This window comes from Methylobacterium sp. J-043 (genome assembly GCF_022829505.1).
GTDB lineage: Bacteria > Pseudomonadota > Alphaproteobacteria > Rhizobiales > Beijerinckiaceae > Methylobacterium > Methylobacterium extorquens_A.
This window is the reverse complement of sequence record NZ_JAKSYB010000049.1, coordinates 56,166-241,819: the sequence shown is the minus strand read 5'-3', so window position 1 is coordinate 241,819 and position 185,654 is coordinate 56,166. Positions and strand designations below refer to the sequence as shown.

157 protein-coding genes, 1 tRNA gene, 6 pseudogenes and 1 riboswitch (1 of these 165 only partly in view) are annotated in these 185,654 nt (G+C 67.1%); of the genes and pseudogenes, 90 read left to right on the top strand and 74 right to left on the bottom strand.

Features of this window, described 5'->3' with window-relative positions; all coding sequences use genetic code 11:
- A pseudogene (locus MKK50_RS14260) lies at nt 1-342 on the bottom strand (carbohydrate porin); the annotation flags it as partial.
- A gap of 571 nt (nt 343-913) precedes the next feature.
- Between MKK50_RS14260 and MKK50_RS14255 the strand changes: the two are divergent.
- The 11 genes from MKK50_RS14255 to MKK50_RS14205 all read left to right on the top strand — a co-directional run bounded on the left by MKK50_RS14255 (nt 914) and on the right by MKK50_RS14205 (nt 11,868).
- Entirely contained in the window at nt 914-2,224 is a 1,311-nt protein-coding gene (locus tag MKK50_RS14255) for a transporter substrate-binding domain-containing protein (protein WP_253373772.1), read from the top strand.
- A gap of 66 nt (nt 2,225-2,290) precedes the next feature.
- Nucleotides 2,291-3,175, top strand: coding sequence for an urea ABC transporter permease subunit UrtB (gene urtB, locus MKK50_RS14250; protein ID WP_499023185.1), 885 nt, complete (start codon nt 2,291-2,293; stop codon nt 3,173-3,175).
- Between the two features lie 49 nt (nt 3,176-3,224).
- Nucleotides 3,225-4,346, top strand: a complete 1,122-nt coding sequence (urtC, locus tag MKK50_RS14245) for an urea ABC transporter permease subunit UrtC (RefSeq protein ID WP_499023183.1) — start codon at nt 3,225-3,227, stop codon at nt 4,344-4,346.
- An 11-nt stretch (nt 4,347-4,357) separates the two neighbouring features.
- A complete protein-coding gene (gene urtD, locus MKK50_RS14240) occupies nt 4,358-5,098 on the top strand; it encodes an urea ABC transporter ATP-binding protein UrtD (RefSeq protein WP_499023181.1) in 741 nt (246 codons plus the stop codon).
- A gap of 2 nt (nt 5,099-5,100) precedes the next feature.
- Complete coding sequence (gene urtE, locus MKK50_RS14235; protein ID WP_253373776.1) at nt 5,101-5,799, top strand: urea ABC transporter ATP-binding subunit UrtE; 699 nt, start codon at nt 5,101-5,103, stop codon at nt 5,797-5,799.
- Nucleotides 5,800-6,176: 377 nt separating this feature from the next.
- Nucleotides 6,177-6,617 carry a N,N-dimethylformamidase alpha subunit family protein gene (locus tag MKK50_RS14230; RefSeq protein WP_499023179.1) on the top strand — a complete coding sequence of 147 codons (441 nt, stop codon included), beginning with the start codon at nt 6,177-6,179 and terminating at the stop codon, nt 6,615-6,617.
- Between the two features lie 123 nt (nt 6,618-6,740).
- The gene (locus MKK50_RS14225; RefSeq protein ID WP_499023178.1) at nt 6,741-9,173 is read left to right on the top strand and encodes a N,N-dimethylformamidase beta subunit family domain-containing protein; all 2,433 of its coding nucleotides are present in this window, start codon (nt 6,741-6,743) and stop codon (nt 9,171-9,173) included.
- A gap of 138 nt (nt 9,174-9,311) precedes the next feature.
- Nucleotides 9,312-10,433 carry a hypothetical protein gene (locus MKK50_RS14220; RefSeq protein WP_499023176.1) on the top strand — a complete coding sequence of 374 codons (1,122 nt, stop codon included), beginning with the start codon at nt 9,312-9,314 and terminating at the stop codon, nt 10,431-10,433.
- Between the two features lie 17 nt (nt 10,434-10,450).
- A complete protein-coding gene (locus MKK50_RS14215) occupies nt 10,451-11,131 on the top strand; it encodes a tetratricopeptide repeat protein (RefSeq protein ID WP_499023174.1) in 681 nt (226 codons plus the stop codon).
- Nucleotides 11,132-11,141: 10 nt separating this feature from the next.
- Nucleotides 11,142-11,447, top strand: a complete 306-nt coding sequence (locus MKK50_RS14210; RefSeq protein ID WP_499023172.1) for a hypothetical protein — start codon at nt 11,142-11,144, stop codon at nt 11,445-11,447.
- Nucleotides 11,448-11,541: 94 nt separating this feature from the next.
- Complete coding sequence (locus MKK50_RS14205; protein WP_499023171.1) at nt 11,542-11,868, top strand: hypothetical protein; 327 nt, start codon at nt 11,542-11,544, stop codon at nt 11,866-11,868.
- A 30-nt stretch (nt 11,869-11,898) separates the two neighbouring features.
- Here MKK50_RS14205 and MKK50_RS14200 read toward each other — a convergent pair whose 3' ends face one another.
- From MKK50_RS14200 to MKK50_RS14190, 3 genes are all read right to left on the bottom strand, one after another.
- Nucleotides 11,899-12,861 (bottom strand): TIGR03885 family FMN-dependent LLM class oxidoreductase, encoded by a 963-nt coding sequence (locus MKK50_RS14200; RefSeq protein ID WP_499023194.1) that lies wholly within the window; start codon nt 12,859-12,861, stop codon nt 11,899-11,901.
- Between the two features lie 8 nt (nt 12,862-12,869).
- Nucleotides 12,870-14,720 (bottom strand): glycoside hydrolase family 15 protein, encoded by a 1,851-nt coding sequence (locus tag MKK50_RS14195; protein WP_499023169.1) that lies wholly within the window; start codon nt 14,718-14,720, stop codon nt 12,870-12,872.
- Between the two features lie 66 nt (nt 14,721-14,786).
- Nucleotides 14,787-15,680, bottom strand: coding sequence for an SMP-30/gluconolactonase/LRE family protein (locus tag MKK50_RS14190; RefSeq protein WP_499023168.1), 894 nt, complete (start codon nt 15,678-15,680; stop codon nt 14,787-14,789).
- Between the two features lie 257 nt (nt 15,681-15,937).
- On the opposite strand from MKK50_RS14190, the gene MKK50_RS14185 reads away from it, so the two are divergent.
- The 3 genes from MKK50_RS14185 (at nt 15,938) to MKK50_RS14175 (ending at nt 18,190) form a co-directional block, all read left to right on the top strand.
- Nucleotides 15,938-17,317: a cytochrome P450 gene (locus MKK50_RS14185; RefSeq protein WP_499023166.1), complete on the top strand. Its 1,380-nt coding sequence runs from the start codon at nt 15,938-15,940 to the stop codon at nt 17,315-17,317.
- Nucleotides 17,318-17,443: 126 nt separating this feature from the next.
- Nucleotides 17,444-17,731 (top strand): putative quinol monooxygenase, encoded by a 288-nt coding sequence (locus MKK50_RS14180; protein ID WP_499023163.1) that lies wholly within the window; start codon nt 17,444-17,446, stop codon nt 17,729-17,731.
- Between the two features lie 21 nt (nt 17,732-17,752).
- Entirely contained in the window at nt 17,753-18,190 is a 438-nt protein-coding gene (locus tag MKK50_RS14175; RefSeq protein ID WP_499023161.1) for a MarR family winged helix-turn-helix transcriptional regulator, read from the top strand.
- A 206-nt stretch (nt 18,191-18,396) separates the two neighbouring features.
- On the opposite strand, the gene minE is transcribed toward MKK50_RS14175, so the two are convergent.
- The 3 genes from minE to minC (MKK50_RS14160) are packed head-to-tail and all read right to left on the bottom strand — an operon-like array spanning nt 18,397 to nt 20,147.
- Nucleotides 18,397-18,684, bottom strand: coding sequence for a cell division topological specificity factor MinE (gene minE / locus MKK50_RS14170; RefSeq protein ID WP_056197183.1), 288 nt, complete (start codon nt 18,682-18,684; stop codon nt 18,397-18,399).
- Nucleotides 18,681-19,496, bottom strand: a complete 816-nt coding sequence (minD, locus tag MKK50_RS14165; protein ID WP_003602600.1) for a septum site-determining protein MinD — start codon at nt 19,494-19,496, stop codon at nt 18,681-18,683. The genes minE and minD overlap by 4 nt, the downstream gene beginning before the upstream one ends.
- 12 nt (nt 19,497-19,508) lie before the next feature.
- Nucleotides 19,509-20,147, bottom strand: coding sequence for a septum site-determining protein MinC (gene minC, locus MKK50_RS14160; RefSeq protein WP_253374119.1), 639 nt, complete (start codon nt 20,145-20,147; stop codon nt 19,509-19,511).
- Nucleotides 20,148-20,566: 419 nt separating this feature from the next.
- Between minC (MKK50_RS14160) and MKK50_RS14155 the strand changes: the two genes are divergently transcribed.
- Nucleotides 20,567-22,255, top strand: coding sequence for a methyl-accepting chemotaxis protein (locus MKK50_RS14155; protein WP_499023158.1), 1,689 nt, complete (start codon nt 20,567-20,569; stop codon nt 22,253-22,255).
- A 112-nt stretch (nt 22,256-22,367) separates the two neighbouring features.
- Here MKK50_RS14155 and typA read toward each other — a convergent pair whose 3' ends face one another.
- Entirely contained in the window at nt 22,368-24,194 is a 1,827-nt protein-coding gene (gene typA, locus MKK50_RS14150) for a translational GTPase TypA (RefSeq protein WP_253373791.1), read from the bottom strand.
- A gap of 350 nt (nt 24,195-24,544) precedes the next feature.
- Here typA and MKK50_RS14145 point away from each other — a divergent pair, with 350 nt between their 5' ends.
- From MKK50_RS14145 to MKK50_RS14105, 9 genes are all read left to right on the top strand, one after another.
- The gene (locus MKK50_RS14145) at nt 24,545-25,012 is read left to right on the top strand and encodes a cupin domain-containing protein (protein ID WP_499023156.1); all 468 of its coding nucleotides are present in this window, start codon (nt 24,545-24,547) and stop codon (nt 25,010-25,012) included.
- Between the two features lie 138 nt (nt 25,013-25,150).
- Nucleotides 25,151-25,882 carry a septum site-determining protein MinC gene (minC, locus tag MKK50_RS14140; protein WP_253373793.1) on the top strand — a complete coding sequence of 244 codons (732 nt, stop codon included), beginning with the start codon at nt 25,151-25,153 and terminating at the stop codon, nt 25,880-25,882.
- A gap of 263 nt (nt 25,883-26,145) precedes the next feature.
- A complete protein-coding gene (locus MKK50_RS14135) occupies nt 26,146-27,126 on the top strand; it encodes an ABC transporter substrate-binding protein (RefSeq protein ID WP_499023152.1) in 981 nt (326 codons plus the stop codon).
- Nucleotides 27,127-27,139: 13 nt separating this feature from the next.
- Nucleotides 27,140-27,961, top strand: a complete 822-nt coding sequence (locus MKK50_RS14130; RefSeq protein WP_253373795.1) for an ABC transporter permease — start codon at nt 27,140-27,142, stop codon at nt 27,959-27,961.
- A gap of 8 nt (nt 27,962-27,969) precedes the next feature.
- Entirely contained in the window at nt 27,970-28,839 is an 870-nt protein-coding gene (locus tag MKK50_RS14125; protein WP_499023150.1) for an ABC transporter ATP-binding protein, read from the top strand.
- Between the two features lie 205 nt (nt 28,840-29,044).
- Nucleotides 29,045-30,919 (top strand): sensor histidine kinase, encoded by a 1,875-nt coding sequence (locus MKK50_RS14120; RefSeq protein ID WP_499023148.1) that lies wholly within the window; start codon nt 29,045-29,047, stop codon nt 30,917-30,919.
- Nucleotides 30,909-32,264, top strand: coding sequence for a sigma-54-dependent transcriptional regulator (locus MKK50_RS14115; protein ID WP_499023145.1), 1,356 nt, complete (start codon nt 30,909-30,911; stop codon nt 32,262-32,264). The genes MKK50_RS14120 and MKK50_RS14115 overlap by 11 nt, the downstream gene beginning before the upstream one ends.
- 40 nt (nt 32,265-32,304) lie before the next feature.
- On the top strand, nt 32,305-33,135 hold the full coding sequence (locus MKK50_RS14110; protein WP_499023192.1) for a beta-keto acid cleavage family enzyme: 831 nt from the start codon (nt 32,305-32,307) through the stop codon (nt 33,133-33,135).
- A 347-nt stretch (nt 33,136-33,482) separates the two neighbouring features.
- Nucleotides 33,483-34,385, top strand: coding sequence for a transporter (locus MKK50_RS14105; RefSeq protein WP_499023144.1), 903 nt, complete (start codon nt 33,483-33,485; stop codon nt 34,383-34,385).
- Nucleotides 34,386-34,430: 45 nt separating this feature from the next.
- On the opposite strand, the gene MKK50_RS14100 is transcribed toward MKK50_RS14105, so the two are convergent.
- The gene (locus MKK50_RS14100) at nt 34,431-35,078 is read right to left on the bottom strand and encodes an HdeD family acid-resistance protein (protein ID WP_499023143.1); all 648 of its coding nucleotides are present in this window, start codon (nt 35,076-35,078) and stop codon (nt 34,431-34,433) included.
- Between the two features lie 394 nt (nt 35,079-35,472).
- Here MKK50_RS14100 and map point away from each other — a divergent pair, with 394 nt between their 5' ends.
- Nucleotides 35,473-36,225, top strand: coding sequence for a type I methionyl aminopeptidase (map, locus tag MKK50_RS14095; protein WP_253373802.1), 753 nt, complete (start codon nt 35,473-35,475; stop codon nt 36,223-36,225).
- Between the two features lie 10 nt (nt 36,226-36,235).
- On the opposite strand, the gene MKK50_RS14090 is transcribed toward map, so the two are convergent.
- Nucleotides 36,236-36,664 (bottom strand): protein tyrosine phosphatase family protein, encoded by a 429-nt coding sequence (locus MKK50_RS14090; protein WP_499023142.1) that lies wholly within the window; start codon nt 36,662-36,664, stop codon nt 36,236-36,238.
- 177 nt (nt 36,665-36,841) lie between these two features.
- Between MKK50_RS14090 and MKK50_RS14085 the strand changes: the two genes are divergently transcribed.
- Nucleotides 36,842-37,219, top strand: a complete 378-nt coding sequence (locus tag MKK50_RS14085) for a restriction endonuclease (RefSeq protein ID WP_499023139.1) — start codon at nt 36,842-36,844, stop codon at nt 37,217-37,219.
- A 34-nt stretch (nt 37,220-37,253) separates the two neighbouring features.
- On the opposite strand, the gene MKK50_RS14080 is transcribed toward MKK50_RS14085, so the two are convergent.
- Nucleotides 37,254-38,642 carry an HD-GYP domain-containing protein gene (locus MKK50_RS14080; protein WP_499023138.1) on the bottom strand — a complete coding sequence of 463 codons (1,389 nt, stop codon included), beginning with the start codon at nt 38,640-38,642 and terminating at the stop codon, nt 37,254-37,256.
- Between the two features lie 275 nt (nt 38,643-38,917).
- Between MKK50_RS14080 and MKK50_RS14075 the strand changes: the two genes are divergently transcribed.
- A complete protein-coding gene (locus tag MKK50_RS14075; RefSeq protein ID WP_499023137.1) occupies nt 38,918-40,072 on the top strand; it encodes an acyltransferase family protein in 1,155 nt (384 codons plus the stop codon).
- A gap of 95 nt (nt 40,073-40,167) precedes the next feature.
- A complete protein-coding gene (locus MKK50_RS14070; protein ID WP_499023136.1) occupies nt 40,168-40,395 on the top strand; it encodes a DUF3606 domain-containing protein in 228 nt (75 codons plus the stop codon).
- Nucleotides 40,396-40,417: 22 nt separating this feature from the next.
- On the opposite strand, the gene MKK50_RS14065 is transcribed toward MKK50_RS14070, so the two are convergent.
- Nucleotides 40,418-40,834 carry a flagellar biosynthesis repressor FlbT gene (locus MKK50_RS14065; RefSeq protein ID WP_253373808.1) on the bottom strand — a complete coding sequence of 139 codons (417 nt, stop codon included), beginning with the start codon at nt 40,832-40,834 and terminating at the stop codon, nt 40,418-40,420.
- A 203-nt stretch (nt 40,835-41,037) separates the two neighbouring features.
- Between MKK50_RS14065 and MKK50_RS14060 the strand changes: the two genes are divergently transcribed.
- The 5 genes from MKK50_RS14060 (at nt 41,038) to MKK50_RS14040 (ending at nt 48,846) form a co-directional block, all read left to right on the top strand.
- Entirely contained in the window at nt 41,038-42,237 is a 1,200-nt protein-coding gene (locus MKK50_RS14060) for a flagellin N-terminal helical domain-containing protein (protein WP_499023134.1), read from the top strand.
- Between the two features lie 184 nt (nt 42,238-42,421).
- Nucleotides 42,422-43,615, top strand: a complete 1,194-nt coding sequence (locus tag MKK50_RS14055; RefSeq protein WP_499023130.1) for a flagellin N-terminal helical domain-containing protein — start codon at nt 42,422-42,424, stop codon at nt 43,613-43,615.
- Nucleotides 43,616-43,856: 241 nt separating this feature from the next.
- On the top strand, nt 43,857-46,919 hold the full coding sequence (locus tag MKK50_RS14050) for a penicillin-binding protein 1A (RefSeq protein WP_499023128.1): 3,063 nt from the start codon (nt 43,857-43,859) through the stop codon (nt 46,917-46,919).
- Nucleotides 46,920-46,976: 57 nt separating this feature from the next.
- Complete coding sequence (locus MKK50_RS14045; protein WP_499023126.1) at nt 46,977-48,038, top strand: hypothetical protein; 1,062 nt, start codon at nt 46,977-46,979, stop codon at nt 48,036-48,038.
- Between the two features lie 283 nt (nt 48,039-48,321).
- A complete protein-coding gene (locus MKK50_RS14040; protein ID WP_499023124.1) occupies nt 48,322-48,846 on the top strand; it encodes a hypothetical protein in 525 nt (174 codons plus the stop codon).
- 15 nt (nt 48,847-48,861) lie between these two features.
- Here the strand turns inward: MKK50_RS14040 and MKK50_RS14035 are convergent, their stop codons facing one another.
- The 4 genes from MKK50_RS14035 to ptsP all read right to left on the bottom strand — a co-directional run bounded on the left by MKK50_RS14035 (nt 48,862) and on the right by ptsP (nt 55,830).
- Nucleotides 48,862-50,367 (bottom strand): carbohydrate porin, encoded by a 1,506-nt coding sequence (locus tag MKK50_RS14035; protein WP_499023122.1) that lies wholly within the window; start codon nt 50,365-50,367, stop codon nt 48,862-48,864.
- Between the two features lie 178 nt (nt 50,368-50,545).
- A complete protein-coding gene (locus MKK50_RS14030) occupies nt 50,546-52,270 on the bottom strand; it encodes a fructose-specific PTS transporter subunit EIIC (RefSeq protein WP_499023120.1) in 1,725 nt (574 codons plus the stop codon).
- A gap of 47 nt (nt 52,271-52,317) precedes the next feature.
- Entirely contained in the window at nt 52,318-53,265 is a 948-nt protein-coding gene (gene pfkB, locus MKK50_RS14025) for a 1-phosphofructokinase (protein ID WP_499023118.1), read from the bottom strand.
- A gap of 3 nt (nt 53,266-53,268) precedes the next feature.
- Nucleotides 53,269-55,830, bottom strand: a complete 2,562-nt coding sequence (gene ptsP / locus MKK50_RS14020) for a phosphoenolpyruvate--protein phosphotransferase (protein WP_499023116.1) — start codon at nt 55,828-55,830, stop codon at nt 53,269-53,271.
- A gap of 212 nt (nt 55,831-56,042) precedes the next feature.
- Here ptsP and MKK50_RS14015 point away from each other — a divergent pair, with 212 nt between their 5' ends.
- Nucleotides 56,043-57,026 (top strand): LacI family DNA-binding transcriptional regulator, encoded by a 984-nt coding sequence (locus MKK50_RS14015; RefSeq protein WP_499023114.1) that lies wholly within the window; start codon nt 56,043-56,045, stop codon nt 57,024-57,026.
- A gap of 16 nt (nt 57,027-57,042) precedes the next feature.
- Here MKK50_RS14015 and MKK50_RS14010 read toward each other — a convergent pair whose 3' ends face one another.
- The 4 genes from MKK50_RS14010 to MKK50_RS13995 form a co-directional block, all read right to left on the bottom strand.
- A complete protein-coding gene (locus tag MKK50_RS14010) occupies nt 57,043-60,213 on the bottom strand; it encodes an efflux RND transporter permease subunit (RefSeq protein ID WP_253373819.1) in 3,171 nt (1,056 codons plus the stop codon).
- 95 nt (nt 60,214-60,308) lie between these two features.
- A complete protein-coding gene (locus MKK50_RS14005) occupies nt 60,309-61,562 on the bottom strand; it encodes an efflux RND transporter periplasmic adaptor subunit (RefSeq protein ID WP_499023112.1) in 1,254 nt (417 codons plus the stop codon).
- A gap of 254 nt (nt 61,563-61,816) precedes the next feature.
- Nucleotides 61,817-63,622 carry a translation elongation factor 4 gene (gene lepA / locus MKK50_RS14000; RefSeq protein WP_499023110.1) on the bottom strand — a complete coding sequence of 602 codons (1,806 nt, stop codon included), beginning with the start codon at nt 63,620-63,622 and terminating at the stop codon, nt 61,817-61,819.
- 161 nt (nt 63,623-63,783) lie between these two features.
- Entirely contained in the window at nt 63,784-64,587 is an 804-nt protein-coding gene (locus MKK50_RS13995) for a HugZ family pyridoxamine 5'-phosphate oxidase (RefSeq protein WP_499023107.1), read from the bottom strand.
- 307 nt (nt 64,588-64,894) lie between these two features.
- Between MKK50_RS13995 and MKK50_RS13990 the strand changes: the two genes are divergently transcribed.
- From MKK50_RS13990 to MKK50_RS13955, 8 genes are all read left to right on the top strand, one after another.
- On the top strand, nt 64,895-65,608 hold the full coding sequence (locus MKK50_RS13990) for a response regulator transcription factor (protein ID WP_003606011.1): 714 nt from the start codon (nt 64,895-64,897) through the stop codon (nt 65,606-65,608).
- 28 nt (nt 65,609-65,636) lie between these two features.
- The gene (locus MKK50_RS13985; protein ID WP_499023105.1) at nt 65,637-67,487 is read left to right on the top strand and encodes a sensor histidine kinase; all 1,851 of its coding nucleotides are present in this window, start codon (nt 65,637-65,639) and stop codon (nt 67,485-67,487) included.
- On the top strand, nt 67,484-67,999 hold the full coding sequence (locus tag MKK50_RS13980) for an HPr kinase/phosphorylase (protein ID WP_499023103.1): 516 nt from the start codon (nt 67,484-67,486) through the stop codon (nt 67,997-67,999). Before MKK50_RS13985 ends, MKK50_RS13980 begins: the two co-directional genes overlap by 4 nt.
- Before the next feature lie 125 nt (nt 68,000-68,124).
- Nucleotides 68,125-68,526 carry a PTS sugar transporter subunit IIA gene (locus MKK50_RS13975; protein ID WP_003606016.1) on the top strand — a complete coding sequence of 134 codons (402 nt, stop codon included), beginning with the start codon at nt 68,125-68,127 and terminating at the stop codon, nt 68,524-68,526.
- 148 nt (nt 68,527-68,674) lie between these two features.
- Nucleotides 68,675-68,998, top strand: coding sequence for an HPr family phosphocarrier protein (locus tag MKK50_RS13970; protein WP_253373825.1), 324 nt, complete (start codon nt 68,675-68,677; stop codon nt 68,996-68,998).
- A gap of 506 nt (nt 68,999-69,504) precedes the next feature.
- A complete protein-coding gene (locus MKK50_RS13965; RefSeq protein ID WP_499023100.1) occupies nt 69,505-70,599 on the top strand; it encodes a glycosyltransferase family 4 protein in 1,095 nt (364 codons plus the stop codon).
- A gap of 4 nt (nt 70,600-70,603) precedes the next feature.
- Nucleotides 70,604-71,692: a glycosyltransferase family 2 protein gene (locus tag MKK50_RS13960; protein ID WP_499023096.1), complete on the top strand. Its 1,089-nt coding sequence runs from the start codon at nt 70,604-70,606 to the stop codon at nt 71,690-71,692.
- A gap of 54 nt (nt 71,693-71,746) precedes the next feature.
- Nucleotides 71,747-72,796 carry a glycosyltransferase gene (locus MKK50_RS13955; RefSeq protein WP_499023094.1) on the top strand — a complete coding sequence of 350 codons (1,050 nt, stop codon included), beginning with the start codon at nt 71,747-71,749 and terminating at the stop codon, nt 72,794-72,796.
- A gap of 184 nt (nt 72,797-72,980) precedes the next feature.
- Here the strand turns inward: MKK50_RS13955 and MKK50_RS13950 are convergent, their stop codons facing one another.
- From MKK50_RS13950 to queE, 6 genes are all read right to left on the bottom strand, one after another.
- Complete coding sequence (locus MKK50_RS13950; RefSeq protein WP_499023092.1) at nt 72,981-73,832, bottom strand: glycosyltransferase family 2 protein; 852 nt, start codon at nt 73,830-73,832, stop codon at nt 72,981-72,983.
- Between the two features lie 76 nt (nt 73,833-73,908).
- On the bottom strand, nt 73,909-74,646 hold the full coding sequence (locus MKK50_RS13945) for a PIG-L deacetylase family protein (protein ID WP_499023090.1): 738 nt from the start codon (nt 74,644-74,646) through the stop codon (nt 73,909-73,911).
- A gap of 112 nt (nt 74,647-74,758) precedes the next feature.
- Nucleotides 74,759-75,487 carry a 7-cyano-7-deazaguanine synthase QueC gene (queC, locus tag MKK50_RS13940; protein ID WP_499023087.1) on the bottom strand — a complete coding sequence of 243 codons (729 nt, stop codon included), beginning with the start codon at nt 75,485-75,487 and terminating at the stop codon, nt 74,759-74,761.
- A gap of 2 nt (nt 75,488-75,489) precedes the next feature.
- Complete coding sequence (gene queD / locus MKK50_RS13935; protein ID WP_499023085.1) at nt 75,490-75,846, bottom strand: 6-carboxytetrahydropterin synthase QueD; 357 nt, start codon at nt 75,844-75,846, stop codon at nt 75,490-75,492.
- Between the two features lie 276 nt (nt 75,847-76,122).
- Nucleotides 76,123-76,551 carry an ABC transporter ATP-binding protein gene (locus MKK50_RS13930; RefSeq protein ID WP_499023083.1) on the bottom strand — a complete coding sequence of 143 codons (429 nt, stop codon included), beginning with the start codon at nt 76,549-76,551 and terminating at the stop codon, nt 76,123-76,125.
- Nucleotides 76,552-76,707: 156 nt separating this feature from the next.
- Nucleotides 76,708-77,346, bottom strand: coding sequence for a 7-carboxy-7-deazaguanine synthase (queE, locus tag MKK50_RS13925; RefSeq protein ID WP_499023080.1), 639 nt, complete (start codon nt 77,344-77,346; stop codon nt 76,708-76,710).
- Nucleotides 77,347-77,616: 270 nt separating this feature from the next.
- Here queE and MKK50_RS13920 point away from each other — a divergent pair, with 270 nt between their 5' ends.
- Complete coding sequence (locus MKK50_RS13920; RefSeq protein ID WP_499023078.1) at nt 77,617-79,116, top strand: D-alanyl-D-alanine carboxypeptidase family protein; 1,500 nt, start codon at nt 77,617-77,619, stop codon at nt 79,114-79,116.
- A gap of 130 nt (nt 79,117-79,246) precedes the next feature.
- Nucleotides 79,247-80,347: a CobW family GTP-binding protein gene (locus MKK50_RS13915; RefSeq protein WP_499023191.1), complete on the top strand. Its 1,101-nt coding sequence runs from the start codon at nt 79,247-79,249 to the stop codon at nt 80,345-80,347.
- Between the two features lie 191 nt (nt 80,348-80,538).
- Here MKK50_RS13915 and MKK50_RS13910 read toward each other — a convergent pair whose 3' ends face one another.
- The gene (locus MKK50_RS13910) at nt 80,539-81,222 is read right to left on the bottom strand and encodes a GntR family transcriptional regulator (RefSeq protein ID WP_060768881.1); all 684 of its coding nucleotides are present in this window, start codon (nt 81,220-81,222) and stop codon (nt 80,539-80,541) included.
- A 403-nt stretch (nt 81,223-81,625) separates the two neighbouring features.
- Here MKK50_RS13910 and frc (MKK50_RS13905) point away from each other — a divergent pair, with 403 nt between their 5' ends.
- Nucleotides 81,626-82,915, top strand: a complete 1,290-nt coding sequence (gene frc / locus MKK50_RS13905; RefSeq protein ID WP_253373837.1) for a formyl-CoA transferase — start codon at nt 81,626-81,628, stop codon at nt 82,913-82,915.
- Nucleotides 82,916-83,054: 139 nt separating this feature from the next.
- Nucleotides 83,055-83,285, top strand: a complete 231-nt coding sequence (locus MKK50_RS13900) for a hypothetical protein (RefSeq protein ID WP_499023075.1) — start codon at nt 83,055-83,057, stop codon at nt 83,283-83,285.
- Here the strand turns inward: MKK50_RS13900 and MKK50_RS13895 are convergent.
- The 4 genes from MKK50_RS13895 to MKK50_RS13880 form a co-directional block, all read right to left on the bottom strand.
- On the bottom strand, nt 83,267-83,434 hold the full coding sequence (locus tag MKK50_RS13895; protein ID WP_253373838.1) for a hypothetical protein: 168 nt from the start codon (nt 83,432-83,434) through the stop codon (nt 83,267-83,269). The genes MKK50_RS13900 and MKK50_RS13895 overlap by 19 nt on opposite strands.
- A 220-nt stretch (nt 83,435-83,654) precedes the next feature.
- The gene (locus MKK50_RS13890) at nt 83,655-85,511 is read right to left on the bottom strand and encodes a DEAD/DEAH box helicase family protein (RefSeq protein WP_499023073.1); all 1,857 of its coding nucleotides are present in this window, start codon (nt 85,509-85,511) and stop codon (nt 83,655-83,657) included.
- 22 nt (nt 85,512-85,533) lie between these two features.
- Nucleotides 85,534-85,815 carry a hypothetical protein gene (locus MKK50_RS13885; RefSeq protein WP_499023071.1) on the bottom strand — a complete coding sequence of 94 codons (282 nt, stop codon included), beginning with the start codon at nt 85,813-85,815 and terminating at the stop codon, nt 85,534-85,536.
- 166 nt (nt 85,816-85,981) lie between these two features.
- Entirely contained in the window at nt 85,982-86,401 is a 420-nt protein-coding gene (locus MKK50_RS13880) for a CBS domain-containing protein (protein ID WP_499023069.1), read from the bottom strand.
- A 414-nt stretch (nt 86,402-86,815) separates the two neighbouring features.
- Here MKK50_RS13880 and oxlT (MKK50_RS13875) point away from each other — a divergent pair, with 414 nt between their 5' ends.
- The 4 genes from oxlT (MKK50_RS13875) to MKK50_RS13860 all read left to right on the top strand — a co-directional run bounded on the left by oxlT (MKK50_RS13875) (nt 86,816) and on the right by MKK50_RS13860 (nt 92,857).
- Nucleotides 86,816-88,111: an oxalate/formate MFS antiporter gene (gene oxlT, locus MKK50_RS13875; protein ID WP_499023067.1), complete on the top strand. Its 1,296-nt coding sequence runs from the start codon at nt 86,816-86,818 to the stop codon at nt 88,109-88,111.
- A gap of 257 nt (nt 88,112-88,368) precedes the next feature.
- On the top strand, nt 88,369-89,679 hold the full coding sequence (oxlT, locus tag MKK50_RS13870) for an oxalate/formate MFS antiporter (protein ID WP_499023065.1): 1,311 nt from the start codon (nt 88,369-88,371) through the stop codon (nt 89,677-89,679).
- 410 nt (nt 89,680-90,089) lie between these two features.
- Nucleotides 90,090-91,847 (top strand): oxalyl-CoA decarboxylase, encoded by a 1,758-nt coding sequence (oxc, locus tag MKK50_RS13865; RefSeq protein ID WP_253373844.1) that lies wholly within the window; start codon nt 90,090-90,092, stop codon nt 91,845-91,847.
- 290 nt (nt 91,848-92,137) lie between these two features.
- Nucleotides 92,138-92,857 (top strand): alpha/beta hydrolase, encoded by a 720-nt coding sequence (locus MKK50_RS13860; protein WP_499023062.1) that lies wholly within the window; start codon nt 92,138-92,140, stop codon nt 92,855-92,857.
- A 192-nt stretch (nt 92,858-93,049) separates the two neighbouring features.
- Here the strand turns inward: MKK50_RS13860 and frc (MKK50_RS13855) are convergent, their stop codons facing one another.
- Together frc (MKK50_RS13855) and MKK50_RS13850 are read right to left on the bottom strand one after the other, a co-directional pair.
- Nucleotides 93,050-94,300 carry a formyl-CoA transferase gene (frc, locus tag MKK50_RS13855; RefSeq protein WP_253373846.1) on the bottom strand — a complete coding sequence of 417 codons (1,251 nt, stop codon included), beginning with the start codon at nt 94,298-94,300 and terminating at the stop codon, nt 93,050-93,052.
- 99 nt (nt 94,301-94,399) lie between these two features.
- Nucleotides 94,400-94,849, bottom strand: coding sequence for a PAS domain-containing protein (locus MKK50_RS13850; protein WP_056197308.1), 450 nt, complete (start codon nt 94,847-94,849; stop codon nt 94,400-94,402).
- A 265-nt stretch (nt 94,850-95,114) separates the two neighbouring features.
- Between MKK50_RS13850 and MKK50_RS13845 the strand changes: the two genes are divergently transcribed.
- Both MKK50_RS13845 and MKK50_RS13840 read left to right on the top strand, forming a co-directional pair.
- Nucleotides 95,115-95,558 carry an OsmC family protein gene (locus MKK50_RS13845; RefSeq protein ID WP_499023058.1) on the top strand — a complete coding sequence of 148 codons (444 nt, stop codon included), beginning with the start codon at nt 95,115-95,117 and terminating at the stop codon, nt 95,556-95,558.
- Nucleotides 95,559-95,575: 17 nt separating this feature from the next.
- Nucleotides 95,576-95,959 (top strand): YybH family protein, encoded by a 384-nt coding sequence (locus MKK50_RS13840; RefSeq protein WP_499023056.1) that lies wholly within the window; start codon nt 95,576-95,578, stop codon nt 95,957-95,959.
- Between the two features lie 137 nt (nt 95,960-96,096).
- Here MKK50_RS13840 and MKK50_RS13835 read toward each other — a convergent pair whose 3' ends face one another.
- Entirely contained in the window at nt 96,097-97,272 is a 1,176-nt protein-coding gene (locus tag MKK50_RS13835; protein ID WP_499023053.1) for a DUF2778 domain-containing protein, read from the bottom strand.
- A 444-nt stretch (nt 97,273-97,716) separates the two neighbouring features.
- A riboswitch (cobalamin riboswitch) is annotated at nt 97,717-97,925 on the top strand.
- A 161-nt stretch (nt 97,926-98,086) separates the two neighbouring features.
- Between MKK50_RS13835 and MKK50_RS13830 the strand changes: the two genes are divergently transcribed.
- Both MKK50_RS13830 and MKK50_RS13825 read left to right on the top strand, forming a co-directional pair.
- Nucleotides 98,087-100,234, top strand: coding sequence for a TonB-dependent siderophore receptor (locus MKK50_RS13830; protein ID WP_499023189.1), 2,148 nt, complete (start codon nt 98,087-98,089; stop codon nt 100,232-100,234).
- Complete coding sequence (locus MKK50_RS13825; protein ID WP_499023052.1) at nt 100,234-101,406, top strand: acetyltransferase domain-containing protein; 1,173 nt, start codon at nt 100,234-100,236, stop codon at nt 101,404-101,406. Before MKK50_RS13830 ends, MKK50_RS13825 begins: the two co-directional genes overlap by 1 nt.
- 16 nt (nt 101,407-101,422) lie before the next feature.
- On the opposite strand, the gene urtA is transcribed toward MKK50_RS13825, so the two are convergent.
- The 9 genes and pseudogenes from urtA to MKK50_RS13780 all read right to left on the bottom strand — a co-directional run.
- Nucleotides 101,423-102,664 (bottom strand): urea ABC transporter substrate-binding protein, encoded by a 1,242-nt coding sequence (urtA, locus tag MKK50_RS13820; RefSeq protein ID WP_499023049.1) that lies wholly within the window; start codon nt 102,662-102,664, stop codon nt 101,423-101,425.
- A gap of 189 nt (nt 102,665-102,853) precedes the next feature.
- Nucleotides 102,854-103,738 carry an urease accessory protein UreD gene (locus MKK50_RS13815; protein WP_499023047.1) on the bottom strand — a complete coding sequence of 295 codons (885 nt, stop codon included), beginning with the start codon at nt 103,736-103,738 and terminating at the stop codon, nt 102,854-102,856.
- Nucleotides 103,738-104,388: an urease accessory protein UreG gene (ureG, locus tag MKK50_RS13810; protein WP_499023045.1), complete on the bottom strand. Its 651-nt coding sequence runs from the start codon at nt 104,386-104,388 to the stop codon at nt 103,738-103,740. Before ureG ends, MKK50_RS13815 begins: the two co-directional genes overlap by 1 nt.
- Nucleotides 104,385-106,097: an urease subunit alpha gene (gene ureC / locus MKK50_RS13805; RefSeq protein WP_499023043.1), complete on the bottom strand. Its 1,713-nt coding sequence runs from the start codon at nt 106,095-106,097 to the stop codon at nt 104,385-104,387. Before ureC ends, ureG begins: the two co-directional genes overlap by 4 nt.
- Before the next feature lie 14 nt (nt 106,098-106,111).
- Entirely contained in the window at nt 106,112-106,807 is a 696-nt protein-coding gene (locus tag MKK50_RS13800; protein WP_499023041.1) for an urease subunit beta, read from the bottom strand.
- 13 nt (nt 106,808-106,820) lie between these two features.
- Entirely contained in the window at nt 106,821-107,501 is a 681-nt protein-coding gene (locus tag MKK50_RS13795; protein ID WP_499023039.1) for an urease accessory protein UreF, read from the bottom strand.
- Nucleotides 107,502-107,505: 4 nt separating this feature from the next.
- Nucleotides 107,506-107,970, bottom strand: coding sequence for an urease accessory protein UreE (gene ureE, locus MKK50_RS13790; RefSeq protein WP_499023037.1), 465 nt, complete (start codon nt 107,968-107,970; stop codon nt 107,506-107,508).
- A gap of 183 nt (nt 107,971-108,153) precedes the next feature.
- Nucleotides 108,154-109,221 carry a DUF2778 domain-containing protein gene (locus MKK50_RS13785; protein WP_499023035.1) on the bottom strand — a complete coding sequence of 356 codons (1,068 nt, stop codon included), beginning with the start codon at nt 109,219-109,221 and terminating at the stop codon, nt 108,154-108,156.
- 423 nt (nt 109,222-109,644) lie between these two features.
- Nucleotides 109,645-109,955, bottom strand: a pseudogene (locus MKK50_RS13780) (oleate hydratase); the annotation flags it as partial.
- Nucleotides 109,956-109,958: 3 nt separating this feature from the next.
- On the opposite strand from MKK50_RS13780, the pseudogene MKK50_RS13775 reads away from it, so the two are divergent.
- The 6 genes and pseudogenes from MKK50_RS13775 to rsgA all read left to right on the top strand — a co-directional run.
- Nucleotides 109,959-110,178, top strand: a pseudogene (locus tag MKK50_RS13775) (DUF1269 domain-containing protein); the annotation flags it as partial.
- A gap of 293 nt (nt 110,179-110,471) precedes the next feature.
- A complete protein-coding gene (locus MKK50_RS13770; RefSeq protein WP_499023033.1) occupies nt 110,472-113,468 on the top strand; it encodes a PAS domain-containing protein in 2,997 nt (998 codons plus the stop codon).
- A gap of 505 nt (nt 113,469-113,973) precedes the next feature.
- Nucleotides 113,974-114,705 carry a DUF4198 domain-containing protein gene (locus tag MKK50_RS13765; RefSeq protein ID WP_499023031.1) on the top strand — a complete coding sequence of 244 codons (732 nt, stop codon included), beginning with the start codon at nt 113,974-113,976 and terminating at the stop codon, nt 114,703-114,705.
- A 497-nt stretch (nt 114,706-115,202) separates the two neighbouring features.
- On the top strand, nt 115,203-115,622 hold the full coding sequence (locus tag MKK50_RS13760) for a CopG family transcriptional regulator (protein ID WP_499023029.1): 420 nt from the start codon (nt 115,203-115,205) through the stop codon (nt 115,620-115,622).
- Between the two features lie 74 nt (nt 115,623-115,696).
- The gene (locus MKK50_RS13755) at nt 115,697-116,956 is read left to right on the top strand and encodes an extracellular catalytic domain type 1 short-chain-length polyhydroxyalkanoate depolymerase (RefSeq protein ID WP_499023027.1); all 1,260 of its coding nucleotides are present in this window, start codon (nt 115,697-115,699) and stop codon (nt 116,954-116,956) included.
- 510 nt (nt 116,957-117,466) lie between these two features.
- Complete coding sequence (rsgA, locus tag MKK50_RS13750; protein ID WP_499023025.1) at nt 117,467-118,501, top strand: ribosome small subunit-dependent GTPase A; 1,035 nt, start codon at nt 117,467-117,469, stop codon at nt 118,499-118,501.
- A 31-nt stretch (nt 118,502-118,532) separates the two neighbouring features.
- Here rsgA and MKK50_RS13745 read toward each other — a convergent pair whose 3' ends face one another.
- The 8 genes from MKK50_RS13745 to MKK50_RS13710 all read right to left on the bottom strand — a co-directional run bounded on the left by MKK50_RS13745 (nt 118,533) and on the right by MKK50_RS13710 (nt 127,772).
- Nucleotides 118,533-119,099, bottom strand: a complete 567-nt coding sequence (locus tag MKK50_RS13745) for an ImmA/IrrE family metallo-endopeptidase (RefSeq protein ID WP_499023023.1) — start codon at nt 119,097-119,099, stop codon at nt 118,533-118,535.
- A 354-nt stretch (nt 119,100-119,453) separates the two neighbouring features.
- Complete coding sequence (locus tag MKK50_RS13740) at nt 119,454-121,283, bottom strand: TniQ family protein (RefSeq protein ID WP_499023020.1); 1,830 nt, start codon at nt 121,281-121,283, stop codon at nt 119,454-119,456.
- Nucleotides 121,284-121,286: 3 nt separating this feature from the next.
- Nucleotides 121,287-122,387 carry a TniB family NTP-binding protein gene (locus MKK50_RS13735; RefSeq protein ID WP_499023017.1) on the bottom strand — a complete coding sequence of 367 codons (1,101 nt, stop codon included), beginning with the start codon at nt 122,385-122,387 and terminating at the stop codon, nt 121,287-121,289.
- Nucleotides 122,380-124,677, bottom strand: coding sequence for a TnsB C-terminal domain-containing protein (locus MKK50_RS13730; protein ID WP_499023015.1), 2,298 nt, complete (start codon nt 124,675-124,677; stop codon nt 122,380-122,382). The genes MKK50_RS13735 and MKK50_RS13730 overlap by 8 nt, the downstream gene beginning before the upstream one ends.
- Nucleotides 124,674-125,438, bottom strand: a complete 765-nt coding sequence (locus MKK50_RS13725) for a PDDEXK family nuclease (protein WP_499023013.1) — start codon at nt 125,436-125,438, stop codon at nt 124,674-124,676. Before MKK50_RS13725 ends, MKK50_RS13730 begins: the two co-directional genes overlap by 4 nt.
- Nucleotides 125,435-125,983, bottom strand: a complete 549-nt coding sequence (locus MKK50_RS13720) for a hypothetical protein (protein WP_499023011.1) — start codon at nt 125,981-125,983, stop codon at nt 125,435-125,437. Before MKK50_RS13720 ends, MKK50_RS13725 begins: the two co-directional genes overlap by 4 nt.
- Before the next feature lie 546 nt (nt 125,984-126,529).
- A complete protein-coding gene (locus MKK50_RS13715) occupies nt 126,530-126,880 on the bottom strand; it encodes a hypothetical protein (protein WP_499023009.1) in 351 nt (116 codons plus the stop codon).
- A 4-nt stretch (nt 126,881-126,884) separates the two neighbouring features.
- Entirely contained in the window at nt 126,885-127,772 is an 888-nt protein-coding gene (locus MKK50_RS13710; protein WP_499023006.1) for a 3'-5' exonuclease, read from the bottom strand.
- 94 nt (nt 127,773-127,866) lie between these two features.
- Here MKK50_RS13710 and MKK50_RS13705 point away from each other — a divergent pair, with 94 nt between their 5' ends.
- A complete protein-coding gene (locus tag MKK50_RS13705; protein ID WP_499023004.1) occupies nt 127,867-128,151 on the top strand; it encodes a helix-turn-helix transcriptional regulator in 285 nt (94 codons plus the stop codon).
- Between the two features lie 199 nt (nt 128,152-128,350).
- Here the strand turns inward: MKK50_RS13705 and MKK50_RS13700 are convergent, their stop codons facing one another.
- Nucleotides 128,351-129,334, bottom strand: a complete 984-nt coding sequence (locus MKK50_RS13700) for an AraC family transcriptional regulator (protein WP_499023002.1) — start codon at nt 129,332-129,334, stop codon at nt 128,351-128,353.
- Nucleotides 129,335-129,572: 238 nt separating this feature from the next.
- Nucleotides 129,573-130,136 (bottom strand): tyrosine-type recombinase/integrase, encoded by a 564-nt coding sequence (locus tag MKK50_RS13695; protein WP_499023000.1) that lies wholly within the window; start codon nt 130,134-130,136, stop codon nt 129,573-129,575.
- Between the two features lie 682 nt (nt 130,137-130,818).
- Here MKK50_RS13695 and MKK50_RS13690 point away from each other — a divergent pair.
- The 4 genes from MKK50_RS13690 to MKK50_RS13675 all read left to right on the top strand — a co-directional run bounded on the left by MKK50_RS13690 (nt 130,819) and on the right by MKK50_RS13675 (nt 134,989).
- Nucleotides 130,819-131,658, top strand: coding sequence for an outer membrane protein (locus MKK50_RS13690; RefSeq protein ID WP_499022998.1), 840 nt, complete (start codon nt 130,819-130,821; stop codon nt 131,656-131,658).
- A gap of 111 nt (nt 131,659-131,769) precedes the next feature.
- A complete protein-coding gene (locus MKK50_RS13685) occupies nt 131,770-133,767 on the top strand; it encodes a hypothetical protein (protein WP_499022996.1) in 1,998 nt (665 codons plus the stop codon).
- Complete coding sequence (locus tag MKK50_RS13680; protein ID WP_499022994.1) at nt 133,764-134,414, top strand: hypothetical protein; 651 nt, start codon at nt 133,764-133,766, stop codon at nt 134,412-134,414. The genes MKK50_RS13685 and MKK50_RS13680 overlap by 4 nt, the downstream gene beginning before the upstream one ends.
- 62 nt (nt 134,415-134,476) lie before the next feature.
- A complete protein-coding gene (locus MKK50_RS13675) occupies nt 134,477-134,989 on the top strand; it encodes a hypothetical protein (RefSeq protein WP_499022992.1) in 513 nt (170 codons plus the stop codon).
- Nucleotides 134,990-135,437: 448 nt separating this feature from the next.
- Here MKK50_RS13675 and MKK50_RS13670 read toward each other — a convergent pair whose 3' ends face one another.
- The 4 genes from MKK50_RS13670 to MKK50_RS13655 all read right to left on the bottom strand — a co-directional run bounded on the left by MKK50_RS13670 (nt 135,438) and on the right by MKK50_RS13655 (nt 140,721).
- Nucleotides 135,438-136,202: a hypothetical protein gene (locus MKK50_RS13670; protein ID WP_499022990.1), complete on the bottom strand. Its 765-nt coding sequence runs from the start codon at nt 136,200-136,202 to the stop codon at nt 135,438-135,440.
- A gap of 14 nt (nt 136,203-136,216) precedes the next feature.
- Complete coding sequence (locus tag MKK50_RS13665; protein ID WP_499022988.1) at nt 136,217-139,213, bottom strand: HsdM family class I SAM-dependent methyltransferase; 2,997 nt, start codon at nt 139,211-139,213, stop codon at nt 136,217-136,219.
- Nucleotides 139,214-139,500: 287 nt separating this feature from the next.
- Nucleotides 139,501-139,929, bottom strand: coding sequence for a hypothetical protein (locus MKK50_RS13660; protein ID WP_499022986.1), 429 nt, complete (start codon nt 139,927-139,929; stop codon nt 139,501-139,503).
- Nucleotides 139,930-140,148: 219 nt separating this feature from the next.
- Nucleotides 140,149-140,721, bottom strand: coding sequence for a hypothetical protein (locus tag MKK50_RS13655; protein ID WP_499022984.1), 573 nt, complete (start codon nt 140,719-140,721; stop codon nt 140,149-140,151).
- Between the two features lie 178 nt (nt 140,722-140,899).
- Between MKK50_RS13655 and MKK50_RS13650 the strand changes: the two genes are divergently transcribed.
- The gene (locus MKK50_RS13650) at nt 140,900-141,961 is read left to right on the top strand and encodes a CBS domain-containing anti-phage protein (RefSeq protein WP_499022981.1); all 1,062 of its coding nucleotides are present in this window, start codon (nt 140,900-140,902) and stop codon (nt 141,959-141,961) included.
- Nucleotides 141,962-142,056: 95 nt separating this feature from the next.
- On the opposite strand, the pseudogene MKK50_RS13645 reads toward MKK50_RS13650, so the two are convergent.
- Nucleotides 142,057-142,251 (bottom strand): annotated as a pseudogene (locus MKK50_RS13645) (transposase); the annotation flags it as partial.
- A 419-nt stretch (nt 142,252-142,670) separates the two neighbouring features.
- On the opposite strand from MKK50_RS13645, the gene MKK50_RS13640 reads away from it, so the two are divergent.
- The 4 genes from MKK50_RS13640 (at nt 142,671) to MKK50_RS13625 (ending at nt 146,351) form a co-directional block, all read left to right on the top strand.
- Nucleotides 142,671-143,033: a hypothetical protein gene (locus MKK50_RS13640; RefSeq protein ID WP_499022978.1), complete on the top strand. Its 363-nt coding sequence runs from the start codon at nt 142,671-142,673 to the stop codon at nt 143,031-143,033.
- A 468-nt stretch (nt 143,034-143,501) separates the two neighbouring features.
- Nucleotides 143,502-144,551, top strand: a complete 1,050-nt coding sequence (locus MKK50_RS13635; protein ID WP_499022976.1) for a nucleoid-associated protein — start codon at nt 143,502-143,504, stop codon at nt 144,549-144,551.
- A complete protein-coding gene (locus MKK50_RS13630) occupies nt 144,517-145,827 on the top strand; it encodes a hypothetical protein (protein ID WP_499022973.1) in 1,311 nt (436 codons plus the stop codon). Before MKK50_RS13635 ends, MKK50_RS13630 begins: the two co-directional genes overlap by 35 nt.
- A gap of 77 nt (nt 145,828-145,904) precedes the next feature.
- Nucleotides 145,905-146,351, top strand: a complete 447-nt coding sequence (locus tag MKK50_RS13625) for a hypothetical protein (RefSeq protein WP_499022970.1) — start codon at nt 145,905-145,907, stop codon at nt 146,349-146,351.
- A 93-nt stretch (nt 146,352-146,444) separates the two neighbouring features.
- Here MKK50_RS13625 and MKK50_RS13620 read toward each other — a convergent pair.
- The 3 genes and pseudogenes from MKK50_RS13620 to MKK50_RS13610 form a co-directional block, all read right to left on the bottom strand.
- Nucleotides 146,445-147,083, bottom strand: a pseudogene (locus MKK50_RS13620) (transposase); the annotation flags it as partial.
- Nucleotides 147,084-147,121: 38 nt separating this feature from the next.
- Nucleotides 147,122-147,292: pseudogene (locus MKK50_RS13615) on the bottom strand (integrase core domain-containing protein); the annotation flags it as partial.
- A gap of 209 nt (nt 147,293-147,501) precedes the next feature.
- Nucleotides 147,502-151,236, bottom strand: a complete 3,735-nt coding sequence (locus MKK50_RS13610; RefSeq protein WP_499022967.1) for a vitamin B12-dependent ribonucleotide reductase — start codon at nt 151,234-151,236, stop codon at nt 147,502-147,504.
- A 519-nt stretch (nt 151,237-151,755) separates the two neighbouring features.
- Here MKK50_RS13610 and MKK50_RS13605 point away from each other — a divergent pair.
- Both MKK50_RS13605 and MKK50_RS13600 read left to right on the top strand, forming a co-directional pair.
- Nucleotides 151,756-152,172 (top strand): NADH:ubiquinone oxidoreductase subunit NDUFA12, encoded by a 417-nt coding sequence (locus tag MKK50_RS13605; RefSeq protein WP_499022965.1) that lies wholly within the window; start codon nt 151,756-151,758, stop codon nt 152,170-152,172.
- A 174-nt stretch (nt 152,173-152,346) separates the two neighbouring features.
- Nucleotides 152,347-153,006 (top strand): DUF2155 domain-containing protein, encoded by a 660-nt coding sequence (locus MKK50_RS13600; protein WP_499022963.1) that lies wholly within the window; start codon nt 152,347-152,349, stop codon nt 153,004-153,006.
- Nucleotides 153,007-153,012: 6 nt separating this feature from the next.
- On the opposite strand, the gene MKK50_RS13595 is transcribed toward MKK50_RS13600, so the two are convergent.
- Nucleotides 153,013-153,492, bottom strand: coding sequence for a monooxygenase family protein (locus MKK50_RS13595; protein WP_499022960.1), 480 nt, complete (start codon nt 153,490-153,492; stop codon nt 153,013-153,015).
- 46 nt (nt 153,493-153,538) lie between these two features.
- Here MKK50_RS13595 and MKK50_RS13590 point away from each other — a divergent pair, with 46 nt between their 5' ends.
- Nucleotides 153,539-154,159, top strand: a complete 621-nt coding sequence (locus MKK50_RS13590) for a TetR/AcrR family transcriptional regulator (RefSeq protein ID WP_499022958.1) — start codon at nt 153,539-153,541, stop codon at nt 154,157-154,159.
- Between the two features lie 107 nt (nt 154,160-154,266).
- Here MKK50_RS13590 and aat read toward each other — a convergent pair whose 3' ends face one another.
- The 10 genes from aat to carB form a co-directional block, all read right to left on the bottom strand.
- Nucleotides 154,267-154,941: a leucyl/phenylalanyl-tRNA--protein transferase gene (gene aat / locus MKK50_RS13585; protein WP_499023188.1), complete on the bottom strand. Its 675-nt coding sequence runs from the start codon at nt 154,939-154,941 to the stop codon at nt 154,267-154,269.
- A gap of 283 nt (nt 154,942-155,224) precedes the next feature.
- Nucleotides 155,225-156,592: an acetyl-CoA carboxylase biotin carboxylase subunit gene (accC, locus tag MKK50_RS13580; RefSeq protein WP_499022956.1), complete on the bottom strand. Its 1,368-nt coding sequence runs from the start codon at nt 156,590-156,592 to the stop codon at nt 155,225-155,227.
- A 10-nt stretch (nt 156,593-156,602) separates the two neighbouring features.
- Complete coding sequence (gene accB / locus MKK50_RS13575) at nt 156,603-157,073, bottom strand: acetyl-CoA carboxylase biotin carboxyl carrier protein (protein WP_253373872.1); 471 nt, start codon at nt 157,071-157,073, stop codon at nt 156,603-156,605.
- Nucleotides 157,074-157,091: 18 nt separating this feature from the next.
- Nucleotides 157,092-157,547 carry a type II 3-dehydroquinate dehydratase gene (gene aroQ, locus MKK50_RS13570; RefSeq protein ID WP_056205087.1) on the bottom strand — a complete coding sequence of 152 codons (456 nt, stop codon included), beginning with the start codon at nt 157,545-157,547 and terminating at the stop codon, nt 157,092-157,094.
- A 116-nt stretch (nt 157,548-157,663) separates the two neighbouring features.
- Nucleotides 157,664-158,554, bottom strand: coding sequence for a LysR family transcriptional regulator (locus tag MKK50_RS13565; protein WP_003598214.1), 891 nt, complete (start codon nt 158,552-158,554; stop codon nt 157,664-157,666).
- A gap of 341 nt (nt 158,555-158,895) precedes the next feature.
- Complete coding sequence (trxB, locus tag MKK50_RS13560; RefSeq protein WP_253373873.1) at nt 158,896-159,870, bottom strand: thioredoxin-disulfide reductase; 975 nt, start codon at nt 159,868-159,870, stop codon at nt 158,896-158,898.
- A 153-nt stretch (nt 159,871-160,023) separates the two neighbouring features.
- A complete protein-coding gene (locus tag MKK50_RS13555; RefSeq protein ID WP_499022953.1) occupies nt 160,024-161,112 on the bottom strand; it encodes a mitochondrial fission ELM1 family protein in 1,089 nt (362 codons plus the stop codon).
- A gap of 34 nt (nt 161,113-161,146) precedes the next feature.
- Complete coding sequence (locus MKK50_RS13550; RefSeq protein ID WP_499022949.1) at nt 161,147-161,647, bottom strand: hypothetical protein; 501 nt, start codon at nt 161,645-161,647, stop codon at nt 161,147-161,149.
- Between the two features lie 5 nt (nt 161,648-161,652).
- The gene (gene greA / locus MKK50_RS13545) at nt 161,653-162,129 is read right to left on the bottom strand and encodes a transcription elongation factor GreA (protein ID WP_253374122.1); all 477 of its coding nucleotides are present in this window, start codon (nt 162,127-162,129) and stop codon (nt 161,653-161,655) included.
- Between the two features lie 137 nt (nt 162,130-162,266).
- Nucleotides 162,267-165,740 carry a carbamoyl-phosphate synthase large subunit gene (gene carB / locus MKK50_RS13540; RefSeq protein ID WP_499022946.1) on the bottom strand — a complete coding sequence of 1,158 codons (3,474 nt, stop codon included), beginning with the start codon at nt 165,738-165,740 and terminating at the stop codon, nt 162,267-162,269.
- A 294-nt stretch (nt 165,741-166,034) separates the two neighbouring features.
- Here carB and MKK50_RS13535 point away from each other — a divergent pair, with 294 nt between their 5' ends.
- A complete protein-coding gene (locus tag MKK50_RS13535) occupies nt 166,035-166,469 on the top strand; it encodes a pseudoazurin (protein ID WP_253373876.1) in 435 nt (144 codons plus the stop codon).
- A 44-nt stretch (nt 166,470-166,513) separates the two neighbouring features.
- Here the strand turns inward: MKK50_RS13535 and MKK50_RS13530 are convergent, their stop codons facing one another.
- Both MKK50_RS13530 and MKK50_RS13525 read right to left on the bottom strand, forming a co-directional pair.
- Nucleotides 166,514-167,017, bottom strand: a complete 504-nt coding sequence (locus MKK50_RS13530; RefSeq protein ID WP_499022944.1) for a CAP domain-containing protein — start codon at nt 167,015-167,017, stop codon at nt 166,514-166,516.
- A 225-nt stretch (nt 167,018-167,242) separates the two neighbouring features.
- A tRNA-Asp gene (locus tag MKK50_RS13525) sits at nt 167,243-167,319 on the bottom strand.
- Between the two features lie 606 nt (nt 167,320-167,925).
- Here MKK50_RS13525 and MKK50_RS13520 point away from each other — a divergent pair.
- From MKK50_RS13520 to MKK50_RS13445, 16 genes are all read left to right on the top strand, one after another.
- Entirely contained in the window at nt 167,926-168,291 is a 366-nt protein-coding gene (locus MKK50_RS13520; RefSeq protein ID WP_015821657.1) for an NADH-quinone oxidoreductase subunit A, read from the top strand.
- A gap of 52 nt (nt 168,292-168,343) precedes the next feature.
- Entirely contained in the window at nt 168,344-168,931 is a 588-nt protein-coding gene (locus MKK50_RS13515) for a NuoB/complex I 20 kDa subunit family protein (protein ID WP_003598199.1), read from the top strand.
- Between the two features lie 11 nt (nt 168,932-168,942).
- On the top strand, nt 168,943-169,602 hold the full coding sequence (locus tag MKK50_RS13510; RefSeq protein WP_253373878.1) for an NADH-quinone oxidoreductase subunit C: 660 nt from the start codon (nt 168,943-168,945) through the stop codon (nt 169,600-169,602).
- A gap of 11 nt (nt 169,603-169,613) precedes the next feature.
- On the top strand, nt 169,614-170,804 hold the full coding sequence (locus tag MKK50_RS13505; RefSeq protein WP_253373879.1) for an NADH-quinone oxidoreductase subunit D: 1,191 nt from the start codon (nt 169,614-169,616) through the stop codon (nt 170,802-170,804).
- Nucleotides 170,805-170,822: 18 nt separating this feature from the next.
- Nucleotides 170,823-172,055: an NADH-quinone oxidoreductase subunit NuoE gene (gene nuoE / locus MKK50_RS13500; protein ID WP_499022940.1), complete on the top strand. Its 1,233-nt coding sequence runs from the start codon at nt 170,823-170,825 to the stop codon at nt 172,053-172,055.
- 10 nt (nt 172,056-172,065) lie between these two features.
- Nucleotides 172,066-173,367, top strand: coding sequence for an NADH-quinone oxidoreductase subunit NuoF (gene nuoF / locus MKK50_RS13495; RefSeq protein ID WP_499022938.1), 1,302 nt, complete (start codon nt 172,066-172,068; stop codon nt 173,365-173,367).
- A gap of 34 nt (nt 173,368-173,401) precedes the next feature.
- Nucleotides 173,402-175,468 (top strand): NADH-quinone oxidoreductase subunit NuoG, encoded by a 2,067-nt coding sequence (gene nuoG, locus MKK50_RS13490; protein WP_499022935.1) that lies wholly within the window; start codon nt 173,402-173,404, stop codon nt 175,466-175,468.
- Between the two features lie 13 nt (nt 175,469-175,481).
- Nucleotides 175,482-176,504: an NADH-quinone oxidoreductase subunit NuoH gene (gene nuoH / locus MKK50_RS13485; RefSeq protein ID WP_253373882.1), complete on the top strand. Its 1,023-nt coding sequence runs from the start codon at nt 175,482-175,484 to the stop codon at nt 176,502-176,504.
- Nucleotides 176,505-176,529: 25 nt separating this feature from the next.
- Complete coding sequence (gene nuoI / locus MKK50_RS13480) at nt 176,530-177,018, top strand: NADH-quinone oxidoreductase subunit NuoI (protein ID WP_056205043.1); 489 nt, start codon at nt 176,530-176,532, stop codon at nt 177,016-177,018.
- A gap of 209 nt (nt 177,019-177,227) precedes the next feature.
- Complete coding sequence (locus tag MKK50_RS13475) at nt 177,228-177,848, top strand: NADH-quinone oxidoreductase subunit J (protein ID WP_003598184.1); 621 nt, start codon at nt 177,228-177,230, stop codon at nt 177,846-177,848.
- A 5-nt stretch (nt 177,849-177,853) separates the two neighbouring features.
- Entirely contained in the window at nt 177,854-178,159 is a 306-nt protein-coding gene (gene nuoK / locus MKK50_RS13470; protein ID WP_003598182.1) for an NADH-quinone oxidoreductase subunit NuoK, read from the top strand.
- Nucleotides 178,160-178,221: 62 nt separating this feature from the next.
- On the top strand, nt 178,222-180,327 hold the full coding sequence (gene nuoL, locus MKK50_RS13465; RefSeq protein WP_499022933.1) for an NADH-quinone oxidoreductase subunit L: 2,106 nt from the start codon (nt 178,222-178,224) through the stop codon (nt 180,325-180,327).
- Nucleotides 180,327-181,910 carry an NADH-quinone oxidoreductase subunit M gene (locus tag MKK50_RS13460; RefSeq protein ID WP_499022931.1) on the top strand — a complete coding sequence of 528 codons (1,584 nt, stop codon included), beginning with the start codon at nt 180,327-180,329 and terminating at the stop codon, nt 181,908-181,910. The genes nuoL and MKK50_RS13460 overlap by 1 nt, the downstream gene beginning before the upstream one ends.
- Nucleotides 181,907-183,346 (top strand): NADH-quinone oxidoreductase subunit NuoN, encoded by a 1,440-nt coding sequence (nuoN, locus tag MKK50_RS13455; protein ID WP_253373885.1) that lies wholly within the window; start codon nt 181,907-181,909, stop codon nt 183,344-183,346. Before MKK50_RS13460 ends, nuoN begins: the two co-directional genes overlap by 4 nt.
- A 19-nt stretch (nt 183,347-183,365) precedes the next feature.
- A complete protein-coding gene (locus MKK50_RS13450; protein WP_499022929.1) occupies nt 183,366-184,256 on the top strand; it encodes a biotin--[acetyl-CoA-carboxylase] ligase in 891 nt (296 codons plus the stop codon).
- A gap of 19 nt (nt 184,257-184,275) precedes the next feature.
- Nucleotides 184,276-185,654 carry the 5' portion of a ribonuclease J gene (locus MKK50_RS13445; protein WP_253373887.1) on the top strand. It continues 295 nt past the right edge of the window, so the window shows 1,379 of its 1,674 coding nt (coding positions 1-1,379); it begins with the start codon at nt 184,276-184,278; its stop codon lies beyond the right edge, outside the window.

Below are 185,654 nucleotides of genomic sequence, written 5' to 3'. Positions count from 1 at the left end.
GTCGGCGGTCATGGAGAGGACGAAGTAGGTCGAGTTCGACTGCTCGCCGGTGCGCAGGCCGGCCGACGGGTTGGCCTGGTAGAAGTTGTAGATGTTGATGTCGAAGGTGAGCCCGCGCTCGGCCATGTGGGTGGCCCACGGCGCGAGCGGTCCGACGCGGACGGGGTCTGTGGCCTTCTCGGCGATGTTGGGATCGGTGCGCGGCTGGGTCTGGTCGTTGAACTGACCCACCGGCGAGGCCTGCTGCGCAAGGGCGCTCACAGGTAGGCCGAACGCCAAGGCGCCGACGAGCGTGCCGGCCGCCCGTGCCACTCGTCCGGGCCGAGCCGACCCTCGTTCCATTCCGTATCCGCCGCGTCGCATCCTACATTCCCCTTGCTTTGCTGTTCGCGGCCAAGACTTCGCTGGTCTTTGAGGTTGTTGGATTGTGCGATGCACAACCCTGCCGCTTCTGGATCCGCATGACTGCCGAACGATCCGCAAGAGCCGTTCCACAGCCGATGACCGGTTTCTGGGTTTGGTCGGCTATTTGGCTGCCATAGGCACTGGCCGCGGCGCCGTCCGATTCTTTTGCAGTATGATCAAAACCCACGCTTTTGCGTATTTTTTGATCATATTCCTCTGGCTCTATTACGCTGACACTGGAGAGCCTATACGGTCAACTCCCAATTTGGCATTTTTGGATTTTGCGGCATATCGCTTGCTCCGAGGCCACAGCCGGGTTGCAAGGGCCTGCCAATCGCGTCTGCCTTTGCCCACGAGAAAAAATTTGTCTCACCAAGAAATACACTCTTGACGCAGTGCGAGATGCCGCCGTAGCGTTTCTCTGCAGGATAAAATTTTTACTTCTTGAGCGTTGATACAAATGTCCGCTCAAAAACGAGGCAACTGCACACTATTTAAGGGGATCGAGATGGACCTGACACGTCGCAAGCTCTTGAAGCAGTCTTCGCTGGCCGCGGCCGCGATCGCCGCTCCGCATCTCTGGCTGCCGACGGCGCGTGAGGCCTGGGGCGCCACCTTGAAGAAGGGTGAGCCGATCAAGGTCGGCCTCCTGTTCTCCCTGTCCGGCCAGCTCGCGGTTCCGGAGGAAGACTCGACCCTGGTGATGCAGTACGCCATCGACGAGATCAACAAGAACGGTGGGATCGCCGGTCATCCGATCCAGCCGGTGATCGTCGATGCCAAGTCGGACTTCAACGTTTACTCGGAGAAGGCCAAGGAACTCATCATCCGCGAGAAGGTGATCGCTCTGTTCGGCTGCTACACCTCGGCGAGTCGCAAGGCGATCCTGCCGGTGGTGATGTCGCAGAACAGCCTGCTCTACTACCCGACCTGCTACGAGGGTGCCGAATGCACCCAGAACACGATCTGCACGGGTCCGCTGGCCAACCAGCACTCAAAAGACCTGATCCCGTACATGGTCAAGAACTTCGGGAAAAAGGTCTTCTTCGTCGGCTCGAACTACGTCTGGCCGAAGGAGTCGAACAAGAACGCCAAGATCTGGCTTCAGGAAGCCGGCGGCGAGTTGGTGGGCGAGGAATACATCCCGCTCGGCAGCTCCGAGTTCGGCCCCGTCCTCGGCAAGATCCGCGACGCCAAGCCGAACTTCATCTTCTCGACCGTGGTCGGCGCCTCCGACATCGCCTTCCACAAGCAGTTCAAGCAGGAAGGCTTCAAGGTGGATTCCATGCCGATCGCCTCGCTCACCACCGGTGAGATCGAGACCAAGGCCATGGGTGCCGAGTTCGGCGCCGGGCACTTCCTCTCGGCGCCCTATTTCCAGTCGCTCGACAACCCGACCAACCAGAAGTTCGTCGAGAACTTTCTCAAGAGCAAGTACGGCAAGAACGGCTCCACCCATTACAACATGGAAGAGACCTATCTCTCGGCCTATGTGTTCAAGGCCGGGCTCGAAGCGGCGATCAAGAAGACCGGCAATGTCGAGGAAGTGACCTCGCGCATGATCCGCGACGTCAGCGGCGGCGTGCGGGTCGAGGACGACATCTCGCCGGAAGGCCTGATCTGGATCGACGGCGACAACTTCAATTCCTGGCTCAAGCCCAAGATCGGCCAGTGCCAGGCGGACGGCAGCTTCAAGATCGTCTCGGAAGCCAAGGAGCACGTCGCTCCCGATCCGTACTCGATCTACCCGAATGCCGGCAAATGCACCGCCACGGGCCTCGTCGCCCCCGACGGCAAGAGCCGCAAGAACGTCATCTGACGCTTAGCCGCGCAACCGCTCCGGCTGCGGTTCCTTGCGGCCGGGCCCTGCATTCACGGAGGTCGCGTGACGTCCCTCGACATCGCACCCTTTGCCAATGCCCTGGTGTTGGGCTTGAGCATCGCCAGCATCTGGCTCATCGCCGCGATCGGGCTGACGATCATCTACGGCACTGTCGGGGTTATCAACATGGCCCACGGCGAGTTCATCATGCTGGGCGCCTATACCTCCTACGCCCTGCAATCTTCGTTCGGCCTGCCGTTCCTGCTCTGCCTGCCCGCCTCCTTCATCGTGGTGGCGCTGGTGGGGCTCATCATCGAGCGCGGGCTGATCCGCTACCTCTACAACCGCCCGCTCGATACGCTGCTCGCCACCTGGGGGGTGTCGCTCGTCTTGATGCAGGGCGTGCGGCTGATTTTCGGCTCGGACCCGAAATACATCGCCGTTCCGGAGATCTTCCAGAGCAACGTCGAGGTGGGATTCGCCAGCCTCTCGGTGTTCCGCCTCGTGGTGCTCGCCATCACCGCGATCATCGTCGCCGGCACCGCTTGGCTGTTCTACCGCACCCGCTTCGGCATGCAGGTCCGCGCGGTGATGCAGAACAAGGAGATGGCCGCCTCCTTCGGCATCAACGCCGACCGGGTCTACATGACGACGTTCGCGCTGGGAGCAGGGCTCGCCGGCATCGCCGGCTCGCTGTTCGGCGTGCTGGCGATCGTGCTGCCGACCATGGGCACGGCCTACGTGGTGCAGGCCTTCCTCGTCGTGGTGGTCGGCGGCGGCACGCTGATGGGCAGTGTCGCGGCGGCGGGACTGACGGGCGAACTCCAATCGGTCTTCGCGTTCGTCACCAACGACACCTTCGCCCGCTTCCTCCTCTACGTGCTGATCGTCGTGTTCCTGCGCTTCCGCCCGCGCGGCCTGTTCGCCGTCGCCAAAGGCCGCCGGTGAGACGTCTCAGCCTCACCCCTCCTGCCCGTCAGAAGAGTTTCGCCCGCAGATGACGACGCGCAACCTCTACCACAGCAAGCCGGCGCAATGGGCGGTCTACGGACTGTTCTTCGTCGGCATTGCCGGGATCCCGGCCTTCGTCTCCGACGGCTTCCTGCTCAACCAGTTCGCCGTCTACGGCATCTACGGGATGCTCGCCCTGTCGATCAGCCTTTGCTGGGGCTTCGGCGGCATCCTCAATCTCGGCCAGGGCATCGCCTTCGGCCTCGCTGCCTACGGCATGGCGATGACCATGCAGATGCAGTCGCAGGATCCGGACTCGAACCCGATCCCGCCCTTCATGCTCAACAACAGCCTGGAACACCTGCCCTGGTTCTGGCAGCCGTTCTGGAGCACGGGCGGAGGCATCCTGCTCGCACTCGTCGTGCCGACGCTGTTCTACGTCGTGTTCGGCACGCTGATGTTCCGCGCCCGCGTGTCGGGGCCGTTCTTCGCGATCATGTCGCTGGCGATGCTCTCGGCCTTCGCCACGCTGATCCTCGACATGCAGCCCTACACCAACGGCGCCAACGGCATCTCGCCGCCCGCGCCGCTCTCCGTGTTCGGCACCGACATCGACCCCTATGGCCCCACCGCCTACTGGATCGTCTGCGGCGGGCTCATCGCCGTCACGGTCGGCGCCAAGCTGCTGACCCAGAGCAAGTTCGGCCTCGTCGTCCAGGCCCTGCGCGGCGACCCCGAGCGGGTGCGCTTCCTCGGCTACAACGTCGCCCTCTACGAGACCTGCATTTACGCGATCTCCGGCTTCATCGCGGCGCTGGCTGGCTGCCTCTGGGTGATGCTGATCCAGTACGTCTCGCCGGCCCAGCTCGATACCACCTTCAGCATCGGCATGGTGATCTGGGCCGGGATCGGCGGGCGCCTGTCGCTGCTCGGCGCAATCCTCGGCGCGTTCCTGATCCAGGGCGGCCAGAGCTATCTCGGCGACCAGTTCCTGGCGACCTGGCTGCTGATGCTCGGCGCCTTCTTCATCGTCGTCGTGCGCTTCCTGCCCAAGGGGCTGGCGGGCCTTCTCGAGAAGATGCTCGGCGCGCTGGCACGCCAGCCCGGCAAGCACGCCCGGCCCGACATGCCGCACGCAATCTCCGGTGCCCCGGCGGCGGGCGAGTAAGGGAGGGGACGATGGGCGTTCTCGAAATCCGCGACCTGCACAAGAGCTTCGGCGGCACCAAGGTCATCAACGGGTTCAACCTGAACGTGACCGAACTGACGCTGTGCTGCCTCGTCGGCCCCAACGGCGCCGGCAAGACCACCACCATGGACCTCATCACCGGACGGCAGAAGCCGACCTCCGGCACCATCGTCCTGCGCGGCGACGACATCACCAGTCTGAGCGAGCACGAGATCGCTCAGCGCGGGATCGGGCGCAAATTCCAGGTGCCGGCGGTGTTTCGCGAACTCAGCGTGCGCCAGAACTTCGAGGTCGCCTATTCCCGCGAGGTCAACCCGTTCCGCAACATGCTGCGGCGTCGCCCTGTGGGCTTCACCGACAAGCTCGACGAGGTGGCGACGCTGACCGGCCTCAAGGACCGGCTCGAGGTCGAGGCCGGCTTCCTCTCCCACGGCGAGACGCAGTGGCTCGAGATCGGCATGGTGCTGATGCAGAACCCGGCGATCCTGCTCCTCGACGAGCCGGTCGCGGGCATGACCGAATCCGAGATCGAGAAGACCATCGTCTTCCTCAACCGGCTCAAGCGCACCAACACCCTGATCGTGGTCGAGCACGACATGGGCTTCGTCCGGCAGATCGCCGACGTCGTTACGGTGATGCACATGGGCGCCTTCCTGGCGCAGGGAAAGCTCAGCGACATCGAGAACGACCCGCGGGTGCGCGAGGTCTATCTCGGCGAGCCGGAGGTCTGACGATGCTGCTCGATCTCGACCGCGTGACCTCCTATTACGGCAAGACACCGATCCTGAAGGATGTGGCGCTCGGCCTGCCCGAGGGGCAGTGCCTGTGCGTGCTCGGGCGCAACGGCGTCGGCAAGACCACGCTGCTGCGCACCATCATGGGGCTGACCGACCGCACCTCCGGCGAGATCCGGATCGCGGGCGATCCCATCACGAAGGCGCCGACGCATGTGCGGGCCAAATACGGCCTCGGCTACATTCCGCAGGGGCGCCAGATCCTGCCGCACTTCACGGTCAAGGAGAACATCCTGCTCGGCACCTTCGCCCGCACCGACGGGCGCCAGGACGTGCCGGACCTCTGCCTGAGCCTGTTTCCCTACCTCGCGCAGAATCTGCACCGGAAGGCGGGGCTGCTCTCGGGCGGCCAGCAGCAGCAGCTCGCCATCGCCAGGGCGCTCGCCACCAATCCGCGCATCCTGCTCCTCGACGAGCCGACCGAGGGCATCCAGCCCAACATCGTCGCCGAGATCGGTCAGACGCTCGGGCGGCTCAACAAGGAGTTCGGCATCACGCTGATCCTCACCGAGCAGCACATCAAGGTAGCGCGCAAGCTCGGCGATGCCTTCCTTATGATGGAGAACGGCCGCATCGTCGCCCGCGGGCCGATCGGCGAGATGACCGATGAGCTGATCGAGCGGCACATGACGATCTGAGCGCGCCATGACGAGGTGAGGCGCAGGGCCCGTCCGGAGGCTGTCCGGCTTGGACGGGTCGCACCGCCGGATCGCTTCGTCGAGCCTTGCGAGGACCGAAGCGTCTTTCAAGGTCGACGTAAAAACGTTTCCTCGCAAGAAAACAACGCTTGACCGATAGACTGTAACTGTCTTAAATTACATCAACAATTACGGCGAATTTTTCTGAGTTATATTTCAGAATACTGCGTGTTGACCTGCTTGCATCTCAACTTCTCAGCGGAGCATCGCGGCTCTGCCGGAACGGGCCGCCCGCCGGATTGCACCGGCAGCGCGTGCGGGCCCGCAACCATCTCCCGCCGCAACGGCGCGGCCGGGACCTACGAGGAGCGACGACGATGGAACCGATCCCGAAGAAGGGCACGCCCGAGCGCGAACGCCTGATCGCGGCCCACAAGGCTTGCATGGACTCGATGAAGGGCGTAGCCGGCAATTCGGTGGTGCTGTGCGAGACGCCCGGCGACACCACGGTGGTGACCGGCGGCGTCCACACCGACCCGGTGCTCAAGCGCGTGCTGCTGCGCATGCGCGGCGCAAGCCCGAAGGGCAAGCTGATCGTGATCTGCACGCAGGTCGATGCCGAATGGCGCATCGCCCGGCTCTCCGGCATCCGCGGCGTCCCGCCCGAATTCGTCTGCGACACGGTCTACACCGACGAGCAGGAGATCCAGCACGCCATCTTCCTGATGCGCCTCGACGAACTCTCCGACAGCTACGGCTTCCCGGAAGATTACCACGAGGGCTGGAAGCGCAAGGACGACAACTGGCCGGTCACCTGAGCCGCCAAACCTTCAATACGTCGATCAGCGGGAGGCCGCAGACGCCTCCCGGCGCCCCCTCGCGCAAGGACGCGCGGACCCGTCGGGGCGGGGACCAAAGGCGATGCCCAAAGGATTGACCCGATGACCACGATGAGGCTGACCGGTTACGCCGACAAATTCGGCGTCCATCCCGGCGATACGATCCAGTTCTACGTCAATTGCGACGGTCCGTCCGAGTACAAGGTCGAGATCGTCCAGATGATCAACGGCGACACCAACCCGCGCGGACCGGGCTACATCGACAAGCCGGTCGAGGCGGCGGTCAACGGCACCTATGCGGGCCAGAAGCAGATCATCCACGGCGGCTCCTATGCCTACGTGCCGGACGCCAAGCCTTTCCATGTCGAGAGCTTCACGCTCCAGTGCTGGATCTGGCCGACCGCGCCCAAAACCCATCCGCGCTACTGGAAGCACGGGCCGCAGGGGCTCGTCACGAAGTGGTCGAACGAATGCGGATATGGCCTCTTCATCAACGAGGAGGGCTGCCTGGAGCTGCGCATCAACGAGCACCGGATCACTACCGACGTGCCGCTGCGCGACCATGCCTGGCATTTCTGCGCCGCGACCTTCGACGCCGCCACCGGCACCGTCACCCTGATCCACGAGCCCCAGGTGGTCTACGCCCTCGATCCCGAGATCGCCCCGGTCGAGGCCAGCCTGAAGGTCGCCATCGCCCACGCCCCCGTGCCGGTGGCGCTCGGCGCCTATGTCGAGCGGCTGGCGCCCGAGGATCCGCTTGCCGCCTCCTCGAAGCCGGCGGGCGTGGTCTTTGCCGGCAAGTATAACGGCAAGCTCGACAGCCCGCGCATCTGTAACCGGGCGCTCTCGCGCGCCGAAATCGAAATGATGAAGGCCGGCGCCCAGCCCGGCCTGACCGAGCGGCGCAATGCCGGCCCCACCGGCAAGCTCTCGGAATGCATCGTCGCCGCCTGGAACTTCTCCCTCGGCATCGACACGCTGATGGCCAAGGACGAGGGGCCCTACCGCTTCGACGCGACCCTGGTGAACTGCCCCAACCGCGCCATGACCGGCTACAACTGGTCGGGCCAGAACTTCGATTGGAAGTACGCGCCGGGGGAATACGGCGCCATCAGCTTCCACGACGACGACGTGGACGACGCCCGCTGGGTCTCCGACTTCGCCTGGACCGTGCCGGAGACCGGCGTGAAGAGCCGCTTCTACGCCGCCAAGCTGACCACGCCTGAGGGCGACGAGGAGTTCATCCCGTTCTGGGTGGTGCCGCGCATCGGCCAGGAGACCGCCAAGATCGCGGTGATGGTACCGACCATCAGCTACATGGCCTATGCCAACGAGCACGTGGCCTGCAACGCGGGCGGCGCGGAACTGTTCGTCTACCGCGTGCCGATCATGCAGCAGCAGAACATGTTCCTCTCCGAGCACCGCGAATACGGTGGCTCGATCTACGACACCCACACCGACGGCACCGGCATCTCGATCTCGTCGCGCCTGCGGCCGATTCTGTCGATCCGGCCGAAATACGACCACTTCCTCGCTCAGGCGCCGTGGCAATACCCGGCCGACCTCCACCTGATCTACTGGCTGGAGACGATGGGCTACGAGTACGACGTCTTCACCGACGAGGACATCACCTACGACGGGCTGGCACGCATCGAGAACTACAACGTCATCATCACCGGCTCGCACCCGGAGCACAATACGGGCACTCAGCTCGACGCGCTCCACAACTACACGCAGCGCGGCGGGCGGCTCATGTATATGGGTGCCGATGCGTGGTATTGGGTCCACGCGTTCCACCCGGGCTACGAGAGCAAGGGCCGCGGTGTCGTCACCGAGATGCGCCGCTGCGAATCCGGCATCCGCACGTGGCGGGCCGATCCGGGCGAGTACTACCACCAGGGCACGGGCGAACTCGGCGGGATGTGGCGCTTCCGCGGGCGCTACCTGCACGCGGTGGCCGGCGTCGGCATGTCGTCGGAAGGCTTCGACGTGTCGAGCTACTTCTCCCGCACGCCCGACAGCCTCGATACCCGTGTGTCGTGGGCCTTCGAGGGCATCGACTACGACGAGAAGCTCGGCAATTTCGGCCTCGTCGGCGGCGGCGCGGCGGGTCTCGAACTCGACATCGTCGACACGATGCTGGGCTCGCCGCCGCATACCCTGACGGTGGCGACCTCCGCCGGGCGGCACACCGAGGCCTACCTCCTCGTCATGGAGGATTTCGGCTTCAACCAGCAGGGGCTGGACGGCACCACCCATCCGCGGGTGCGCGGCGACATCGCCTATCACGAGACGCCGAACGGCGGCGCCTGCTTCGCTTTCTCCTCGATCGCCTATTGCGGCTCGCTGCCCTGGAACAACGGCGACAACAACATCTCGCGGCTGACCAAGAACGTCCTCGACCGCTTCGCCATGGACGGCCCCCTGCCAGCCCCGCCCGCGAGCGCGATCAAGCACCGTGGCCGGGCCGATTACGACCCGACGCCGATGGAGCACCGCAGCCGCAAGGAGCGCGGCGAGCCACTGCCCGCCTGAGACCCCGATGCTCCCCGCCATGGCGGGGACCGCCCCGACGCTCCGTCCGCACCTTCCGCGGGTGGAGCCCCGGTGGCAGCGCCGTCAGCCCCCCGTGCGCTGCCACCGACCCTTTTTCAAGAAGCGTAAGAGGCGTTCATGGCCCTCGCCGCCGCGTCCGCCGGCTTCGTGCCGGACCGTCCCGATCTCGGCCACCGGGCCGAGGGAGTTGACCTTGCCGATCCCGCCTTCTTCGCGGACGGCCTCGATCCGCGCGCGCCGCGCCTGCTACCGCCGGCCGCCTACCGGGCGCTCGCCTTCGCGGAACTCGAGGACGACGCGATCTGGACCCGCTCCTGGCTCGCCATCGGCCTTTCCGCCGAGATCCCGGCGCCCGACGACCTCCTGCCCTTCACGGCCGGCCATCACGGCCTCCATGTCCAGCGCGCGCGCGACGGCGGCCTCGTCGGGCGCTTCAACAAGGCCCAGCACGGCGGCTGCCGCGCGGTGCCGGTGCAATGCCGGACCGGCACCAAGACCCGCTGCTCCTTCACCGCCTGCGGCTACAGCCGCGACGGGGCCGTGCTTTCGGCGGGGACCGAGGGGCCGATTCCGGCGATGCACCAGTATCTCGGCCTGCGCCCGGAGCGGCTGCTGCCGGTGGCCGCCCGCGCCTGGGGGCCGATGCTGCGGATCAACCTCGATCCCGAAGCCGCCCCGCTCAAGGCCCCGCCCGAAGGCTTGGTGGCGCTGACCGGCGAGATTCGGCGGGCGGAGTACGCGGCCAACTGGAAGCTCGCGGCGCAGGCGCTGGCCGAGGGCAATCGCTTCGCGGAAGCGCCGGACAGCCTGCACCTGACCGGACGGCTCGCGACTGGCGAGGCTGCTGCCATCGCCGCCCACTTCCCCAACCTCGTCCTGATCGAGGCGCGGGGCGAGACCTGCGCCGTGATGCTGCAGCCGACGGCGTTGGGCCAGACGCTGCTGCGGATCGGCCTGCTCGGCCCGGAGGGGAGGGCGGCGCCCGACCTCGAAGCCTCTTCACTCGAAGCCTCTTGGCTCGAAGCCTCTTGGGATGCGTGGCTCGCCGAGATCGCCGCCCGGATGGCACGGGCCGTCGCCGCGCAGGCGGCACTCTCGCGCCCGGACGCCGACGAGGCCCTTCCGACCAACGCCGCCGGCCTCTGGCTTCAGCGAAACCTCGCCGCCTGCGTGCGGGCACGGCCCGCCGCCACGGACACCCAACCCCTCTACGCCACGGCCCAGGGCCGCGGCTGCTGATATCTCGGGAGATGTCGATGAGCCTTGCCGCCCAGCCTCTGGCCGCCCCGCTTACCCTCACGGAGGGCGTCGCGGCGTTCCAGGCCGGCGCCTACGACCGGGCGCTCGCCGTGTTCCGGCCGCTCGCCGAGGCGGGCGACCCGGAGGCGCAGGCGTGGCTCGGTGCGCTCCATGCCGGCGGGACCGGTGTGCCCGCCTCGCTGACGCAGGCCTTCGAATGGTATCGCCGCGCCGCCGAGCAGGGCCACGGCCCGGCCGCGACCAATGTCGGCGCGATGCTGGCGATGGGCCAGGGCGTGGCGCAGGACCGGACCGAGGGTGCCCGCTGGCTGGAACGGGCGGCGGCGAACGGTGACGTGATGGCGGCCTACAACCTCGCTACCCTGCTGGCGAAGGGCGACGGCCTGCCCGCCGATCCCGTCCGCGCCGCCGAACTCTACCGCAGCGCAGCGCAGGCCGGGCACTACCCGTCTCAGGCCCGGCTTGGCCATTTCTACGCCCAGGGGATCGGGGTGGCGCGCGACCGCGTCGAAGCTTTCGCGTGGCTCTCGCTCGCCGCCGAGCACGGGGTCGGCACGGCGCTGAACGCGCTTGAGCTGATCTGTAAGGAGATGTCGGCCGAGGAGAAGCGCGAGGGCGCCGCCCGGGCGCAGAGCCGCCGCACGGAGCCCGGCCGCATCGCGCCGATTCCCGCCTGAGGGACGTCCGATGACCGCCTACAGCGTGCAGCAGATCAAATTCGAGTTCATCAGCTACGTGAAGGAGTTCGGCGCCGACTTTTCCGCGTGGTCGGTGGGCGTGTCCGAGGATGCGTCCGCGGCCCTGTTCCACGAGCACGGGATCGACGAGGCCCGCGACATCTGGCTGTGGAAGCCGGCGGTCTCGCCTGCCGCCGCCGCGATGGTGCGTGACTGGCTCTGCGGCCGGCAGGGCGCCGCCGCGCTGGCGGGGGAGGGCCGCCAGGTCTTCCTGTTCCGGCGCGGGCCGGAGAGCGGTGCCCCGGACACGGAGTAGGAGTACGGAGCTGCCGCAAAACCGGTCTCCCTCCTGCGGCGAAACGCGGGTCTGTGCGTTGTCGTGGTCAGTCGATCGTGACCGGAGCGTCTTGATGTCCGTTCGTGCCGCCGTCCTGCTCGTCCCCGTCCTCCTGGCCTTCACCGCCTCCGGCGAGGCCGCCCCCTTCGACAACCTGAAGGAGGATCTCTCGGCCTGCCTGCGCTTCGAGTCGGATGCGGCGAAGGGCCCGCGGCCTGTGCCGCTGTCCGGAAAGGCAGAGTTCGCGCTTCGGAAATGCGCCAGCGAGATGGACCGGCTCGAACGCGCGGATCCGCGCCGGCTCCGGAGCGACCACGGCCTTAGTCCCTCGACCCGGGCCGTGATCGAGAGCGTGTTCGGGGCCGGCAGCCGTGGGCGCTTCACGCCTGCGAGGTTCTGATCCCAGGCGGCATCCTCCCTGCGTCGTGCATCAGCGGCGAAGCTGGGGCAGCACCGCGCGGCCGAAGCTCTCGATGAAGGCCTCCTGGCTCGCGCCGACCTGATGGACGATGATCTCGGCAAAGCCCATCGCCGCCAACTCGGCGAGCCAAGCGGTGTGCTGCCCGAGATCGTGCGAGATGCGCACGCAGGCATGCATGTGCTCCGGGCGGACGAAGCGGGTCGCCGTCTCGAAATCCTCCGGGCTGCGCAGCTCCCAGTTCACCTCGCCCTCGATGGCGTTGCTCGACCATTGCGCGTGCGCCTCCGCGAGCGCACGGGCGGGGTCGGGATCCCAGCAGACCTTGGTCTGGAGGAAGACCGGCTTGCCCGCGCCGCCGCCCTCGCGGAAGGCCTCCACTACCGGGCGCAGCTTGTCCGGCTCGATCCCCACAGTGACGAGGCCGTCCGCCCAAGCGCCGAGGGCGCGGGCGGTGGCCGCGGTGGCGGCCCCGCCGATCAGGAGCGGAGCGGTCTTCGGCCGCGAATAGAGCTTGGCGTCGATCACCGTGACGCGCCCGCGATGGGTCACGGTCTCGCCGGATAGGAGCGCCCGGATGATCGCCGCGCACTCGGAGAGCCGGGCGTTGCGCTCGGCCTTCTCCGGCCAGGGCAGGCCGGTGATGTCCTCGTTAAGGCGCTGGCCGCTGCCGAGCGCCAGCCACAGGCGCTCGGGAAACATCTCGGACAGGGTCGCCGCCGATTGCGCGAGCACGGCCGGATGGTGGCGGTAGCCCGGCGCGGTGATGATGCCGAACGGAAGGTGCGTCGTCGCCAGGGCCGCCCCGAGCCAGGACCAGGCATGGCCCGAATGGCCCTGCGCCCCGCTCCACGGCTTGAAGTGCTCCGAGGACATGGCGCAGGCGAATCCTGCGGCCTCCGCCGCCTGCACGTGGCGCAGGAGGGCGGAGGGAGCGTGCTGCTCGTGCGAGGCGTGGTAGCCGATACGCGTCATTCCCACGCTCACTCTCCCGCCTCGGCCCCGTCGATACGGGGCGCCCGGCGCGAATCCGTCTCCCGCAGGGAGCGGTCGGCGTAGGTGCCCTGCACCGCCTCGCGGCCGCCATGCTCGTACAGGTCGAGCATCAGCGCGCTGTGGATGAAGCCGAGATGGCTGAAGGCCTGCGGGAAGTTCCCGAGGAAGGTGTCGTCCTCGGCGATCTCCTCGGCGTAGAGGCCGACATCGTTCTGCAGGGCGCGCAGCGCCTGGAACCGGGTGCGGGCATCCTCCTCGCGCCCGAGCCAGAGCAGGGCGTCCACGAGCCAGAAGGCGCAGAGCAGGAAGGTGCCCTCGTGGCCGGGCAGGCCGTCGTCGTTCTTGTAGCGGTAGACGAGGGGGCCGTGGCCGAGGCGCTCGATGACCACATCGACGGTGCGGGCGAACGCCGCCTCATCGACGGGGAAGCCGACCATCGGTGCGATCAGCAGGGCGGCATCGACGTCGTCGCCGCCGATATATTGCGGGTAGTAGCCGTCGCGGTGGATCGCCTCGCCGTTGATGCAGGCCACGATCCGGTCGCGCTCGCGGCACCACTCCTCGCGCTCGCCGAACAGGTGGATCGCCCGGTCGAGGGCGACCCAGTTCATGATCGCCGCGTGCAGGTAGCGCTGCTCGGGTTTGCGCGGCTCCCACAGGCCGGCATCGGGCTCGTGCCAGTGGGCCGCCGAGATGTCGGCGAGCCGCGCCCCATGCTTGCGCATCGCCTCCGGCATCGTGCCGCCCAAACGCTCGTAGAGGTAGAGCAAGTCGAGCACCTGCCCGTAGGCATCGGCCTGATGCTGCTCGGCCGCCTCGTTGCCGTGGCGCACGGGGGCGCTGCCGCGCCAGCCCTCGAAGTGATCGATCTTGATCTCTTCGAGGTCGGCCTCGCCCGAGATGCTGTAGAGCGGCTTCAGGCGGCTCTCCTCCCGCTCGCACAGCTCGGTGACGAAGCCGAAGAAAGATTCGGCCTCGCGGGTCATCCCGAACTTCTTGAGCACGTAGAAGGACAGGCAGGCGTCGCGAATCCAGCAGAAGCGGTAATCCCAGTTGCGGATGCCGCCGATCTCCTCCGGCAGGGAGGTGGTGGCCGCGGCGACGATCGCCCCGGTGGGCTCGTAGGTCAGTCCCTTCAGCACCAGCGCCGAACGCATCAGTTCGTCCGCCAGCGGTCCGACATAGGCCGCGCCCTCCGTCCACAGCACCCAGGCCCGGCGCGTCTCCTCCATCAGGATGCGGGCATCCGGGCAGGTCTTGGGGGGCGTGTCGAGATAAAGGGCGAAGCTGCGGGCCTGACTGCCCTCCAGGGTGAAGCGCGCCGCGGCAAGATCGCCCTCCGCGGCGAAGTCGGCGTCCGAGAGGAGGCCGGGGCAGCCCGGCGCGGTGACGCGGTGGCCCTCCACGGCGAGGGGCGCGAAGTCCTCGGCGAAGCCCGCCAGCGGGCGATACTCGGCGATCATCGAGACGCAGCCCGAGACACCGGTGACGAGGCGCACCAGCCGCGGCCGGCCTTCGCCGCCCTCCGGCCCGACCATGAAGTCGTGGAGCGTCACGAAGCCGGTCTGCGTGGTGAAGGTGGTCTCGAGGATGTTGCTGCGGCTCAGATATTGCCGCGCGGTCTCGAAGCGCTCGGTCGGCCGGATCGTGAAATGGCCGCCGCGCTTGCGGTCGAGCAGACGCGAGAAGGAGGGGTCGGCATCGAAGCGCTCGAGGCAGGCCCAGTCGATCCCTCCATCGCGCGCCACCAGCGCGCAGCCCTCGCAGTTGCTGAGCAGCGCGTAGGCCTCGATCGGCTGATAGGGGCGGGTCTGCGGTTCGGACATCGTCTCGGACATGGTCGTTCCTGGGGCGCCGCTGCCGGCCGCCCGGTGATGGATGGGATGAAGTCCGGCCCGTCGTCGTCAGGCGTCGAGGCGGAAGGCCGGCTCCAGCAGGCCGCGGGCCGTGACGCCAACGAGCAGGGTGCGCCCGTGCTCGGGGTCTTTTGCGCGCGCGTCAGCGTCCATGCCCTCGTAGGCCGTGGTGACGAGGAGCTGGTCGAGGGCGCGGCCAGCGAAGGTCGGACAGGTGGGCTGGCGCGCCGGGACGGGCACGGTGCGCACACGCTCGCCCGCCGGGCTGTAGACGTCGAGGCAAGCGCCTCCGAAGCGCGCGGTCCAGATCAGGCCTTCGGCGTCCACCGCCGCGCCATCGATCCCGCCCTCGCCGTCACTGTGATCGTAATGGGTCTCGGGTTCGCCCGTGGGCAGACCGGTGGCGGGGTCGAGGGGGACGCGCCGCAGCACGCCCTCGTCGGTATCGACGAAGTAGCCGGTCGCGCCGTCCGGCGAGAAGGCCATGCCGTTGGGGATCGAGAGGCCGGAGAACAGCCGCGTCACCCGTGTGCCGGCGACGTGGTAGATCGCGCCGCGCTTCGGTTCGGCGTCCCGGCCCATGGTGCCGATCCACAGCGCCCCGCTCGGATGGACCCGGCCGTCATTGGAGCGGGTGCCGGCATCCTCCGCCTCCAGCGGGCAGAACAGACTCAGATGCCCGTCGCGGATGGTTCGGACGTAGAGCCCGTCCTCCGCCGAGAGCAATTGCCGCTCGGCGTCGATGGCGGCGACGTCGCTCGCCATGAACGGGAGGGCATGCACCTTCGCCGGGCCGGCGCCCTCGCTCAGGGGCAATTCGAACAGGCGGTTCTCCAGGATATCGACCCACCACGCGGTGTCGGTCGCCGGATCGTAGCTCGGCCCCTCGCCGAGATGGCAGCGGGACGGATCGAGGACGCGGATCGCTGGAGATGCGGCCAAATCGGGAGATTCCTCTGAAATCAACGACCGTTGACGTCTGTCGAAAAGAGAAGTTCCGCGGGTTTTACGAAGACTTAGCGGATGATCTGAGCTTGCCTTGTGCTACGTCTGGGGCAAAATTTTCATCCGCCTTGGTCGCGCGGTTGGGGCTTTGTAGCCCATCGCCAGGCCGTTCCGCCGTCGCACTCGCCCCGGCGAGCCTCAGCGCCTAGAACGCTTCGCGAGCGCCCGCTCACAGGCGCGAGAGGACTGACGGAATGGACATGCAGGCTCCGCCCGGCCACGCGGCGCCGCGCTTGGTGCCGCCTGTGCCGGTGCCGCCGGAAAGGGAATTGCCGACCCTGCGCTTCATCGCGGCGATGCGGGTCAACGGCATCGCGTGCTGGCCGGCCTCCGCCTACGAGGCGCCCTTGCGCCGCCGCCGGCTGTTCGGGCGCGCGCGCTTCACCGTCAGCGATCCGGACCTGGTGCGGCGCGTGCTGGTGGACAACGCCGCCAACTACGCCCGCACTCCGATCACCATCCGCCTGCTGCGGCCGATGCTCGGCGACGGGCTGCTCATCAGCGAGGGGACGGCGTGGCGCCACCAGCGGCGCGCGCTGGCACCTGCCTTCACCCCGCGGGCGGTCGAAACGCTGGTGCCCCACATCCTCTCGGCAAGCGACGAGGCGGTTGTCGCCCTCGAAGGCCCGACGGACCGGGGACCGGTCGATCTGTTCGCTGCGCTCCAGCGGCTCGCCCTGGAGATCGCCGGGCGCACCATGTTCTCCGTCGGCATGGCCCGCCACGGCGACCGCCTGCGCGGCTTCCTCGAAGCCTACGCCGCGCGGCTCGGGCGCCCGCACCTGACCGATCTGCTCGTCCCCTTGCGCTTCGCCACGCCGCTCGACCGGGCCCGCGCCCGCTTCCGCCGCGACTGGGTCGCCTTCCTCGATGAGGTCATCACCGACCGCGACGAGGGCCAAAGTGGGCGTCAAGGCGGAGGCCGAGTTGGAGGCGAGGCGCGCGACCTGCTCGACCTGCTTCGAGCCGCCCGCGATCCCGAGACCGGCCGGGGCTTCTCGCACGAGGAGCTGCGCGATCAGGTCGCCACCATGATCCTGGCCGGGCACGAGACCACGGCGGTGACCCTGCTCTGGGCCTGCACCCTGCTCGCGCTCGCGCCGGAGACGCAAGCAGCCGTCGCGGCGGAGGCTGGCAGCGCGGACAAGCCGTTCACCCGTGCGGTGATCGAGGAGACGATGCGGCTCTACCCGCCGGCCTTCGTGATCGCCCGCCGCGCGCTCGGCCCGGACGAGCTGGCCGGCGAGACGGTCCGGCCCGGCGACAGCGTGACGATCTCGCCCTGGCTGCTGCACCGGCACCGCACGCTGTGGCGCGACCCCGATACCTTCGATCCGGGCCGCTTCCTGCCGGGAGCCCCGCCGGTGCCGCGCTTTGCCTACCTGCCCTTCGGGGCGGGCCCACGGGTCTGCATCGGCGCGGCCTTCGCGCTGACCGAGGCGACGCTGGCGCTCAGCCGGATCGTCGGGCACTTCAGGATCGAGCGGGCCGATGCCCGCCCGGTGCTTCCGACGGCCGTGGTGACGACCCAGCCCGACCACGCCCCTGCCTTCCGGCTGACGCGGCGGGTGTAAGCGAGCGTTCGACGGCCGCCCCTTTTCGCCTGTCGTACCAAGCAGGCCTTCCCTCCGAAGATCGGCCTTGCCGCTTCATATAGCTAGATATATATCATGATAGGCAATTGCGTACGGAGCATCGCCATGCCGCTTTCCGTCTTCGCCACCATCTCGCCCAAGTCCGAGCACCTGACGGAAGCCTTGGCTGCGATCGAAGGCATCTTGGCCGCCACCCGAGCCGAGGATGGCTGTCTGCAGTTCGACCTCCACCGTGGCGCCGGCACGGGACGGATTCATCTCTACGAGGTCTGGTCCGATCGCGATGCCTTCGATAACCATCACGCCCAGCCCTACACGCAGGCGGTCTTTCGGAAATACGAGGCTTGGCTGGCCGAACCCGTCGAGTTGACCTTCATGCGACCGGTGGCCTGATCCAATTACGGCGGAGCGTGCGTGTTCTTCCTGAAGGAACTTCCGTCGCGACAGATGATCGAAGGCTATGCCGACGCCTACGGCGTTGCCACAGAGACGATCGCTTCCGGGCTTGCTATCATGCGTAGGGCGAGCTTGATGATCCGGCATCTGGAGAATTACTTCAGCAGCCATGGTCTGTCGCAGGTTCGCTTCTTGGTCCTCATCGTCATCGACCGGGAACCTGATCGCGAGACGCTGACCGTCGGCGAGATCACGGAGCGCCTGGATGTTGCCGGCCCCGTCGTCGCGCGCACGTTGCGGGCCCTTCTCGACGACGGGTTGGTCACCCAGGAGAAGGACGCTCATGATGCCAGGATCAAACATGTCGGTCTGACCAGGATCGGGCGAGAGACGCTCGATGCGCTACTTCCCGGCTATATGGCCATCATCGCAGAAGAGATGGAGAAAACCCTGTGAAGCGTCGGCACTGCCTGGCGGGGTTTTGCTTGTCCTGATCTGGGCCGCCGTTCGACCGCTCGTCATGCTGGGGGCTTCGTAGGTGCGAAAGCCTCGGTCTGCGGCGTGGCGGCCCGCTTCCATGAATGCACACGCAACGAGGAGACCCGCGGCATCGCTGCGATGCCGCGGGTCAGCGTTCATGCGAAGACCTCGCGTGGGCCGGATCACGCGATGGCGCGCTTGGCCTTCGCCTTCGGCTTGAGAACCGCATCGACGGGGAATTCGATGTCGACGCCGAGCGTCGAGACACCCTCGCCCCGCTCCAGCTTGATCTGCACCTTGTCGCGCTCGACCGTGACGTGCTTGGCGATCACGTTCAGGATCTCTTCGCGCAAGGTGATGATCAGGTCGGGCCGCCCATTCTCCACGCGCTCGTGCGCGAGGATGAGCTGCAGGCGTTCGCGGGCGACCGAACCGGAGCCGCGCGGCTTGAGGAAGGTCAGGACACTCATGCGGCCCTCCGTGTGAACAGCTTGTTGATCAGGGATTTGCGGTCGGAGGGGATCGCCATCGGCACGGTCTCGCCCTTCAGGCGACGCACGGCATCGATGTAGGCGCGGGAGGGCGCGCAGAGCGGGTTGTTGAGCGTCACCGGGCAGCCGACGTTCGAGGCGCGCAGGACTTCGAGGCTCTCCGGGATGATGGCCAGCAGTGGGATCGAGAGGATCTCGAGCACGTCATCCACTTTCAGCATGTCGCCGCGGTCGGCGCGGGCCGGGTCGAAGCGGGTCAGGATCAGGTGCTTCTCGATCGTGTCGCCGCGCTCGGCGCGCACGGTCTTGGAGTCGAGCAGGCCGATGATCCGGTCCGAGTCGCGCACCGAGGAGACTTCCGGGTTCGTCACCACCACGGCCACGTCGGCGTGGCGCATGGCGAGCTGGGCGCCGCGCTCGATGCCGGCGGGGCTGTCGCAGACGATCCAGTCGAACTTCTCGCGCAGCTCGCCCATCACCCGCTCGACGCCTTCGTCGGTGAGCGCGTCCTTGTCGCGGGTCTGGGAAGCCGGCAGCAGGGAGAGGTTTTCCAGGCGCTTGTCGCGGATCAGCGCCTGCGGCAGCTTGGCGTCGCCGTTGGTGACGTTGATCAGGTCGTAGACCACGCGGCGCTCGGCGCCCATGATCAGGTCCAGGTTGCGCAGGCCGACGTCGAAATCGACCACGCAGACCTTCTCGCCGGCCTGCGCCAGCGCCGCACCGAGCGCTGCCGTCGTGGTGGTCTTGCCGACGCCGCCCTTACCGGACGTGACACAAAGAACCTTGGCCATTCTCGTTTCCCCTTAACCCAAGGCTGCAATTTTGATCGCGCCGCCGTCGGACCAGATCTGGACCGCTTGACCGCGCAGGTGAGTGCCCATGTCCTCGGCCGTGCGGACGAGGCGGTCGATGCCGAGAAGCTCGGGCTCGAACTTGCGGCAGTAGATGCGTGCGCGGGGGTTGCGGGCGGCGCCCGCGATGGCCCGCCCGCGCAGGGCGCCGTAGACGTGGATGGAGCCGCCCGCGAGGATCTCGGCGCCCGAGGACACCGAGCCCATCACGGTCACGTCCCCCTCGCGGTGGACGATGCTTTGGCCCGAGCGCACCGACCCCTCGATGGTGAGGGACGACACGCCCGGCTTCTCTTCCTCGAACGCCGGCGCCTCGAAGACGTCACCGGCGGGGCGACCGCCGACGAGCCGCGGCGGAAGGAGCGAGGGCAGCGGAGCCTCCGCGCCCTCGATGCCGAGGATGCGCAGCTTTCGCGCCGACAGCTCGGCGATCAGGGTCTCCAACTCGGACGGCGCGGGCTTGAGCCCGGCGACGTCGAGGATCACGGCCCTGTCGTCGAACAGCGTGGCCGATCGCTTCAGGGCGGCGTCCAGAAGGGCGAGCCAATCGGCGAGGGGGGCTTCCGGCGCCAATGAGACGGCGCGGAACACGCGGCCTCGCAGGGGCAGTGAGGGGCGGGTGGGAGCGGGGCTGGTCACGGGCGTTGACGTTTCCTTACCGACACGCCCATTGACCGTCCGGATGGTTACCGGGGAGTTAATTTTCGCGCGCGCCGGGCAAAAATTGCCGGGCAAGATTTTTCCAGTCCATCCATACCTTCCAGAAAACGCTCGTCGTGCCAGTGGTTTGGATGAAACGTGTCGGCTGGAAACAATCCTTAAGCCGGCCTGTGCCCATGGGATCGCCGGATCCTGTGATCGGCGCGAATCAGGCCGGCGAGCCAGGCTCGGCGGCATGGGCACACAATTTTCTTGGGCAATACCGGATTAACGGCGCCTTAGGCACGCCGTGACTATCATTTGTTTAAGCGCCGCCGTCGTGCAGCGCATTCGACCCTCTGGATCTGCGTATGCGTGCCATCGCCAACCTTTCTATCATCGCAAAACTCGTTGTCGTCTTCGCCCTCGTGATCCTCGCCGTCTGCAGCTCGACCTTCATCAGTTGGCGCAGCCTCGGCACGATCGAGGAAACCAACCGCTGGCGCGAGCACACCTACCAAGTCCTCTTGGATCTCGACCGGCTGACAGCCAGCGTGGTGGATCGGGAGACGGGCCTGCGCGGCTACCTCGTCTCGGCCGACACTGACTTCCTCGAACCGTTCCACGCCGGAACCAAGAGCTATGCCGAGGCGCTGGGGCGGCTGCGCGCGCTCGTCTCCGACAACGCCGAGCAGCTTCGCCGGCTCGACGCCCTCGATGCGGCCGTGGGCCAGTGGAACCGCGATGTCGCCGAGCGCGAGATCGCGCTGATGCGCGACGAGGCGACCCGGGAGCAGGCGCGCCGGATCGAGGCGTCCGGTGCCGGCAAGAGCGCCATGGACACGGTCCGCAAGGTCGCCGCCGTGATCGCCGGCACCGAGCGGGCCCTGCTGGAAACACGCGGCCGGATCGCGGAGGAGGCTGCCAGCGCGTCCCGCTTCGCCGTCAGCGCGGGCCTCGCGGCGCTGCTGGCCGCCGCCGGCCTCGGCATCCTGCTGCTCAACGGCTTCGTCGCACGTCCCATTCGTCGCATGACCGGGCTGATGAGCCGCCTCGCGGAGGGCGATGCGAGCGTCGAGATCCCCTTCCGTGAGCGCCGCGAGGAGATCGGGGCGATGGCGAACGCGGTCCAGGTGTTCAAGGACAACCTGATCCGCACCCGCGCCCTCGAGGAAGAGACCGCCCTGGCGCGGGCCGGTGCCGAGGCGCAGCGCAAGGCGGCGATGCGCGACATGGCCGACAACTTCGAGCGGGCGGTGAGCGGTATCGTCGGCACCGTCTCCGCCGCCGCCACCGAGCTGCAGGCGACCGCGAAGAGCATGGCGGGCACCGCCTCGCAGACGGCCGACCAATCGAACGCCGCCGCCGCCGCCGCGGAGGAGGCCGCGACGAATGTCGGCACGGTCGCCGCAGCGGCCGAGGAGCTCGGTGCCTCGGTGCAGGAGATCGCCCGGCAGGTCACGGGCTCGACCGCGTTGGCGCAGAAGGCGGTCGTCGAGGCCGAGGGCACGGCGCAGCTCGTGCAGGATCTCAGCGTCGCCGCCGCCAAGATCGGCGACGTGGTGGGGCTGATCTCCACCATCGCCGGCCAGACCAACCTGCTGGCGCTCAACGCGACCATCGAGGCGGCGCGCGCGGGCGAAGCGGGCCGAGGCTTTGCGGTGGTCGCGGCCGAGGTCAAGGAACTCGCCAACCAGACCGCGCGGGCCACCGGCGAGATCTCCAACCAGATCGGCCAGGTTCAGGCCATCACCGGGCAGGCGGTTGCGGCCATCGGCGATATCGCCGCCCGCATCCGCGACATCGACGAGTTGGCCGGCTCGATCGCGGCGGCGGTGGAGGAGCAGGGCGCTGCGACCCAGGAGATCGTGCGCAACGTCTCCGAGGCGTCCGCCGGCACCGGTGCGGTGACGGGCAACGTCGCGAGCGTCGCGGTGGCGGCCGAGGAGACCGGGGCAGCGGCGAGCCAAGTGCTGATCTCGGCCTCCGAACTGTCGCGTCAGTCCGAGCATCTCGACGGCCAGGTCCGCCAGTTCCTCCACACGGTGCGGGCGGCCTGAGGCGGGCCGGCCCCGGGTGCCGAACTGGCATCCGGGGAGGCCGCGAACGAAAAGGCCCCGATGCGGTGTACGCATCGGGGCCTTTTCGTTTTCGTCCGCTGGGCCTTGAAGATCAGCCCGTCAGCGCTTCCTTCGACCGCTCGAAGCGCTTGCGCTCGTTCGGGTCGAGATGGATCTTGCGCAGGCGGATCGACTTCGGCGTGACTTCCATCAGCTCGTCGTCCTGAATCCAGGCCAGCGACTTCTCCAGCGTCATCCGGATCGGCGGCGTCAGGCGCACGGCCTCGTCCTTCGAGGTGGTGCGGATGTTGGTGAGCTTCTTGCCCTTGAGCACGTTCACCTCGAGGTCGTTCTCGCGGTTGTGCTCGCCGACGATCATACCCTGATAGACCTTGGCGCCGGGCTCGATCATCATCGGGCCGCGGTCTTCGAGGTTCCACATGGCGTAGGCCACGGCCTCGCCCTTGTCGTTCGAGATCAGCACGCCGTTGCGGCGGCCGGAGATCTCGCCCTTGTAGGGCTCGTAGGCCTTGAACAGGCGGTTCATGATCGCGGTGCCGCGGGTGTCGGTCATCAGCTCACCCTGGTAGCCGATGAGGCCGCGGGTCGGGGCGTGGAAGACGAGCCGGAGACGGTTGCCGCCCGAGGGCCGCATCTCGATCATCTCGGCCTTGCGCTCGGACATCTTCTGCACGACGACGCCCGAATACTCCTCGTCGACGTCGACCACGACCTCCTCGACCGGCTCCAGGATCTCGCCGGCTTCGTCCTTCTCCAGCACCACGCGCGGACGCGACACGGCGACCTCGAAGCCCTCGCGGCGCATGGTCTCGATCAGGATCGAGAGCTGCAGCTCGCCGCGGCCGGAGACGTAGAACGAGTCCTTGTCGGCGGCTTCCTCGATCTTGAGCGTGACGTTGCCCTCGGCCTCCTTGAACAGGCGGTCGCGGATCATGCGGCTCGTGACTTTGTCGCCCTCGGTGCCGGCCAGCGGCGAATCGTTGACGATGAAGGACATGGTGACGGTCGGCGGATCGATCGGCTGGGCCTGGATCGGGGTCTCGACCTGCGGGTCGCAGAAGGTGTCGGCCACCGTGCCCTTCACCAGACCGGCGATGGAGACGATGTCGCCCGCCTCGCCGACTTCGATCGGCGCGCGCTCCAGGCCGCGGAAAGCGAGGATCTTCGAGACGCGGCCGGTCTCCACGACCTTGCCGGTGCGGTCGAGAACCTTGATCGACTGGTTCGGCTTCACCGTGCCGGAGGCGATGCGCCCGGTGATGATGCGGCCGAGGAACGGGTTGGCTTCGAGCAGCGTGCCGAGCATCCGGAACGGGCCCTCTTCGACGCGGGCCTGCGGCACGTGCTTGAGCACGAGATCGAACAGCGGCGCGAGGCCGACATCCGGCGAAGCATCCGGCGAATCGGCCATCCAGCCGTTGCGGCCCGAGCCGTAGAGGATCGGGAAGTCGAGCTGCTCGTCGGTGGCGTCGAGCGCCGCGAACAGGTCGAACACCTCGTTGACAACCTCGTTGATGCGCGCGTCCGGCCGGTCGACCTTGTTGATCGCGACGATCGGGCGAAGGCCGATCTTGAGCGCCTTGCCGACCACGAACTTGGTCTGCGGCATCGGGCCCTCGGCGGCATCGACCAGCACGATGACGCCGTCGACCATCGAGAGGATGCGCTCCACTTCGCCGCCGAAATCGGCGTGGCCGGGGGTGTCGACGATGTTGACGCGGGTGTCGTGCCAGACGACCGAGGTCGCCTTGGCCAGGATCGTGATGCCACGCTCCTTCTCGAGGTCGTTGGAATCCATCGCCCGTTCCTCGACCCGCTGGTTTTCGCGGAAGGTGCCGGACTGCTGAAGCAGCTTGTCGACCAGCGTCGTCTTACCGTGATCGACGTGGGCGATGATGGCGATGTTGCGCAGCTTCATCGGAGGGTCTCGGAAGCATGGCGAGCCCGTCACGTGGCGGAACGCTCTCAGGCGACCGTCGCGGCGGGCTCACGGGAATCGGGCAGTGTCGCGCTGCAATAGAGGAAACCGGGGTGATCCTGCAAGCCGGTGGGTATTCCAACCGTGCGGGGGCTGCCGCGCGGGGTACGCCGGGCTCGGCCTCCCCGACCGGGGGCCGGTCGAAGGTCCTGTCACCTTCCGGCAAGTCCGGTTCGCCCGCTGCGCTATGATGCGGGCTCCCGGCTCCGTTGTCGGTTCGGGCAGTCGGAGGATCGGGGGCCGGGCCACGACGCCCGGACCGGAGAGGAACCCAATCGCGAGGAAACACCATGCCGAGCACCTTCGACGACAGCAACATCCCCTGGCGCAGACTGGACGGCTTCGATGACGTCGCCTTCTTCATCTACAAGTGCGATGCGGCGAGCGGGATTGTCGATATCGTCTACAAGTTCGCGCCGTGGACGCGACAGCCGCTCCACCGCCACACCTGCCCGTACTTCACCCTGGTGCTGCAGGGTGAACTGCGCTTCTACCGCCCAGACGGCACGCTGAAGGAGATACGGCCCACGGGCAGCTACGTCGAAGGCGTCGTCAACGGCGAGCCGCATTTCGAGGGGGCGGGCGAGAGCGAAGCGATCGTCTTCTTCGGCCACCGCGGGGTCGAGGACACGATCTACCTGTTCCTGGGCGCGGACGGTGGACCGGACCAGCCGCTCGGCATCGCCGACGTCCGAGCCCTCTACGACGCGCAGGTCGCCGACGGCGTGCTCGCCCGCGTTGGCGCCCGCCCGGCCTGAGCGACAGGAGCCGGCCTCCGCCTCGGCAGTCGGTGCCCCGCGCGCCACTTTGCTGTTGAGGAGCGCCGGCTCCTGGCCGGACGGGTCGGGGATCTGCCATAAGCTTCCGGGCATGATCCACACGCTGCGACGTTGCCCGTGACCGACCGTCCCCCGATCCGCTTCCGCGGCCGCTCCTTCCTGGCGATGGTGCTGGCCCCCGTGCCGCCGATCGATCAGTGGCTTGCCGAACTCGATGCGCTCAAGCGGCGCGCGCCCGCCTTCTTCTCGGTGCGGGCGATCATCCTCGACGTGACCGGTCTGCGCTTCGAGCGTTCGGACCTCGCCTATCTTTGCGAGGAATTGAACCGGCGCTCCATCACCATCCTCGGCATCGAGGGCATCGGGCCGACCTCGCTCGGGCCCGGCTTCCCGCCGCCGCTGGTGGGGGGCAAGCCGGTCGAGGACATCGCGCCCCCCGAACCCGGCGCCGCCGAGGCGCCGGCTGCGACGGACCATTCGTCCGCTCCGGCTTTGGTGGCGTCCGCGGCCCCGGCCCGGACGCGCTCCTTCGTCCTCGACGCGCCCGTGCGCTCGGGCCAAGTGATCCAGCATCTCGACGGCGACGTGACCGTGATGGGTTCGGTCGCTTCGGGCGCAGAGGTGATCGCGGGCGGCTCGATCCACATCTACGGCGCCCTGCGCGGCCGGGCGATCGCGGGCGCGGTGGGTGATCCGGGGGCGCGCATCCTCACCCGCAAGTTCGAGCCGGAACTCGTCGCCATCGACGGTCTTTACAAGACCGCCGACGATCTCGGCGGCGTGCGCTGGGGCCAGTCGGTCCAGGCGCGTCTCGAAGGTGACGCCATCGTCCTCGTGCCGCTCGACTGACGCTTCGTTTTCGGCACGCGTCACCCGACTGTGCCCGTTCCTCACGAAAGCGTGCGGGTGGCGGTCATCCGCCGCCCCGACGGCCCAGGTGGCGGAAATCCGCCACCCGTCATTCGGATGTGAATTAGAAAAGTCCAGAAAAACCCTTTCCAAGCAGTAAATTGCAGGAATTTGAGCGCTTCCTGCATGGCTGGCATGCGCTCTGCAGAGACGACCGGACCATTCGCACCGGCCGCAGAGCCGGGCTATCCGGGAGAAGCCCCTTGCTCGAACGCCTCCGTTTCACGCGTCGCGGCCTCGCGACGCTCGCCGCCGCGAGCGCCGCGCTGCTCGCCCCGCTCCCGCTCTCGGCGCAGGAGGTGGTCCGCGTCGGCAACCTCAAGCTCGCTCACTTCGCCGGCGTCTCCTACGTCAAGGAAATCGCCAAGACCTGCGGCCTCACCGTCGATCTCAAGATCTTCGCCAAGGGGCCCGACATCATGCAGGCGATGCTGGCCGGCGAACTCGATGTCGGCGCCACCGCCTCGGAGGCCGCGATCTCGGCCCGCGGCAACGGCGCCCAGGTCTTCATCGTCGGCGGCTTCGCCAAGGGTGGCGCCCGCCTGCTGGCGACACCGGATTCCGGCATCAAGTCGGCCGCCGACCTCAAGGGGAAGAAGGTCGGCGTCACCCGTGGCTCGATCCAGGAGGTGCTGCTCGGCGCCGAGATGGCCAAGCACGGCCTCAAGGCTCGTGACGTCAACCTGATCTATCTCGGCTACCCGGATCTGAACCAGGCGCTGCTGCAGAAGCAGGTCGATGCGATCATGCAGACCGAGCCGCAATCGGCCCAGGCCATCGCCCGCGGCTTCGGGCTCGAGGTGATCAAGCCCTACGACACGCCGGTCGGCTCGCCGATCCGCACCCTGGTGATGACGGAGAAGTTCTACGGCGAGAAGAAGCCGCTCGCATCCAAGTTCATGGAGTGCTTCGTGAAGGCGCAGAAGACCTTCATGGACAATCCGAAGGCCGCCGAGACCTTCGTCACGCAAGACGTGTTCAAGGGGCAGGTCACGGCCGCGGAGTTCCAGGAGGCGCTCGCCAACTCGCCCTACACTCTGGAGATGAGCGCCGACCACATCCAGAGCACCACCGACGTCATGGCCGAGCACGGCATAGGCAAGATGTCGAAGCCCGCCAAGGCCGCCGAGTGGGTGAAGCTCGACCTCTTGGAGGCCGCCAAGGCCTCCGCCGGCACGAACTGAGGAGGGTTTTCCCGTGAACACCTCCCGTCTCAAACCCCTGGCCGAGGGGCTGGCGGTTCCGGTCGCCATCCTCGTGCTCTGGCAGCTCGCCTGCACGGCCGGGCTCGTCAACCCGATGGTGCTGCCCTCGCCCGCCGCGGTGGCGGTGCGCTGGTGGGCCTATCTCGCCCCGCTCGAAGCCTATGATCCGGAACACGGATCGTGGTTTCTCTGGCTCTTCTCCGGCGAGATGCTGCACGATGCGGTGGCCTCGCTCTACCGCGTCGTCGTCGGCTTCGCCGTCGGGGCCGGGCTTGCCCTGCCGCTCGGGCTGTTCATGGGCTCCAGCGACCTGATCTACCGCCACATCAACCCGTTGATGCAGGTGCTGCGGCCGATCCCGCCGATCGCCTACATCCCGCTCTCGATCCTCTGGTTCGGCCTCGGCAACGCTCCGGCGGTGTTCCTCATCGCCATCGGCGCCTTCTTCCCCGTGCTGATGAACACCATCGCCGGCGTGCGCCACGTAGACGGGATCTACATCCGCGCCGCCCGCAGCCTCGGCGCCAGCCGGATGACAATCTTCCGCCGGGTCATCCTGCCGGCGGCTACTCCCTACATCCTGTCGGGGGCGCGGATCGGCATCGGCACCGCCTTCATCGTGGTGATCGTGGCCGAGATGATCGCGGTCAACAACGGCCTCGGCTTCCGCATCCTTGAGGCGCGCGAATACTTCTGGTCCGACAAGATCATCGCCGGGATGCTGACCATCGGCGCGCTCGGCCTCGTCATCGACATGGCGGTGAGCCGCCTGAACAATCACCTGCTCCGCTGGCATCGCGGTCTGGAATCGTGAGGTCCCCCATGTCCGTGCAACCGCATCCCATCGCTTCCGTGACGCAGGACGCCGTTCCCGTCACCGGCCCGCTGGCCGCCTCCGCCTCGCCGCACATCGTGGTCTCGGGGGTAGACAAGATCTTCCCCGTCCCCGGTGGCGAGGTCGTCGCCCTCAAGGATATCGACCTCACCATCAACCGCGGCGAGTTCGTCTGCCTGCTCGGCCCGTCCGGCTGCGGGAAGTCGACGCTGCTCAACGCCATCGCCGGCTTCTCGCACCCGACCCGCGGCGGCATCGACGTTGAGGGCCGCACGGTCGCCGCGCCCGGTCCCGACCGGGGCATGGTGTTCCAGGAATACGCCCTGTTTCCCTGGATGACGGTGGCGCAGAACATCGCCTTCGGTCTGGAGATCAAGGGCATGTCCCGCGCGGCGATCCAGGCGCGGGTGGCCGAACTCCTCGAGATGCTCAAGCTCGCCGAGTTCCGCGACCGCTTCCCCAAGGACCTGTCCGGCGGTATGCGCCAGCGCGTGGCGATCGCTCGCGTTCTGGCGCTGGACAGCCCGGTGATGCTGATGGACGAGCCGTTCGGCGCGCTCGATGCCCTGACCCGCCGGTCGCTCCAGGACGAGCTGCTGCGGATCTGGGCGGCGACCGGCAAGACCATCGTGTTCGTCACCCACTCGATCGAGGAATCGATCTATCTGGCCGACCGCATCGTGGTGCTGACCTACCGCCCCGGCACGATCAAGCGCGACCTGCGGGTGGAACTGCCGCGCCCGCGCGACAGCGCCTCGGCCGCCTTCAACGCCCTGAAGCGCGACCTCTCCGCCCTCGTCACCGCCGAGCAGCACCGCTTCGAGCAGGTGGAGATGAAGGGGCTGACGACGGATTGATGATCGTCGCCGCGGCTTTCTTCGGCCTGCGGCGCTGCCATGTTAGGCTCTCACATCGTTTCCGGATGATCGCTTCGGGGATTGCGGATCCCCTCTCCCCGCCGAGCGGGGAGAGGGGGGAGTTGCGGCCCCCGTCCGATCAACCGGAAGCCGCATCAGATCGCTCACCGCATACGAGGGCGGTGACGGAAGCCTCGTCCGGTCCATGAGAGTGACGCCCTTCCCCCGCGCCACGGCCGCGCGTGTCCTCATTCTCGCCGCGCTGGCGGCGGCGGCCGTCTTGGCCGTTCTCAAGGCGGGGGAGGTGACGGAGGCCCGAGTGGCGGAAAGCCTCGCGGGTGACGCGCGCCAGCGGGCGGAGATCTACGCCCGGAGCCTGGAGGGCACCATCGAGCGGTTCGGCTTCCTGCCGGCCGCCGCCGCCCTCGATCCGCGCGTGCAGTCGTTGCTCGCCGCCCCCGACGATCCGGCGCAGGTCGCGACCGTCAACGCCTATCTCCATCGGCTGAGCCGCGAGGCGGGGGCGGGTGTCGTCTACCTGCTGATCCCGTCCGGCCTGACCATCGCCGCGTCGAACTGGGACACGCCCCAGACCTATGTCGGCCAGGACTTCTCCTATCGTCCCTATTTCACGGAAGCGCGCACCGGACGCACCGGACGCTTCTACGCCATCGGGACGCTGACCGGCGTGCCCGGCTACTTCATCAGCGCGCCCGTCATGATCGACGGCACGGTGCGCGGCGTGGTGGCGACCAAGGTCGGCCTCGACCCGCTGGAGACGATCTGGCGCGAGGGCAGCGACCGCGTGCTGGTGGCCGACGAGAACGGCATCGTCTTCCTCGCCTCCGATCCGGCGCTCAAGTTCCGCGCGACGAAGCCGCTCGACACCGCCGCCCGTGCCGCCATGGAGCGGACGCGCCAGTACGGGCGCGATGATTACGCCCAGATCGATCTCGGCCGGACGGACACCGTCGGAGGCGTGCCTCTGGTGAGCCGGTCGGAGGCCGCGCCGCAGACCCGCGCGCTGTTCGAGGAGGCGAGCCTGCCGGCTTATGGCTGGACGCTGCTGCTCTTCGCCGACGCCGCGCCGGTGGCCATCGCCGGGCGCAGCGCCCGGGCCGGCGCGATCCTGGCGCTCATCGTGCTCGGGCTGATCGGCCTCTACGGGCGCCAGCACCTGCGGCGGGTGCGCGAGAATCGCGCGGCGCAGCGCGCGCTGGAGGCCGCGGTCGCGGCGCGGACCGCCGATCTCAGCGCGGCCAACCTCAAACTCGCGGGCGAGATCGAGGAGCGGACCCGTGCCGAGGGCGACCTGCGCGAGGCGCAAGGGGAACTGGTCCAGGCGGCGAAGATGGCGACGCTGGGCCAGATGGCGGCGGGCATCACCCACGAACTCAACCAGCCGCTCGCCGCCATGCGGGGCTTGGCCGACAATGCCTCCGCCTTCCTGCGCCAGGGGCGGGAGGCGGAGACGGCGGCCAACCTGACCCGCATCGTCTCCCTGGTGGACCGGCTCGGCAAGATCACGGGACAGTTGCGCAGCTTCTCCCGTCGCTCGGGGACGGAGCGGGTCGCGGTCGATGTCGGCGCAGCGGTCTCGGAGAGCCTCGCGATCCTGTCCTCCCGCATCCGCGACGCGGGCGCGCGGGTGACGACCGATCTCGACCCGGCGGCGCGATGGGTGGTGTTCGAGCCGATCCGCCTGTCGCAGGTGCTGGTCAACCTCGTCGGCAACGCCCTCGATGCGGTGAAGGGGCGCCCTGGTGCGGAAGTCGCGGTGCGCGCCTGGGCCGGGGACGGGCAGGTCGTGCTCAGCGTCGAGGATAACGGGCCGGGCCTCGATGCGGCGGCGCTGGCGCGCCTGTTCGAGCCGTTCTTCACCACCAAGCCGGCGGGGGAGGGGCTCGGCCTCGGCCTGCCGATCTCGCTCGCCATCGCCCGCGAATTCGGGGCGAGCCTGCAGCCCCGGCCGATGCCCGGCGGCGGCCTCGCCTTCGACCTCGTGATGGAGGTGGCCAGGGACGCGATGAAGGAGGCCGCGGACACGCCCCCTGTAGAGAGAATGCGACATGTTTCCTGAGGCCGAGCCAGCCGCCGCGCGGGTCGTGCTGATCGACGACGAGGAAATGGTTCGGCTTGCCATGGAGCAGGCGCTGCAACTCGCCGGCATCGCGGTCGAGGCTTTTGCCAGCGCGGAGGCGGCGCTGCCGGCCATCACCCGCGGCTTTGCCGGCATCGTCGTGAGCGACGTGCGCCTTCCGGGCCGCGACGGGCTCGAACTCCTCGCTGACATCCGCCGCCGCGACCCCGAATTGCCGGTGGTGCTCGTGACCGGCCACGGCGACATCGCCATGGCAGTCGCCGCCATGCGGGAGGGCGCCTACCACTTCATCGAGAAGCCCTTCGTCAACGACGCCTTCGTCGAGGTGGTCCGCCGGGCCCTGGAGAAGCGGGCGCTGGTGATCGAGAACCGCCGCCTGCGCGATGCCCTCGATCGCGGCGACGCGCCGGGCAGCGCGGTGGAGCGCTTTCTCGTCGGTCAGTCGCCGGCCCTGCGGCGGCTGCGCGACGACATCGCCTCGCTCAGTTCGGCCGCCGCCGACGTGCTGGTGCTCGGCGAGACCGGGGCGGGCAAGGAGCAGGTCGCCCGCGCGCTGCACGAGGGCGGGGCGCGGGCGGCGAAACCCTTCGTGGCGATCAATTGCGGCGCCATCCCCGAGAGCATGTTCGAGAGCGAGATGTTCGGCCACGAGGCCGGCGCCTTCACCGGGGCGGGCAAGCGCCGCATCGGCAAGGTCGAGCATGCGAGCGGCGGCACGCTGTTCCTCGACGAGGTCGAGAGCATGCCGCTGGCGCTCCAAGTGAAGCTGCTGCGCGTGTTGCAGGAGCGGCGGGTGGAACGGCTCGGCTCGAACACCAGCGTGCCGGTCGATCTGCGGGTGGTGGCCGCCACCAAGGAGGATCTCGACGCGCTCTCGGAGGCCGGCCGCTTCCGCCGCGATCTGTATTTCCGCCTCAACGTGGTGACGCTGACCCTGCCCCCCTTGCGCGAGCGCCGCGAGGATATCCCGCTCCTGTTCGAGCGCTTCCTCGTCCAGGCGGCGGTGAAGTACCAGCGCCCGGTGATCGAGGTGCCGCCGTCCTTGCGCCGTTCGCTGATGCTCGCCGACTGGCCGGGCAACGTGCGCGAACTCAAGAACGCCGCCGAGCGTACCATCCTCGGCTTCTTGAGCCCGGACCTCGCCGGCGGCCCCGGCGCGGCGCCGAGCCTCGACGCCCTGCTCGACCGGGTGGAGCGCCTGGTCATCGAGGACGCGCTCAAGGCCTCCGGCCAGCGCATCGCCGAGGCCGCGCGAACCCTCGGCCTGCCGCGCAAGACGCTCTCCGACCGCATGCGGCGCCTGGGCTTGAGCGCGGGCGACTGATCTTTTCGACCGCGAGACCGAGTCCATGACGATCGAGCCCATGACCCACGACGCCGGCTGGCCGCCGCTCATCCTCGCCAACGCACCCAACGGCGCGACCCGCAGCAAGGCCGACCATCCGGCCCTGCCGATTACGCAAAGCGAGATCGCCCGCACCGCGGCCGAGATCGTGGAGGCGGGTGCTGCCCTGATCCACGTCCATGTCCGCGATCCGGCAGGCCGTCACCTCCTCGATGCGGAGGCGTATCGCTCGGTCACCGCTGCGATCCGCGCGGAGGTGGGGAACCGCCTCGTGGTGCAAATCACCTCGGAGGCCGCCGGGCGCTACCAAGGCCCGGAGCAGATGGCGGTGGTGCGAGCCACGCGCCCCGAGGCGGTCTCGCTGGCTTTGCGCGAACTCGTGCCGGATGCCGGGGCCGAGACTGCGGCGGCGGATTTCTTCGCCTGGGCGCGGCGCGAGCGCATCCTCCTGCAGATCATCCTCTACGAACCGGCCGAGGTGGCCCGCTACGCCGACCTCAAACGCCGCGGCGTGCTCGGCGAGGGCGGGGATTTCCCGCTCTTCGTGCTCGGTCGCTACACGCCCGGACAGGTCTCGCGGCCCGCCGATCTGCTGCCCTTCCTCGAAGCGGCAGGGGAGGGGGTACCGCTCTGGTCGATCTGCGCCTTCGGCCCGCGGGAGAATGCCTGCGCCCTCGTCGCGGCGGGCCTCGGCGGGCATGTGCGCGTCGGCTTCGAGAACAGCCTGCTCGCGCCCGACGGAAGCCCGGCCGAGAGCAACGCCGCCCAGATCCGCCGGGCTGCGGAGGGTGCCCGCCTGCTCGGGCGTCGGCTGGCCGATGCCGACACCGCGCGGGCGCTGATGGCCTGACCGCGTCCGAGCCCCCCGCAGCGGTCCGTATCGGCTGGCGACTATTGGCGTCGCAGTCCAAGGTGCAGACCGAGATGAGCGGGCATTCCAGCGGGCCTCTAACGTTGGCCCTGCCGTCGATACGCCTGTACGACGGTTTTAATCCCAACATATAAAAGATCAGAAAAATAATTTTAATCTGTTGTATTCTGAAAAAATCGTAACAGAAGCAAGATTCCATCAATTGATGGGGGCTAGCTCGGCTGTTGCCGCGTGGCCGCGTCCCTCAAGGTGGGGCGGCTACGGATCAAGAAGCGCTGAAGCCGAGGACGGGCGGCTCACGCGGGTAAGCCATTGGGGGAAAGACGTTGCAGTTCGGACTGAAAGCGCGCCGCTACGCGCAGATCGTCACGTGCGTTTGTTTGGCCGGGCTGCCCTCCATGGCTCTTGCCCGCTCCGCGGCCCTCCCAGGCATCACCGTTGGTCTCCCAACGGGCTGGCAGGTGCCGGAAGGCGTGCAGATGAACCTCACGACGAGCTTCGCTGAGCGCGGGACGCTGCCTCGGGACAACCAGGGCAACAACAACCTCGTCGTGTTCCTGTGGGCAACGCCCTGGAAGGTCCTCGGCGGGCAGTTGCGCTTCATCCAGTCGTTCCCGTTCAACGCGGTCAGCCCGCAGGAGGGACCCTGGCAGGCGGGTCTCGCCCAGCCACTGACGACGGCCCAGATCGCCTGGAAGGTCGCGGACAACCTCGGCGTCAGCTACTTCATCGGCGGCTTCTGGCCGAGCGACACGCTGTTCGCGCTCCGCTCCGCCTCGATCGCCCAGCGCTTCGCGATCAGCTATGTCGGCGATGGCTGGAACGTCACGGCCAACCTCCATTACGGCACGATGCTGGCGGAGAACTCGCCGACCAACGTGCACTATTCCGACTACATGAACCTCGACCTGACCGCGGCCAAGCGCTTCGGCAAGTGGCAGGTGGGCGCCGTCGCCTTCGGCTCGACCGACCTGCCGACCAACAGGCCCGGCTACCGGCCGGGGGGGCAGTTCGCCATGGGCGGGCTCGTGGGCTACGCCTTCGAGAAGTTCACGGTCCAGACCATGCTCACCCGCGACATCGCCCAGCGCAATCTCGGCGGCGAGGAGACTCGTGCCTGGCTGCGCTTCCTCGTACCGCTCTGGCGGCCGGACAAGGGCGAGCAGGTTCCCAATCGTGTCACGGTCCGGCGCAACAGCGCCGCGGGGCCGGCGGTTGCCGGCGACTGACGAACCGGCCCGCCTCGAACGGGCCGGGCAACGCTCTGCTGAGCTTCAGGCGCGACCGCTCTCCGAGAGCGGCCGCGCCTGCGCCGTATGATGGGAGCGTAGGCGGAAGCCGAGGATCAGCAGCATGGCGCCGAAGGCCACGGCGTAGGCGCCGAGCCACCACGTCAGCACCAGTGCCGACATGCCGGGATTGATCAGCAGCGCGATCCCGAACAGCACCGAGATCGCCCCGCCGAGGCCGAGCCACCAGCGGCCGTAATGCAGGTGGAGGCGGAAGGCCGCCGCGATCATCAGCCCGCCCGAGACCAGGGCCCAGGCGGCCACGAGCAGCACGAAGGCCCAGACGGCCGCCGCCGGCACGAGAAACGCCGCGACGCCGACCACGATGTCGAGCAGGCCTTCGAGCAGCAGGAAGCCCCAACGCTCGTGCCGCTGCGCCGCCCGCAATGCGGCGGCGATGCCGCAGAAACCATCGACCAGCATGTAGGCGGCGAAGAACAGCACCAGCGAGAGCACGAAGGCGCCCGGCGCCACGAAGGCGATGATCCCGAACAGGATGGCAAGCGCGCCGCGTAGGGCCACGAGCCACCAGTTGCGGGCCAGGACGGCGCTCATCGCGTCGAGGCGGGCCGGTCCAATCGGCAGCAGGCCGGACGGATGGCCCGCCCCGGATGTCTCGGACGCTCCAGCCATCTCACACTCCTCCGGCACGGTCGGGCAAAGTCGAGGATGTCGGCGTTGTCGCCGGATCGGACCGGGCACGAGCCTTCCATCGGTTGCGAAACGCAACTTTGAGCTGCCCGTTCCCTGCAGCCTGACAGTGGGCGACGGGTGGCGACGCAATTCGCAAGTGTCCGTTCTGGGGATCGACGGATCTCCGGCGATGGCAGCGTGCTCTGTTGAGCCTCATCGAGCGGATCGCCCGTACTCATGCCGGCCATGCGGCCGCCCGCGCCATGCCGATGGCTTCGCGCGATCGCGTGAAGATGGCAGAACCGGTTCGGCCGGAGCTTCGGCCACGACATTCCCGGCTCTCGAAGGCCGAGACGGAGATGCCGGCTCCTCCGACCCTGCGAAAGGACGCGACATGACGGTGTCGAACGACGACGAGTTGGCGGGGCTGAAACAGATCGGCCGCATCGTCGCCGACACGCTGGCCATGATGGGCCGGGCGATCGAGCCCGGCATGACCACCCGTGAACTGGATGACGTCGGGCGGGCCTTCCTGGAGGCGGCCGGCGCGCGCTCGGCGCCGGAGGCGGTCTATGCCTTTCCGGGCGCGACCTGCATCAGCGTCAACGAGGAGATCGCCCACGGCATCCCCGGCGAGCGCCGGATCGCGCCGGGGGACTTGGTCAACATCGACGTCTCGGCGGAGCGAGACGGCTACTTTGCCGATACGGGCGCGTCCTTCGCCGTGCCGCCGGTGACGCGCGCGGTCGAGCGGCTGTGCAAGGACGGGCGCCGGGCGATGTGGGCGGGCCTGCGGCAGGTCGGCGCCGGCAAGCCGCTCTCCGGCATCGGCCGGGCGGTGGGCACCTTCGCGCACAAGAACGGCTACACCCTGGTACGCAACCTCGCGAGCCACGGAGTCGGCCTGTCGCTGCACGAGGAGCCGACCGAGATCGCGACCTGGCCCGATCCGTCCGAGCGCCGGATCCTGCGCGACGGCATGGTGTTGACCGTCGAGCCGTTCCTGTCACTGGGCGCGGACTTCGCCGAGGACGGCGACGATCCCTGGACCCTCTACAGCCGACCGCGCGCCCTCACGGTCCAGTACGAGCACACCGCCGTCGCCACGCGCAACGGGCCGCTGATCCTCACCATGCCGGGCCAGTAGCGCGTTTCACTCAGCCCGGATTCGCGTCGAGCCAGCGCTCGGCGCCGGAGAGGTCGTAGCCGTGGCGGGCGCCGTAGGCTGCCACCTCGTCGCGCCGGAGGCGTCCGGCGAGCACTTCGCCGATCGTCCAGAGCGTCAGCGAGCGCGTGCCGCTGCGGCAATGGGCGACGACCGGGCCCGGTGCCGCCTCGACCGCCGCGTGGAAGCGCTCCACCGCGTCGCGGGTGAGGGTGGGGCCGGTCACCGGGAGATCGAGGTAGCGCAGGCCCGCCGCCTCCGCCGCCGCGCGCTCGGCTGCCGTGCCGGGCTGGCCCGGCTCCTCGCCGTCGGGGCGGTTGTTGATGAGAAGGCGCACGCCCTCACGACCGAGCGCCTCGATCTCCGCGAGGCTCGGCTGATGGGCCACGGAGAGCTTGGAGTCGATGGTTGTCCGCTTCATGCCGCCCACCCGTATCGCCGTTTGAACCCTGGGCGTAGCGCGCACCCTTCGTCGCAACAAGGCGCGCCGCGCGATCAAGCCGGCGCACGTGACGCGTGGCCTCGGCGGGAGCCGTGCGGACCCTCTGTCCGTTTCCCTCGCGCCCGGCGGGACCGGGTCGCTGGACGGAGACACAGGGTGGTGGGGCGGCGCGCCCGTCGCTGGCGCGACGCGGATCCCGAGACGCACGGACCGAAGCCGGCGGACACGCCGGTCTGCCCGCTCTGCGAGCGGCCGATTCCGGCCCATGCGCGCCAGAGCCTGCATCACCTCACGCCGAAGATGAAGGGCGGGGCCCACGGGGCGACCGTACGGCTCCATCAGATCTGCCACTCGGCGATCCATGCCCGCTACAGCGAGGCCGAGATCGCCCGGCGGCTCGCCGAGGTCGAGGCGCTCCGCGCCGATCCCGAGATCGCCCGCTTCCTCGATTGGGTGCGCGGCAAACCCGACGACTTCCACGCCCCGACGCGCAAGACCCGCACCCGACGCGGCGATGCGAACTCGCGGCGGTAGGCGCGAGGGACCTTGGATGAGCCGTACGTCCGCCCTATGCCGCCGCGTCCACCCGCGCCAAGTCCATGTCGAGCCCGGCGATGGCGCGTTCCAGCGCCGCGAAGCAGTCCGGATCGAACGCGGTGCCGACATCGCCGCGCATGATGGCGAGCGCCTTCTCCACCGGCATCGCCTTCCGGTAAGGCCGGTCCGCGGTCAGGGCGTCGAACACGTCGGCGACCGAGACGATCCGGGTTTCGGGTGCGATCGCCTCGCCCTTCAGCCCGCGCGGATAGCCCCTTCCGTCGAGCCGCTCGTGGTGGCCGCCCCCGATCCGGGCGATCTCGTGGAAGGCGGCGACCCGTGTCAGGATGGTTTCGGACAATGCCGCGTGGTTGCGCATGTCCTGCCACTCGGCCTCGTCCAGCTTGCCGTTCTTGTCGAGGATCGCGTTCGAGACCCCGAGCTTGCCGACGTCGTGCAGCAGCGCGGCCCGCTTGAGCCAGCGTCGGCGCTCCGGCGTGTAGCCGAGTTCGGCCGCGACCATGTCGGCATAGACCGCGACGCGCTCCGAATGGCCCGAGGTGAACGGGCTCTTGGCATCGATGATCTGCGCGAAGGCGCGGGCGATGTCGTCGAGGTAGTCTTCGTCCACGGTGATCGGGCTGCGGGGCGCCAGGGCGAACACCGCCGCCTCGACCGCGTCGGAGGCCAGGGTCTCCCAGAAGCCGGGGGCGGCCGCGGCCGCCTCGAAACAGGCGACGATTTGCGGATCGAACCATGTGCCGGCGCGCGCCCGCACCTCGGCCAGGGCCGCCGCGCGGCCGGCGGAGGTGTGGAAGACGTCGACCACCTGGGCGAGCAGCGCCACGCGGGCATAGAGCGGGATCGCGGGGCCGGCGAGCCGGTCGGGCCGCCCGCCGCCGTTCCAGTGCTCGTCGAGGGCGTGAATGGCCTCGCAGACGCTGGCCGGGAAGCGCAACTGCCGAGCGATCTCGGCGCCGCGTTGGCAGCGGGTCTGGATCAGTTCGTCGACGATCGTCCCCCCGTTCTGCAGGATGTTGAGCACCGCCCGGAAGCGGTCGGCCAAACCGGCCTTGAGACCCGTATGCGAGAAGACGAAGCCGAGAACCTTCGGCAGGCTGTCGCTGACGGTCTTGAAGTCGCGTTTGAAGCTCAGATCGTCCGACAGGTAGAGTTCGCAGATGCGCGCGGCATTGCTGGAGCAGCCGAGGTCTTTCAGCATCACGGTGTGGTAGAGTTCCCAGAGCTGCAGGTCGGGCAGGCCCATCTGCCGGCCGATATGGAAGCCGATCCAGGTCGCGCGCACGCAATGCCCGACGGGTTGGCCCTCCGTCAGATCAAGGGCGTGGCTCAAGGCGCCGAGGATCTCCGAGAGTTGGACGGTCGTGGACTCGCCCTCGCCGCCTGACACGATGCGCATTCTTCCTCACCCGTCCTCTTGCTGTCCGGCCGGAGCACTGCCTGCCGAGGCTGATGAAAGCGTTGCGCCGCGGCGGCGACCCGGCCGGATGGTGAACGGACTGCGCAGGGCACGTCGCCTGTCTCAGCTCGGCCGGCGGCCACGGCGGGGAAATCCTCCGGCCGTCTTCCCGCGATGTTAACCGCACGGCGAAATCGTCGGGCCGCGCTCGCGGGCGTTTAACGCTTCGGCGCCACGATCGCGGCTCGATCCCGCCCGCACCAGGTCCGCCTCCCATGACCGCGATGCCCACCGCAGCGTCCACCGCGGCCACCCGCCCCCTTCGCCCGCGTCCCGAAGAGGCCGCCCGGCTCGCCTGGGTCGATGTCGCCAAGGGCCTTTGCATCATCCTCGTCGTGATGATGCATTCGACGCTCGGCACCGGCGAGGCGCTCGGCGGCGAGGGCTTCCTGCACACGGTCGTCGAGTTCGCCAAGCCGTTCCGGATCCCCGACTTCTTCCTGCTCTCGGGGCTCTTCCTCGGCCGGGTGATCGACCGCGACTGGCGGCTGTTCGCGGATCGGCGCGTGGTCCACTTCGCCTATTTCTACGGACTGTGGGTGGTGATCCAATCGCTGTTCAAGGCCGGCTCGATCGTCGCCGGAGCGGACGGGAGCGCGGAGAAGCTCGCCGCCTTCGGCCTGCACCTCGCGGAGGCGCTGGTGGTGCCCTACTCGACGCTGTGGTTCGTCTACCTGCTCGCGGTGTTCTCGGTGGTGACGAAGCTGCTCCACCGCCGGGTGCCGCCGGCCCTGCTGCTCGTCGCGGCGGCTCTGCTGCAGATCCTGCCGACGAGCGGCCTGCCCGAACTCCTGGACGAGTTCTGCGAGCGCTACGTCTACTTCCTCGGCGGCTATCTCTTCGCCGAGTGGATCTTCCGCTTCGCCGACCGGGTGCGCGAGCGGGCGGGCCTGGCGCTCGCGGGCCTCGCCCTCTGGGCCGTGCTGGAGGCCGTGTTCGTGTTCACGCCGACGGGGATCGAGGCGCTGCCGACGCTCGCGCGCCTGCCGGTGGTCAGCCTGGCGCTCGGCACGGTCGGCGCGCTCGCCATCGTCGCCTTTGCCGGGCTGATGACGCGAGCGGGCGGCCCCGTTACCGCAGCGCTGCGCGCCTGCGGCGAGCGCTCCATCGTGATCTATCTCGGCTTCTTCCTGCCGATGGCGCTGACCCGCACCGGGATCGCCCGGTTCAACGAGGCCCGGCCCGACCTCGCCCTCGATCTCGGGCTCGCGAGCCTCGTCGTGACCGTGGCGGCGGTCACGGTGCCCCTGGCCTTCGAGCGGCTGGTGCGCGGTTCGCGCCTGGATTTCCTGTTCCGGCGCCCGGCCGCCTTCCACATCGCAGCCGCTCCGGCACGCCGGCGACCGGCGGGGGCCCCTCGCGAGGCATGAGCGGACGGCTCTCGGCGGAACCAACCTGCCCCGCCCGCCGGTTTGCCCTCCGTTGGTCTGCGTCTTCGTGCGGACGTGCTTGGGAGGACAGGGGTATGGTGCAGGAAGCATCCGACGCGGGACATGCCGAGGGGCACGCAGCGAGCGGCGATCCCGCCGAGGTGGTTCTCGATGCGCCGCGGGACCGCGCCTACTGGGCGCGCCGGTTCGAGGTGCCGGCGGAGCAGGTGCAGGCGGCGGTCGAGGCGGTGGGCTCCGATGTCGCCCGGGTCGCGGCCCATCTCGGCAAGCCCTGGCCCTACGAGAAGAGCGGCATCGTCTGATCCGGCGTTCGAAGAGCGCCGCTCAGCTCTGCGGCGCGCCTGCATCGCGGCTCGCTTCGAGATGGTCGAGGAGCTGGCGTTCGTAGGCGATCAGCTCGCGCCCGTGCTTGATCGCGCGGTGATACTGGCGCGCCGAGAGTTCGTCCTGGATCGCGAGGATGTAGGGCGCCATGCTCGGCGACGCCTTCATGATCTCCGTGGCTTGGCGTACGAACAGATCCTCGGCCTCCGGCGGGTTGTCGGCCAGATAGATGAACTGGAGCGTGACGCAGAGCCGCTTGGCGGCGGTGTCGGCCTCGGTCTCGGTGATGATCTCGCTCTCGCGCAGGAACTTGCACTGGTTCTCGATCACGAAGGTCGAGCGGCGGTCTCCGTTGCGGATCAGCGCGCCGTTGATGATCAGCCGCTCCTGGGGCTTGAGCTCGATGCGCAGGGCCATGATGAACAGTTCCTTGGTGGGACGAAACGAAGCAAAGACCGTGATGTTCTCTTAACCACGATCGCACGGCTTTGCGCGATGCTTGCGTTTGACGGGCGAAAGCAGCGGAATCGGACGGTCGGATTAAGGTCTCGGCAAGGCGCGGGATGGAAGGTCCGGGTGTCGCCAAAAGGGCGGCATCAAGACCCACAAGGATCGCCCCCATGTCCTCCGGCATCACGCTTTCGGCCGCCACCCGTCAGAACCTGCTCTCGCTGCAGGACACCTCGGCCCTGACGGCCACCACCCAGAACCGCCTTGCCACCGGCCTCAAGGTTTCCTCCGCCCTCGACAGCCCCGTCAACTTCTTCACCGCTCAGAACCTGTCGAACCGCTCGACCGATCTCGGCGGCCTGCTCGACGGCATCTCGAACGGCGTCCAGGCGATCCAGGCGGCCAACCAGGGCATCACCTCGATCCAGAAGCTGATCGACTCGGCTAAATCCACCGCTAATCAGGCGCTGTCGACGCAGATCACCACGACCGGCACCGCGGCCAACGACTACACCGCTCCCGGTTCCGGCGGTTCCAGCGTCAAGCTTTATGTCAACGGCACGGCGACGACGGCGACCATCGCCAGTGGCGATTCGATCGACACGGCCATCACGACGCTGAACACAGCGGCCGGCTCGACGATGTTCTCCAAGGATACGACCGGCAAGAAGATCGTGCTGAACGCGAGTTCGGCAGTCGAGTTCGCGACGACGGCCGGCCAGACCGCACTGGGCTTTGCCGCCGGCACGGGTACCGATACGGCCAACAAGTACGGCAGCGGCAATACGGCTGCGAGCGCCAGCGCCAACCTGACCATCTCGGGCGTCGATACTCGCGCCAAGCTTGCTGACCAGTACAACAGCTTGCTGACCCAGATTACGCAGCTGGCCAAGGATTCGAGCTTCAACGGCACGAACCTGATCAGCAACGGCGACGCCTCGAACAAGCTGCACATCGCCTTCAACGAGAAGGACACCTCGAACCTCGACGTCCAGGGCCAGGATCTGACGGCCGACGGTCTCAAGCTGACCTCGATCACCGGCAATTCGGGTGCGACGGTGAACGGCCAGGGCAACTTCCTGCTCGACACCGACATCAAGGGTACCCTGACCAAGCTGACCTCGGGCTCGGACACCCTGCGCACGGCGAGCTCGACCTTCGGCTCGAACCTCTCCGTGGTGCAGAACCGTCAGAGCTTCTCGAAGAACCTGATCAACGTCCTCGATACCGGCGCGGCCAACCTGACCAACGCCGACCTCAACCTGGAAGCAGCCAACTCCCAGGCGCTCTCGACCCGTCAGTCGCTGGGTATCTCGGCGCTCTCGCTCGCCAACCAGGCACAGCAGAGCATCCTCCAGCTCCTTCGCTGATCGCGTTCCCTGAGACGCATCGCGCCAGCAAAAGAGACGGCCGGGACCTTGTTCCGGCTGTCGACCCGTTGCAAAAATTGGAAATTATCCGGCCTCGAAGAGATCGTTAACGCTTAAGAAACCCTGGACATGGTGAATTAACCCTAATGCCGGATCGGTATCGATCTGAACGGGGTTGTTACCCATGTCTTCCAGCGTCACGCTTTCCGCCGCCACCCGCCAGAACCTGCTCTCCCTGCAGGACACCTCGGCCCTGACGGCTACCACCCAGAACCGGCTGGCGACGGGACTGAAGGTCTCGTCGGCGCTCGACAACCCGGTCAACTTCTTCACGGCGCAGTCCTTCAGCAGCCGTTCGGGCGATCTCAATTCGCTGCTCGACTCGATCTCGAACGGCATCCAGACGATCCAGGCGGCCAACCAGGGCATCACCTCGATCCAGAAGCTGATCGACTCGGCGAAATCCACCGCCAACCAAGCGCTCTCGACGCAGATCACGACGACCGGCACCGCGGCCAACGACTTCACCGCCGCGACCAACGCCAGCGTCACCTTCTACATCAACGGCACGAGCAAGACCGCGACCATTGCCACCGGCGATTCGATCGACACGGCCATCACCGCGCTCAACTCTCAGGCCGGCTCGACGATGTTCTCTAAGGACACGACCGGCAAGAAGATCGTGCTGAATGCCAGCGCGGCGGTCGAGTTCGCGACGACGGGCGGCCAGACCGCTCTAGGCTTTGCCGCCGGCACGGGCAGCGCCACGGCCAACAAGTACGGCACCGGCAACCCGGCCGCAAGCAACAGCGCTAACTTGACCATCTCGGGCGTGGAGGCGCGTACGAAGCTGGCCGAGCAGTACAATAGCCTGTTGATCCAGATCACGCAGCTCGCCAAGGATTCGAGCTTCAACGGCGTCAACCTGATTAGTAGCAGCGATGCCTCGAACAAGCTGCACATCACCTTCAACGAGCGCGACACCGCCAATCTCGATGTGCAGGGGAAGGATCTGACGGCCGATGGCCTGAATCTGACCTCGATCACCGGTAACTCGGGTGCGACGGTGAACGGACAGGGCAACTTCCTGCTCGACGCCGACATCAAGGGCACGCTGACCAAGCTGACGGCAGGCTCCGATACCCTGCGCACGGCGAGCTCGACCTTCGGCTCGAACCTCTCGGTCGTGCAGAACCGGCAGGACTTCACCAAGCGGCTCGTCAACATCCTCGATACCGGCGCCTCGAACCTGACCAACGCCGACCTCAACGAAGAGGCGGCCAACTCCCAGGCGCTCTCGACCCGTCAGTCGCTGGGCATCTCGGCGCTGTCGCTCGCCAACCAGGCGCAGCAGGGCATCCTCCAGCTCCTGCGCTGAGGGCGGTTTCCATCCGAGAAGCGGCCGGCCGCCGCGGGACGTTCAGGGGCGATCGCGCGCGGCGGTCGCCCTTTTTCGTCGTGCGGGCTTTGCATCCACACCCGCCGCCGACGCATCCCCGTCCCGTGCCCGCCCCGTGGCGTCCGGGCGCACGCGTCCATAAATCAGCCGCGTTGTGCGCCGCTTGATCGGCACCGACACGCTTGTCCGTCGCGTGCCGGCCGGGGACCTCAACCGCTCGATGAACGCCATCCTAATCAAGCTGTTCGCGACCGCGCTGACCCTGTCCCAGGTCACGACGCGGCCCGATGCGGTGCGGACCCAGTTCGACCCGGCCAAGGATGGCGCGCAGGTCGTGGCGATCCTGCGCGACGGCTGTGCCCACATGCGCAAGTCCTTCGACATTGAGGACATCAATCTCGACGAGCTGATCTCCACCGCCATGGAGGATCCGAGCGCTGTGGCGGGCGACAGCGCGCCCAAGATCCTGCACGGGCTCGACATCGCCGAGCTGAACACGAGCTACAAGCAGTTCTGCAAGGGTGAGAGCCCGGCCAACTCCCCCTTCGAGGCGGCGGCTGTGATCGCCTTCTACAACAACGCCGTGAAGGATCTGCCCTCGGCCGAGGCCCTGCGCGACATCAAGCTGCCCAGCGCCAGCGTGATCCTCGAGGCGGCAGGCAAACCCTATTCTGAGACCTTCGAGACGCATGGGCGCCGCCTCGTCGTGCCGATCGAGGGCGTGCCCGACCTCGTGCAAAAGGCCTTTGTCGCCGCCGAGGACAAGCGCTTCTACCAGCACCACGGCATCGACGAGCGTGGGGTGATCCGCGCCTTCGTCGGCAACCTCGCCTCGCCGGGGCGCCCGGCCGGCGGCTCGACCATCACGCAGCAGGTGGTCAAGAACCTCTCGGTCGGTGACGACGTCACCTACGAGCGCAAGATCCGCGAGATGATCGTGGCCTCGCGCCTGGAGCGGCTCCAGACCAAGCCGCAGATCCTCGGCCTCTATCTCAACGGGATCTATCTCGGCCGCGGCGCCTACGGCATCGAGATGGCCGCGCGGAGCTGGTTCGGGAAGTCGGTGGGCGCGCTGAGCCTGCCCGAGGCCGCCCTGCTCGCCGGCCTGCCGAAGGGGCCGAACTACTACAGCCCGGACAAGTACCCGGAGCGGGCGCGAGAGCGCCGCGCCTACGTGCTGAGCCGGATGAAGGAAGAGGGCACGATCACCGAGGCGCAGATGAACGCAGCGGTCGCCTCCGATCTCGGCATCAAGCCGCCGGACGCCGCGCGCCAGGATTCCGGCTTCTACCTCGTCGATCAGGTCGCCCGCGAGGCGCGCAGCTTCGCCGGCCTCGAATCGCTCACCAACGCGAGCTACACCGTGCGCGCCACGGTGAATGCCGGCCTGCAAAGCGCGCTCGAAGGGGCGCTTCAGGAGGGGCTGGCGACCTACGAGCGCGGCACCGGCCGCGCCCGCTACGAGGGGCCGGAGCTGAACCTCGCCGAGGCGATCAAGCGCATCGAAGCCGCTGCGCCTGCGTCGGAGCCGGCCGCGCCGCCGCCTGCGCCCGAGGCAAAGAGGGGCGCCAAGAAAGGGGCGGACAAGGCGGCGGCGAAGGCACCGTCCAAACCCGCCGCCCCGCCCGCGATCCAGCCCGTGATCCAGCCCCCTTGGCAGCGCGCGCTCGTCTCCGCCCGGCCGCCGCTCTACGACGTGCGCTGGCCGCTCGCGGTGGTGCTCCAAGCGGGTAAGAATGGCACCAGGGTCGGCCTGCCCGACGGCCGGGTCGCGAGCCTGGAGCCCGGCTCCGCGCGGGGAAAACTTCAGCTCTACGATGCCGTGCGGGTGCGCCTGCGCGAGGGCAAGGGTAGCCTTCGGGCCGACCTGCGCGTGCGCCCGACCGTCCAGGGCGCGGCCATCGTCTTGGAGAACCGCACGGGCAGGATCCTGGCGATGAGCGGGGGCTTCTCCTATCCGCTGAGCCAGCTCAACCGGGTGACGCAGGCCGTGCGCCAGCCGGGTTCGACCCTTAAGCCGCTGACCTACCTCGCGGCGCTGAATGCGGGGCTCCAGCCCAACACGCTGGTGATGGATTCCGCCGTGACCCTGCCGCCGATCGGCGGAACGGGCGATTCCTGGTCGCCGAAGAACTATGACGGCGGCGGCTCCGGCGCGACGACGATCCGGCGCGGGCTCGAATTCTCGAAGAACCTCGTCACCGCCCGCCTGCTCCAGGGCGGCATCGCCCCCAAGGCCCCCGACAGCCTGCAGCGCGTCTGCGACATCGCGCTGGAGGCCCAGCTCTACGCCGAATGCGAGCGCTATTATCCCTTCGTCCTCGGCGCCCAGCCGGTGCGGATGATCGATCTGGCGAGCTTCTACGCCGCCATCGCCAACGAGGGCGCGCGCCCGAGTGCCTACGCGCTGGAATCGGTCGAGCGCGACGGAAAGCCGGTCTACAGCCATCCCGAAAAGGCGCCGGTGCGGATCGGCTCGGCCGACCGGGTCGCCTTCTACCAGCTCAAGACTATGCTTCAGGGCGTGACCCAGCACGGCACCGCCGCGGCGCTCTCCGGCATTTCGGCCTACGTCGCCGGCAAGACCGGCACTTCGGAGAACGAGAACGACGCGTGGTTCGCCGGCTTCTCGAATGAGATCACCGTGGTGGTCTGGGCCGGCTACGACAACGCCGACGGCGTGCGCCGCACGCTCGGCCGTGGCCAGACCGGCGGCCACGTCTCCGTGCCGGTGGCAAAGGCGATCTTCCAGGCGGCCTGGGCCAACGGGGTGGCGCGCACGCCGCTGGCGCCGCCTTCTCCGGAGGCGAAGGCGCTGATTGCCGACCTGCCGATCGAGCCGAGGAGCGGCCAGCGTGTCGCGGGCGGCGGCTTCATCGAGCATTTCCGCCTCAAGGGCGGCCAAGTCGCCGACACGCAATACGCGCTGGTGCCCCGCGACACGCTCTACGCCATGCGCCCCGACGCGGAGGACGGCGATTACGGCAATGCGGAGGACGGGGCGGATGTCGCCGGTGACTTCTTCGGCAATCTGCCGGGTGGGCGCCGGAGCACCGAAGACCCGTTCGCGCAGCGCCGTAGCGCCGAGACCGACCGGACTGTCGATCCTTGGGGCCTGCGCCGCGACCGCCGGGAGGAGCCGCAGGCCTGGCCCGGCCGCGACCGCTACGGGCAGGTCAACCCGGTGCCGTTCGGCTCGCCCTTCGACGATGAGGGCGACACCCGCGCGCGCCAGCGCCGCCGCGATCCCGACTACCTGTTCGGCGACGATCCCGGCTACTGAGCCTACGCCTTTGGCGCCCTCCGACGCCCTCCCTCATCGACTCCTCCGAGGTCCGCTTTGCCCAGGCTTTTTCCGGCCGCCCTTCTCGTCGCGCTCGCGCTGGCAGTGCCCGCGCGCGCGCAAGAGGCAGCAAAAGATCTTCCGAAGCCCGCCGCCCTGGTCTCCGACCGGGTCAAGGACGTGCCGGCCCTGACGCCCGGCGACGCCGCGAGCCTCAAGCCCGGCACGGTGCTGTTCACTGACCACCGCGAAGCTGCCTCGACCAATCCGGAGAGCGGGCTGATCGCCTTCGAGGCGTGGCGGAAGGCGCGGGGTCCCGAGGCCGCCGCGCTCAGCCCCTGGCCCGGCTATACCGAGCCCGACTACACCCAGACGGTGAACGGCGTCGCCAAACCGCGCCACGAGACCCTGAAGGTCTATGTTGCGGAAGGCCGCTTCGTCGTGGCCAAGCCGCCCTCCGCGATTGATCTCTCGGCGTTTGCCAACTTGGACTTCCTGGCCAAGATGGATCCGGTGATCCGCCACAAGCGGCTCGACCCGGCGGAGGTGACGCCGACCAAGGACCCGGTCGCCGCCTTTGCCAAGCGTCCCGACCGGCCCTGGTGCGGGGCAGGCGGCGTCTGCATCGAGTCGCGCTACGATCTCGAGGGCAAGCTGCCGCTCGGCGTGAAGCTTGCCAACAAGCTCGAACTCGGCTCCTCGAAAAGGATAGCGGAGTTCGTCTCGTTCCAGAGCGAGCTGCGGGTGCTGCCGCCGGCCGAGGCGGCGGGCCTCGCGGCGCTCACGAAGATCGACACGCCCGTGGCGGGTGGCCTCGAACAGACGATCTTCTGGGTCAACCAGATCCTGCGCTTCGGCAAGTTCCTGGCGGTGATGCAGCCGGCCCCGGACGATCCGAACCGGACGGTGGTGACGACCTACATGGCTCTGGCCATCAAGGCCGACGTGCTGGAGCGCAAACAGGAATACGCCCGCGTGCCGGTGCTGAAGAACCTGCTGCCGGTGCAGGTGCTGATGGGCAATTCCTCGTTCAACACCGGCACCTCGATCAGCGCCGGCGTGCCGACCTACGCCCGCAACCGCATCGTCGCCTTCGCCGACGCCCTGGCGAAAAGGTGACATACGTTCGCCGGCGTCATTCATTCCTCACAAAAACGTGAGCAAGAGGGATAAGTGTCGCCGGAAAGATACAGACACACTCTGGTATATTGGATAAAGTAATACGACTCGTTCCTGAGACCGCGAGTCACCTCAGCCGGCGCGCCCCATGGGCGCGCCGCTTTTTGTTTGGGCCGGTCTCATTGCCGGTGAGGCCGGAGGGTGGCGTATCGTCCCGCCGGATTGCAGGTGGAGCGTCCCAGGCGTCGAAGCTGTCCTCGGTAGGATTCCGGAAAATTCCACGATGAGATCGTGCAGGTTCGTTCTCGCGCTCCTGACGCTGGTCGTCTTCTCCTGCGATGGCAGCGGCACAAGCGCGGCCACCGTGAGCCGTTGCGCGCTCGATCTTGTCCTGGCGCCGGACGGCACGCCGACGCTGACGGGCGACTGTCCGCGCGATGCGGGAGGCGTCGCGGCGGCCCTCGCACGCGCGCAGGGTACGCTCGCATCCACAAGCGTAATCGCGCTCGGGCGCACGACCTTCGGCCCGGCCGGGCTGTTCGATCGCTGCGCGGTGATGGCGCGCCTCGCCGACGATCCGCGCTGGACCGCATCGATCGACAGCCGTAGGGCCAGCGTGCCACTCCGTGATGGGCTCAAGGCCGACCTGCTGGCCCCGGCCATCGCCGCTGCGCTTGCCCGAGCGGGGCGCAAGTTGCGCGGCGTGAGCCTGGAAACGGTTCTTCTGTCCGACGCCCCGGCCGAGGACTGCCCCAAGAGCCCTGCCCGAGCACCGATCGAGGCGCGGATGTGGTTGTCGTTGGAGTAGGTGCCGTGCCGCTCCTCACGGATTCCCCGGGCCCTTGGCGAGGCCGGCGAGCGTGAACAGGTCCACCGAGAGCTTGGCGCCGACCACGAACGCGTCGGGAATGTTCTTCGGGTAGTACGGAAACCGTGTCTGGTCCGGGTTGACGATGTATTGCAGGTTCGGCGTCAGGCGGATCGCAGGCGAGACTTGGATGCCGTAGTTCAGCTCCATCATGATCTGCTGCCGTGGAATCGTGCGGAACAGACCGAGGGAGGCTTGCGCCGCCTCGATATTGCCGAGCGCCAGCGGGCTGAAGGCTTGCGTGTTGATGACGAAGCCGACCGTATCGTAGGGGCGCCCCGCGAAGGTGCCGGTCTGAAGCGCGCCGATCTCCAGGAAGTAATCCTCGACCAAGCGCCCCCCGGTGCCGGCCATGGCGACGCCGAACAGGGTCAGCCCCTGGATGCCGTTCGGATCGGGGCGCCAGACCATTTGGTCGAAGCGGGCATAGATGCCTGAACGGCCGAACCGGGTGGCGGGGGACAATCCGGTGAGCACCCGGCGGCCGCCGGCCACGTCCCGCACCGGGTCGGTGTAATCGGAGCGATCGACCCAGCCGCCGATGCCGTAATTGCGGGGCAGCGCATCGTTGGCGAAGGTCGTCGAGTAGCCGAGTTCGAACGGCACGATCGCGCCGGTCGCGCCCTTGGTCGAGAAGTCGAGGCCGTTGTCGCCGGGCTGCTGGTGCAGCGGGTTCACCTCGTAGGCGCCGACATGGAAGAACACCCGATCCGTCAGCCACGCCTTGGCGTGCCCGCCCCAACTCGCCACCGGCCAGAAGGTGAAGTTCGAGGTCTTGAACACGAAGGTGGGGTTGCCGCAGGCGGAATTCGTCTGAAAGTTGCAGTAGACCGGCGAGTTCAGGAAGTTGATGTTGGCGACCAAGCGTCCGACCTCGATGTCGAGCCGATTGTCGAGCAGCTTCTGCTGGTAGGAGAGCAGCGTCAGCCGCGTGGTCTGGCCGCCGCCGAAGATCTCCTGCACGCTCGTGTTGTTGCCGATGAAGTCGTCGGCGAGGTTGCGGCCATGGCGGTTGGTGACCGCGATGTGGACTGAGCCACCCTCGATCCCGGCCAGACGTTGCAGGTCGGCGTCGATGCCGAAGAAGAGCTGCCCGGCGTAAGCGCTGCCCTGGCGGATGCCGCCGACGGGGTTGGCCGCCGCCTGTCCCGTATAGTTGAGCAGGAACGAGAGGCCGTTGCCGAAATCGAATGTGCCGGGCGACAGGGCCGGGGGCGTCGCGGATTGGCCGAGCACGTCGGCGGCGGCGGCCGCGCTGCCATCATCGCCGAAGGGCCGGGGTGGTGGTGCCCGCCGCGCGACCCGCCGCAGGGCGGGGCGCCGGACGACGGCCGGGACGCCGCTCTCGGCACGCGCGAGGCCCGGCCGCGGGGGGGCATCTTGCGCGCCCACCGACATCGCCCCTGGCCCGAGCGCCGTGAACAGGCCGATCGCGGCCCAAGCTGCCTTTTCGGCTTTCATGTCGTTCCCCCATCGACGACGTGTCGGTTTGTCTTGGCGCCCCGTTCCGGGATGTGATTTGAGTGAATAATAACTAAGAGTTGCAATTTGGTGCGACTGGCATCTGCGTGGGTCGCTCTTGAAGCGGGGCGCGGACCAGGCGGTCGCGCGCGCCGTCGGTTCGGCTCCGCCCGACCGGTCAGGCGGCACGCTTCTTCAGGAGGCCGACCAGAAGCCCCGTCACGATCGTGCCCACGGCGAGCGCGATCAGCGCGCCCGTCACGTTGGTCACGGCGTTGGGGATCGGCAGCACGAACAGGCCGCCATGGGGCACCTTGAGGGTCACGCCCGAGGTGAGGGCGATGGCGCCCGCAACGGCCGAGCCGGCCACCATCGAGGGGATCACCCGCAGCGGGTCGGCGGCGGCAAAGGGGATCGCGCCTTCGGTGATGAAGGCCGCGCCCAGTACGGCGGCCGCGCCGCCGGCCTCGCGCTCCGGCGCAGTGAAGCGGGACGGGAACAGCCGGGTGGCGAGCGCAATGCCGAGCGGGGGCGTCATGCCGCCGAGCATCACCGCCGCCATCGGCGCATCGACGCCCGACGAGAGCAAGGCGGCGGAGGAGGCGTAGGCCGCCTTGTTGATCGGCCCGCCCATATCGACCGCCATCATCCCGCCGAGCACGAGGCCGAGCAGCAGGGCGCTCGCCCCCTGCATTCCCTTCAACCACTCGGTGAGCGCGGCGAGCACGGCGGCCACCGGCACGCCGACGACGTAGACCATCAGCAGGCCGGTGATCGTGGTGGCGATGAGCGGCAGGATCAGGACGGGCTTCAGGCCCTCCAGATTCCTGTGCAGGCGGATATGCTTGTTCAGGAAACTTGTCGTGTAGCCGGCGATGAAGCCTGCCGCGATGCCGCCGAGAAAGCCGGCCTGAAGGTTGGCGGCCAGCATGCCGCCGATCATGCCGGGCGCGATGCCGGGCCGGTCGGCGATCGAGTAGGCGATGTAGCCGGCGAGCGCCGGCACGATCAGGGCAAAGGCGGCCTTGGCGCCGATCTCGCCCAGCGCGTAGCCGAGTGTGCCGGCATTCTCCGGCTTCATCGCGTCGATGCCCCCAAAAGCGAAGGCGAGCGCGATCAAGAGGCCGCCCGCCACCACGAAGGGCAGCATGAAGGAGACGCCTGTCATCAGGTGCTTGTAGGCGCCGGCCTGTCTCTCGGCGGCGGCCGGGCGGGCGGGGCCGTCGGCCTGCGCCTCGGTGGTGCCTGCCGCCTGCATCTGCGCCTCGGCCAGCGCGGTGGCGATCAGGCCCTTGCCGTCGCGGATCGCGGCCTTGGTGTTGGTGGCGTAGACCCGTTTGCCGGCAAAGCGCGCCCGGTCGACGCCGGTATCGGCGGCAATGAGCACGATGTCGGCCGCTGCGATCTCCGGCGCGGTCAGGGCGTCGCGGGCACCGACGGAGCCTTGGGTCTCGACGCGGACGTCGTGGCCAAGGAGCTGGGCCGCGGCCTGGATGCCCTCGGCCGCCATGAAGGTGTGGGCGATACCGGTGGGGCAGGAGGTGATCGCCACGATTCTCTTGCGGCCGGCCGCGGCGCCTGCTGCAGGGGAGGGCCCCTCCGCACTGGCGCTCAAGCGGTCGAACACGGCGTTGACGTCGGTGAGCACGTCCTCGATCGCGGCGCGCGCCCGGTGCAGCGCGCCGAAGCGGCCCTCGCCGAGGTCGCCCTCGCCGACCAGCAGCACAGTTTTCGCCTCCGCGATGGCCGCCTCGGAGAGCGGGTTGCCGCCGGCGCCCTTGCTGCGGATTTCGAGAGTGATCGGCGTGTTGCGCCGCCCGGCCGCCTTGCGCAGGGCCTCGGCGGCAAGGACGGCGTGGGTGGAGAGGTCTCCGCCTCCCACCACGGCCAGAAGCTGTGCCATGGGTTTCCTCCTCGGATTCTTGCTTGGTCGTTGGCCGTCCGTCGCGCTCAGCCCAGGGGCTCGACCCGGATCTCGGCAGCGAGTGCCTCCACCTCGGCCCGTCCCGGCAGGTTCGCCCCCGTGCGGCTGAGCTTGCCCGCGGCGAAGGCCAGCGCCCGCCGGGCGAGGTCGGGCAGGGCCAGGCCGTCGTGCAGCCCGGCGACGAGGCCGGCGACGAGGGCGTCGCCCGCGCCGACGGTGCTCGCCACCCGCGTCGGCGGGGGCAGCGCCCGCACCGCGCCTTCGGACGCGACGAACAGCGCGCCCTCGGCTCCAAGCGAGACGCAAACCAGGGCAATGCCTCGGCTCTGGAGTTCCCTCGCTGCGTCGAGCACGTCCGCGAGGGCGGGAAGCGGGCGCCCGGCCCATTCCTCCAACTCGTGCCGGTTCGGCTTGATCGCGTCGGGCAGGCTCTCCCGCCGCGCTGCGAGGGCGGCGGCCAGCGCCGGCCCGGAGGCATCGAGGACGACGCGGACGCCGCGGCGCTTCAGTTCGGCGGTGAGCCGGGCATAGATGTCGGGACCGAGCGAGCGCGGCAGGCTCCCGGCGAGCACCGCAAGGCTGCTGGGACCGGTGAGATCGTTCAGGACCGCGCGCGCCGCCTCGACGATGGACGGGCCGAATTCGAGCCCCGGCAGGTTGATGTCGGTGGTCTCGCCGGTCGATGCGTCGAGCAGCTTGAGGTTGGTGCGCGTCTCGCCGGCGATCCAGACGAAGCGGTCGTCGATGCCCTTGGCCGCCAGAAGCTGCGCGAACGGCGCGGCGTTGTCCTGGCCGAGCACGCCGGTGGCGGCGACCGGCAGGCCCCAATCGGCGAGGCAGCAGGCGACGTTGACGCCCTTGCCGCCGGCATCCGACCAGACCGAGCGGGCGCGGTGGACGCTGCCGGGGGAGAGGGTTTCCAGGGTGACGGTCTGGTCGATCGCCGGGTTGAGGGTGAGGGTGACGAGGCGCATCGCTCAGGCTCCGGTCGCGGCTTTGTCCAGGGCGCGCACGGACGCCGCGTCTTCCTGGGCGCAGGCTTGCCCTGCGAGCGCCTTCAGTTCGGCGTGGTCGCAGGCCCGCAGGCGTGCCTTCACGCCGGGGAGATCGCGGGGCGTCATCGACAGTTCGTGGACGCCGAGGCCCGCGAGCAGGCTGGCGCCGAACGGATCGCCCGCGATACCGCCGCAGACGCCGACGAAGCGCCCGTGCCGGGCCGCGCCCTCGCAGGTCATGCGGATCAGCCGCAGCACTGCCGGGTGGAGCGAGTCGGCCTCCGGCGCGAGGTCGGTGTTCTGGCGGTCGATGGCGAGCGTGTACTGGGTGAGGTCGTTGGTGCCGATCGAGAAGAAGTCGCAGTGCCGGGCCAGCACGTCGGCCTGCACCGCGGCGGCCGGCACCTCGATCATGATCCCGAGCGGCACCTCCGGCGCGCCGATCTCCTCCCGGATTTCCTCGCAGATCGCGCGCAGCCGCAGCACCTCGGGCACCGAGGTGATCATCGGCATCATGATCGAGAGTGGCGCGTCCTTGCCCTTGGGGGCGTCGGCCGGCACATGGTCCCTGGCGGCCCGGTAGAGGGCGCGCAGTTGCGGCTCCATCAAGTCGGGCCGGCGCAGCAGCAGGCGGGCGCCGCGCACGCCGAGGAAGGGGTTCTCCTCTTTCGGCAGGCGGAGGTGGGCGACCTGCTTGTCGCCGCCGATGTCGAGGGTGCGCACGATGAGCGGGCGGCCCCCGAGCGCCTTCAGCATGGCCGAATAGGTCGCGTATTGGTCGTCCTCGGACGGCGTGTCGCCCCGCTCCAGAAACAGGAACTCGGTGCGCATCAGGCCGACGCCCTCCGCGCCCTGATCCAGGGCCAGCGGCACTTGCTCCGGGTTGTTGACGTTGGCGCCGATGGCGATGCGGTGGCCGTCGCGGGTCTCGGCAGGCATCGCCCGCTCCCGCGCCTCGGCCTCGGCCTGCTCGCGCTGGCGCGCCTGCCACGCTTTGGCCGAGGCGATGTCGGCCTCGCTGGGGTCGAGGTAGAGCCGACCGGTGGTGCCGTCGATGATCGCGAGCGTGTGGTTGGCGAGCGCCAGCAGGCCGGGCCCGCCCGCGACGAGGGCCGGGATGCCCAGGGTGCGGGCCAGGATCGCGGTGTGCGAGGTCGGGCCGCCCTGCGCCGTGGCGAGCCCGATGACGCGGGCCGGATCGAGCCCCGCCGTGTCGGAGGGGGCGAGGTCGGGGGCGATCAGGATGCAGGGCACGTCCGGCAGGTCGTGGCCGCTCTTCAGCGCCGGGTCGATCTGCGCCAGCACCCGGCGGCCGACATCGCGCAGGTCGGCGGCGCGAGCGGCGAGGACGGGATTGCCGAGCGCCGCGAGTTGGCCCGCCATCCGCTCGACAGCGGCGTTCCAGGCATAGGCCACGCCGTGGCCCTCGACCATGAGCTGGCAGGCGAGCGTGATCAGGTCGGTGTCCTTGATCAGATCGGCTTGCGCGGAAAAAATGCCGGCATCGGCCTTGCCGAGGCGCCGCTCGGTGTCGTCGGCGAGCGCCTTGAGCTGGCCGCCCGTCGTCGCGAGCGCCCGGTGCAACCGGTCGGCGCCGGAAGTGAGCGGCTCGGGCTCGTCGGGCACGGCGACCTCGGCCGCCGCCAGCACGTGGATCGGGCCGATCGCGAGGCCGGGGCTGGCGCCGATGCCGGCCATCACCCGAAGGCTCTCGGCGGGGTTCCATCCGGCCACCGGTGCGGCGGCCTTGGCTGCGGCCTCTGCCGCACGCTGGGCCGCGGCCTTCTCGCCAGCGCTCAAAGACGTCACCGCAGCGCAGATCTTGGCGAGCGCGCCGGCCTCGTCGTCGCCCTCGGCCGAGATCGTCACCTCATCGCCGCAGCGCAGGCCCAGTTGCAGCAGGGCGATGAGGTTCTTGGCGTCCGCGACCCCATCGCCGTGGCGCACCTGGATGCGGGCCGGCAGCGCGCGGGCGGTCTCGACCCAGTGCGAGGCGGGCCGGGCGTGCAGGCCGGTCGGGTAATCGACGGTCCAGTCGAAGCGCTGGCGCAGATCCGTGACCGGGCCGGACGCTATCGGCGCGGCGGCATCCTCTGTCAGCGCGGCGGCGATATCGGCCTCGCTCTCCGTGGTCCGGAGCTGTTCGAGGCGGGCCTCGTCCTGAATCAGGCGGGTGAGGCGGCGCAGCACGGTGATGTGCGTGTCCGACTGCGCGGCGATGGCGACCACGAGATGCGCGGTCTGGCCGTCGTGCCACTCGATGCCGCCGGGAATCTGGAGGACGGCGAGCCCGCTTTCACGCACCAGATGGCGGTCATCGACCATGCCGTGCGGGATGACGACGCCGTGGCCGAGATAGGTGTTCGCCACCCCCTCGCGGCGCAGCATGCTGGCGCCGTAAGCGCCGTCGATGCAGCCGGCGGCGGTCAGCAGCCCGGCGGCCTCGCGGATCGCGGCCTCCTTGCTCGCGGGGGCGGCGCCGAGGCGCACCAGCAATTGCGGACCCGTCCGCGGGGGCGAAAATGTCGGCGTCAGCGCGAGCATGGCGTGCTCTCCTCAACCCGGGGGGCGCCCCGGATGGCTTTGCCGGGTGCGTCGGTCATCGTTGGCGCTTCGGCCTGACCTGTTGTTCTCTATGAAAACGTTTTCACAACCTGCGTCAAGCGTCATCATGCATCAAAGTGCAGGCCGCCGCTTGCTCCACCTTCCGTGGAATGGCAGAACCGCCTCATGCCGATGAAAACGTTTCCCATCCGATGAGCGTCGGAATCCGTGACGTGGCCCGCGTGGCGGGTGTCTCGACGGCGACGGTGTCGCGTGCGCTCGGGCGCGGGCCGGTGAGCGATGCCGTGCGCGAGCAGGTCGAGGCGGCGGTTCGAGCCACCGGCTACCGGCCGAACCTCTCGGCCCGGCGCCTGCGCTCGAAGGCGGCGCAGACCATCGGTCTGATCGTCGCCGACATCCGCAACCCGTTCTTCACGGCGGTGAGCCGGGCGGTGGAGGATGCGGCCTACGCCGCCGGGATGCGGGTGATCCTGTGCAACACCGACGAGGATCCGGCCCGCGAGGCGATGTACCTCCGTCTGATGGAGGAGGAACGCGTCACCGGCGTGATCTTCGCCCCCACCCGCATCACGGCGGAGGCGCTGAAGGCGGACAGCCTGTCCTTCCCCACGGTGTTCATCGATCGCTCGGGACTGCCCGGTGCCCATGACAGCGTGGTGCTCGACAACGCGGCCGCCGCCGCGTCCCTGGTCGATCACCTCGTGGCGCAGGGTTTCCGGCACATCGGCGGCCTGTTCGGCTCCACCAGCTCGACCGCGCGGGAGCGTCAGGCCGGCTACGAGACCACCATGGCCCGCTACGACCTCGCGCCGCTTGCCCGCACCGTGGCGCCGAACGCGGCGGCCGCGGAAACGGAGGCAGCGCGCTGGCTGTCCCAGTCCGACCGGCCCGAGGCGCTGGTCCTCTCCAACGGCCTGATGCTGATGGGAGCGGTGCGCGCGGCCCGGACCCTCGGGCTCGCCGTGCCGAGGGATCTCGCGCTCGCGGGCTTCGACAACGAGCCCTGGACCGATCTGGTCGAGCCCGGCCTGACCGTGATCGAGCAGCCGGTGGCCGAGATCGGCGCCCAGGCGATGCGCCTCCTGTTCGAGCGGATCGAGCATCCGGGCCAGCCGGTGCGCAAGGTGACGCTGAGCGGGCGGGCGGTGTTGCGGGGCTCGACGCGGCGGGGGTGAGGGGCGCTGACGCCCCTCAATGCGCGCCGGCGGGCGAATGCGCCTGCGCGGCCGCGACCCGGTCCGAGGCCTCCGAATGCACGGCGGGCTTGCGGCGCGAGAAGGTGAGGATCAGCACCGGCAGCACGAGCAGGATCAGCAAGGGCGCCAGCGCCATGCCGCCCACCACCACCAGCGCCAGGGGCTTCTGCACCTGCGAGCCGACGCCGGTGGAGAAGGCCGCGGGCAGCAGGCCGACGCCGGCCACGACGCAGGTCATCACCACGGGGCGCATCTGCGTGTAGCAGGTGCGCAGCATCGCCGGCACGCGCTGCACGCCCGCGGCGAGGAGGTCGTTGTAGAACGACAGCACGATGATGCCGTCCATCACCGCGATGCCGAGCAGCGCGATGAAGCCGATCGCCGCCGAGACGCTGAACGAGGTGCCGGTGAGCGACAGCGCCAGGATGCCGCCGGCCATCGCCATCGGGATCACGCTGAGCGCCAGCAGGGAATCGGTCACCGAGGAGAAGTTCATGAACAGCAGGATCGCGATGATGCCGATCGCGATCGGCACGGTCACGGAGAGGCGGGCGATCGCGCCCTTCATGTTGTTGAACTCGCCGACCAACTCCAGCCGATAGCCTTGGGGCAGCTTGACCTCGTTGGCGACGCGGGCGCGCGCCTCCTCGATGGTGCTGCCGAGGTCGCGCCCGCGCACGGAGAACTTCACCGGCAGGTAGCGCTCCTGCGCCTCGCGGTAGATGTAGGCGGGGCCGGAGACGAGTTCGACCCGCGCCACCGCGCTCAGGGGGAACTGCACCGGTGCGCCGTTGGCCGGGCTCTGGCCAGCGATGCGCAGGTTGGCGATCGCCTCGATGCTTTGGCGGAACTGCGGCGCGAGCCGCACCATGATCGGATAGTGCCGTTCGGAGCCCGGATCGTAGAGATCGCCGGCCGAGTCGCCGCCGATGGCGGTGCGCACCGTGGTGTTGATGTCGCCGGGCGTCAGGCCGTAGCGGGCGGCGCGCACCCGGTCCACGTCGATCTCGATGGTCGGCTGGCCGAGCGATTGGAACACCGCCAGATCCTCGACGCCGCGGACCGTGGAGAGCACCTTCATCACGCTTTTCGCGCTGTCGGTGAGCTTCTGCAGGTCGTTGCCGAAGATCTTGAACGAGTTCTCGCCCTTGATGCCGGAGACCGCCTCGGCGACGTTGTCCTGAAGGTACTGCGACAGGTTGAAATCGACGCCGGGGAAGGCGGCCTGGAGCTTATGCAGCATCTCCTCGGTGAGCGCCTCCTTGTCCACGCCGGGGCGCCACTGTTCGAGCGGCTTCATCGGCGCGAAGAACTCGGCGTTGAAGAAACCGGCCGCGTCGGTGCCGTCGTCCGGGCGCCCGTGCTGCGAGACCACGCGCTCGACCTCGGGCAGCGAGGCGATGATCTTGCGCATCTCGTTGACGTAGCCGTTGCTCTCTCGGAGTGAGATCGTCGCCGGCATGGTGGCGCGGACCCAGAGGTTGCCCTCCTCCAACTTCGGCAGGAATTCCGAGCCGAGATTGCGCGCCGCCAGCCCTACGCCGACGGCGATCAGCGCGACGCAGGCCACCGTGACGAGCCGGGCGCCGAGCGCCGCGCGCACCGCCGGGCGGTACATCCGGTCGAGGGCACGCACGAGGATCGTCTCCTTCTCCTCGATATGGGCGGGGAGAAGGTAGGCGGCGAGCGCGGGGGTGACCGTGAAGGTGGCGATGAGGCCGCCGAGGAGCGCGTAGGCATAGGTCGTCGCCATCGGCCCGAAGATGTGGCCCTCGACGCCGGTCAGTGTGAACAGCGGCAGGAAGCCGGTCACGATGATCGCCGCGGCAAAGAAGATCGAGCGGCTGACATCGCCGGCCGCGAGCGCGATGCGGCCCGATTTCGCGTCGAGCCCCGGTGGCGGATAGCCTGGGATGCCGTGGCCGGAGAGCCGCCGGAAGATCGCCTCGACCATGATGACGGTACCGTCGACGATGAGGCCGAAATCGAGCGCGCCGACCGAGAGCAGATTGGCGGATTCATCGCGCGCCACGAGGATGACGACGGCGAAGAACAGGGCGAAGGGGATCGTCGCCACGACGATCAGCGCCGAGCGCAGGTTGCCGAGGAACAGCCACTGGATCGCGAGGATCAGCAGGATGCCGACCACCATGTTGTGCAGCACGGTGTGGGTGGTCACCGCGATCAGGTCGGCGCGGTCGTAGATGCGCTCGATCTTCACGCCCGGCGGCAGGATGCCGGCGGCCTCGATCTTGGCGACCTCCGCCTTCACCGCCTCGATCGAGGGCGTCGACTTCTCGCCGCGGCGCATCAGGACGATGCCCTGAACGATGTCGTCCTCGTCGTTCATCCCGGCGATGCCGAGCCGCGGCTGGTGGCCGATGGTGACGGTGGCCACATCCTTGACCAGCACGGGCGCGCCGCCGACCTGGGTCAGCACCGTGCCGTTGATGTCGTCGATGTCACGGATCAGGCCGACTGCACGCACCACCGCCGACTGACCGCCGATGGCGACGCGGTTGCCGCCGACATTGAGGTTGCTGTCGTTGAGGGTCTTGACCACGTTGGCAAGCGACAGGCCGTAGGCCATCAGCCGGTCGAGATCGACCGAAAGTTCGATGGTCTTGGTCTTGCCGCCCCAGCCGATGGCGTCGATCACGCCGGGCACCGCGCGGAAGCGCTTCTTCAGCACCCATTCCTGGAGCGTGCGCAGGTCGAGCACGCTGTAGCCGGCCGGCGCCGTGAGCTTGTAGCGGAAAATCTCGCCGATCGGGCTGATCGGCGAGATGGTCGGCTTGGCGCCCGCCGGCAGCGGATCGAGCTGCTGCAAGCGGTTCAAGACCTGCTGCTCGGCCTGGAGGTAGTCGAACTCGAAGCCGAACTGCAGCTTTACGTCGGACAGACCGTAGAGTGAAATCGTCCGCACCTGTTTCAGGTTCGGCATGCCCGAGGTGATCCGCTCGATCGGGATCGTGACGTAGCGCTCGATCTCCTCGGCCGAGAGGCCGTCGGTCTGGGTCACGACATCGACCATCGGCGGGGTCGGGTCGGGATAGGCCTCGATGTTGAGGTTCTGGAAGGCGGCCAAGCCGCCGACCACGAACAGCACGAAGGCGAGGATGACGAGGGGCCGCTGCCGGAGCGCGAGCGCAACGATGCCGTTCATGGTGTCGGTTCCAGCCTCGCGCCGTCACGGCGCGGCCGGGGACGGCCCCGGCTCGGAATGCTTGTGTTCGCGGAGAAACGGGGGGCCGGGCTTCCTCAGCCGGGCTGGTCGGTCATGCCGTCGATGAACAGGGCGCCCTTCGAGATCACCCGCTCGCCGAGCGAGAGCCCTTCCGTGACCTCGATGTCGTTGCCATCGAGGAAGCCGGTCTTCACCGCGCGGCTCTCGACGGTGTTGCCGGCGCCGAGCACCCAGACCCGCGCCTTGTCGCCCTCGAAGATCACCGCTTGGCGCGGCACGGCGCGGGAGACGGTCTCGCGCTCGTTGATGATGTGGACGCTGGCATACATCTCGGGCTTCAGGAGCCCCTTCGGGTTGTCGACCTCGGCGCGCACGACGATGCGGCGGGTGGCGGGATCGACCGAGGCGCCGATGTAGTTGATCCGGCTCTCGAAGGTCTGGTTCGGGTAGGCGAGGGTCCGGAAGCGGATGCGCTCGCCGAGATCGACCTTGGCCGCGTCGGTCTCGCGCAACTGCGCGACGATCCAGACCCGGCCGAGATCGCCGATGAGGTAGGAGGGGTCGGAACCGCCGGTGTTGATGTACTGGCCCGGGCCGATCTTGCGCTGGATCACGGTGCCGGAGAGCGGCGCGTTGATCGTCGTCTCGGGGTTGATCGCACCCTTGGTCTGGAGCGCCCGCATGTCGTCGTCGGCGAGCCCGAGGATGCGCAGGCGGTTGCGCACCGCCTCCAGGCCGACCTCTGCCGTTTTGGCGTCGTTCTGCGCGGTGGCGAGGTCGTTCTGCGCCGTCTGCAATTCCCTCAGCGTGGTGACGCGGGAATCGTAGAGGTCGTGCAGGCGCTTCTCGTTGTTGGTGGCGTAGGAGAGCTGCGAGCGCGACTTGTTGAGCACGTTCAGCGCCGCGAGGAAGTCGTTCTGCGCCTGGACCATCTCGTTGGCCTGGAGCGAGAACAGCTTGTCGCCCTGCTTCACCTGCTCGCCGGAGCGGGCGAAGATGGTGATGACCCGTCCGGCATAGGGCGAGAAGACGGGCGTCGCCCGGTACTCGTCGACGCTGATCTTCCCTTCGGTGGCGATGTCCTCGTAGAACAGCCGTTGCTCGACCGGAACGGTGGTGACGGTGGCGAGCTGGCTCTCGGTGAGCACGAAGCGCCCCGGTGCGGCGGTCGTCACGGCGGCCGGCGTCGGCACCGCGGCATCGACCTCCTTCGGTCGTCCGTACCAGAGGGCGGCCGCCGCGCTAGCCCCCAGCACGCAGGCAACGAGGAGTTGCGTGCGCAGCCGCATCCTGTGCGGCGTCAGGTTGTCCTCGTGCGCCCCGCCCATCGTCGTCCCGTCCCGCTTCGACCCAGCGCCTCGATGTCACGACGGGCGCGCCGCGCGCCTGTTGATTCGGCTTTCGCTTGCGCGCAACCGAAGCTCCCGAATTACGCCGTTACCGTGGCGGCTTGACGGGGGTATGACGGGACCGGTTTCTCACAAATGAAGCAAGGCGCCGATTCGACGCGCGGACGGGATTTTTCTCGGTTGTTGCTCGTGCATCTCCTCGCCTCGTGATGACAGCGAGGCGAGATGACCCGTCAGTCATCCATCTTCAGCGCGGCGATGAAGGCCTCCTGCGGGATCTCCACGCGCCCGAACTGGCGCATGCGCTTCTTGCCTTCCTTCTGCTTGTCCAGAAGCTTGCGCTTGCGTGAGATGTCGCCGCCGTAGCACTTGGCGGTCACGTCCTTGGACAAGGCGCGGATCGTCTCGCGGGCGATGATCTTGCCGCCGATCGCTGCCTGGACCGGGATCTGGAACAGGTGGCGCGGGATCAGGTCCTTCAGCTTCTCGCACATCGCCCGGCCGCGCGACTCGGCGCGGGTCCGGTGGACAAGCATCGAGAGCGCATCGACCGGCTCGGCGTTGACCAGGATCGACATCTTCACGAGGTCGCCCTCGCGGTAGTCCGAGACATGGTAGTCGAACGAGGCGTAGCCCTTCGAGATCGACTTCAGGCGGTCGTAGAAATCGAACACCACCTCGTTGAGCGGCAGGTCGTAGACGACCATGGCGCGTTTTCCCACGTAGTTCAGGTCGATCTGCACGCCGCGCCGGTCCTGGCACAGCTTCAGCACGCCGCCGAGATACTCGTCGGGGGTGAGGATGGTGGCGCGGATCCACGGCTCCTCGACGGTCTCGATCTTCATCGGATCGGGCATGTCGGCCGGGTTGTGCAGCTCCTTGTGCTCGCCGTCGCGCATCAGCAGACGGTAGACGACCGACGGCGCGGTCGAGATCAGGTCGAGGTTGAACTCGCGTTCCAGGCGCTCCTGGATGATCTCGAGGTGGAGCAGCCCGAGGAAGCCGCAGCGGAAGCCGAAGCCGAGCGCGGCGGACGTCTCCATTTCGTAGGAGAAGCTGGCGTCGTTGAGGCGCAGCTTGCCCATGGCGCCGCGGAGCGACTCGAAGTCGGCGGCGTCCACGGGGAACAGGCCGCAGAACACGACCGCCTGAACCTCCTTGAAGCCCGCGAGCATCTGCGTGGTCTGGCGCTTGTCCTCGGTGATGGTGTCGCCGACGCGGGTGTCGGCCACCTCCTTGATCGAGCCGGTGAAGAAGCCGACCTCGCCGGGGCCGAGCTCGCCGATATCGGCCATCTTCGGCCGGAACACGCCGATGCGGTCGACGCCGTAGGCGGCGTCCGCGCCCATCATGCGGATGGTCATGCCCTTCTTGAGCACGCCATCGACGATGCGCACGAGCACGACGACGCCGAGATAGACGTCGTACCAGCTATCGACCAGCAGCGCCTTCAGCGGCGCCTCGCGGTCGCCCTTCGGGGCCGGCAGGCGCTTGACGATGGCTTCCAGCACCGCCTCGATGTTGAGGCCGGTCTTGGCCGAGATCGGCACGGCGTCGGAGGCGTCGAGGCCGATCACTTCCTCGATCTGCTCCTTCACCCGGTCCGGCTCGGCGGCCGGCAGATCGACCTTGTTGAGGACGGGCACGATCTCGTGGTTGGCGTCGAGCGCCTGGTAGACGTTGGCGAGCGTCTGCGCCTCGACGCCCTGGGAGGCATCGACCACCAGCAGCGAGCCCTCGCAGGCGGCGAGCGAGCGCGACACCTCGTAGGCGAAATCGACGTGGCCGGGCGTGTCCATCAGGTTGAGGATGTAATCCTTGCCGTCCTCCGCGCGGTATTCCAGCCGCACGGTCTGGGCCTTGATGGTGATGCCGCGCTCCTTCTCGATGTCCATCGAGTCGAGCATCTGCTCGCTCATGTCGCGGAGCGCCACGGTGCCGGTGGTCTGGATCAGCCGGTCGGCGAGCGTCGACTTGCCGTGGTCGATATGCGCGACGATGGAGAAGTTGCGGATGTTGTCGAAGGTGCGGGTGGTCATCGGGGTCTCCGGCACGGCGGTCCCGTCGCGGGGCGGACGCGGCGCACGGCAGGTTTGTCGGGAATGTCAGGGCCGGAGATAGCAGCGGCGGGCACGCACGCCAAGGCGGGGGGCGTGCCGCGCGCTGACCGTTCTGCGCGCCGCGTGCCGGCCGGACGGGTTCAGGCCTGCCCCTCGGGGTCGGCCGCGGCGCCGGCCCGCGCGGCGGCGGCCATCGCCACGAGGCTCTTGCGCAGGGCGCCCATGTCGCGCACCGGCTCGGGGTAGGGCACCCGCGCCGTGCGCTCGCCGGCCATCAGGTCGAGCCCCTCCGGGTCGAGCCCTGTGAGGCGCCAGCCGCTGCCGGTCTCGCCCGTGCCCGCGGCATAGAGGGCGAGCGCGTCGGCGTGATCCGCGTTCATGTGCTCGACGGCGCCGTGCTCGCCCGCGACGACGGCCTCGGCGCCGGTCATGTCCAGGAGCAGCTCCTGCGGCGTCAGGGTTGCCGCCTTGGCAAAGCCGCCGTTCAGGTGGCCGGCGGTCGGCGCCAGGGTGAAAAAGCCGAAATCGGGGAAGTCGGCATAGAGCTTTGCCTTCGGGTGGCGCGCCAGGAAGCGCTCTCGGACCCGCGGCTCGTCCGTGCGCGCGGCGCGCCCCGTCACCGTCAGGCGCGGATGGGCCAGCGGATCGCCCTTGCCGCCGACCGAGAACAGCAGCGAGGCGCGCGGGTCGTGATCGAGGTTGCGCGTGTGCGCCGAGAGCCGCGAGAGCAGCATCAGAGGCGTGCCGTCGCTGTCGGTGGCGAGGGTGACGAGGGAGGCGAAGGGCGTACCGTCGGCTGCATCGATCGTGGCGAGCGCGCCCGATCGCACGCTGCGTAGAAGATGCCGGGCGAGCCCGATCGCGTCGAACGGGGCTTCCGAAGCGGGCAGCGGTTCGGCCGGCCGGCGGCGTTCCCCTGCGGACGGCATCGCGTCGTTGGCCATGAAAGCACTCCTCCCCGGATTTCGAGAGGCGAGCATAGCGCGGCGCAAGCGCTCCGCACGAGGGGCGAGACCGGGGCTGGGCGCGGCGCGTTGTCCGCCCTCTTTCCCCATCCGGATGCCCTTATCCGGGCCGTCCGATATGGCCAAGCTTAGACTGCCGCTCGCTTTTTTCGAACGATGGTCGTAAAGGACGAGACCCTCCGCACGGCTGGCGGCTCCCGATTTGCGGGTGCCGAGCCTGGCCGTTGCGGGCCCCGCCAAGGACGCGCCAGGGGCGGCGCGCGCGCCGTCAAGTCAGGGAAACTGCATGCCCACGATCGCCCTCGTCGACGACGACCGCAACATCCTGACCTCCGTCTCGATCGCGCTGGAGACCGAGGGCTACCGCATTCAGACCTACACCGACGGCGCCTCGGCGCTGGACGGTCTGCGTCACTCCCCGCCCGATCTCGCCATCTTCGACATCAAGATGCCGCGCATGGACGGAATGGAGCTTCTCAGACGCCTGCGGCAGAAATCGGACCTTCCCGTGATCTTTCTCACCTCGAAGGACGAGGAGATCGACGAGCTGTTCGGGCTCAAGATGGGCGCGGACGACTTTATCCATAAGCCGTTCTCGCAGCGCCTGCTGGTCGAGCGGGTCAAGGCGGTGCTGCGCCGCTTCGCCCCGAAGGACGCGACACCGGGTGCCGCCGCCCGCGAGGCGGATGCGGCCGCCCGCTCGCTCGAGCGCGGCCAGTTGATGATGGACCCCGAGCGCCACACCTGCACCTGGAAGGGCGAGCCGGTGACGCTCACCGTCACCGAGTTCCTGATCCTCCAGGCGCTGGCGCAGCGCCCCGGCGTCGTGAAGAGCCGCAACGCCCTGATGGATGCGGCCTACGACGATCAGGTCTATGTCGACGACCGCACCATCGACAGCCACATCAAGCGGCTGCGCAAGAAGTTCAAGGTGACGGACCAGAGCTTCGACATGATCGAGACGCTCTACGGCGTCGGCTACCGGTTCAAGGAGGGTTGAGGCGATTTTCCCGCGGTCCCGTCCGTCGATGCTCGCCCCCCTGTCCCGCCAGCCCGATTCCGATGAGGGTCACGCCCGCCGCGGCGTCCTCGCGCGGCTCGTCGGCTCCCTCACCCGCCCGCCGCTGACTTGGCCGCGCGACCTCTGGAACGCGGTCGGCCAGCGCGCCTCGTCGAGCCTGACGCGCCGCATCGTGGTGCTCAACCTCGTCGGGCTGATCGTCCTCCTGTTCGGCTTCCTCTACCTGAACCAGTTCCGCCAGGGGCTGATCCAGGCCCGCGTGCAGAGCTTGCTGATCCAGGGCGACATCATCGCCGGCGCCATCGCCGCCCAGGCCTCCGTCGACACCGACACGATCCGCGTCGATCCCGACAAGCTCCTGCAGCAGCAGGTCGGCGAGGGCCGCGACCTCGACGACGATCCCGCTTCGCTCGCCTTCTCGCTCAACCCCGAGAAGGTCGCGCCGCTGCTGCGCCGCCTCGTCACCCCGACGGGCAACCGCGCCCGGGTCTACGACAGCGAGGGGAGCCTGCTGTTCGACACCCGTACCCTCTACGCCCGCGGCGACATCGCCCGCAGCGACACCGTGGTGAAGCCGCCCAAGCCCAATGTGCTGGAGCGGATCTGGGACTTCGTCGGCACCCGCATCCTCGGCCTCGTCGTCAGCGAGCGTTCGGCCCAGGAGGAGGCGGGCCCGCAGGACGGGCGCGCCTTCCGCGAGGTCCAGGCGGCGCTCAAGGGCTCGCGCGGCACGATCTCCCGGCGCAATGAGCGCGGTGAGACCATCGTCTCGGTGGCGGTGCCGATCCAGCGGGCGGGCTCGGTGCGCGGCGTGCTGATGGTCTCCACGCAAGGCGGCGACATCGACCGGGTGATCGCCTCCGAGCGCTTCGGCCTACTGCAGGTGTTCCTCGTCGCGGCCGCCGTGATGCTGGTGCTGTCGATCCTGCTCGCGGGCGCCATCGCCGGTCCGGTGCGGCGCCTCGCCGACGCCGCCGAGCGGGTCCGCCGGGGCATCAAGTCGCGCCAGGAGATTCCCGATTTCACCGGCCGCACCGACGAGATCGGCCACCTCTCCGGCGCGCTGCGCGACATGACCCAGGCGCTCTACCGGCGGCTCGACGCCATCGAGAGCTTCGCGGCCGATGTCAGCCACGAGCTGAAGAATCCGCTGACCTCGCTCCGGAGCGCGGTCGAGACCCTGCCGCTGGCCAAGACCGATGAATCCCGCGGCCGGCTCCTGCAGATCATCCAGCACGACGTGAAGCGCCTCGACCGGCTAATCTCCGATATCTCGGACGCCTCCCGCCTCGACGCGGAACTCGCCCGCGCGGAGGCGCGCCGGGTCGATCTTGGCAAGCTCCTGACCACCGTGACCTCGGTGGCGAACGAGCGGCGCCGCGCCAAGGCGGCGGTGATCCAGTTCGACATCGAGCGCCCTGCAGCCGAGATCGAGGACCCGTTCCGCATCATCGGCCACGACAGCCGCCTCGGACAGGTCGTCAACAACCTGCTCGACAACGCCCGCTCGTTCTCGCCGCCCGGCGCCAAGGTGCGCGTAGCGCTGCGCCGCCTCAAAACCGAGGTCGAGTTCGTGGTCGAGGACGAGGGGCCGGGCATTCCCGAGCACGCCCTGGAACGGATCTTCGAGCGCTTCTATACCGACCGGCCGGAACAGGGCTTCGGCCAGAATTCGGGGCTCGGGCTGTCGATCTCGCGGCAGATCATCCAGGCGCATCATGGCTCGATCCGCGCCGAGAACCGTCCTGGCCCGGCCGACGAGGAGGGGCACCCGACGGTGCGCGGCGCCCGCTTCACCGTCCGCCTGCCCGTGGCCCCTCGGGCCGACCGCTACGGCGACGACGACCTCGCCGCATGAGCGGGGAGGGCGTGCCGGACGGCGAGCCGCCACGGGAAACGGTCCACGCGAGCTGCGTGCTCCTCGACGAGGCCGGCGTGCTGATCCGGGGGCCGTCCGGGTCGGGAAAGTCCGCGCTCTGTCTCGCGCTTCTCGACCGCTTCTTCCTGGAAGGGCGCCATGCCCGCCTCGTCGGCGACGACCGCATCCGATTGGCGGGGCATCACGGCCGCCTCGTAGCCCGGCCCCACCCGGCGCTCGCCGGCCTGATCGAGATCCGCGGCCTCGGCCTCCGCCGTCTGGTGACGCATGCACCGGCCGCGGTTCTCCGCCTCGTGGTGGATCTGGTGGCGGAGGCGCAGCGCCTGCCCGACGCTTCCGACACCGCCGAACTCCTTGGCGTCGCAGTCCCGCGCCTCACCCTTGAACCGCGCCATCCGCGCGAGTACCTGATTCGTGAGGCGCTGAGAGCCGGCGTGGCAATGCGGACGCACCCCGCCGCTCTCGTGCCCGGTGGTGGCCGCGATGTGTAGCGCGGTTGCCGCGCCCGTGTCATGGTAAGCTCGTTGTGTCGCGCAAAACGACGCGAGCCGCTTGCGCTTCACCTTGCGCTGCACAAGATGGCGTCTCCGCTCACAGGGCGTTGGAACACGCTTCGATGATTGGAATGGTGCTCGTTACTCACGGGCTGTTGGCGACCGAGTTCAAGGCCGCCCTGGAGCATGTCGTCGGCCCTCAAAAGCAGGTCGAGACGATTACGATCGGCCCGGAGGACGACATGGAGCTGCGACGCGGCGACATCATGTCCGCCGTCGGTCGGGTCAACTCCGGTCAGGGCGTCGTGGTGCTCACCGACATGTTCGGCGGCACGCCGTCGAACCTTGCCCTGTCATGTATGAACGGCGGCCAGGTCGAGGTGGTCGCCGGAATCAATCTGCCGATGCTGATCAAGCTCGCCAGTGTGCGCGAGGCCGAGAGCCTGGGCGACGCCGTGCTCCATGCGCAGGAGGCGGGCCGCAAGTACATCAACGTCGCCTCGCGGGTTCTTGCGGGCAAGTAATTTGCGGGCAAGTCGCCCGGTCTCACCCCCGCACTGCCTTTTCTTCGCCCCGCTCCCGGCTTAACCACGTCGTCCCGCATCCGGAACGGCGCGCCTCGACGCGCCGCCGGTCCGCACCGAAGCGGCGGGGGAGGGAGTGCCAGGGGCGATGGGAGAGAGCGTGGACGGCGAGATCGAGCCGCAGCCGGAGGTGCCCGAGGGCGGCCTCGTCCGGATCTTGCCGATCATCAACCGCCGCGGCCTGCATGCCCGCGCCTCGGCCAAGTTCGTGCAGACGGTGGAGCGCTTCTCCGCCGCCGTGACGGTGACCCGTGGCGGCGAGACCGTCGGCGGGCGCTCGATCATGGGCCTGCTGACGCTGGGGGCGGCCAAAGGCACCTCCATCGCCGTGGTCGCCGTCGGTGACGACGGGCAAGCCGCCCTCGACGCGATCGCAGCGCTGCTCGCCGACAAGTTCGGAGAGGACGAGTAGTCCTCGCCCGCCCTGTCTCGCGCGGCAAGGCGATCCTGGGCGCGACGGCGCCGGTCCTGCCCGCGAGCGATGGCGTCGCTCATCGCCTTGTACGGTTTCGAGCCAGACCAGCAGCGCGCGTCGTCGCAGGTCGTGAAGCCCTTCGTCAATCTGTCCCGATCCGCTGAGGCGCGGCGCGTAAGATTAGAGCTGACACCCATGTAGAGCGTCCCATCGCGGCACTGTCCATGATGTCGACGACAGGTCGCCGCATCGATCGCGCCTCGGGCCATACCGTTCCCGGTCACAACTCATGCTCACCGCGCTGCCTGAAAGGGGCTGTCGCGGTGTCACACATGGATCCGGGACCCTTTGGCGGCCTGCGGCACTTTTATTCCCCAAGCTCTCCATTTCCTGAAGGGTTCGTTCATCGGGCGTTCCTAGACGAACGGCGATGGTGTGGCTGGAAGCCTGGCCGTTGGACTCGTCCCAGAGTCCTTGCACGCCACCGACGTCGGACAATGCCCTTGAAGATCGCCGTCATCGCCCATCTCAAGTTCCCGATCGGACAGCCCTATCTGGGCGGCCTCGAGATGCACACGCATCACTTGGCCGGCGCGCTGCGCGCCAGGGGCCACCGGGTCACGCTCTTCGCTTCGGAAGGCTCCGATCCGGCGCTGGTGCCCACCCCCGTCTGCCCACCGACCGGCGACGCCCTGGGCGATCCCGTGGCCTGCGAGCGGATCGAGCGCGCCGAACTCGCGGCCTACGAGCGGATCATGGAGGCGATCGCCCGCGGCGGCTTCGACATCGTGCACAACAACAGCCTGCACGACCTGCCGCTGCGCGAGAGCCACACGCTTCCCGTGCCGATGACCACGGCGCTGCACACGCCGCCCTTCGAATCTCTGGCCGAGGGTGTGCGGGCGGCCAAGCCCGGCATGATCTTCGCGGCCGTCTCGCCGTCGCTGGCGCAGGAATGGCAGCCGCTCGTGCCGGACGCCCGCGTCATCGGCAACGGCATCGACCTCTCGACCTTCGCCTTCAGCCCCGAAGCCGACCCGGCAGGATATGTGTTCTGGAGCGGGCGGATCGTGCCGGAGAAGGGCACGCATCTGGCCATCGATGCGGCACGCCGCGCCGGGATCCCCCTGCGCTTTGCCGGCCCGCAGCCGAACCCGCGCTACTGGAACGAGTGGATCGCGCCGCGTCTCGGAGCGGATGCGGCCTATGTCGGCCATCTCTCCCACCGGGAACTGGCGCGCCAGCTCGGCGGCGCGCGGGCGGCCATCGTCTCGCCGCGATGGGAGGAGCCGTTCGGTCTCGTTGTCGCCGAGGCACTGGCTTGCGGCACCCCGGTTGCCGCCTTTGCCCGCGGCGCGATCCCCGACATCGTCGATCGCCTCTCCGGCGCGCTCGCGCCCGCCGACGACGTGGCGGCCCTCGCCCGCGCGATCCAACGCGCCGTCGGCCTCGACCGCCGCGCCTGCCGCCGCCGGGCCGAGACGCTCTACGACGCCCAGGTGATGACCGACGGCTACGAGGAGCTCTTCCGCGAGGTGCTGGCGGGTGCTCCCGCCAACCGCGCCCGCGCCGTCCTGTTCGAACGTCCGGCGGCCTGACACGATGCCCGCGCCCTCCGGCCCGGCCGTCGTCTGCATTCCGGCCCGTAACGAGGCCGAGCGTCTGCCGCGTCTGCTGCGGACACTCGCCGCGCAGGAGGGGTTCTCGACGGGCGCCCCCCTGAAGGTCGTGATCGTCAGCAACAACTGCACCGACGGCACGGTCGAGGCGGTGCGCGCCCTCGAAGGTTCGGGGTCGCTCGACACCCTGGCGCTGCGGTTGATCGAGGCGACCTACGCCCCGTCCGAGGCCCATGTCGGCACCGCCCGCCGCCGCGCCCTCGATGCGGGCGCCGACTGGCTGGAGAGCGAGGGCGCGCCGGACGGCGTGCTGCTCACCACCGATGCCGACGCGCGGCTCGCGCCCGGCTGGGTCGCGGCGAACCTACGCGCCTTGGAGAACGCCGAGATCGTCGGCGGCCGGCTGGTGATCGACGACGAGGGCGCCGCGGACTCCGCGCTCAGCGCCTTCCACGCCCAGGTCGAGCGCTACTGGTCGGGCGTGCGCACACTGGAAGACGCCCTCGATCCGCCGCCCCACGATCCGGCGCCGCGCCACGGCGACCATACCGGTGGAAGCCTCGCGCTCCGGGCCTCGCTCTACCGCGCCGTCGGCGGCCTGCCCGCGCTGCCCCGCGGCGAGGACAACGCCCTCGTCACCGCCGTCCAGCGGGCCGGCGGGCGCCTGCGCCACTGCCCCGACGTATCGGTGCTCGTCTCCGCCCGCACCGCCGGGCGCGCCGAGGGCGGCATGGCGACCGAGATGCTGCGCCGTGCCCGCGTCGTGCGCGAAAGCGAGGCCTACCGGTTGCCGGTGGCCGCCCACTGGCAGCGGATCATCCTGCGCCGGGCCGCTTTGCGCCGCACCTATCGCGAGGGCGCCGCGCCGGCCGCCCTTCACGCGCTCGGGCTCGACGCGGACGACCTCGCCGTCATCGACGTCGCAGCCTGCCCCAACGACATCGCCTTCGTGGAGCGGGCCCATGCCCGCCTGGACGCGCGGGACGGCCCCGCGCCGGAATGCGGCCTCGACGAGGCGCTGGCGGCGCTCGCCGATCTCGCGGCAGCCGTGCGGCACGACAGAGCGGCCTGAGGCCGGCCTATCGAAACGCTCTCCGCTTCGCGCCGCACTTTTCTCGGAGCCCGAATGACGCGTCCGGTCGGCTACTACGTCCACCATCAGGGCGCCGGGCATCTTCAGCGGGCGATCGCGCTCGCACGGGCGCTCGACGCGTTTGGGCGGCCCTGCACGCTGATGGGCAGCTTTGCCGGCCTCGACGTCTCGGGCGCGCCGGGCCCCGTCCTCGACCTGCCCGACGACCGCCTCGACCGGAGCTTCGACGGGCAGGACGGCGCGGGGCAGCGACCCGAATGCTTCCACTACGTGCCACTGAACCATCCCGGCATCCGCGCGCGGATGGGCCGGATCGCCGCCTGGGCGGCGGAGAACGACCCGGCGCTGATCGTCGTCGATGTCTCGGCCGAGGTGGCTCTACTGGCCCGTCTCCTTTCGGTGCCGAGCCTCGTCGTGCGGCTGTCCGGCACCCGCACGGACCGGCCGCATCTGGAAGCGTTCCGCGCTGCCTCGCGCCTGCTCGCGCCCTTCCCCGAAGCGCTCGACGGCGGCGATATGCCGGCCTGGGTGCGCGAGAAGACGCTCTACGGCGGCTTCCTCGGGGGAATGCCCGCGATGGCGGTGCCGGAGGAGGATGGGCGCATCGTCGTGGTGTTCGGGCGCGGCGGCGAGGGCGGGCGGATGGATGTACTCGCTCAGGCCGCTGACGCCGTGCCGGACCGAGCTTGGCACGTGCTCGGGCCGGTCACTGGCATAGGCGCGGTTCCGAAAAATCTGCACCTGCACGGCTGGGTCACGGATGTGCACCCGCACCTCGCCTCCGCCGCCCTCGTGGTCGGGGGCGCGGGCGACGGGCTCGTCACCGCGGTGGCAGGTCTCGGCAAGCGCTTCCTGTGCCTGCCCGAGCCGCGTGCCTACGACGAGCAAGCGGCCAAGGCGGAGGCGCTGGAGCGGCTCGGCGCGGCCGTCGTCCATCGCGGCTGGCCGGACACCGCCGCGTGGGCCGGCCTCGTCGCCCGCGGCCTCGCCCTCGATCCGGGCATCGTTCGGCGCCTTGCCGCGCCCGATGCGCTCGCACGCACGGCCACCGCGATCGAGGCCCTATGCCGGAGCGCGGACTGACCGGCGTCCCGCATCGGCTCCGGCGGCCGGCGCCCGTTCGAGCCGAGCCGGTCGGCGCTGGGGCGTGACGCTTCAAACCTTAGAGCATCGTCCCGAAAGGTGGCCGCCGGCTTGCGGAAAAGACGATGCCTTAGGATGCAGCCGCTGAGGGGATCGACGGGATCCGCGCCCCCCAAAAGACCGCTCAGAACGGCCGCTCCGGGGGCACGCGCGCGGCGGCGATCTCCTCCGGGCTCGGGCCGCGCAGGAGGGTGATGTCGGGCTCGCGGCTCTCGCCGATCAGGCCGAGCCGGGCGAAGGCGTCGAGCCAGCCGTCCATCGGCCAGAGCCCGTGCCGGGCGCGGAAGCGGCGGGCGTTGCGGACGATGTTGGCGAAATGCTGGAGCGGCGGGTCGCAGGAGAGGTGGTGTTGGTGGAAGGCCGGGGGGGCGCCCGCCAGCAGCACCGGCACGCCGATCTCGGCCGCGCGGAAGGCGAGATCGGTATCCTCGGCGCCGTAGCCGTCATAGCCCTCGTCGAACCCGCCGAGCCGGTCGTAGGTCGAGGCGCGCACCGCGAAGGCGAGCGACCAGAACAGGCCGGGATTCTTCGTCTCCGCCACGCCGCCGTCCGGAAAATTTCGGGTCGGGTGGAGGAGGCCGGCCTGCAGGAGGTCGGCTTCCCGCCAGCCGTCCTGCACCGCACCCGCGGGCAGGTAGCGGATCGGCCCGCAGACGAGGCCGTCATGCGCGCGTGCGGCTGCAGCCAGCGCCGGAACGAGGCCGGCGGAGGGAATGCAATCGACGTCGAGGAAGACGAGGATGTCGCCGAAGGCCGCCGCCCGGCCGGCATTGCGCGCCGCGGCGAGCGGCAGGCCGGCACTCGGGAAATCAACTTGCCGCAGCGGGAACGGCGTCGCCGGCAGCGGCTCGGGGGCGGGGGCCATCTGGACGACGACGCATTCGGCCGGAGCAGGCCCGCGGGCGAGCCCCTCGATCAGTCGGGCAAGATGGGCGTCGCGCCCCTTGTTGAGCGTGACGACGCTGATGGTACTCACGGGGATTCCGGTCCGGGCCAAGCTTTAAGGGCGTACCCGTCCTGCCAGCCTCAACCTGAAACCCGGATGAAGAGGATCAGCGCAGCGCGATGTACCACTCGTGCGGGCCGCAGAGCCGGTCGATCATCGCCGGCTGCAACTGGAAGCCGGACGGATCGTCCGCGATCAGCCCGGAGACCTGCGAGGCGTGCGCCTCCACCGCCCGGCGCTTGGCCGCGCGCTCGTCCTCCACCGCGAGGCGGTAGCCGTCGGGCGCCGGCCCGACCTCGCGCTCCGGCGGCAGGGTCCAGCCCCAGACCGGGTAGGCATAGGCCGCGATGCCGGGAAGCCGGGCCCGGGCGAGGCCGACGATGGCAGCCGAGGCGGTATGGTCGCAATGGGGATCGTGCCGCCACGTCACGAACAGGGCGCTCGCCCCGGCGTCTCGGGCGATGGCGGCGACCCGGTCCGCCGCCGCCTCGGCGCCCGCGCCCTCGCTCGGCACGCCGCCATCGGGCAGGCGCAGGAAGCGGACATGCTCGGCCGCCAGCCCGAGTTCGGCCATCGCCGCCACGGTCTCGGCCTCGCGAAGATCCCGCAGGCGGTCGTGCGGATAGGTCTTGGAGTTCGGGTGCGAGCCGCAGCCGTTGCTGACGATGACGACGCGGACAGGGCGGCCCTCTCGCACGGCCTGCGCGATCAGCCCGCCGCAGCCGAGGCTTTCATCATCGGGGTGGGGCGCGACCACGACGAGGCCGCCTCCGTCCGGCACCAGGGTGGCGAGCGGGGCGACGGGCAGGGCCTTCACGGCCTCGAGGAAGGCATCGGCACGCATGGGAAGCCTCCTAGAACATCGTCCCGAAAGGTGATCATCGCTTTCGGAAAAAGACGAGGATGAAAACAAGACACTGAAGTCTGGTCCTGGATCCGATATACTGGACCATGCTTCAGTCCGCTCGCGCGGCGAGGTAGCGCGCAAATCCTTTGGCGCGCAGATCGCAGGCCGGGCAGGTGCCGCAGCCGTAGCCCCAGGCGTGGCGTGCGCCGCGCTCGCCGAGATAGCAGGTATGGCTCTCCTCGACGACGAGATCCACGAGCGCCCGCCCGCCCAGAGTCTCAGCCAGCGCCCAGGTCTGCGCCTTGTCGATCCACATCAGGGGCGTGTGCAGCACGAAGCGGCGCTCCATGCCGAGATTGAGCGCGACCTGCAGCGCCTTGATCGTGTCGTCGCGGCAATCGGGATAGCCCGAGTAATCGGTCTCGCACATGCCGCCGACGATGTGGCGCAGGCCCCGGCGGTAGGCGAGCGCGGCGGCGAAGGTGAGGAAGGCGAGGTTGCGGCCGGGCACGAAGGTGTTGGGCAGACCGTCTTTTGCCAGCGCGATCGCGCTGTCGCGGGTCAGCGCCGTGTCGGAGATCTCGCCGAGTGCGGCCAGCGCCAGCGTGTGATCCGGCCCGAGCCGGCCTCCCCAGGCCGGATCGAGGGCGGTCAAGCCCTGCCGCAGGGCCTCGCGCCGATCGAGTTCGACCCGGTGGCGCTGGCCGTAATCGAAGCCGAGCGTCTCCACATGCGGGAAGCGGTCGAGCGCCCAGGCGAGGCAGGTCGCCGAATCCTGGCCGCCGGAGAACAGCACCAGCGCACCGGCCTCACCGCCCGCCACGGCGTCCTCCGGCACCGTCACTCGCCCTCGTACTCGGCCCAGGAATAGGGCGTCTCGAAGATCCGCACGCTGGAAAGCCCCGGAATCGCCGGCTTGGCCCGATGCCAGATCCAGGCCGCGATATGCTCGGCGGTGGGGTTCTCCAGCCCCTCGATCTCGTTGAGGCAATGGTGGTCGAGCCGCTCCAGGAGCGGGGCGAAGGCGCTCTCGATATCGTAGAAATCGACCACCCAACCGCTCGTCGGATCGACCGCGCCCGCCACCGTCAGCTCCACGCGGTAGGAATGCCCGTGCATGCGGTGGCAGCGGTGGGTCTCGGGCACGTTCGGCAGGCGGTGGGCCGCCTCGAAGGTGAAGGCCTGGGTGATCTTCATCGCGGGATCTTCACGAGGTCCGGAACGGTCCCGCCGCGGAGGGCGCAGCGGGTTGACGGTGGCCGGCGGGCACACCGAGATCGTGGATATGTCACCACATCGGCCGAAATGCACCCTCTATCCGGAGGCCGCGGCCTTTCCCGGGTCATCGCAGAGCGAGCGCCGCAAGATCCAGAAGGCTATGCAGCGGGAAACCGTCCGATGCTCTTCCCACCGGAACGAAGACAGGCCGATCACGGCCGGAGAGCTGAAACGGGACCAGACGGACGGCCCGACTCAGCCTTTACGGATCGGCCGCAGCGGGCCGTTGAAGGGGCCCGGCTTCATGCCGTGTTCGCGGGCGCGCTCCGCGATCAGGGCTTGTCCGCCGAGCAGGGAGGCGATCGGCGCGGATTGCATCTCGACGCTGTTGAGGGCGTGCCCGATCTGCCGCCCCTCCCACCACAGCTCGGCGAAGAGAACGGCGAGGAGCCCGAGCAGCCCCCAGGTCATGAGATCCCAGCCGAGGATGTAGACGCCGTAGGGCGGCGACAGCGCGGTCCCGAGATACGACAGGCCGATCGCCGCCGCGAAGCCGAGGATGAGGATCAGGGGCAGGCGGATCATCAGGCGCCGGTAGTGGCGCAGGGCGCGGTTGAGTTCCTCGATGGAGGAGTGATCGAGCCTGAGCGCCAGGGAGTCGGGCGTCGTGGAATCAGGCAGCATCGAGCGTCCTTCTGCCGTATGGGAGCCGGCCGGAGCCGGCCGCGCTTGCGTGCGAAGGTGGTCGAGGCGGATGGGAGATGCAACCGCCGGCCGCATCGGTTCGGTCGGCCCACGCATCTCCTCCGACGACCGGAAGCCGCCTTTGGGACGGTGCCGTCACGGAATTCCGATGATCTTATGCGTCTGAAGGGAGAGCCGCCAGCGGGCGTTCGCCCGGCAATAGGCCACCGCCGCCGCGGTGTGGGCGGCGGCCTCCGGCCCATCCATCGGCTGCAGGAAGTGATGCCGGAAGGGCAGATCCGAAAAGCGCTCCGGCGCGGCCTCGGCCTCTGCCTGAGGGAAGACGAGCTTCAACTCGTCGCCCGAGGTCTGGACCAGCGGGTTGCCGGCCTTGGGGCTGACGCAGATCCAGTCGATGCCGGCCGGCGCGGGAAGCGTCCCGTTGGTCTCCACCGCGACCTCGAAGCCGCGGGCATGGACGGCGGCGATCAAGACCTCGTCGAGTTGCAGCAGCGGCTCGCCGCCGGTGAACACGACGTAGCGGTTGGCTCCGCCCCCGGCCCAGGTCGCGGCGATGGCGTCGGCCAGGATCTCGGCCGAGGCGAAGCGCCCGCCACCCTCTCCGTCCATCCCGACGAAATCGGTGTCGCAGAAGCGGCAGGCGGCGCCTGCCCGGTCCTCCTCGCGGCCGGACCAGAGATTGCAGCCGGAAAACCGGCAGAACACCGACGCGCGCCCGGCCTGGGCGCCCTCACCCTGAAGTGTGTGGAAGAGTTCCTTGACCGCGTAGGACATCGTCGCGCTTTTCTGCCAGGACTTGCCCTTACCCCTGTGAGGCGCGGAAGACCAAGCGGTGCAGGATTTCGCGGAACGCAACCCTGATCGGAAGCGTATCCGTGGGCAAACGCCCCGCTCTGCCATGCTCTCGCCACGGAGGGCACGTTGATGAACGGGTCTCCTCGATCCGACCCTGTCCGGGTGCGTCCCTCGCGAACGCCCGGAGCCGGCAACGGAATTCCTGCTCCCCGGCGTCCCGCGCCCTCCCACCCTTTCGAGATTGGCCCGATGGTGAACCGTGTTTGGGGACGGCTGATCGGCTCGCTCGCCGCCCTCGGCCTGATGGCGGGGGCGGCCTCGGCGGTGACGGCACCGATCCTCGTCGTCGATGCCGAGTCCGGCAAGGTGATCTACAGCCAGGGCGCGACCGACCCCTGGTATCCGGCCTCGATCACCAAGCTGATGACCACCTACGTCGCCCTCGACATGGTGCGCCAGGGCAAGGTCTCGCTCGACACGCTGCTGACGGTCTCGCCGGCGGCGGCCGCCGAGCCGCCCTCGAAGATGGGCTTCAAGCCGGGCACGCAGATCACCCTCGACAACGCCCTCAAGATCATCATGGTCAAGTCGGCCAACGACGTGTCCTGGGTCATCGGCGAGGGGCTCGGCGGCTCCGTCGAGGGCTTCGCGGACATGATGAACGAGACCGCGCACCGGATCGGCATGCGCGAGAGCCGTTGGTACAACCCCAACGGCCTGCCCGAGCCGCGGCAATGGACCAGCGCCCGCGACATGGCGATCCTGGCGCGCGCGCTGATGCGCGACTTCCCCAACCAGCAGGCCCTGTTCTCGATCTCGGCGATCCAGTTCGGCAAGTCGGTCATGGCCAACCACAACGGCCTGCTCGGGCGCTACCCCGGGGCCGACGGCATGAAGACCGGCTTCATCTGCTCGGGCGGCTTCAACGTGGTGGCGACCGCGACCCGCGGGGGCCGGCGCATCATCACCGTGGTGATGGGCCAGCCGAGCGCGCGCGAGCGCGACATCAAGGCCGCCGACCTGTTCGATTACGGCTTCGGCCAGTCGGCGGGCTGGACTGCGCCGACGCTCGAATCACTGCCGCCCTCCAACGTCGCCGCCCCGCCGGACATGCGGCCCTACATCTGTGACAAGCGCAAGCCGATGCCGGTGGACGAGGGCCCCGGCGCGCTGACCGCGAGCGGTCCCGGCGCCAACAGCGCCGCCACGCAGCTCCTCGGCTCGGCGACCCCGGACGCCACCAACCTCGCCTTCGCCGCGCTCAGCAGCGCCAACGTCCGCGGGCGCACCCTGCCGCCGCGGGCGCCGCTTCAGCCGATCCCGGTCTGGATCGGCAGCAGCCCCACGGAAGGCGCCATGGCTTTGGCCCGCGAGGAACAGGAGGCGCAGGCTTCCAAGCAGGCGGCGCGCCAAGCCGCGCAGGAGGCCGCCCAGCGCAAGCGTGCGGAAGCCAAGGCCACCAAGGACGCGGCCCGAGAGGCCGCCAAGCAGGCCGCCTCGGAGAAGGCTGCCAAGGCCCGCGCCGCCGCCGTGACCGCGCCCAAGCCGGCCACGAAAATCGCCGGCCCCAAGAACGTGCCTGCCACGACCAGTGCCTATACGGCGGTGGAGCCCGCTTCGAAGGCAGCCGCGAAGCCGGCGCACAAGCCGGCCGCCAAGAAGCCCGAGGCGGCCAAGCCTGAAGCAGCCAAGCCTGCCGCCAAGAAGGCGGATAAGAAGCCCGCCAAGGCGAAGAACGACGAGTCGTAAGGGGTTTTCGAAAGCCCCCGGCATCGTCATATCGTCACCGAGACGCGCTGCGGTGACGGCTGATCCCCTCGCCCCTGCCGGGGAGAGGGGGGAGATCCCGAGCGGCTCGGACTTCGAAAGCCGCTTCACGATGCTCCAGACCGAAGAACCCGGCCGCCCCGCACCGATCCCGCTCACCGTGCTCACGGGGTTTCTGGGCGCGGGCAAGACCACGCTGCTGAACCGCCTCCTCGGTGATCCGGCGCTCGCCGACACGGTGGTGATCGTCAACGAGTTCGGCGAGATCGGGCTCGATCACCTGCTGATCGAGACCGTCGACGAGGGGATGATCCTGCTCGGCGCCGGCTGCCTGTGCTGCACCGTGCGCGGCGACCTGATCTCGACGCTCGAAGACCTCCTGCGCCGCCGCGACAACGGCCGCATCAACCCGTTCCGCCGAGTGGTGATCGAGACCACCGGCCTCGCCGACCCGGCGCCGATCCTCCACGCGCTGATCTACCACCCCTATCTCGCGATCCGCTTCCAATTGCAGGGCGTGGTGACCGTGATCGATGCGGTCAACGGCGCCGGCACCCTCGACGCGCACGGCGAGGCGCTGCGGCAGGCGGCGGTCGCCGACCATCTCGTGGTGACCAAGGCCGACCTGCCCGGCGCCGCGGCGGAGGCACTGACCCGCCGGCTCGCTTCCCTCAATCCGGGCGCCCGGATCCACGGGCCCGACGTGCCGGCCGAGCGCCTGCTCGGCGGCCTGTTCGGCCTCGAAGGCAAGGGGGACGACGTGCGCGCGTGGCTCGGCGCGGAAGACCGCGCGCACGGCCATCACCACGATCACGGCCATCACCATCACGACGTGAACCGGCACGACGCGGCGATCCGCGCCTTTCACCTCACCAGCGACGAGCCGGTGCCGCGCCCGGCCTTCGAGATGTTCCTGGATCTCATGCGTTCGGCGCACGGGCCGAAGCTCCTGCGCCTCAAGGGCCTCGTGGCGCTCGCCGACGATCCCGGGCGGCCGGTCGTGGTGCACGGGGTGCAGCACGTCGTCCACGCGCCGGTGACGCTGCCAGCCTGGCCCGATGCGGATCGCCGTTCACGGCTCGTGCTGATCGTGCGCGATCTCGACCCCGCCTTCGTCCGCCGGATCTGGGACGCCTTCCTCGGCAAGCCCGCCCTGGACACGCCGGACCGGGCCGCGCTCACCGACAATCCGCTGGCGATCCCGGGGGGATAGGGGGCGACGTCCTTCGTCCCGGCGACGTGTCCGGCGTTCACGCGGACGGCTCGTCGGGATGCGACAGCTTTCTCCGGCTCACCTTGCCGTCCGGATTGCTTAGGCCGAAGCCGTGCCACGTCGCGTGAAGCCGCGCGGCACCCTCATAGCTCGCTCGGAGACGGTTTCGGCGTTGCGTTGTTCGGGAGCGATCAGTCGAGATGGTCGCCGTAGCGCTGCACGTGATCGGCGAGGCCGAGGCCGTGGTCGCGCACGAGGCGCTCGGCGCGCTCCGCGTCGCGGGCTTCCAGCGCCTCGATGATCCGCACGTGCTCCTCGATCGACTTCGAGGCGCGGTCGCCCTGGCGGAGCGCCGTGTTGCGGATGCCGCGCACGTGCATCAAGAGGTTGCTGGTCAGGTCTGTGATCACCGCGCTGTGGCCGAGGGCGATGATCTTCTGATGGAAGCGGATGTTGGCTTCCGAGTACTCGTCGAGATGCTCGTAGGGCTGCCCGTCGAAGAACTCGGGGAAGGAGCGGCGCAGGCAGGCCAGATCCTCGTCCGAGGCCGCGGTGCAGGCGAGCCGTGCCGCCATGCTCTCCAGCGCCGCCCAGGCCTGGATCATGCCGACGATCTCGCGCTTCGTCTTCTTGACGACGAACACGCCGCGCCGGGGCTCGTTACGCACGAAGCCTTCCTGCTCCAGCACCGTCAGCGCCTCGCGGATCGGCGTGCGGCTCACGCCCAGCGTCTGCGACAGGCCGCGCTCATCGAGCCGCACATCCCCGGTCTGGCCGTAGATGTCCATGTTGGTGATGGCGGATTTCAGCGCCTCGTAGGCCAGCGTTCGCAGGCTCGTCGCCGGAACGATCGGCTTGATCGAGAGATTTTCCATCACTTCGGATCGACCTTGATGCCGATGGGGTTGCGGGTCCGGAGTGGAAACATCGAGCCGCGGGAGCATGGCGTCTCATCCTTCGGAAGACAAGGCAGCCCGCACTCCGGTATCCCGGCTCTTCCCGCGGAATCCGCACGAGAACGTTCGGATTTCCGGTCTCCGACCCGAAATGTTGACCTCTGGCATCTGGTATGCCAGAAGAAAATCGGGGAGTCGATGCCGGCGGCATTCGCCGGGTGCAGGGCAGCCTCGATGATGATGCCCTGAGCTGCGCTCAAGTCGCGCACGCCAGCCGAACCGGAGCCCACGACCGGCACGGATCCCCGCGGGCGCACCCGGCCGACGCCATCGGCCGATCAGCGCCCGGCAACATGCCATTCTCCTGGGGAGGAGACCTGCGATGAGCAAGGCACCGGGCAAGGCACTCGAGGGCGTCCGCATCCTCGACTTCACCCATGTTCAATCGGGGCCGACCTGCACGCAACTGCTCGCGTGGTTCGGGGCCGACGTGATCAAGGTCGAGCGGCCGGGCGCTGGCGATGCGACGCGCCAGCAGCTTCAGGACCTTCCCGGTGTGGACAGCCTCTATTTCACGATGCTGAACCACAACAAGCGCTCGATCACGCTCGACGGCAAGAACCCCAAGGGCAACGCCATCCTGTGGCGGCTCATCGCCGAGTGCGACGTGCTGGTCGAGAACTTCGCCCCCGGTGCGCTCGACCGCATGGGGCTGACCTGGGAGAAACTGCAGGCCGCCAATCCGGGCCTGATCCTGGCCTCGGTCAAGGGCTTCGGGCCCGGCCGCTACCAGGATTGCAAGGTCTACGAAAACGTTGCCCAGTGCGTCGGCGGCGCAGCCTCCACCACCGGATGGCGCGACGGTGTGCCGATGGTCTCGGGCGCGCAGATCGGCGATTCCGGCACCGGCCTGCACCTCGCGCTCGGCATCGTCACTGCCCTCTACCAGCGCACCCAGACGGGGCAGGGCCAGCGCGTCGATTGCGCCATGCAGGACGGGGTTCTCAACCTCTGCCGGGTGAAGCTGCGCGACCAGCAGCGCCTCGCCCACGGCCCGCTGATGGAATACAGCCAGTACGGCGAGGGCGTCCCCTTTGGCGAGGCGGTGCCGCGGGCCGGCAACGATTCCGGCGGCGGGCAGCCCGGCCGCATCCTCAAGTGCAAGGGCTGGGAGCAGGATCCCAACGCCTACATCTACTTCATCACGCAGGGCGCGGTCTGGGGGCCGATCTGCGACATCATCGGCGAGCCGGACTGGAAGACCGATCCGGCCTACGCGACGCCGAAGGCCCGCCTGCCGCATCTCAATGAGATCTTCACGCGTATCGAAGCGTGGACGATGAAGCACGACAAGCTCGAGGCGATGGAGATCCTCAACGCCTACGAGATCCCGTGCGGACCGATCCTGTCGATGAAGGAGATCGCCGAGGATCCGATGCTGCGGGCGAACGGCACGGTGGTCGAGGTCGAGCACCCGACCCGCGGCGCCTACCTGACGGTGGGCAACCCGATCAAGCTGTCAGCGAGCCCCACCGAGATCACCCGCGCGCCGCTACTGGGCGAGCATACCGACGAGATCCTGCGCGAGGTACTGGGCTGCACCGATGCCGAGATCGGCGACATCCTCGGTTCGGGCGCGGTGGGCGGCGTCCATCGCATCGCCGCGGAGTAGCGTGCGGCATTATTCTGCCGAGTTCCAGGGCGGCTAGAACTTGATTTCCCTTCTCTGGTATGCCAGATACCAATAGGTTGATGAGGCCTGATACGGCTGCGTTCTGCACCGTTCGGGCCGGCGACCGGAGGATACGGTGATGGACAGAACCGTCTCAGACCACGCCTCGGACCGTGCTCTCGCCGATCTCGTGGACGCGTTCGGACATTATTCCGATGCTGAGATGCAGGCGTTTCTCGACGCCACGCCGTTCACGGCCGAGACGCGCTTCGGAGTCTCATCCGCCAAGCCGGCCGGGCCCGCATGGCTGGCAGCCGCAGACTTCGCTCGACGCGAGGTTCCGGTCGCGGTTCAGGCGGCGCGAGCGTAGCGGTCGGTCGTCTCCAGCGCCTCGGTGCGGCGGCCCGTCGGGACATCCTGGGCAGCGTTCGAGACGGTCAGACGGTCGGCCAGCTTGACGACAAGCAGTGCCTGGACGGCGACAAGGAAAACGAGCGCGGCGAGCCAAGTGGCGAGCATGAGGGTCTCCGACGGTTTTGGCTATGGTGCGGTGCGAACGCAACCGGAGATAAGCCGCCCGTTTTGGAATATGAAGTACAAAATACCAAACGCGCACATGCGTCACGCGCATGTGAATGGCGTGCAATGATCTGATGGCACGTGAATTCGGCCACAATCCCTGCGGCCGGCGAAGGTGTGACAGACGCCTTTCGATGTCGCGCCGCAGCATGGTGGGGGGTTAAGGGTCTGCCCGGTCGGCCTCCGGACCCCATGCGCCGAGGGTCGAGGTTTCGGCCGGGCGCAGAACCTCGTCGAGCGACGCGACGCCCTCGGACTCGTCCGTCAGGCCCGTTGCCACGAGCGCCCGCGCCGTCTCGGCTTCCCGGCGCGCGGCGGCCAGCCCCCCCGGGTCGAGGCCGACGAGTCGACCGCTCTCGAAGCGCGCGAAGACCCGCCCCGATTCCCGATCGGCAAAGCGCACCACGGACACCTGCCGCAGTGCCTCCCGTAGAAAGCGCGCCTCGGCCTCCGGTGCGTCGGCAACGCCGCGATAGACCTCGGCCGCCGCGCGGGCGCGGATGTCGATCCGCCGATAGCGCTCGATCGCCAGCAGGGCTTTGGCGTCGAGAATCGTCATCGCGTCGTTCGTGCCGAACGCGATGGTGAGCGGACGCGCGCCCTTGGGCACGCTGTTGTCGAGGAATTCGAAGAACACCGGCCGGTCCCGGCGCAGCGCCCAGGTGAAGAACAGCCGCGGCATGCCGGTGAAGGCCTCGACATTATGCGCGAGCAGATCCTCGACCGCCTTGTAGCGTCCGAATTCCTCCCCCCGCTTCCAGGCCCGCTCCACGGTTTCCTCGGGCGGCGTGACCATGAATTGCAGGTAGACGCGCTGGCCGAACCGGGTGAGGAGCTGTCCGGCGCCGTCGCTGCCGGCCTCTGTCGAGAAGCTGTCGAAGCGGAAGCGGTCGATCAGCAGGTGCGAGAGGCGGCCACCGGCCGCTTTGCGGGTGATGTAGCGGTCGAGCTTGGCATCGACGATCTCGACCTCGTGGCCGGTCAGCGGGCCGGCATAGCGGCGCGCTTCACCCAAGCTGTCGTAATCCAGCAGGAACTTGCGCCAGACGTCGGGCGTGATGACGGCAAAGTCCTGCCATTGTGCGCCGATCCGTCCGGCGAGGTCGCGCTGATAGGGCCGGATCGTGCTCTTGCCCGAGGCCGAGGCGCCCTTGACGTTCATCACGACCGGCTGCGCTTGCGGCGCAGGCCGATGATAGCCCTGCGCCGCAGCGACCGCTTCGATCCAGGGCGCGATCAGCGCACCGATCCGGTCGCTGCCGCAGCGGTTGGTGACGAGGATGCCGGCGAGCCGCCGCAGCAGCGCGCGGTCGCGGATCAGCATGCCCTGGCGGGCGATAACGTGGCCGAACACCGTGCGCAGAGCCTCGCGGGCGGCGCTCTCCATGCTCTCGGCTTCGCTCGCTGCCGCGCATCGTTCGTCGAGGCGGGCGAGGATGCGCGCCTGCCCGTCGCCGGTCAGCGAAGCAGAAGGGGAGGGCGGCGCGCGCGGGCCGAGGCGGCGGAGCCACCCGGCCCAGCCGGAGGCCGGTTCGGGCGGCGGCGCGGGCGCCTCGTCGAACAGGGCCGACAGCTCGCGCTCCAGCGCCGCCTCGGCCTCGGCGCGGACCGCGTCGAGGGTGGCCGCGACCGCGTCGAGGCGGTGCATCACGCCCTCGCGCAGCAACGTGCCGACGATGCGCCGGAAGTTCAGACCGAGATCGGCATAGACTTCGCCGACGGGGACCGAGATGTCGGCCATGACCCGGATCAGCACCTCGTGGACCGCGAGGCGCTCAGGCCGGAAGGGGGCGAGCTGTGTCGCGGGCAGGCCGCTGAAATCGGACAGTTCGAGGATTTCGGAGAAGGGCAGGCGAACGTTCTCGGGCCGGAACACCGTCGCGAGCGGGCGCATCGCCCGCGGCACGCCGGGTTCGAGGCCGGGATTCCAGGCGTGGAAGGCCGGCTCGTCCGCAGGGGTAGTGCCACTGGCCGCGGCCGGAAACCTGTCGGCGAGGGGCGGCGCGGCGTCGGTCATCGCTCGCCCCTCCCGGTTTCGATCAGGCGGCGGAGGCGTTCTCGATCGCGTCGAACCGGATCTGGTAGGCCTCGCCCCACAGCGTCGCCGCCCGCTCGTGCCAAGCGGTGTCGAAGAACAGTTTGGCGCAGAACGAGCTGCGCCAGATGCACACCGCGATGATGCGCTCGTCCAGAACACGGATGTGGCGGCTCTCCAGCCCGCCGGCGATACCAAGACGGGGCAACATGTCGATGCTCGACGCACCGAATTCGTTTTCGCCCGGGAAGACGATCGGGCATTCGACGACGGTCAGATGTTTCATCGGGGTTTCCATGGCGGAGGCCTTTTCTCGGACTCGTCTTCCGATCTGTTCCGGATCGTTCTCGTACAACGCTCGGTGAACGGTGCCTGCTCCCGGCAGGCAGGGGCTAGGACCGGCATGCGTCGTGTCCGGCGCTACGTTTGCATTCACGATGAGCCGTACGCCTTCACGTATGCGGTAATGCCGGCGGGTTCGTCGCTGCCCGCGCCTCGCCGGCGCAATCCCAGATGCTCAGGATCGCGCTGATGCGGCAGGATTCCATCAGGGCGATGTGATCGACCTTGCGTTCGCAGAAGGTCTTCAGCCGCTCCTGCGCCGAAGCGCCGACATCGACGGCGGGAAAGTCGTGGTCGGTGATGAGCCAGACGCTGCGGCTGTAGACCTCGGGGCCCTCGGCCGCCACTGCGCGGAAGATGTCGCGCTGGGTGAGCAGGCCCGTCACCGTTGCGTCGGCATCGCCCTCGACGACGACGAGCGCGCCCGTTCCCGGCTGAGCGAGGAGTTGCGCGGCTTCGGCCACGGATCGGTCCCGGTGGATGGTGCGGACGCCCGCAGCGTCCGGCTCACGGCGCATCGTTCCAAACACGGCGCTCCTCCATCGGCATGCCTCTCGAACGGGGCCGCCTTGGAACGCAGGCTGGTATACAGAATACCTATTGTCAATCCTGCGTTTTGAATTATGGTGCCGCCGTCCGGGCGGGATTGGCAAAATTGAGCCGCCTGGCCTTCCGGCGATGGGCCGGTGCGGCACGATCCGCCCTCGATCCGGGCCGCCTCAAGAGCCTCGCCGTTGTTCTCGCATGACAGGCATTCCTGCACTCGGCAGAGCCGAGCCGCGGAGGCGTTGTGCGACTTCGATCCGCCGGTCGGATCACAGCGTTTGCTTGATCACCTAATCATTCTGCGGCGATGAATATTTAGAGCGCTATTCAAGAAATAATCAAAGAAATTGGACGGCCAAAAAGCTCGAAAAAATCGAGCGTACACTGGAGATACGTCCATGACCCCATCCACGACATCCCACGTTCCACCACCGACGAGCCGATGGCTGCAATTGCTGTTCGGCATCATCTGCATGTGCATGATCGCCAACATGCAGTACGGCTGGACGTTCTTCGTCAACCCGATGCAGGAGCGGCACGGCTGGGACCGCGCCGCGATCCAGGTCGCCTTCACCCTGTTCGTCCTCACCGAGACCTGGCTGGTGCCGATCGAGGGCTGGTTCGTCGACAAGTACGGCCCGCGGGTCGTGACGCTCATCGGCGGCCTGTTGTGCGGCCTGGCCTGGGTGATCAACGCCTACGCCGACACGCTCTGGCTGCTTTATGTCGGGGCGGCCGTCGGCGGTACCGGCGCGGGCGCGGTCTACGGCACCTGCGTCGGCAACTCGCTGAAGTGGTTCCCCGACCGGCGCGGGCTGGCCGCCGGTCTCACCGCCATGGGCTTCGGCGCGGGCTCGGCGCTCACCGTCATCCCGATCCAGGCGGTGATCCACCATTACGGCTACGAGGCCGCCTTCTTCTGGTTCGGCATCGGCCAGGGCCTGATCGTGATGCTGATCGCCTTGTTCCTGGTCGCGCCCAAGAAGGGGCAGGTGCCCGAGATCGCCCGCGTCAGCCAGAGCCGGCGCGACTTCACACCCGGCGAGATGGTGCGCACCCCGATCTTCTGGGTGATGTACGCGATGTTCGTGATGATGGCGGCCGGCGGCCTGATGGCCACCGCCCAACTCGGCCCCATCGCCAAGGACTTCCACATCGCCGACGTGCCGGTGAGCCTGCTCGGCATCACCCTGCCGGCCCTGACCTTCGCCGCCACGATCGATCGGGTGCTCAATGGCGTGACGCGCCCGCTCTTCGGCTGGATCTCCGACCATATCGGCCGCGAGAACACGATGTTCCTCTCCTTCGGCATCGAGGGCGTCGGCATCTACATGCTGAGCCAGTTCGGCCAGGACCCGATTCTGTTCGTAATCCTGACAGGGCTCGTGTTCTTCGCCTGGGGCGAGATCTACTCGCTGTTCCCGGCGACCTGCGGCGACACCTTCGGCTCGAAATACGCCGCCACCAATGCCGGCCTGCTCTATACGGCCAAGGGCACGGCTGCGCTGATCGTGCCCTATACCAGCATCCTCACGACGATGACGGGAAGCTGGCACGCGGTGTTCCTGGCGGCCGCCGCGCTCAACATCCTCGCGGCGCTGATGGCAATCTTCGTCCTCAAGCCGATGCGGCAAGCCTATACGAGGGACATGTCCGCCGCGGAGGCCAAGCCGGCGACGGTCATCGCCCACTGACGCGCGCCGGCCGGGCCGCCGCCCGGCCGGGCTTCGGATGATCGACGCGGCGCGCCGGGCGGTGACACGCCCGGCGCGCTTTGGCGCGACCGTTTCCCTGAGCGGGCTCTCCGCGCCGACCCGTCCGTCCGCCCGGGTATGCCGGGTTGCCGCAGGCTCACGGCCGGATCTTTATCTCAATGGTATATTGTATGCCTAGCATCATTGTGCTTGAAACCACGCCAGGGGAGCACCGGAAACGTTCAGGGAGAGACCGGATGGTCAACCAACCGGCAGAGCCACACGCCCGCAGCGATGCGCCTTCCGCCAAATGGTGGCAACTCGCCTTCGGCGTGCTCTGCATGGCGATGATCGCCAACCTTCAATACGGCTGGACCCTCTTTGTCGATCCGATCGACGCGCAGCACCATTGGGGGCGTACGGCGATCCAGTTCGCCTTCACGATCTTCGTCGCCACCGAGACTTGGCTCGTGCCGATCGAGACCTGGTTCGTCGATCGCTACGGCCCGCGGGTCGTGGTCTTCTTCGGCGGCGTGATGATTGCCCTGTCCTGGACCTTGAACGCCTATGCCGACTCGCTCTTTCTGCTCTACGCCGCAGCGGTGATCGGCGGGATTGGTGCGGGCTCGGTCTACGGCACCTGCGTCGGCAACGCCCTGAAATGGTTCCCCGACCGGCGCGGGCTGGCGGCGGGCGCGACCGCAGCGGGCTTCGGCGCGGGCGCGGCGGTCACCGTGATCCCGATCGCCAATATGATCGCCGCGAGCGGCTATCAGAAGGCCTTCCTCGTCTTCGGGCTCGGCCAGGGGTTCGTCGTCGTCCTGCTGTCCTTCCTGCTGCGCAAGCCGTCGGTCGCCGTGCCGATCACGCGCAAGAACCTGCGCCTGCCCCAGACCAAGGTCGACCGCAGCCCGAAGGAGGCGGTGCGCACGCCCGTGTTCTGGACGATGTACGCGATGTTCGTGATGGTCGCCTCCGGCGGCCTGATGGCGGCGGCGCAGATCGCCCCGATCGCCCATGACTTCAAGGTCGCCGACGTGCCGATGAGCCTGTTCGGCCTGCAGATGGCGGCCCTCACCCTGGCGATCTCGCTCGACCGCATCTTCGACGGGTTCGGCCGGCCGTTCTTCGGCTGGGTGTCCGACAATATCGGCCGTGAGAACACGATGTTCATCGCCTTCGTGATCGCCGCGGCAGCCTGCATCCTGTTGCTCGGCTACGGGCGCAACCCGGTCGTCTTCGTCCTGTGCACGGCGATGTATTTCGGCGTGTTCGGGGAGATCTACTCGCTGTTCCCGGCCACCTGCGGCGACACGTTCGGCTCGAAATACGCAGCCAGCAACGCCGGCCTCCTCTACACCGCCAAGGGTACGGCTGCCTTTCTCGTTCCCTTCGCCAGCGTGCTGTCGGCCTCCTACGGCTGGTCGGCGGTGTTCGGCCTCATCATCGGGCTGAATATTCTGGCCGCGGCGCTGGCGGTCTTCGTGCTGAAGCCGATGCGGCGGCGCTACCTCGCGGCGGAGGCCGAGATCGCCGACGCGGAGGATCGCGCGGTGAAACTGGCCTGAAACAAAGCGTCGGCCCGTGAGGCGACCGGGCTTCGATCCGGCTGCTGAAGCTCCGACCGACAAGACGCGCGCCGTGGCGGATGAGGCCCGGCGCGCGTTTTTTGTGACGCAGAGGCATCGCTCGCACGACGCGCTCGCCGGTATGGCGTCAGGATCTCCCGTCTCGGATGTAACGAGCAGCCTCTGTTTCGACCGCTCTACCGGCGGCTCCCGAGGGCGGGCCTGAAGCCACGTGTTTCATTTGACCGGGCTTTTGGTATTTGGTATGCCAGACGTGTCGCAACAAGACCGGCCGCTCGAGCGCGGCCCGTACGCCGCGCGGCGCAGCAGCACGCGCGAAACGAGCCCGGCCCGACGCCATCGGGCCCCGCGCCGGACAAGAGCATCCGCACCACAAGGGAGAACGCCGCATGACCGTCCAGGCCCAGAACATCGACGCGATCACCGCGGGCGCCGTGCCCCACGAGGAGCCCGCCCTGACGGACGGCTTCCACCTCGTCATCGACGCGCTCAAGCTCAACGGCATCGAGACGATCTACAACGTGCCCGGCATCCCGATCACCGATCTCGGCCGGCTCGCCCAGGCCGAGGGCCTGCGCGTCATCTCCTTCCGCCACGAGCAGAACGCGGGCAACGCCGCCGCGATCGCCGGCTTCCTCACCAAGAAGCCGGGCATCTGCCTCACCGTCTCCGCGCCGGGCTTCCTCAACGGCCTGACCGCGCTGGCCAACGCCACCACCAACTGCTTCCCGATGATCCTGATCTCCGGCTCCTCCGAGCGCGAGATCGTCGATCTGCAGCAGGGCGATTACGAGGAGATGGACCAACTCGCCATCGCCAAGCCGCTGTGCAAGGCCGCCTTCCGCGTTCTGCACGCCGCCGATATCGGCATCGGCGTGGCGCGCGCCATCCGCGCGGCGGTCTCCGGCCGGCCCGGCGGCGTCTATCTCGATCTGCCCGCCAAGCTGTTCTCGCAGGTCATCGACGGCGCGCTCGGCGCAAAGTCGCTGGTGAAGGTAATCGATGCGGCTCCCGCCCAGCTTCCGGCCCCGGCCTCCGTCGCCCGGGCGCTGGATCTGCTGAAGTCGGCCGAGCGTCCGCTCATCATCCTCGGCAAGGGCGCGGCCTACGCCCAGGCCGACGAGGCGGTGCGCGCGCTCGTCGAGGAGAGCGGCATTCCCTACGTGCCGATGAGCATGGCCAAGGGCCTCCTGCCCGACACCCACCCGCTCTCGGCCGGCGCGGCGCGCTCCACCGCGCTCAAGGATTCCGACGTGGTGGTGCTGATCGGCGCCCGTCTGAACTGGCTGCTCTCCCACGGCAAGGGCAAGACTTGGGGCGAACCCGGCTCGAAGCGCTTCATCCAGATCGACATCGAGCCGCGCGAGATGGACTCGAACGTCGAGATCGCAGCACCCATGGTCGGCGACATCGGCTCCTGCGTCGAGGCGCTGCTCGCGGGTATCCGTCAGGACTGGAAGGGCGCCCCCGCCGGCTGGCTCGAGACGCTGCGGAGCAAGCGTGAGGCGAACATCGCCAAGATGGCTCCGAAGCTGATGAAGAACACCGCGCCGATGGACTTCCACTCGGCGCTGGGCGCCTTGCGGACCGTCATCAAGGAGCGGCCCGACGCGATCCTCGTCAACGAGGGCGCGAACACCCTCGATCTCGCCCGCGGCATCATCGACATGTACCAGCCGCGCAAGCGCCTGGATGTCGGTACCTGGGGCGTGATGGGCATCGGCATGGGCTTCGCCGTCGCGGCCGCCGTCGAGACCGGCAAGCCGGTGTTGGCGGTGGAGGGCGACTCGGCCTTCGGCTTCTCCGGCATGGAGGTGGAAACCATCTGCCGCTACGCGCTGCCGGTCTGCATCGTGATCTTCAACAACAACGGCATCTATCGCGGTACCGACACCGACCCGACCGGCCGTGATCCCGGCACCACCGTCTTCGTCAAGAACTCCCGCTACGACAAGATGATGGAGGCCTTCGGCGGCGTCGGCGTGAACGTCACCACGCCGGACGAGCTGAAGCGGGCCGTGGACGCGGCGATGGATTCCGGCAAGCCGACCCTCATCAACGCGGAGATCGACCCGGCCGCGGGCAGCGAAAGCGGCAACATCGGCAGCCTCAACCCGCAGAGCACCCTGAAGAAGAAGGGGGCCTGAGGCCGTTCTAGCCTCTTCCCGCGACTGAGCCGGACCGCGGTGCCGAAAGGCGCCGCGGTCCTTTCGTCGTTTCACGGCCGGGGCTGCTGATCGGTTCCACGGCTCCGGCCATCACCCACCTTCCACATGCCGAGGTGCGGAGCGAAGCGGAGCCTCGAAGCACGCACGGACGAGGGCCCGAAGCGTCCCGGCCAAGGGCGCCTGATCGGTTCCGGTATGCTTCGAGGCCCGCTGCCGCGGGCACCTCAGCATGAGGGGTTTCGGGTCGGGTTCCATCAAAGGAATCTTCCATGTCCTCCTCCGCCTTCGATCCAACGGTCGCCCTTGATCCCCGGCTGGCCGGCCGGCTCGCCTTCCTGCCGCGGCTGCCGGGCAAGCCGCCGCTGCCGCCGGGCCGCCACGCGCTGGGCCTGTTCGAGACCCGCGACGCGATGCTCCGCGTGCCCGCGCACGTGGATCCGCGGCTGCCGACACCGCTGGTCGTGCTGTTCCACGGCGGCGGCGGCAGCGCCGAGAAGATCCTGCCGATGCTGGAGGCGCATGCGGACAAGCGCGGTTTCCTGCTGCTCGCGCCGCAATCGCTGCACCCGACCTGGGATCTCGTGATCGCCGGCAACGGGCCGGACCGGGAGCGGCTCGACCGGGCGCTGGCCGAGGTGGCCGACCGTTTCCTGGTCGATCCGGGCCATCTCGCCTTCGCTGGCCATTCCGACGGCGGCAGCTACGCGCTGTCCCTCGGACTCACCAACGGCGACCGGGTCAGCCACCTGATCGTGTCGTCCGCCGGGTTCATGTCGGTGCAGGTGCAGGCGGGCGCGCCGAAAGTCTTCCTGTCGCACGGCACCCGCGACGAGCAGATCCCGATCGACCGCAGCGCCCGCAACCATGCCCGGCTGCTCCGGGCGGCGGGGTACGACCTTACCTACATCGAGTACGACGGCCCGCACGCCTATAATTCGGACGTGGTGAGCAAGGCCGTGGACTTCTTCCTGGGCGATTTCTTCGTTTAGGCGACGCAAGCCGGACAACGAAAAACCGGACCGACGGAGTCGGCCCGGGAAAGTCATCGGAGGAGGAAGAAACCCGGGCGTCACGCCCGGTCATGCGCTTCCGGGACGATGCTCCGTCCCGGAAGGATCATGGCCGAAAGAGGCTGGCCATCCTGTGCAGGCAGCCCCGAGACCGGGGCCGCCGCGCCCCACTCAGACCGCGCGCGACTCGTGCATCGCGGCGATCTGCTCGGGCGAGTAGCCGAGGCCCGCGAGGACCTCGTCGGTGTGCTCGCCCAGAAGCGGCGAAGCCTTGATGTCGACCTTCAGGTCCGAGAACTTGATCGGGGAGCCGACGGTCAGATACGAGCCGAGCTTGGGGTGCGGCACCTCGACGATGGTGCCGCTGGCGCGCAGCGACGGATCGTCGGCGATCTCCTTCATCGACAGCACCGGCGAGCAGGGGATGTCGAACTTGCGCAGGACATCGACGGCCTCGAACTTGGTCTTGTCGGCCAGCCAATCCTCGATGATGGCGAAGATCTCGAAGATCTTGTCCTGGCGGGCGCGGGGCGTGTTGTAGGCCGGATCGTCGATCCACTCCTCACGGCCGAGCGCCTTGCAAATCGGGGCCCAGGCGTGACCCTGGATCGTGAAGTAGATGTAGGCGTTCGGGTCGGTCTGCCAGCCCTTGCACTTGAGCACCCAGCCCGGCTGGCCGCCGCCGCCCGCGTTGCCGCCACGCGGCACTACGTCCGTGAACTCGCCGTGCGGGTATTGCGGGTATTCCTCGAGGTAGCCGATGGCGTCGAGGCGCTGCTGGTCGCGCAGCTTCACGCGGCAGAGGTTGATCACCGAATCCTGCATCGACACGGCGACCTTCTGGCCCTTGCCGGTCTTGGTCTTCTGGTGCAGCGCCGTGAGGATGCCGATGGCCAGATGCATGCCGGTGTTCGAGTCGCCGAGCGCGGCGGCCGACACGGTGGGCGGGCCGTCCCAGAAGCCGGTGGTCGAGGCGGCGCCGCCCGCGCACTGGGCCACGTTCTCGTAGACCTTCAGGTCCTCGTAATGGTGCCCGTCGGAGAAGCCCTTCACCGAGGCGAGGATCATGCCCGGGTTGAGCTCCTGGATGCGGGCCCAGGTGAAGCCCATGCGGTCGAGCGCGCCGGGGCCGAAATTTTCGACCATCACGTCGGATTCGCGGATCAGCTTTTCCAGGACTTCCTTGCCCTGCGGGTTCTTGGTGTCCAGCGTCAGCGAACGCTTATTGGAGTTGAGCATCGTGAAGTAGAGCGCATCCGCATCCTCGACGTGGCGAAGCTGGTTGCGCGTCACGTCGCCCGAGCCCGGACGTTCGACCTTGATCACGTCCGCCCCGAACCACGCGAGAAGCTGGGTGCAGGCCGGGCCCGCCTGGACGTGGGTGAAATCGATGATTTTGATTCCGTCGAGCGGCTGGGTCATCTTGGTTTTCTCCCTATTTCGACTTCGTTGTGGGTCGTCGTTGGAAAATCTAACAATATTGTCGTCGGTAATATTGCTGAATGGCTCAGGCGCCTCGCTTCAGGCGCAGACGAGGGTGCCCAAAGCCTCTTCCAGCTCCGCCACGCGGCGGCGCAGGGAGCGCTCTTCCTGAAAGCGCTCGGTCTCGTCGCGGATGACCGCGGCGATGCCGGTGACCTCGCCCGCCGCGCCGTGCAACAGCGCGACGGTGAAGGCGATGGACAGGGCCCGCCCGTCCTTGTGCAGGGCCGGCACCTTGAGCAGCGACGTGCCGTAGCGGGTCTCGCCCGTGCGCATCGTCTTGGCGTAGCCATCCCAGTGGCGTCGGCGGTGACGCTCCGGGGTGATGAGGTCGAGGCTCTGCCCGAGCGCCTCGGCTTCCGAGAAGCCGAAGATCCGCTCCGCGGCCGGATTCCAGATGACGATCCGCCCGTCCGCATCGGAGATCACCACCGCGTCGCCGATCGCCGCGACGAGCCCGGACGTGTCGAAGGTCTGCGATTGGGCCATCCGTTGCCCCCTTCCGCTGCCGGCTAGCCGTGAGGCCGCGCCGTGAGCAGAGAGCCGCGATGTCTGTCGAGGATGCCGCGTTCGGTCATGGCAGGCGTTGCCTCCTTGGCTTCCCGGGTCTCGGGCCTTCCGGATCAAGGGCGCTCTTTCCGGTAGCTCGCTACTGGCATTTGGTATACCAGATACGAATGACAGGTCAAGGCACACTGCGGCGCTCGAACGAGATCGCGCAGCGGCGGGTTGATAGGCAGGTGAGGAGGCCGGGATGTCGGGCAAGCACAGCATTCGGATCCGACAGATCGAGGCCTATGCCTTCCAGATCGATTTCGGTGAGAGCTTCGTTCCGTTGCTGACGGACGAGCCGGAACCGATCGGTGGCGGCACCGGCCCCTCACCGGAGCAGGTGCTGATCGCCGCCGTGAGCAACTGCCTTTGCGCGAGCCTCGCCTTCGCGCTGGGCAAGTACCGGCAGGAGGGCGGCGGCGTGAGTGCCGAGGCGATCGGGCGCGTGGCCCGCAACGCGGAAGGCCGCCTGCGCCTCGTCGGGATCGAGGTCGATATCACGCTCGGCGCGCCCGCCGAGTCGATGGATCGGCTCGACCGGGTGCTCGCTCAGTTCGAGCAGTTCTGCACCGTGTCCGAGAGCGTCAAGACCGGTGTTCCGGTGGCGGTCGCGGTGCGCGACGGGCAGGGCAACCGCCTGAAATAGACAGGGAGGAACGACCGATGAGCGAGACGCAGCGGGACGTGACGCAGATGGAGGTGGCACGCGAGCCGGAGGATCTGGCCCGGCTCTTCCACGACCGGGCCAATGCCGGCGATGCGGAGGGGCTGGTCGCCCTGTACGAGCCGCAGGCCGTGGTGGCCGCGGGCGACATCGTGGCCACCGGCCACGACGAGATCCGCCGCTTTTACACGGATCTGCTCGCGCGCAAGTCGGACTTTCCCGAACCCGAGACCCTGCCGGCAATTCGCAACGGCGACCTCGCGCTCACCTTCGCGCGGCTGCCGAACGGAGCGCTTTCGGTCGAGTCGGCCCGCCGGCAATTGGACGGAACGTGGCGCTGGGCCATCGACCAACTCAAGCTCAAGCCCGTCGCCAAGGGCTGACGGGCTCACCGAGCCCCAAGTCAGAGGTTTCGAAAGGACGAGTCCTTTCGCGGGTCCAGGGCAGAGCCCTGGTTGATAGGAAGCCGGGGCTCCGCCCCGGTATCCCGCCAAAGGGATGATCCCTTTTGGAAGCCTCGTTAGTCCGCGGAGGCCGAGCGGCGCGGCGTGGCGTTGCGCCGGCCCGCGAAGACGCCGGGGGCGGTGCCGGGCACCACGACCAGGCGCCGGACCTGCCCACTGAGATACGCCTGAAGGAAGCGGGTGTAGTTCCGGAATACGACGCAGCCGTTCGAGGCGCCGCTTGGGCCCAGCATGTAGGTGTGGGCGAGGATGCCGTCGCGCCCGTGGATGGCGGCCGAGCCGCCGACCGGGTTGAGGCGGATCGCCCGCACCCCGTGGAACAGGGCCTCGCGCTCCCGCAGGTCGTAGACGCCGGGCGGGGTGGCGCCGCGCATCCGGACATGGACGTGGTCCGGGTTGTCCTGGGCGACGCCGAGGCCGGAATGGGCCTCCAGAACCTCGCCGCTCGGCAGCGTTACGGTGGCGGCGCTGATGTCGTAGACGGCGACCCCCGGCTCGGAGACCGGGCCGGGCACGACGCGCCGCCGCGCGGCCGAATCGACCGCACCGCTGTCGAGTCCGGCATAGGCCATCGCCTTGTCCGAGGCAGGCGCGGGCGCCGAGCCCGGCAGATCGAACATCTTCTCGAGGAAGTTGCGGTTGTCGGTGACGGCGGCGCTGAACACGCTGCGGGTCGGCTCGGTGGAGGCGCGCGCCGCGGACGCCGCGGCGATCCGAGGCGTCGCCGCCCGAGCGGTCTGCGTGCGCGGCTCGTAGCGGAATTCGTCGGGCCGCCGCACCGGCAGCGGCACCGTGAGGGCGAGGCGGGCCGTCGGCGCAGCCGGGCGCGGTGTGACCGCAGGCGCGGCGTCGGCGGCCTGGTCCGCGGCGAGGGCAGCCAGGGTCGTGGCCGGCTCCGGCACGGAAGGCTCCGACACGGGCGGCGCCCGGAAGGCGGAAGCCTGCGGGGTCCGCGGGACAAACCCGCGGGACGCGGTGTCGAGAACGGGGGTGGGATCGAGCATCCAGGCCAGCGCGCCGGGCGCAGCCTGCACGATCTCCGCCCCTTCGGTCTCGCCCGAGACCTGCGCGGTTTCCACGGGGGCAGGCGCGGCCCGATCCTGCGGTTGCAGCATCCCGGCGACCGCGAGACCGCCGAGGGCGGTCAACGCGAGCGCCGCGACAGGCGGGCGCCGCCGACGGCGGATGACGGGCCGGGCGGAGCGACTCTGGACGAGCTCGGCGATGTCCATTGCGGGCGGTACTCGACAACGCGGATCCCACACGGCCTCGCGCCGTCATTCCCGGCCTATCTGTGCCAGAATGACAAACGAGATGGCTTCGCCGATTAGGGAAGGATCAACCTTAAGCCTTCGTCATTGAACGGGATCTTGGTTAATCTTGCCTAAAGCTCGCTCCCGTCCTTCGAAAATCGTTCGATGCATCTTCCCGATGGCTGCTGCGCGCCACGAGGCGGTGAGGGGCCGGCCTCTCGACCCATCGCTGCGTCGCGGTCGGCAGCCGACGACGAGGCCGATCGGACCGTCGCCATCGGCTCGTGTCCTCGCGTTCGAGCCGATGAAGAAAGCGCAGCCGCCACGCGACTTGCTGCTGAACCCTTGTGCTTTGCGGGCCACAGGCTGTGTGATGTTGTTACATTTCATTGTTCGGCATGTTGACCCTGCGCCGCATCGCAGCGAAGTTGCTGCGGCCAAGGTTCCCCCGGATGCATGTCCGAGGGCTAAGAGGGAATTCGGTAAGCCCGTCCGGGCGAGGCCGAAGCTGCCCCCGCAACTGTGAGCGGCGAGCCTCCGTCGCCGACGGTCACTGGTGTCCTGCACCGGGAAGGCCGAGATGGGGGCGCTGACCCGTGAGCCAGGAGACCTGCCTTGGCGCGACGATGTCCCCCGGGCGGGGTGCTCCGGCGGCGTGCCTGATCGGTGGGAGCGTTCCCTGCGCTCCCGGCGGGCACCCGCTCGGGCGCGCGTCCGAACAGCCAGAGCGCGCCTTGTGACAGTTCGGACGAGCCTCAACGCCATCGACGTCCCGATCCGGCGCCCGCATTGGATGCTCGCCGCGCTGCTCTGCGCCGGCCTGACCGGCCCGGAGGCGCGGGCGCAGGAATCGGTCACCCTGGAGGAGCTTGCGGTCGAAGGCGAAAGCCGGAGCCGGGGCGTCGGCAACGGCGCGCCCGATGGGCGGACGGCAGCGGCCGGCACGATCGGCCTGATCGGGCCGACGCCGGGCTACCGCGCCGACCGCGCGGTGAGCAGCACCAAGACCGATACGCCCCAGCGCGACGTGCCCCAGATCGTCACGGTCGCCCCGCGCGAGGTCATCACGGATCTCGCCGCCACCCGTGTCGATCGGGTCTTCAACTATACGCCGGGCGTGGCGCAACAGAACAATTTCGGCGGCCTGTCGGTGTTCAGCTACGCCATCCGCGGCGTCACAACCTCTGAGATCTACAAGAACGGCTTTCCGCTCAACCGCGGCACGCCGCCCCCGCCCGACGCGCAGAACGTCGAGCGCGTCGAGGTGCTCAAAGGCCCCGGCGGCGGGCTGTTCGGGCGCAGCGATCCGGGCGGGCTTGTCAACATCATCACCAAGCAGCCGACCGTCGAGCGCTTCGTCGAGATGGGCGGGTTGTGGGACTCGTTCGGGCAGTTCCGCGGCACGGTCGATACCGGCGGCGCGCTCAACGAGGAGGGCACGCTCGCCTACCGCTTCAACCTCGCCGCCGGCCGCCAGGGCAGCTTCCGCGATTTCGTCGACAGCGACCGGCTGCTCGTCGCGCCCGTCCTGAGCTGGCAGATCACCCCGGACACGCGGATCACCGTCGAGACCGAATTCCTGCGCAACCGCATCGTGTTCGACCGCGGCGTCATCGCCCTCAACGGGCGGCTCGGGCTCTTGCCGATCTCGCGGTTCCTCGGCGAGCCGGGCCAGAGCACCTATCAGACCAACAACACGATGCAGGTCCGCGTCGATCACCGCTTCAACGCCGATTGGCAGATGCGGCTCGCCACCCACTTCAACACCGGCACGCTGGAGGGCGAATCCGCCGAGATCCGCGCGATCGCGGCCGACAACCGAACCGTCTCGCGCGACCGCAACGTGCGCGATTACCGCTGGGATACGGCGATCGGCCAAGCCGAGGTGGTCGGGCGCTTCGACACCGCCGGCATCGGCCACACCATGCTGCTCGGCTTCGAGCGCGAGAGCACCGATAGCCGCGTGCTCTACCTGCGCTCGAACTTCCGCACGAGCCCCTACGCCATCGACATCTACGATCCGCGCTACGGCCAGCCGCTGCCGCCGATCACCATCCCACGCAACAACCTCGAACGGATCACCAACACCGCCCTCTACGCGCAGGACCAGATCGTCCTCACGCCCGAATGGAAGGCGCTGCTCGGCGTACGCTTCGACTTCTTCGAGCAGTCGTTCCGCGAGCGCATTCCGCGCTCCCAGGTCGATCAGACCTATTTCGCGGCAACCCCGCGGGCCGGCCTCGTCTACCAGCCGCTGCCCGAACTCTCCCTCTACGCCAATGTCGGCACGAGCTTCCGGCCCAATATCGGTCCCGATGCCGCCGCCGTCGCCGCCTCCGGGCCGTTCGCGCCGGAGACCGGCATCGGCTACGAGGTCGGGGCCAAGCTCGACCTCTATGGCGGTGCTCTGGCGCTCACCGGCACGGCCTTCCGGATCGACCGGGAGAACGTGCTGACGCCGGAAGCCAACGGCAGCGGCTTCTCCGTGGCGGTCGGTGGAGTGCGCAGCCAGGGCTTCGAGCTGACTGCTGCCGGCCAGATCACGCCGGAGATCAAGCTGCTGGCGGGCTACGTCTACGCGGAGGCCGTGGTCACCGAAGATCCGACCCTGCGGGTCGGCACGCCGCTCATCAACGTCCCGCGCCATTCGGGCAGCCTGCTCGCGGTCCACGAGGTGCAGGCCGGCCCGTGGAAGGGGCTCGGGCTCGGCGGCGGCGTGCGCGGCGTCGGCGAGCGGGCGGCGGACGCCGTCAACAGCTTCTCCCTGCCGGCCTACATCGCGGTCGATGCGCTCGCCTATTACCGCTACGAGAATTTCCGCTTCGGGTTGAACATCGAGAACGTGTTCGACACCGAGTATTACGAGAGTTCCCTAAACCGCTTCCGGGTCTATCCCGGCGCGCCCCGGCGCTTCACCGGAACGATGACGGTGCGGTTCTGATGCCGGCTCGGCAGGAGGCCGCGGCACCGGAGGCTATGGTTCCGCGCAGCCGGATCGGCGCCATCGATGCCCTGCGCGGGCTCGTGATGCTGCTGATGCTGGTCGATCACGTGCGCGAGTTCTTCTTCTTGCACGCCCAGGTGAGCGACCCGGTGAACCTCGCGGCCACGCCGCCGGGCCTGTTCCTGACGCGGGCCGCCTCGCATCTCTGCGCGCCGGTCTTCCTGCTGCTGACGGGGCTTTCGGCGAGCCTTTACGGGCAGAAGCACGGCAGCCGAGCGGCGACCTCGGCCTTCCTCGTCAAGCGCGGGCTGTTCCTGATCGTCCTCGAAGTGACGCTCGTGAACCTCGCCTGGACCCGTACCCTGCTGCCGCCGATCCTCTACCTGCAGGTGATCTGGGCGATCGGGCTCAGCATGCTGGCGCTCGCCGCCCTGCTCTGGCTGCCACGCCCGGCACTGATCGGCGTGGCCCTGGCGATCATGCTCGGGCACAACGCGCTCGACGGAATCGTGCTCGCGCCCGATCAGCCGGGCTACGCGCTGTGGGCGGTGCTGCACCAACGCGGGATGATCCCGCTGCCCTGGGGCGCGGCGCGCACCTCCTACCCGGTGCTGCCCTGGATCGGCGTCATCACCGCGGGCTACGCGCTGGGGCCGCTCTATGCGCCCGGTTCCGATCCGGCCATCCGCCGCCGATGCCTCGTCGCCCTCGGGCTCGCGAGCCTCGCCGCTTTTCTCGTCCTGCGCGGTCTCAACGGTTACGGTGATCCACATTCCTGGCAGGCGGGCAAGGATTGGGGCGCGGATGCCCTGTCCTTCATCAACCTCACCAAATATCCACCCTCGGCCGACTTCCTGCTCGCGACCCTCGGCCTCGGCCTGCTGCTGCTCGCGCTGTTCGAGTGCCTGCCGGAACCGCGTCTACGCTGGCTGACCGTCTTTGGCGGGGCGCCCCTGTTCTTTTACCTGCTGCACTTGTGGGCCCTTCGCGGGATCCACGACGGCCTCGCCGCCCTCGGGCTTGTCGGGTCCTCGGGCCGGGTCGAGGCCGGCGCGCCCTGGCAGATCTGGCTGATCACGGCGGCGCTCGCGCTAGCTCTCTACCCGGCCTGCCGCTGGATAGTGCGGCTGAAGCGGCACAGCCGGTGGCGGGGTTTGAGTTACCTCTGACCCCGCCCGCCTCGTCCTACTGATACCCCTTCGGGAACGGGTTCGGCTCGATCAGATCGGGGCTCTCGTAGACCACGTCGAACTGGCCGCTTGGCAGGGCCTTGGCGACGCGGGTTCTGGCCCAGAGGTGATGGTTCTCGTGGATCTTCACGGAGCCCTCCGGCGCATCCTTCATCTCGATGCCGGGTGAGGCGGCGATCACCTTGTCGACCTCGAAGGTGCCGGCCTTCTCGACCGCCATCTTCCACAGGAACGGGCTGAGATAGGCCGCCTGGGTCACGTCGCCGATGACGGTCTTGTCGCCCCAGCGCTTCTTGAAGGCGGCGACGAAAGCCTCGTTGGCCGGGTTCTTGAGCGACTGGAAGTACTTCATGCAGGAATAGGCGTCGGCGATGTTCTCGCCGCCGATGCCATCGACGTCGTCCTCGGTGACGGAGACCGTGACCAGCGTCTGCTTCTTGAGGTCGATGCCGGCAGCCTTGATCTGCTTGTAGAACGCCACGTTCGAGCCGCCGACGATGGTGGCGAAGATCACGTCCGGCTTCTTGAGCTTGATCTTGTTGATGACCGAATTGAACTGCGTGTGGCCGAGGGGGAAGTATTCCTCGCCGACGATGGTGCCCTTGGTCACATTGGTGATGTGCCTGGTGGCGATCTTGTTGGTGGTGCGCGGCCAGATATAGTCCGAACCGACCATGAAGAAGGATTTGGCGCCCTTCTCCTTCGTCACCCAATCGAGGGCGGCGAGCGTCTGCTGGGTCGCCTCCTGGCCGGTGTAGATGACGTTCTTGGATTGCTCCAGGCCCTCGTAATAGGTCGGGTAGTACAGGAGGCCGTTATATTGCTCGAAGACCGGCAGCACGGCCTTGCGTGAGGCCGAGGTCACGCAGCCGAACACCGCCGCGCAATGGTCGTTGACGACGAGCTTGCGCGCCTTCTCGGCGAAGGTCGGCCAATCGGAGGCGCCGTCCTCTTGGATCACCTTGACCTGGCGGCCGAGGATGCCGCCGCTCGCATTGATCTGTTCGATGGCAAGCCTCTCGCCCTGGGTCGCCCCGGTCTCGGACATCGCCATGGTGCCGCTGATCGAGTGCAGGATGCCGACAGTCACCTCCTTGTCGGTGACGGCGAGCGCGCCCGCGCCGGCCTGCGCGAGCGCGCGTCCGGGCAGGGCACTCAGCAGCGGGGAGGCGGCAAGGCCGAGGAGAAGCCGGCGGCGGAGATGGAAGTGGGCGTCGTTTCGGTCACGCGAGCGCATGTCTCTTCGAAATCCTTCGAACGTCATCCAGCCGATCGGCCCGAATGAAGGCCATGAGGCCGCCAGACGAGGCCGATGCCCCCGCTTGTATTTCTTCTCAGGAAACCGGCGAGCATCAAGGGGAATTGCTGGGCGGCCTGCCCATATTTCTCGCGATGTGCCGCCCGACTGGTCGTTTCGGGATGATCTCTACTTCCGGCGCCGGCCGGGTACGCATCCGCTCAAGACCTCGAACACGATCCGGAACACCGCATCCATGCCCGCCGACAGCGCACCGCCGTCCGGGGCGAGCAGGCGCAGGCCGAGTCCCGCGCCGTTGGGCAGCGGGCTCACGCCGGTCAGGCAGCCGACTGCGTCGGCCGCCTGCCTCAGGCGGAGGCCGGCCAGGCGCGCGTCGTCGGGCGCGCCGAGCACGACCATGGTGCCGTAAGCGCGTTGAAGCCCCATCGGCGAGTCCGGTGCCGTGAACGCCGGCCCGTCGATGCGGCTGCGCTCCCGCACCAGGGTGCGTCCCTCAGGGGTACGGATCGTCAGCCCGAGGTCGAGCCGGTCGAATGGCCGGCCCTCGCCCGCGGGGTCGTGACAGGCGACGCTCTCGGTGACGATGGCGCGGGCGCCGGGCTCGGCGGTGATCTCGGTGGAGACGGCGAGATGCGCTTCCGGAAACAGGATGAGCGGATCGGGATTGAGCGCGAGGAAGGCATCCGCGGCGATGGTGAGCCGCGTCTCCTGGCGCGACGGTTCGGGCCCGCCGCGATGCACGACCGTGCCGGCCTGGGTCGTGACATGCGCCCGCGCTCCGGGCCTTGCCTCGATCGCCAGGGTGAGGTGATCGGCGGCGTAGAGGCCGCCCGAGGCCGATTGCAGGTAGAGCGTCGCGAGGTCGGGGCTTTCCGGATGCATCCGGAAGGCGCGGGTGATGTGGAACGGGTAGGGCACGGCTTGCCGCGACAGCACGGTGGTGCCCCCGCCGCGAGCGAAGACGAGGGAGGCTTGCACGCGGCGCCCGACCGGTGCGGAGGCCGCCTCGGCCGGGGCGGGTTTTTTGGGAAGATCGTCCAGCGACAGGGCCATCAGGACGCGAACAGCACGGCGCGGCAGATCGCGTCGGCCACCGCCTCCACACCCTCGCCGGAGCGCGCGTTGGTGGCGGCCACAGGCTTGTCGCCCCGCACCCGTGCGGCCTCGGCCAGCATGCCGGGCAGATCGACGCCGACATGGGGCGCAAGATCGGTCTTGTTGACGACCAGAAGGTCGCAGCGCAGCACGCCCGGGCCGCGCTTGCGCGGAATGTCGTCGCCGCCCGCCACGTCGATCACGAAGATCCACCAATCGACCAGATCGAGGGAGAAGGTCGAGGCGAGGTTGTCGCCCCCCGATTCGAAGATCAGGAGCTGAAGCCCCGGAAACTTCGCCTCCAGATCGTCGCCGGCGGCGATGTTGAGCGTCGGATCCTCGCGGATGACGGTGTGCGGGCAGGCGCCGGCCTCCACCGCCTCGACCCGGGCCGGATCGATCAGCCCGGAGCGGCGCAGGCGCTCGGCATCCTCCTTGGTGACGAGGTCGTTGGTAACGACGGCAAGATCGACGCCGCGGGCCTGGAGCGCCGGGATCAGCCGCTCGATCAGCGCGGTCTTGCCGGAGCCGACCGGGCCACCGATCCCGATGCGGGCGGCGGTGACGGGCTCGGAGAGGGTGGGGGAGGGGAGAGCGGACACGGTCATCGCAGCATGTAGCGTTGGGCGAGCGGCAGGACGGTCGCGGGCTCGCAGGTGGCGAGTTCCCCATCGACGAAGACCTCGAAGGTCTGCGGATCGACCCGGATCTCCGGGCAGGTGTCGTTCCACAGCATGTCGGCCTTGGTGAGCCGGCGGGTGCCGCGGGCCGGCAGCAGGCTCTTTCGAAGGCCCAGGCTCTCGCGAAGGCCGCCTTCGATGGCGAGCGGGTGGACGAAGCAGGCGGACAGGCCCTGCTTCGCGAGCCCGAAGGCGCCCCATTGCGGGCGCATCAGCATCGGCTCGCAGGTCATCAGCGAGGCCGCGGAATCGCCCATGGCGCCCCAGGCGATGAAGCCGCCCTTGATCACGAGTTCCGGCTTGATGCCGAAGAAGGCCGGGCGCCAGATCACGATGTCGGCCATCTTGCCGGGCTCCAGCGAGCCGATATGTGCGTCGATGCCGAAGGTGCGCGCGGCATTGATGGTGTATTTCGCGATGTAGCGCTTGATCCGGGCGTTGTCGCCGAAGCCCGGCCGCTCCTCGGGCAGGCTTCCGCGCTGGTCCTTCATCTTGGAGGCGAGCTGCCATGTCCGGCAGATCACCTCGTGGATGCGGCCCATGCCCTGGCTGTCGGAGCCGAGCATCGAGATCGCGCCGATATCGTGCAGCACGTCCTCGGCCGCGATGGTCTGTGCGCGGATGCGGCTCTCGGCGAAGGCCACATCCTCGGGGAGCGCCGGGTTGAGGTGATGGCACACCATCGTCATGTCGAGGTGCTCGTCGAACGTGTTGACCGTGTAGGGATTGGTCGGGTTCGTCGAGGAGGGCAGGCAGTGGGGCAGCCCCGCCACGCGGATGATGTCCGGCGCGTGCCCGCCGCCCGCACCCTCCGTGTGGTACATGTGGATAGTCCGCCCGCCGATCGCCGCCAGCGTGTCCTCCACGAAACCGGATTCGTTGAGCGTGTCGGTGTGGAGCTGGACTTGGAAGTCGTACTCGTCGGCAAAGCCGAGGCAGGCATCGATCGCCGCCGGCATCGCCCCCCAATCCTCGTGGATCTTCAGGCCGAGCACGCCGGTCTCAAGCTGTTCCTTCAAGGCCGCCGGCTTGTGGGTGTTGCCCCGGCCCAGAAACCCGAAATTGACCGGCCAAGCTTCCGCCGCCTGGAGCATCTTGCCGGTGTTGAACGGCCCACCGGAATCGATGCCCACCGTGATCGGTCCGAGCGAGCCGCCGAGCAGCGTGGTGATGCCCGAGGCGATGGCGTGGTCGGGCAGGCCCGCGGAATCGAAATGGACGTGGACGTCGATGGCGCCGGGCGTCGCGATCAGCCCCTCGCAGTCGCGCACCGTGGTGCCGGCCGACACGATCAGGCGCGGATCGACGCCGTCCATGATCGCCGGGTTGCCGGCCTTGCCTAAGCCCACGATGCGCCCGTCCTTGATGCCGAGATCGCCCTTCACGATGCCGATCACCGGATCGATCACGAGGACGTTGCAGAGCAGGAAATCGAGGGCGCCCTGCGCCGCCGTGATGCCCGGCGCCATGCCGATGCCGTCGCGCAGCGTCTTGCCGCCGCCGTGCAGGCACTCGTCGCCATAGACTGCATGGTCGTGCTCGACGACGGCCACGAGGGAGGTGTCGGCGAGCCGCACGCCGTCGCCGGTGGTGGGGCCGTAGAGGGCGGCGTAGTCGCGCCTTGGGATCGTCACCATCTCGCGTCTCTCCCTCAGGCGCCCTTGAAGCCAAAGGCCCTGGCGCGCGCCAGCGCCGCGGCGCGGGCGGCATCAGAGTCGAGCTTGCCCTGCGTCAGGTTGTTGAGGCCGGTGAGTTCGCGCTCTCCGCCGAAGCCGACGAGCGTCACGCTCTTGCGCTGGCCCGGTTCGAACCGCACCGCCGTGCCCGCCGGGATGTCGAGGCGGAAGCCGAGAGCCTTCGCCCGGTCGAAGTCGAGCGCCCGGTTGACCTCGAAGAAGTGGTAGTGCGAGCCGATCTGCACCGGCCGGTCGCCGGTGTTGACGACATCGAGGCTCACCCGCGGGCGCCCGGCGGCCAGTTCGATCTCGCCCTCCGCCGGCAGGATCGCGCCGGGCTCCAGCGTGTCGGGCTCCGCGCCTTCCGCCGGCCGGATCGGCTCGTGCACGGTGACGAGCTTGGTGCCGTCGGGGAAGACGCACTCGACCTGCAGGATCGGCATCATCGAGGCGACGCCCGGCATCACGTCGCCGGTGGTCAGGATGGTCGAGCCCCAACCGATCAGGTCGGCGACGGAACGCCCGTCGCGTGCGCCTTCCAGGATCTCGTCGGTGATGATCGCCACCGCTTCCGGGTAGTTGAGCTTGAGCCCCCGTGCCCGCCGTTTGCGGGCGAGTTCGGCGGCGGTGAAGATCGTGAGCCGTTCGAGTTCGGTCGGCGTCAGCAGCATCGACGCGGCTCCTTCAATTCGCGAACAGGCGGAGTTCGGCCTGGGCTTGGCGCATGGCGGCGATCTCGATCAGCGGGGTGAAGCCGGTGAGTTCGATGGCGCCCGTCGGCTCCGGCACGGGGCGCTCCAGCAGTTCAGCGATCAGCGGCAGCGCGCCGCCCAAAACCCGCTGCGCCTCGATCGCCCCGATGGCACCGAGCCGCACGGCCGCCGAGGTGAGCCCGCTGGCGAAGAGATAGCCGGAGACGGACGCCGCCGTGCGCTCGTCGAGGCCCAGCGCCGGCCACAAAGCGCCTTGGACCGTGGGAAGGTGCCCGAGCAGCCGGCCCGCCCGTACGGCCGCGCGGAGCTCTGCGGCGCCCGGCGTGCCGAGGCGGGTATGCGAGGCCAGCAGCGAGGCACCGTTGCGGCGGCTGCCGACCCGCATCGGCTCGGCCAGTGAGGCCACCTCGACCGCCGCGTCGATGGCCGCGAGGCGTTCGATGGCGCCGCCGGCGCGGTGGGCGAGGATCAGCGCGACCCGGTCGGTCTCGGCCCAGCGGAAGCGCAGGGCCGCCGCGACGGTGCGGGCGAGCGCCGCCTCGTCGAAGGCCGGGTTTTCGGCGACCAAACCTTCGAGGCCGTTGGAAAAGGCGAAGCTGCCGCTCGGGAAGGCGGTGTCGGCCTGCTGAAGCGCGGTGAGGGCGGCGAGCAAGGTCTCAGGCCCCCTCGGTCGCCGCATCGATGGAGTGGACGACGCGCCCCTCCGCCACCAGGGCGCCGAGACGCACGAGGTAATCCTCGGCCGGCCCTTCCAGCGCGACGAGGATCGCCGCGCCGTCGAAGCGGACCCGCCAGTGGAGGTTGCCGGCATGGTAGCCGAGTTCGAGCGCGTCGGCGGCGCTCGCTGGCATCAGCCGCAGCCAGCTTTCGGCCCCGACGCGGGCGACGAGAGCGTGATGGTCTTCGAGGACGAGCACCGCGCCGTCGAACAGGGCCTGATCCCGCGGCAGGGCGAGCGCGATTTCCTCGCCGGCAATCGTCGTCGCCCGCAGGCGGCGCCGGGCCACGTCGGCGCTCGGCACCCGCAGGATGTCCACCGCGCCGTGATGTTCGAGGTGATGCAGGCGCTCGGCCAGACCAGCCTCCGACCGGCTGCCCAGAACGCGTTGGATCACACGCATACGCCGCGACTCCGATACACACGCCGCTCCGCCCCTTGCTGAGACGGAGCTGTCCTCGGGGTGCCGAAACCGCGCGGCGGTTTCTGGCAGCTCCCAGGAGCTTAAGCGAAGATCAGGCCGGAATCGAGCATACTGGGAATTAAATTTTCTCAGAAAGAAAACAATGGGCGGTTTGGCGGGACCTCAGCGCGATGCAACCAACGGGTTCGCGTCGCGGCCGCGACCCGGAACGACCACGACCCGGCGGATCTCGCCGCGCAGATAGGCCTGCAGGAACCGGTCGTAATCCTTGAAAGAGATGCAGCCGTTCGAGGCGCCGTTGGGCCCGAGCAGGTAGGTATGGGTGAGCAGGCCGACCCGGCCGTGGATCGCCTCGCTGCCGCCGACGGGTGTGAGGCGCAGGGCCCGCACGCCGTGGAACGGCGCCTCACGCTCGGTCAGGTCATAGGTGCCGGGCGGGGTGGCGCCGCGCATCTTGAGGTGGACGTAGCGCGGATCGTCCATGCTCTCGCCGAGCCCGGAATGCGCTTCCAGCCGTTCGCCGCTCGGCAGGACCACGCTCTGGGCGCTGATGTCGTAAACCGCGGTGCCGCCTTCGCCGACGGGCGGCGCGGTGGGCAGGGGCGTGGTCAGGACCCGGCGGGCCGCCGACTCGGCGGCGCCGTTCTCCAGGGCCGCGTAGGCGAGGGCGGGAGCCGGCGTGGCGGGTTTCTCGACGCCGAGCAGCTTCTCGAAGAAGGTGCGGGTGTCCTCGACCTGGGCTGGCGCCACCGCGGCCGTGGACCGGCGCGCGACCATCCGCTCGGCCCGGCGCAGGGCGTCCGCCGCTCCGAGGCGCGTCAGCTCGGCCGGGCGGCGCACGGGCAGGGGCACCACCTGCGCGAGGGCCGTCGCCGGTGCTGCATCGGGAAGCCAGAACAGGGAAGCCGTGCCGAACCGCGCCTCGGCGGCAGCGGGCAACGGCTGGGGCATCCACTCGGCCAAGGTTTCCGCAAGCGGTTCGGCCAACGGTTCGGTCAAGGCTTCGGCCGGTGCCTCCGCGGCGGACGGTGCGGCCTCCGGCGCTTGGTCCACGATCTCGGCCACCGTCACTTCGGGGGCGCCCGGCACCGGGTCGTCCGCGAAAGGCATCGCAGCCCCTTGAAGCGGCGGCAGATCGACGGGTCCGAACGGCGCGGAAGAGGCCAGGATCAGGGCCGCGCTCAGATAGGCGGTCGATGGGAGGGCCCACGAGAGAAGAGGATGTGCCATGCGCCGCCCGAATTCCCGTCCGGGGCGGCCTCCGCCCCGGTCCTGGACCGCCCCGCCGACGCATGCGCCCTGCGAAGCGCATCCCTCGGCCGGTCAATGTCTCGTTAACCAAGTGCGTCGTCGCACTCGGCGATTCTGGGGCGAGATCATGGTCGGGCGGGGGTAAAACCGGAGCGGACTTTGGGCCGGACGCCTAACGACCGGACGATGCAGTGGGGCGAGCCTGCCGTGGATTCGGTGCCGAATTGCGGACCCCAGCGCTGCACTCATTTCTGCGATTCGAGAGAGCCTTGAATGTGTTCGAAAGACTCGCCGATCGCGCTCAAGGCCTGGCGACGCCTCCCCAGCAGATGTCGCAGTTCCATAGGCTCAGAGCACCAGCACGTCGTTGGGCTGCTCCGGGAAGTGCGGCTGACGGTTTCAGGTGGCGCTTAAAACCCAATTCGAATCCGTGAAGGTGATGATGCCACCCGTCACCGTCTTGCCCGAATAGGGATCGTTGACCGCCAACTCTTTCAGTCGCTCGACGAGGGGCGAGGGTTTGCAGGTCAGCGTCACCGATTCCCCCATCGACTTGTCGATGTTGCCATAGAACTTCGCGGGATTGCCGAAGACCGGTGATTCCTCGGCCAGATTCGCCCACAGAGCCCAGTCGCTGTCCTGGCCCGGATCGTGCGACCGCGTTCGAGGAACGGTGCCCGATCCATGTCGCCATAGGCCGTGCCCTCGGTCAGCCGAACACCTCGGCGCTGTTCATCCTCGTGCGCAAGGCACAGCCGGAGAAGGTGCTCGCGGAGATGTCACGGTTCCGGGGGCGCGTCATCCGCTCCTCGCTCTCGCCGGAGCAGGAAGGCCGCCCTGTCGGAGCCTGACGTGTCGAAGCCCGGAAGCGCGGGTGCGTCGGATGTCGGCGCCACGCCGCATCCCGGGGGCTCCGGCAACGCCGACGGTTCCTGATCGCGGCGCTCGCAACGAGCGGCCTTGGCCGCCGATCCTGCGGGCCTATGAAGGCTGCCGGTCCGTCGCGGGCGGACATTCGGCGGGCCATTTCTCGAAGGCTCGTGGGCCGTCGCATCCGGCCGTAGGCGGCCCGGCCGGGATCAGACTGAAGGCGGCTTTCCACGCGGTCGACGGTCGAGGCGCGGTGACCTGAACAAAACGGGGTCCGGCCTCACTTTCGCCTCCGCCGGACCGCCATGGTGGCACACTGCGTCGAGCCCAAGCCTGTCCGAACGATGAACCCCGCCCCGATGAGCGAGCAAGAGGCTGCGCGCCTTCGCGCCTTGGACCGCTATCGGTTGCTCGACACCCCGCGCGAGCAGGATTTCGACGAGATCGCGGAGGCTGCCGCCGAGCTGTGCGAGGCGCCGATCGCGGTGGTGAACCTCGTCGGCGACGGGCGGCAGTTCTTCAAGGCGGAGGTCGGTCTCGGTGTGCGCGAGACGCCGCTCGAAACCTCCTTCTGCCGGCAGGCCATCTTGCACGGCGACTTCCTCTACGTGCCCGACACCGCGCGCGACCCGCGCTTCGAAGGCAACCCGCTCGTCGGCGGCGATCCCGGACTGCGCTTCTACGCCGGCGCCCTGCTGAGAACCGACGAGGGGCAGCCGATCGGGACCGTCTGCGTCCTCGATACCCGGCCGCGCGAACTCTCGGAGCGGCAGCGCCGCGGCCTGATGCGGCTCGCCCGCCAAGCCATGGCGCAGATGGAACTGCGCCGCTCGCTGCGTGAACAGGCGGAGCAGCGCCTGCTGCACGAGCGCATCCTCGACAGCGCCACCGACTACGCGATCATGGCCATGGACCCCCAGGGTCGCGTCACGCGCTGGAACACCGGCGCCGAGCGCATCCTCGGCTGGACCGAGGCCGAGATGCTGGGCCGGACGGTCGATGCGTTCTTCACGCCGGAGGATCGGGCGGCCGGCCGGCCCGCGGTCGAGAAGCGTCTCGCCGCAGAGGCCGGTAGCGCCCCGGACGAGCGCTGGCACATGCGCAAGGACGGAACCCGCTTCTGGTCCTCGGGCGAAATGATGCCGTTGACGGCCGAGGACGGCGGGCTCATCGGCTTCCTCAAGATCCTGCGCGACCGCACCGGGCAGCGCGCCTCGGAGGCGGCGCTGCAGGCGAGCGAGTTGCGCTACCGCTCCCTCGTCGAGGTCAGCCCTCAGGTGGTGTGGTTCGGCGACGAGGCCGGCAACATCACCTACTGCAACGCTTACTGGTACGATTACACGGGGCTGCCCCCCGGTGAGACCGGCGAGGCGAGCTGGATGGGGGTGATCCACCCCGATCATCGCGAACGCGTTCGCGACACGTGGCTCGCGGCGGCGCGGAGCAAGGGCCCTTACGAGATCGAGTTCCCCATCCGTCGCGCTGACGGGCCGTATCGCTGGTTCCTGTCGCGGGCGCAGCCCGTGCGCGACGAGGCGGGTCACCTCAGGAGCTGGATCGGGACCACCCTCGACATCCACGAGCGTAAGGTGGCCGAGGAGCGCTTCGCAGCGCTCACCGAACTGGCACCGGCCATCATCTGGTTCGGGAATCCGGACGGCAGCCTCAGTTACCTCAACGACCGCTGGTACGCCTATTCCGGCCAGACGCCGGAACAGGCGCTGCCCTTCGGCTGGGGCGAGGCGATCCACCCCGACGACCTGGCCGGTCTGCTCGCGGTCTGGGAGGCGGCCCGCGCCCGCGAGACCGTCTACGACACCGAGGCGCGCCTGCGGCGCCGCGACGGGACCTATCGCTGGTTCCTGATCCGTGCCGAGCCGCGCCGGGATGCGAGCGGCGCGGTGGTCGGCTGGCTCGGCAGCAACAGCGACATCCACGACCGTCGGCAGGCGGACGAGGATCTGCGCCGGGCGCGGGAGCAGTTGCATCTCGCCGTCGAGGCGACCGGAACCGGCATCTTCGACTACGACCTCGTCACGGACACGCTGGAATGGGATGCGCGCACCCGCACGCTGTTCGGCCTGGGACCGGAAGCGCCGGTCGGCTACGATGTGTTCCTCGCCGGTCTGCATCCGGACGACCGGGCCTGGGTCGATGGGGCGGTCGGGGCCGCACTCGATCCGGCCGGCAGCGGCACCTACGACATCGCCTACCGGACCATCGGGCTGGAGGACGGCGTCGAGCGCTGGGTCGCCGCCACGGGACAGGCCTTCGTCGTCGGCGGCCGCACCGTGCGCTTCATCGGCACCGTGCGCGACGTCACGCAGAGCCGGCAGGCCGAGCAGATCCTGCGCGAGACCGAGGAGCGTTACCGCCTCGCGGCGCGCGCCACCAAAGACGCGATCTGGGATTGGAACCTCGCGACGAACCAAGTCCTCTGGAACGAGGCGCTCACGGTCGCCTACGGCCATCCGCCGGAGGCGGTCGATCCGACCGGCGATTGGTGGATCGCGCAGATCCATCCCGACGACCGGGCGCGGATCGACGCGTCCATCCACGCCGTCATCGACGGGACCGGCACCGCCTGGAGCGACGAGTACCGCTTCCTGCGCGCGAACGGCAGCTATGCCGACATCCTCGACCGGGGCTACGTCATCCGTGACGGGCACGGGACGGCGGTGCGGATGATCGGGGCGATGTTCGACATCAGCGAGCGCAAGCGGGCCGAGGAGCACCAGCGCCTGCTCACGGGCGAGTTGCAACACCGGGTCAAGAACACGCTCACCCTGGTTCAGGCGATCGCCAGCCAGACCTTCCGCAACGCCCCGGATCTCGATGCTGCCCGAGAGGCCTTCGCCGCGCGCCTGATCTCGCTCGGCCGCGCCCACGACATCCTGACCCGGTCGAGCTGGACCGAGGCGCCCATCGCGGAGGTCGTGGAGGGGGCTCTGGCGGTCCATCGCGGTGCTGCCACGGCGCGCATCCGCGCGACCGGGCCGGGCGTGCTTCTCGGCGCCAAGGCAGCGCTCTCGCTCGCGCTGGCCCTACACGAGTTGGCGACCAACGCGACCAAGTACGGCGCCCTCGCCAACGAGGCGGGATGTGTCGAACTGCGCTGGCACGTGGTGCACGAGGGTGAGGCACCCCGCTTCTGCCTGACATGGTCCGAGCAGGGCGGTCCGCCGATCCTGAGCCAGCCCTCGCGCCGCGGTTTCGGCTCGCGCCTGATCGAGCGCAGCTTCGCCGCCGAGGTCGGCGGAGAGGTCAAGCTCACCTACGCGCCGACCGGCCTCGTCTGCCGCCTGGAAGCCCCCCTCGCATCGATGCAGGAGCCGCGCGACGAGGTCGCCGCCTGAGGGGCCATGCGGCGCAAAGTCCGCTCCCGAGAATCAAGCGAGCCGACCGGAGGCGCCGTCGAGCCACGGGGTTGAGGGCGGTGCATCCCCCTGAGCCTGCCCATATGCCCGTTCCACGGCAAGCCTCCGGGATCTGCGCGGGGCGTGCATGGGTGTAAAATGGCGCAGCTTGTGCATACTGGACCGCTGCGATCCCGTGTCGATCCGAGGCTTGAGCACCGGCTCGCACGATGTCGCCGCTCCTGACACGCCGGCTCGCATCGGCCGGTGCCTTTCGGGGCGAACACCTCTTGCAGGCGTTGCCAGCCATCCGGCTGCCGTGGAGTCGTTGGAGATCCGGGTCATTGCGCCGAGCGGTTCTATCACGTCGGCAACGACCGTCTCGGGGTCGGCGCCGAACCCGCAGGCCACGATCTCGCCACCGGCTGTGACGGCCGCGATTCTCACCGATCCGCCGCGGGCAGCCGGCATCGCTCGACATTCCGTAACGGGAAGCACCTCTTCGATGAGACATACCGCCCTCCTCGCCGCGTTCTTCGCTCTTGCCGCACCGGCTTCGGCCCATGACCTCTGGCTCGACCCGGCGGGCAACGGCGTGCAGATCCTCTACGGGCATCCCCACGAGCCGGAACTGCCGAGTGCCGGCAAGCTGATGAGCCTGACCGCCTACGAGCCTTCGGGCGCGGTGGCCCTGAACGCCAAGCTGCAGACCGGCCCCACGTCCACGCTCAAAGCCGCGCATCAGGGTGACGCGCTGTACGCCGCAGCCTACGACAACGGCTACTGGGTCCGCCTGCCCGACGGCAGCTACCGCAACGCCAGCAAACGGATGCTGCCGCAGGCCGACAAGAGCCTGTGGTCGGTGAAGTTTGCCAAGGCGGTCTCCGGCCCGACGGCCCCGTGGGACAAGGTCATCGGCCAGCCGCTGGAGATCGTCCCGCTGGAGGAGCCGGCCGCGGCCTCGGGCCGGATCCGGGTACGGGTGCTGTTCGAGGGCCGTCCGCTCGGAGGCGCCAGCGTGGTCGCGACCGACGGCGTCAACTTCAAGAGCGAGGCGGATCAGGCCCGCGCCACGACGGATGCGCAGGGCGTGGCGGTGGTGCCGCTGCGCAGTGCCGGCCCGCAGGTGCTCGGTGTGGCGCACCGCCTGACCCCTTCGCAGACGCCGACGCTGGCCGATGCGGACAGCTACGGCGCCACGCTCGCCTTCACGGTCACCGACCCGAAGACCAACTGAGCGCAAGGGGCGGCAATCGGTGACGCCGGCTTCGATGGCCCGCGTCGCCGGGAAAGGGTTGGGCCGCGGTGCCCGCCGGTACCGTATCGTCCTCGACAAGACATGAAGCAGGGGCGCACCGGTTTCCCGGTGCGCCCCTTTTTTCGTCGCGGTTCTGCGGCGCTTGCGATCGGCGATGTGCGCAAACCGAGGAGCTTCCGTCGATGCCTCATAAATTTATGTAATTACTGGTATTTATTCACATTTATCCGGCTCCGGAATTGTTGGCGCGGGATGACTTTGATCCGATCGGGCCCGGCGGCCCAGGCTTCGCAGCCGGTCTCGTACGGTGTGTGCCCCTGCAGAGAGTTTGGCCCATAGCGCTTCCCTCCACGCAGGTGTGGAGACCGCACCATCACACCCGTGATCAGACAATTGGCGAAGGACCGTCCTTGCATACCAGCAAGGGCGCACCATCTTCATACCATCCAACGGGATGGTTTGAGGAGGGTAATGGGATGGTAGATGACGTTCCGGGCCTCCGGCCAAGAGCGCCGGATAGCGAGAAGCTGACGATCAACCTCGGCTTTGTCGATCTCGGCCGTGTCGATCTGCTGGTTCGGGACGGCTTCTATGCCAATCGCGCCGATTTCATCCGAACGGCCGTGCGCAACCAGCTCGACCGTCAGGGCGATGCCGTCACGCAGTCGCTGGCCCGCAAGAGGCTCAGCCTGGGTCTCTCGCACTACACCCGGCAGGATCTCGAAGCGGCAAGAGACGCTGGTACTCCGCTCTACATCCAGGTTCTCGGCCTCGCCAGCATCGCTCCCGATGTGACGCCGGAACTCGCCCGCGCCGCCATCGCCTCCGTGCAAGTGCTCGGCGCCTTCCACGCCAAGCCGGCGGTCAAGGCAGCCCTGGCCGACCGTACGGCCTGATCTCTCGTCTCAACGCCTTCGGGGCGTACCCGGACCCTCGCCCCGGCCCGCCGACCTCATTCAGGATCATGATCATGAACGCATTCTCCGGCATCGACATGGGTGAGGTGACCCGTCTCACCCGCGCAGGCCAGCTCACCGAAGCCATGGCCCTCCTTCAGGGGCGCTCGGCCACCGCCAAGCCGCAAGCGAACGCGCCAGAGGGTGGGCCCGGCAAGAACGGCCGCACCGCGCGATCATGGCCGACGATCGACATGGTCGCGCCTCGGACCCCGGGTGAAGCGTGGACCGCGCCGGGCTTCGGAAAGGGGAGCGACAGCGAAGCCCCCTCTGGCCGGACCGATGCCTCGGATCGACAGGGGCTTGCGGAGACCCTGCGGTCCTTGCGCGAGCGCTTTCCCAAGATGGGCGCGATCCCCGGCCTCGGGGATGGCCTTGGATCGCCTCAGCGATCCCCCATCCCGGTACCGGATGGGGCTCGATACGAGGAGCGGACCTTCTCCAATGCGGCGGGCAGCCGGACGTACAAGGTCTATGTCCCGAGCGGCTATACCGGCCAAGCGCTTCCGCTCGTCGTCATGCTGCACGGCTGTACCCAGTCGCCCGATGACTTCGCGTCCGGGACGCGGATGAATGAGCTTGCCGAAGAGCAGACCTTCTTGGTGGCCTATCCCGGCCAGCCTCAATCGGCCAACATGCAGAAGTGCTGGAACTGGTTCAACGCGGCCGATCAGCAGCGCGGCGCGGGCGAGCCTTCGCTGATCGCGGGGATTGCTCAAGAGGTCGTCCGCGAGTTCTCGGCCGATTCCAGACGGGTCTACATCGCGGGACTGTCCGCCGGTGGAGCGGCCGCCGCAATCATGGCGGCGACCTACCCCGATCTGTTCGCGGCGATCGGCGTCCACTCCGGTCTGCCCTACGGTGCGGCCAAGGATATGCCCTCCGCCTTTGCTGCCATGAACGGCGGCGGGACGGCCCAGCCGCTGGGAATGCGCGCTTCGGTCCCCACCATCGTCTTCCACGGCGATGCGGATCGCACCGTCAACGCATCCAACGGCGACCGCATCATCGCCCAGGCCAAGCCGGACGGAGCCTTGAAGAAGGTCGTCACCCGCGGGGAGAGTCCGGGTGGCATGACCTACACCCGGAGCGTCCAGTCCGATCAATCCGGGCGCGAGGTGTTGGAGCAGTGGGTTCTGCATGGAGCGGGCCATGCCTGGTCCGGCGGAAGCGCGAATGGCACCTATACGGATCCGCGCGGTCCCGACGCCAGCCGCGAGATGATGCGCTTCTTCATGGCGCACACAGGCGAAAGCGATACGGCACAACTCTAAAGCATCATTCCGAAATGTGGTTGCCGGCTTTCGGAAGAATGATGCAAAGACAAGAGCCTAGACTATCGTCTTGGATTCGATATCCAGGACGATAGTCTAGGCATGGAATATCGATCTGCCTGAGAAGGCCGCGATGCCGCGCGGCTGCCAGCCCGAACGTGCCGGCGGCCGCGCAATACGTAGACCATCAGCACCAGCTGCGGTCTCTCGCTTGTGATCGGCGGGCGGGCCTTTCTCGATGCAAGATCTGCAGGTTGCAAGTCGGCCAAGCGACCGAGCCCTACCTGTCGCGGGCCGAGGTACGAGACGCGGCATGCCGCCTGATCCGGTTTCCGCTTGATTCAAGCGGAAACCGGATCAGCAAGCCCGCGCGGCGACTGAGGAGGGATCCCATCACGCCGAAGCCCAAATCCGCCATCCCTAAGGGATCAAACGGATTCGGCATGAGCTGATCGCCTGTGGGACGCGTGCCATGGTGAGGGGCGCTGGTCACGAGACCGACGCCATGTCATGTGCAGGCCGGTGACCGATCATCCCGAACTTCTCCCGCCTGTGCCGCTTGCGAGCCTGGGTTGGCTCGCCTTCTTCGAGGAGCAGCGTGAACCGCACGAGACGGATCTCGCCCCGATGCGGATCGCCACGGTTCACCGCTCACGCCTGACCGCCCTGTCGGAGACCGGATCGGTCAAGCTGGACCTTCCGGTTCATACCAACACCGGGGATTTCGCCGTGGGCGATTGGGTGCTGGTTCACCCCCAGACCCGGATGCTCCACCGCCGTTTGAACCGTCGGACGGTACTCGAGCGACGCGTCGAAGGCAGCAGAACCCTGCAGCCCGCCGCAGCCAATGTCGATACGCTGTTCATCGTCACCTCCTGCAATGCCGATTTCAATCAGGCTCGACTGGAGCGCTACTTGGCCCTGGCCAATCAGGGCGGCACGAATCCGGTGATCTTGCTCACCAAAGCCGACATGGCAGCCGATGTTGACGCCTATCGCGACCAGGCGGCCGCGTTGCAGCGCGGGCTCGACGTCATAACCGTCAATCCCCGCCTTCCGACGTCGGCAAGCACCTTGGCCTCGTGGTGCGGGGTGGGACAGACCGTGGCGCTGGTCGGCTCTTCCGGTGTCGGCAAATCAACGCTGGTGAACACGCTGGCCGGTCCAGGGCAGGAGCTTCCTCAAGAGACCGGAGGCATTCGCGAGCACGACGCCAAGGGCCGTCACACCACAACGTCGCGGTCCCTGCACGCCATTGCCGGGGGCGGCTGGGTGATCGACACGCCGGGGATGCGGACACTGCATGTCAGCGGCGCTGCAGACGGGATCGCGACCCTGTTCGCCGAGATCACCGAACTCGCGCCCTCGTGCCGGTTCCGCGACTGTACGCACGCGCACGAGCCCGGCTGCGCCGTGCAGGCCGCGGTCGCGGACGGCAGGCTCGACCCGGAGCGGCTGACGCGTTGGCGAAAGCTTCTCACCGAAAACCGCGACAACACGCCAAGCCCCACGGGCCCGCGCGGCCGGCGGAGTAGCGGCGGGTAAGCCTCGCTAGCGGGCGGCGTTGCATAAGCGACTAATAGCTTGAAAATCCGCAAGTGTCGCATTTAGTGTGAGAGAAAAGCGATCTTACTTTATCTCCCCCGCAGTTTTGGCAGATTTTTCCATCATAGATGGGCTTAAAATCGTATCGTCGACGATCGATTGCTCGATTATGTTGTCTTATTAGTGTGTCATCGGGTATGCTGAGATATAGTTCGGAATAATCAAGTAGATTGTTCGCGGTTTCAAATCCTGAAATTGCAATTGTTGGTGCGATGAAACAATCTGCAAAGCTGTGAGCCTGGTCTTCGACAAGGTACTCTTTTTGTATGAAGGGATGTTCTGACTCGGAGACGTCGGAAAATTGAAATGTCTCATCTGCATGAAGCCATATATGTCCTACTTCATGGGCTAAAACGCGCCGGCTCTGAGCATCTTTGTTTGCAGCCTTATCCCAGGTTTCTTTTTCGACATACAAATTGATATTCTTCCTGTCTGGCGATATACATACTTCGGCTGGGGCGCCAGCGACTTTTTCGACAATATTTATTTTCAGGCGCCCTTTGAAGTGGCCGGATAGTGGTCCAACTATGAAATCCACAATATTGAATTCCAAGGCTGCCGACAGATTGCCAATCTGTCGGCAGCGGTTAGCTTCGTCCTCAATGGACGCATAAGACCTAAAAGTTGTTTTTAGGGTCTGTGACGAGCACCATATCATTTCTCAGTATCCCGCTAAGTCATTGATATGTTTGGTCCTGAATCGATCGGCCTTGCTATTGGTTCTGGGATTTGTCATCAAAAACTTGCTACGATGCCAGCGCAATGCTGCTATTTCGTCAGCAAAAACCTGCCATCAATTGCCTTCAATTCATAAATGCTACAAAAGAAAAGGCCCTGATTTAATCAGGGCCTTGGGACGTTCTTCCGAATTTTTGATGAGACCTTACACCTACTAACGACGCTCTCGGAAATAGAACGTAGCTCCGACATCACTTTTATGGATGGCAGGTTCAATGCCAGCGTCTTCGAGCCTTCTCATCATTCTGACTGGCGTGGTCTCGAAGATTTTTGCCATCTCCGATAACAGAATGTACTTTTTATCGAATGCGTTGAAGACTGCATTGTCGACAATCTTAACCGGACATCGGTTGATCGGATTGATGCAAGTCCGCGTTGGGAGGTAGCCTTTTTCGACAAGCCTGACCACAACCTTCGTGCTCGTCCCGAGCCGTTTCTCAACCGCGCGAGCGGTGAGTCCGTCGAGAGGGGCACCCTGTACGAGGCGCTTCACCTCGTTCGCGTTCACCAGAACGCCGAGGTATCCCGGAACCGCCGTATCCCGTCCGACCCAGCCGAGCTTTCGGTTGAGGATGAGGCGGATCACCTCGTGCGCTCCGCAGTTTGCGCGTTTGGCAGCGCCCGGGATGTTGACGATAGGCGGAGTTGGGTTTGTCGCTGGAACGGCCTGATCCGTCAGCGCCTCGAGAAATCGATCCAGATCCGCCGTTGCGAAGGTGTAACGCCGCCTCTGGCCTCCGGCATGGGATCGGAGGGGCTCGAGGAATCCATGGTCCACGAGAAGCTTGGCTTGGACGCGGCCGGTGTTGAGATACGTCGCGATCCCTTTGATCGAGACGGCGTCTTCGTGGTGAGCGAGGAGCGCCTGGGTCTGTGCAGCGTCGAAACGGACGTGATGATCCAAAGACGCATCGTCATCTTGGCGCATCACCCCGTGCGCCGCCAGGATCTTCCGCAGGGTTTTGGGATGGCGGCCCGTTTCCAGCGCAGCGGTTCGGATCGAATGGACGGTGCGGTGTTCGACCCGTCGGCCGAGGAACGTCTCACCGGCCGCAACGGGGGTGGTTTCGACGATATGTCGAAACATCACGTCGCGAATGGGGTCGAAATCGGCGTGCGCCGCGCTGAACTCCAGCCACTGATAGAGGCGGCCGAACATCGCCTGCGCGCCATCGACCGCATTCCAGCTTGCGGGGTTCGTCGCCTGCAAATCCGATAGGAAGGCACGGACGCCATTCTCACCGGACTGAGCAATTCCAAAACCAACATCGCCGGCGCGATGCCGGTCCGCTTCGGTTAGCGTTCGCAGATGAACGGTCCGACCGAAGAGGGAAACGGCTCCCAGCATCTCGCAGGCCCGGGCCACGGCATGCCAGGCCAAGCTATCCAACCACGGTGACGTCCCGGTCTGTCCCGCGAAGCGTCCGATCAGATAGGTCTGGGCACGGGAGGGCTCGATCGGAACAGCCTGGGCGACCAAACGGTCGAGGTTCTTGAGCGCTGGACGCACACCTCGACCGAAGTCGTGAAATTCGCTGGGGAGGCGAGCTTCTCCGACCGGTTGCAGAGCGATGCCATGCTCCGGGCAGGCTCGGATGGGCGCGAACTGCCAGATTGCGCGTCCGTATGCGGCGCATTCCGGTGCGAGATGGGATCCGGCGATGTCGTCTGCGAGGCAGACCGGACAAGCAAAGTACCGGCTCCTACGCATCGTTGGTCGCAGCATGGTCTGACCGCGAAAGGTGAAGGCGTCGCCATCGCGGCGTATGGCACTCGCTTGGAGGGCGTCCGCGGGTACGTTGGTCAGCTCGGCGAGAGCTCCGATCGCTCCGGGATCTCCGGCAACGAGCGCGGAGAAGTTCAAGCCGAGATAGTGCAGGAAACTGCTCACAGGATTGAAGCTGTGCAGGATCGAGAGGCGTGCGGTGAAGCTGGTCAGGCTTTCACCATGACGAAGATCAAGGAAGGGGTAGAGGCGCGGCACCGCTCAGCTCCCCTTGTTGCGTGAGCCAAGCGGACGGCCACGCTTGCGCTTGACCGGCGCGTCTTCGGCTCCCTCTTCATCGAGAGGCGCGCGAAAGCGGATGGCTTCCCAATCGTCAGCGATGAAAGGGTTGTCCTCCGCCTCTGCGGCGGTCTTCCGAGCGTAGGCGCGCGCGAAGTCCTCTGGGGTCAGCCGAACGGGTTCCTCATCACCCTCCTGCTTGCGTTCGCGGCGTTTGAGGGCGTTCTCGATCGCATCCTGCACGTAGACGATCGAGCGTCCGAGCTGATATTTGCTAGCATGCATGAGGCGCGCCGCGACGGCCGCCTGATGTGCATCCGTCATCTCGAGGTTCGCAAGGCTCGCTAGGTTGCAGATGATACCTTGAACCTTTCGAGAATCGCCTGCGATCGTCAGATTCTTCAGACGCATGAAGCTGAATCGCCCGCTCAACTGATCGGTCATCTGCAAAGCTTGAGTGAGTTCGGGGATACCCGAAAAAATCAGTGCAACCGGCCATTCACTATCGATCATCAGGCACTTGAAGGTGTTGATGATCTTCTTCATTTGCGTTTCGTTGGCCGGCTGGGTGATGTGATGGGCCTCGTCGATGTGCAGGATCTTCACGCCCATCAGACGCATGTGATCGCGCACCAGATGGGCCAGTTGGTTTTCGTCGCGGGGGACGCTTTTGGCCGGCATGCCGAGCTTGCGAAGCGCGTCGATGGCGAATCGTGGCAGCGTGCAGGCTCCCTCCGGGATGATGGTGATGAGCGGGCATCTCGAGCCGACGATCCCGTAACCCGGAAAAGCGGGATGCTTCTGGAAGATGCGCCGTAGCAGCGTGCTCTTTCCGGCCCGCGGTTCGCCGATGACCGCGAAACCTTGGAGTTCATGAGCAGCTGCCGAGTGGTTGCCGGCCTTCGGGTTGCGCTCCTCAATGATTAACCCAATGAGGTCGTCGACGAATTCGAGGGCTTCCTCATGCATCGGGTGGTGGAAATACGTTCCACGCACGCGCTCCATGATGATGGTGCGTTCCTGTTGTCTCTGCGTCCGAATGCTCCGGAGGTGGGCGATGGGATCTAATGGGGCCTCAAGCATCGGGCGTCTCCATGGTCCAAGCGTCATCTTCCCCATCGTCCGTCGAAGCGGGCGGTGACGGTGTTGGAGGTGGGATGAGGTCATCCGGTCGCTGGCGTTGGGGCGTTGTCCGCGCTTCGACGGTCACAGGTCCTGTGACGGGAATGCCGTGCGCGAGCGGGTCCGTGCCAGACGGTCCGTCCGTCCGGGCCAAGTCCTCGGGGATGTCGAAGCCCCGCAGGATCTTGTCTTCGGCCCGCCCGATTGCTTCGGGATTGTAGGTATGGGGCACAATGCCGAGGCGTCGCTCCGCCGTTTCGGCAATGGACTGTACTTTACGAAGGGCTTCGGCCACGATTGGACGGCTTGCCGCCGCCGTGATCGCATGACGACGTCGCTGATCGGTGACGACGTTCAACCAAGCTGCGATCGGTACGCCTTGGAAGCCTGCGGTCGCGCAAGGGACGGCTTTCCAAACCCGGTCGATCTCGACTGAAATCCATCCGAGATCTTCTGGGTCGACGCGCACGGCGACGGAGACGTTTCCGTCGCGTGCGAACAGGGCCGCCAGGGCCTGGGATTGGTAATGCAACCCCAACACGCGGATGCCGCGCTTGCTCAGCGTGCGTGTCAGCGCAATGCCGAAAATCGCACGCTGCTGATGGGCTCCTGGGGTGACCCGCGAGAAGCCTGCGCCCTGGAGCATTAGCCGCTGCCACGCCGCCCTCGGCGTTTCGCCGAGGAGGCCCTCGTGGGGAGTGTGGTGGTACACGTCGACATCGTACAGCACGAGCGCGCGGGCTAACTCGTCGACGAACAGACTCGCGTTGGCCTCGGGGTCGTAATCACCCTTGTCGTGGATGTTTGCGAAAGTCTGGCCCGTAAAATTCGGCAGCAGCTGGGTTCGGGTTGTGCCGAATGACCGCTCGACGTGAGCGCGTTTGTTGGGGCGTCCGACCTCAGGAGCGTCGAACCGGATTGAAAGATCAGCGAGGAGCTGGCGGAAACGGTCCGATCGGAACGCCGACCCAGCGTCGGTGACGATCGCTTCCGGAACGCCGAAATAGTCCCACGGCGTCGTTGCCCCCATGGCGGCAGCGATCCCGGTCTTATCCCCGAGCATCATCCGCACCAGCATAATGGCGGCCTCCGTCGTCTCCGACCTCGTAAGGATTTCGCCGAGAACTGCGCGTGATGCGACGTCGATGGCACGCAGCAGCGTCCAGCGTTCCCTGGGCACAATCGCTTTTTGTTCGGGGGTGAGGGTTGCCCAGATGCCGCTCTCGGCCGACAGGGTCACCAGCGAGACCTTCCAACCATCGATCTGGACGAGCTCACCCAACCGAGTAACGTCGAACTTTTTCTTCACGCCGCTATATTTGTGGATCGCAAACTCAAGATCCCTGCGCGCGGCATCACGGTTGAACCGTGAGACTTGGTTGACCCGTGCGCGATAAGTCGTGAAGCCGATGCGGGCGATTGGGGGCTGGTCGGCCTGCGCCCGATTTGCGTTTACTTGGTCGAGGCGATCCGTATAGGCTTTGTAGCACTGCTCGTAGCTGTCACGCTTAGGGGTTAGATAAGCGTAGACTGCCTCCATCATGAGGGCGATCGCATCCCCATCGTAGCGGGGTTCCCGGTTGCCGCGCCGGCAATGGCACTGTCGCAGTCCCCACATCTGGCACCCGGCCTCTTCATAAGCCAAAACCCAGTTTTGAAGGGTGCGGGCGCAGGGCGGGCTGCGGAGATGGAAGGTCGTGCCTGCATAGGCTTTCCGCGCCTTGCCCGATTTGGTGAGCCGTGGCTGCGAGGCTGCCGCAGTCTCTCGTGAGCCCCTGCCATGCATCGCTGATGACTCTTTGCGCGCGATCGCAAGTTGCATCAGGGCTGGTGCTGCGAGCCTGATGGCTGCTTTGAATCCCGGCCCGGTTCGTTTGACGCGCTCTTCAGGACTACGTGGCGGTTCCGCCCGATGCTTATTCCAAAGGTCGAAAAAGCTAAGCACCCACGCTTCCTTCCAACGGACGTCAGCGAGTTCATCCGACGGAATGTCTGCGTTGGACTCGATCAGTGTCCGAGCTCGGGCTCGCGCCCGGGACTCGGTGTAGAACAGGGTGTCCTGGCGGAAGTCCGGATGCTGCCGCTCTTCTTCGAATTCGACGAAAGTGACGTGGTCGGTTATCTCCGATCCGAACGGCTGCAGCAGGTAGCCTGTCGGAGTCTGTCCCTTGCACGTGAGGATGCGTCCTCCTCGCATGACGATGCGGTCGGTCGGATCGAGCCGATAGCGGGGCGTGGGGGAGACGCTCATTGGACAGTTTCCTTCCGCGCGTCGCGAACGAGGGTGTGATCCGTGATCCGACCCGTTCCTTCCATGACGATCCGCCCTGAGCCGATCAGCCGGACGGTGGCGCGAAAGCCTTCTCCGCCATGGCCGGCCGCAGCCCGCAGGTCGGCGATGCTGATCCGACCTGTGATGGTCGCCAGCACGGCGAGGACGGCCTCATCGGCGTCCCCCGGGGGATCGCGCCGGCACGCGTGCATCAGTTTGGCGTTGTGAACGGTCGCCGGCGGAAGATCGCGCTCCGTGATCAGCACGACCTCATCGGCGAAATCCGGTGAGATCCGGCCTGCGAGATCTGTCAGGAAGGCGTCGAAGTTGAGCGCCCGGACCCGTTCACTAGGTTTGTAAGCGATGGCCTTACGGGTGCCATCGCGCGTGGTGACGACGAAATCGAAGAAGTGTCGGCGGAGCACGCCGGCGTCGTCGCGGTAGAGCGCTTCTTGCTGCTCACGGACGTCGATGATGTCCAAGCGCGCAAGGACGATCACCAGGAACGCCAATTCGCCGAGGCTCTCCCAAAAGATCTGGCGTGGATCCTTCCCGGTCGTGACGAGAATACCCTGTGTGGAACCCTTCGACCGAAATCGCGTCGGCATGCGATCGGCGATGCTCGGTTGAGGAGCGATCCAGTCCGTCGCCGCCGAATCCTGATGTTCCGACCTTCCGTCGTCGGGGCTGTCGGCTTCATGCCTTGGAGGGGTGCAGGGAGACTGATGACGGATCATCATGCGCCGACCCTTCCATCGAAAGTCGTGACCGGCGCAGCCGAGAGAGGCTGACCGCATCGAGCTTCGTCGCGTGTAGAGGCCAGCAGAGCGAATGGGATAGGACGCTCGGTGAACAGCACGGTGCCGTCCGCAAAGCTTTGTGGGATGAGTGGTTTGATGCTCTGGAAATACATCTCCCGGTCATCGGATGAGCCGAGTGCCTCCTCCTCGACGGCGATCGCAAGTCGTCGTCCGTCTCTGAGATGGGCGACGAAATCGAATGTGTAGGATCCGGGCGTACCGTCAGGATGGATGAAGGTGACGGTCTGAGGACGATCGTCGAGGTGAATGCAATCCAGTGTGATGTGCAGCCAGAGCGCGATATCGGTGAACTGTCGCTCGCCGTTGTCTGGGAGCCATTGTGATCTCGCAGCTCCGCCGTCGCGTCCTATGTCATCTCTACCCTGGACGATGTGCGGCGATGCCAAAATCGCACATGGAACAGTGTGATGGCGTTCGAGTGCGTCAGGCCGATGTGAATGAGCGGTGTTGGGTGTCTCGAGCATGGCAATCCTCTCGTGGGATCGCGTTGCCGGTTGGCGACGCGAGGGGAGCGGACAGCCGTCGGGGATCTGCGACGCGATGCGGCGCAGGGGGATGACGGCTGGGCTCGTGGACGGGAGGATGCTGGGACTGTCTCGGAGCCGGTCCGGCCTTCAAAACTTGGCGCAGGCGCTTGCGTCGCTGTCATCGACATGCGACGTTCCAGCAGTTGCCAGTCCGGCGCGATTCATCGCGCCGGGCAGCCACAGCATCCTCATCTCGTGGTTGGGATGGCCGACAAGCTTCCTAGGGCTTATGCGTCGGCACTCGGGTTATCACCGATGGGGGCGTCCGATTCCTGTCGGGCGTCCCCTGGTGATCCCTGGATCAGGGATCGTGCATTGCGGTCTCCGTTTGGTTGGCTGGCCGTGTGCCGCCGTTCGCAAGCAATCGTAAAGCGCAGTTTCGACGCGAAGGCGAGTCCTGCGGGATTTTGACCTGCGCCGACACGTTTGGCAGCGTTAGCACGCGCCGGCGATTCGTGTGTCGTCTCAGATGTTTGCAGCCAATCAGCTGCGCCAGTACCTCAATTTTGAGGGGGCCTTTGAGGGGTCCGACGTGTCGGTTTGGGATGCGTGCGATTCACGCGATTCACCAAATTTTACGGTTTGGACGAAGGTCGCGCGCGCTTGAGCCGCTCGTGGCGGTTCATGGATCGCCTGCATCAGGAGGATCGCAAGCAGGACGATGCCGATCTGTATGAGCAAGCTCAGCGCCAGATAGACGTGCCAACGTGCCAGATCGTCTCGAAGGATCTCGACCAAATCGTGGGTGGTGGCCTGCACCGTTTGGGTGATGGCGAGTGCCTGTGCTTCGGTGAAGCCCGATCTTGTCAGGCTCGTCGTCGTTCCACGTGACATCGCGCTACAGCCGCCCGGAGAAGCGATCGTAGGGCGTGATTTCGGTGACTGGAATGTCCGCTTCGTAGCGATAGATCTCCAAGCGCAGCCAGCCGAGCTCGCCCGCGACCTCCTCTGCCGGTACGTCTTTGTACCAACCGCGCACTTTGCTCGCAGCGCCGTCGTCCCAGCGGTATCGGCGGGCCTTCAAGGCATCTTTCGCTTCGAATGGCGCGCGGACGGCTTTGATCCGATGCACGGGCTCGAACGCTTGCTCAAGAAGGTAGCTGAATCCCGTTCGCCCGGACTGCGGCAGCGGACGCGCCAGGCATTCGAGCGTGGCTTGGCAATCATCGACCGCGCGATGGGCCGAGTAGATGAAGCCGAGATCCGCGGCGATGTAGCAGAGCTTGCTGCCCATCCCTTCAGCCGCCCAAGGCACCATCACTAGCGAACACCCCCACGGCTTCGCCGCCAACGCCGGGCAGAGGTCCTCCGCGAACTTCCGGTCAAAATTCGCGTTGTGCGCGATCACCAGATCGGCCTGAGCCACCATCGCATTGACTTGGGCGCGATCGATCATCCGGCCCTCGACCATGGCTGAGTCGATACCGGTCAGCCGTGTTATATCCGGCAGGATTTGTCCGAACGGCTGCTGAAATGAGCCGTACGGCGTGCCGGCTGCGACCAGGCGTCCGTCAACAGTATATGTGAATGGTAGCAGTCCCACCTCAATGATTTCGTGGTAAGCCGGGTCGAGACCGGTAGTCTCTAAATCGATGATGAGGCCATTTCGGACCTTTGCATCGCCAGGGGCATCGAAAACGCGACGAGGTTTGTGGCGGCGGAGGATGCGATAATCGCCGTTTCGCTCTAACGCAGAGGCGATGATCTCAGGATCAATGTCGAGCATTTGCTTTGCTCACCATTTGTTGCAGGCAAGCTGAATATAGGATTTTCTGTGGAAAACGATACACAGGATATCGTTTTGGTCCGATCACATTTTTGTGAGCGGGACTTGCAGCGTGGATAGCCGACTGATCAGAGCTGGACGCATCATACTTGGATGGTCGCAAGCCGAGTTGGCCGAGCGTGCCGGGGTGCAGCGTCTCGTGGTGGCGCGCTACGAGACCGATGTGCAGGTTCCGCACCCGCGAACGATGGCGAGCTTGGTCGCGGCTCTGCGGGTCGGTGGCATCGAGGAGATTGTCCGAGACGATGGGGCGACCGGAATCGTCCTGCGAGCTGATGTGTATGCGCGGGGGAAGCTTGATACTAAAAACGACGCGTGATGCGGTATGCTGCTCATGCATCGTTTTTAAGTTATTTGCATCGGGCTTTACGTCTTCGTGCAGTCTGGCCGTTCACGTCCCAGGCTGGCGCAGATATCTCTTGTCGGTCATTCTGGTGGGGCATCGGTAGGATGCTCTGGTTCCCTCGATTGGCCAAAGACAGTGTGCGCGCTTAACGCTTCTCGCGTCCAAGTCCTCTTCATAAGTCCTTCATCCACGAGAGCAGAAGCGACTCCCGTTCCAAGTGGAACCGGCTCTGGCTCTCGCTGTCGACCTCGCTCGGGTTCAGCCCGTACTTCCGCCGGAAGGCGCGGCTGAACACCCGGTCGTTCTCGAAGCCCAGGGTGTAGCCGATCGTCGCGATCTGCGACTTGCGCTCCTCGGGCCGAGCCAGGATCTGCATGGCCCGGGACAACCGTCGGTCGCGGATGTAGGCGTAGACGCCGCCGTCGGCCTCGAACAGTTTGTAGAGCGGGGTCCGCGAAAGCGCGAACCGGGTCATCAGCATCTCGGCGTTGATGGTCGCGAGGTTCTCGTCGATGAACTGGCGGATGGCGATGCTGGTGACCGCGGCCTGATTGTAGGCGCTGTCGGCCTCCGACAAGAACATCGCGTTGCACAGGGCCGTCGTCGCCGGAATGACGTGGCTCATCTGCGCGGGCGTCGCCGTCTTCAAGCAGGCGCTGACATTGCGGAAGTGATCTGCGAGCAGCTTGGTCACGGGGTTAGAGGCGGACGGAACGATCTGACCGTGCCAAGCCGAGACGTCGCCGACGCGGCCCTCGAGGATCCGGCGTGGGATCGCGAGGTTGAGCCCGGTCATACCCTTGGTCTCGGACAGGATCGGCTGCGAGAGATCGAAGGTGACGAAGGATTCCTGCGTGATCTCCCGCGCCTGTCCGGCGATGGAGATGTTGGTCCGTCCGGAGGTGTAGAGCCGCAGCACAATGTGATCGAGGTTCTGGGCCGCCACCAACGCTGGCGTCCGCTCGATCGTCTGGGGTGACGCGTCGATCTCGCCGAACACCAACTGGTTCATGTGATGGTAGCGGTGGAACGCGGTCGTCGGCACGACGCTGTCGGGATCGACGTGCGTGACGAAGAACGACGACAGCGTGTCGATCCAAGCCCGGCGACGTTTCTCGGCATCGAGGATATGGTCGAAGCGATGATCGATGATCATGGGAGCCGAAAGCCGGACGCGACGGGGATACACACGGTGCCGTGAAGGTCCGTGCCGGCCTCACACGCAATGATTGCGTTTGGGTTTCGATCTGCTTCCGGACGGACGACGAGGGACGGTCCGTACTCACAACGGAACGCAGCGTCCGTCATCGCCGCCCTGCCGCACGCTGCGGTTCCCGAATGTTCGGTCGACGAGGGGCGGGCGGCTGTCCGCCGTCGCGTTCGATCGGACGCGCCTATGTCCGGGTTGACCACATTCTCGTGGCGATCTCTCGCTCCTCCGCCCCCATCACGTCGGCATAGATCGCCGTCGTCGCGATGTCGGCGTGGCCGAGCCAGCGCTGCAGGAGGTTGAGGGGGATGCCGGAACGAAGGGCATGCACGCCGAAGCCGTGGCGCAGTCCCTTGGGCGAGGCTGCGGTTTCGCCCACCTCCGCGAGCGCCATGACCATTTTCACGTGACGCCACGCCGTGGTGCGTCCGATCGGCCAGAGCCGGTCGCCGGATCGACCCTGGCCATGGACCTGCCGAACGCACGCGAGGAAGGCAAGCGGGACCGGCACTTCGCGGACGACGCCAGCCCGTCGCTTCTTCAAGCTGCGGACGGACACCATGCCGCCTTCGATATCGAGATCGGCATGGGTGAGATTGAGCGCCTCGGTGATTCGACACCCGGTCCAAGCGAGCATCAGGCAGAAGGTGGCGACTTCGGGTGGATGAGAGGCGACCGCAGCGACGAAACGTTCGCGCTCGTGCGCCGTCAGGTACTTGCGCCGTCCGCTGCCGGTGTAGAGCGACATGGATGAGGCCGGCACTGTTCGGGCCATCGTGGGGTGTCCTGGAGCCGACCACGGCAGCAAGGCTGCGCGTGGCGTGTTGGAACGCATTTGCCAATTCTGTTCCACGCCGCGGCCCTGACATTGTTCGCCATGGGCATGGAGAGAATGGGCAAGCTGGTAGCTCCAACCCGGAAGACGATCAAGTGTAAATCTCAAGACGTTGCAAGGACGTAAACAGAATTGGCAATTCTGTTCCACGAATCGCTGCACGACTATGACTGAATCGCCAGGATCGATAAACCTCACCAGTGGCGCTTTTGCGATTCGCGACCTTCGAGATGCGGCTTTTGTCGTGTCGCGCCGATTGTCAGATGGCTGCGCGGTCTGTGTGTCCTGGGCCGAAGCGTTGGTCTTCCAGTCGCGGACGCAAAGTACCTTCCAAAGAACGGATCATCCTCCCGTAGAGCCAATCCTCTTTTTCATGGAAAGATTTCAGAAAGGCGCTCAACCCCAACTTAGAATGGCAAGGTGACGTCGAGTTCAGGTGCCGAGCGAAAGATTGCGCCACCTTCATGAACCCCACGTAGCGGCTGGAAGAATATGCAACGGCAGTTCTTTGACTGTCCGACCGACCGTGGAAAATCTTGTTTCAACGCCTGCATCGGCTTGCAGGTGAATGATGTTGCGTGTGGAGTTCACGATCATGGCCAAGACTAAGCTCGCTGCCCTGCTGCTGCCCCTCCTCATGGCGGGAGCCGCTCAGGCGGCGGATCTGCCGGCAACCCGCTACGCGCCTGCCCAGGCCGTCCTCCCCGTTTTCACCTGGACCGGATTCTATGCCGGCGTGAACGCCGGGGCCGCCTTCTCCGATTCAGGCCGGCCGCGCTACAGCGAAGGCCCCGGCTTCGTCGGCCTCAATCCCGGCACGCTCGCCGGTTTCCAGCGCTCGCGGGAGCAGACGGGCTTCGTCGGCGGCGGCCAGCTCGGCTACAACCATCAGGTCGGACGGATCGTCCTCGGTCTCGAGACCGACTTCCAGTATGCCGGTCTGGACCGCCGCCGTTCAGGGACGGGCACGTTTCCGAACCTGCCGGCGGGCGTCACAGACAACGACAATCTGACCGCCCGCTCGCGTCTCGACTATCTCGGCACCGTTCGTGGCCGCGTCGGCTTTCTGCCGAGCGAGCGCCTGATGGTCTATGCGACCGGCGGTCTCGCCTACGGCGATGTCGACGTCCGCACCAGTTATACAGTCATCGGCACCGGCCCGTTTTTCCCCGGTGGCGTCAACGTCATCCCGTATTCCGGTTCTCGCTCGTCGGTGCAGGTCGGCTACGTCGCTGGCGGCGGCGTCGAATACGCCTTCACCGATCGTCTCAGCGCCAAGCTCGAAGGCCTCTACGCCGATCTCGGCAGTTCGAGTGTGACCGCCCGCTACACCGGCACCGGCGGGACCGGTCCGACCGATATCTACACCGTACGTGAGACCAACCGCTTCGGTCTGGTCCGGGCCGGCCTGAACTATCGCTTCACCGGCCTCTGAAGTCTCAGCCTCGTATCCTCGACCGTCCCAGCGCTCGGCTCGCCGAGCGTCGGCGGGGCCGGTCGAGGCTGCACTCATGCCTGCCGACTCTCCTCCGAACGAGATTCCTGGATGTCTCGACACGTCCTGTCGCTGCCGATGTTCGCCGTCGCCATCCTGGCCTTAGGCGGGATTCCCGCCTTCGCCGCCAGCCCGCCGACCATCCCCGACTGGGTCGATGCCTACACCCGGGAGGCTCTCGCGGCACCCGTCACCCTCGACAACGCCCAGAGGTACCGATGGTATCAGATCGGTGCCGCCATCCGCGCGCAGCACCCGATGGTGTACGACATCGATATCCGGCCGATGCAGGAGCAGCTCAGGCGGCATGGCAACGCCGCCGTCGGGGACCTCAAGCAGCGGCTGGATGAGCGCTTCGCGGCGATCCGCTCCCTCGAGGAGGCCGGCCCGTTCCTTGGCCGATGCGACTGGATCATGGCGCGCGAGCGCGGTGAGGGTGCGACGCAGCTCCAGATCGACCTCGACGCCCATTGCCGCGAGCGCGCACTGCCCGCCCTCTACGTCCGGCTCGTGCGCAAGCGAGCCGAAGCCCTCGACGTGCGCCTCGCGACCATGCGCCGCTTCGATGTGGGCTATCCTGGCCATCTCGTCGGCAGCCCCGGGTTCGTCGGACGCGCCGATGTCGCCGGTGCCTACGCACGGGCGCTGGAGGATCGCCTGACCACCGCGCAGCCTCAGGTGATCGCAGACCTGACAGAGGGCTTCCGGACCAAGACGATCGGCGACGATCCCCTGCAGACCGATGTCGCGCAATGCCACGACCTGCTCGGACCTTGGTTCCCGCAGCGCGATCCGGTTCGCGACATGATGCTGAGCGATCCCCTGCGCAGCGCCGGGGCCGGAACCGAGGCGGCGCTGCGCTTCGGGCAGGCCGTGGGCAGCGCGTGCCGCCGCGAGGCGAAGGCGTGGCTGATGCGTCAGCAGCCCGGGATCGATGCGGCCATCCGCGCCAGCATCACGGCGCTCGATCCGAAGCTGGGGCCGATCCTCGCTGTCGGCACGCGCTGCTCCGGAGTACTCGGCCGGTGGTTCACCGCCTCCGACGGTTTCGATCTCACCCTGACGGGGCCGCTCCATCAGACCTGTCGGGAGCAGGCGCAAGGGCTGAACGCGCGCGCCGTCGATATCCGGGCACAAGCCCTGGCCGCCCGCTTCGCCGCCGCCCCGAAGACGCTGGACGGGCTGGAGCGCAACGGCTGGTTCGCGGTGTCGGCCGACGAACTCCAGGCCGCGCACGACCCGCGTGATCCCGAGCGCGGCGAGGTCGATGCCCTGATGCAGGCGCGGACCGAGGCGCTCGTCCAGCCCCTGCGTGAAGCCGCGCGCGAGGCCGCCCTGACCGAGATCCGCGACCTCTTCGAGCGGGCCGGGTTGGGCGATGCGGAATTGCAGCCGGCCCGCCGTATATGCAGCCCGTATGTCGGTGGGACAACGCGCACGCTGCCGCCGGGCGGCGCGGACCTGCGCAAGGCGATCAGCGACGCCTGCCGCGAGCAGGAGAACCGGGTCGCCGTGCGGCGCGCCGAGGCTGCCGTCGCCACGGCAGAGATCGAGCCGGTCCTGGGCGAGGCGCGTCTCGTCCTGAGCGCGCCCGACGGTCGCCAGACCTACGCGGATCCGCGAGCGGTGGTGATCGCGGCCGCCGGCAACGGTCTGCAGATCAGCTTCCGGCGCACGACCTCCTGGTTCTTCTGGACGACCGAGACCCTCCGCGTCACGCCGTTCGGCCGAGACAACCCGGCCCTCGTCGGACATCTCGTCGCCGATACCCATCCGGCCGGCGGGCAGGTCTGGCGCGTCACCGACCTTCAGGCCCTGCCGAGTCTCGACGGGCCCTTCGCCACGTTGGCCTGCCTGACGCAAGGGCCGGAGGCCGCGCAGGCCCTGGCTGGCCTGGGCTTGGCGGGAATGGCGAGTATCTTCCTGCTCGACCTGCCGCGGACCGGCGTCGAGCTGCTCTCGGCCGCTGGCACCCTGACCACGAGCATGGGCCAGTGCGCGGACGCGCGGCGCAGCTACTTCGCGCTCCCGGGCCCGGGGGCCTCGTGAACACCGCCTCGGTCTCGATCCCCTCCATCATCGGGTCGCCAGCCATGCTGCCACAGGCCTCGCACCGCCACAGCAGCGGATTGCAGCACTACGACGACGTCCTGGCGCTGACCGGTCAGCAGTACCGCCTGGAAGCAGATGGCGTGACCGTCGGCGTGGTCCTGGGCATGCTCGACACGCGGACCGGGCGCATGCCGATCGGTCTCGTCGATGCGCGACGCGCCTACTGGGCGGACACGCTGTACTACGACGCCAACCGGCGCTGCTTCGACGTCGTCGATCCCGACCGCTGGGTGGCCTTCGTCGGCACCTATGCCGGCGGCGGCTGGGTGCTGGGCCTCGTCAGCGGCCTCGGCGGCTTCGCGCTGATGACGGTCGCGGCAGCCGGCTCGGTGGTGCTCGACATGGTCCGGTTCGCCCTGTTCCCGGCCATGCTGTTCGGGCTTGTCGGGCTGCTCGTCTACGGCTTCGTCGGCTACGCCCTGGTCCTGACCGCGCTGCAGGTTCTGCCGTACCTGCTCGGCGGCATCGCGGTCTGGCTCGGGCTCTGCGGTCTGATCGCCCTGGAGCGGCGCGCGCGCTGCCGCCGGGCCGGGCGCGCCATCGAGACCCTGCTCGAACGCCAACTCATGCCGGTCTTCGGCTGAGCTCGTGCAAGTCGGGCCACGCCGTCCGACGAGCACACTCTATCCACCCCAGTGAGACGATGATGACCATGAACCGCCTCGTGATGTCGGCGGCGCTCGCCGCCTGCGCCATTCTCGGCCCCGCGCATGCGGAGACCGCGTGGCAGAATCTGACCTACTCGGATCCACGCCACCCCTCCGTCTTCACGCCGCTCGTTGCACCCCTGTGGCAGCGTGAACTCGCTGGTACGCCGTTTCATCAGATCCATGCGACCCGCATTGAGGTGGACGGCGCGACCTACCTCGTGAGCGTGGCCTTCGCGGGCGGCCTCTGCGAGATGGGTGCGAACGGGCGCAACGCGGTGGCCGAGCCGGCGATCTGTCCGGCACGCGTCGATCTGCTGCGCGACGGCAAGGTCGTGAGCACCACCCGCGGCCGGGTCTGCTCGGTCGCACCGCTACCGGAGGATGCCACGGCCAACCAGTCCGATAGGACCGAGGTCCGGTTCGATCCGGCGACGCGGACAGTGAGCTTCCGCTCGATCATGAGCGGCAAGCCGGTTCGAACCTGCCAGAGACAGATGAAGCTGCGTTAGCGGAACGCGCGCCAAGTCGGCTGCGGCCCGTATCGGCCGTACCAGCTGCTGGCCGGTCACCAGCTGGCCGAAGGCCTGGATGAGGTCGGTGGCCTCCTCGGACACCGCAACCTCGTCGGGCCGGTCTGTCACGCGCGTCGAGTGGTCGTCGATCGCGATGAGCGCCGCACACGCGCGCTCGTCGTCGGTCCGCGCGTGCGTGTCGGACTTGCGCGGTATTCGGAGGCTGGACGGGCCCTGGGCCACATCTACAAGAAGCGATGGGCGAGGTGCAGGTCGGACATCAGGTGGTCCTCGCGGTTCTAGACGAACCTCAAGAGGCGCGGGCAAACCTAACGCAGCCCTGTCGTACCCACTGTTCCCAAACGGCTTGACCACGCTCTCTGCTGGAATGCTGAACTTGCAGTTTCCGCTTTCGTCTGCATTCTCGCAGATTGAGCGACGTCGATTACGCCTTGAGCGTCTCGATCGGCTGAGGATCTGTAGGCTTCCTCAAGGAGGGCCGTGCCTCGATCGCCGTAACAAGGTGCAGTACAGCGACATCGACAGTGCGCGTCTCGCCCTTCTCGACGATAACGAACCGATGCGTTGATGTGGTCATTGAGCGCTGTCCGACATCTGTCTGCCGGATGCGCTCGGCTCCGAGCTGAGTGACTAGGTCTGCCCGAACCTGACCCTCCCAGGCAGAGGGGTCATCCTGCACGATGTAGGCGAGCATGCCGCCGTACACCTCAAGCGTGTAGGGATTGCCGGGATCCTCGAAGCGCAGCAGCCCGCGACCGGAAAGGTACTCCGACTTGATGTCGCTGTATTCGATCAGGGTCTTGGCCTCGATACGCAGATCGAACACCTCGCCCGCCCGCAGGACGATCGCGATGTCGGTCGGCTTGGTCTTTTTGCCGATGGCGGTATCGCGGGACCGGCGTTTTTCCAAGCTGAAGTGAAACTGCCTGAGATCTTCCTCATCAGGCGGGGTGCCGGAGATCACCTGGTCCGCTTGGATCCGACTGAACAGGACTTCCAGAGCTCCGCTGACCGCGGTCTCCTCGGGCACGAGGACGTCCTCGAGGATGCCGATTTTCAAGGGCTTGCGCCACCAGTCGTCTGCGGCCTCAAATTCGGCTTGCACCTCGGGATCTCCAAGATGTTCTGAAGCTAGATGCAGCCCCCACAGGGCTTTCTCGAGAAAAGTCGGCCATGTCGTCTGCGTCATGTTCAGGCTGCAGATTATCGATGATCGACGGGGGCTAAAGAGATCTGACGAATGACGACCTGCGCGTCCGCGACCGCCTGCTCGATCGTCCAGGCATGCCGGCCTGAGCTCTTCCAAATGACGATTTGCTCGTCATCCAGGTATGTCTCGATGATGGACGTGCCGAGAAATAGGCTCTTGGGCGGCGTCCTTGCTATGGGGTCACCACCGTTGAGCAAGACATGGATCACGTCAGGGACATCATTGCCCACGGACTTGCCCGGTTTGACCTGCATCGGTGCGCCCCTCGGGAGAGCGGAGGCGACCTCAGCCTTGACCCGATCCAGATAACCGGCGACCTCAAAGGGCTTTGCAGTTGCATAGCTTGTTTTCGGGATGCGCGCGTTGCCAAACTGCGCGCGGAAATCGCGGAAGTCCCGATAGGCCTTCTTGAATTCATCGCCCGCGTTCATCGCGTCGAGGATCGCACGATCAACGTCCGACTGGCCGGCAAGGGCGATGAAGGCGGGATCGTCCACGGAGCTATAAGGGCAGGGCACCGACAGGAGTTCCTCGCGCTCGAAGCGTGCGCTGTCGGCGAGCTGGCCTGAACCGTACAGTGCGGCGAAGTAGCGCAAGATCGGCGCGTTCAGGTACTGGATCAAGGCGTCGACGACTTCATCGCGTAGCGTGACGCCGAGATCAGTTTCCGGATCGTAGCGTCCTGCACGTTGCTGGGCCTCGGGTAGGATTGCGTTGAACGACGACGAGTAGGCGTGCGGTTCGCGCAGGTAGAAGGCCTCGGCCATGCTGCGAGGCACCAGGATCACGTTTCCTGAGAACCGGGCCCGGTAATCCGGATCGGCCTGTTCGAGGGTATGCCCCGTGATCGGCATCAGGTTGACGTCTTTGTCGGCTCCGTGCGGCCGACGAGAGACGCCGCTGTCGGTTGGGCTCGCCCCACGCGTGACTGCGAGCTTCGACCGGGTCAGCAGATCACCGAAAGTCCGCGATCGCGCTCGGGTCCATGTCACAAGCGCGCCGCGCATGCGGCGGTCGAGCGCGCGAAGCATGGTTTGTTCGTACCAGCCGCTCGGTCCGGCCTGGAGGTCTTCGGCGCGGAGATACTGCATGTCGGCCTGAGCGAGAAACAGCGCCCAGATGTCTCGCTTCTTGCCGAGCGGGAGGGACGTCAGAAGCGGCCGATAGATCGCGACGTGATCCGTGCGCTCAGGCGGGCGGTTTCTCAGGACGGCGATCGTGGCCGGGGCCTGGGCACCATCGAAGAGCTTGCGACGAAGATGGGACAGGTTGCCGATGAAGACCGGCGTCATCGCGCGTGCGACGGCATGAGCAAACCGGCCGGATTGCAGCCCGACCAGCGAGCGGGTGGGCAGCACAAGCGCGATGACGCCGTTGTGCTCGGCCAGATGTCGTTTTGCAAGCCACACGAACAAGTCGGACATCCGCCCTTGCACGACCGGCTCTTCGACTTTGTCGAGGTCTTTCGAGAAACGTTCGACGATGGCTTCGTCGCGGCGGTCGCTCCTAACATTGGCGCGATCTTTCTGGCCGCCCTTCTGAGACCAGGGCGGGTTGCCGATGACGTGCGTATAGCGCTTTTGCTTGATGTCGAGCAGATCGAAGGTCAGCAAATCGGACGTCAGGTCGAAGGCGTTCGTGCACCGAATATTCTTCGTCAGGTCCGGGAGAAATTTTACGTCTCCCGCGGCTGACACCAGATCCTCGATCGGAGCATGGCCGACGTAGTCGAGAAGCGTTAGATACAGGCTGAACCGGCAGACGTTCGTCGCTTGCGCCTGCTTCTCGGCACCGAAGATGCAGCTCTTAAGCAGATCGTGGGCGCGGTGGATGTGTTCTCGCGACCAGCCGTTCATTGGCGTCGCGCGTTCCATGATCCTGCGGAACGCGCCGACGAGAAACACGCCTGACCCGGCTGCGGGATCGATGATCCGTGATTGGATCGTGAGAGGCGCGGCCTCTTCCATGAGGTCCAGAACATGATCGGCCAAGTGTGGCGGTGTGTAGAACACCCCATCGTCGGCCTTGTCTTTTCCGTCCTCGATCGAGACGAACCGCTCGTAGATTGCGGAAATCGTCTCGGTCCTCAGGATCCTGTACGACACGTCGAAGAAGTCGAGTTGTTGTCCGCCGACGGCCTCGACAGATGTTCCGGCTCTCAGCACGGCGTGGATCAACCGGCAGACCTCGTCGTTCAGGAGCGCCCGTTGATCTTTTGAGATTCGGAAGACCGAGCCGTTGATCTCGCGGTCGACCGCGTCGAGAGCGTCAAATGCATCGCGAGCGGTCCAGGCGCTCTGCTTTCCGTCCTGGCAGACGGATCTAGCGAACAGGGCTGCACCTTCGGCTTGATCCCCGACCCCGCGTAACCACGCCTCGTGGAGGATGCCGCGGTCGATAAGCACGTATAGATAGAGAAACCGCCCGATCGCGGCGTTCACGAGGTTACGCTCGTCGGCGAGCTCGGGGTTCAGCTTCCGAGCGGCGCGATTGAGCGCCTCAATCGCGTCCACGAGGCGATTGTCGACGTTGGATTTCAGCGCGACATCGAAATTTTGCCATGCGACGGAGGATCTCAGACGTGCCGCTGAGAGATCGAGGAGCGCCTTGGGCAGGCGACCGTCGTCGTCCAGGACAAGGGCCTTCTCGGAGGGCGGTTCGAACCCGGAGCAGATCGTCAGCGTGCCTGGCGAGATGATGATCAGGAACGGGACGACGCCTTGCGTCCAGACTTCTCTGCGAATTTTACGCACCTCGTCGGGATCTCTAGCCGTGGCGATGTAGACCACGGCGCGCGCGGCGCTCGCTTCCAGGGATCCGGCCAAACCGAACACGCCCGCGATGCCGATCGTCTTGATCGCTTCACGAAGGACATGCGAACGCTGTCCATCAGCACCGAGGGTGTCGGCGGTGATGAAGGTCTCGCTCTCGGTGTAGCCAAGCTGCTGGCAGATCTCGTCCAGCCGTTGGCTGAGGGCGTCGTCGCGCACGTGCGTTTCCGGTCGGGACCAGCGGCCCCATGATTTCTGAATGCTAACGACAAACTACGCACGGGACAATCCTAAGCCATTGTCGCACATAGATAAATTGTGGACCGCGAAAAAGCTCAGCGGGCTCAGCGGCTTAGCCGCCGTCAGGGCTCCAATTCCTGTCGATCTCTGTGATCGCGGCCGTGTCGATGCCGATCTGAAGCTCGCATCGCCAGCGTTGATCCCGCTTTGAAGCGACCGGGAGTGCTTGGATGAGCGTGTCGTTTCGATTCGCCATATGGAGGGCTTTAACGAGCCGGCGAGCCTGGGTGGAGCTCGGCGAGCAGCATGAGGGCGGCCGTGAGCGCGGTCCGCTGGGTGATCGGCTTCCGGCTCCGGGTCGCGAGGCTGTCGCGGTAGCGACGCAATAGGGCCGCGAGTTGGCTGTCCCGATGCGCCGTCAGGATGGCCTCGACCTGATCGTTCTCTATCAGGATTTGAAGCCGGGCCCAAACCCAGTCGAGCACGCCGACATCGCTCATGAAGGCGATCAAGGGTGCGACGCGTCGCGCTGCGTCTGCGCCGATCGCTGCGTGGAGCGCGTCAGTGGTGAGACGAGCGGGGTTTGGAGGCTTGATCGCGATTCGGCAACATGCGCTTGCCGTCCGGGCGATGCGCTCGGCGGCGATGCCATTGTCGAGCGGCATGCGACCGCTCTCGCACAAGGCGATGTACATCCCGGACATCCACCGAATCGGGATCGTGGCGGCTTCCTCGGCGATCTCGCACTCGGAACAGCGGCGCTGGCTGCAGGGACAGCAGGGGGCCTGGCCGCTTTCGGGTATGACGGCCTGGCAGATCGGGTAGGTCTGGGTGATCCCTATCCGAGCAGGGGAAGGAGATCCGATCGTTGGCCATCACGGGGCGATGGCGACGACATGTGCTGCAGGTGGCCCTTATCGGCGTCGCGCCGTGGCTTCGAGAAAGCGGGCGGCCCGCACGCGTCGGTACCCGGCACGGTTCTGGCGGCGAAGGCGCTTGAGGGCGCGGTCCTGGAGAAGGGGGACGAAGGTTCGATCGCGAGCAAACCCTTCGGGTAGGCGCAGGATCTGGGTGGCGAAGCTGCCTGGTTGGCCGACCTTGCAGAAGCTGCGCTGGGTGAGCCCAGCCCTCCCGGCTGCGCCAATGAAGCGGGTCGACCAGTCACTGAGCCAGTGACCGATGGTCTCGAGGATGATGGCGCGATCACCGGCGCGCATCCGCTCGAACCGGCTCGCTGAGGTCGCCGCCGCGTTGAACCCAAGCGCGGAGCGCAAGGCAGGCAGCACATCCGGATGCCGCGCGACCGTCACGAGGCTGCGCACGCCACGAAAAGCAGCATCCCCCTGCCAAGGCCCGACCGTCGTACCTAGGTTGTTCGCGAGTACCGCGAGCTGGCGGGTCTGCAAGCACTGCACGGCCAGCGGGACCGCCGCGAGATGTGGATCGCGCTGCGCGTGATCGAGCCTACACGCGTGGCAGGCGTCCATGCTCCACTCTGCACTGATGATAGCTATCAGGGGCAGGCCTCCTGGGCAGTTTTAGTATCAATTGATAATGTCGCTCACGCATAAGTCATCACAAAATCGTCCCATCTATAATTTCTCAATAACGAATATGAAGGGATTTGGGAATAACATTCTGCTTCATCTTAGCGAGATTTTTGCAATGTCTGATGTTGAAGAGTTGAGAGGGGTTGTTAATGATCTCAAGTTGGGAAAAACAGCGACACCTGTAACGATAAGAAATTTCCTCTGGTGGTTTGGCGCTCAGAGACGAACGCCTAACAACGTGGAATATATCAATCAGAAACTTGCGGAAGCCGGTGTCAGAACGGTTCCCAATTATTTGAATATTTGGGTCGATACGCCTATCACGTTCGAACTCATTTCGAAAAATGAGGAGATGGTATCCGAGGGGCAACCGCAGCCGGACCGTGACAATTTAAGCGGAGGCATCGACGATCAAGATTCCGAATTTGATCGCCATGAGGGTGACCCCTCGTACACGATTGGGGAAATTGCATCAGCAAACAATCCTCCCGTGAAAGTCACACCCAACGCTACGCTTCTCGAAGCAAAAACCCTAATGTTGACTCGCAACTTCTCACAACTTCCTGTCATGACAAATGAGAGGGATGTGAAAGGTGTGATTAGCTGGAAATCTATTGGTTCTCGGTCCGCAACTGATATAGCATCGAACGATGTCCGGTCGTATATGGATACTCATCATGAGCTGCCGAGTGCTGCCTCGCTGTTCAGCGCGATTAACACGATTGTTGAGCATGATTATGTACTAATCAGGGGTCATGACAACAAAATAACTGGCATCGTAACAGCAACGGATATTGCGTTGCAGTTTGAGACGATTAGTACGCCATTCCTATTAATTTCCGAAATTGAGAGAAATCTTAGAATTTTGATCTCGGGACGGCTAAACATTTCCGACGTCAAGCAAGCATGCCCTTCCGAGCATCTTCCATCTTCTTTCAAATCGGTCTCAGATCTGACTTTTGGGAACTACGTGAAGATTCTAGAAAATCCTGCTTGCTGGATTAAGCTCAAGCTGCATCTTGATCGTTCGACTTTTTGTTCCGAATTGTCGGAAATCAATGCCGTTAGAAATGATGTGATGCACTTCGATCCTGACCCTATCACTCCACAGGATCTATCAAAATTAAAGAATGCTGCGAAAATGCTCAATATGTTGAGAAATATGGGGGCATTCTAATGGCGAAATTTTAACACTCGATGCCCCCGCTTTGTGTCAACTAGCATTAGAAGTTGGTTTGTCCGCACTTCCGGTGCTGCGGGTCTGTTGTCTAGTCAAGCTCTGCCGGTCCTAGCTCGCGCGGCATGGAGGACGCGCTGGCGTAGGAGATCAAATCCGGCTCTGCCGTACATGCTTCGCTTGATCGGTTTTAGGCGATTGACCTGCCCTTCGACAGGACCGTTGCTCCAGGGTTCGACGATGGCCGCGCGTACATCTGCCTCTTCCTGGCGGAGCCCGGTGACGAAGCTGCCGAGATCGGTTGCGATCAAGGTCTACAGCCACAGTGCCAGTTCTGATGGATCGCCTTAGCGCAGCAGGTCGGCGAAGGCACGTACATCCTCGGCGGCCTGCCTCAGTTTCGCCGGGGCAATGCAGAGCGCTTCAGTGAATTCGCCATCCTTCCTCGATAATGCGGCTGGATCACTGGTGAGCCACCGAGTGATGCGGCGCTTGGAGGGGGGCGGGCGGACGATAGTCGCGCCATTGCCCTCTGCCTCCGTCGCGCGACCCAGCGCCAGACGATGTCGTAGCTGCCGGTAAAGCCCCGCGCGCAGTTCGCGGTGATGCCCGTCGTGCCAATCCGCCGGGTGCTCATCCGTGATCCCGAAGCGCGCTTCTTACCGCACGCGCTTTGTGCACCGACCCGACGCGCGGGCCGATACAGATCGTGTCGTGGTTCGTGCGCCGCTGGAGCGTCGAGGTCACCTTCCAAGAAGCTCGCCGCCATCTCGGCGTCGAGACGCAACGACAGTGGTCCGACACGGCAATTGCCCGCACCGCACCCTGCCTGCTCGGCCTGTTCTCCGTGATGCTGCTGGCCGCACGGCTCCCAACCCGCCAACGGCAATGCATTGCCGCCGCAGCATGGTACCGCAAGCCGCGTCCGACTTTCGCCGATGCCCTGGCCGCGGTGCGTTACGCGATCTGGCGCGTGCGGGGTTTGGCGACATCACCGCGCCAATACGTTCGAACAAAACCGCGTTTCCGCGTGCCCGCGCCCTGGGTCTATGCCCCCTGCCACGCCGCATGATTGGCCAAAGTCGAGCTGAGAGTACGGTTCGACAAGGATGCTTCAATCGCTGACAATCCGGTCCCGTCCGACTTCAAGCCGGTCGGCACCATTCTTTGCAAGTCCGCGACCGTGGGTCCGGATAGCTGCGTAGACGATTTCACGGGCATGCCCAAAACCCTACTGGCGCTCGTCTCCAACAGTGGCGGTGGCTGTTAATCTTGGGTTGTCGCGATCCAGCTTAAGCGGTTTCTTCCACGATGAGCCATCAACATCCTGTATCGGGCATTGCGAAGCGCCTCCTATCCCAATGCCCAATGTCGCTTTTGGGCAAAGCTGCAGCGAGACCCGGATGCCGCCACGGCTACGCGCGCTTCACATTCACGCGTGTTCACGATATGTTCTGAGCAGTATCTGAGTTGTTGCTGACCTCGCTGGCTTGCCGACCTTGGCAGTAAGATGCAATCTAACGGCGAGGAGAAGACGCTGATGGGCTTTTTCACGGACGAAGAATTACTGCAGCTTAAGATCAAGAAGATGATCCTGCATGTTGTCGGCGATGGAGATTTCGAGGCGCAGCCTGAGCTTCCAGCAGTTCAGCAGGGAGACTTTTTTCTTGCCCGAATCGGTGAAATCAATGCATCTGGTTTATTTAGATTTGAAGCCGGCTCGGCCACCAAAACCACTCTTGAGGCTATGGCAACAGGGAAGCAATCGTTCGAGAAGGGCGGACAAGCCTTAGCAAAAGCTTTCTCCGAATCGCACGTGGGAGCCAGCAAAGATGGAGCCTTTTTCGTATTCGAGTTGAAGCCTCTCAACGCGGGGGTGAAATTGTACGCGATGTTCAAGATCGACTACAAATCCGCTATCGAGCGCACGAGACAAGACGGAGCAATCCAGCTTCGGAAAATTGTCGAAGCTTTCATTGAAGATCGGAAAGTCGTTCAAAAATCTTGCCTCATAAAGGTAGCGCATGGCGTCGCCCTTTCAGATGTTTCAGCGAAGGATCGGATCGGACAAGCCCCTAATCTAACTGACTATTTTCAGAAATTCTTGGGCGTTCACCGAGAACGGTCGGACGAGGAATTAAATAAGTCTGCCTTGAACAGCGTGCGCAATGCGCTGAACGACGTTCAGTTGCATCTGCCGCAGAAGGATGTCGGCAAGGCTTTCGCGCTCGCCAAGGATGCCCTGCGGCATCGGCAAAGGATCGACACGAACGCAATTCACGAAGCTGTGCTTGCAGCTGCTGGGCCGGATCCTGCCGACGAGGCGAAGGCGGCGATTGATGCCGCGGTCGAAAAGCAGATCCGGAAACAGCGCCTGACGGGGTTGGCTTTCAAGCCCAACGCCCAAGCGCTACGTCGATCGCCGCGGCGTCGCGTGAAGACGGTGGAGGGCGTTGTCATCGAGTACCCTGCCGAACTTGAAGAAGTCTCTGTCCGTCGCGTCACCCACAAGGACGGACGGGCAACACTGACGATCGATACGAAGCACATTGAGCATGACGTCCTTGTCCCCGACAAAACTGTCCCATGAGGTGGATGCTCTGGTCGCGCAGAACCTCGCCGTCTTGGTCGAGACACCAGAGCATGTCATCCTTTCAGGGTTATCCGCTGAGAACGCGCGGCATGTGGGTCAACTGACCCGCGATCTCGTATGGGCGGCGATGTTTGAGGATGGAGCGGAGGCTGAGTGTGAGATAGCGGATCTCGGGGAGGATCTCGCGCCATACCGAGTTCGGATCGACAAGCCGCCTGCGCCATCGGAAACCGTGCGTTTGCTGACGTGCGCGGGATTTGCGCAATGGCTTGGGTTATCTAACGTCGCAGGACGGATCGAGGTTTGTCCGGCATCAGCGAACTTCACCACGTACGGATTTACCGTGTCGGCCTGGGGCGCTCAGGCCTTGCCGCCCGACAGGCCCGAGATCAAATCCCCACGCAAGCTCGTGCGCGAAGCTGGATCAGCCCGCATCGTGCCGGATGACATTCGTCCCTGGTTACTGGATGAGAAATCTGAGCCGCTCTGGCGTGATCGCGTGTTTCAAACTTGGGCGATTCAGGCGAGCGTTGCGCTTTCGCGTGCCTTATCCAGCGAGATCATGGACGAAGGCGAGACGCTGGTCTTTTCGGGACCACCGAAGCTCCAGACCAAACCCGGCGTCTTCGATTGGGATCGCGATTCGGACCGGGATGGATTCGGAGCGCTGCAAGCGGCGGCCCGATGGGTTTTTGAAAATGACCGAGAAGTCGAAACGCGCCATCGGCTCATGGCAATGGAAGTCGCTCGCTCCGCCTCCAGCAGCGCTCAGATCCCCGTGATCTTCACGGAGAACACAGTTCATCTCCTGGAAGGCGCACGCCTTGCTTTCCAAATGGGCCTGGAGGATCTGAGTAAGGATACAATCAAGGCGCTGACCGATCTCCGGAAAAGTCTCGCAGACGAAACGTCTAAGCTCGCAGACGGCATGCGCCAAATTGCGACATCTGTCGCCGGGGCGTTATTTGCAGGGCTCGGGTTGATCGTTGCACGAGTGAGTGCCTCAGCGCCGCCTAAGGTTATTGTACCCCTTGCAGGTATAATTTTTTGCTATGTTGTTGCGATAATTTTTAGCAACATTCAATATGTTTACATTCAAAGAGATATTCGCAAGGAATGGCGGGGTCGAATATATCGGTTTTTGAACGAAGACGATTATAATAAAATGGTCACGGTGCCGGCTGATAAGGCTGAGAACGCGCTGTTTATAGCGATGACGATTGGTGGGGTGATCACGCTGGTGATGCTTGGTGGGATAATTTTGACGTCTTAAGATCGCAGGGATAATCACTAAAAAGTACTTTAGTATTATCGATTTAATATTGAAAACTAGGTAGAATAAGGCGTGTAATGAAAATGGAAGAAATTCAAGACGTTAGAGACCTCAAATTGTACAATAATTTAGTATGTTTGTTGAAAAATGGTGCTACAATTGGAGAAACCTCAGCTAGCGAAACTATAATTGGGTTACATTTTACGGATTACGTAGGTGCCGGTCCTCTACGTGGCTGGCCACTTTGTTTCACGCCAGTGATTACAGCCAGTGGCGAAATACTAAAAATATCCATTGGTTTTTTGCCAAAAACAACGGTCGTTTATGTTGCTAAAGTTGCGCTAAGCGCAATATCGACAGACCCTATGAGTGATACATTTTTTAAAGCTCCTATAAAGAAAAATGCAAAAGTATTTGAACTTCAAGCATCAAAACCTATCAAAAAAGAACTATTGGTCTGCTTAAATATCAGAGAATACATGAACTTGTCTTCCGACCCAGAGGATGAATGGTACATTCAGTAAAAATAAAATTTAATTTATCTGTCTGTCGTCAGGTGATTTAGGACTGTTTGCGTTTCTCAGGAACGGAGGGTCAAGTCCATCTGGGTTGAGAAGTTAGGCAGCCTGCGCGTGATGGCGCAAGCGGCAATCCATGAGGGTCTGACGCTTGATCCGCGCCCGCTTCTGCATGATAGCCTCGCCGCGGCCGAAGTAGATGTCGGCAGGGGTGAGGTTGCCCAGGCTCTCGTGAGCCCGGAGATGGTTATAGTGCTCGACAAAGGCGGAGACCCGCGCCTCCAGTTCGCCGGGCGGGTAGGCATGTTCGAGCAGAATGCGGTTCTTGAGCGTCTGGTGCCAGCGCTCGATCTTGCCTTGGGTCTGCGGGTGGCGAGGGGCACCGCGGATGTGGGTCATGCCGCGGCTTTAGAGCCAGTCAGCCAAGTCACCTGCGACGTAGCTCGATCCGTTGTCGGTCAGCAGCCTCGGACGATGCACGACCTGTACCTGATCGACGCCAGGGGCATTCAGCGCCAAGTCTAGCGTGGCGGTGACGTCGCCGACCTGCATCGTCGCGCACAGGTTCCATGCCACGATGTAACGCGAGAAATCGTCCAGCATTGTCGACAGGTAGTACCAGCCCCATCCAACGACCTTCAGGTAGGTGAAGTCGGTCTGCCAGATCTGATTGGGTGCGGTGATCTTGTCGTGGAACGCGTCGGCGGCCTTGACGACGATGTAGGCCGGGCTGGTGATTGACCTGACCGGTGTTTTGGACCGGGCCAGATGGGAGGCTACTGCATGGTAGATGCCATGGGTAGCCGGTAGGCCAGATCCGGGAAGCTGACAGGCGCGGGCGGCCGGTAGCCCAGCGACGAATGCGGCCGGACACGGTTGTATGTGTTCTGCCATAGGCCAATCATAACCTGTGCTTCTCTCAGCGAGTAGAAGATCTCCTGGCGTAGGCATACGGAATAGCGCTCCAGCGCCAACGAGCTTCAGCGTTCATCACCTCGCCGCTGTTCGGTAAAGCATTGCAAACAAAGAAGAAGGCGCGCGGATCACTCCGCACGCCTTCCTCTCAAGCGCAGCTTTATGCCGCTTTAATAGTCACAAACACCGCTAAAAACGAAATGTTTCGGTACTCATCACGGGTCTTTGACACCTTTGTTTCCTAGGAACAGCCTGTGGTGCTGCCGCATGTGTCGCATTTTAGGCAAGTGCCATTTCTAACGAGTGTGAAGTTGGCACACTCTGGGCAAGCTTCTCCGACATAACCTTTAAGGCGAGCCTCTGCGCGTCTGGAAGCAATGGACGTTCTCTCGACAAATTCAGGATTGGAAAACTGGAGCCGGATCTCTTCTGCTTGTTCCGGATCTGATTTTGCCTTCAGCGCCGTCGCACCCAGCACGGCGTGGACCGTGCCGCCGGCCGGGGCCGTCTGGCCCGTGGCAGCCGCGGCGACACCCATCGTCGCGCCCGACGGGCCGCCCTGGATCAGGGTGAGCCGATCGGCCGAGCCGCGCAGCAGGCCGCGAGAGACGACCGCCGAGGCGGCCGGGGCCGGCTTGCCCGTCTCGCGGGTGGTGTCGCCCTCGCCGCCGCCGAGCACCGTGCCGCCGATCTCGGCCGGGTTGACGTGGGCAAGGTCGGTCCGTCCGAGATACGAGACCGCCAGTTCGCGGAACACGTAGTCGAGCAGCGAGGTCGCGTTCTTGATCGCGTCGTTGCCCTGCACGAAGCCCGCCGGCTCGAAGCGGGTGAAGGTGAAGGCCTCGACGTATTCCTCCAGCGGCACGCCGTATTGGAGGCCGAGCGAGATCGCGATGGCGAAGTTGTTCATCAGGCTCCGGAAGGTCGCGCCCTCCTTGTGCATGTCGATGAAGATCTCGCCGAGCCGCCCGTCGTCGTACTCGCCGGTGCGCAGGTAGACCTTGTGCCCGCCGACGACCGCCTTCTGGGTGTAGCCCTTGCGGCGATCCGGCATCTTCTCGCGCGAGCGGATCCGCTCGATGCGCTCGATCACCCGTTCGACGATCTTCTCTGCCGCCGCCGTCGCCTTGGCGGCGGCCGGGGCCTGGATGATCGCCTCAAGAGCCTCGTCGGCCTCCTCCTCGTCATCGGCGATCAGCGCCGAGTTGAGCGGCTGCGAGAGCTTGGAGCCGTCGCGGTAGAGTGCATTCGCCTTCAGCGCGAGGCGCCAGGACAGCAGGTAGGCCGCCTTGCAATCCTCGACCGTGGCGTCGTTGGGCATGTTGATGGTCTTGGAGATCGCCCCCGAGATGAAGGGCTGCGCCGCAGCCATCATCTGGATGTGGCTCTCGACCGAGAGGTAGCGCTTTCCGGTGCGCCCGCAGGGGTTGGCGCAATCGAACACCGCGTAGTGCTCGGGCTTGAGGAAGGGCGCACCCTCCAGCGTCATCGCTCCGCAGACATGGGTGTTGGCGGCCTCGATCTCGCGCTTCGAGAAGCCGAGGAAGGGGAGCAACTCGAAGGTCGGGTCGGCCAGCTTCTCGGCGGGCACCTTGAGGGTGTCCTTGAGGAAGTCGTCGCCGAGGTTCCAGCGGTTGAACACGAACTTGATGTCGAAGGCCGACTTCAGCCCGGCTTCCACCGCCGCGATCTTGTCGTCGGTGAAGCCCTTGGCGCGGAGCGACCCTGGGTTGATCGCCGGCGCCTGGCCCATGGAGCCGTGGCCGACGGCGTAAGCCTCGATCTCGGCGATCTCGGCTTCGCGGTAGCCCAGCGCCCGCAGGGCGTCGGGGGCGGCTTGGTTGATGATCTTGAAGTAGCCGCCGCCGGCGAGCTTCTTAAACTTCACCAGGGCGAAGTCGGGCTCGATGCCGGTGGTGTCGCAATCCATCACGAGGCCGATCGTGCCGGTCGGCGCGATCACGGTGGCCTGCGCGTTGCGGTAGCCGTGCTGCTCGCCGAGCGACAGCGCCCGGTCCCAGGCCGCGCGGGCATGGGCGCCGATATCGGCCTGCGGGATGTTGGCGTGGTCGAGGGGCACGGGGGCGACGTTCAGGCCTTCGTAGCCGGCGGCCTCGCCATGCGCCGCGCGGCGATGGTTGCGGATCACCCGCAGCATGTGCCCGGCGTTGTCCGGATACGCCTCGAAGGTGCCGAGTTCGGCCGCCATCTCGGCGGAGGTGGCGTAGGCCACGCCCGTCATGATCGCGGTGAGCGCGCCGGCGAGCGCCCGGCCCTTATCGGAATCGTAGGGCAGGCCCATGGTCATCAGCAGGCCGCCGATGTTGGCGTAGCCGAGGCCCAGGGTGCGGTACTTGTAGGAAAGCTCGGCGATCTCCTTCGAGGGAAACTGCGCCATCATCACCGAGATTTCGAGCACCACCGTCCAGAGCCGGTTGAGGTGCTCGAAGGCGTGCGTGTCGAAGTGCTTGGCCCCACGATCGTACATCGTCAGCAGGTTGGCGCTGGCGAGGTTACAGGCGGTGTCGTCGAGGAACATGTACTCGGAGCACGGGTTCGAGGCCCGGATCCGCCCGCCCTCCGGGCAGGTGTGCCAGTCGTTCATCGTGGTGTTGAAGTGCAGGCCCGGATCGGCCGAGGCCCAGGCCGCCTCACCGATCTTCTCCCACAGGTCGCGCGCCTGGGGCGTCTTCACGACCTTGCCCGTGGTGCGGGAGGTCAGGCTCCACGGCCCGTCCGCTTCCACCGCGCGCAAGAACTCGTCGGTCAGCGAGACCGAGTTGTTGGAGTTCTGGCCGGCGACCGTGAGGTAGGCCTCCGAATCCCAATCGGTGTCGTAGACGGGGAAGTCGATCTTGGTGAAGCCTTGCTTAGCGAACTGCACGACGCGCTTGATGTACGCGTCCGGCACCATCGCCTTGCGGGCGGCCTTGATCTCGCGCTTGAGCGCCGGGTTGCGCTCGGGGTCGAAGCAGGCGTCACCCTCGGCCTCGCACTGGGTGCAGGCCTTCATCACCGCGGTGAGGTGCTTGGAGACGACCTTGGAGCCAGTCACCAGCGCGGCAACCTTCTGCTCCTCCTTCACCTTCCAGTCGATGAAGTTCTCGACATCGGGATGGTCGATATCGACGATCACCATCTTGGCAGCGCGCCGGGTGGTGCCGCCGGACTTGATCGCGCCCGCCGCCCGGTCGCCGATCTTGAGGAACGACATCAGGCCGGACGACTTGCCGCCGCCGCCGAGCTTTTCGTTCTCGCCGCGCAGCATGGAGAAGTTCGAGCCGGTGCCCGAGCCGTACTTGAACAGGCGCGCTTCGCGCACCCACAGGTCCATGATGCCGCCCTCGTTGACGAGGTCGTCCTGCACGGACTGGATGAAGCAGGCATGCGGCTGCGGGTGCTCGTACGCGGTGGCCGACTTCGTCAGCACACCGGTCTTCGGGTCGCAGTAGAAATGGCCCTGGCTCGGCCCGTCGATGCCGTAGGCCCAGTGCAGGCCGGTGTTGAACCATTGCGGCGAGTTCGGCGCCACCATCTGGCGGGCGAGCATGAAGCGCAGCTCGTCCTGGAACGCCGAGGCGTCCTCCTCCGAGGAGAAGTAACCGCCCTTCCAGCCCCAGTAGGTCCAGCAGCCGGCGAGCCGGTCGAACACCTGGGTGGAGGAGATCTCGGAAACGAAGCGCTCTTCCTCCGGCAGTTCGGCGAGCGCGGCCTCATCCGGCACTGCGCGCCAGAGGAAGGAGGGGACGCTGTTCTCTTCCACCTTCTTCAGGCGGGCCGGGACGCCGGCCTTGCGGAAATACTTCTGCGCCAGCACGTCGGCGGCGACCTGGCTCCAGCTCTCCGGCACGGAAATGCCGTCGAGCCGGAAGACGATCGAGCCGTCCGGGTTGCGAATCTCGCTCACCGCCTTGCGGAAGGCGATGGCTGCGTAGGGCGATTGGCCTGCCGTGGTGTAGCGCCGCTCGAACCGCATGAATCCCTCTCCCTCGGAGCCAAGCGACCCCGTGCCGCGGCGCAGGCCGCGGATCATGGATGAAAAGCCGGATGTGCCTCGGCCGATTCGGAGCCCCCCAACAGACGACGTGGGGACCTGTCCGCCATGCGAAAACGGGGTTCTTCCCAAACCCCGCCGAACCGTTCGAAGCGATGCCCGGACCTTACGTCCGAGTGGCCATCTGCGTCAATAACTAGTGCCGGCTACCCGTGTTCCGCGCTAGATGTTGTGTTCTGCGTGATAAATCTGTGGATATTCGAGGCGCTTCGCTAAGTGGCCTTTCGGCTTGATCGAATCCGCCGGGAAATTTTTTCGGTCCACAGGGAGCGCTGCGCGTTTGGCCGCCCGCGGCAGGGTCGGACAGGGTTAACGGCGGCGCGAGACAGGGGAAGCGTGCCGTAAATGCGACAGCGACCCGGAGTGCTGGACTCATACGCGCGCGGCGACCATAACGACCGCGGCGACGGCACCGCGGGTCCGTCGCTTGCCGGAGGAATCATGGCCCTCAAGGACACGCTGCTGCGCATCTTCACTTGGTGGAACGGGCAGACGATGTCGCTCGCGCTCTATACCGCGCGCAGCGGCCAGTTCGTCGGCTCGGACGAGCTGGGCAACAAGTACTACAAGGCGCTGGGCCCGTTGATCGACCGCTCGGTCGGCCCGGAGCGGCGCTGGGTGGTCTATAATGGCTATGCCGACGCCTCCCGTGTGCCGCCGGGCTGGCGGGCGTGGCTGTGCCACAACGGCGACGTCGCCCCGAGCGAGGAGGATTATCGCCCCCGCGAGTGGCAGAAAGCCCATGAGGAGAACCTCACCGGCACGGCGGCCGCTTACCGGCCGAAGGGCTCGCAGCTCTCCTGGGGCCAGCGCCCGGCCGCGACCGGCGACTATGTGCCGTGGACGCCGGGCGAGTAGATCCTGCCGAGGCGCAAGCGCCGACCACGACCGCCCGCGTCGTGGCCGGCGCGTAACCCGGCCGGAACTGAGAGGCTCACGGCCCTGCCGCCCTTTTTCCACCACCCTTGGGGTGTTGGAACGGCGTCACCTTTTGCCGGCCGCGAGGGCCGGCGCCAGACTCAAGAGGGCGCCTTGAGCCGCATCCCTGCAACGATCCTGCGCCGGACCGCACTCGGCACGCTCGCCCTGGCGCTCTGTGCGCTGCCGGCCTCGGCCGACAAGATCAAGAACCCGACCGCGGTGTTCTCCGGCCTCGACAAGATCACCGGCCGGATCGTGACCTTCGAGGTCGCCATCGACGAGACGGTGCAGTTCGGCGCACTGCAGATGACGCCGCGGGTCTGCTACTCGCGCCCGCCGACCGAGACGCCGAAGACCACGGCCTTCCTCGAAGTCGACGAGGTGACGCTCGACAGCAAATACCGGCGCATCTTCACCGGCTGGATGTTCGCGTCGAGTCCCGGCCTGCACGCCATCGAGCACCCGATCTACGATGTGTGGCTGACCGATTGTAAGGGCGGCTCCGACGTGATCGCCGAGGCGAAGGAGCAGGAGGAAGTGCCCGCGCTCGCCTCGCGCCAGGACAAGCCGAAGAAGAAGGGCGCGGACCCGACTAAGACGGCCTCGCAAGTCAACCAGAACGGTCAGGTCGACGTCGAGGGGCCGCGGGGCGTGCCGGTCCAGCCCAAGCAGAAGCCCTCGCGCAAGTTCTTCCCGAACAACGAGGGGCCGGCAGCGGCCCCACCGCCTCCGCGCGAGCCGCAGTCTATCTTCGACGCGATCTTCCGGTAGCCATTCCTACGACGCCAGCCGCTGCCGTGAGGTCATGAAGGGCCCGAGCGGCTGGCGGGCGGCGGCGAAGGACGCGAGCCCGATCGGGCGTGGCATGCCGACATAGATCGCCTCCATCCCACCCGAGAGCCGGTAGGCCTCGTGCCAGAAGCCGTTGCCGGCCGGATCGCGGCCGAAATCCCGCCACCACGTCTTGTGCGGGTCCGAGCGGGTGAAAGCCTCCAGGCTTTCCAGATCGCGCCAGTACTGCCGCATGCCGATATGGTTGAGGCCGTAGACGAGGTTCTCGTGCGCCAGCAGCCCATCCGGCCGCTCGCGCTGCATCTGAGCCAGCCCGCGCCCGATGCCGAGCAGGGCCTTCAGGCCCCGCATCCGTCCGACGCGAAAGCCGAGATAGACCACGACAAGGCCCGGATAGGCCGAGAGATCGACCGAGTCCCGCGTAGGCCGGCCGTTCGCGGCCGCTTGCCTATCCGACATCTGCATGGCACCCCTCCATGTTTACGATGTAATCATAGGTGCGCTGCTTACAGTGTCAACATCGAAGGGCGAACCGAACGCGACCAAGGGCGGCTACCATCACGGCGATCTGCGCGAGGCCCTGGTCGCGGCGGGTCTGTCGATCCTGGAGGAGGGCGGTGATCTGGCCTCGCTCGGCCTGCGCGAGACCGCGCGCCGGGCGGGCGTCTCGGCGATGGCGCCCTACCGGCACTTCCCCGACAAGGATGCCCTGCTTGCGGCGGTGGCCATCGTCGGCTTCGAGCGGCTGCGCGCGGCGCTGGAGGAGGCGGATCGGGGAGGGGACGGGGCGGGTCGCGAGGCCCTCTACGCGCAAGGGGCGGTCTATGTCGCTTTCGCCTCTGCGCAGCCCGGATTGTTCCGCCTGATGTTCGGCGGGGTGCGCTCCGGCGGATCACGGCCCCAGGCGCTGTGCGAAGCCTCCGCCGCCGCCTACGCGGTGCTGGCGGAGCGGGTCGCCGCGCTGGTGCCGGGCGCAAACGCCGCCGACGAGGCCCTGCGGTCCTGGGCGCTCGTCCACGGGATCGCCTCGCTCGTCATCGACGGCTTGCTCGGGGACGCTGTGCGGACCGATCCGCAGGCGGCCGCCATTCTCGCCGGCCGCCTTCTGCGGCTGGAGGTCATTCCCGTATAAAAGAAAGGGATTCCAAAGAGATCATCCCTTTGCCGGGGTGGAACCCCGGCTGTCCTCCAGGGCTCTGCCCTGGACGCGCGAAAGGACTTGTCCTTTCGAAACTTCAACTACGCCTCAGCGCTGCCGATCCCGAGGGCGGCCAGGGCTTCGGCGCCGCGAAAGACCCGGTCCGACGGACCCCACTCGGCCCGCTCGGTGATCGCGGCGGCGAGCTGGCGCTTGTAGATGTGGCGCGGCATTTCCTCGACGCCGAACTGGCTCAGATGATCGGTCAGGAACTGCGTGTCGGCGAGGCGGTAACCGCCGGAGCGCAGCCGCGCGACCAGATGGACCAGGGCGACCTTCGAGGCGTCGCGCACCTCGTGGAACATGCTCTCGCCGAAGAAGGCCGCCCCCAGCGAGACGCCGTAGAGCCCGCCGGCGAGGCGCCCCTCGTGGTAGACCTCGATCGTGTGGCAATGGCCGAGATCGAACAGCGCGCCGTAAAGGTCGCGGATGCGGGCGTTGATCCAGGTGCGGGCCGTATCCCGGCGCGGGGCGGCGCAGCCGTCGATCACCGCATCGAAATCCCGGTCGCTGACGACCTCGAACCCGTCGGAGCGCACGGTGCGGGCGAGGCGCTTGGGCACGTGGAAGCGGTCGAGGGGCAGCACCCCGCGGGCGCGGGGCTCAACCCAATAGATCGTCGGATCGTCCGCATCCTCGGCCATCGGGAAGATCCCGGCGGCATAGGCCTTGAGCAGGATGTCGGGCGTGATGTCCACGGGCGGCCTGTCGTGCATCGAAGCGTTGTCGCTCCGGCGGAGGCGGAACGCCAGACCCATCACGTCGCGGACGGGCATCGGAGCGCGGTCCCTGACCGTCTCGAAAAGCATTCTCCGCTGTCATTCCGGGGCGCCGAAGGCAGACCCGGAATCCACGATTGAGCTCTACGCCCAGCCTCGGCGACGCATCACGGATGGATCCCGGGTTCCGTTGCGCGGCCCCGGAATGACGGCGATGGTCAGAAGCAGCCGGCCCGCAACGGGACCGGCAGTCGATCGACGAGGAACGTGTCGCCGCCGTTCAGCGTCTCTGGTCGGTCTCGGACAATTCCTCGCGGGCCAGGAAGCCTTCGAGCCAGTGGATGTCGTAGAGGCCGTTCTGCACGTCGGCGTTGCGCACCAGCGTGCGGAACAGCGGCAGCGTGGTGTCGATGCCGTCGACCACGAACTCGTCCAACGCCCGGCGCAAGCGCATCAGGCACTCGTTGCGGGTGCGCCCGTGCACGATCAGCTTGCCGATCAGCGAGTCGTAGTTCGAGGGAATCCGGTAGCCCTGGAACGCGGCCGAATCGACCCGGACGCCGAGACCGCCCGGCGGGTGGAAGTAGGTGATCAGCCCCGGCGAGGGCCGGAAGGTCGAAGGGTGCTCGGCGTTGATCCGGCACTCGATGGCGTGGCCCTCGACCTTGATGTCCTCCTGAGCCACCGACAAGCCGCCGCCGGCGGCAACCCGGATCTGCTCGTTCACGAGATCGATCCCGGTGATCATCTCAGTGACGGGATGCTCCACCTGAATCCGGGTGTTCATCTCGATGAAATAGAATCGCCCGTCCTCGTAGAGGAACTCGATGGTGCCGGCGCCGAGATAACCGAGTTCGCGCATGGCGTTGGCGCAGATGCCGCCGATCTCGGCGCGCATCGCCTCGTTGAGGGCCGGCGAACCGCCTTCCTCCCAGACCTTCTGGTGGCGGCGCTGGAGCGAGCAGTCGCGCTCGGCCAGATGCACCGCGTTGCCCTTGCCGTCGCCGAGGATCTGCACCTCGATGTGGCGCGGTTTGGTCAGGTATTTCTCGAGGTAGACCGCATCGTCGCCGAAGGCGGCCTTGGCCTCGGTGCGGGCCATGTCCAGGGCCTGCTCCAGCTCGCTTTCCGAGCGGGCGACCTTCATGCCGCGCCCGCCGCCGCCGGAGGCGGCCTTCACCAGCACGGGATAGCCGATCTCGGCAGCCACGCGCTTGGCCTCGTCCGGATCGGTGACGCCGCCCTCCGAGCCCGGAACGCAGGGAATGCCGAGGCGCTTGGCGGTGCGCTTGGCCTCGATCTTGTCGCCCATGATGCGGATATGCTCCGCCTTGGGGCCGATGAAGCCGATGTTGTGATGCGCCAGAACCTCGGCGAACCGGGCGTTCTCCGACAGGAAGCCGTAGCCGGGATGCACGGCGTCCGCCCCGGTGATCTCGCAGGCGGCGATGATCGAGGGGATGTTGAGGTAGCTGTCGCGGGCGGCCGGCGGGCCGATACAGACGCTCTCGTCGGCCAGCCGCACATGCATGGCGTCGGCATCCGCCGTCGAGTGGACCGCGACGGTGGCGATACCGAGCTCCTTCGCCGCCCGCAGGATGCGGAGTGCGATCTCGCCGCGGTTGGCGATCAGGATCTTGTCGAACATCGCGGGGAGGCTACTCGAGAACGAGGAGGGCTTCGCCGTACTCGACCGGCATCCCATCCTCGATGAAGATCGCGGTCACCGTACCGGCGCGGGGCGCGACGATTTCGTTGAAGGTCTTCATGGCCTCGACCAGCAGAAGCTTGTCGCCGGCCTGGACCTTCGTGCCGATCTCGATGAACGGCTTGGCGTCCGGCGAGGGGCGCAGGTAGGCGGTGCCGACCATGGGCGACGGCACGGCGCCGGGATGGCCCGCGCCGGATTTGGCGGGGGCCGGCGCCAGGGCAGCAGGCGGCGCCGCGACCGGTGCCGCCGCAGCGGCCGGGGCGGCGGGCGCGACCTGAACCGAGACCGTCTCGATCTTGCGGGCGACGCGGATGCGCAGATCGCCCTTCTCGACCTCGATCTCGGTCAGATCGGTCTCGGCGACCATCCGGGCGAGTTCGCGCACCAGTTCGGGATCGAAGGGTTCGTTCTTGGCCATCGGCTCGTAGTTCTGAGGTCAGGAGGCGGACGGGGTGCGTCCGCGCAGGAGATGGGCGAGGGCGTCGAGCCCCAGGACGTAACTGTGGGCACCGAAGCCCGAAATCAAACCGGCGCAGACCGGTGCGATCCGCGAGACGTGGCGGAAGTCCTCGCGGGCATGGACGTTGGAGAGGTGGATCTCCACCGCCGTCACCCCCGACCCCTTGATCGCGTCACGGAGCGCGATCGAGGTGTGCGTGTAGGCGGCGGCGTTGATGAGCACCCCGGCCCCGGCGGCACCGGCCTCCTGCACGAACGTCACGAGTTCGCCCTCGTGATTCGTCTGACGGAAGGTCAGGGCGATATCGAGGCGAGCCGCCTGCTCCCGCAGGTTTTGCTCGATGTCGGCAAGCGTGGCGGCGCCGTAGATGCCCGGCTCGCGCTGGCCCAGGAGATTGAGGTTCGGCCCGTTGAGGCAGTGAATCGCGATCATGCCGTCCGGCTGCGTCGGCCGGAGGCTTCGCGAACCGCCCGGCAGGAGGGGCGGTCTTAGACGAGTGCGTCGGTGCGCGACAAGGGCGGTTGCCGGCCGGTTGTCCGGCCAAGCTTTCAATAAGTCCAGCGTTGTGCCTTGTTCACGAGGAAATCGCGAAAGGCCTGGACGCGGGCGACCGAGCGCATCTCCTCGGCATAGACGAGATAGCTCTCCATCGTCGGCATTTCGCTCTCGCGCAGCACCTGGACGAGGCTCTCGTTCCCGTCGACGGCGTAGTCCGGCAGGATGCCGACGCCGACGCCCGCCTCCATCGCCTTGTGGAGGGCGGTGATGTTGTTGACCGTGAAGTGGACCGGACGGCGCTCGTCCCCCTCGCGGCCGATGCTGGCGAGATAGTGGGTCGCGAGCAGATAGGACGGCTCGTTGCCGCCGAACGAGACGAGGCGGTGCTCATCGAGGTCGCTGATGGTCTTGGGCTCGCCGAAGCGCTTGACGTAATCGGGGCTCGCGAAAGCGTGATAGTGCACCGTGAACAGCCGCCGCTGGATCAGGTCGGGCTGGGCCGGGCGGCGCATGCGGATCGCGATGTCGGCCTCGCGCATGGCGAGGTCCAACTCCTCGTTGGTGAGAACCAGCTCGATCCGCACATCCGGATAGAGGTCGAGGAATTCCGAGACGCGCTGCGACAGCCAGGAGGTGCCCAGGCCCACCGTCGTCGTCACGCGCAGGTCGCCGGAGGGGCGCTCGCTGGTCTCGACGAGGCGGGCGCGGGTGTTCTCCAGCCTCAGCTTCATGTCGCGCGCGGCGCGAAACAGCAGGTCGCCCTGCTCGGTCAGGATCAGGCCCCGGGCATGCCGGTGGAACAGCGGCGCCTTCAACTCCCGCTCGAGGGCGCTGATCTGCCGGCTCACCGCCGACTGGCTGAGGCCGATGTCGTCGCCCGCCCGCGTGAAGCTGCCGGCCTCCGCGACGTTGAGGAAAATCCGGATCTTGTCCCAATCCAAGGCCGTCACTCCCGCCCGTCGAGGTCGGCCCGTCGCAGTCCGCCCCTACGGGCGGCCGCGACCTTCGGGCGTTGCACGACGCCAGTCTGTTGCCCTGCCGTACCCGGCGAAAGGCTTCTTTCGTGAAACCTTCCGGCTCCCGCAGCTTTCAGGTTAGGACGACAACCTTACAATTTGGTTGCGTCATTTCCGCCATCAACAGGGAAATGCGTATCAGACAACGTCTTGAATGCTTTGACTGCGTCTGTTCCCGGTCGGTCTCGATGTCCGACACGATGGCGAAGCGGGCGTTCTTTTGAACAGTACTTAAAACGTCCGCAAAACGCCCGAAAGCCGGCCGCCTACTCGGCCGCCGCCTTGGCCGGGCTCTCGCCGACGTCGAGATTGGCCAGGAACTTTTCCGCCTCCAGCGCGGCCATGCAGCCCATGCCGGCCGCGGTGATCGCCTGACGGTAGACGTCGTCGGTGACGTCGCCGGCCGCGAACACGCCCGGGATCTCGGTCTCGGTGGTGCCCGGCGTCACGGTGATGTAGCCGCCGTGCCGCATCGGCAGTTGGCCCTCGAAGATCCCCGTGGCCGGCTGGTGGCCGATCGCCACGAACAGGCCGTCGGTGGGCTGCTCGACGATCGCCCCGGAGCGCAGATCCTTCAGGCGCAGATGCGTGACGGAGGGTGGCGTGTCGGAGCCGCAGATTTCCTCCACCGCGTGGTGCCACTTCACCGTGACGTTGGCGTGCTTGAACAGGCGCTCCTGCAGGATGCGCTCGGCCCGGAACTCGCCGCGGCGGTGGATCACGGTGACCGACTTGGCGAGGTTGGCCAGATACAGCGCCTCCTCGACCGCGGTGTTGCCGCCGCCGACCACGGTCACGTCCTTGCCGCGGAAGAAGAAGCCGTCGCAGGTGGCGCAGGCCGAGACGCCGAAGCCCTGGAACTTCGCCTCCGAGGGCAGGCCGAGCCACTTCGCCTGGGCGCCCGTGGCGATGATGAGCGCGTCGCAGGTGTAGGTTTCGCCGGAATCGGCCTCCAGCCGGAACGGGCGCACGTTGAGATCGACGCTCGTGATGTATTCCGAGACGATCTTCGTGCCGACATGCTCTGCCTGGAGCCGCATCTGCTCCATCAGCCAGGGGCCCTGGATCGCGTCGGCGAAGCCCGGATAATTTTCGACATCGGTCGTGATCATCAGTTGGCCGCCCGGCTGGAAGCCCGAGATCAGCAGGGGCTCGACCATGGCGCGGGCAGCGTAGATCGCGGCGGTGTAGCCGGCCGGTCCCGAGCCGATGATGACGAGCCTCGCATGGGTATGGGCCATCTGTGCCGTCTCCTGTCGGCGGGCGTCCCGATCCTTGGGCGCCGGCCGTCCGTTGTTTGTGTAGCCTCGCGCGCAGTCTGACACGAGGAAGGCAAAAATTTCTTCCCAAAGCGGACGACGCGGGCAAACGGCCCGTTCTGTCCCGATGCCGCCTCAGAACGGTCCGCGCGGGTCCGACGTCCGTTCGGCCGGGCGCGGCACCGCAGCCGTGTCCCCCGCCAAGCGCGCGCGGTGCCGCCCATAAGCCTCCGCCAGGGCCGCGGCGATCTCCGGCGTCGCGTCGATGGGAGCGTAGCGCAGCGCCTCCAGGCGGCCGATGAACGGCTTCAGCGCACCGGCCATGGCGAGGCCCGCGAACATTCGCCGATGCCGGATATAGGTACGCGGCAGATCGAACAGCAGGAGGGGCACGCCGGTGCTCGCGGCCTCGCCCACCATGTTGGCTGAATCGGAAGTGACGACGATGTGGTCGGCGATCGCCAGCATGCCGACGTAAGGGTTCTCGCCGCTGCCGTCCCAGAAGAAACCGCCCTTGTCCTTCACCAAGTTTTCGAGGGCGATGCGCAGGTTCGGTGGCGTGCGCCGGGACACCGTGAGCATCAGCGAGCAGCCGCCATCGGCCAGCTTGGTGAGATCGCGCACGAGCCGCTGCATGTCGGCTTTGCGGTAGCGCAGATGCCGGCTGTCCCCGCCGATCAGCACGGCGATGCGCGGCCAGGGCAGGCGCGCGAGACGCGGATCAGGCGTCGTGCGGGCGGTGTCGAGCCGGGCGCGGGAGACGGGATGCGGCGCAGTGAGCGTGGTGAAGACGTTGGGACCGCGCAGGTCGTCGTAGTCGGGAACCCAGATGAAATCCGCGGTGTCGTGGCCGGTGCGCGGATCCTTGAGGAAGGCCGTGAAGGTTGTCTCGCCCGAGGCGCGGCGCACGGCGCGCAGATAGGGCACGGCGCGCCGCCCCGACGCGATCAGGAGATCGGGGAGCGGGCCTTGCAGCAGGCCGCCGGCCCGGCCCGGTGCGTCCCGCGGGTCGATCGGCCCCCATGGGGCCATCCAGGTCAGCGGCCGTCCGTCCGGAATCCGCCGTGTCTCGTAGGAGACGCCGAGCGCCTCGGCGATGCCGATGCACTGGTTCTCGTCGCCGGCCTTGCCATCGGTGAGGATCCAGGCGCGGGCCCGCGCGAGTTGCGGCGGCACGCTGCCGTCCACCTTCACCAGCCCTTGCACCGGCCCCTGTTCGTTCACGCGACGCAAACCTTCGATCCCACCAAACCCGGCCTTACTGGGACGGGAGCCTGCGCCGCAGCCACTGCGCGTAGTGCTCGGCCAGGGCCGCGACCCGCCGCCGCTCGGAGGCCGGATCGTACCACGCCCCGCCGGAACTCGCGGGCAGGGCCGAGAGCTGGGGATGGCGCGCGAGGATCTCGCCCCCGCGGCCGACCAGCAGCGCCTCGCCGTCGAGGTAATCCGTCGTGCCGCTGCCGCCGAAGCTGCTGCGGTCACCGCCTTGCGAACCGCCATAGGCGGCGAGCGAGAGGCCGCTCACGCGCACCACCAGCGTCGGCGCGCCGCGGACGATGCGGTCTCGGAAGCTGCGCCGCATCGCCTCGGTCAGATCGGCGCGTAGAACCTCCGTCTGCGGGCCGCGGGCGTAGACTTGCAAGGGGCGCACATCGACGGTGATGCCGCCGACCCGGTCGAAGACCTGGTCGAAATCCTGCGCCCCGGCCGGGACGCTGAGCGCGAGCCCGGCCAAAACCCCGGCCAGGCGGCCGAGCACGGGGATCAGGCTCCCCACTCGACGGCGACGACCTCATAGGACTTGCCGCCACCGGGCGTCGTGACTTCCACCGTGTCGCCGACGGCCTTGCCGATCAGGGCGCGGGCGATGGGCGAGGAGATCGAGACGCGGCCTTCGCGCACATCCGCCTCCGGCTCGCCGACGAGCTGGTAGGTCTTCTCCTCCTCGGTATCCTCGTCCAACAGCTTCACGCGGGCGCCGAACTTGATCTTGGAGCCGGACAGCTTCGAGGTGTCGATGATCTCGGCCCGCGCGATCATGCTTTCCAGTTCGAGCACCCGCCCCTCGTTGTGGGACTGGGCCTCCTTGGCGGCATGGTACTCGGCATTCTCGGACAGGTCGCCCAGCGCGCGCGCCTCGGAGATTGCCTGGATGATGCGCTGCCGCTCCACCTGCTGGCGACGCTTCAGCTCCTCCTCGAGGGCTGCGTAGCCGCGTGCCGTGATGGGAAGCTTGTCGATGCTCATGGTCTCGCGCCACAATGAAGAGGCCCGGCCGGAGCGAAACGCTCCTTCCGGGCCGGGATAACGGCTCTCGATCGTGTGCTCTCGGGCCGCCCGCTTCCGCTCGGCGGGCCGCCCGGCACACGAACGTTTATTTAGGCCGCGAAGTATTCCTGCAAGGCGCGGACCTGAAGATCGCCTTCGAGGTAGGCCTTGATCCCCTCGGCCGCCGCCATCGCGCCGGCGAGAGTGGTGTAGTACGGCACTTTATGCAAGAGGGCCGCCCGCCGGAGCGAGCGTGAGTCGGAGAGCGCGCCGGCCCCCTCGGTGGTGTTGATGACCAGCGCGATGTCGCCGTTCTTGATCGAATCGACGATGTGGGGACGGCCCTCCAGCACCTTGTTGATGCGCTGGGTCGGGATGCCCTCGTCCGCGAGGTAGCGCTGCGTGCCGCCGGTCGCGAGGATGGTGAAGCCGAGGCCGGAGAGCTGTCGGATTGCCGGCAGCACGCGGGGCTTATCATCGTCACGCACGGAGACGAACACCGTGCCGGTGCGCGGCACCGCCGTGCCCGAACCGAGCTGGCTCTTGGCGAAGGCCACGCCGAACCCGGCATCGAGCCCGATTACCTCGCCGGTCGAGCGCATCTCCGGCCCGAGCAGCACGTCGACGCCGGGGAAGCGGGCGAAGGGGAACACCGCCTCCTTCACCGCGATGTGGTCGAGTTGCTTACGTCTGAGGCCGAAGCTGTCGAGGCGCTCACCGGCCATGACCCGCGCGGCGATCTTTGCGATCGGCTCGCCGATCACCTTGGCGACGAAGGGCACCGTGCGCGAGGCGCGCGGGTTTACTTCCAGCACGTAGATCGCGCCGTCCTTGATCGCGTACTGCACGTTCATCAGGCCGCCGACCTTGAGGGCCAGCGCCATCGCCTTGGTCTGGCGCTCCAGCTCGGTGATGATCTCGGGCGAGAGCGTGCGGGGCGGCAGCGAGCAGGCGGAATCGCCTGAGTGGATACCCGCCTCCTCGATGTGCTCCATGATGCCGGCGATGAACACGCTCTCACCGTCGCAGACCGCATCGACATCGACCTCGGTCGCGTCCGAAAGGTAGCGGTCGAACAGAAGCGGGTTCTTGCCCAGCACCGTGTTGATCTGCCCCGTCTTGTCGTTGGGGTAGCGCGCCTTGATGTCGGAGGGGATCAGGCTCGGCAGCGTGCCGAGCAGGTACTCGGCGAACTGGGTCTCGTCGCGGATGATCGCCATGGCCCGCCCGCCGAGCACGTAGCTCGGGCGCACGACGAAGGGCAGGCCGAGTTCGGCCGCGACCAGCCGGCTCTGCTCGACCGAGTAGGCGATGCCGTTCTTGGGCTGCTTGAGGCTGAGCTTGTCGAGGAGCCGCTTGAACTGGTCGCGGTCCTCGGCGAGGTCGATCGCGTCCGGCGAGGTGCCGAGGATCGGCACGCCGGCAGCCTCCAGGGCGCGGGCGAGCTTGAGCGGGGTCTGGCCGCCGAACTGCACGATCACGCCGTGAAGCTGGCCCGCCTGCCGCTCGGTCTCGATGATTTCGAGTACGTCCTCCGCCGTCAGCGGCTCGAAGTAGAGCCGGTCGGAGGTGTCGTAGTCGGTCGAGACCGTCTCCGGATTGCAGTTGACCATGATGGTCTCGTAGCCGGCCTCCGTCAGCGCGAAGCAGGCGTGGCAGCAGCAATAATCGAACTCGATGCCCTGGCCGATCCGGTTCGGGCCGCCGCCGAGGATGATGACCTTCTTCTTGTCCGACGGGTACGCCTCGTCCGCGGTCTGGCCGGCGAAGGGGGCGACGTAGGTCGAGTACATGTAGGCGGTCGGCGCCTTGAACTCGGCGGCGCAGGTGTCGATCCGCTTGAAGACCGGACGCACGCCGAGAGCCCGGCGGGCGGCGCGCACGGCGTCCTCGTCGGCGTCGGTCAACACGGCCAGCCGCGCGTCGGAGAAGCCGGCGGCCTTGAGTTGGCGGAAGGCGCCCGGCGTCCCCGGCAGGCCATGCGCCTTCACCCGGTTCTCCAGATCGACGATGGCTTGAAGCTGCTCGAGGAACCACGGATCGATCGCGCAGGAGGCGTAGATCTCCTCGTGGCTGATCCCGAGGCGCATCGCCTGCGCGACCTTGAGGAGGCGATCCGGCGTCGGCGTGCCGAGCGCGGCCTTGATCGCGTTGTGGTCGTCGCCCTTGCCGAGACCCTCGATCTCGATCTCGTCGAGGCCGGTCAGCCCCGTCTCCAGCGAGCGCAGGGCCTTCTGCAAGGATTCCGCGAAGCAGCGGCCGATCGCCATGGCCTCGCCCACCGACTTCATCGCGGTGGTCAGCGTCGGCTCGGCGCCGGGGAACTTTTCGAACGCGAAGCGCGGGATCTTGGTGACGACGTAGTCGATCGTCGGCTCGAACGAGGCCGGGGTCGCGCCGCCGGTGATGTCGTTGGCGATCTCGTCGAGCGTGTAGCCGACGGCGAGCTTGGCCGCGACTTTGGCGATGGGGAAGCCGGTCGCCTTCGAGGCCAGCGCCGAGGAGCGCGACACGCGCGGGTTCATCTCGATCACGATCATCCGGCCCGTCTTCGGGTCGATCGCGAACTGCACGTTCGAGCCGCCGGTCTCGACGCCGATCTCGCGGAGCACCGCCAGCGAGGCGTCGCGCATCACCTGATACTCTTTGTCGGTGAGCGTCAGCGCGGGGGCGACGGTGATCGAGTCGCCGGTATGCACGCCCATCGGATCGACGTTCTCGATGGAGCAGACGATGATGCAGTTGTCCGCCTTATCGCGGACGACCTCCATCTCGTACTCCTTCCAGCCGAGCACGCTCTCCTCGATCAGCACCTCGTTGGTCGGCGAGGCGTCGATGCCGCGCTCGACGATCTCGAGGAACTCCTCGCGGTTGTAGGCGATGCCGCCGCCGGTGCCGCCCATGGTGAAGGAGGGGCGGATGATCGCCGGCAGGCCGACTTCGGCGAGCGCGATCAGCGCCTGGCCGAGCGCGTGCTCGATGTAGCGCCGCCGCCGGTCGCCCTCAGCCCCGCTCCATTGCCGATCGAACTCGGCGAGCGCCGCCGCGCGGACGGCCGGGTCCGACTGCGCCGCCTCGATGCGCGCTTTCTCGGCGAGATAGCGGTCGCGGTCGGCCTTCTTGGCGGCCGAGGCGTTGGCGAGTTCCGATTTCGGGGTCTCCAGGCCGATCTTGGTCATCGCGTCGCGGAAGAGGTTGCGGTCCTCCGCCTTGTCGATGGCCTCGGCGGTCGCACCGATCATCTGCACGCCGAACTTTTCCAGCACGCCCATGCGCTTCAGCGACAGCGCGCAGTTCAGCGCGGTCTGGCCGCCCATGGTCGGCAGGAGCGCGTCGGGCCGCTCCTTCTCGATGATCTTGGCGACGATCTCCGGGGTGATCGGCTCGACATAGGTCGCGTCGGCCATGTCCGGGTCGGTCATGATCGTTGCCGGGTTCGAGTTCACCAGAACGATCCGGTAGCCCTCTTCCCGCAAGGCCTTGCAGGCCTGGGTGCCGGAATAATCGAACTCGCAGGCCTGCCCGATGATGATGGGGCCCGCACCGATGATGAGAATGGAGGAGATGTCGGTGCGTTTCGGCATTGAGCGCCTTGAAGCGAGTTCGCGCGCGCTCGCCCTCGCGCACCGCCGTTTCGAAGGCGGCGCCAAGGGGGCGCAGGCGCTGGGATGATCGTCAAGCCCCGCGTTTACACGCAGCCGCGCAGGTTTGAAAGGCCCGGCTCGTCCGGCCTCGTGATGCTTTGCGTGAAGCGTACTTGAAAATATAATAATTCAATTTCGCAAGTAATGAATGATTTGATGCTTAGTGAAAGACTCGGTATCTCGTGATTGTCGATGAATTCATCGACTATCTTAAGAATTATTCCGAGGAAACGAATGATGATCTTCAGAGTGCTGATCGCTGCGGCCACGCTCGCCGTCGCCCTGCCGGCAGCGGCCGACGAGGTGCCGGTCAAGATGCTCAACAGCGGGCCGGGCGGGATGATGGTGTTCGATCCCGCGCTCATCCGGCTGAAGCCCGGCGACAGCATCAAGTTCCTGCCGACCGACAAGGGGCACAACGTCGAGACGATCAAAGGCATGGCGCCCGATGGCGCCGAAACCGTCAAGACGACCGTCGGTCAGGAGGCCGTGGTCAAGTTCGACAAGGAAGGCGTCTACGGCTTCAAATGCGCGCCGCATTACATGATGGGTATGGTCGCCCTCGTGGTAGTCGGCGACAAGCGCGACAACCTGGAGGCCGCCAAGAGCGTTCAGCACAACAAGCTGACACAGAAGCGCCTGGATCCGCTCTTCGCGCAGGTTCAGTAGCGGTGACGGGCGGCCCGGCCGCGTCGGGCCCGGGCCGCTTCGCCTCAATCGCCGGCCATCACCAGCGCCCAGAAGCGCTTGTAGCGCGTCGCCGGAGCGTCGAACCGGGCGATGCCGACGCGGCGGAGCTGCGGCATCAGCATGTTGCGGTTATGCTCCGGCGAGGCCTTCCAGCGGGCGAGCACCTGATCGAAGGTCTCGGAGCCGGCGCTCAGGTTCTCCGAGGCGTAGCGCTTGCCGAAGCCGGCGCCTGCCATGCGGCTGTCGAAGCTTCCGGCGATCTCGTGGCTAAGCCGCCCGGCCCGCGCATTGGCTTGTGCCTGGAGCGAAGCCGCGGTGATCAGGCGGGAATCGATGACGACGGAACTCAGCCCGTGCTGCGCCCTGTAGCGGGAGATCGCGGCGGCGGCGGCCTGCTCGTCGAGAATGATCGGCACGGCCGGCACGCCCGCATCGAGAACGGGTGATCCTCCGCATCCGGCAAGTGTCAGGCTCACGAGCGTCAGGGTGACGAGAGCCGCGGCGGCGGACAGGCGCAGGTTCTGCATCGGTGAGGGTGAGGTCTGCAGCGTGAGTCGGATGCGCCCGCTTCCCTGGCCGTTGCGGCGAAACCGGGGCGCCCCTCACTCCGACGGGCCACATTGCGCGGCTTGTGGCGCGTCGGTCACGCCGAGCCAAGCGCGCGGCATCAAGCGTGCATCAGGCAGCGATGTAATCTGTTGTATAGATGAGGAATGAGTTTTGGTATCCCGGTCAAATCGACATCGGGAACATGGCGCGGGCGACGGGGCTCGAACCCGCGACCTCCGGCGTGACAGGCCGGCACTCTAACCGACTGAGCTACGCCCGCGTTCTGTGTCGCCGGCCGGCTGGGCTCGTGTCGGCGACGAGGCGGGGTTTAGGTGGGGCGCCTCGGGCTGTCAAGCAGCGGATTCGCGAAATGCGACGGTCCGGCGACGGTAAGCGAAACAGGCCTCGATGGCGGCCGGCTGCGACCCATCGGACGGCGCCGCCTCTGATCGCTCTGCATGCGCGGCTCGGCGCGCACCACTTAGCCCTTGCGGGGTATCGAGGTGCTGCCGCGTCCGGTCCGGATGGGTTCGCGGGCTCTCTCTCCCTCCAGACGATGCATCTCGTGATGTCAGAACGGCGCACGCCCGCGCTCACGGCGGTGCGGCCCCATCCCCACGGCATGGATGAAAATCTTCCCCCGCCGGTTCCGGTAGGACTGCGCCCATCCGCCCCGTCGGCGGGTGCACGAAAGTGCCCATCTGTCAGCCAATGAGGTGATTGTGCGACGCGCAATGCCCTTGTTTCGCCGGGGGGGCTCGTCTAAGCCTCGCCCGCGCTCAGTCTGGCATTGGAGGAATTCCATCCGAGGGATTCCACGGGCCGTAAAGTCGTCGCGAGGGCCGTCGTTCATGATCCTCACGCGCAACCACATGAGAGGTGCGGCATGACCGGCCTATTGGCGGATTACCTGCCGCTCATCATCTTCCTTGGCGTGTCGCTGTTCATCGCGGCGGCGCTGCTGATTGCTCCCTTCATCGTGGCCTATTCGAGCCCCGATCCGGAGAAGCTCTCGGCCTACGAGTGTGGTTTCAACGCCTTCGATGACGCGCGCATGAAGTTCGACGTGCGCTTCTACCTCGTGGCGATCCTGTTCATCATCTTCGACCTCGAAGTCGCCTTCCTGTTTCCCTGGGCGATCACCTTCGGGGAACTCGGCTGGTTCGGCTTCTGGTCGATGATGATCTTCCTCGGCGTCCTCACCGTCGGCTTCGTCTACGAGTGGCGCAAGGGCGCCCTCGAATGGGACTAGCGGCAAGGGTTCGCCCACGTCGTTTCCCTCCCGCTCTCGCTCAGAGGCAGAGATGGCCCTGACTCCGACCTTCTCCCGCGCGCCCGACATCGCGCCGGCGCCCAAAGGGATCATCGATCCCGCAACCGGCCGTCCGATCGGCGCGAACGATCCGACCTTCCTGTCGATCAACGACGAGTTGGCCGACCGCGGCTTCCTCGTCACCAGCGCCGACGAACTCATCAACTGGGCTCGTACCGGCTCGCTGATGTGGATGACCTTCGGTCTCGCCTGCTGCGCGGTCGAGATGATGCAGATGTCGATGCCGCGCTACGATTGCGAGCGCTTCGGCTTCGCGCCGCGCGGCTCTCCGCGGCAATCCGACGTGATGATCGTCGCCGGCACGCTGACCAACAAGATGGCCCCGGCCCTGCGCAAGGTCTACGACCAGATGCCGGAGCCGCGCTACGTCATCTCCATGGGCTCCTGCGCCAATGGCGGCGGCTACTACCACTACTCCTACTCGGTGGTGCGCGGCTGCGACCGGGTGGTGCCGGTGGATATCTACGTGCCGGGCTGCCCGCCGAGCGCCGAAGCCCTGCTCTACGGCGTCCTGCTGCTTCAGCGGAAGATCCGCCGCATCGGCACGATCGAGCGGTGAGGGAGGGCGCGATGGAGGCCATCACCACCAACGGCATCACGCTTCGCCGGACCGTCGCGGCCGCTCAGGGCGAGGACGCCCTGCGGACCATGGGCGAGCGGATCGCCGGGGCGCTCGGTCCGGCAGTCACCGAATGGGCCATCGCCCATGGCGAGCTGACGCTCGTCGTCCAGGGCAGCGACATCGTCTACGCGCTGACCTACCTGCGCGACGATCCGGCGTGCGCCTTCCGCTGCTTCATCGACATCTGCGGCGTCGACTACCCCCAGCGCGCGCGCCGCTTCGACGTCGTCTACCACCTGCTGTCCCTGCGCCATAACACGCGGGTGCGCGTGAAGGTGCAGACGGATGCTGCGACGCCGGTGCCCTCGGCGATCCCCGTCTTCCCGGCGGCCAACTGGTACGAGCGTGAGACCTACGACCTCTACGGGATCCTGTTCTCGGGCCATCCCGACCTGCGCCGGCTGCTGACCGATTACGGGTTCGAGGGTCATCCGCTGCGCAAGGACTTCCCGCTGACCGGCTTCGTCGAGGTTCGCTACGACCAGGACGAGGCGCGGGTGGTCTACGAGCCGGTCAAGCTCACCCAGGAGTTCCGCAACTTCGACTTCCTGTCGCCATGGGAGGGCACGGACTACGTGCTGCCGGGCGACGAGAAGACGTCGAGCTGAGGGCTGCGGCGATGACCGAACACAACATCCGCAACTTCTCGATCAATTTCGGGCCGCAACACCCGGCGGCGCACGGCGTGCTGCGCCTCGTGCTCGAACTCGACGGTGAGGTGGTCGAGCGCGTCGATCCGCATATCGGGCTCCTGCACCGGGGTACCGAGAAGCTGATCGAGCACAAGACCTACCTCCAGGCGACGCCCTATTTCGACCGGCTCGACTACGTCGCGCCGATGAATCAGGAGCACGCCTTCTGCCTCGCGATCGAGCGGCTCGCGGGCATTGAGGTGCCGCGCCGGGCCCAGCTCATCCGCACCCTGTTCTGCGAGATCGGGCGGCTGCTCTCCCACCTTCTCAACGTCACCACGCAGGCGATGGACGTCGGCGCACTCACGCCGCCCCTGTGGGGCTTCGAGGAGCGCGAGAAGCTGATGATCTTCTACGAGCGCGCATCGGGCGCTCGGCTCCACGCCAACTATTTCCGCCCCGGCGGCGTCCACCAGGACCTGCCGCCCGCGCTGATCGACGACATCGACGCGTTCTGCGATCCGTTCCTGAAGGTGGTCGACGACCTCGACAACCTCGTCATGGCCAACCGCATCTTCAAGCAGCGCAACGTCGACATCGGCATCGTCTCGGTGGACGAGGCCATGGCCTGGGGCTTCTCCGGCGTGATGGTGCGCGGCTCGGGTATCCCGTGGGATCTGCGCAAGTCGCAGCCCTACGAACTCTACGAGGAGATGGAGTTCGACATCCCCGTGGGGAAGAACGGCGACACCTACGACCGTCAGGTGATCCGCATGGAAGAGATGCGGGAATCCGTGAAGATCATGCGGCAATGCGTGGCCAAGCTGCGCGAGCCCGCCGGCCAAGGCCCGATCGCCTCGATCGACGGCAAGTTCGCGCCGCCGCCGCGCCGGGAGATGAAGCGCTCGATGGAAGCGCTCATCCACCACTTCAAGCTCTACACCGAGGGCTTCCACGTGCCCGAGGGCGAGGTCTACGCCGCGGTCGAAGCGCCCAAGGGCGAGTTCGGCGTCTACCTCGTCTCCGACGGCACCAACAAACCCTACCGCTGCAAGATCCGCGCTCCGGGCTTCGCCCATCTTCAAGCGATGGATTGGATGTGCCGCGGCCACCTGCTCGCCGACGTGTCCTGCGTGCTCGGCACGCTCGACATCGTGTTCGGCGAAGTGGACCGCTGAGGAGACGGGTCGAACGTCATGGCCAACCGCAGGCTAGCCCCCGCTGCCGAGCAGCCCCAGGACTTCGCGTTCACGTCCGAGAACGCTGACTGGGCTCGCGGCCAGATCGCGAAATATCCGGAGGGCCGGCAGGCCTCGGCCGTCATCCCGCTGCTGTGGAAGGCGCAGGAGCAGAATGGCGGCTGGCTGCCGCAGAAGGCGATCGAGGCGGTCGCCGACGAACTCGGCATGCCGCATATCCGCGTGCTGGAGGTCGCGACCTTCTACACGATGTTCGCCCTTGAGCCGGTCGGCCGGTTCTGGATCCAGCTCTGCGGCACCGTGCCCTGCGATTGCTGCGGGGCGAAGGAGCTGAAGGCCGCGCTCCACGAGCGCCTCGGCCCCGCCGGTCACGTCTCGGCGGACGGCAACTTCTCCTGGCTCGAAGTGGAATGCCTTGGCGCCTGCTGCAACGCGCCGATGGTCCAGATCAATCAAGACTACTACGAGGACCTGACGCCCGAGAGCTTGAACAAGCTCATGGACGACCTTGCCGCCGGCCGCCCCGTGAAGGTCGGTTCGCAGATCGGCCGGGTGTCTTCAGAGCCGCAGGATGCGGTCAACACCCTGACCGACGAGAGCCTGTTCGACGGCTCCCGCGTCGGCGCCTGGCGCAAGCGCTTCGAGCAGACCGAGAGCGCCGCCGAGGAAGGTGTGAAGAAGGACGAGGCCGCCTCGACCGAAGCCCGCGTCAAGAACGAGACCAAGCCTGCCCATCCCTCCTCCGGGCGCGCCAACGAGACGAACGCCGTCGATGCGCCCGCCGAGCGGGCGAGCGCCGGCGAGACGCCTGTGAAGGCCGAGGATCGGGACGACGCGCGGGACGCGAAGGCGTCGTCCGCCCAGGATTCGGCCGTCGAGGAAGACGAGATCCTGCGCACGGAGCCGCCGCAGCATCCGGCAACCGTCGGTGCCGGCGACGACGTGCCCGAGGGCGAGAACCCGGAGGCTCGCGCCGATGCTGCGGGCACCCGGCCGAAAGGGCTCGACGCCCCCCGCGACGACCGTCCGGACGATCTGACCAAGATCAAGGGCGTCGGCCCGATCAACCAGCGCCGTCTTAACGATCTCGGCGTCTGGCACTTCGATCAGGTCGCCGCATGGTCGCCGACGGAGGTCGCCTGGGTGAGCGCCTACCTCGCCTTCCCGGGCCGGATCGACCGGGAGAACTGGGTCGGACAGGCGTCCGACCTCGCCGGCAGCAGGGGCTGAGGAGCGGATCATGCTCGCCGATCAGGATCGCATCTTCACCAATCTCTACGGCCTGCACTCGCCGGGGCTGGACGCCGCGAAGAAGCGCGGCGCGTGGGACGGCACCAAATTCCTGCTCGACATGGGCCGGGACTGGATCATCGACGAGATGAAGGGCTCCGGCCTGCGCGGCCGCGGCGGCGCCGGCTTCCCGACCGGCCTCAAATGGTCGTTCATGCCCAAGAAGTCCGACGGGCGCCCGCATTACCTCGTCGTCAACGCCGACGAGTCGGAGCCGGGCACCTGCAAGGACCGGGAGATCATGCGGCATGACCCGCATCTCCTGATCGAGGGATGCATGCTGGCGTCCTTCGCCATGGGCGCGCATGCCTGCTACATCTACATCCGCGGCGAGTACGTGGCGGAGAAGTTCGCGCTCCAGCGCGCGGTGGACGAGGCTTACGAGGGGCGCCTCGTCGGTCCCTCGAACGTCCACGACTACCCGTTCGACATCTACGTCCACCACGGCGCCGGTGCTTACATCTGCGGCGAGGAAACGGCGCTCATCGAGAGCCTCGAAGGCAAGAAGGGGATGCCGCGGCTGAAACCGCCATTCCCGGCCAATATGGGTCTCTATGGCTGCCCCACGACCGTCAACAACGTCGAGTCGATCGCGGTGGCCGGCACGATCCTGCGCCGCGGCGGCGCGTGGTTCGCGGGCCTCGGCGGCAAGAACAACACCGGAACCAAGCTGTTCTGCGTCTCGGGCCACGTCAACAAGCCCTGCAACGTCGAGGAAGAGCTCGGCATCACCTTCCGCGAGCTGATCGACAAGCATTGCGGCGGCATGCGCGGTGGCTGGGACAACCTGCTCTGCTCGATTCCCGGCGGCTCCTCGGTGCCGCTGGTGCCGGCCGAGCAGATCATCGACGCCAAGATGGACTTCGACACCCTGCGCAACCTCGGCTCGGGCCTGGGCACCGCGGCGGTGATCGTGCTCGACAAATCGACCGACATCGTCGGCGCGATCGCCCGCATCTCGTACTTTTACAAGCACGAGAGTTGCGGCCAGTGCACGCCCTGCCGCGAGGGCACCGGCTGGATGTGGCGCGTGCTCACCCGCATGGCCGCCGGCCGCGCGCAGAAGCGCGAGATCGACATGCTCCTGGAAGTCACCAAGCAGGTCGAGGGCCACACGATCTGCGCGCTAGGCGATGCCGCGGCATGGCCGATCCAGGGCCTGATCCGGCACTTCCGGCCCGAGATCGAGAAGCGGATCGACCAGTACAGCGCCAACCCGCACATGGATGCGGTGCCGATGGCGGCGGAGTGAGTGCCGCCCCGATGCTCACCTTCGAGATGACCCGATGACCAAAATCCTCATCGACGGCACCGAGGTCGATGTTCCGGCCGACTACACCTTGCTGCAGGCCTGCGAGATCGCGGGTGCGGAGATCCCGCGCTTCTGCTTTCACGAGCGGCTGTCGATCGCCGGCAATTGCCGCATGTGCCTCGTCGAGCTGAAGGGCGCGCCCAAGCCCGTGGCCTCCTGCGCCTACGCGGTGAAGGATTGCCGGCCGGGACCGAACGGCGAGCCGCCGGAGGTTCTCACCCGCTCGGGCACGACGAAGAAGGCGCGTGAGGGGGTGATGGAGTTCCTCCTCATCAATCACCCGCTCGATTGCCCGATCTGCGACCAGGGCGGCCATTGCGACCTGCAGGATCAGGCGATGGCCTACGGCGTCGACTCGACCCGCTACAGCGAGAACAAGCGGGCGGTCGAGGAAAAATACATCGGCCCACTGGTGCGCACGGCGATGAACCGCTGCATCCACTGCACCCGCTGCGTCCGATTCCTCGCGGAAGTGGCCGGCGTGCCGGATCTCGGCGCCATCGGCCGCGGCGAGGACATGGAAATCACGAGCTACCTCGAAGAGGCGATGGGCTCGGAGCTTCAGGGCAACGTCGCCGATCTCTGCCCCGTCGGCGCGCTGGTGCACAAGCCGCAGAGCTACAACGTGCGCCCGTGGGAGCTGCACAAGACCGAGTCCGTCGACGTGATGGACGCGGTCGGCTCGGCGATCCGCATCGACGCCCGCGGCCGCGAGGTGATGCAGATCGAGCCGCGTATCAGCGAAGAGATCAACGAGGAGTGGATCTCCGACAAGACCCGTCACGTGGTCGATGGCCTGCGCCTCCAGCGCCTCGACCGCCCGTTCCTTCGTGAGAACGGCCGCCTGCGCCCCGCCTCCTGGGGGGAGGCGTTCTCGGCGATTGCCGCCAAGGTGAAGGGCGCCGATCCCAAGCGCGTCGGCGCGCTCGTCGGCGATCTCGCGGGCGCGGAGGAGATCTTCGCCCTCAAGGCGCTGATGGGCTCGCTCGGCGTCACCAACCTCGACGCGCGCCAGACCGGTGAGGCGATCGATCCGGCCTGGGGCCGGGCCGCCTATACGCTCGGCGCGACAATCCCCGGCATCGAGCAGGCGGACGCGATCCTCATCGTCGGCGCCAACCCGCGCACCGAGGCTTCGCTGCTCAACGTGCGCATCCGCAAGCGCTGGCGCATGGCCCCGGTCTCGATCGGGTTGATCCTCGACGAGCAGCCGGACCTGACCTACCCCTACACCTATCTCGGCGCCGGCTCCGACACGCTCGGCTCCATCGCCAAGGGCGAGCACAGCTTCCTCGACGTGCTGAAGAAGGCCGAGCGTCCGCTCGTCATCGTCGGCGAGGGCGGCCTCGGTTCGCTCGCCGCCGCCGCGGCGCTGGCCAAGGACGTCGGCGCCGTGGCCGACGGCTGGAACGGCTTCGGCGTGCTCAATACGGCGGCCGCCCGCGTCGGCGCCCTCGATCTCGGCTTCGTGCCGGGGGAGGGGGGGCTGTCCTTCTCGCAGATGATCGAGCCGGGTGCCCTCGACGTCGTGTTCAACCTCGGCGCCGACGAGCGCGTCATCGGGCCGGGCGCCTTCGTGATCTACCAGGGCACCCACGGCGATGCCGGCGCGAGCCGCGCCGACGTGATCCTGCCGGGCGCGGCCTACACCGAGAAGAGCGCGACCTACGTCAACCTCGAAGGCCGAGTGCAGATGGCCAACCGCGCCGGCTTCCCGCCGGGTGATGCCCGCGAGGATTGGGCGATCCTGCGCGCGCTCTCCGACGTGCTCGGCAAGCGCCTGCCCTACGATTCGCTCGTCGCGCTCCGCAAGGCGATGTACGCGGCCCATCCGCATCTCGCGGCGGTCGGTCAGGTCGAGACCGCCGACGCGGCGGCCACGCTCGATCGGCTTGCCGCGGTTCCGGCCGCGACGGAGAAGGCCACCTTCTCCTCGCCGGTCGCCGACTTCTACCTCACCAACCCGATCGCCCGCGCCTCGCGGGTGCTCGCCGAGTGTTCCGGCCTCGCCCGAGGCCGAGCCCTCGAAGCGGCCGAATAGGGGACGCTAACCGATGACCTTCTGGGAAGTGCTCGGCACCGTCCTGCTGATCGCGCTGAAGAGCTTCGTGCTCCTCGCCGCGCTCCTCGTCTTCATCGCCTACGCGCTGCTGGCCGACCGCAAGATCTGGGCGGCGGTGCAGTTGCGCCGCGGCCCGAACGTGGTCGGGCCCTGGGGCCTGTTCCAGTCCTTCGCCGACCTCCTGAAGTTCGTGCTGAAGGAGCCGGTGATCCCGGCGGGCGCCAATAAGGCGATCTTCCTGCTGGCGCCGCTGGTCTTCGCGATGCTGGCGCTGGCGTCCTGGGCGGTGATCCCGCTCGCCGACGGCTGGGCGATCGCCGACATCAATGTCGGCATCACCTACATCTTCGCGATCTCCTCGCTCGGCGTCTACGGCGTCATCATGGGCGGCTGGGCCTCGAACTCGAAATACGCCTTCCTCGGCGCGCTGCGCTCGGCGGCGCAGATGATCTCCTACGAGGTCTCGCTCGGCTTCGTCATCATCTGCGTGCTGCTCTGCGCCGGCTCGCTCAACCTCTCGCGCATCGTCATGGCGCAGGACACCGCGCTCGGCCTCTTCGGCTGGTACTGGCTCTGGCTGTTCCCGATGTTCGGCGTGTTCTTCGTCTCGGCCCTGGCCGAGACCAACCGCCCGCCCTTCGACCTGCCGGAGGCCGAGTCGGAGCTCGTGGCGGGCTACATGGTCGAGTATTCCTCGACGCCGTACCTGCTGTTCATGCTCGGCGAGTACGTGGCGATCATGACCATGTGCGCCCTCGGCACGGTCCTCTTCCTCGGCGGCTGGCTCTCGCCGATCCCGTTCGTGCCCTTCACCTGGGTGCCCGGCGTGATCTGGTTCGCGCTGAAAGCGAGCTTCCTGTTCTTCATGATCGCCATGGTGAAGGCCATGGTGCCCCGCTACCGCTACGACCAGCTTATGCGGCTCGGCTGGAAGGTCTTCCTCCCGCTCTCGCTGATCTCGGTCATCGTCGTCGCCTTCGTCCTCAAGCTCACCGGCCTCGCGCCGGGCGCCTGAACCCAACGGAATTGGAGATCGCGCCGTGAAGCTCGATCAGGTCGCTAGAAGCCTTCTCCTGAAGGAGTTCGTGTCGGGGTTCTTCCTCGCCATGAAGTACTTCTTCAAGCCGAAGGCCACGATCAACTACCCCTTCGAGATGGGGCATCGCGGGCCGCGGTTCCGCGGTGAGCACGCCCTGCGCCGTTACCCCAACGGCGAGGAGCGCTGCATTGCCTGCAAGCTTTGCGAGGCGATCTGCCCGGCTCAGGCCATCACCATCGAGGCGGGGCCCCGCCGCAACGACGGCACGCGGCGCACGACGCGCTACGACATCGACATGGTGAAGTGCATCTATTGCGGCATGTGCCAGGAGGCCTGCCCAGTCGATGCCATCGTCGAGGGTCCGAACTTCGAGTTCTCGGTCGAGACCCGCGAGGAGCTGCTCTACGACAAGCAGAAACTGCTTGAGAACGGCGATCGCTGGGAACGCGAGATCGCCCGCAACATCGCGGTCGATGCGCCGTACCGCTAGTTCGGCCGCCGACATCGGTTGTGCGTCGCACAGCCCAGTTCTATAGAGCACCGTCCCGAACGGCGGCTTCCGGCCTTCGGAAAAAGACGATGCGGAAACAGGAACCTAGCGCCTCGCTGTCGATGCGCTAGACCGGCCGCCGCCTGCGGCCGAGGGTCCACCGAGGCAGAAGGGAGCCGCTCGCTTGGGCGGCCGATGCTGAAAATCGCATGACCGCAGCCGCCGCCTTCTTCTATCTCTTCGCGGGCTTCGCCGTGGCCTCGGGCTTCATGGTGATCGCTGCCAGGAACCCCGTCACCTCGGTGCTGTTCCTGATCCTCGCCTTCGTGAACGCCGCCGGGCTGTTCGTGCTGATGGGCGCCGAGTTCCTGGCGATGATCCTGGTCGTCGTCTATGTCGGCGCCGTCGCGGTGCTGTTCCTCTTCGTCGTGATGATGCTCGACGTGGACTTCGCCGCCCTCCGCCAGGGCTTCCAGCGCTACCTGCCGATCGGCGGCCTGATCGGCGCGATCTTCCTGATCGAGCTCGTGCTGGTCGTCGGCACCTGGACCATCGATCCGGGCCTCGTGCAGGCGCCGCTCGGCCGCGCCGCCCACGGCGAGACCGCCACCAACACCGAGGCGCTCGGCCGGGTGCTCTACACGGACTATGTCTACGCCTTCCAGATCGCCGGCCTGATCCTGCTGGTGGCGATGATTGGCGCCATCGTGCTGACCCTGCGCGAGCGCACCGGCGTCAAGCGTCAGAACATCGCCGTGCAGAATGCCCGCACGCAGGGCATGGCGGTCGATACCATCAAGGTGCCCTCGCGGCAGGGCGTGGAGGTCTGAGGCCGATGATCGGATTGAGCCACTACCTGACGGTTGCCGCGATCCTGTTCACGCTCGGCGTGCTCGGCATCTTCATCAACCGCAAGAACGTCATCGTCATCCTGATGTCGGTCGAGCTGATCCTGCTCGCCGTGAACATCAACCTCGTCGCCTTCTCGACCCACCTCAACGACATCACCGGACAGGTCTTCGCCCTGTTCGTGCTGACGGTCGCCGCGGCCGAGGCCGCGATCGGTCTGGCGATCCTGGTGGTGTTCTTCCGCAACCGCGGCTCCATCGCCGTCGAGGACGTGAGCATGATGAAGGGCTGACGCCGCCTCCCTGAAGAGAGCCCCGTCCCCTTCGTCCGCCTGCTGCGAGGCACGACCGACCCATGTATCACGCGATCGTCTTCTTCCCGCTCATCGGCGCCCTGATCGCCGGCCTGTTCGGCCGGTTCATCGGCGCGCGGATGAGCGAGCTCGTGACGACGGGCTGCCTCGCCTTCGCGGCACTGCTCTCCTGGGGGGCGTTCTTCCTCGTCACCGGTGACGGCCGCGCCGAGACCGTGCCCGTCGCCCAGTGGTTCACCGCCGGTGACCTCACCGTCGATTGGGCCTTCAAGGTCGATACGCTGACAGCGGTGATGCTGGTGGTCGTGACCTCGGTCTCGACCCTCGTGCACCTCTACTCCATCGGCTACATGCACGAGGATCCGCACCGGCCGCGCTTCTTCGCCTACTTGTCGCTGTTCACCTTCGCCATGCTGATGCTGGTGACCGCCGACAACCTCGTGCAGATGTTCTTCGGCTGGGAGGGCGTCGGCCTCGCCTCCTACCTGCTGATCGGCTTCTGGTACGAGAAGCCCTCGGCGAATGCGGCGGCGATGAAGGCCTTCATCGTCAACCGCGTCGGCGATTTCGGCTTCTCGCTCGGCATCTTCCTCGTCTTCGTCCTGACGGGCTCCGTCGGCTTCGACGCGATCTTCGCCAAGGCCCCGGAGCTGAAGGACGCGACCTTCCACTTCCTCGGTCACGACTGGCACGCCCTGACGCTCGCCTGCCTGCTCCTGTTCATGGGTGCCATGGGCAAGTCGGCGCAGTTCCTGCTGCACACCTGGCTCCCCGACGCGATGGAGGGTCCGACCCCGGTCTCGGCGCTCATCCACGCCGCCACCATGGTCACCGCCGGCGTGTTCATGGTCGCGCGCCTGTCGCCGCTGTTCGAGCTGGCCCCGACCGCGCTCACCGTCGTCACCGTCATCGGCGGCATCACCGCCTTCTTCGCAGCGACCGTCGGCCTCGTGCAGAACGACATCAAGCGGGTCATCGCCTACTCGACCTGCTCGCAGCTCGGCTACATGTTCGTCGGCCTCGGCGTCGGCGCCTACGCCACGGGCGTGTTCCACCTCTTCACCCATGCCTTCTTCAAGGCCCTGCTGTTCCTCGGCGCCGGCTCGGTCATCCACGCGATGCACCACGAGCAGGACATGCGGAACATGGGGGGGCTCCGCCGCTACATCCCCTTCACCACGGCGATGATGACGATCGGCACGATCGCGCTGATCGGCTTCCCCTTCACCTCGGGCTACTACTCCAAGGACGCAATTATCGAGGCGGCCTACATGTCGGACCGTCCCGGCCACGTGCTGGCGTTCCTCGCCACCGTGATCGCCGCGCTGATGACCTCGTTCTACTCCTGGCGGCTGTTCTTCCTCACCTTCGAGGGACCGCAGCGCTGGGTCGCGCACGGCGCCCACGGCCACGACGACCATGCGCATGACGAGCACGCGCACGCCGCCCATGCCCATCAGGCGGACGGCGCGCCGGGGCACCACGAGGGCGTCGCCCACGACGACCACGGCCACGATGCCGAGCCCGCCTCGCACAGCGCGGTCGAGCACCACGACCACGCGCCTCATAAGCCCCACGAGAGCCCGCTCGTGATGACGATCCCGCTCGCGATCCTGGCCTTCGGCGCGCTGTTCGCCGGCCTGATCTTTAAGGAGCGCTTCATCGGGCACGACATGGACAAGTTCTGGGGCAACGCGCTCCCGCACGGGTCCGGCAACGACATCATGCACAAGATCCACGATGCGCCGGGCTGGGTCGCCGCCTCGCCCTTCATGATGCTGGTCGCGGGCTTCCTCTTGGCCTTCTGGATGTACCTGCGCCGGCCTGATCTTCCGCATCGCCTCGCGGAGTCGCAGCCGATCCTGTACCGCTTCCTGCTCAACAAGTGGTACTTCGACGAGATCTACGACCGGATCTTCGTCCGGCCGGCCAAGAACTTCGGCCTGTTCCTCTGGAAGGAGGGTGACGGGCGTGTCATCGACGGCCTCGGACCCGACGGCATCTCGGCCCGGGTGGTGGACATCACCCGCGGCGTGGTCCGCCTCCAGACCGGCTACGTCTACCACTACGCCTTCGTGATGCTCGTCGGGGTCGCCGGCCTGATCACGTGGTACCTCGTCTCCGGCGTGCCTGGGGGGACCCATTGATGCTCGGCCTCGGCATTCTCTCCGGGCTTCTGATCGTCCCGCTCGCGGGCGCCGCCTTCATCCTGACCCTGGGCGAGGAGACGGCAGCCGTGAAGCGCAACGCCCGCTGGGCGGCGCTGATCACGACGATCGTCACCTTCCTGCTCTCGCTGGCCGCCTGGGCCCGCTACGACATCGCGTCCCCGAGCTTCCAGCTCGTCGAAAGCCATGCGTGGCTCGCCGAGACGATCCGGTTCAAGCTCGGCGTCGACGGCTTCTCGATGCCGCTGATCCTGCTGACCACCTTCCTGATGCCGTTCTGCATCGGGGCATCGTGGCTTTCGGTCGAAGACCGGGTGAAGGAGTACTTCGTCGCCTTCCTCGTCCTCGAGACGACGATGATCGGCGTGTTCTGCGCCCTCGATCTCGTGCTGTTCTACCTGTTCTTCGAGGCAGGCCTGATCCCGATGTTTCTCATCATCGGCATCTGGGGCGGTAAGCGGCGCATCTACGCCAGCTTCAAGTTCTTCCTCTACACCCTGCTCGGCTCGGTGCTGATGCTGCTCGCCATCATGGCGATGTACTGGGAGGCCGGCACCACCGACATCCCGACGCTGCTGGCGCACCGCTTCCCCGTGCACATGCAGACCTGGCTCTGGCTCGCCTTCTTCGCGTCCTTCGCGGTGAAGATGCCGATGTGGCCAGTCCATACCTGGCTCCCCGACGCACACGTCGAGGCGCCGACCGCGGGCTCGGTGATCCTGGCCGGCATCCTGTTGAAGATGGGCGGCTATGGCTTCATCCGCATCTCGCTGCCGATGCTGCCGGATGCGTCGGCCGAGTTCGCGCCGCTGGTCTTCGCGCTCTCGGTGATCGCGATCATCTTCACGTCGCTCACCGCGATGATGCAGACCGACATCAAGAAGCTGATCGCCTACTCGTCGGTGGCGCATATGGGCTTTGTCACGCTCGGCCTGTTCACCCTCAACGAGCAGGGCATCCAGGGCGCGCTGTTCCTCATGATCTCGCACGGCATCGTCTCGGGCGCGCTCTTCCTCTGCGTCGGTGTCGTCTACGATCGGATGCACACCCGCGAGATCGCGGCCTATGGCGGCCTCGTGCGGCGGATGCCGCTCTACGCCGCCGCGATGATGGTCTTCACCATGGCCAATGTCGGCCTGCCCGGCACGTCGGGCTTCGTCGGCGAGTTCCTGGCGATGATGGGCGCCTTCAAGGCTAACCCTACGGTCGCCTTCTTCTCGGTCTTCGGCATCATCCTCTCGGCCGGCTACGCCCTGTGGCTCTACGCCCGGGTGATCTACGGGAAGCTCGACAAGCCTAACCTCCAGGGGATCTTGGATCTCGATACGCGCGAAAAGATCATCATTGCGCCGCTCGTCGCACTGACGATCTGGTACGGCGTCCATCCGGCCCCCGTGCTCGACACCTTCGCGCCCTCCACCGAGGCACTGGTGCAGAACATGCGCGGCGCGCTCGCCAACACGAAGACCGCAGAGGCCGCCGCCAAAGCCGCGAAATCCGTCGCTGCGGAGAAGACGGCCGTCCTCGAGTCCCAGAAAACCGTCGAGGCCGCCGCGCGATGACCCCGATCCAGTCCGTTCTGCCGGCGATCACGCCGGTCCTGCCGGAGATCGTCCTGAGCGTCGGCGCTCTGCTGCTCGTGCTCTACGGGGCGTGGCGTGGCGAGCGTTCGTCCGAGGGCGTCAACATCGGCGCGCTGATCCTGCTGATCTTCACCTTCTTCCTCGTCGTTTCGCAGACGGGCAACGTGACGACGCTGAACGGCGCCTTCATCGCCGATCCGTTCGCGCGGATCATGAAGGCGCTGATCCTGATCGGCTCGGCGGCGACCATCCTGCTCTCGCGCGACTACTTCCAGCGCGAGCGCATCGACCGGTTCGAGTACCCGATTTTGATCGTGCTCTGCACCATCGGCATGCTGGTGATGGCCTCGGCCAACGACCTGATCTCGCTCTATCTCGGGCTGGAGCTGCAATCGCTTGCGGCCTACGTCATCGCTGCCTTCCACCGCGACGACGTGAAGTCGACCGAAGCCGGCCTGAAGTACTTCGTGCTCGGCGCGCTCTCCTCCGGCATGCTGCTCTACGGCGCCTCGCTGGTCTACGGCTTCACCGGCACGGTCTCCTTCCCCGGCATCGTCACCGCGCTCGACGGCCCATCCAGCTTCGGCATCGTGCTCGGCATCGTGTTCGTGGCCGCCGGCGTCGCCTTCAAGCTTGCGGCCGTGCCGTTCCACATGTGGACGCCGGACGTCTACGAAGGCTCGCCGACGCCGGTCACCGCGTTCTTCGGCTCCGCGCCGAAAATCGCCGCCATGGCGATGACGGTGCGCGTCTTCATCGGCGCCTTCCCCGACGTCATGGCGGTTTGGCAGCAGATCATCGTGTTCGTCTCGATCGCCTCGATGGCGCTCGGCTCGTTCGCTGCGATCGGCCAGCGCAACATCAAGCGCCTGATGGCCTATTCCTCCATCGGCAATGTCGGCTACGCCCTGATCGGCCTCGCGGCGGGCTCGGAAGAGGGCATCCGCGGTGTGGTGATCTACATGATCATCTATCTCGCGATGACGCTCGGCGCCTTCGCGGTGCTGCTCTCCATGCGCCGCAAGAACCAGATGTTCGAGACGATCGACGATCTCTCGGGCCTTTCGCGCACCCATCCGTGGCTGGCCTTCTGCCTTGCCGCGATGATGTTCTCGCTCGCCGGCATCCCGCCGCTCGCCGGGTTCTTCGCCAAGTTCTACGTCTTCGCCGCCGCCATCAAGGCGGGTCTGGTGACGCTCGCGGTCGTCGGCGTGGTGACCTCGGTCGTCGGTGCCTTCTACTACCTGCGCCTCGTCAAGGTGATGTACTTCGACGAGGCCAAGGCCCCCTACGAGCGGATCCCGCCGGGCTCGGCCATCGTGCTCGGCGTGTCGAGCGCGGTCGTGGTTCTGTTCTTCCTCATCCCAGCCCCGCTGGTCTCGGCGGCCGGCGACGCTGCCAAGTCGCTGTTCTGAGGTCGCTGTTCTGAGGCGGATGCCATTCCGGCTGAGTCCGGCGGCCCGGTCCGAGGGATACCGGCTGCACAGCCACGACCGGCTCGACTCGACCAACAGCGAGGCCATGCGCCTCGCCCATGGCGGGGAGACCGGTCCGCTCTGGGTCGCGACCCATCGCCAGGAGGCGGGCCGCGGCCGACGCGGCAACGCCTGGACCTCACCGGAAGGCAACCTTGCCGCGAGTCTGCTGATGCCGGTGGCCGGTGTGGCGCCGGAGATGGTCGCGACGCTTGGTTTCGTTGCCGGTTGCGCGCTGGTGGACGCGTTGCACGACGCTTGCCATGCGCGCCCCACTCCCCGCACGCAGGGAGAGGGGCGCGACGACGAGGTCGCCGAAGCCCGCTTCCCGCGTGCGGGGAGTGGGGATGCATTGGCGCCGCAAGGTCTTGCTCCTGCCTCATCCGCCATCCATCTGAAATGGCCCAACGACGTTCTTGCCGATGGCAAAAAGCTCGCCGGCATCCTGTTGGAAGCCGAGACACTGCCGGGCGGGCGACGGGCCGTCGTCGTCGGTTTCGGCGTCAACGTCGCGGCAGCGCCCGACGGTTTGCCCTATCCGGCGGCGGCGCTTGCGACTTTTTCCGCGGCGGATGCGCCGATGCTGCTCGAATTCCTGTCGGAACGGTTTGTCGAAGCCGTCCGGATCTGGAACAAGGGGCGCGGATTCTCGAATATCCGGCGGCGGTGGCTGGAGCGCGCGGCGGGGGTAGGGGCCCCCGTTTCGGTTCGCATGGCCGAGGCTACGCTGACGGGCATCTTTGAAACGATCGACGAGGGGGGGCGGCTCGTGATCCTCGCCCCGGACGGAACCCGACGAACCGTGACGGCGGGCGAGGTGCATTTCGGACGTGCCGCGACGGCGGCCTGAGACTGGATAGACGAACAAGATGACGACACGGCAGGACGAACTCGTCTTCGTGCCGCTCGGCGGCGTGGGCGAGATCGGCATGAATGCGGGCCTCTACGGGATCGGACCCGAGAAGCAGCGCAAATGGATCATGGTCGATTGCGGAATGGGCTTTGCTGGCGAAGAGGGATTGCCCGGCATCGACCTGATGTTCCCCGACCTCACCTTCATCGAGGAGCGCAAGAAGGACCTTCTGGGCATCTTCATCACCCACGCGCACGAGGACCATATCGGCGCGATCTCCGAGCTATGGCCGCGCATCAAGGCGCCGGTCTACGCCACGCGGTTTGCCAAGCAGCTTCTGGAGACCCGCCGCCTCTCCGAGCCCGGCGCGCCCAAGGTGGATCTTCGCGAGATCAAGCCGGGCCGGCGCGTCACCGTCGGCCCGTTCGAGATCGAGTTCGTGCCGGTAGCCCACTCGATCCCCGAGTCGAACGCGGTGGCGATCCGCACCGAGCATGGCCTCGTGCTGCATACCGGTGACTGGAAGCTCGACGACACCCCGGTGGCCGGCGACTCCACCTCGCCCGAGGCGTTCACGGCAATGGGCGACGAGGGCATCCTCGCGCTCATCTGTGACTCCACCAACGTTCTGCGCGAGGGCCGCTCGCCGAGCGAGTCCGAGGTTTCCGCAACCCTGCGCAAGCTGATCGAGAACGCGCCCCACCGCGTCGCGGTGACGACCTTCGCCTCCAACGTCGCGCGTATCCGTGCCGTGGCGGAAGCGGCACAGGCATGCGGGCGTCAGGTGATCGCCGTCGGCCGTGCCATGGACCGGGTGATCGATGTCGCCCGCGAATGCGGTTACCTCGACGGGCTGCCGGACTTCCTCTCGGCCGAGTCCTACTCCCACATCCCGCGCGACAAGGTGGTCTGCCTACTCACCGGCTCGCAGGGCGAGCCGCGGGCGGCGATGTCGCGGGTCTCGCGCCACGACCATCCGGCGATCTCGCTCACAGCCGGCGACCGGGTGATCTTCTCGTCGCGCGCCATCCCCGGCAACGAGCGCGATGTCGGCGCCATCATCAACGATCTGATCGTGGATGGCATCGAGGTCATCACCGACCGCACCGAACTCGTTCACGTCTCCGGCCATCCGCGCCGCGAAGAGATGGTGGCGATGTATTCCTGGACGCGGCCGAAGGCCGTCGTGCCGGTGCACGGCGAGGCGTTGCATCTCGACGAGCATGCGCGCTTTGCCCGTTCGCAGGGCGTCGAGTCGGTGGTGAAGGCCCGCAACGGTGCGGTGGTCCGCCTCGCGCCGGGTAAGCCGGAGATCGTCGAGCATGTCCGCGCCGGGCGGCTCTACAAGGACGGCAACGTCCTCATCGACTCCAAGGACCGGGCCATCCCCGAGCG

Coding starts and splice junctions, on each gene's coding strand:
- MKK50_RS14255 (WP_253373772.1), top strand. CDS start 914: ATGGACCTGACACGTCGCAAGCTCTTGAAGCAGTCTTCGCTGGCCGCG.
- urtC (WP_499023183.1), top strand. CDS start 3,225: ATGACGACGCGCAACCTCTACCACAGCAAGCCGGCGCAATGGGCGGTC.
- urtD (WP_499023181.1), top strand. CDS start 4,358: ATGGGCGTTCTCGAAATCCGCGACCTGCACAAGAGCTTCGGCGGCACC.
- urtE (WP_253373776.1), top strand. CDS start 5,101: ATGCTGCTCGATCTCGACCGCGTGACCTCCTATTACGGCAAGACACCG.
- MKK50_RS14230 (WP_499023179.1), top strand. CDS start 6,177: ATGGAACCGATCCCGAAGAAGGGCACGCCCGAGCGCGAACGCCTGATC.
- MKK50_RS14225 (WP_499023178.1), top strand. CDS start 6,741: ATGACCACGATGAGGCTGACCGGTTACGCCGACAAATTCGGCGTCCAT.
- MKK50_RS14220 (WP_499023176.1), top strand. CDS start 9,312: ATGGCCCTCGCCGCCGCGTCCGCCGGCTTCGTGCCGGACCGTCCCGAT.
- MKK50_RS14215 (WP_499023174.1), top strand. CDS start 10,451: ATGAGCCTTGCCGCCCAGCCTCTGGCCGCCCCGCTTACCCTCACGGAG.
- MKK50_RS14210 (WP_499023172.1), top strand. CDS start 11,142: ATGACCGCCTACAGCGTGCAGCAGATCAAATTCGAGTTCATCAGCTAC.
- MKK50_RS14205 (WP_499023171.1), top strand. CDS start 11,542: ATGTCCGTTCGTGCCGCCGTCCTGCTCGTCCCCGTCCTCCTGGCCTTC.
- MKK50_RS14200 (WP_499023194.1), bottom strand. CDS start 12,861: ATGACGCGTATCGGCTACCACGCCTCGCACGAGCAGCACGCTCCCTCC.
- MKK50_RS14195 (WP_499023169.1), bottom strand. CDS start 14,720: ATGTCCGAGACGATGTCCGAACCGCAGACCCGCCCCTATCAGCCGATC.
- MKK50_RS14185 (WP_499023166.1), top strand. CDS start 15,938: ATGGACATGCAGGCTCCGCCCGGCCACGCGGCGCCGCGCTTGGTGCCG.
- MKK50_RS14180 (WP_499023163.1), top strand. CDS start 17,444: ATGCCGCTTTCCGTCTTCGCCACCATCTCGCCCAAGTCCGAGCACCTG.
- minE (WP_056197183.1), bottom strand. CDS start 18,684: ATGAGTGTCCTGACCTTCCTCAAGCCGCGCGGCTCCGGTTCGGTCGCC.
- minD (WP_003602600.1), bottom strand. CDS start 19,496: ATGGCCAAGGTTCTTTGTGTCACGTCCGGTAAGGGCGGCGTCGGCAAG.
- MKK50_RS14155 (WP_499023158.1), top strand. CDS start 20,567: ATGCGTGCCATCGCCAACCTTTCTATCATCGCAAAACTCGTTGTCGTC.
- typA (WP_253373791.1), bottom strand. CDS start 24,194: ATGAAGCTGCGCAACATCGCCATCATCGCCCACGTCGATCACGGTAAG.
- MKK50_RS14145 (WP_499023156.1), top strand. CDS start 24,545: ATGCCGAGCACCTTCGACGACAGCAACATCCCCTGGCGCAGACTGGAC.
- MKK50_RS14125 (WP_499023150.1), top strand. CDS start 27,970: ATGTCCGTGCAACCGCATCCCATCGCTTCCGTGACGCAGGACGCCGTT.
- MKK50_RS14120 (WP_499023148.1), top strand. CDS start 29,045: ATGAGAGTGACGCCCTTCCCCCGCGCCACGGCCGCGCGTGTCCTCATT.
- MKK50_RS14115 (WP_499023145.1), top strand. CDS start 30,909: ATGTTTCCTGAGGCCGAGCCAGCCGCCGCGCGGGTCGTGCTGATCGAC.
- MKK50_RS14110 (WP_499023192.1), top strand. CDS start 32,305: ATGACCCACGACGCCGGCTGGCCGCCGCTCATCCTCGCCAACGCACCC.
- MKK50_RS14100 (WP_499023143.1), bottom strand. CDS start 35,078: ATGGCTGGAGCGTCCGAGACATCCGGGGCGGGCCATCCGTCCGGCCTG.
- map (WP_253373802.1), top strand. CDS start 35,473: ATGACGGTGTCGAACGACGACGAGTTGGCGGGGCTGAAACAGATCGGC.
- MKK50_RS14090 (WP_499023142.1), bottom strand. CDS start 36,664: ATGAAGCGGACAACCATCGACTCCAAGCTCTCCGTGGCCCATCAGCCG.
- MKK50_RS14080 (WP_499023138.1), bottom strand. CDS start 38,642: ATGCGCATCGTGTCAGGCGGCGAGGGCGAGTCCACGACCGTCCAACTC.
- MKK50_RS14075 (WP_499023137.1), top strand. CDS start 38,918: ATGACCGCGATGCCCACCGCAGCGTCCACCGCGGCCACCCGCCCCCTT.
- MKK50_RS14070 (WP_499023136.1), top strand. CDS start 40,168: ATGGTGCAGGAAGCATCCGACGCGGGACATGCCGAGGGGCACGCAGCG.
- MKK50_RS14065 (WP_253373808.1), bottom strand. CDS start 40,834: ATGGCCCTGCGCATCGAGCTCAAGCCCCAGGAGCGGCTGATCATCAAC.
- MKK50_RS14060 (WP_499023134.1), top strand. CDS start 41,038: ATGTCCTCCGGCATCACGCTTTCGGCCGCCACCCGTCAGAACCTGCTC.
- MKK50_RS14055 (WP_499023130.1), top strand. CDS start 42,422: ATGTCTTCCAGCGTCACGCTTTCCGCCGCCACCCGCCAGAACCTGCTC.
- MKK50_RS14050 (WP_499023128.1), top strand. CDS start 43,857: ATGAACGCCATCCTAATCAAGCTGTTCGCGACCGCGCTGACCCTGTCC.
- MKK50_RS14040 (WP_499023124.1), top strand. CDS start 48,322: ATGAGATCGTGCAGGTTCGTTCTCGCGCTCCTGACGCTGGTCGTCTTC.
- MKK50_RS14035 (WP_499023122.1), bottom strand. CDS start 50,367: ATGAAAGCCGAAAAGGCAGCTTGGGCCGCGATCGGCCTGTTCACGGCG.
- MKK50_RS14030 (WP_499023120.1), bottom strand. CDS start 52,270: ATGGCACAGCTTCTGGCCGTGGTGGGAGGCGGAGACCTCTCCACCCAC.
- pfkB (WP_499023118.1), bottom strand. CDS start 53,265: ATGCGCCTCGTCACCCTCACCCTCAACCCGGCGATCGACCAGACCGTC.
- ptsP (WP_499023116.1), bottom strand. CDS start 55,830: ATGCTCGCGCTGACGCCGACATTTTCGCCCCCGCGGACGGGTCCGCAA.
- MKK50_RS14015 (WP_499023114.1), top strand. CDS start 56,043: ATGAGCGTCGGAATCCGTGACGTGGCCCGCGTGGCGGGTGTCTCGACG.
- MKK50_RS14010 (WP_253373819.1), bottom strand. CDS start 60,213: ATGAACGGCATCGTTGCGCTCGCGCTCCGGCAGCGGCCCCTCGTCATC.
- MKK50_RS14005 (WP_499023112.1), bottom strand. CDS start 61,562: ATGGGCGGGGCGCACGAGGACAACCTGACGCCGCACAGGATGCGGCTG.
- lepA (WP_499023110.1), bottom strand. CDS start 63,622: ATGACCACCCGCACCTTCGACAACATCCGCAACTTCTCCATCGTCGCG.
- MKK50_RS13995 (WP_499023107.1), bottom strand. CDS start 64,587: ATGGCCAACGACGCGATGCCGTCCGCAGGGGAACGCCGCCGGCCGGCC.
- MKK50_RS13990 (WP_003606011.1), top strand. CDS start 64,895: ATGCCCACGATCGCCCTCGTCGACGACGACCGCAACATCCTGACCTCC.
- MKK50_RS13985 (WP_499023105.1), top strand. CDS start 65,637: ATGCTCGCCCCCCTGTCCCGCCAGCCCGATTCCGATGAGGGTCACGCC.
- MKK50_RS13980 (WP_499023103.1), top strand. CDS start 67,484: ATGAGCGGGGAGGGCGTGCCGGACGGCGAGCCGCCACGGGAAACGGTC.
- MKK50_RS13975 (WP_003606016.1), top strand. CDS start 68,125: ATGATTGGAATGGTGCTCGTTACTCACGGGCTGTTGGCGACCGAGTTC.
- MKK50_RS13970 (WP_253373825.1), top strand. CDS start 68,675: ATGGGAGAGAGCGTGGACGGCGAGATCGAGCCGCAGCCGGAGGTGCCC.
- MKK50_RS13960 (WP_499023096.1), top strand. CDS start 70,604: ATGCCCGCGCCCTCCGGCCCGGCCGTCGTCTGCATTCCGGCCCGTAAC.
- MKK50_RS13955 (WP_499023094.1), top strand. CDS start 71,747: ATGACGCGTCCGGTCGGCTACTACGTCCACCATCAGGGCGCCGGGCAT.
- MKK50_RS13945 (WP_499023090.1), bottom strand. CDS start 74,646: ATGCGTGCCGATGCCTTCCTCGAGGCCGTGAAGGCCCTGCCCGTCGCC.
- queD (WP_499023085.1), bottom strand. CDS start 75,846: ATGAAGATCACCCAGGCCTTCACCTTCGAGGCGGCCCACCGCCTGCCG.
- MKK50_RS13930 (WP_499023083.1), bottom strand. CDS start 76,551: ATGCTGCCTGATTCCACGACGCCCGACTCCCTGGCGCTCAGGCTCGAT.
- queE (WP_499023080.1), bottom strand. CDS start 77,346: ATGTCCTACGCGGTCAAGGAACTCTTCCACACACTTCAGGGTGAGGGC.
- MKK50_RS13920 (WP_499023078.1), top strand. CDS start 77,617: ATGGTGAACCGTGTTTGGGGACGGCTGATCGGCTCGCTCGCCGCCCTC.
- MKK50_RS13915 (WP_499023191.1), top strand. CDS start 79,247: ATGCTCCAGACCGAAGAACCCGGCCGCCCCGCACCGATCCCGCTCACC.
- MKK50_RS13910 (WP_060768881.1), bottom strand. CDS start 81,222: ATGGAAAATCTCTCGATCAAGCCGATCGTTCCGGCGACGAGCCTGCGA.
- frc (WP_253373837.1), top strand. CDS start 81,626: ATGAGCAAGGCACCGGGCAAGGCACTCGAGGGCGTCCGCATCCTCGAC.
- MKK50_RS13900 (WP_499023075.1), top strand. CDS start 83,055: ATGGACAGAACCGTCTCAGACCACGCCTCGGACCGTGCTCTCGCCGAT.
- MKK50_RS13895 (WP_253373838.1), bottom strand. CDS start 83,434: ATGCTCGCCACTTGGCTCGCCGCGCTCGTTTTCCTTGTCGCCGTCCAG.
- MKK50_RS13890 (WP_499023073.1), bottom strand. CDS start 85,511: ATGACCGACGCCGCGCCGCCCCTCGCCGACAGGTTTCCGGCCGCGGCC.
- MKK50_RS13885 (WP_499023071.1), bottom strand. CDS start 85,815: ATGAAACATCTGACCGTCGTCGAATGCCCGATCGTCTTCCCGGGCGAA.
- oxlT (WP_499023067.1), top strand. CDS start 86,816: ATGACCCCATCCACGACATCCCACGTTCCACCACCGACGAGCCGATGG.
- oxlT (WP_499023065.1), top strand. CDS start 88,369: ATGGTCAACCAACCGGCAGAGCCACACGCCCGCAGCGATGCGCCTTCC.
- oxc (WP_253373844.1), top strand. CDS start 90,090: ATGACCGTCCAGGCCCAGAACATCGACGCGATCACCGCGGGCGCCGTG.
- MKK50_RS13860 (WP_499023062.1), top strand. CDS start 92,138: ATGTCCTCCTCCGCCTTCGATCCAACGGTCGCCCTTGATCCCCGGCTG.
- frc (WP_253373846.1), bottom strand. CDS start 94,300: ATGACCCAGCCGCTCGACGGAATCAAAATCATCGATTTCACCCACGTC.
- MKK50_RS13850 (WP_056197308.1), bottom strand. CDS start 94,849: ATGGCCCAATCGCAGACCTTCGACACGTCCGGGCTCGTCGCGGCGATC.
- MKK50_RS13845 (WP_499023058.1), top strand. CDS start 95,115: ATGTCGGGCAAGCACAGCATTCGGATCCGACAGATCGAGGCCTATGCC.
- MKK50_RS13840 (WP_499023056.1), top strand. CDS start 95,576: ATGAGCGAGACGCAGCGGGACGTGACGCAGATGGAGGTGGCACGCGAG.
- MKK50_RS13835 (WP_499023053.1), bottom strand. CDS start 97,272: ATGGACATCGCCGAGCTCGTCCAGAGTCGCTCCGCCCGGCCCGTCATC.
- MKK50_RS13830 (WP_499023189.1), top strand. CDS start 98,087: ATGCTCGCCGCGCTGCTCTGCGCCGGCCTGACCGGCCCGGAGGCGCGG.
- MKK50_RS13825 (WP_499023052.1), top strand. CDS start 100,234: ATGCCGGCTCGGCAGGAGGCCGCGGCACCGGAGGCTATGGTTCCGCGC.
- urtA (WP_499023049.1), bottom strand. CDS start 102,664: ATGCGCTCGCGTGACCGAAACGACGCCCACTTCCATCTCCGCCGCCGG.
- MKK50_RS13815 (WP_499023047.1), bottom strand. CDS start 103,738: ATGGCCCTGTCGCTGGACGATCTTCCCAAAAAACCCGCCCCGGCCGAG.
- ureG (WP_499023045.1), bottom strand. CDS start 104,388: ATGACCGTGTCCGCTCTCCCCTCCCCCACCCTCTCCGAGCCCGTCACC.
- ureC (WP_499023043.1), bottom strand. CDS start 106,097: ATGGTGACGATCCCAAGGCGCGACTACGCCGCCCTCTACGGCCCCACC.
- MKK50_RS13800 (WP_499023041.1), bottom strand. CDS start 106,807: ATGCTGCTGACGCCGACCGAACTCGAACGGCTCACGATCTTCACCGCC.
- ureE (WP_499023037.1), bottom strand. CDS start 107,970: ATGCGTGTGATCCAACGCGTTCTGGGCAGCCGGTCGGAGGCTGGTCTG.
- MKK50_RS13785 (WP_499023035.1), bottom strand. CDS start 109,221: ATGGCACATCCTCTTCTCTCGTGGGCCCTCCCATCGACCGCCTATCTG.
- MKK50_RS13770 (WP_499023033.1), top strand. CDS start 110,472: ATGAGCGAGCAAGAGGCTGCGCGCCTTCGCGCCTTGGACCGCTATCGG.
- MKK50_RS13765 (WP_499023031.1), top strand. CDS start 113,974: ATGAGACATACCGCCCTCCTCGCCGCGTTCTTCGCTCTTGCCGCACCG.
- MKK50_RS13760 (WP_499023029.1), top strand. CDS start 115,203: ATGGTAGATGACGTTCCGGGCCTCCGGCCAAGAGCGCCGGATAGCGAG.
- MKK50_RS13755 (WP_499023027.1), top strand. CDS start 115,697: ATGAACGCATTCTCCGGCATCGACATGGGTGAGGTGACCCGTCTCACC.
- rsgA (WP_499023025.1), top strand. CDS start 117,467: ATGTGCAGGCCGGTGACCGATCATCCCGAACTTCTCCCGCCTGTGCCG.
- MKK50_RS13735 (WP_499023017.1), bottom strand. CDS start 122,387: ATGCTTGAGGCCCCATTAGATCCCATCGCCCACCTCCGGAGCATTCGG.
- MKK50_RS13730 (WP_499023015.1), bottom strand. CDS start 124,677: ATGAGCGTCTCCCCCACGCCCCGCTATCGGCTCGATCCGACCGACCGC.
- MKK50_RS13725 (WP_499023013.1), bottom strand. CDS start 125,438: ATGATGATCCGTCATCAGTCTCCCTGCACCCCTCCAAGGCATGAAGCC.
- MKK50_RS13720 (WP_499023011.1), bottom strand. CDS start 125,983: ATGCTCGAGACACCCAACACCGCTCATTCACATCGGCCTGACGCACTC.
- MKK50_RS13715 (WP_499023009.1), bottom strand. CDS start 126,880: ATGTCACGTGGAACGACGACGAGCCTGACAAGATCGGGCTTCACCGAA.
- MKK50_RS13710 (WP_499023006.1), bottom strand. CDS start 127,772: ATGCTCGACATTGATCCTGAGATCATCGCCTCTGCGTTAGAGCGAAAC.
- MKK50_RS13700 (WP_499023002.1), bottom strand. CDS start 129,334: ATGATCATCGATCATCGCTTCGACCATATCCTCGATGCCGAGAAACGT.
- MKK50_RS13695 (WP_499023000.1), bottom strand. CDS start 130,136: ATGTCGCTCTACACCGGCAGCGGACGGCGCAAGTACCTGACGGCGCAC.
- MKK50_RS13690 (WP_499022998.1), top strand. CDS start 130,819: ATGGCCAAGACTAAGCTCGCTGCCCTGCTGCTGCCCCTCCTCATGGCG.
- MKK50_RS13685 (WP_499022996.1), top strand. CDS start 131,770: ATGTCTCGACACGTCCTGTCGCTGCCGATGTTCGCCGTCGCCATCCTG.
- MKK50_RS13675 (WP_499022992.1), top strand. CDS start 134,477: ATGACCATGAACCGCCTCGTGATGTCGGCGGCGCTCGCCGCCTGCGCC.
- MKK50_RS13670 (WP_499022990.1), bottom strand. CDS start 136,202: ATGACGCAGACGACATGGCCGACTTTTCTCGAGAAAGCCCTGTGGGGG.
- MKK50_RS13660 (WP_499022986.1), bottom strand. CDS start 139,929: ATGTACATCGCCTTGTGCGAGAGCGGTCGCATGCCGCTCGACAATGGC.
- MKK50_RS13655 (WP_499022984.1), bottom strand. CDS start 140,721: ATGGACGCCTGCCACGCGTGTAGGCTCGATCACGCGCAGCGCGATCCA.
- MKK50_RS13650 (WP_499022981.1), top strand. CDS start 140,900: ATGTCTGATGTTGAAGAGTTGAGAGGGGTTGTTAATGATCTCAAGTTG.
- MKK50_RS13635 (WP_499022976.1), top strand. CDS start 143,502: ATGGGCTTTTTCACGGACGAAGAATTACTGCAGCTTAAGATCAAGAAG.
- MKK50_RS13630 (WP_499022973.1), top strand. CDS start 144,517: ATGACGTCCTTGTCCCCGACAAAACTGTCCCATGAGGTGGATGCTCTG.
- MKK50_RS13625 (WP_499022970.1), top strand. CDS start 145,905: ATGAAAATGGAAGAAATTCAAGACGTTAGAGACCTCAAATTGTACAAT.
- MKK50_RS13610 (WP_499022967.1), bottom strand. CDS start 151,236: ATGCGGTTCGAGCGGCGCTACACCACGGCAGGCCAATCGCCCTACGCA.
- MKK50_RS13605 (WP_499022965.1), top strand. CDS start 151,756: ATGGCCCTCAAGGACACGCTGCTGCGCATCTTCACTTGGTGGAACGGG.
- MKK50_RS13595 (WP_499022960.1), bottom strand. CDS start 153,492: ATGCAGATGTCGGATAGGCAAGCGGCCGCGAACGGCCGGCCTACGCGG.
- aat (WP_499023188.1), bottom strand. CDS start 154,941: ATGCACGACAGGCCGCCCGTGGACATCACGCCCGACATCCTGCTCAAG.
- accC (WP_499022956.1), bottom strand. CDS start 156,592: ATGTTCGACAAGATCCTGATCGCCAACCGCGGCGAGATCGCACTCCGC.
- accB (WP_253373872.1), bottom strand. CDS start 157,073: ATGGCCAAGAACGAACCCTTCGATCCCGAACTGGTGCGCGAACTCGCC.
- aroQ (WP_056205087.1), bottom strand. CDS start 157,547: ATGATCGCGATTCACTGCCTCAACGGGCCGAACCTCAATCTCCTGGGC.
- trxB (WP_253373873.1), bottom strand. CDS start 159,870: ATGGCCCATACCCATGCGAGGCTCGTCATCATCGGCTCGGGACCGGCC.
- carB (WP_499022946.1), bottom strand. CDS start 165,740: ATGCCGAAACGCACCGACATCTCCTCCATTCTCATCATCGGTGCGGGC.
- MKK50_RS13535 (WP_253373876.1), top strand. CDS start 166,035: ATGATGATCTTCAGAGTGCTGATCGCTGCGGCCACGCTCGCCGTCGCC.
- MKK50_RS13530 (WP_499022944.1), bottom strand. CDS start 167,017: ATGCAGAACCTGCGCCTGTCCGCCGCCGCGGCTCTCGTCACCCTGACG.
- MKK50_RS13520 (WP_015821657.1), top strand. CDS start 167,926: ATGACCGGCCTATTGGCGGATTACCTGCCGCTCATCATCTTCCTTGGC.
- MKK50_RS13515 (WP_003598199.1), top strand. CDS start 168,344: ATGGCCCTGACTCCGACCTTCTCCCGCGCGCCCGACATCGCGCCGGCG.
- MKK50_RS13510 (WP_253373878.1), top strand. CDS start 168,943: ATGGAGGCCATCACCACCAACGGCATCACGCTTCGCCGGACCGTCGCG.
- MKK50_RS13505 (WP_253373879.1), top strand. CDS start 169,614: ATGACCGAACACAACATCCGCAACTTCTCGATCAATTTCGGGCCGCAA.
- nuoE (WP_499022940.1), top strand. CDS start 170,823: ATGGCCAACCGCAGGCTAGCCCCCGCTGCCGAGCAGCCCCAGGACTTC.
- nuoF (WP_499022938.1), top strand. CDS start 172,066: ATGCTCGCCGATCAGGATCGCATCTTCACCAATCTCTACGGCCTGCAC.
- nuoG (WP_499022935.1), top strand. CDS start 173,402: ATGACCAAAATCCTCATCGACGGCACCGAGGTCGATGTTCCGGCCGAC.
- nuoH (WP_253373882.1), top strand. CDS start 175,482: ATGACCTTCTGGGAAGTGCTCGGCACCGTCCTGCTGATCGCGCTGAAG.
- MKK50_RS13475 (WP_003598184.1), top strand. CDS start 177,228: ATGACCGCAGCCGCCGCCTTCTTCTATCTCTTCGCGGGCTTCGCCGTG.
- nuoK (WP_003598182.1), top strand. CDS start 177,854: ATGATCGGATTGAGCCACTACCTGACGGTTGCCGCGATCCTGTTCACG.
- nuoL (WP_499022933.1), top strand. CDS start 178,222: ATGTATCACGCGATCGTCTTCTTCCCGCTCATCGGCGCCCTGATCGCC.
- MKK50_RS13460 (WP_499022931.1), top strand. CDS start 180,327: ATGCTCGGCCTCGGCATTCTCTCCGGGCTTCTGATCGTCCCGCTCGCG.
- nuoN (WP_253373885.1), top strand. CDS start 181,907: ATGACCCCGATCCAGTCCGTTCTGCCGGCGATCACGCCGGTCCTGCCG.
- MKK50_RS13450 (WP_499022929.1), top strand. CDS start 183,366: ATGCCATTCCGGCTGAGTCCGGCGGCCCGGTCCGAGGGATACCGGCTG.